General features: G+C 73.6%; 197 protein-coding genes and 5 pseudogenes (2 of these 202 only partly in view). 115 read left to right on the top strand and 87 right to left on the bottom strand.

Features of this window, described 5'->3' with window-relative positions; genetic code table 11:
• Positions 1-308, bottom strand: the 5' portion of a protein-coding gene (locus KV205_RS12885; RefSeq protein ID WP_265864353.1) for a DIP1984 family protein. 163 nt of this gene lie to the left of the window's left edge; 308 of the gene's 471 nt are visible here — the first part of the coding sequence; its start codon is at positions 306-308; the stop codon falls past the left edge of the window.
• 115 nt (positions 309-423) lie between these two features.
• Here KV205_RS12885 and KV205_RS12880 point away from each other — a divergent pair.
• From KV205_RS12880 to KV205_RS12860, 5 genes and pseudogenes are all read left to right on the top strand, one after another.
• Positions 424-496: pseudogene (locus KV205_RS12880) on the top strand.
• Positions 497-588: 92 nt separating this feature from the next.
• Positions 589-1749: a gala protein gene (locus KV205_RS12875; RefSeq protein ID WP_265864351.1), complete on the top strand. Its 1161-nt coding sequence runs from the start codon at positions 589-591 to the stop codon at positions 1747-1749.
• Entirely contained in the window at positions 1746-3614 is a 1869-nt protein-coding gene (locus KV205_RS12870; RefSeq protein WP_265864349.1) for an ankyrin repeat domain-containing protein, read from the top strand. The genes KV205_RS12875 and KV205_RS12870 overlap by 4 nt, the downstream gene beginning before the upstream one ends.
• Positions 3611-4843, top strand: a complete 1233-nt coding sequence (locus KV205_RS12865; RefSeq protein ID WP_265864348.1) for an AAA family ATPase — start codon at positions 3611-3613, stop codon at positions 4841-4843. The genes KV205_RS12870 and KV205_RS12865 overlap by 4 nt, the downstream gene beginning before the upstream one ends.
• A 14-nt stretch (positions 4844-4857) precedes the next feature.
• On the top strand, positions 4858-6090 hold the full coding sequence (locus tag KV205_RS12860) for a VWA-like domain-containing protein (RefSeq protein ID WP_374214665.1): 1233 nt from the start codon (positions 4858-4860) through the stop codon (positions 6088-6090).
• A gap of 6 nt (positions 6091-6096) precedes the next feature.
• On the opposite strand, the gene KV205_RS12855 is transcribed toward KV205_RS12860, so the two are convergent.
• Positions 6097-6531: a VOC family protein gene (locus tag KV205_RS12855; protein ID WP_265864346.1), complete on the bottom strand. Its 435-nt coding sequence runs from the start codon at positions 6529-6531 to the stop codon at positions 6097-6099.
• Between the two features lie 75 nt (positions 6532-6606).
• Between KV205_RS12855 and KV205_RS12850 the strand changes: the two genes are divergently transcribed.
• Together KV205_RS12850 and KV205_RS12845 are read left to right on the top strand one after the other, a co-directional pair.
• Positions 6607-7302 carry a 2-phosphosulfolactate phosphatase gene (locus tag KV205_RS12850; protein ID WP_265864344.1) on the top strand — a complete coding sequence of 232 codons (696 nt, stop codon included), beginning with the start codon at positions 6607-6609 and terminating at the stop codon, positions 7300-7302.
• Positions 7303-7366: 64 nt separating this feature from the next.
• Positions 7367-8155, top strand: coding sequence for an SAM-dependent methyltransferase (locus tag KV205_RS12845; RefSeq protein ID WP_265864343.1), 789 nt, complete (start codon positions 7367-7369; stop codon positions 8153-8155).
• Positions 8156-8234: 79 nt separating this feature from the next.
• On the opposite strand, the gene KV205_RS12840 is transcribed toward KV205_RS12845, so the two are convergent.
• The 5 genes from KV205_RS12840 to KV205_RS12820 all read right to left on the bottom strand — a co-directional run bounded on the left by KV205_RS12840 (position 8235) and on the right by KV205_RS12820 (position 15302).
• Positions 8235-10418: a discoidin domain-containing protein gene (locus KV205_RS12840; RefSeq protein WP_265864342.1), complete on the bottom strand. Its 2184-nt coding sequence runs from the start codon at positions 10416-10418 to the stop codon at positions 8235-8237.
• 222 nt (positions 10419-10640) lie between these two features.
• Positions 10641-12017, bottom strand: coding sequence for a GH1 family beta-glucosidase (locus KV205_RS12835; protein ID WP_265864341.1), 1377 nt, complete (start codon positions 12015-12017; stop codon positions 10641-10643).
• 101 nt (positions 12018-12118) lie between these two features.
• A complete protein-coding gene (locus KV205_RS12830; protein ID WP_265864457.1) occupies positions 12119-12958 on the bottom strand; it encodes a carbohydrate ABC transporter permease in 840 nt (279 codons plus the stop codon).
• 19 nt (positions 12959-12977) lie between these two features.
• Positions 12978-13970 (bottom strand): carbohydrate ABC transporter permease, encoded by a 993-nt coding sequence (locus tag KV205_RS12825; protein WP_265864339.1) that lies wholly within the window; start codon positions 13968-13970, stop codon positions 12978-12980.
• A gap of 12 nt (positions 13971-13982) precedes the next feature.
• On the bottom strand, positions 13983-15302 hold the full coding sequence (locus tag KV205_RS12820; protein ID WP_265864337.1) for a sugar ABC transporter substrate-binding protein: 1320 nt from the start codon (positions 15300-15302) through the stop codon (positions 13983-13985).
• 170 nt (positions 15303-15472) lie between these two features.
• Between KV205_RS12820 and KV205_RS12815 the strand changes: the two genes are divergently transcribed.
• A complete protein-coding gene (locus tag KV205_RS12815; RefSeq protein WP_265864335.1) occupies positions 15473-16780 on the top strand; it encodes an ROK family protein in 1308 nt (435 codons plus the stop codon).
• A gap of 22 nt (positions 16781-16802) precedes the next feature.
• On the opposite strand, the gene KV205_RS12810 is transcribed toward KV205_RS12815, so the two are convergent.
• Positions 16803-17981: an alginate lyase family protein gene (locus KV205_RS12810; RefSeq protein WP_265864334.1), complete on the bottom strand. Its 1179-nt coding sequence runs from the start codon at positions 17979-17981 to the stop codon at positions 16803-16805.
• Between the two features lie 307 nt (positions 17982-18288).
• Between KV205_RS12810 and KV205_RS12805 the strand changes: the two genes are divergently transcribed.
• From KV205_RS12805 to KV205_RS12795, 3 genes are all read left to right on the top strand, one after another.
• Complete coding sequence (locus KV205_RS12805; RefSeq protein WP_265864456.1) at positions 18289-20358, top strand: SpoIIE family protein phosphatase; 2070 nt, start codon at positions 18289-18291, stop codon at positions 20356-20358.
• Between the two features lie 117 nt (positions 20359-20475).
• Positions 20476-21252: an HAD family phosphatase gene (locus KV205_RS12800; protein WP_265864455.1), complete on the top strand. Its 777-nt coding sequence runs from the start codon at positions 20476-20478 to the stop codon at positions 21250-21252.
• Positions 21249-23639, top strand: coding sequence for a glycoside hydrolase family 65 protein (locus tag KV205_RS12795; RefSeq protein ID WP_265864333.1), 2391 nt, complete (start codon positions 21249-21251; stop codon positions 23637-23639). The genes KV205_RS12800 and KV205_RS12795 overlap by 4 nt, the downstream gene beginning before the upstream one ends.
• Positions 23640-23668: 29 nt before the next feature.
• Here the strand turns inward: KV205_RS12795 and KV205_RS12790 are convergent, their stop codons facing one another.
• Positions 23669-24181, bottom strand: a complete 513-nt coding sequence (locus KV205_RS12790) for a GNAT family N-acetyltransferase (protein WP_265864332.1) — start codon at positions 24179-24181, stop codon at positions 23669-23671.
• Between the two features lie 144 nt (positions 24182-24325).
• On the opposite strand from KV205_RS12790, the gene KV205_RS12785 reads away from it, so the two are divergent.
• Positions 24326-25687, top strand: coding sequence for an MFS transporter (locus KV205_RS12785; RefSeq protein ID WP_265864331.1), 1362 nt, complete (start codon positions 24326-24328; stop codon positions 25685-25687).
• Between the two features lie 57 nt (positions 25688-25744).
• On the opposite strand, the gene KV205_RS12780 is transcribed toward KV205_RS12785, so the two are convergent.
• Positions 25745-27493: a VanW family protein gene (locus KV205_RS12780; protein WP_265864330.1), complete on the bottom strand. Its 1749-nt coding sequence runs from the start codon at positions 27491-27493 to the stop codon at positions 25745-25747.
• A gap of 213 nt (positions 27494-27706) precedes the next feature.
• Between KV205_RS12780 and KV205_RS36135 the strand changes: the two genes are divergently transcribed.
• The 4 genes from KV205_RS36135 to KV205_RS12760 all read left to right on the top strand — a co-directional run bounded on the left by KV205_RS36135 (position 27707) and on the right by KV205_RS12760 (position 34285).
• Entirely contained in the window at positions 27707-28489 is a 783-nt protein-coding gene (locus KV205_RS36135) for an IclR family transcriptional regulator (protein ID WP_265864329.1), read from the top strand.
• Positions 28490-28534: 45 nt separating this feature from the next.
• Positions 28535-28855 carry a putative quinol monooxygenase gene (locus KV205_RS12770; RefSeq protein WP_265864328.1) on the top strand — a complete coding sequence of 107 codons (321 nt, stop codon included), beginning with the start codon at positions 28535-28537 and terminating at the stop codon, positions 28853-28855.
• A gap of 136 nt (positions 28856-28991) precedes the next feature.
• Complete coding sequence (locus tag KV205_RS12765; RefSeq protein WP_265864327.1) at positions 28992-33533, top strand: aminotransferase class I/II-fold pyridoxal phosphate-dependent enzyme; 4542 nt, start codon at positions 28992-28994, stop codon at positions 33531-33533.
• Positions 33530-34285, top strand: a complete 756-nt coding sequence (locus tag KV205_RS12760; RefSeq protein ID WP_265864326.1) for a class I SAM-dependent methyltransferase — start codon at positions 33530-33532, stop codon at positions 34283-34285. Before KV205_RS12765 ends, KV205_RS12760 begins: the two co-directional genes overlap by 4 nt.
• Here KV205_RS12760 and KV205_RS12755 read toward each other — a convergent pair.
• The 9 genes from KV205_RS12755 to KV205_RS12715 form a co-directional block, all read right to left on the bottom strand.
• Positions 34260-35546: a beta-galactosidase gene (locus tag KV205_RS12755; RefSeq protein ID WP_265864325.1), complete on the bottom strand. Its 1287-nt coding sequence runs from the start codon at positions 35544-35546 to the stop codon at positions 34260-34262. The two genes, KV205_RS12760 and KV205_RS12755, sit on opposite strands and share 26 nt — an antisense overlap.
• Positions 35543-36646, bottom strand: a complete 1104-nt coding sequence (locus tag KV205_RS12750) for a glycosyltransferase family 4 protein (RefSeq protein WP_265864324.1) — start codon at positions 36644-36646, stop codon at positions 35543-35545. The genes KV205_RS12755 and KV205_RS12750 overlap by 4 nt, the downstream gene beginning before the upstream one ends.
• Positions 36643-38217 (bottom strand): glycosyltransferase family 39 protein, encoded by a 1575-nt coding sequence (locus KV205_RS12745; RefSeq protein WP_265864323.1) that lies wholly within the window; start codon positions 38215-38217, stop codon positions 36643-36645. Before KV205_RS12745 ends, KV205_RS12750 begins: the two co-directional genes overlap by 4 nt.
• A complete protein-coding gene (locus tag KV205_RS12740) occupies positions 38214-39125 on the bottom strand; it encodes a PIG-L deacetylase family protein (protein WP_265864322.1) in 912 nt (303 codons plus the stop codon). The genes KV205_RS12745 and KV205_RS12740 overlap by 4 nt, the downstream gene beginning before the upstream one ends.
• The gene (locus tag KV205_RS12735) at positions 39107-40975 is read right to left on the bottom strand and encodes a glycosyltransferase (RefSeq protein ID WP_265864321.1); all 1869 of its coding nucleotides are present in this window, start codon (positions 40973-40975) and stop codon (positions 39107-39109) included. Before KV205_RS12735 ends, KV205_RS12740 begins: the two co-directional genes overlap by 19 nt.
• Positions 40972-43389: a lipopolysaccharide biosynthesis protein gene (locus tag KV205_RS12730; RefSeq protein WP_265864320.1), complete on the bottom strand. Its 2418-nt coding sequence runs from the start codon at positions 43387-43389 to the stop codon at positions 40972-40974. The genes KV205_RS12735 and KV205_RS12730 overlap by 4 nt, the downstream gene beginning before the upstream one ends.
• On the bottom strand, positions 43386-44888 hold the full coding sequence (locus KV205_RS12725; protein ID WP_265864319.1) for a glycosyltransferase family 4 protein: 1503 nt from the start codon (positions 44886-44888) through the stop codon (positions 43386-43388). The genes KV205_RS12730 and KV205_RS12725 overlap by 4 nt, the downstream gene beginning before the upstream one ends.
• Positions 44889-44893: 5 nt before the next feature.
• Positions 44894-45655 (bottom strand): glycosyltransferase, encoded by a 762-nt coding sequence (locus KV205_RS12720; protein ID WP_265864318.1) that lies wholly within the window; start codon positions 45653-45655, stop codon positions 44894-44896.
• A 667-nt stretch (positions 45656-46322) separates the two neighbouring features.
• On the bottom strand, positions 46323-47066 hold the full coding sequence (locus KV205_RS12715) for a glycosyltransferase (protein ID WP_265864317.1): 744 nt from the start codon (positions 47064-47066) through the stop codon (positions 46323-46325).
• Between the two features lie 244 nt (positions 47067-47310).
• Here KV205_RS12715 and KV205_RS12710 point away from each other — a divergent pair, with 244 nt between their 5' ends.
• The 5 genes from KV205_RS12710 (at position 47311) to KV205_RS12690 (ending at position 54641) form a co-directional block, all read left to right on the top strand.
• Complete coding sequence (locus KV205_RS12710; RefSeq protein WP_265864316.1) at positions 47311-49173, top strand: glycoside hydrolase family 15 protein; 1863 nt, start codon at positions 47311-47313, stop codon at positions 49171-49173.
• An 84-nt stretch (positions 49174-49257) separates the two neighbouring features.
• Positions 49258-50295, top strand: a complete 1038-nt coding sequence (locus KV205_RS12705) for a phosphoesterase (RefSeq protein ID WP_265864315.1) — start codon at positions 49258-49260, stop codon at positions 50293-50295.
• A 51-nt stretch (positions 50296-50346) separates the two neighbouring features.
• Positions 50347-52572 carry an NADP-dependent isocitrate dehydrogenase gene (locus KV205_RS12700; protein WP_265864314.1) on the top strand — a complete coding sequence of 742 codons (2226 nt, stop codon included), beginning with the start codon at positions 50347-50349 and terminating at the stop codon, positions 52570-52572.
• Between the two features lie 106 nt (positions 52573-52678).
• Positions 52679-52969 carry a hypothetical protein gene (locus KV205_RS12695; protein WP_265864313.1) on the top strand — a complete coding sequence of 97 codons (291 nt, stop codon included), beginning with the start codon at positions 52679-52681 and terminating at the stop codon, positions 52967-52969.
• Positions 52970-53096: 127 nt separating this feature from the next.
• A complete protein-coding gene (locus tag KV205_RS12690) occupies positions 53097-54641 on the top strand; it encodes a sigma-70 family RNA polymerase sigma factor (protein ID WP_265864312.1) in 1545 nt (514 codons plus the stop codon).
• A 13-nt stretch (positions 54642-54654) separates the two neighbouring features.
• Here KV205_RS12690 and KV205_RS12685 read toward each other — a convergent pair whose 3' ends face one another.
• The 4 genes from KV205_RS12685 to KV205_RS12670 all read right to left on the bottom strand — a co-directional run bounded on the left by KV205_RS12685 (position 54655) and on the right by KV205_RS12670 (position 58255).
• The gene (locus tag KV205_RS12685; RefSeq protein WP_265864311.1) at positions 54655-55209 is read right to left on the bottom strand and encodes a CAP domain-containing protein; all 555 of its coding nucleotides are present in this window, start codon (positions 55207-55209) and stop codon (positions 54655-54657) included.
• A gap of 73 nt (positions 55210-55282) precedes the next feature.
• The gene (locus tag KV205_RS12680) at positions 55283-56170 is read right to left on the bottom strand and encodes a universal stress protein (RefSeq protein ID WP_265864310.1); all 888 of its coding nucleotides are present in this window, start codon (positions 56168-56170) and stop codon (positions 55283-55285) included.
• A gap of 178 nt (positions 56171-56348) precedes the next feature.
• A complete protein-coding gene (locus KV205_RS12675) occupies positions 56349-57608 on the bottom strand; it encodes an acyl-CoA dehydrogenase (RefSeq protein WP_265864309.1) in 1260 nt (419 codons plus the stop codon).
• A gap of 188 nt (positions 57609-57796) precedes the next feature.
• A complete protein-coding gene (locus KV205_RS12670) occupies positions 57797-58255 on the bottom strand; it encodes an Rrf2 family transcriptional regulator (protein WP_265864308.1) in 459 nt (152 codons plus the stop codon).
• Between the two features lie 384 nt (positions 58256-58639).
• Here KV205_RS12670 and KV205_RS12665 point away from each other — a divergent pair, with 384 nt between their 5' ends.
• Entirely contained in the window at positions 58640-59566 is a 927-nt protein-coding gene (locus KV205_RS12665; RefSeq protein ID WP_265864307.1) for a glutathione S-transferase C-terminal domain-containing protein, read from the top strand.
• A gap of 19 nt (positions 59567-59585) precedes the next feature.
• Here the strand turns inward: KV205_RS12665 and KV205_RS12660 are convergent, their stop codons facing one another.
• Complete coding sequence (locus tag KV205_RS12660) at positions 59586-60623, bottom strand: NAD-dependent epimerase/dehydratase family protein (protein WP_265864306.1); 1038 nt, start codon at positions 60621-60623, stop codon at positions 59586-59588.
• A 149-nt stretch (positions 60624-60772) separates the two neighbouring features.
• Here KV205_RS12660 and KV205_RS12655 point away from each other — a divergent pair, with 149 nt between their 5' ends.
• Both KV205_RS12655 and KV205_RS12650 read left to right on the top strand, forming a co-directional pair.
• The gene (locus KV205_RS12655) at positions 60773-61024 is read left to right on the top strand and encodes a DUF5133 domain-containing protein (RefSeq protein ID WP_265864305.1); all 252 of its coding nucleotides are present in this window, start codon (positions 60773-60775) and stop codon (positions 61022-61024) included.
• A 46-nt stretch (positions 61025-61070) separates the two neighbouring features.
• Complete coding sequence (locus KV205_RS12650) at positions 61071-61415, top strand: DUF3040 domain-containing protein (RefSeq protein ID WP_265864304.1); 345 nt, start codon at positions 61071-61073, stop codon at positions 61413-61415.
• Between the two features lie 53 nt (positions 61416-61468).
• On the opposite strand, the gene KV205_RS12645 is transcribed toward KV205_RS12650, so the two are convergent.
• Positions 61469-62074: a DUF6058 family natural product biosynthesis protein gene (locus tag KV205_RS12645; protein WP_265864303.1), complete on the bottom strand. Its 606-nt coding sequence runs from the start codon at positions 62072-62074 to the stop codon at positions 61469-61471.
• Positions 62075-62221: 147 nt separating this feature from the next.
• Positions 62222-63523, bottom strand: a complete 1302-nt coding sequence (locus tag KV205_RS12640) for a D-alanyl-D-alanine carboxypeptidase family protein (protein ID WP_265864302.1) — start codon at positions 63521-63523, stop codon at positions 62222-62224.
• Positions 63524-63795: 272 nt separating this feature from the next.
• Here KV205_RS12640 and KV205_RS12635 point away from each other — a divergent pair, with 272 nt between their 5' ends.
• Together KV205_RS12635 and KV205_RS12630 are read left to right on the top strand one after the other, a co-directional pair.
• Positions 63796-65694, top strand: coding sequence for an NAD(P)-binding protein (locus KV205_RS12635; protein ID WP_265864454.1), 1899 nt, complete (start codon positions 63796-63798; stop codon positions 65692-65694).
• A gap of 208 nt (positions 65695-65902) precedes the next feature.
• Complete coding sequence (locus KV205_RS12630) at positions 65903-67150, top strand: cytochrome P450 (protein ID WP_265864301.1); 1248 nt, start codon at positions 65903-65905, stop codon at positions 67148-67150.
• Between the two features lie 14 nt (positions 67151-67164).
• On the opposite strand, the gene KV205_RS12625 is transcribed toward KV205_RS12630, so the two are convergent.
• Together KV205_RS12625 and KV205_RS12620 are read right to left on the bottom strand one after the other, a co-directional pair.
• Positions 67165-67410 (bottom strand): hypothetical protein, encoded by a 246-nt coding sequence (locus KV205_RS12625; RefSeq protein WP_265864300.1) that lies wholly within the window; start codon positions 67408-67410, stop codon positions 67165-67167.
• Positions 67411-67504: 94 nt separating this feature from the next.
• On the bottom strand, positions 67505-67981 hold the full coding sequence (locus KV205_RS12620) for an NUDIX domain-containing protein (protein WP_265864299.1): 477 nt from the start codon (positions 67979-67981) through the stop codon (positions 67505-67507).
• Between the two features lie 104 nt (positions 67982-68085).
• Between KV205_RS12620 and KV205_RS12615 the strand changes: the two genes are divergently transcribed.
• Entirely contained in the window at positions 68086-68400 is a 315-nt protein-coding gene (locus KV205_RS12615; RefSeq protein WP_265864298.1) for a helix-turn-helix transcriptional regulator, read from the top strand.
• Positions 68397-68816 (top strand): SRPBCC domain-containing protein, encoded by a 420-nt coding sequence (locus KV205_RS12610; RefSeq protein WP_265864296.1) that lies wholly within the window; start codon positions 68397-68399, stop codon positions 68814-68816. Before KV205_RS12615 ends, KV205_RS12610 begins: the two co-directional genes overlap by 4 nt.
• Here KV205_RS12610 and KV205_RS12605 read toward each other — a convergent pair whose 3' ends face one another.
• Genes KV205_RS12605 through KV205_RS12585 form a run of 5 tightly spaced genes read right to left on the bottom strand, consistent with a single transcriptional unit; the run spans position 68817 to position 74397 of the window.
• Entirely contained in the window at positions 68817-69635 is an 819-nt protein-coding gene (locus KV205_RS12605; RefSeq protein ID WP_265864294.1) for an alpha/beta fold hydrolase, read from the bottom strand.
• Between the two features lie 9 nt (positions 69636-69644).
• Entirely contained in the window at positions 69645-70310 is a 666-nt protein-coding gene (locus KV205_RS12600; RefSeq protein ID WP_265864293.1) for a class I SAM-dependent methyltransferase, read from the bottom strand.
• Positions 70311-70319: 9 nt separating this feature from the next.
• The gene (locus KV205_RS12595; RefSeq protein ID WP_265864292.1) at positions 70320-71525 is read right to left on the bottom strand and encodes an FAD-dependent oxidoreductase; all 1206 of its coding nucleotides are present in this window, start codon (positions 71523-71525) and stop codon (positions 70320-70322) included.
• Positions 71522-72943 carry an FAD-dependent oxidoreductase gene (locus tag KV205_RS12590; RefSeq protein WP_265864291.1) on the bottom strand — a complete coding sequence of 474 codons (1422 nt, stop codon included), beginning with the start codon at positions 72941-72943 and terminating at the stop codon, positions 71522-71524. Before KV205_RS12590 ends, KV205_RS12595 begins: the two co-directional genes overlap by 4 nt.
• A complete protein-coding gene (locus KV205_RS12585) occupies positions 72940-74397 on the bottom strand; it encodes an FGGY family carbohydrate kinase (RefSeq protein WP_265864290.1) in 1458 nt (485 codons plus the stop codon). The genes KV205_RS12590 and KV205_RS12585 overlap by 4 nt, the downstream gene beginning before the upstream one ends.
• Before the next feature lie 329 nt (positions 74398-74726).
• On the opposite strand from KV205_RS12585, the gene KV205_RS12580 reads away from it, so the two are divergent.
• Positions 74727-75722, top strand: a complete 996-nt coding sequence (locus KV205_RS12580; RefSeq protein WP_265864288.1) for a hypothetical protein — start codon at positions 74727-74729, stop codon at positions 75720-75722.
• 108 nt (positions 75723-75830) lie between these two features.
• Complete coding sequence (locus tag KV205_RS12575) at positions 75831-77363, top strand: amino acid permease (protein ID WP_265864287.1); 1533 nt, start codon at positions 75831-75833, stop codon at positions 77361-77363.
• Between the two features lie 143 nt (positions 77364-77506).
• Here KV205_RS12575 and KV205_RS12570 read toward each other — a convergent pair whose 3' ends face one another.
• Positions 77507-78328 carry a GntR family transcriptional regulator gene (locus KV205_RS12570; RefSeq protein ID WP_265864286.1) on the bottom strand — a complete coding sequence of 274 codons (822 nt, stop codon included), beginning with the start codon at positions 78326-78328 and terminating at the stop codon, positions 77507-77509.
• Between the two features lie 215 nt (positions 78329-78543).
• Here KV205_RS12570 and KV205_RS12565 point away from each other — a divergent pair, with 215 nt between their 5' ends.
• Positions 78544-79884: a DUF2252 domain-containing protein gene (locus KV205_RS12565; protein ID WP_265864285.1), complete on the top strand. Its 1341-nt coding sequence runs from the start codon at positions 78544-78546 to the stop codon at positions 79882-79884.
• 30 nt (positions 79885-79914) lie between these two features.
• On the opposite strand, the gene KV205_RS12560 is transcribed toward KV205_RS12565, so the two are convergent.
• The 6 genes from KV205_RS12560 to dhaK form a co-directional block, all read right to left on the bottom strand.
• A complete protein-coding gene (locus tag KV205_RS12560; RefSeq protein WP_265864284.1) occupies positions 79915-81309 on the bottom strand; it encodes an FAD-dependent monooxygenase in 1395 nt (464 codons plus the stop codon).
• Positions 81310-81564: 255 nt separating this feature from the next.
• Positions 81565-82101, bottom strand: coding sequence for a PadR family transcriptional regulator (locus KV205_RS12555; RefSeq protein ID WP_265864283.1), 537 nt, complete (start codon positions 82099-82101; stop codon positions 81565-81567).
• Positions 82102-82247: 146 nt separating this feature from the next.
• Positions 82248-84272, bottom strand: coding sequence for an NADPH-dependent 2,4-dienoyl-CoA reductase (locus KV205_RS12550; RefSeq protein WP_265864282.1), 2025 nt, complete (start codon positions 84270-84272; stop codon positions 82248-82250).
• Between the two features lie 205 nt (positions 84273-84477).
• On the bottom strand, positions 84478-84882 hold the full coding sequence (locus KV205_RS12545; protein ID WP_265864281.1) for a PTS-dependent dihydroxyacetone kinase phosphotransferase subunit DhaM: 405 nt from the start codon (positions 84880-84882) through the stop codon (positions 84478-84480).
• A complete protein-coding gene (gene dhaL, locus KV205_RS12540) occupies positions 84879-85511 on the bottom strand; it encodes a dihydroxyacetone kinase subunit DhaL (protein WP_265864280.1) in 633 nt (210 codons plus the stop codon). Before dhaL ends, KV205_RS12545 begins: the two co-directional genes overlap by 4 nt.
• 10 nt (positions 85512-85521) lie before the next feature.
• Positions 85522-86514: a dihydroxyacetone kinase subunit DhaK gene (gene dhaK / locus KV205_RS12535; RefSeq protein WP_265864278.1), complete on the bottom strand. Its 993-nt coding sequence runs from the start codon at positions 86512-86514 to the stop codon at positions 85522-85524.
• A gap of 265 nt (positions 86515-86779) precedes the next feature.
• On the opposite strand from dhaK, the pseudogene KV205_RS36525 reads away from it, so the two are divergent.
• The 7 genes and pseudogenes from KV205_RS36525 to KV205_RS12505 form a co-directional block, all read left to right on the top strand.
• A pseudogene (locus KV205_RS36525) lies at positions 86780-87109 on the top strand (DUF2867 domain-containing protein); the annotation flags it as partial.
• Positions 87019-87486: a hypothetical protein gene (locus KV205_RS36520; protein WP_374214664.1), complete on the top strand. Its 468-nt coding sequence runs from the start codon at positions 87019-87021 to the stop codon at positions 87484-87486. The pseudogene KV205_RS36525 and the gene KV205_RS36520, both read left to right, overlap by 91 nt.
• Positions 87487-87720: a hypothetical protein gene (locus tag KV205_RS12525; RefSeq protein WP_265864275.1), complete on the top strand. Its 234-nt coding sequence runs from the start codon at positions 87487-87489 to the stop codon at positions 87718-87720. It begins immediately after the preceding gene.
• A gap of 28 nt (positions 87721-87748) precedes the next feature.
• On the top strand, positions 87749-88969 hold the full coding sequence (locus KV205_RS12520) for a glycosyltransferase (RefSeq protein WP_265864274.1): 1221 nt from the start codon (positions 87749-87751) through the stop codon (positions 88967-88969).
• 329 nt (positions 88970-89298) lie between these two features.
• Positions 89299-90246 carry a phosphate ABC transporter substrate-binding protein gene (locus tag KV205_RS12515; protein ID WP_265864272.1) on the top strand — a complete coding sequence of 316 codons (948 nt, stop codon included), beginning with the start codon at positions 89299-89301 and terminating at the stop codon, positions 90244-90246.
• A gap of 3 nt (positions 90247-90249) precedes the next feature.
• Positions 90250-92061 carry a phosphate ABC transporter permease subunit PstC gene (pstC, locus tag KV205_RS12510; RefSeq protein WP_265864271.1) on the top strand — a complete coding sequence of 604 codons (1812 nt, stop codon included), beginning with the start codon at positions 90250-90252 and terminating at the stop codon, positions 92059-92061.
• Positions 92049-92738, top strand: coding sequence for an ATP-binding cassette domain-containing protein (locus tag KV205_RS12505; RefSeq protein WP_265864270.1), 690 nt, complete (start codon positions 92049-92051; stop codon positions 92736-92738). Before pstC ends, KV205_RS12505 begins: the two co-directional genes overlap by 13 nt.
• Before the next feature lie 79 nt (positions 92739-92817).
• Here KV205_RS12505 and arsB read toward each other — a convergent pair whose 3' ends face one another.
• Complete coding sequence (arsB, locus tag KV205_RS12500; protein WP_265864269.1) at positions 92818-93894, bottom strand: ACR3 family arsenite efflux transporter; 1077 nt, start codon at positions 93892-93894, stop codon at positions 92818-92820.
• A gap of 127 nt (positions 93895-94021) precedes the next feature.
• A complete protein-coding gene (locus KV205_RS12495; RefSeq protein WP_265864268.1) occupies positions 94022-94333 on the bottom strand; it encodes a helix-turn-helix transcriptional regulator in 312 nt (103 codons plus the stop codon).
• Between the two features lie 122 nt (positions 94334-94455).
• Between KV205_RS12495 and KV205_RS12490 the strand changes: the two genes are divergently transcribed.
• The gene (locus KV205_RS12490) at positions 94456-94929 is read left to right on the top strand and encodes an arsenate reductase ArsC (protein WP_265864267.1); all 474 of its coding nucleotides are present in this window, start codon (positions 94456-94458) and stop codon (positions 94927-94929) included.
• On the opposite strand, the gene KV205_RS12485 is transcribed toward KV205_RS12490, so the two are convergent.
• The 3 genes from KV205_RS12485 to KV205_RS12475 all read right to left on the bottom strand — a co-directional run bounded on the left by KV205_RS12485 (position 94898) and on the right by KV205_RS12475 (position 98070).
• Positions 94898-96577: a copper resistance protein CopC gene (locus KV205_RS12485; protein WP_265864266.1), complete on the bottom strand. Its 1680-nt coding sequence runs from the start codon at positions 96575-96577 to the stop codon at positions 94898-94900. The genes KV205_RS12490 and KV205_RS12485 overlap by 32 nt on opposite strands.
• 15 nt (positions 96578-96592) lie before the next feature.
• A complete protein-coding gene (locus KV205_RS12480) occupies positions 96593-97342 on the bottom strand; it encodes a YcnI family protein (RefSeq protein ID WP_265864265.1) in 750 nt (249 codons plus the stop codon).
• 83 nt (positions 97343-97425) lie between these two features.
• Positions 97426-98070: a hypothetical protein gene (locus KV205_RS12475; RefSeq protein WP_265864264.1), complete on the bottom strand. Its 645-nt coding sequence runs from the start codon at positions 98068-98070 to the stop codon at positions 97426-97428.
• Between the two features lie 203 nt (positions 98071-98273).
• Between KV205_RS12475 and KV205_RS12470 the strand changes: the two genes are divergently transcribed.
• Positions 98274-100790: a molybdopterin-dependent oxidoreductase gene (locus tag KV205_RS12470; RefSeq protein WP_265864263.1), complete on the top strand. Its 2517-nt coding sequence runs from the start codon at positions 98274-98276 to the stop codon at positions 100788-100790.
• Positions 100791-100984: 194 nt separating this feature from the next.
• Positions 100985-101359, top strand: coding sequence for a helix-turn-helix transcriptional regulator (locus KV205_RS12465; protein ID WP_265864262.1), 375 nt, complete (start codon positions 100985-100987; stop codon positions 101357-101359).
• Between the two features lie 3 nt (positions 101360-101362).
• On the opposite strand, the gene KV205_RS12460 is transcribed toward KV205_RS12465, so the two are convergent.
• Positions 101363-102442 (bottom strand): LuxR family transcriptional regulator, encoded by a 1080-nt coding sequence (locus tag KV205_RS12460; RefSeq protein ID WP_265864261.1) that lies wholly within the window; start codon positions 102440-102442, stop codon positions 101363-101365.
• Between the two features lie 250 nt (positions 102443-102692).
• On the opposite strand from KV205_RS12460, the gene aroA reads away from it, so the two are divergent.
• From aroA to KV205_RS12370, 18 genes are all read left to right on the top strand, one after another.
• Complete coding sequence (gene aroA / locus KV205_RS12455) at positions 102693-103994, top strand: 3-phosphoshikimate 1-carboxyvinyltransferase (protein ID WP_265864453.1); 1302 nt, start codon at positions 102693-102695, stop codon at positions 103992-103994.
• Positions 103991-105511, top strand: coding sequence for a 2,3-bisphosphoglycerate-independent phosphoglycerate mutase (gpmI, locus tag KV205_RS12450; RefSeq protein ID WP_265864260.1), 1521 nt, complete (start codon positions 103991-103993; stop codon positions 105509-105511). The genes aroA and gpmI overlap by 4 nt, the downstream gene beginning before the upstream one ends.
• Positions 105512-105581: 70 nt before the next feature.
• Positions 105582-106274, top strand: a complete 693-nt coding sequence (locus KV205_RS12445; protein ID WP_265864259.1) for a hypothetical protein — start codon at positions 105582-105584, stop codon at positions 106272-106274.
• Positions 106275-106349: 75 nt separating this feature from the next.
• Complete coding sequence (locus KV205_RS12440) at positions 106350-106529, top strand: hypothetical protein (protein ID WP_265864258.1); 180 nt, start codon at positions 106350-106352, stop codon at positions 106527-106529.
• A gap of 14 nt (positions 106530-106543) precedes the next feature.
• Positions 106544-107770, top strand: a complete 1227-nt coding sequence (locus KV205_RS12435) for a M28 family metallopeptidase (protein WP_265864257.1) — start codon at positions 106544-106546, stop codon at positions 107768-107770.
• 51 nt (positions 107771-107821) lie between these two features.
• Positions 107822-108172, top strand: a complete 351-nt coding sequence (locus tag KV205_RS12430) for a carboxymuconolactone decarboxylase family protein (RefSeq protein ID WP_265864256.1) — start codon at positions 107822-107824, stop codon at positions 108170-108172.
• A gap of 60 nt (positions 108173-108232) precedes the next feature.
• On the top strand, positions 108233-109507 hold the full coding sequence (locus KV205_RS12425; RefSeq protein ID WP_265864255.1) for an ATP-grasp domain-containing protein: 1275 nt from the start codon (positions 108233-108235) through the stop codon (positions 109505-109507).
• Positions 109508-109517: 10 nt separating this feature from the next.
• Positions 109518-110645, top strand: coding sequence for a GNAT family N-acetyltransferase (locus KV205_RS12420; RefSeq protein WP_265864254.1), 1128 nt, complete (start codon positions 109518-109520; stop codon positions 110643-110645).
• A complete protein-coding gene (locus KV205_RS12415) occupies positions 110645-111859 on the top strand; it encodes an ATP-grasp domain-containing protein (RefSeq protein WP_265864452.1) in 1215 nt (404 codons plus the stop codon). Before KV205_RS12420 ends, KV205_RS12415 begins: the two co-directional genes overlap by 1 nt.
• Entirely contained in the window at positions 111856-113103 is a 1248-nt protein-coding gene (locus tag KV205_RS12410; protein ID WP_265864252.1) for an ATP-grasp domain-containing protein, read from the top strand. Before KV205_RS12415 ends, KV205_RS12410 begins: the two co-directional genes overlap by 4 nt.
• Positions 113104-113392: 289 nt before the next feature.
• Positions 113393-115084 (top strand): ABC transporter ATP-binding protein, encoded by a 1692-nt coding sequence (locus tag KV205_RS12405; RefSeq protein WP_265864250.1) that lies wholly within the window; start codon positions 113393-113395, stop codon positions 115082-115084.
• Entirely contained in the window at positions 115081-117009 is a 1929-nt protein-coding gene (locus KV205_RS12400; protein WP_265864249.1) for an ABC transporter ATP-binding protein, read from the top strand. The genes KV205_RS12405 and KV205_RS12400 overlap by 4 nt, the downstream gene beginning before the upstream one ends.
• Complete coding sequence (locus KV205_RS12395; RefSeq protein ID WP_265864248.1) at positions 117002-117310, top strand: hypothetical protein; 309 nt, start codon at positions 117002-117004, stop codon at positions 117308-117310. Before KV205_RS12400 ends, KV205_RS12395 begins: the two co-directional genes overlap by 8 nt.
• Before the next feature lie 34 nt (positions 117311-117344).
• On the top strand, positions 117345-117830 hold the full coding sequence (locus KV205_RS12390) for a FixH family protein (protein WP_265864247.1): 486 nt from the start codon (positions 117345-117347) through the stop codon (positions 117828-117830).
• A 5-nt stretch (positions 117831-117835) separates the two neighbouring features.
• Complete coding sequence (locus tag KV205_RS12385; RefSeq protein WP_265864246.1) at positions 117836-119011, top strand: pyridoxal phosphate-dependent aminotransferase; 1176 nt, start codon at positions 117836-117838, stop codon at positions 119009-119011.
• Between the two features lie 30 nt (positions 119012-119041).
• Positions 119042-119269 (top strand): heavy-metal-associated domain-containing protein, encoded by a 228-nt coding sequence (locus KV205_RS12380; RefSeq protein WP_265864244.1) that lies wholly within the window; start codon positions 119042-119044, stop codon positions 119267-119269.
• 153 nt (positions 119270-119422) lie between these two features.
• Complete coding sequence (locus KV205_RS12375) at positions 119423-121759, top strand: cation-translocating P-type ATPase (protein WP_265864243.1); 2337 nt, start codon at positions 119423-119425, stop codon at positions 121757-121759.
• Positions 121760-121770: 11 nt separating this feature from the next.
• On the top strand, positions 121771-122691 hold the full coding sequence (locus tag KV205_RS12370) for a GNAT family N-acetyltransferase (protein WP_265864242.1): 921 nt from the start codon (positions 121771-121773) through the stop codon (positions 122689-122691).
• Between the two features lie 66 nt (positions 122692-122757).
• On the opposite strand, the gene KV205_RS12365 is transcribed toward KV205_RS12370, so the two are convergent.
• Positions 122758-123129 (bottom strand): helix-turn-helix transcriptional regulator, encoded by a 372-nt coding sequence (locus KV205_RS12365; protein WP_265864240.1) that lies wholly within the window; start codon positions 123127-123129, stop codon positions 122758-122760.
• A 72-nt stretch (positions 123130-123201) separates the two neighbouring features.
• Positions 123202-123558: a metalloregulator ArsR/SmtB family transcription factor gene (locus tag KV205_RS12360; RefSeq protein WP_265864239.1), complete on the bottom strand. Its 357-nt coding sequence runs from the start codon at positions 123556-123558 to the stop codon at positions 123202-123204.
• Between the two features lie 111 nt (positions 123559-123669).
• Here KV205_RS12360 and KV205_RS12355 point away from each other — a divergent pair, with 111 nt between their 5' ends.
• Genes KV205_RS12355 through KV205_RS12345 form a run of 3 tightly spaced genes read left to right on the top strand, consistent with a single transcriptional unit; the run spans position 123670 to position 127340 of the window.
• Positions 123670-125031 carry an NAD(P)-binding domain-containing protein gene (locus tag KV205_RS12355; RefSeq protein ID WP_265864238.1) on the top strand — a complete coding sequence of 454 codons (1362 nt, stop codon included), beginning with the start codon at positions 123670-123672 and terminating at the stop codon, positions 125029-125031.
• Between the two features lie 6 nt (positions 125032-125037).
• Positions 125038-126249, top strand: a complete 1212-nt coding sequence (locus KV205_RS12350) for an MFS transporter (protein WP_265864237.1) — start codon at positions 125038-125040, stop codon at positions 126247-126249.
• A gap of 35 nt (positions 126250-126284) precedes the next feature.
• A complete protein-coding gene (locus KV205_RS12345) occupies positions 126285-127340 on the top strand; it encodes an ArsO family NAD(P)H-dependent flavin-containing monooxygenase (RefSeq protein ID WP_265864236.1) in 1056 nt (351 codons plus the stop codon).
• Here KV205_RS12345 and KV205_RS12340 read toward each other — a convergent pair.
• Both KV205_RS12340 and KV205_RS12335 read right to left on the bottom strand, forming a co-directional pair.
• Positions 127244-127618, bottom strand: a complete 375-nt coding sequence (locus KV205_RS12340) for a hypothetical protein (protein ID WP_265864235.1) — start codon at positions 127616-127618, stop codon at positions 127244-127246. The two genes, KV205_RS12345 and KV205_RS12340, sit on opposite strands and share 97 nt — an antisense overlap.
• Before the next feature lie 207 nt (positions 127619-127825).
• Positions 127826-128254, bottom strand: a complete 429-nt coding sequence (locus KV205_RS12335; protein WP_265864234.1) for a MerR family transcriptional regulator — start codon at positions 128252-128254, stop codon at positions 127826-127828.
• Here KV205_RS12335 and KV205_RS12330 point away from each other — a divergent pair.
• The 5 genes from KV205_RS12330 to KV205_RS12310 all read left to right on the top strand — a co-directional run bounded on the left by KV205_RS12330 (position 128253) and on the right by KV205_RS12310 (position 132124).
• Positions 128253-129056: a methyltransferase domain-containing protein gene (locus KV205_RS12330; RefSeq protein WP_265864233.1), complete on the top strand. Its 804-nt coding sequence runs from the start codon at positions 128253-128255 to the stop codon at positions 129054-129056. The genes KV205_RS12335 and KV205_RS12330 overlap by 2 nt on opposite strands.
• A 99-nt stretch (positions 129057-129155) precedes the next feature.
• Positions 129156-129467: a thioredoxin family protein gene (locus KV205_RS12325; RefSeq protein ID WP_265864232.1), complete on the top strand. Its 312-nt coding sequence runs from the start codon at positions 129156-129158 to the stop codon at positions 129465-129467.
• A gap of 118 nt (positions 129468-129585) precedes the next feature.
• Positions 129586-129873 carry a hypothetical protein gene (locus KV205_RS12320; protein WP_265864231.1) on the top strand — a complete coding sequence of 96 codons (288 nt, stop codon included), beginning with the start codon at positions 129586-129588 and terminating at the stop codon, positions 129871-129873.
• Between the two features lie 2 nt (positions 129874-129875).
• Positions 129876-130613, top strand: coding sequence for a heavy-metal-associated domain-containing protein (locus tag KV205_RS12315; protein ID WP_265864230.1), 738 nt, complete (start codon positions 129876-129878; stop codon positions 130611-130613).
• On the top strand, positions 130556-132124 hold the full coding sequence (locus KV205_RS12310) for a cation-translocating P-type ATPase (protein ID WP_265864229.1): 1569 nt from the start codon (positions 130556-130558) through the stop codon (positions 132122-132124). Before KV205_RS12315 ends, KV205_RS12310 begins: the two co-directional genes overlap by 58 nt.
• 10 nt (positions 132125-132134) lie before the next feature.
• Here KV205_RS12310 and KV205_RS12305 read toward each other — a convergent pair whose 3' ends face one another.
• Positions 132135-132665: a hypothetical protein gene (locus tag KV205_RS12305; protein ID WP_265864228.1), complete on the bottom strand. Its 531-nt coding sequence runs from the start codon at positions 132663-132665 to the stop codon at positions 132135-132137.
• Complete coding sequence (locus KV205_RS12300) at positions 132665-132799, bottom strand: hypothetical protein (RefSeq protein ID WP_265864227.1); 135 nt, start codon at positions 132797-132799, stop codon at positions 132665-132667. Before KV205_RS12300 ends, KV205_RS12305 begins: the two co-directional genes overlap by 1 nt.
• Before the next feature lie 121 nt (positions 132800-132920).
• Between KV205_RS12300 and KV205_RS12295 the strand changes: the two genes are divergently transcribed.
• On the top strand, positions 132921-133514 hold the full coding sequence (locus KV205_RS12295; RefSeq protein WP_265864226.1) for a TetR/AcrR family transcriptional regulator: 594 nt from the start codon (positions 132921-132923) through the stop codon (positions 133512-133514).
• 16 nt (positions 133515-133530) lie between these two features.
• On the opposite strand, the gene KV205_RS12290 is transcribed toward KV205_RS12295, so the two are convergent.
• From KV205_RS12290 to KV205_RS12265, 6 genes are all read right to left on the bottom strand, one after another.
• Positions 133531-134322, bottom strand: coding sequence for an SGNH/GDSL hydrolase family protein (locus KV205_RS12290; RefSeq protein WP_265864225.1), 792 nt, complete (start codon positions 134320-134322; stop codon positions 133531-133533).
• 274 nt (positions 134323-134596) lie between these two features.
• On the bottom strand, positions 134597-134743 hold the full coding sequence (locus tag KV205_RS12285; protein ID WP_265864223.1) for a hypothetical protein: 147 nt from the start codon (positions 134741-134743) through the stop codon (positions 134597-134599).
• Positions 134744-134790: 47 nt separating this feature from the next.
• Positions 134791-135198 carry a type II toxin-antitoxin system PemK/MazF family toxin gene (locus KV205_RS12280; protein ID WP_265864222.1) on the bottom strand — a complete coding sequence of 136 codons (408 nt, stop codon included), beginning with the start codon at positions 135196-135198 and terminating at the stop codon, positions 134791-134793.
• A 194-nt stretch (positions 135199-135392) separates the two neighbouring features.
• On the bottom strand, positions 135393-136100 hold the full coding sequence (locus tag KV205_RS12275; protein WP_265864221.1) for a DUF6766 family protein: 708 nt from the start codon (positions 136098-136100) through the stop codon (positions 135393-135395).
• An 84-nt stretch (positions 136101-136184) separates the two neighbouring features.
• Positions 136185-136595, bottom strand: coding sequence for a hypothetical protein (locus tag KV205_RS12270; RefSeq protein ID WP_265864219.1), 411 nt, complete (start codon positions 136593-136595; stop codon positions 136185-136187).
• Positions 136596-136738: 143 nt separating this feature from the next.
• Entirely contained in the window at positions 136739-137263 is a 525-nt protein-coding gene (locus tag KV205_RS12265) for a MepB family protein (RefSeq protein ID WP_265864218.1), read from the bottom strand.
• A gap of 138 nt (positions 137264-137401) precedes the next feature.
• Between KV205_RS12265 and KV205_RS12260 the strand changes: the two genes are divergently transcribed.
• The 4 genes from KV205_RS12260 to KV205_RS12245 all read left to right on the top strand — a co-directional run bounded on the left by KV205_RS12260 (position 137402) and on the right by KV205_RS12245 (position 141757).
• Entirely contained in the window at positions 137402-138664 is a 1263-nt protein-coding gene (locus KV205_RS12260) for a pyroglutamyl peptidase (protein ID WP_265864216.1), read from the top strand.
• Between the two features lie 253 nt (positions 138665-138917).
• Complete coding sequence (locus KV205_RS12255; protein WP_265864214.1) at positions 138918-139454, top strand: 2'-5' RNA ligase family protein; 537 nt, start codon at positions 138918-138920, stop codon at positions 139452-139454.
• A 206-nt stretch (positions 139455-139660) separates the two neighbouring features.
• Positions 139661-141064, top strand: coding sequence for a protoporphyrinogen oxidase (gene hemG / locus KV205_RS12250; protein ID WP_265864213.1), 1404 nt, complete (start codon positions 139661-139663; stop codon positions 141062-141064).
• A 393-nt stretch (positions 141065-141457) separates the two neighbouring features.
• Positions 141458-141757 (top strand): DUF1876 domain-containing protein, encoded by a 300-nt coding sequence (locus tag KV205_RS12245; RefSeq protein WP_265864212.1) that lies wholly within the window; start codon positions 141458-141460, stop codon positions 141755-141757.
• A gap of 200 nt (positions 141758-141957) precedes the next feature.
• Here KV205_RS12245 and KV205_RS12240 read toward each other — a convergent pair whose 3' ends face one another.
• The 4 genes and pseudogenes from KV205_RS12240 to KV205_RS12225 all read right to left on the bottom strand — a co-directional run bounded on the left by KV205_RS12240 (position 141958) and on the right by KV205_RS12225 (position 146433).
• On the bottom strand, positions 141958-142566 hold the full coding sequence (locus KV205_RS12240; protein WP_265864211.1) for a CBS domain-containing protein: 609 nt from the start codon (positions 142564-142566) through the stop codon (positions 141958-141960).
• Between the two features lie 75 nt (positions 142567-142641).
• Positions 142642-144434 (bottom strand): annotated as a pseudogene (locus KV205_RS12235) (FAD-dependent monooxygenase).
• Positions 144435-144547: 113 nt separating this feature from the next.
• Positions 144548-145216 (bottom strand): GntR family transcriptional regulator, encoded by a 669-nt coding sequence (locus KV205_RS12230; RefSeq protein WP_265864209.1) that lies wholly within the window; start codon positions 145214-145216, stop codon positions 144548-144550.
• Entirely contained in the window at positions 145213-146433 is a 1221-nt protein-coding gene (locus tag KV205_RS12225; protein WP_265864208.1) for a CaiB/BaiF CoA-transferase family protein, read from the bottom strand. Before KV205_RS12225 ends, KV205_RS12230 begins: the two co-directional genes overlap by 4 nt.
• A 135-nt stretch (positions 146434-146568) precedes the next feature.
• Between KV205_RS12225 and KV205_RS12220 the strand changes: the two genes are divergently transcribed.
• A complete protein-coding gene (locus tag KV205_RS12220) occupies positions 146569-147753 on the top strand; it encodes an acyl-CoA dehydrogenase family protein (protein WP_265864206.1) in 1185 nt (394 codons plus the stop codon).
• A gap of 53 nt (positions 147754-147806) precedes the next feature.
• On the opposite strand, the gene KV205_RS12215 is transcribed toward KV205_RS12220, so the two are convergent.
• Both KV205_RS12215 and KV205_RS12210 read right to left on the bottom strand, forming a co-directional pair.
• Positions 147807-148310, bottom strand: a complete 504-nt coding sequence (locus KV205_RS12215) for an FBP domain-containing protein (RefSeq protein ID WP_265864205.1) — start codon at positions 148308-148310, stop codon at positions 147807-147809.
• A gap of 87 nt (positions 148311-148397) precedes the next feature.
• Positions 148398-149879: a PLP-dependent aminotransferase family protein gene (locus KV205_RS12210; RefSeq protein ID WP_265864204.1), complete on the bottom strand. Its 1482-nt coding sequence runs from the start codon at positions 149877-149879 to the stop codon at positions 148398-148400.
• 91 nt (positions 149880-149970) lie between these two features.
• Here KV205_RS12210 and KV205_RS12205 point away from each other — a divergent pair, with 91 nt between their 5' ends.
• Complete coding sequence (locus KV205_RS12205; RefSeq protein ID WP_265864203.1) at positions 149971-150192, top strand: hypothetical protein; 222 nt, start codon at positions 149971-149973, stop codon at positions 150190-150192.
• Here KV205_RS12205 and KV205_RS12200 read toward each other — a convergent pair.
• Positions 150177-151574 carry a DUF6777 domain-containing protein gene (locus tag KV205_RS12200; RefSeq protein WP_374214663.1) on the bottom strand — a complete coding sequence of 466 codons (1398 nt, stop codon included), beginning with the start codon at positions 151572-151574 and terminating at the stop codon, positions 150177-150179. The two genes, KV205_RS12205 and KV205_RS12200, sit on opposite strands and share 16 nt — an antisense overlap.
• A gap of 93 nt (positions 151575-151667) precedes the next feature.
• On the opposite strand from KV205_RS12200, the gene KV205_RS12195 reads away from it, so the two are divergent.
• On the top strand, positions 151668-153038 hold the full coding sequence (locus KV205_RS12195; protein WP_374214662.1) for a streptophobe family protein: 1371 nt from the start codon (positions 151668-151670) through the stop codon (positions 153036-153038).
• A gap of 23 nt (positions 153039-153061) precedes the next feature.
• Here the strand turns inward: KV205_RS12195 and KV205_RS12190 are convergent, their stop codons facing one another.
• From KV205_RS12190 to KV205_RS12180, 3 genes are read right to left on the bottom strand one after another with little or no spacing between them, the layout of a single operon-like run.
• On the bottom strand, positions 153062-154096 hold the full coding sequence (locus KV205_RS12190; protein WP_265864200.1) for a serine/threonine-protein kinase: 1035 nt from the start codon (positions 154094-154096) through the stop codon (positions 153062-153064).
• Positions 154096-154806 carry a hypothetical protein gene (locus KV205_RS12185; protein WP_265864451.1) on the bottom strand — a complete coding sequence of 237 codons (711 nt, stop codon included), beginning with the start codon at positions 154804-154806 and terminating at the stop codon, positions 154096-154098. Before KV205_RS12185 ends, KV205_RS12190 begins: the two co-directional genes overlap by 1 nt.
• Before the next feature lie 37 nt (positions 154807-154843).
• Positions 154844-157372, bottom strand: coding sequence for an FHA domain-containing protein (locus KV205_RS12180; RefSeq protein ID WP_265864199.1), 2529 nt, complete (start codon positions 157370-157372; stop codon positions 154844-154846).
• A 170-nt stretch (positions 157373-157542) separates the two neighbouring features.
• Here KV205_RS12180 and KV205_RS12175 point away from each other — a divergent pair, with 170 nt between their 5' ends.
• From KV205_RS12175 to KV205_RS12165, 3 genes are all read left to right on the top strand, one after another.
• A complete protein-coding gene (locus KV205_RS12175) occupies positions 157543-158175 on the top strand; it encodes a TetR/AcrR family transcriptional regulator (protein WP_308404078.1) in 633 nt (210 codons plus the stop codon).
• Positions 158176-158419: 244 nt separating this feature from the next.
• Entirely contained in the window at positions 158420-159013 is a 594-nt protein-coding gene (locus KV205_RS12170; protein WP_265864198.1) for an RNA polymerase sigma factor, read from the top strand.
• Positions 159010-159351, top strand: coding sequence for a hypothetical protein (locus tag KV205_RS12165; protein ID WP_265864197.1), 342 nt, complete (start codon positions 159010-159012; stop codon positions 159349-159351). The genes KV205_RS12170 and KV205_RS12165 overlap by 4 nt, the downstream gene beginning before the upstream one ends.
• Here KV205_RS12165 and KV205_RS12160 read toward each other — a convergent pair.
• Positions 159348-160202, bottom strand: coding sequence for a DUF3626 domain-containing protein (locus KV205_RS12160; RefSeq protein WP_265864196.1), 855 nt, complete (start codon positions 160200-160202; stop codon positions 159348-159350). The two genes, KV205_RS12165 and KV205_RS12160, sit on opposite strands and share 4 nt — an antisense overlap.
• 168 nt (positions 160203-160370) lie before the next feature.
• Between KV205_RS12160 and KV205_RS12155 the strand changes: the two genes are divergently transcribed.
• The 3 genes from KV205_RS12155 to KV205_RS12145 all read left to right on the top strand — a co-directional run bounded on the left by KV205_RS12155 (position 160371) and on the right by KV205_RS12145 (position 162845).
• The gene (locus KV205_RS12155) at positions 160371-161048 is read left to right on the top strand and encodes a ThuA domain-containing protein (protein ID WP_265864195.1); all 678 of its coding nucleotides are present in this window, start codon (positions 160371-160373) and stop codon (positions 161046-161048) included.
• A gap of 148 nt (positions 161049-161196) precedes the next feature.
• Complete coding sequence (locus KV205_RS12150) at positions 161197-162588, top strand: NADP-dependent succinic semialdehyde dehydrogenase (RefSeq protein ID WP_265864194.1); 1392 nt, start codon at positions 161197-161199, stop codon at positions 162586-162588.
• Positions 162589-162635: 47 nt separating this feature from the next.
• Positions 162636-162845, top strand: a complete 210-nt coding sequence (locus tag KV205_RS12145; protein WP_265864193.1) for a hypothetical protein — start codon at positions 162636-162638, stop codon at positions 162843-162845.
• Positions 162846-162887: 42 nt separating this feature from the next.
• On the opposite strand, the gene KV205_RS12140 is transcribed toward KV205_RS12145, so the two are convergent.
• Both KV205_RS12140 and KV205_RS12135 read right to left on the bottom strand, forming a co-directional pair.
• Positions 162888-163898 (bottom strand): PHP domain-containing protein, encoded by a 1011-nt coding sequence (locus KV205_RS12140; RefSeq protein ID WP_265864192.1) that lies wholly within the window; start codon positions 163896-163898, stop codon positions 162888-162890.
• Between the two features lie 32 nt (positions 163899-163930).
• Positions 163931-166069, bottom strand: coding sequence for a SpoIIE family protein phosphatase (locus tag KV205_RS12135; protein ID WP_265864191.1), 2139 nt, complete (start codon positions 166067-166069; stop codon positions 163931-163933).
• An 81-nt stretch (positions 166070-166150) separates the two neighbouring features.
• Between KV205_RS12135 and KV205_RS12130 the strand changes: the two genes are divergently transcribed.
• Positions 166151-169543 carry a BTAD domain-containing putative transcriptional regulator gene (locus KV205_RS12130; protein ID WP_265864190.1) on the top strand — a complete coding sequence of 1131 codons (3393 nt, stop codon included), beginning with the start codon at positions 166151-166153 and terminating at the stop codon, positions 169541-169543.
• On the opposite strand, the gene KV205_RS12125 is transcribed toward KV205_RS12130, so the two are convergent.
• Positions 169434-170348, bottom strand: a complete 915-nt coding sequence (locus tag KV205_RS12125) for a siderophore-interacting protein (RefSeq protein ID WP_265864189.1) — start codon at positions 170346-170348, stop codon at positions 169434-169436. The two genes, KV205_RS12130 and KV205_RS12125, sit on opposite strands and share 110 nt — an antisense overlap.
• Positions 170349-170597: 249 nt before the next feature.
• Here KV205_RS12125 and KV205_RS12120 point away from each other — a divergent pair, with 249 nt between their 5' ends.
• The gene (locus KV205_RS12120; RefSeq protein ID WP_265864188.1) at positions 170598-170807 is read left to right on the top strand and encodes a hypothetical protein; all 210 of its coding nucleotides are present in this window, start codon (positions 170598-170600) and stop codon (positions 170805-170807) included.
• A gap of 135 nt (positions 170808-170942) precedes the next feature.
• Entirely contained in the window at positions 170943-172133 is a 1191-nt protein-coding gene (locus KV205_RS12115; RefSeq protein ID WP_265864187.1) for an acyl-CoA dehydrogenase family protein, read from the top strand.
• A 19-nt stretch (positions 172134-172152) separates the two neighbouring features.
• Here the strand turns inward: KV205_RS12115 and KV205_RS12110 are convergent, their stop codons facing one another.
• From KV205_RS12110 to KV205_RS12100, 3 genes are all read right to left on the bottom strand, one after another.
• Positions 172153-173064 carry an ADP-ribosylglycohydrolase family protein gene (locus KV205_RS12110; protein WP_265864186.1) on the bottom strand — a complete coding sequence of 304 codons (912 nt, stop codon included), beginning with the start codon at positions 173062-173064 and terminating at the stop codon, positions 172153-172155.
• Positions 173065-173137: 73 nt separating this feature from the next.
• Complete coding sequence (locus tag KV205_RS12105) at positions 173138-174235, bottom strand: ABC transporter substrate-binding protein (RefSeq protein WP_265864185.1); 1098 nt, start codon at positions 174233-174235, stop codon at positions 173138-173140.
• Positions 174236-174257: 22 nt separating this feature from the next.
• Complete coding sequence (locus KV205_RS12100) at positions 174258-174860, bottom strand: TetR/AcrR family transcriptional regulator (protein ID WP_265864184.1); 603 nt, start codon at positions 174858-174860, stop codon at positions 174258-174260.
• Positions 174861-175062: 202 nt separating this feature from the next.
• Between KV205_RS12100 and KV205_RS12095 the strand changes: the two genes are divergently transcribed.
• From KV205_RS12095 to KV205_RS12055, 9 genes are all read left to right on the top strand, one after another.
• Positions 175063-175713, top strand: a complete 651-nt coding sequence (locus KV205_RS12095) for a peroxiredoxin-like family protein (protein WP_265864183.1) — start codon at positions 175063-175065, stop codon at positions 175711-175713.
• A 137-nt stretch (positions 175714-175850) separates the two neighbouring features.
• Entirely contained in the window at positions 175851-177125 is a 1275-nt protein-coding gene (locus tag KV205_RS12090) for a hypothetical protein (RefSeq protein WP_265864182.1), read from the top strand.
• A 32-nt stretch (positions 177126-177157) separates the two neighbouring features.
• The gene (locus KV205_RS12085; protein WP_265864181.1) at positions 177158-177613 is read left to right on the top strand and encodes a hypothetical protein; all 456 of its coding nucleotides are present in this window, start codon (positions 177158-177160) and stop codon (positions 177611-177613) included.
• Between the two features lie 38 nt (positions 177614-177651).
• The gene (locus KV205_RS12080; RefSeq protein ID WP_265864180.1) at positions 177652-178641 is read left to right on the top strand and encodes an oxygenase MpaB family protein; all 990 of its coding nucleotides are present in this window, start codon (positions 177652-177654) and stop codon (positions 178639-178641) included.
• Positions 178617-180752, top strand: coding sequence for a serine/threonine-protein kinase (locus KV205_RS12075; protein ID WP_265864179.1), 2136 nt, complete (start codon positions 178617-178619; stop codon positions 180750-180752). The genes KV205_RS12080 and KV205_RS12075 overlap by 25 nt, the downstream gene beginning before the upstream one ends.
• 40 nt (positions 180753-180792) lie before the next feature.
• On the top strand, positions 180793-182364 hold the full coding sequence (locus KV205_RS12070) for an NAD(P)/FAD-dependent oxidoreductase (protein ID WP_265864178.1): 1572 nt from the start codon (positions 180793-180795) through the stop codon (positions 182362-182364).
• A 170-nt stretch (positions 182365-182534) separates the two neighbouring features.
• On the top strand, positions 182535-183563 hold the full coding sequence (gene tdh, locus KV205_RS12065) for an L-threonine 3-dehydrogenase (RefSeq protein WP_265864449.1): 1029 nt from the start codon (positions 182535-182537) through the stop codon (positions 183561-183563).
• Between the two features lie 19 nt (positions 183564-183582).
• Positions 183583-184782 (top strand): glycine C-acetyltransferase, encoded by a 1200-nt coding sequence (locus tag KV205_RS12060; RefSeq protein ID WP_265864177.1) that lies wholly within the window; start codon positions 183583-183585, stop codon positions 184780-184782.
• 4 nt (positions 184783-184786) lie between these two features.
• Positions 184787-185686, top strand: coding sequence for a LysR family transcriptional regulator (locus tag KV205_RS12055; RefSeq protein ID WP_265864176.1), 900 nt, complete (start codon positions 184787-184789; stop codon positions 185684-185686).
• 25 nt (positions 185687-185711) lie between these two features.
• On the opposite strand, the gene KV205_RS12050 is transcribed toward KV205_RS12055, so the two are convergent.
• Positions 185712-187424, bottom strand: a complete 1713-nt coding sequence (locus KV205_RS12050; RefSeq protein WP_265864448.1) for a serine hydrolase — start codon at positions 187422-187424, stop codon at positions 185712-185714.
• A gap of 221 nt (positions 187425-187645) precedes the next feature.
• On the opposite strand from KV205_RS12050, the gene KV205_RS12045 reads away from it, so the two are divergent.
• The 5 genes and pseudogenes from KV205_RS12045 (at position 187646) to KV205_RS12025 (ending at position 193825) form a co-directional block, all read left to right on the top strand.
• Positions 187646-188755: a nitronate monooxygenase family protein gene (locus KV205_RS12045; protein WP_265864174.1), complete on the top strand. Its 1110-nt coding sequence runs from the start codon at positions 187646-187648 to the stop codon at positions 188753-188755.
• Positions 188752-190305, top strand: coding sequence for an acyl-CoA synthetase (locus tag KV205_RS12040; protein ID WP_265864173.1), 1554 nt, complete (start codon positions 188752-188754; stop codon positions 190303-190305). The genes KV205_RS12045 and KV205_RS12040 overlap by 4 nt, the downstream gene beginning before the upstream one ends.
• 69 nt (positions 190306-190374) lie before the next feature.
• Positions 190375-190982: pseudogene (locus tag KV205_RS12035) on the top strand (serine protease).
• Between the two features lie 88 nt (positions 190983-191070).
• Entirely contained in the window at positions 191071-192180 is a 1110-nt protein-coding gene (locus KV205_RS12030) for a calcium:proton antiporter (RefSeq protein WP_265864172.1), read from the top strand.
• Positions 192181-192253: 73 nt separating this feature from the next.
• Positions 192254-193825: a fatty acyl-CoA synthetase gene (locus KV205_RS12025; protein WP_265864171.1), complete on the top strand. Its 1572-nt coding sequence runs from the start codon at positions 192254-192256 to the stop codon at positions 193823-193825.
• Here the strand turns inward: KV205_RS12025 and KV205_RS12020 are convergent.
• Positions 193786-195423 carry a serine/threonine-protein kinase gene (locus tag KV205_RS12020; RefSeq protein ID WP_265864169.1) on the bottom strand — a complete coding sequence of 546 codons (1638 nt, stop codon included), beginning with the start codon at positions 195421-195423 and terminating at the stop codon, positions 193786-193788. The two genes, KV205_RS12025 and KV205_RS12020, sit on opposite strands and share 40 nt — an antisense overlap.
• A gap of 113 nt (positions 195424-195536) precedes the next feature.
• The gene (gene paaK, locus KV205_RS12015) at positions 195537-196826 is read right to left on the bottom strand and encodes a phenylacetate--CoA ligase PaaK (protein WP_265864168.1); all 1290 of its coding nucleotides are present in this window, start codon (positions 196824-196826) and stop codon (positions 195537-195539) included.
• A gap of 389 nt (positions 196827-197215) precedes the next feature.
• Between paaK and KV205_RS12010 the strand changes: the two are divergent.
• The 5 genes and pseudogenes from KV205_RS12010 to KV205_RS11990 all read left to right on the top strand — a co-directional run.
• Positions 197216-198271: pseudogene (locus KV205_RS12010) on the top strand (type III polyketide synthase); the annotation flags it as partial.
• 362 nt (positions 198272-198633) lie between these two features.
• Entirely contained in the window at positions 198634-199857 is a 1224-nt protein-coding gene (locus tag KV205_RS12005; RefSeq protein WP_265864167.1) for a cytochrome P450, read from the top strand.
• A 16-nt stretch (positions 199858-199873) separates the two neighbouring features.
• A complete protein-coding gene (locus tag KV205_RS12000) occupies positions 199874-200449 on the top strand; it encodes a cupin domain-containing protein (protein ID WP_265864166.1) in 576 nt (191 codons plus the stop codon).
• Positions 200446-201669, top strand: a complete 1224-nt coding sequence (locus KV205_RS11995) for a cytochrome P450 (protein WP_265864165.1) — start codon at positions 200446-200448, stop codon at positions 201667-201669. Before KV205_RS12000 ends, KV205_RS11995 begins: the two co-directional genes overlap by 4 nt.
• A 41-nt stretch (positions 201670-201710) precedes the next feature.
• Positions 201711-202487, top strand: a complete 777-nt coding sequence (locus KV205_RS11990; RefSeq protein WP_265864164.1) for a GNAT family N-acetyltransferase — start codon at positions 201711-201713, stop codon at positions 202485-202487.
• A gap of 13 nt (positions 202488-202500) precedes the next feature.
• Here the strand turns inward: KV205_RS11990 and KV205_RS11985 are convergent, their stop codons facing one another.
• Positions 202501-203367 (bottom strand): pentapeptide repeat-containing protein, encoded by an 867-nt coding sequence (locus KV205_RS11985; RefSeq protein WP_274710353.1) that lies wholly within the window; start codon positions 203365-203367, stop codon positions 202501-202503.
• 68 nt (positions 203368-203435) lie between these two features.
• Between KV205_RS11985 and KV205_RS11980 the strand changes: the two genes are divergently transcribed.
• The gene (locus KV205_RS11980) at positions 203436-204956 is read left to right on the top strand and encodes an alpha/beta fold hydrolase (RefSeq protein WP_265864162.1); all 1521 of its coding nucleotides are present in this window, start codon (positions 203436-203438) and stop codon (positions 204954-204956) included.
• A 24-nt stretch (positions 204957-204980) separates the two neighbouring features.
• Here KV205_RS11980 and KV205_RS11975 read toward each other — a convergent pair whose 3' ends face one another.
• Entirely contained in the window at positions 204981-206627 is a 1647-nt protein-coding gene (locus KV205_RS11975; protein ID WP_265864161.1) for an acyl-CoA synthetase, read from the bottom strand.
• A gap of 180 nt (positions 206628-206807) precedes the next feature.
• Between KV205_RS11975 and KV205_RS11970 the strand changes: the two genes are divergently transcribed.
• The 8 genes from KV205_RS11970 (at position 206808) to KV205_RS11935 (ending at position 215681) form a co-directional block, all read left to right on the top strand.
• Positions 206808-207629, top strand: a complete 822-nt coding sequence (locus KV205_RS11970; RefSeq protein ID WP_265864160.1) for a crotonase/enoyl-CoA hydratase family protein — start codon at positions 206808-206810, stop codon at positions 207627-207629.
• A 153-nt stretch (positions 207630-207782) separates the two neighbouring features.
• Positions 207783-208745: a Zn-ribbon domain-containing OB-fold protein gene (locus KV205_RS11965; protein ID WP_265864159.1), complete on the top strand. Its 963-nt coding sequence runs from the start codon at positions 207783-207785 to the stop codon at positions 208743-208745.
• Positions 208742-209821: a thiolase domain-containing protein gene (locus KV205_RS11960; RefSeq protein WP_265864158.1), complete on the top strand. Its 1080-nt coding sequence runs from the start codon at positions 208742-208744 to the stop codon at positions 209819-209821. The genes KV205_RS11965 and KV205_RS11960 overlap by 4 nt, the downstream gene beginning before the upstream one ends.
• Positions 209814-210980 carry a thiolase domain-containing protein gene (locus tag KV205_RS11955; RefSeq protein WP_265864157.1) on the top strand — a complete coding sequence of 389 codons (1167 nt, stop codon included), beginning with the start codon at positions 209814-209816 and terminating at the stop codon, positions 210978-210980. Before KV205_RS11960 ends, KV205_RS11955 begins: the two co-directional genes overlap by 8 nt.
• Before the next feature lie 114 nt (positions 210981-211094).
• A complete protein-coding gene (locus KV205_RS11950; protein ID WP_265864447.1) occupies positions 211095-211367 on the top strand; it encodes a DUF397 domain-containing protein in 273 nt (90 codons plus the stop codon).
• 253 nt (positions 211368-211620) lie between these two features.
• Positions 211621-214743: an AAA family ATPase gene (locus KV205_RS11945; protein ID WP_265864156.1), complete on the top strand. Its 3123-nt coding sequence runs from the start codon at positions 211621-211623 to the stop codon at positions 214741-214743.
• A 50-nt stretch (positions 214744-214793) separates the two neighbouring features.
• Positions 214794-215294 (top strand): hypothetical protein, encoded by a 501-nt coding sequence (locus tag KV205_RS11940; protein ID WP_265864155.1) that lies wholly within the window; start codon positions 214794-214796, stop codon positions 215292-215294.
• 18 nt (positions 215295-215312) lie between these two features.
• Positions 215313-215681, top strand: a complete 369-nt coding sequence (locus tag KV205_RS11935) for an RNA-binding S4 domain-containing protein (RefSeq protein WP_265864154.1) — start codon at positions 215313-215315, stop codon at positions 215679-215681.
• 69 nt (positions 215682-215750) lie between these two features.
• Here the strand turns inward: KV205_RS11935 and KV205_RS11930 are convergent, their stop codons facing one another.
• The 3 genes from KV205_RS11930 to KV205_RS11920 form a co-directional block, all read right to left on the bottom strand.
• Positions 215751-217970 (bottom strand): germacradienol/geosmin synthase, encoded by a 2220-nt coding sequence (locus tag KV205_RS11930; RefSeq protein ID WP_265864153.1) that lies wholly within the window; start codon positions 217968-217970, stop codon positions 215751-215753.
• 170 nt (positions 217971-218140) lie between these two features.
• Positions 218141-220084 (bottom strand): N-acetylmuramoyl-L-alanine amidase, encoded by a 1944-nt coding sequence (locus KV205_RS11925; protein WP_265864151.1) that lies wholly within the window; start codon positions 220082-220084, stop codon positions 218141-218143.
• A gap of 307 nt (positions 220085-220391) precedes the next feature.
• Positions 220392-221522: an aminoglycoside phosphotransferase family protein gene (locus tag KV205_RS11920; RefSeq protein WP_265864150.1), complete on the bottom strand. Its 1131-nt coding sequence runs from the start codon at positions 221520-221522 to the stop codon at positions 220392-220394.
• Between the two features lie 237 nt (positions 221523-221759).
• On the opposite strand from KV205_RS11920, the gene KV205_RS11915 reads away from it, so the two are divergent.
• Positions 221760-223250, top strand: a complete 1491-nt coding sequence (locus KV205_RS11915) for a hypothetical protein (RefSeq protein WP_265864149.1) — start codon at positions 221760-221762, stop codon at positions 223248-223250.
• Between the two features lie 101 nt (positions 223251-223351).
• On the opposite strand, the gene KV205_RS11910 is transcribed toward KV205_RS11915, so the two are convergent.
• The gene (locus KV205_RS11910; protein WP_265864147.1) at positions 223352-224815 is read right to left on the bottom strand and encodes a PP2C family protein-serine/threonine phosphatase; all 1464 of its coding nucleotides are present in this window, start codon (positions 224813-224815) and stop codon (positions 223352-223354) included.
• 217 nt (positions 224816-225032) lie between these two features.
• Here KV205_RS11910 and KV205_RS11905 point away from each other — a divergent pair, with 217 nt between their 5' ends.
• Both KV205_RS11905 and KV205_RS11900 read left to right on the top strand, forming a co-directional pair.
• A complete protein-coding gene (locus tag KV205_RS11905; protein ID WP_265864146.1) occupies positions 225033-226325 on the top strand; it encodes a hypothetical protein in 1293 nt (430 codons plus the stop codon).
• A 63-nt stretch (positions 226326-226388) separates the two neighbouring features.
• Positions 226389-226910 carry a GNAT family N-acetyltransferase gene (locus tag KV205_RS11900; protein ID WP_265864145.1) on the top strand — a complete coding sequence of 174 codons (522 nt, stop codon included), beginning with the start codon at positions 226389-226391 and terminating at the stop codon, positions 226908-226910.
• Between the two features lie 33 nt (positions 226911-226943).
• Here KV205_RS11900 and KV205_RS11895 read toward each other — a convergent pair whose 3' ends face one another.
• The 3 genes from KV205_RS11895 to KV205_RS11885 all read right to left on the bottom strand — a co-directional run.
• Entirely contained in the window at positions 226944-227531 is a 588-nt protein-coding gene (locus tag KV205_RS11895) for a YdeI family protein (RefSeq protein ID WP_265864144.1), read from the bottom strand.
• A gap of 68 nt (positions 227532-227599) precedes the next feature.
• Positions 227600-228877, bottom strand: coding sequence for an ATP-binding protein (locus KV205_RS11890; RefSeq protein ID WP_265864143.1), 1278 nt, complete (start codon positions 228875-228877; stop codon positions 227600-227602).
• A 189-nt stretch (positions 228878-229066) separates the two neighbouring features.
• A protein-coding gene (locus KV205_RS11885; protein ID WP_265864142.1) for a DUF805 domain-containing protein crosses the window boundary here: on the bottom strand, positions 229067-229103 show its final stretch. Its footprint extends 317 nt past the window's final position; 37 of the gene's 354 nt are visible here — the last part of the coding sequence; its start codon lies off the right edge, out of view — the gene reads right to left on this strand; it ends in the stop codon at positions 229067-229069.

Raw genomic sequence — 229103 nt, 5'->3', positions numbered from 1 at the left:
TTGCCGGCCGCCGCGTCCGCCGCCGCGGTGACCACGGAGTGGCGCAGCCGCAGGACGTCCCGGCGCGCGAGCGCGTCGGTGAGCGTGCCGTCCGGACCCATCTCGACGGCGGCGTTGGTCCGGTTGATCCGCCGGATCAAGGATTCCAGGGCGTCCAGCGCCTCACCGGCCTCGGCCAGCAGCTGGGCCGCGTCCTCGGCGGGCGTCTCGCCCTCCTGGTACCTCGCGCTGTCGACGACGCGCGCCCGCAGCTGTTCCACGCGGCGCGTCGCTTCCGCGCGTTCCGCCAGTGCCTCGGCAAGCTTCATCGTCTCCACCTCCCCGTCCACCCCGTCCATGAGCCCGCCCGAGTATACGAGGCCAGGGAGCTGTTCCCCGACGGCTATCGAACTCGCATGCGAATCCGGCTATGATCACGTCAGCAAGGCCGTAGCGCAGAGGTCGTCGCGCCCACGCATCGAGCTGGAGGACGTCGGTTCGAATCCGACCGGCCTTGCGCCTACTTGAACGGCGGCGTCACCGAAGGCGCCGCCGACGTGAAGGTCGAAGCGGAACGCCGGTCCCCGGCGCCAGACCGGTGGAGTGGTGATGGCCCAGCCGACAACGCCCGTACGCTGCCCGGCGATCGAGCACCCCGACCTGCCGCCGGCCGACCCCGCGCTGCTCGCGTCGCTGCTCGACCGCCTCGCGGACGGGCGCCCGGTCACCGGCGACGAGACCTTCCCACTCGGCACCCTGCGCGCCGACGGCCGGGTCGACCTGTGCAAGCAGGGCCTCGGCCCGGCCGGCGCCGCCCGGTTCGTGCCCGCCGCCCTCGCGTCGCCGCACGCCGCGCATCTGCTGCTCGGCACCAACTCCCTCGGCGACGAGGGCGTACGCACCCTCGCCGAGGCGCTGACCGACACGCGCCGCACCGGCACCGGCGACGGCCATGGCGTGCGCACCCTCTACCTCGGCTGCAACCGCATCGGCCCGGCCGGAGTCACCACCCTCGCCGAGGCGCTCGCCGACGACACCGCCGTGCGCGCGCTGTGGCTCAAGCGGAACCCCGTCGGTCCGGCCGGCGCCCGCACCCTGGCCGGCCTGCTGCGGCGCAACACCACGCTGCGCACCCTCGACCTGGTCAACTCCGGCATCGGAGCGGAGGGCGTACGGGACCTCCTCGACGCGCTCCTGGACCGCGGGGCCCCGCTCGAACGCCTCTTCCTCGGCGGCAACGGCCTCACCGCCGCCGACGCCCCGCTGCTCGCCGCGCTCGTCCGCGACGCCGGGGTCCGCGAGCTGTACGTCCCCGCCAACCACCTCGGCGACGCGGGCATCACGGTCCTCGCCGCCGCGACCGACGCCGCCCGCCCCGTCCGGCTCGGCCTCGGCGGCAACGGCATCGGACCGGCCGGCGCCCGGGCCCTCGCGGACGCCCTCGACGGCATCGACGCCCTCGACCTCGGCCGCACCATGTCCGAGCGCAGCCTCGGCGCCCCCGGCAACACCACCGGCGACGACGGCGCCCACGCGCTCGCCGTCGCCCTGCCGGGCAGCCCGCTGCGCCGCCTCGAACTGCGCCACACCGGCCTCACCGGCCGCGGCGCGAAGACGCTGCTCGCCGCCCTCGACGACGCCCACCGCCTCGAATACGTGGGCCTCGGCCCCGGGCTGCCCCGCCGGGTCAAGCGCTCCTTCACCGCACGGCTCCGCCCGGCCCGCCCCACCCACCCCGACCTGCGCGCGATCGGCAGCCTCTACCGATGACCCCGCCCACGCCCCTGCTGCCCGGGGTCCTCTCGCCCGCCGACGCCAACGCCTGGGCCCGGATCCGCCGCTTCGCCGTGCCCGGCCGGATGATCGAGCGCGCCACCGAGGCCCGGCTCGCGGGGGACTGGCGCGCGGCCTGCGCCGCGGCCGCCGTCGACGTACCCGACGACCTCGACCCCGACCTCGGCCTCGACCCCGAGCGCGTCGCCGAACGGTACGGCCCCGAGGTGGCCGCCCGACTGGCCGACGACCTGCGCCACTTCGCACCCGACCTGCTGCGCTGGCACTTCCCGCGCACCCTGGGCGGACACACCACGCTCGCCGTCGACCGCCGGATCGTCCTCGCCGACTACGGCGCCCCCGGCGGCTCCGGACCCGTCCTGTCGGTCACCAACCTGCCGATGCTGGAAGGGCCGCAGCGGCTGCGCCTGCACCTCGGCCCGGCCCGGCGGACCGACACGCTCCACGGCGTCACGTACGCCCAGGAGGACTGGACCGCCGCCCGCCGTTTCTGGGACGCCCGCCGCACCGCCGAACTCCGCCTCAGCGCGAGTCCCGTCGCCACCGGCCGGCTGCCCTTCCTGCACCCGGACGGCACCCCGCTCACCCCGGACGAACTGCCCGACACGGACCCCGGCAGCGGCGCCGACCCGGCCACCCGCGCCGAGTGGATCGCCGTGCTGCGGGCCCGCGGGGAGCACGTCGCGGCCTACGCCGCCGCCGGGCTCGACCTCGACCTCACGCCCCCGGAACCGCAGGACCAGGGCGGCCGTTACGGCTACCGGCGGGCCGTCGACGTCGCCGACCTCGTCACGCACGACGCCATGGACCTCACCCGGCTCGCTCCCGAACTCCTCCTGCTGTGGCACGCCGGACGGGGCACGAGATTCCGCGTGCCGGTGCACTGGCGCGGCCTGCTCCGGGCCACCCTCGACGTCACCGACACCGACACCGACACCGACACCGACGCGCCGGTCGTACGGGTCGTGGGCATCGAGCGCCGGCAGGACGACGACCTCCCGGTGCTGCCCCTGTACGCCCGGCAGCTCCTCCCGGACGTCGCGCTGCTGCGCGCGGGACGGATCCGGCCCGAGCACCTGCACCCGCTGGTCTCCGCCGCCCTGTTCCCCGAGGCCCCGCCCGCCACCGGCCCGGCCGGACCGCACGTATCGGCCCCACCGGTACGGGTCCGCTGCGGCGGCGCCTGGCACGAGACGGCCGTCCGGGACGGCGCCCTGGCCGTCCCGCACACGGAGCAGGAGCGGCAGCGCGAACGGGCCCTGCGGGCCTTCGGCGGCACCATCTCCGGCTGCTTCGCCACGGAGCTGGCCTGGACGACGGGCGAGGGGCGGCTGCCGCGGGCCCTGCAGGCGCAGCGGCGCGAGTTCTTCGAGTACGTCCAGCACGGCGACACCCCCGCGGTCACGGCGCTGCTCGACGCGGGCTGGGACCCGCACGCCCGCGACGGCCGGGGGCGCGGTCTGCTGCACCTCCTGTACCTCCTGGACCACCGGGAGCTGCTGCCGCGGCTGCTCGCCGCCGGGCTCGACCTGGAGGCGCGCGACAAGACGGGGGCCACGCCCCTTCAGCTCGCCGTCGCCCAGCAGGGCTCGGCCGCGCTGGTGCGAGACCTCCTGGACGCCGGCGCCCGCATCGACGTCGTCGACGAGATGGAGCTCTCCCTCGCCCAGGTGATCCGCCGCTACCAGCGGGCCGACCTGATGTTCCTGCGCCACCGCGTCCTGAAGGAGCATCCGGGGCTCGGCTCCGACTGGTTCGACGAGTACATGGACGAGCGGAACACGGACGACGAGCCGGACTGGGACGACGACGAGGACGAGGACGAGGACACCTCCGTATGACCACCGCCTCCACCACTTCCGCCGCCGGCACCGCGCCCCGCACCCGCTCCGTCCCCGCCCCGCTCGCCGCGGCCGACGCCCTCAACGCACGCCTCCGCGCCACCCGTACCGAGGCCTCGGCCAACCCCCAACTGGAGGCCCTCGCCCTCGCCGTGACGGCCAATCAGCCCGTCGTGCTGTGGGGCGAGCCCGGCATCGGCAAGTCCGCCGGCATGCAGCAGCTCGCCGACGCCCTCGGCGTCGAGCTCGAGACCGTCGTCGCCAGCGTCCACGAGCCCTCCGACTTCGCCGGACTGCCGATCGTCGGCGACGACCCGGCCGCCACCGGCGTGCCGATGGCTCCGCCGGACTGGGCCGTCCGGCTCGCGAAGACCGGCCACGGCCTGCTGTTCTTCGACGAGCTCTCCTCGGCCCCGCCCGCCGTGCAGGCCGCCCTGCTGCGGGTCGTGCTGGAACGCCGGGTCGGCAGCCTCACCCTTCCCGAGTCGGTACGGATCGTCGCCGCCGCCAACCCGCCCTCCAGCGCCGCCGACGGCTGGCACCTCAGCCCGCCGCTCGCCAACCGCTTCGTCCACCTCGACTGGACCCACGACCCGCGCACCGTCGCCCGTGGCATGGCCGGCACCTGGCCCGAGACCGCCCTGCCGACCGTCGACCCGGCGCGGGTCTCCGGCGCCGTCGCCCGCGCCCGCGGCGTGATCTCCGGCTTCCTCACCGCCCGCCCCGGCCTGGTCCACCACCTGCCGAAGGAGGCCGAGGGTCGCGGCCGCGCCTGGCCGTCCCCGCGCTCCTGGGAGGCGGCGCTGCGGCTGCTCGCCACCGGCTACGCGTCCGGCGCCGGGCAGCAGGCGACCGCGGCGGCCGTCATCGGAGCCGTCGGCGAGGCGGCCGGCATCGAGCTGCTCTCCTACCTGGAGAACCTCGACCTGCCCGACCCCGACAAGGTGCTCGCCGACCCGTCCGCCTTCGCGTTGCCCGAACGCGGCGACCGCCAACTCGCCTTCCTCATCGCCGTCGTGGCCGCCGTGCAGAGCGAACCCACCCGCCCGCGCTGGGAGGCCGGCTGGGAGGTCCTCGCCAAGGCCGTCGACGCGGGAGTCCCCGACGTCGCCGCCCGCGCCGCCCGCGACCTCGCCGTCATGCGCGAGCCCGACTGGCCCATCCCGTCCGGCATCGACGCCTTCCTGGAACTCCTCCAGCTCGCCGGCGCCCTGCCCGGCGCCCGCTGACCGGCGCCGACGAGGTGACCGCCACCCGTGGGGGCGAAGCCGTACCGGGCGAAGCCGTGCCGGTCCTCGACCGCGCCAAGCTGCTCGCCGCGCGCTACAAGGCCGCCGAGGCGCGCCCGTACCTCGCCTCCGCCCTCTACGCCCTGACCGTCGTCCCCAGCCGCGACGTCCGCACCATGGCCGTCGACCGGCACTGGCGCTGTTATGTCGCACCCGCCTTCGTCGAGGCCACCGCCATCGAGGAACTGGCCGGCGTGTGGGTCCACGAGGCCGCCCACCTGCTGCGCGACCACCACGGCCGGGCGGAGCGGCTGCCCGCGGCCGACCAGCGCGACCGGCTGCGGATCAACATCGCGCAGGACTGCGAGATCAACGACGACCTGCTCGCCGACGGGCTGCGGCTGCCCGAAGGCCGTATGGAGCCACGCCTTTTCGGCCTGCCCACCGGCGGACTCTTCGAGGAGTACGTGCCCGGCATCCCCGCCACCCCGCCGCACGCGCTCGACTGCGGCTCCGGCGCGCACGGCGTCCCGGCCCCCTGGGAGCTCGGCGCGGGCGGCGCCGACGCCACCGGGGGAGTAAGCCCGGTCGAGGCGGAGGCCCTGCGCCGCCAGACCGCCGAAGCGATCCGCGCCGCCCACCAGCGCTCCCGCGGCTCGGTCCCGGGCGGCTGGCGCCGCTGGGCCGAGCAGACCCTCGAACCCGTCGTCGACTGGCGCAAGGCGCTCACCGGCGCCGTCCGCGAGGCCGCCGCGTGGGCGGGCGGCGCCGTCGACTACACGTACCGGCGCCCCTCGCGCCGTACTCCCGCGCTCGGCGGCCGGGTCGTCCTGCCCAGCCTGCGCCGCCCGTTGCCCCGGGTCGCCGTGGTCGTCGACACGTCCGGTTCGATGGGCGACGACGACCTCGCCGCGGCCCTCGCGGAGGTCACCGGGGTGCTGCGCGAGGTCGGCATCGGCGGCAACCGGGTCGCCGTCCTCGCCTGCGACGCCGACGTCCAGGCCGTCGCCGGGGTCACCTCCGTCGACCAGGTCGAACTCGCCGGCGGTGGCGGCACCGACATGAGCGTCGGCATCCGCGCCGCGCTCGCCGCGGCCGAGTCCCCGCAGATCGTGGTCGTCCTGACCGACGGGTACACGCCCTGGCCCGCGGAGCCCGTCACCTGCCGGCTCATCGTCGCCCTGATCGGGCCGGACGCGCCCGAGCCGCCGGCGTGGGCGGAGACCGTACGGATCACCCCGGGCTGAACGGACTCAGTCGAGGCAGAACTCGTTGCCCTCGATGTCCTGCATGTTGATGCACGACTCGTTCACGCCGTCGGCGTACAGCACCTTCAGGCACGTCGCGCCGAGCGCGACGAGCCGGTCGCACTCCGCCTGGAGGACGGCCAGGCGCTCCTCGCCGACGAGTCCGGTGCCGGCGCGTACGTCGAGATGCACCCGGTTCTTGACGACCTTGCCCTCGGGCACGCGCTGGAACAGCACCCGCGGGCCCACGCCGTTGGGGTCGACGCACGCGAAGTACCGGGTGTCGTCCTCGGACGGTCCGGAGGCGAGGAAGGCGTCCCAGGAAGCGAAGCCCTCCGGCGGCGGGGGAATGACATACCCCAGCACCTCGCACCAGAAGGCGGCGAGGCGGTGCGGGTCCGCGCAGTCGATGGTGACCTGGAATTCCTTGATCGATGCCATCCGGGCACAGTAACAGCGGCGGTCCGGTTGCTCATTTTCTTTTCGACGGCCGAACTGATGCGTGATCATGGCCGGATGGACGCTCGCTTCCTCGGCATCGCCGAGCTGACCGCAACCCCGTCGACGGCCGTCGTGATCGACGTCATGCGCGCCTGTACGGTGGCGGCCTGGGCCTTCGCCCGGGGCGCGGAGAGGATAGTCCTCGCCGAGTCCCTGGACGACGCCCTCGCGCTCAAGGCCCGCCACCCCGACTGGCTGGCCCTCAAGGACGGCGCTCCGGCGCCCGGCTTCGACGCCGTCAACTCCCCGGCCCTGCTGCGCGACGCCGACCTCGCCGGGCGGACCGTCGTCCAGAAGACCACGGCGGGCACGGTCGGCGCGCTCGCGGTCAAGGACGCGTCCCTGGTGCTGTGCGCCGGCTTCGTGGTGGCGGAGGCGACGGCCCAGCTGCTCCGGGCACGCGAGTGCGCCGACGTCACCTTCGTCGTCACCGGTGAGGACGGCCGCGCCGAGGAGGACCTCGCCTGCGCCCAGTACATCGCCCACCGCGCCACCGGCGCCACGCCGGACGCCGCCGCCCACCTCCACCGTGCCGCCGCATCGCGCGCCGCCGCCGAGCTGACCCAGGGCCTCCGCGAGGGCGCCCACCCCGACGACGCCGCGCTCTGCCTCGAACTCGACCGCTTCCCCTTCGCCATGGCGGCGACCCAGGAGAACGGCCTCATGGTCCTGCGCCGGTACGACGAGCCCGGTGTCGGTGGCGGCCGATAGCGTCGACGGCGTACATCGGCATTCGGGCCCGGGAGTTGGCCGGGTGCTGCGCTACGTTGGAGACGTGACCGACATCGAATCGCGCATCGACACGTCCCGGCCGCACACCGCCCGGATCTGGAACTACTGGACCGGCGGGAAGGACAACTACCTGGTCGACCGGGAGGCCGGGGACCGGATTCGGGAGCTGCACCCCGGGATCGGGGAGTACGCGAAGGCGGACCGGCTGTTTCTGGGGCGCGCGGTGCGGTATCTGGCCGGGGAGCGGGGGATCCGGCAGTTCCTGGACATCGGGACGGGGCTGCCGAGCGCCGACAACACGCACGAGGTCGCCCAGCGCGTCGCGCCCGAGTCGCGGGTCGTGTACGTGGACAACGACCCGCTCGTGCTCGCGCACGCCCGCGCCCTGCTCGTCGGGACGCCCGAGGGCCGCACCGACTATCTGGACGCCGATCTGCGGGACGTCGACACGATCCTGGCCGCCGCCGCGAAGACGCTCGATCTCTCGCAGCCGGTCGCGCTGATGCTGCTCGGCGTCGTCATCTTCGTGGAGGACGACGAGGAGTCGTACGGAGTCGTCCGCCGCCTCATGGACGCGCTCGCCCCCGGCAGCCACCTCGTCCTGTCCCACACGGTCACCCACCCCGCCATGCCCGACGTCGACGCGGCGGTGGCGTTCTGGAACGAGCACGGCACCCCGAAGCTCACCCAGCGCACCCCCGAGGCCATCGCCCGCTACTTCGACGGCCTGGAGCTGCTCGACCCCGGGGTGGTGTCCTGCTCGGCCTGGCGGCCGGAGGCGGGGACGCAGACGCCGGACGTCGCGATGTACGCGGGCGTCGGCCGCAAGTGAGGATCCGTGGCCGCGGGGCCCTCCGGGCGGCGCGCTGCGGGGTCCGGCCGCCGCCCGGAGGGGAGTCACGTCACGACCGTCAGGGGTAGTCGACGACGGTCGACGGGACGGTCGCGGTGCCCTCGGTGGGGGCGCCGGTGTCGTTGATGACGTGGTTGAACTGGCCGTTGCCGCCGAGCGAGACGGTCAGCAGGCCGTGGAACCTGACGCCCGGCTTCATCGGGGCCTTGAAGCCGTGGTCCTGACGGATCGTCGGGTCGACGTTGTAGTAGCAGTAGCTGCCGAGCCCCCAGCCCTCGTGGGTGGTGACGGAGTCGTCGACCCGGTAGGCGGCGTAGCCCTTGGTGGTGCCGTTCTGGATGGCGGCCTGGTTGGGGGCGTCGTACGCCTTCTCGTTCTGGAAGAAGATCGTCCGGCCGCGGTCGCCGAACCACTCGACGTCGTACCTGTTGAAGTGCTCGACGAACAGGCCGGTGGCGAGGACGTCGTCGCCGTTGACGCGGACGCCGTAGTCGGCGCGGTTGGTCTCCCAGCCGACGCCGTCGCCGTGGTCGGCGCGCCAGACCCAGGTGTGGTCGACGATGGTGTCGTCGTTGTTGACGACGATGCTCGTGGTGGCCTTGCCGGCGCCCGCGCCGCCGACCCGGACGTACACGTCCTGGACGGTGGTGGGGTTGGCGGCGTGGTCGGCGGAGGCGTTCTGCGGGCCGACCTCGAGGAGTGTCGGGGAGTTGACCTGGCCGGCGTCGACGAGGAAGCCGGCGAGGCGGACGCCGTCGACGTCGGCGACGCGCATCGCGGTGACGCCGTTGTCCGGGATGATCGTGGCCAGGCCGAGGCCGAGGACGATGGTGCCGGCCCGGTTCACGGTGATCGTCTGGTCGACGTGGTAGACGCCGGGCGTGAACAGCAGGTGCAGGCCCTGGGCGAGCGCCTGGTTGATGGTGGCGGCCGTGGTGCCGGGCTTGACCACGTAGAACTGGCTGAGCGGGATCTTCTCGCCCTGCGGGGTGCCGTTGGCCCAGGTGGTGCCGCGGGCGTTGGTCCGCTTGGCGGGGGAGAAGACCTTGTACTGGTTGTCCTCCCAGATGAGATACGGCTTCTCGCGGGAGACCGGGGTGGTGTCGAGGGTGGTGTACTTCGGCTCGGGGAAGGCCTGCGCGGGCGCGCCCTCGGTGCCGGAGAAGACCTGGTTCCAGACGCTGTTGGACCAGCCGCCGATCGAGCTGTCACGGGTGTACCACTGCTGCTGCGAGTAGTTGCCGACCTGGCCGTCGATCTTCGAGTCGGCGATGTAGCCGCCGCTGGCCCAGCCGTAGCCGCTGGGCGCCAGGTTGAGCCCGCCCTTGACGTGCATGCGGCGGAAGGACGAGGCCTGTGACACGGCCCAGCGGTCGGTGCCGTTCACCGGGTTGAGGGCCAGGCCCTCGGCGCCGCGCCAGAAGTTCTGGGTGGCGTTGCCGTTGAACCAGCCGGCGTCGACCGTCACGTCGCCGTTGATGGTGGTGTCGTCGGGCCGGAGGCCGAGGCCGGCGATCTGGGTGTAGAAGCCGATCTGCGCGTTGAGGCCGTTGTACGTGCCCGGCTTGAACAGGAAGGCGTGCCGGCCGGTGCCGAACTGGGCGGACTCCTGCTGCTGGAAGACGCTGTCCAGCTGCGCCTGGACGTTCGGGGTGGACGGGTCGATGACGTGGACGTTCGGCCCGAGGTCACCGCCGCCGGGCAGGGTGCTGCCGCCGCCGGTGGTGCCGTAGACCTGGAACTCCCAGAGGGAGTAGCCCCAGGCCGTGCCCCGGGTGAGGCCCTTCATCCGGACGTAGCGGCCGGTGCCGGACAGGACGACGTCGTCGGTGCCGCCGTCGCCGCCGGTCACGGTGGTGACGGTGCGCCAGTCGGTGCCGTTGTCGGAGGCCTGGATCTCGTAACTCTTGCCGTAGGCGGTCTCCCAGGTCAGTACGGCGCTGCTGAGCGTGGCGCTCTGGCCGAGGTCGACCTGGAACCACTGGTTGTCGGTCCAGTCGCTGGCCCAGCGGGTGCCGGTGAGGTCGCCGTCGACGGCGGCGTTCGCGGTGAAGGGGCCTTCCACGGAGGAGGCGGTGGCCGTCTTGCCCTGGGAGAGCAGGGCGGGGGCGGCGGAGGCCGTCGTGGCGGGGACGACGGCGAGGAGGCCGCCGGCGAGCGCGGCGACGAGGGTGCCGACGGTGGTCCGTCGGACTGCGGAGGCGGGGCGCCGGAGGGCCGGCGGGGACCCGACGGAAGACATGGGGGCTCCTGGGGATACGTGGGGGAAACGTGAGCGAGCGCTCTCCGAAACCTTGCCCGGCACGGGAGTTGACGGTCAAGGCGTGCGACACGGCTTTTCTTTTGGCTTTCATTAAGTGTCGATGCCGGTACTTCCGACCGCGCCCGGAAGGTGTCGCGCCCATGCCGAAGACCCGCTGCCGGTCGTGCCGGTGGCAGCGGGTCGTCCCCACTGATCCGCAGGTCAGGCCTGCTGCGTCCGGTGGGCCCGGATGATGTCGGCGTACCGGCGGCCGCTCGTCTTCACCGTCCGGCGCTGGGTGGCGTAGTCGACGTGGACGAGCCCGAAGCGCTTGTCGTAGCCGTAGGCCCACTCGAAGTTGTCGAGCAGGGACCAGGCGTAGTACCCGGCCAGCGGGGCGCCCTTGCGCAGCGCGCGGGCGCAGGCCGCGAGGTGCTGCTCCAGGTAGCCGGCGCGGTCCGGGTCGTGCACCTCGCCGTCCGGGCCGACGGCGTCGGGGAAGGCCGAGCCGTTCTCGGTGACGTACAGCCTGCGCACCCCGTAGTCCTCGGTGAGGCGGAGCAGGAAGGCCTCCAGGCCGCCGGCGTCGATCTGCCAGTCCATCCCGGTGCGGGGCACGTCGGGCAGGCGCACGGCACGGGCGTACGGGACGGGTCCGGCCGGGTCGTCGGCGACGGTCTCCGGGAAGTAGTAGTTGAGGCCGTGCCAGTCGAGCGGGGCCGCGATCAGCTCCAGGTCGCCCGGCCGCTCGGGGAGTTCGACCCCGTACAGCTCGCGCATGTCGGCGGGGAAGCCGCGCCCGTACACCGGGTCGAGCCACCAGCGGTTGGTGTGCCCGTCGGCGCGGCGGGCGGCGGCGATGTCCTCGGGGCGGGTGGAGGCCGGGGTGATGGTGGAGTGGTTGGTGACCAGGCCGACCTGGGCGCCGGGGGCGGCGGCGCGGACGGCGGCGGTGGCGAGGCCGTGGCCGAGGAGCAGATGGTACGAGGCGCGGACGGCGGCCGGCAGGTCGGTCAGGCCCGGCGCCATCCGGCCCTCCAGGTGCCCGATCCAGGCGGAGCAGAGGGGTTCGTTGAGGGTGGCCCAGCGGGTGACCCGGTCGCCGAGCCGCTCGGCGACGACACCGGCGTAGTCGGCGAGCCGCTCGGCGGTCTCGCGGACGGTCCAGCCGCCGCGGTCCTGCAGGGCCTGCGGCAGGTCCCAGTGGTAGAGGGTGACGTTGGGGGTGATGCCGGCGTCGAGGAGTCCGTCGACCAGCCGGTCGTAGAAGTCGAGCCCGGCCCCGTTGACCGGTCCTTCGCCGTCCGGGACGACCCGCGGCCAGGCGACGGACATCCGGTAGGCGTCGGTGCCGAGCTCCTTCATCAGGGCGATGTCCTCGGGCCAGCGGTGGTAGTGGTCGCAGGCCGTGTCGCCGTGGTCGGCGTTGTCGATCGCGCCGGGGACGCGGGAGAAGGTGTCCCAGATGGAGGGGGCGCGGCCGTCCTCGGCGACGGCGCCCTCGATCTGGTAGGCGGAGGTGGCGGTGCCCCAGGTGAAGTCGGCAGGGAAGGCCCCCAGGTCGAGCGCGCGGTGTTCGGTGGAGTGGGAGTCGGACAACGGGAACCTCTTCGGTACGGGCCGGAGGCCGGCGGAGGGAGCGTCGGACGCGGCGGGTGCTGTGGGTGGGGCGACTGCGGTGGCGGCCGGGGCGGGGCGGGTCACTTGACGGCGCCCGCCGTGAGGCCGGCGACGAGATAGCGCTGCAGGAGGAGGAACCCGGCGACGACGGGCACGCTCACCACGAGGGAGGCGGCCATCACCTGGTTCCAGTAGACGTCGTTCTGGGAGGCGTAGCCCTGCAGGCCGACGGCCAGGGTGCGGGTGGTGTCGTTGGTCATCACGGAGGCGAAGAGGACCTCGCCCCAGGCGGTCATGAAGGCGTAGACGGCGACCGCGACGATGCCGGGCAAGGCGGAGGGCACGATGACCCGGAAGAGCGCGCCGACCGGGCCGCAGCCGTCGACCTTGGCGGCCTCGTCGAGCTCGCGCGGGATCGAGTCGAAGTACCCGGTCAGCATCCAGATGGAGAAGGGCAGCGAGAAGGTCAGATAGGTGAGGATCAGGCCCTCGCGCGAGCCGAACAGGGCGAGGCCGGTGGCGTTGCCGATGTTGACGTAGATGAGGAAGAGCGGCAGCAGGAACAGGATGCCGGGGAACATCTGCGTCGACAGGACGGTGACCGTGAAGACCCGCTTGCCCCGGAAGTCGTAGCGGCTGACCGCGTACGCGGCGAAGATCGCCACGGCGACCGAGAAGACGGTGGCCGCGCCCGCCACGGCCAGCGAGTTCAGGAAGTAGTCGGCGAGCGGGACGGTGTCCCAGATGTCGACGTACGGGCGGAGCGTGAGCCCGGACGGGATCCACTCGAACTTCCCCGAGACGTCCTCCAGGGGCTTCAGGGAGCTGGAGACCATCACGTACAGCGGCAGCAGCACGAAGCCGGTGAGCAGGGTGAGGAAGATCCGCCGGGTCCACAGGAAGGAGCGCGGGGCGGCCATGGGGGAGCGGGGGGCGCGCTCAGGCATCGGAGGCCTTCCTTCCCCTGGTGGTGAGCAGGAGGTAGCCGCCCGTGACGAGCAGCAGGAACAGCAGGAGCAGCACGGACATCGCCGAGCCGGTGCCGAAGTTCCACGTCAGGAAGGACGACTGGTAGATGTGCAGGGAGATCAGGTCGGCCGCTTCGGGCGCCGCCTTGCCGAAGAGCACGAACGGCGTGTTGAAGTCGTTGAAGGTCCACAGGAAGAGGACCAGGACGAGGACCTGGTTGACCTGGCGCAGCGACGGCAGGGTGATGTGGCGGATCTGCTTCCACACGCCGGCGCCGTCGAGGGCGGCCGCCTCGTACATGTCCCGGGGGATGTTCTGCAGTCCGGCCATGACGGTCAGGAAGGCGAACGGCCAGCCCTTCCACACGGAGACGGTGAGCAGGGCCCAGAAGCTGTTGCCGCCGATGAGCCAGAAGGCGGGGCTGTCGCCGATGCCGAGCTGGTCGTGCAGCACGTGGTTGATCAGGCCGTTGTCCCGCTGGAACATGAACGCCCAGGTGATGACGGCGGCGTAGACCGGCAGGGCGTACGGGACGAGGAAGAGGGTCCGCAGGAAGCCGCGGCCGCGGAAGTTCTCCTGGAGGAAGACGGCGGCGGCCGTGCCGAGCAGCCAGCACAGGGCGACGGACGCCAGGGTGAACAGGCATGTGGTGAAGAACGACTTCAGCAGGGCCTGGCCGACCGGCGCGTCGAAGTCGATCGCGACGCGGTAGTTGTCGAGTCCGGCCCAGGGCGCGGACGACCAGTCCCGGATGAAGAACTGGGTGAGCTCCTTGAAGCTCATGCCGATGCCCATGACCATCGGGACGAGGTGGACGAGGAGTTCGAGGAGGAGGGCGGGGAGCAGCAGCAGGTACGGGAGGGCGATGCGGCGGCGCCCGGAGCGGCGCTGTGCGGGCGCCGCTCCGGGTCCGGCCTTGCGCACCGCGCGCTCACTCCGCTGAGTGACGGCGGTCTGGGTCATGTCGGGTGCTGCCTACTTCTTCGGCATCTGCTGCTGGGCCTTGTCGAGCTTGGCCTTGACGGACTCGGTGGTGACGGGGCGGCCGGCGGCGGCGTCGGCGAAGAGCTCCTTCACCGCGGTGCCGACGACGGTCTCGAACTGCGACTCCTCCGGGACCTGCGGCAGGGCGGAGGCGCTCTTGGCGAGGGTGTCGCGGATGACCGCCAGCGAGGCGGAGTCGAAGGCGGGGTCGGCCTGCGCGGACTTGACCGGCGGGACGGAGCCGTAGGTCTTGTTGAGGAGGATCTGCTCCTCGTCGCCGGTCATGAACTTCACGAACTTGAGGGCGCCGTCGAGGTTCTTGGTGTTCTTGAAGACGGAGATGTTGATGCCGGCGACCATCGAGTTGGTCTGCGCGCCCTGGCCGGGAGCGCCGGAGGCGACGGGGGCCGGGACGACGCCCCACTGGTCCTCGGACATGCCCTGGGCGGCGAAGGTCTGCTGCGGGGTCTGCCACAGGACCATGCCGGTGCGGTTCTTGGCGAAGTCGGAGAGCGACTGGTTCTGCGCGTACTCGGCGTTGCCGGGCGCGACGATCTTGCCGGCGGCCATCAGGTCGACGTACTGCTTGACGGCGGCGACGGCACCGTCGGAGGTGAAGTCGGCCTTGCCGTCGGGGGTGAAGAAGTCGGCGCCGTGCTGCTTGCCGAGCACGAAGACCTGGTGGATGTTGTTGGACAGGTTGGAGCCCTCGACCCCGATGCCCCACTTGCCGTCCTTGCTGAGCTTCTTGCCGGCGGCGTCGACCTCGGCCCAGGTGGTCGGCGGCTTGGCTATGCCCGCGTCGGCGAACATCTTCTTGTTGTAGTAGAGCGCGTAGGCCATGGAGTAGAGCGGCACGGCCGCCGGGTCCTTGCCGGGCGCGCCGGTGGAGCCGAGCGCGGAGTCGACGAAGCGGTCCTTCCCGCCGATGGTGCCGAAGTTCTTCTCGTCCCAGGGCAGCAGGGCGCCGGTGGACTGGAGCGAGGCGCTCCAGGTGTTGCCGATGTTGAGGACGTCGGGGCCCTGGCCGGAGGTGGTGGCGGTGAGGATCCGGTTGAGCAGGTCGGACCAGGGGATGACCTCCAGCTTGACCTTGATGCCGGTCTGCTTCTCGAACTTGTCGAGCTCGGGCTGGAGGATCTTCTTGTCGGCCTCCAGGCTGGTGCCCTGGTTCGTGGCCCAGTAGGTGAGGGTCTTCGGCTGCGAGTTGGAGCCGCCCGATCCGCCGGCGGTGCCGCCGCCGCAGGCGGTGGCGGCGAAGACGAGGGAGAGAGTGACGGCACCGGTGACGGCGGCTCTGATTGTGCGCATGGCTCCAGGGCCCTTTCAGGGACGACGGGAGGACCGACACCGTGGGCGGGCCCGGCCGCCTTCATGACATCGGCTTAATTTAGGATGTGAGTTAAACCTCGTGAGAAGGTCGCGTCAAGGCCTGGAATGCGGGTATGTTGCACCGAAAGACTTCACAGACGGGAACCCACGTGCACGCGACAAGTGGCCGTACGGTGCGTGACCTGCGGCGCGAGAACCGCACCGCGGTACTGCGGAAGCTGTACTTCGACGGGCCGATGAGCCGTCTGATGCTCGGGCCCGCGATCGGGCTCAGCTCCGGATCCGTCAGCAACGTGGTCGCCGAACTCGCCGCCGAGGGCCTCGTCGAGGAGGCCGGCAGCGTCGACTCGGCCGGCGGACGCCCGCAGACTCTGCTCCGGATCAACCCCGGCAGCGGCCGCATGATCGGCGTCGACGTCGGCGAGACCCGGGTCAGGGTCGAGCTCTTCGACCTCACCCTCGCCGAACTTGCCCGCACGGAGCGGGCGTTGCCCAGCTCCGGACCGCGCACCTCCCGTTACGACGTGGACCTGGTCGTCGGCCATGTCCGGGACGGCGTCGCGGAGGTGCTGCGGGCGGCGGACGTCTCGCCGGACCGGCTCCTCGGCGTCGGGGTCGGCGTCCCCGGCATCGTCGCGCACACCCCGGACGACGGGGCCGTCGTCCACGGCCAGACCGTCGGCTGGGAGGCCGTCCCCTTCGAGCGCCTGCTACGCGCGGCCGTCGACCTCCCCGCCACCGTCCCCTACCGGATCGACAACGGAGCCAAGACCCTCGGCCAGGCCGAGATGTGGTTCGGGGCCGGGCGCGGCGCCCGCAGCGCCGTCACCGTCCTCTTCGGCTCCGGCGTCGGCGCCTGCGTGGTCACCGACCCGCTCGGACCCGCCCGGGCCCTCGAATGGGGCCACCTCACCGTCGACGTCCGGGGCCGCCGGTGCCGCTGCGGCGCCCGGGGCTGCCTGGAGGCGTACGCGGGCGCCGAGGCCCTGCTCGCCCGCTGGCGCGAGGCGGGCGGCACCCCGCCGGCGGACGCCGACGAGGAGACCGCCCTCACCGCGATGCTCACCGCCGCCTACCCCGCCGAGCCGGGCGCCGTGCCCGACGCCACCGCCCTGACCGTCCTGGAGGAGACCGCCGAATACCTCGGCGCGGGCTTCGCCGACCTGATCAACCTCTTCCAGCCCGAGCGGATCCTCGTCGGCGGCTGGGCCGGCCTCCAGCTCGGCACCCGCTTCCTCGACACGGTCACCCGGTACGCGACCGAGTACGCCCTGCGCTACCCGGCGAGCCGCACGGTCGTGGGCCTCGGCACCCTGGGCCCCGAGGCGGTCACGGTCGGCGCGGCCCTCCTCCCGCTGGACGATTTCTTCGCTCGGGGCGGCCGCCGCCCCGAGACCACCCCGAGCGTCCCGGCCCCCGCCTGGCAGACGGCCCTCGCGGACCGCGTCACCCCCTGACGGGCCTTGGGGCGAACCCTTCTCAGGAGGGGTTGTCCCCGTGGGTGAGGGTCTCCCAGGCGACGAAGAGGTTGTTGCTGCCGGCCGGGCGGTTCCGCCTGGTCAGCGTCTCGGTGTTGGTCATGGCGACGCCGAGGCGGTTGTGCAGGGCGTTGTAGCCGACCTCGGTGACGGGGCCCAGCCCCAGGTGCAGGGTGCCGCCGCACAGCCAGCTGGGCGCCGCCGTGCCGAGCTCGTACTTGGACTGGAAGCCGAGCGCCTGGCGCAGCCGCTCGCCGACGTCCGTGCCGTACAGGTCCTGCCCCTGGATCCGGCTGGTCTCGGCGACGTGCGAGAGGGCGGAGATGCCGTAGCCGGTGTGCGTGAAGTCGCGGCAGGTCTCCTGGGTGAGACCGGTGACGAAGGTCGACTGGCCCTGCCAGTACTTGACGATCTTGTCGCGGGTGTCGAGGTTCTGGCTCGGCACGGTCTTCGGCAGCGAGCCGTCGGAGGCGAGGTAGACGTAGGCGGCGGTGCGCGTGCGGAACTTCGCCATGGCCTTGTCGTACGACGCCCGGTCCTCCAGGAAGACGGAGATGCCGACGGCGGCCTCCATCATCGACAGCTCCCAGTTCCCGTTGGAGTTGGAGCCGTTGATGATCTCGGGCAGATAGACGTCGCGCAGCATCGTCGCGAAGCGGCCGGAGTTCGGCCAGCCGCCGGTGTACGTGTACTTGATGATCTCGGCGGCCTTCGGCCAGGACGAGCCGGCCCAGCCGGTCTGGAGCGGGGCGTTGCTGTTGGTGTGGTCCGTGATGACGGCGGACCAGGCGTCCATCAGCTGGATCGACTTCTGCGCGTAGCGCGCGTCACGCGTGACGTACCAGGCGAGGGCGTTGGTGTACGCGGCGATCGCATCCTCGCGCTCGTCGGTGCAGCCGTAGTTGGGGTTGGAGTACGAGCCGCACTCCACGACCGCGCGGGGCTTCGGGGTGCGGTTCGGGTCGGCGTACCTGCTCGCCATCATCTGGTCGTACGCGCCCTTCCAGGGCTGGGCGCCGGCCAGCACCTTGGTCCGGGCGAAGTCCAACTGGCCCTGGGAGACGGTGACTCCGGGGTGGGTGAAGACGGCGGGGGCCGCCGCGGCCCGGTGGGCGGTCGGCCAGACGAGGGCACCGGCGACGAGGGCGGCGGCGGCCGCGAGGAGTCCGGTTCTGCGCATGGTGGGGGGACCTTCCGTTCTTGTATGTGAACGTCAACTGCCGTGATGAACAAGCGCGTTGAGCGGACCATAGGTCTGGACCAGATGTGCGTCAAGGTGTGAGGGAAGGTCCGTGAGTCGCTCAAGGAAGGTCCGTGCGCCACTTGAGGAATGTCCGGGGCATGCCACCACGTGCTCGCCGCCCTCGACGGCGGCGCCGCCCCCGCCCCGGTCGCGCGGCGAACCCGGCGCCGCGCGGCCATACTGGGAGGAACAGCAGCCGTCCCCGGGCGCCCAGGGCCCCCAGGTACGGGGAATTCGGGTGGCGATGCACGAGGTGCCCTTCGAGGAAGTGACCACCAGCGCGGCCCGGGACGCGGGCGGCTGGCTGGGGGCCCTGCCCGTCGCCGTGGTGGCCACCGGCGCCGACGGGGCCATCGTCCGCTGGGACCACGCGGCGGAGGATCTGCTCGGCTACACCCCCCACGAGGTGCTCGGACTGCACATCGCCGACCTGCTCCACCCCGGCGCGGACCGCAGCCTCGGCCGGTCGCTGTGGGAGGGCGCGGCCACCGGGCGCGGGGTCATGGGCGTGGTGACCGCCTGGCACAAGGAGGGGCACCCGCTGGACCTGGAGATCTGGGCGTGCCCGGTCCCGGCCCGGCACCGGGGCGGGACGACCGTGCTCGTGTTCGCCGCCGAGGCGGAGGCGGCACGGCACATCCGCGGCTCTTCGGCCGTGTGGGACGGGCTGTTCTCCCGGTCCCCGGTCGGCATCGCGGTCCTGGACACCCAGCTGCGCTTCCTCCGCGTCAACCCGGCCCTGGAGGCCATGAACGGCCTCTCGCAGGCCGCGCACATAGGGCGCCGGCTGGTCGAGATCCTGCCGGACGTCAACGCCACCGACATGGAACGGTCCATGCGCCGGGCCCTGGACGAGGGCCGCCCCGTCCTGGACTCCCGCCGCACCGGCCGCACCCCGGCCGACCCGGACCACGACCATGTGTGGTCGGGCTCCTACGTCCGCCTCGAGGACGCCGACGGACGCCCGATCGGAGTCGCCGCCACCCTCATCGACATCACCGCGCAGCAGCAGGCCCAGATCGAGGCCGACGCGGGCCGGCGCCACCTCGCCCTGGTCAACGAGGCCACCCTCAAGATCGGCACCAGCCTGGACCTGGAGCGCACCGCGCAGGAACTCGCCGACGTCGCCGTTCCCGACCTCGCGGACGCGGTCACCGTCGACGTCCTGGAGACCGTGGTCAACGGCGGCGAGCTCGGAGCCGGCCTGGTCGGCGGCGCCATGCTGCGCCGGCTGGCCAAGGCGCCGCTGGCCGGATCACCCGTCCCGGACGTCCTCGCCCCGCTCGGGCGCACCCTCACCTTTCCCGCCAACGCGCCGTACACCCGGGTCCTCGGCGCGCGCCGCCCCTTCGTGATCCCCGTGTTCGACGACGCGGCCGTCGCCCCGGCGGCCGGCCACTCCGCCAGGCCCGCGGAGCTGCTGCGGCGGGGCGTGCACTCGTTCCTGATGACCCCGCTGCTCGCCCGCGGGGTGGTCCTCGGCCTCGCCACCTTCTACCGGACCCGGCCGGTCGGCCCCTTCACCGAGGACGAGGTCGACCTGGCCGGCGAACTGGCGGCCCGCGCCGCCGTCTGCGTCGACAACGCGCGCCTCTACAGCCGGGAACACGACACCGCCGCCGTCCTGCAGCGCAGCATGCTGCCCCAGCACATCACCCCGCCGCCGGGGATCGAGGTCGCCCACCGCTATCTGCCCGCGAGCGACGTGAACGAGGTCGGCGGCGACTGGTACGACGTCATCACCCTGGACGGCGGCCGAGCCGCCCTGGTCATCGGCGACGTGATGGGCCACGGCACCGCGGCCGCGGCGGTGATGGGACGGCTCGCCGCGAGCGTACGCGCGCTCGCCCGGCTCGACCTGTCGCCCGAGGAGCTCCTCTACCAGCTGGAGGCCGCCCTGCACGATCTCGCCGAGCCGATGATCGCGACCTTCCTGTGCCTCGTGGTCGACCCGGCCACCGGCCACTGCCGCATCACCCGCGCCGGGCACCCGCCGCCCGCGACCGTCTCGCCCGACGGCGCCGTCCGGCTGCTCGACGTTCCGCCGGGTCTGCCGCTGGGCGTCGGCGGCGTCCCCTTCACGACCACCGACGTCACCCTGCCGCCCGGCAGCCTGCTCGTCCTGTACACCGACGGACTCGTCGAGGCCCGCAACAGCGACATCGATACGCGCCTCGCCGAACTGACCGAGCTGCTCGCCGAGCCCGTCCCGTCCCTGACCGCCCTCTGCGACCGACTGCTCACCCATCTCGTGCCGGCCTCCGCGGACGACGACATCGCCCTCCTCGTCGCCCGCGTCGGCCCGCCGTCCTGAGCCGCGGACACCGGTTCCGGCGCCGACGGGACCGTCCGGGCGCGGCGCTCCCGGTTGCGGCGCCGCCGGTTCGCGAAACCCTGGAGGAGAGGGCTGTCGACCAGGATCCGGGGTGACATCGTGAGCGGACCCGCGCCCGCCTCCCCGCCGCCGCGCGCCGTCGTGTTCGACACGGACGGGGTGCTGCTCGACTCGGCCCGGGTCCACGCGGCCGCCTGGAAGGCCGCCTTCGACCCCTGTCTGTCCGCCCGCGCCCGCGACGGCGACAGGCAGCCGCCCTTCGACTCCGGCGGCGAGTACCGACGGTTCGTCGACGGACGGTCCCGGTACGACGGGGCGGCGGCCCTGCTGACCGCCCGGGGCCTCGACCTGCCCGCGGGGACACCGGACGACCCGCCCGGCTGCGACACGGTCTGGGCGATCGCCGCGCGCAAGGAGCGGGCGTTCCGGGACCTGGTCGGCGCACAGGGCGTGCCGGTCTTCCCGGACGCGGCGCCCGCCCTCGACGCGCTGCGCGCCGCCCGGGTGCCGTGCGCCGCCGTGTCGGCCTCCCGGCACGCCCGGGAACTGCTCAAGGCGTCCGGCCTCGCCGGGCTGCTCCCCGTCATCGTCGACGGCGCGGCCGCGGCCGCGCTCGGCCTGGCCGGCAAGCCGGACCCCGCCCTGTTCCTGCACGCCGCCGCCCTCCTCGGAAGCCGCCCGGCGGACGCCGCGGTGGTCGAGGACGCGCTCGCCGGAGTGCGGGCGGCGCGCCGGGGCAGGTTCGGTCTCGTCGTCGGTCTCGACCGCACACCGGACGGGAGGATGACCGGCCCGCTGCGCGAGCAGGGCGCCGACCTCACGGTCTCCGATCTGACGCTGCTGGTCCGGGGCGTCTGGGGCGAGCGGGCGTGACCGCCCCCTGGACCCTGCGCTACGACCGGTACGAACCGGAGCGCGAGCGGCTCGTCGAGGCGCTCTGCACCCTGGGCAACGGCCGCTTCGCCACCCGGGGTTCCGCACCCGAGTGCCCGGCCGGCGCCACCCACTACCCCGGCACCTATCTGGCCGGCTGCTACGACCGGCGCTCCTCGACCGTCGCGGGCGAACGGATCGAGAACGAGGACCTCGTCAACCTGCCCGACTGGACGCGGCTGCGCTACCGCTGCCTGCCGGACGGAGCACCGCCCGGCGACTGGCTGACGCCCGGCTCCGAGGAGCTGCGCCACTACGACGTACTGCTCGACCTGCGGGCGGGAGTGCTCACCCGCAGCCTGTACTTCGAGGACGGCGACGGGCGCGGACTGCGGGTCGGCCACCGGCGGATCGTGCACATGGGAGAACCCTGGCTCGCGGCCCAGCGCACGGTGTTCCGCGCCTACGGCTGGACCGGCGCCGTCGAGGCCGAGTCCGTCCTCGACGGCGCGGTCACGAACGCCGGCGTGGCGCGCTACCGGCACCTGGAGGGGCGCCACCTCCTCGATCACCGGACCGGCTTCGAGCCCGGCGGGGTCGCCTGGCTCACCTGCCGCACCACCGACCCGGGCCGCGGGATCGCGCTGGCCGTCCGCACCGTCACCCGCCCCGACCGCCCGGTCCGCGAGACGGCCACCCGGACCGGAACCGTCCAGACGGTCCTCCTTCCCGTCGGCCACCGCCGTGCGGCGAGCCTCGTGAAGACCCTGGCCCTGCGCACGTCGAGGGACCGGCCCGCCGTCGAGCCGCGCGCGGCCGCCTGCGCCGACGCGGCCCGCGCCCCGTCCTTCCCCCGGCTGGTCTCCACCCACCGGGCGGCCTGGCAAGGGCTGTGGCAGCGAGGCGAGCTGGACGTCCCCGGGGAGGCGGGCCGCATCCTCCGGCTGCACCTCTTCCACCTCCTGCAGACGCTCTCCCCGCACACCGCGGAGCTCGACGTGGGCGTCCCGGCGCGCGGGCTGCACGGCGAGGCCTACCGCGGGCACGTCTTCTGGGACGAGCTGTTCGTGCAGCCCTATCTGGACCTGCACTTCCCCGAGGTCGCCCGGTCCCTGCTGATGTACCGGCACCGCCGGCTCCCGGCCGCCCGCGAGGCGGCCCGCCAGGCCGGCGCCACCGGGGCCATGTACCCGTGGCAGAGCGCGAGTTCGGGCCGCGAGGAGACCCAGGAACTGCACCTCAACCCCCGCTCGGGCCGCTGGCTGCCCGACCACACACGGCTCCAGCGGCATGTGGGCTCGGCCGTCGCGTACAACGTGTGGCGCTACGCGCGGACCACCGGCGACCTCGGCTTCCTGCACTCGGCGGGGGCCGAGATGCTGCTTGAGGTGGCCCGGTACTGGTCGGGCGCGGCCGCCCTCGACCCGGCCCTCGGCCGCTACCGGATCCGCGGGGTGATCGGCCCGGACGAGTACCACGACGCCTACCCGGGCGCCTCGGCCCCGGGCATCGACGACAACGCGTACACCAACGCGACCGCCGCCTGGGTGCTCGCCCGGGGACTCGACCTCCTCGACGGACTGCCCGCCGCCCGGCGCTCGGAGCTGCGCGAGCGACTGGCCCTCGACGACGCCGAGCTCGACCGCTGGCAGGACGTCTCGCGCCGGCTGTATCTGCCGTTCCACCGCGGGGTGGTGAGCCAGTTCGAGGGATACGGGCAGCTGGCGGAGCTCGACTGGGACGCCTACCGCGCCCGGTACGGCGACATCCGCCGGCTCGACCGGATCCTGGAGGCGGAGGACGACACGGTCAACCGCTACCAGGCCTCGAAGCAGGCCGACACCCTGATGCTCGGCCACCTCTTCCGGCCCGAGGAGCTGAGCGGCCTCTTCGCCCGGCTCGGCTACCGCATGGACGACGAGGTGTGGCGCGCGACCGTCGCGTACTACCTCGCCCGCACCAGCCACGGATCGACGCTCAGCAGCCTGGTCCACGGCTGGGTGCTCGCCCGCCTGCAGGGCTCCGACGCCTGGCGGTACTGCGAGGAGGCGCTCCTCGGCGACGTGGCCGACGTCCAGGGCGGCACCACCGGCGAGGGCATCCACCTCGGGGCGATGGCGGGCACCATCGACCTCGTCGAGCGCGGGATCACCGGCCTCGAAGCGGGCCCGGAAGGCCTCCGGGTCGCGCCGGTGGCCCTGCGGGAGCTCCCGCGGTTCGCCTTCACCCTGTGCGCCGGCGGCCATCACGGCGTACGGGTACGGGTGCTGCCCGGGCGGCTCGCCGTACGGGTCCCGGCGGGGCCGGCGGCGCCGCTCACCGTCGTACTCCCGGGAGAACGGCGGTTCACCGTCCCGCCCGGGGAGGAGCGCTGGTTCCGCCTGTGAGGCCGCGTGCGGTCGGCGGAACAGACGGATCAGCGGATCAGCTCCTCGGCCAGGAGGTCCATCAGCAGGCCGTCGTGCCAGGTGCCGTCGGGACCGAGCTCGTACCGCCGCATGACACCGACCGGCCGGAAGCCGACCTTCTCGTAGCAGCGGATCGCCGCGGCGTTGTCGGCCGCCGGGTCGATGACCAGCCGGTGGTGGCCGTGGTCGTCGACGAGATGGCGGGCCAGTGTCCGTACGGCGTCGGTGCCCAGGCCGCCGCCGTGCACGGCGGGATCGAGGAAGACGTCGATGCCGGCGTGCCGGTACTCCGGATCCTCCTCGGCGTACCACTGGATCATGCCGACGATCCGCTGCCCGTGGCGGACGGTGAAGGCGTGGCTGTCCGGGTCCTGGAGATCGGCGGCGATCTCCGCCGCGAGATCCTCCCCGCCCCGCCACCGCGCCCGCACCTCGGGCGTGCCACGGATGGCGGCCAGGGCCGGGACGTCCTCGGTGGTGGTGGGGCGGAGGACGACGAGAGCGCCCTGAAGCTCGGTCATGCCCGGGACCCTACGCGAGGCAGGAGGCCCTGACACAGACCGTGTCGGAACTATGGTGTCCCACCACATACGCGGGTGACCTGGCCGTTTCTACGGTGTGGCGACACGAACACGTCCCCGTCACCCCGCTCGGAAGTGGTGCACATGGCCGCCGCAACACACGCTCCCACGCCCCCCGGCTCCCTCAAGCGCATCGTCGCCGCCAGCCTGATCGGCACGACCATCGAGTGGTACGACTTCTTCCTCTACGGGTCGGCCGCCGCCCTGGTCTTCAACAAGCTCTTCTTCCCCGAGTCCGATCCGCTGGTCGGGACGCTGCTCTCGTTCCTGACGTACGCGGTCGGGTTCGCCGCGCGGCCGCTCGGGGCGCTGGTGTTCGGGCACTACGGGGACCGGCTCGGGCGGAAGAAGCTGCTGGTGCTCAGCCTGCTGATGATGGGCGGGGCGACGTTCGCGATCGGTCTGCTGCCGACCCACGCGACCGTGGGGTCCGCCGCGCCCGTGCTGCTCACCGTGCTGCGGCTCGTCCAGGGGTTCGCGCTCGGCGGGGAGTGGGGCGGGGCGGTGCTGCTCGTGTCCGAGCACGGGGACGCGAAGCGGCGCGGGTTCTGGGCCTCCTGGCCGCAGACCGGGGCGCCGGCCGGGCAGCTGCTCGCGACCGGGGTGCTGTCCGCGCTCACCGCGCTGCTGTCGGACGCCGCCTTCACCTCGTGGGGCTGGCGGGTGCCGTTCCTGCTGTCCGGGGTGCTCGTGGTCGTCGGCCTGTGGATCCGGCTCTCCGTCGACGAGTCGCCCGTCTTCAAGGCCGCGCTCGCCGCCGCCGAGGAGCGCAAGGCCGCCGCCGCGCAGGCCGAGAAGACGCCGCTGGTCGCCGTCCTCAGGCACCACTGGCGCGATGTGCTGATCGCCATGGGCGCCCGGATGGCCGAGAACATCAGCTACTACGTCATCACCGCCTTCATCCTCGTCTACGCCACCACCCAGGTCGGCCTCTCCAAGCAGACCGCCCTGAACGCCGTCCTCATCGGCTCCGCGATCCACTTCGCGGTGATCCCGCTCTGGGGCGCGCTCTCCGACCGCGTCGGGCGCCGGCCGGTGTACCTCGTCGGGGCCGTCGGCGTCGGCCTGTGGATGTTCCCCTTCTTCGCCCTCATCGACCAGGACTCCTTCGGCACCCTGCTGCTCGCCGTGACCGTCGGCCTGATCCTGCACGGCGCCATGTACGCCCCGCAGGCGGCCTTCTTCGCCGAGATGTTCGCGACCCGGATGCGCTACTCCGGCGCCTCCATCGGCGCCCAGTTCTCCTCGGTCGCCGCCGGCGCCCCCGCCCCGCTCATCGCCGTCGCCCTGCTCGACGACTACGACAGCTCGACCCCGATCGCCCTCTATGTGATCGCCGCCGCGCTCCTCACCGTCGTCGCGGTCGCCTGCGCCCGCGAGACCCGGCACCGCGACCTCGCCTACGTCACCGACGAGGCGCCCGCCGCCGTACGCGTCGACGCCTGACGGGCGGCAGACGCGGAAGGGCCCCACTCCGGAGAGTGGGGCCCTTCCCTCGTCGTCCTACTCGCAGGTCACCTTGTCCCGCGGTGTGTAGTGGGTATGGAAGGTCTCGCGCTTGACCTCCGTGCCGCCGTTCTTGAAGACCCGGTCGACATTGATGTCGAAGCCCTCCAGCGGCTCCTGCACCTCGCACTTGTCCGCGAGCCTGCCCTTGCGCTCGCCGGGCGGCGTGAGGTTCTCGCGCGGGCCCGCGACCGCCTCGACCGAGTCGTACTTCTTCGTGCCGAGGAAGCTCACCGTCACCGACGAGTCCGTCGAGCTCGCCTGGATGTAGATCGGGTGGCCGGAGTCGTTGCGGAAGCGCAGGTCCAGGGTGCCCCAGGCCACCGTCGCCTCCCGGCCGGCCGGGTAGCGCTCGATGTAGAAGGAGTGCGCGCCGTGCTCGATCGGGTGCACACCGGCGAAGAACAGCGCGTTGTAGACCGTGGTGGCGACCGCCGAGACACCGCCGCCGGGGGCCTTCTGGTACTGGCCGTCCATGATCATCGTGCCGTCGACGAAGCCGTTGGCCTCGGTGCGCTCGCCGACCGTGCGGTTGAAGCTCCACACCTCGCCGGGCTGGACGACGGAGCCGTTGATCAGCTCGACCGCCCGGCCGATGTTGGTCGTGCGGTACGGCGCGGTCGGGAAGTTCACGGTGAACGTCGACATCTGCTCGGTGATCCCGAGCCGCGCCAGCGAGTCCGCCGACACCTTCGGCTCGGTCACGGTGGTGGCGACCGCGGCGGTACGGGCCGCGGCGCCCTCCTTGGCGAGCAGCGGGCGTACGGCGCGGCCGAGGGCGTCCGGGGAGATCTGGCGGCCCGGGCGGCCGTCCTGCTCCACCACGACCTTGCCGTCCCGCACACCGAGCCGCCCCTCGACCGGGCCGCCGGTGAAGTCGTGCAGCGGGCGCGCCACGTCCGGGTCCCGCAGCAGGGACTTCGCGTCCAGGGCCGCGGAGAGCCTGCCGCCCCGGGCCGTCACGTCCAGGTGATCCCCGAGGGTCGTGGCCGCGATCGACAGGCGCTTGTCGTCCGCGGTGAGGGTGACCGGGCCGGACATGGCCGGGTCCGCGAACTCCTTCACGAAGCGGGACACCTCGGCGGCGCCCACCTTCGGCTGCGTGACCGTGACCGGGAGCACCACGGGCGCCGCGGCGCCGCCGCCGGCCCCGGGGTAGGCGGCGCGCAGCGCCTCGACGGCCTTGTCGGTGTCGAGGGCGCGCCCGTCCCGGGCCTGGGTGACGACCGGCTTGCCGGCCTTGAAGGACACGGCGCCCTCGCGGACGGTGCGGTCCTGCTCCTTCGCGGTGGCGGCGAGCGCGGCCCTGGCCTTCGTACCGTCGAAGCGGACCACCGGGTCGACGTCCCGGCTGCCGGAGGAGAAGAGCCGGCCGATCACGGTGACGGGGTCACGGGCCGGGTCGGCCGCGCGGTCCGCGGTGGCGGCCACGTCGACGGTGAGGCCGGCCTCGGCCGGGTCGACGGTGGTCGTGGTGTCGCCGACGGCGACCTTCACCGGGTCCTTCCAGGCGGCGGGGGCGGCGTCGGTGAGACGGGCGGCGGCCTCGGCGCGGCTGAGGCCGCCGATGTCGATCCCGTCGACCCGCGTGCCCTCGGAGATGTCGTCCCCGGTGACGGCGAGCCCCGCCACGTACAGTCCGCCGGCGACGGCCGCGACCACGCCGGTCGCGATCGCCGCCTTGCGTATGTGGCCGCGGCGCCCGTGCGGGGCCGCGGCGGTGTGGTCGGTCGTGGAGCGGCGCACACACCCTCCCGGTGCGGTGAGAACGTCAGGGGAGTCCCCCGGCGGGCGGCCGGAAGGCCGGGAGGAACGGGTCGGCCGGCATGGGCCGTGGCCGTGCGTCCTCCGCTCGGGGGTACCCGTCGACGGTACGCCCAATCGGGGTAAAAGATCCATAGTGTCCCTTTTGTTACTGCGGTGACGCTCCTCTCATTCCTCGGGAACTAAGGTGGATCGGTGCCCACGTCTCCGATCGGTCCCCAGTCCGTCGAGCGCGCCCTCGCCCTCCTCGACGCCGTCGCGGACGCCGACCGGCCCGTCGGCGCCAAGACGCTGGCCCGGACCCTCGGCTGCGCCCTGTCGACCGTCTACCACCTCACCGGTCCGCTGATCGCCCGCGGCCATCTGGCCCGCACCCCCGAGGGGTACGTCCCCGGCCCCCGCGTCCCGGCCCTGCACCGCGCCTACCAGCGGCACCACGGACTCGGCGAGCTCGGCGGCCCGGTCGCCGAACTCCTCGGGCAGCTGCGCCGCACCGCCGGCGCCGAGGCCTACTTCACCGCCTACCGCGACGGCCGGATCACCGTCGTCGACACCACCGCGCCGGTCACCGACACCGCCCACCCCTTCGCCCCCGGCCCGGAGCCCCGCGCCCACGCCACCGCGCACGGCAAGGCGCTGCTCGCCGAGCTGCCCCGGGCCGCCCGCCGCCGCTACCTCGACGCCCACGGCATGGCCCGGTTCACCGACCGGACGATCACCAGCCCCGAGCGCTTCGAGGCCGAACTCGCCCGGGTGCGCGACCGGGGCTTCGCCGTCTCGGTCGGCGAGGCGGACCCCGCGTACACCTGCCTCGCCACCGCCCTGCCGCCGCTGCCCGGCGGCGACGGGGTGGTGCGCGCGCTCTCCGTGTCCCTGCCCACCGCCGACTTCCGCCACCGGCACGGCGAGCTGCGCGCCGCCCTCGCCCGCGCCGTACCCCTCTTCACGGCGAGCTTTCCGACCCTGCCGGAATCCTGAGCGGCACGAGTGGCCGGGCCGGCGGCCGCCCCGCACCATGAGCGCATGATCTTCATCGCCGTACGTTTCACCGTCCGCCCCGAGCACGCCGACGGCTGGCTCGACCGCGTCGCCGACTTCACCCGCGCCACCCGCGAGGAGCCCGGCAACCTCTTCTTCGACTGGTCGCGCAGCGTCGACGACCCCCACCGCTTCGTCCTCCTGGAGGCCTTCGCCGACGCCGAGGCCGGCGCCGCGCACGTCGCCTCCGAGCACTTCAGGGCCGGACTCGCCACCATGGGCGAGGCCGTCGCCGCCACCCCCGAGATCATCAACGTCGAGGTGCCGCAGCAGGGCTGGGGCGCGATGGCCGAACTCGCCCGCTGACCCGGCGGCCGGCCGACCCGACGGCCCGCTGACCCGGCGGCCCGTCCCGCGGACCGGCCCGTCCTGCGGGTGCGGCGCCCCGCCGCACCCGCAAGACTGGACTGATACGACCTCCCGCCGGATCGGGGCGTCCGCCATGCCGTTGCGACAGCTGTCCGGGCCACTGCGCCGCTGGACCACGCTGTACGTGCTGTTCGTCGCCGGCGTGACCGTCGGCTATCTGCAGTTCCCGTCCCGGCACACCGTGCTGTGGGCCCTCATCGGACTCAGCGGCGTCGCCGCCATCCTCACCGGCATCCACCTGCACAAGCCCGCCCGCCGCTGGCCCTGGCTGGTGCTCGCCGCCGCCAACTTCACCTTCGTCAGCGGCGACACCGCGTACAACGTCCTCGAAGGCTTCTTCCACCAGAACCGGCCCTTCCCCTCGATCGCCGACGCCTTCTACCTCGTCACCTACCCGCTGTTCGCGATCGGCCTCTACGGCTTCATCCGGCGCCGCGCCGCCGGCCGCGACCTCGCCGTCGCCCTCGACGCGCTGATCCTGACCTCCGGCCTCGCCCTGCTGTCCTGGGTCAACCTGATCACCCCGCTGGCCACCACCCCCGACATGACGTGGATCGAGCGCGCGATCTCCATCGCCTATCCGCTCGGCGACGTCCTGATGCTCGCGATGCTGGCCCGGCTGCTCGTCCCCGGCGGCCTGCGCTCCCGCAGCGTGCAGCTGCTCACCCTCGGCACCTGCGGCATCCTCTTCTCCGACGTCGCCTACGGCATCCAGCAGATGAACGGCACCTGGCAGGTCGGCACCCCGTGGGACCTCGGCTGGGTGGTCTTCTTCACCGCCTGGGGCCTGGCCGCCCTGCACCCGTCGATGACCGGCCTCACCGAACTCGCCCCCGAACCCGCGCCCGGGATCGCCCAGCGGCGCCTGGCGCTGCTCGCCGTCGCCTCCCTCATCGCCCCCGGACTGCTGCTCTTCCAGTCGCTGAGCAGCGACCCCGACCGGGACATCGCCGTCATCGCGATCTTCTCCGCCGTGATGTTCCTGCTCGTCCTCGTCCGGCTGTGGGGCATGATGGCCGAACACCGCAGGGCCGAGGCCCGCGAGCGCAGCCTCCGGGTCGCCGCCGCCTCCCTGGTCGCCGCGCTCAGCCCGCGCGAGGTCGCCGCCGCCGTCGAGACCGCCGCCACCACGCTCTTCGGGCCCGCCACCCCGCACTCGACCATGCTGCTCGCCCGCGACCGGCGCGGCCGGCTGATCGCCGTGCCCACCGGCCGGCGCCCCTGGAGCGTCCAGACCGCGGAGCTCGCCGGACCCGGCGGCCCGTCCTGGCCGGACCTCCTCGCCGAGGGCAGCCGGCTGCTGCCGGCCGAACGCCTCGCCCCCGCGCTCGTCACCGCCGTCGCCCCCGAGTCCCACGCCCTGCTGTGCCCGCTCGCCCTCCAGGCCCCGGCCGCCGGCGAACGGCTGCTCGGCGCGCTGCTGCTCGCCGGCACCGAGCGGAAGCTGATCGAGATCGCCGGACCCGCCCAGTCCCTCGCCTCGCAGGCCGCGCTCGCCCTGGAGCGCTTCGGACTGAGCGAGGAGGTCAGCCGGCGCACCAGCGAGGCCTACTTCCGCACCCTGGTGCACAACACCTCGGACGTCATCCTGATCGTCGACGACGACGACACCGTCCGCTACGCCAGCCCGTCCGCGGAGAACATGTTCGGCCACGCCCTGCTCCCCGGCACCCCGCTCACCGAACTCCTCGCCCCCGGCGACGCCGCCAGCGCCCTGCGGATCCTCGCCGACGTGCGCACCCGCGGCCACCAGGACGCCCGCGACGACTGGAAGCTGCTGCACGGCGGCGCCGCCGACCTGGAGGTCGAGGTCCGGTGCAGCAACCTGCGCGCCGAACAGACCGTCCACGGCCTGGTGCTGACCCTCCGCGACGTCACCGAGCAGCGCAAACTGGAACGCGAGCTCACCCACCGGGCCTTCCACGACTCGCTCACCGGACTGCCCAACCGGGTGCTGCTGCTCGAACGCATCGAGCGGGCCCTGCTGCGCGGCCGCCGCGAGTCCACCCTCACCTGCATGCTCTTCGTCGACCTCGACGACTTCAAGGTCGTCAACGACACCATGGGCCACTCCGTCGGCGACGAACTCCTCGTCGCCGTCGCCCGCCGGCTCACCGCCGTGCTGCGGCTCACCGACACCGCCGCCCGGCTCGGCGGCGACGAGTTCGCCGTGCTCATCGAGGGCGCCCGCGACCCGGGCGACGCCGACGCGCTCGCCGCCGAGATCGTGCACACCCTCAGCCAGCCCTTCCACCTCACCGACGGCGCCGTGTCCGTCTCCACCAGCGTCGGCGTCGCCACCGTCCTCGACAGCGCGCACGCCGAGGAACTCCTCGGCCACGCCGACCTCGCGCTGTACGCGGCGAAGGCCGCCGGGAAGAAGCGGTGGCGGCGCTTCCGGCCCGAGCTGCACTCGCGGCTCGTCGCCCGCCACGAACTCCAGGCGGGCATGGACACCGCCATCGCCGACCATGCCTTCGCCCTGCGCTACCAGCCCATCGTGCAGGTCGCCGACACCACCCTGGCCGGCTTCGAGGCGCTGATCCGCTGGCCGCACGCCCGCCGCGGCATGGTCCCGCCCGACCAGTTCATCACCCTCGCCGAGGAGAGCGGCCACATCATGCCGCTCGGCGCCTGGGTGCTCGACCACGCCGCCCGCGAGATCTCCCGCTGGCAGCGCGCCCACCCGCGCACCCCGCCGCTGCGCGCCAGCGTCAACGTCTCCGCCCGCCAGTTCCGCGACCCCGGCCTGCTCGACGTCGTCCGGCGCACCCTGCGCTCCTCCGGGCTCGCCCCCGGCTCCCTGGTCCTGGAGCTCACCGAGTCGGTCCTGATGCACGGCGACGTGCAGATCGGCACCACCATGCGGGCCCTGAAGGACCTCGGGGTGTCCATCGCCATCGACGACTTCGGCACCGGATTCTCCTCGCTCAGCTATCTGCGCGAGTTCCCCATCGACCTGCTCAAGGTCGACAAGACCTTCATCGACGACATCACCACCGACCGGCAGCAGGTCGCCCTCGTCGAGGGCATCGTCCGCATCGCCGAGGTCCTCGGCCTGCAGGTGGTCGCCGAGGGCATCGAGAACGAGGACCAGCGCGCCCTGCTCGCCGACATGGGCTGCCGCTACGGCCAGGGCTTCCTCTTCGCCCGCCCCCTGACCGCCCACCAGGCCGAGGCCTTCCTGCACCGCGCCGCCCCCGCCCCGCCCGCCCGCACCGCCCGCACGGTGCGGGCCGCGCGGGCCGCCCGGGACGCCCGTACCGCGAAGGGCACCGGCACCGGCACGACGACCCCGGCCGCCTCGCCCCGGGCCGCCTCCGCCCAGGACGCCTCCGCCCGGGCCGCCCGGCTCGACCTGCGCTGGCGCGACCTGGAACGCCTGAAGCGGATCAGCCCCATGTGCGACGCCGTCATCGACGCCGTCGACGGACGCCGGCTGCGGGTCGGCGACCACTGGCTGGTCGACTTCGCCTCCTGCAACTACCTCGGCTTCGACCTCGACCCAGAGATCATGGCCGCCATCGACCCCCAGGTCCGCGCCTGGGGCACCCACCCCAGCTGGTCCCGGCTGATCGGCAGCCCCCGCCTCTACCCGCGCATCGAGGAACGCCTCACCGCACTCCTCGGCGCCCCCGACACCCTCCTCCTGCCGACCATCACCCTCATCCACCAGTCGGTCATCCCGCTGCTCGCCGCCGGCGGCGAGGTCTTCGTCGAGGCCACCGCCCACCGCACCATCTACGACGGCTGCGTCGTCGCCCGCGCCCAGGGCGCCCGGCTGCACCGCTTCCGCTCCGACCGGCCCTGGGAACTCGACACCCTGCTGCGCGAGACACCCGCCGGCGGCAACCGCCTGGTCTGCATGGACGGCGTCAACAGCATGACCGGCAACTACCCCGACCTGCGCGGCGTCGCCCGGATCTGCCGCCGGCACGGCGCCCTGCTGTACGTGGACGACGCGCACGGCTTCGGCGTCATCGGCGAACGCGGACCGGGCGAGACCAGCCCCTACGGCTCGCGCGGCAACAGCCTGGTCCGGCACCTCGGCGAGAGCTACGACGGCCTCGTCCTGGTCGGCGGCTTCTCCAAGGCGTACTCCTCGCTGCTCGCCTTCCTCGCCGTGCCGCGCCGCCTCAAGGACCACCTCAAGGTGGCCGCCGCCCCCTACCTGTACTCCGGCCCGTCCCCGACCGCCTCCCTCGCCACCGCCCTGGCCGGGCTCGACGTCAACGAGCGGCGCGGCGACGCCATCCGGGCCGATCTGCACCGCAAGACCGCCCGGGTCCTCGACCATGTGCGCGGCCTCGGCATCGCCACCCCCAACACCGACGGACTGCCCATCGTCGAGATCCCGCTCGGCGACTCCGCCGACCTGGAGGCCGTCGCCCGCTATCTGTGGGACCGGGGCATCTACGTCACCCTCGCCAGCTATCCGCTCGTGCCCCGCGACCGGGTCGGCTTCCGGCTCCAGATCACCGCCGCCAACACCGACGAGGAGATCGAGCAGCTCAACGACACCCTCACCGGCGTGTCCCAGCGCTTCGCCCTCCAGCGGCAGGTCCCCGCCCGCCCCGGCGCCGTCCCGGCCGGCCGGCCCCCGGAGGCCCGGTGACCGCCCGGGACACCGCCGCCGTACGCCGCAACCGGGACGCGGACTGGGACGCCTGGCCGGTCGACGCCTACCTGGCCGAGAACTACCGCCAGGTCCACCCCTGCGACCGGGGCGTCATCCACCACCACTCCGCCTTCTACCGGCGGTTCGCGCCCGGCACCCTGGCCCGCACCCTCGAACTCGGCGCCGGACCCAACCTCTACCCGCTGATGCTCGCCGCCGCCGCCAGCCGCCGCATCGACGCCCTCGAACCCGGCGCCGCGAGCCTCGCCTACCTGCGTCGCCAGCTGACCCAGGGCCCCGAGGACAGCTGGGAGTCCTTCTACGCCCTCGCCCGCGCCCTCGACCCGGCGCTGCCCGCCACGCTCGCCGAGGCCCTGACCCGCGTCCACCCCGTCCACGGCGACGCCGCCGGCCTCCCCGACGGACGGTACGACGCCGCGTCCATGAACTTCGTCGCCGAGAGCGTCACCGAGGACCGCGCCGAGTTCACCGCCCTGTGCGACATCTTCGTCCGCGCCGTCCGCCCCGGCGGCCGCCTGGTCGCCGCCTTCATGGAACGCATGCCGAGCTACCGCATCGGCAGCGGCCCCGTCTGGCCCGCCTGCCCCATCGACGCGACCGCGCTGCGCGCCGTGTTCGCCCCGCGCACCACCGCCCTGCGGATCTCCCGGCTCGCCAAGGACCGCACCCTGCCCGAGTACGGCGAAACCGGCATCCTGCTCCTCACCGCCGCGCGGCCCGCTGCCTGACAAGGGCCGCGTACTCCGCGAGCGACGAACCCGGCGTCCCGTCGTACAGATTGTGGTCGAAGGCCCACATCAGATCACCGAGCCGGCACGAGTCGAACTGCCCGGCCGCCCGCGCCATCACATCGGGCCCGTACGCCGCCACCTGCTGCCCCGCGCTCTCCCCGTCGATCCGCTCGAAGCCCTCGGCCCGCGCCACCGCCACCACATAGCGGGTCGACGACCAGGACCGCAGCGTCGCGTCGGAGGCCGAGCCCACCCGGCCCGGATCGCCCGCCCGGCAGCCGTTGTCCACCGGCCGGCCCGTGCCGTCCACCAGGGCCGTGGTCACCACCCGCACCCGCGCGCCGTGGTCGAGCAGCCCGAGGGTACGGAAGAAGCCGACGCCCCGCCCCACCAGCCGGATCGCCCGCGTGCCGTCCAGATGCGCGGCGACCGCGGCCGCGTAGTCCGACGGATAGAAACCCGCCCCCGGGACGAGGACCTTCACCGGCCCGTGGTGTCCGAGGCCGGCGAGCAGCGCGATCTCCCAGTTCACCGCGTCGGCCAGGGAGTTCAGATACCAGTCGTACCAGCGGGCCACCTGGTCCTCGGTGAACGGCGCACCCCGGTACGTGCGCTCCCCGGGCCGCCAGCCGGGATACGGGCTCGCCGCCTGGGCGTGCCGGTCGTAGGCCCAGAACTCGCCGGTGTCCCGCCCGTCCGACAGCGCCCGCGGATAGGCGAACTCGCCGTTCTCGTCGATCCCGAGCCGGACCGCCCACACCCGGTCGAGCCCGATCCGCTCCCGCACCTGTGCCACGTACGCGGTGACCTCGCCGCGCACCGGGTCGCTGAACACCACATTGGGGACGGCCGTGCTGCGCTCGCCGAACTGGTTCACCCACACCGACTCCGGATAGGCGCTCGCCAGCCACTCCGGCGGATGGTTGAGCCCGAGCCCCGCCTCCACCTTCATGCCCGCGTCCAGGAAGGCTTGCAGCCGCTCCCGCACCTGCCGCGCGTACCCCTCGTCGTACACCCCCCGCTCCGGCTCGAACCGGCTCCAGTCCACCTGCAGATGCGCGATCCGCAGCCCCTGCGCGTACTCCTCGGCCGCCCGCTCCGGCGCCGTCTGCAGCGTCCCGAACAGATGCGGGCCGGTGGCCGGTTCGTCCCGGCGCAGCGTGCCGAAGGCCGCCGCCACCAGCGAGACCAGCGCCACCACCGAGGCCAGAGCGAGCAGCACGGGCCGCCGCACCCAGGGCCCGCGCACCCGGGTCACGACAGCAGTTCCCGGTACAGCGCCGCGTAGTGGGCGGCGAACCCCTCGGGGCCGAACTGCTCCTCCACCGCCGCCCGGCCCCGCTCCGCGAGCACGTCCCAGGACCGCGGCTGGTCGAGCAGCCACACCAGCTGCTGACCGGTGCGCCGGGCGTCGCCCGCCGGGGCCCGGAGCACCGCGTTGCCGAAGTCGGCGAACTGCGGCAGATCGCTGAGGATCACCGGCCGCCCGGTGGCGAGCGCCTGCAGCACCGTCAGCGGGATGTCCGCCTTCCCGCCGATCGACTCCGGCGGGAACAGCAGCACATGCGACGCGGCGATCAGACCCGGCATGTCGTCCACATAGCCCCGCACCTCGACGTCCCGGAGCCCCGCCGCCCCGGCCCGCTCGCGCAGCGCCTCCTCCAGGGCGTGCAGGTCCTGCCCGGGCCGCCCGCGCATCGCCAGGACCAGCCGGAACGCGGCGCCCGCCCGGGCCGCCTCCGCCGCCGCGTCGACGGCGAGCTCCGCGCCGCCCGCCGGGTCGTGGTGCCCGGCGAACAGCACGACCGGCAGCCCGGCGGGCCGGGGCCGCGACGGCCAGTGCTCCAGCGGGATCATCGGCGGGATCACCCGCACGTCCCCGAAGTCCGCGGCCCGCAGCCGCCGCGCCATCGACTCCGACAGGGCGACCGTGGTGCCGAGCGGCCGGGTACGGGCGAGCAGCCGGGGGTCCATCACGCCCGGCACCGTGTGCACCACCGGCCGGGCCCCGAGCAGCAGCGGCCGCAGCCACGAGAACGCCGGGAAGGTCCGGCCGATCGTCAGGAAGGCGTGCACCAGATCGCAGCGCCGCGCCTGTACCGCCCCGGCGAGCGCCGACTGCGCCCGCTCGGGCACGTGCGGCACACCGTCCCGGGACAGGATCCGCACCGCGTGCCCGCCGTGCGCGGCCGGCGGCGGCCGGCCGCGCCGGTGCGGCCACTGGGCGAACCAGGTGAACTCCACGTCCGGCAGCGCCCCGAGCACGTCCGAGGCGAGCCGCACGTCGGCCCCGTCCGCCCCGTCCAGCGGGCTGCTGGTCAGGAGGAGGACGCGCGGGCGGCGCGGGCTGGTGCTCATCGCCGCCCACCCGGCACCGGCCCCGGCGGCGGCAGCTCGTACAGCGCGAGCGTGCCGTAGGTGTGGCCGTCGACGGTGAACAGCAGCCGGGCGTCCCGGGTCAGCCGGTGCACCTCGGCCGGGGTGGACCGGCCGTAGCCCTGGTCGATCACCTTCCACGGGACGATCGCGTACCGGGCCTGGTGCACGGCCCGTTCACCGGGCGACATCCAGTTCCCGAGCCGGTAGGCGTCCTCGAAGGTCCAGTAGGTGACGCCCCGGGTGCGGGCGCCGTCGACCGTGACGATCCCGCTGCCGGCCGGGACGTGCGTGCGCAGATACGCGTCGAGCTTCACGAAGCCGTCGTCGGGCGTGCCGCGGTCCCGCCCGTACACCACGGCCGGCATCGCGAGCACCGCCACGAGCCCGGCGACCACGGCGCCGCGCAGCGCGGGCCGGCGGCGCGGCACCGGCACGGTCACCGCGAGCGCCACCAGGTTCGGCACGAACAGCAGGTACAGCGCCTGCTCCTCCAGCGTGCCGATGGCGAGCGCGTACGCCAGGGTGAGGATCGCCGAGGCGTGGAACAGCAGGAGCAGGCGGTACACCGGCTCGCGGCGGCGCAGCAGCAGGAACAGCGCCACCGGCGTCAGGAGCAGCAGCAGATACGTGGTCGCGTAGCCGGGGAGCTCGGCGGCGAGCCGGCCCGTGAGCGAGGGCGTGCCCGGCGCGTTGAAGCCGGTCTCCTGCACGAAGCCGAGCAGCCGCCGCAGCCCGTACGTCTTCGCGTCCCAGAACGCCGCGCCGTGCCCGAAGCCCGCCACCAGGGCCACATAGATCCCGTACGGGACGACCGAGGCGGCGAGCGCGGTCGCCGTCAGCCGGCGCGGCATGCCCCAGCCCAGGGCGAGCGCCGCGAGCAGCGGAAGCACCGTGATCAGCGCCGAGTGGTCCTTCGTCAGGACCGCGAGGCCGAGCAGCAGCCCGCCGAGCAGCGCCCGGGCGCGGGCCCGCGGCGGCGGATCGGCCCGGCACAGCGGCACCAGGACCAGGAAGCCCGCGAGCACCCACACCATCGTCTCCGTCTCCAGGAGCACCCGGTTGTTCTGCCGGATGCAGAACTGGTCCAGGGCGAACAGGAGTCCGGCGACCAGACCGGCCGGGCGCGAACGGACCCGCGCCACCAGCGCCACCAGAAGCGCCGCCGTCACACCGGCGAGCAGCGCGTTCATGACCCGCAGCGAGTGCACCTCGGCGATCACGTCCTGGTGCGTGCCGAACAGCTTCATCCAGCCCGCCTCCAGATAGAAGAAGCCGGGCGGATGGAGGAAGAACAGGCCCTCGGAGGTGCCGGGGAAACCGCCCTGGGCGGCGCCGCGCCCCAGCTCCTGATAGATCACCTCGTCCACGAACAGATCGCCGGCCCGGCCGACGTTCACCAGGCGCAGCACCACCGTCAGGACCGCCGCGCCGAGCGCGTACACCGCCGTCGGCACCGGACGGAGCCGGCGGTGCGGCGCGGGCCCGGGCGGCCCGGACGGCTCGTGCGTCCGGTCGGCCGCCGGCGCGGCGGAGGAACCGGAGAGGGTCATGACACGCCTCCCGACGGACGGTCCGGGGCGCCCAGCACCCCGGCGGGAACCAGATACACCTCGGGGACGCGCGGCACCGTCCCGTCCGGGAACAGCGCCCCCACCTGCGTCCGATAGCCCCGCACCAGCTCGGCCTTGGCGTCGAGCCCGCGCGCGAAGGAGAGCTCCGTCGCGGCGAGCGGCCCGGTGAACGCCGGGTCCGGCGCGGCCCGCAGGTTGTAGGGGAAGTCGCTGTAGTAGACGGCCGGCAGACCGCTCAGCCCGGCCGCCGTGCGCACCAGGACGTGGTCGGCGTGCCCGCCCACGCCCAGCGGCGCGAGCAGCACGCCCTGCCCGGGCGCCAGCAGCTCGCGCACCGTGTCCGTCACCCGGCGCACCGTCTCCGCGTCCCGCGGCGCCACCCGGCCGCGCGCCAGATGCAGCCGGTACGTCGGATACACGTGCCCGACCTCGGGCAGCAGCCGGGCCGCCCGCCGGCGCCACCGCGCCGGCTCCGCGTCCCGGCGGAACAGCCCGTCCACGAACCCCGCGTGGAAGCGGGCCACACCGAGCCGCCCGAGCACCGCCGCGTCCTCGGCGCGCCGCGCCGCGTACAGCTCCTCGGCGTCCACCGCGCCGGTCTGCCGCAGGAACTGGCGGGCCGACAGGGTGTACGGCGGGGGCGCGGCCTCCGTGAACACGGTCATCACCGTCACCGCCGTCCGGTCCGCGAGCCGGCGGAGCAGCGCCCCGCAGGACAGCACGGCGTCGTCGGGATGCGGCGAAAGCACGAGCACCTCACCGGACCCGGCAAGCGCGGTCAGGACGGCGAGCGCGGACGGCCCGGTCCCCGCGGCGGGCGCGGCCGGCACGGGTGCCGGAGCCGGTGCGGTCGGTGCGGTCGGCGGGGTCAGGGGGCGGTCTGCCATGGCACTCTCCGGTCCTTCCGCGGCCGCCGCGCCCCGGCGGGGCCTTCCACGAGGCGGCGGGTCAGCGCCAGATAGCGGCCCGTCATCTCGTCCCAGGTGTAGTGCTGCGCGGCGAGCCCGGCCTGCCGCCCGAGCCGGCGGCGCAGCGCCGGATCCGTCGCCAGCGCCCGCATCCGCTCGCCGAACGCCGTCGTGTCGAACGGCGCCACCGCCACGTCCCCGCCGCCCCGCATCCAGCGCAGCGCCGGCAGGTCGAAGTGCAGCACCGGCTTCCCGTACGACATCCCCTCCAGGGCCACCAGGCCGAAGGTCTCGTGCCGCGAGGGCAGCACCACGAACGCGCTGTCCCGCAGCAGCCGCCGCTTCAGCTCCTCGTCGGCGTACCCCACGAGCCGCACCCCGAGATCCCGCCCCGCGAGCAGCTGCCCGAGCCGGCGCTCCTCGGCCGCGGTGCCGCCGCCCGCGAGCACCAGCTCCATCGGCGGCCGGGCCGACTCGTACGCGTCGAGCAGCAGGTCGAGCCCCTTGGTCCAGGTGTCGATCCGCCCCAGGAAGAGGATCGAGTCGCCGCTGCCGAGCCGGGCGTCGTCGAGCTGCCGCGGCTCCACCCCGTTGGCGATCACCTGCACGTCGGCGCGCGGAGAGAGCCGCCGCACCGCCGAGGCGTCCGACTCGTTCATCGCCACGATGTGCCGGTAGCAGCGCAGCCCGACCCGCTCCACCAGGAAGAACGGCAGGTGGTAGCGGCGCCACAGGGCCTCGGCGCTGCGCCCCTGGTCGATGCCGACCACCGGCGCGCGCGACACGAGCGGCAGGAAGCTCGTCGAGAACGGCGGGGTGAAGGACTCCAGCCACACGTCGTGCGGGATCCGGCGCGCCACGAACGGCAGCAGCCCGAGGAACAGCAGCTGCCCGGCGCGCGGACCGGCCCGGCGCACCGGCAGCCGCACATAGCGGACGCCGTGACGCCGCACGCTGCCCCGGGACCGGCCGGCCGTCACCACCGTGACCTCGTAGTGCTCGGCGAGCCGCCGGGCCAGCTTCTCCACGACCAGCGCGCCGCCGCCCCGGTAGTCGGAGTTCTCCGCGTCGTCGTAGATCGACACCACGACCCGCTCGCGCCGCCGCGGACCGGACGGCCGCGGCGCCGGCCGCACCGCGCCGAGCACCCGCTCCAGGGCCTCGGCCGCGACCTCCGGCGCCGTCCGCTCGCCGTCGATCCCGACCACCCGGGGCAGCCGCGCCGCCCAGTCGCGGTGCCGCGCCCACCAGGCGGCGGGAGAGCCCGTCCGGTGCTCCCAGCCGCGCCCGGCCAGGGTGTCCGGCAGGGTGTCCGGCAGCAGCGTCAGGTCGTAGCGTCCGGCGGTCCGGGCGAACCGCCGGGCGGCGCCCCGGTCCGGCGGCAGGCCGAACTTCACCAGGCCGTCCAGCGGGCCCCGGTCGGTGAGCACGACCACCGGACGGCCCCGCGCCACCGCCGAGACGGCCCGGCGCGCCACCGCGATCCGCAGGTCGAGCTCGCCCGCGTCGAGGTACGCGTGGGCACGGCGGAACCACGATCCCCGGCGCTCGGGACGCGCGGTCCGCCGGGCCCACCCGCCCGCCCCCGTCCCGCCCGGCTCCTCCTCGTCCCTCACCCGTGGGGGAACCGGGAACCTGCGGCACAGCACACAGCCGTAGGCGTGGACGGCCGCCACCGCGAAGCCCCGCTGCCGCAGCTGTCCGGCGAGCGCCCGCACCAGCGACGACTTGCCCGTGTGGTCGGGGCCGGACACCGCGACGAGCAGCGGGGGCCGCGGTCCGGTCTCCCGGCCGGAGTCCGGGGGAGCGCCGTTCACGAACCTGGTCATGGCTCCCGCCTCCGTACGCGCTTGGCGACCACGAGCGGCACCCGCAGCGAGGCCTCCCGGGCCGCGGTCCGCACCCGCCCCCGGCCGAGCAGATGGCCCGAGTGCTCCGCGCCGACCCGCAGCGAGGTCCCCACCGGCAGCGGGAGCGGCAGCGGCACCGGCTCGCCGCGGTCGAGTCGCGCCATCGCGGCCAGCGCCGTCGCGAGCGCCCGGTCGCCGCCCGTCGCCCAGCCCTCCCGGGCCGCCTCCCGGCGGGCCTCGGCGATCACGGCGGGGCTCAGCAGCTCGCGCAGCGCGAGCAGTTCGGACAGATCGAGCGTCAGATTCTGGAAGAGGGCGTGCGCCAGCCAGATCCGCAGCCGGTCGGCGGGACACGGCACCAGCCAGCCGGCCGCCCCGTCGCCGTGCGGTCCGTCGCCGTCCGGTCCGTCGGCCGGGCGGGCCCGCGCGAACAGCCGGTCGGTCGGCACCACCGGGACCCCGAACCACGAGACGGCGGTGTGCAGATGGGCCGCGGGCCCGCTCACCGGATCGAGCAGCACCTTGGTGGACCGCTCCAGCCAGTACGTCTCGCGGCGCACGTACCAGCCCGCGAGGGCCCGCTGCGCCTGCCGCCACCGCCCGGTGGGCACCACCAGGTCGAAGTTGCCGTACACGTAGTCGCCCGACAGGTCCGCCTTGATGAGCACGGCGGGGATGCCGGCGGCCCGCAGCCGGGCGGTCGACTCGGTCAGATTGCGCCGGAAGAGCCCGGTCGCCGCCGCCACCTCGGCCCGGGTGGCGGCGAGCCGCTCCGGGTACGCGCGGGCGAGCACGCCCTCGACCTGGTTGCGCCGGGCCACGGCGAGCGCGCCCAGCAGCTCGGCGTCCGTGGCGGGCGCGGGCCGCCCGCGCCACACCGCGTCCACGAGGAGCCGCAGACAGCGCCGTTCGTCCGGCGGTGGGGTCGGCGGGCGTACGGGGGCGGGCGCGGGTTCACCGGTGGTGGCCGGGAGCGGGTCGTCGCCGGTCGGTTCGCTGCGGCGGCCGAAGAACCACCACAGCGCCGCCCCGGCGACCACGACGGCGGCGCACAGCCAGGCCACCGGCAGCGGCTTCAGCGCCACCAGGCCGCCCGCCACAGCCGCGACCCACAGGGGCCGCACCCCGAGCCGGGCACGCGGGGCGCCGAAGCCGTGGCGCCGGGCCTGGCGCACGGCGAGCAGCAGCAGGGCCGCCAGGGTGCCGCACATGCCGCCGACCGCCATGCCGAGGACGCCGGCCGCCGACCAGCCGGCCGTGAGCCCCGTCACGTACAGCACAAGGCCGGCGAGCAGCGGTCCCAGGCACGCGTAGTCGTTGACCGCCTGGCAGAACGTCACGAGCAGGGCGAGCGCGCCGAGCGCGAGGCCGGTGACGGCCGTCAGCGCGAGCAGCGTGCCGACCTGCGCGTACCCGGCGGGGAAGACCCGGTCCAGGACGGCCTGCGGCACGGTCGCCGCCACCGCGGTCAGCGGCACGGCCACCGTCAGATACATGCGCAGCGCGTCGCCCGCGAGCGGGGTGCCGGCCCGGCGCCGGGACAGCGCGGGCAGAAAGGCGATGGAGACGGCGCCCGCCAGGAAGAGCGGGACCCGGCCGAGCATCACGGCGGCCTGGTAACTCGCCGCCGCCGCACGGTCGGTGGGCAGCACCGCCACCAGGATCACGTCGACGGCCGCCATCAGCGCCACGACACCCTGCAGCGAGGCGACCCCGACGGCCCGCCGCCACAGCGCCCGGTCGGCGGTGGCGGACAGCCAGGGCCGGGCCGTCCGGCCGCCGCGGAACCGGCGCGGCCGGAAGAAGGCGTACGGCAGCACGGCGACGCCGAACGCCGCCAGCGCGCCGGCCGGTCCGAGGTCGAGCACGGCGACGAAGAACAGCCCCACGACCAGCTTCAGGACCGCCTCCGCGGTGGTCAGCAGACCGAGGGTGCGCAGCCGTTCGGTGCCCTGCAGCCAGCCCGCGCTGACCCGGGTCACATAGATGAGGAAGGTCGCGCCGGCGACGACCAGGCTGGTGGTCGCCCCGGCGAACTGCGCGGCCACCCCGCCGACCACCAGTGCGGCGACAAGACCGCCCGCGAACCCGGTGACGATCGCGAACCGCACCGCCTCGCCCCGCTCGGCCTCCGACCGCGCCCGGGCCAGCGCCTGCGCCAGCATCCACGGCACGGTGACCACGGCCACCGCCGCCGTGCACACCACGAGCCCCTGCCCGGCCGCGAACACCGCGTAGGCCGCGACGTTGAGGAGCCGGGTGAGCACCAGCGCGTACACGTAGTTGAGCACCCCGACAAGGACCGCGCCCGTGGCGATCCAGCGCGCCCCGTGCACCGCGGTGACCTCGTCCGGCAGGACGGCGGCGCGACGGGCGAGCGGCTCGGCGGTCATGACCCGTCCTCCGGCGTTCCCCGCCCGCCGCGCTCCGTGAGGCGCCGGGACGGCCCGCCCACCAGGACGTCCCGGCCGCCGGCCAGGGAGACGGTGGCGTCGTGGACGCCGAGGCGGGCGAGGGCGGCGAGGGCCTGGACCTCGTCGCAGCCGTGCAGCAGCACCTGGAAGGCGTCGCCCTCACGGGACCAGGTGTCGGTCTGGCGCAGCGCCTCGGCCGCCACCCGCTCGGTGGCCTCCGCGTCGGGGGCGGTGAACCGGCCCAGGACGGCGAGGTCGTTGGCGCCGCGCCGGGAGCGGCGGTGCCGGTGGACGCGGCGCAGCTCCTCCAGGATCACCTCGGCGAGCCGTTCCGCGCTGGCGTCCCAGGAGAAGGCGGCGGCCCACGCCCGGCAGCGGGCCGCGGCCCGCTGCCGGGCGGCAGGGTCGGCGAGTTCGGCGAGCGCGGCGGCCACGCCGTCCGCCAGGTCGGCCGATGGGTCGAGCAGCCGCCCGTTGACGCCGGGCTGGATCGCGTCGCGCAGACCGGGCACGTCGTAGGCGAGGGCGGGGGTGCCCACCGCGTTCGCCTCGATCACGGTCAGGCCCCAGCCCTCCGCGACCGAGGGCACCACGGTCAGCCACGCCCGGTGGAACAGCTCCGCCCGTCGCGCGTCGCTCACATGCCCGTGGAAGACCACCGCCTGCGCCACCCCGAGCCGCGCCGCCAGTTCGCGCAGCGCGGGCAGTTCGGGACCGTCGCCGCACAGGTCGAGCCGCAGCGCGGGGAACCGGCGCAGCAGCGCGGGCAGCGCCCGCAGCAGCAGGTCCACCCGCTTCTGCGGCACAAGCCGGCTGACCACGGTGAGCGCGGGCGTGGCGCTGCGCACCCCCGGCGGCTCCGCGGACGCTCCGGCGGGCCGTCCGTTGGGCACGATGTGCAGCGGGTTGCCGAAGCCGAGTTCGCGGCGCGCGCCCTCCCGGGTGGAGGGGGAGACCACCACGATTGGCCGGCCCCGGTAGACGCGCCGGCTGACCTGCTTCTCCAGGAGCCGCCCCAGCGCGTTCAGCGGCCAGCGGAAGCGCACGTCGAACTGCTCCTGGTGGACGTGGTGGATGACGCACAGGTCGGCGGTCCAGCGCGGGGTGAAGAGCGGCGAGAAGAACGGGATGCCGTTCTGGAAGTCGACGACGGCGTCGTACGCGTGCCGGTTGCGCAGCAGATGCGCCGCGGCCGCCGCGTACACGCCGAAGGTGCCGCCGGCCCGCACGATCCGCAGCCCGTCGCGGTACTCGCGGGCGGGCGCGCCGGGGTAGCGGGCGGACACGAAGGTGAGGTGCGCGCCGGCCGCCGAGAAGCGGCGGGCGATCTCGTGCGCGTACGCCTCCGCGCCGCCGGCCTCCGGGTGCCACGGGTCGCGCCAGTTGAGGAAGGCGATGTCGAGCAGGGCGATCCGGGCCAGCGCGCCGCCCGCGCGGGGGCGTGCGGTGGGCGCGGGGGCCGGGGCGGCGGCGGTCACGGTCCTCACCTGGCCAGCGAGATGCGCAGCAGATCGGCCATGGAGCGCAGCCCGTCACGGCGGGCCGAGAACGTGGATCCCGCCTGGTCGGTCCAGTCGACCGGCACCTCCACCACGTCCCGGCCGGCCTTGACGACATGCGCGAGGAGCTCCACGTCGAACGCGAAGCCGTCGATGTGGCAGTCGCGCACGATCTCCCGGGCCAGTGGTCCGGGGAAGAACTTGAACCCGCACTGGGTGTCCGCGATCTCCGGCAGCGTCAGATGCGCGAGGGTACGGAACACGGCGCCGCCGCCGCGCCGCAGGGCGCCCTGCTCGACGGCCAGATGGGCGCCGGGGGCGTGCCGCGAGGCGATCACGGCGCCGTGGCCCCGGCGCAGCAGCTCCATCACCCGGTCCAGGGTCTCGACGGGCGTGGCGTTGTCGGCGTCGGCGAAGCCGAGGTACGTGGCGGCGGAGGTCTCGATGCCGCGCCGCACGGCCGCGCCCTTGCCCCGGTCGCCGCAGCCGATGACGTGCAGGCCCACGGCCCGCCCCAGGGCCGAGGCGGCGAACCGGTCCAGGCAGTCCGGGGTGCCGTCCACGCTGTTGTTGTCGACCACGACCACGGCGGAGGACCACGGGCGGCGGGCGAGGAAGCGCAGCGCCGCGGCGACGGTGCCGGGCAGTCGCTCGCGCTCGTTGAAGGCCGGGATGATCAGCTCGAGTTCGACCGGCGGCCGGGTGAGCGAGCGGGGCAGCGGGGCATGGGCGGGGGCGGTCGTCATCGCACCTCGCCTCCTCGGGGCAAGGCGCGGCGAGCGGGTCGCGCGGGACTGCGGGGGAGCGGTGCCGGGGCCGTCACCGGCGCGGGCACCGGACGGGTGACCCGCACGGGCACCCGGGGTCGCCCGGACACACGGGTGCTACGGGTGTTGCGGGGCGGGGCGCCGTCGTGCGGGTCGGTACGGGTGCCGCCGTGGCCGGGCCGGTGGGCCGCTGGGCCAGCCGGGCTCGCCGACCGGCGGCCGCCCCCGGTGCGGGTGCGGACCGCGCGGGAGCGCCGGCGGCGGGGGGCTGTGCGGGGCCGGTGGAGCCCGGAACGGCGGCGGCAGGGCCGGGCCGCGTCCCGTACGCGGTCGGAGGCACGCCGGGCGGGGTGGGCCGGGTGCCCCGGACGCGCCGCGCCGGCCGTCGGGCCGTGCGGGGCGGTGCGCTCGCGGGGGGAGCGGCGGCAGGTCTCGGCGGGCCAGTCGGTCACCCGGCGCAACGGATGCGGGGCGGGTGCCACCGGCGCTCGGCTGATGGGGAGGGAGGTCATGATGCGCCTCTTCCGACAACCGACCCTGCCGAGGGTCTGCGGTGCGTTGCCGCGTGCAATGCACTGACTTCCCTGCTTAGCATCCGATATCGGGTACGTCAACCCACGTGCTGTGAAATGTCCGTTCGGTACGTTCAGCCGGCCCGGATGCGCAGGGCGGGCCGGAACCGCAGCAGCGCGTTGTGCGGGCGCTCGTCGAGCAGCGTGCCGAGGATGCGGCTGCCGTCACGGACCGTGCGGGGGTGCGACGGGCCGTGGTGGGAAGGGAGTTCGAGGCTCGGCACCTCGGCCACCCGCAGCCCGTAGTGCAGGGCGTGGGTGACGAGTTCGGCGCCGAGCTCCACCCGGTCCGCCCGCAGGTCGAGCAGGCCGAGGAACTCCCGCCGGAAGGCGCAGAATCCGAACCAGAGATCGGTGAGCCGCTGCCCGTACAACTGCCGGGCCAGCCGCAGCAGCGCGCGGTGGCCGCACCGGCGCAGCAGCGGATAGTCGGCGCTGTCGCCGCCCGCGATGAACCGCGAACCCTTCACGAAGTCGAAACCGCTGTCCAGATAGTGCAGGTAGTGCGGGATCTCCCGGGGCGACATGCTGCCGTCGGCGCCCATCAGGACCAGCCGGTCACCGGTGGCGGCCAGCAGACCGGAATGCGGGACGTCGCCCGCCGCACCGTCCCAGGGGCCGAGCCGGCGCACCGCCACCCCCGCCGGCGCCGCCCGTCCGGAGACCGCAGGACCCGCGCCGACCAGCACGACCTCCCGCACGGCGGCCGGGAGCCGGTCGAACATCCACTCCGGATCGCGGTCACCTGGCCGCACCGCGACCACCAGGCTCGCCGTGGCGTCCGGGCCTGCCGGGGCGCGGTCCGTGGCCCGGCGCATCGGATGCGGTTCCCCGCTCGTGGCACACATGGGTCGCCCTCCGGATCTCCGCGGACCCTCCCAGGATCGAGCGCGCCCGGCGCCCGGGTCAAGGAGGGCCGGAACCTCCCGGGCGACCGGCGGGCAGGCGGCCGGCAAGAGTATGCGGGCGGCGGCGAAACCATCTGCCCGGGCCGGACCGCGCCGATCTCCGCCGCCGGCCGCCGCCCCTGCGCCCCGCCCACGGCGGGAATACAATCCCGACATGGCAGGGCGAATAGAGGACTACGCCCTCATCGGCGATCTGGAGACCGCGGCCCTCGTCGGGCGGGACGGCTCGATCGACTGGTGGTGCGCCCCGCGCTTCGACTCGCCCGCCTGCCTCGCCGCCCTCCTCGGTGACCCCGGCCACGGCCGCTTCGCCCTCGCCCCGGCCGGCAACCGGGTCTGCAACCGCAGGAGTTACCGCGGCGACACCCTCGTCCTCGACTCCGTCTGGGAGTCCACCGGCGGCACCGTCCGCATCACCGACTTCATGCCGCCCCGTCAGCGGGGCCCGCGGATCGTCCGGATGGTCGAAGGGGTCGCCGGACGGGTCGACATCCGGGGCGAGTTGGCGGTCCGCTTCGACCACGGCAGCGTCCGTCCCTGGACGTACGCCCTCGACCGGCGCACCGTCGCCTGTGTCGCCGGACCCGACGCGACCCTGCTGACCTGCGGTCCCGGCGCCGGCGAACCGGTCGTCACCCCCGACCGTACGAGCTTCGCCTTCCCCGTCAGCTCAGGGCAGCGCGTCACCTTCGTGCTCGGGTGGCACCCCTCGCACGCCCCGGCGCCCCCCGCGCCCGACGTGCCCGCCGCCCTCGACGAGACCCTCGCCTTCTGGAACGACTGGGCCGCCGGGCTGCGTTACGAGGGCCCCGCCCGCGAGGCCGTCATCCGCTCCCTGGTCACCCTCAAGGCCCTCACCTACGAGCCCACTGGCGGCGTCATCGCCGCCGCCACCGCCTCCCTGCCCGAGTGCATCGGCGGACGCCGCAACTGGGACTACCGCTTCTGCTGGCTGCGCGACTCCACCTTCACCCTGTCCTGCCTGCTGCGCAGCGGCTACCGCCGCGAGGCGCTGGCCTGGACCGACTGGCTGGTGCGCGCCGCCGCCGGCGACCCCGCCGACCTCCAGCCGCTGTACGGCGTCGCCGGACAGCGCCGGCTGCCCGAGACCGACGCCGACTGGCTGCCCGGCTACGAGAACTCACGTCCCGTCAGATTCGGCAACGCGGCCGTCGACCAGTTCCAGCTCGACATCTACGGCGAGGTCCTCAACACCGTCTACTCGGCCGTCCGGGCCGGCGTGCCCTTCGACGCGCACCTGTGGAGCCTGCTGGCCGCGCTCCTCGAGTACGTCGCCAAACGCTGGCGCGAACCCGACGAGGGCATCTGGGAAGTCCGCGGCCCCCGCCGCCAGTTCGTCCACTCCAAGGTGATGGCCTGGGTCGCCGCCGACCGCGCGCTGCGGCTCGCCCGGGTCGCCGGACTGCGCGGCCAGCTCCGCCGCTGGCAGGCGCTGCGCGCCGAACTGCACGACGAGGTCTGCCGGTCGGGCTGGAGCGAGGAACGCGGCTCCTTCACCCAGTACTACGGCAGCCGCCGGGTCGACGCGACCGCCCTGCTCATCCCGCGCCTCGGCTTCCTGCCCGCCGACGACCCCCGGGTCCTCGGCACCGTCCGTGCCATGGCCGCGCTCGGCGACCGCGGCTTCCTGCGCCGCTACGACGAGGTGAGCAACGGCGAGGTGCACGAGGTCGACGGTGTCGACGGCGCCGAAGGGGCCTTCCTCGCCTGCACCTTCTGGTACGCCGACGCGCTCGCCCTCACCGGCCGCCCCGCCGAGGCCCGCACCACCTTCGAACGCGTCCTGGACGTGCGCAACGACGTCGGCCTGCTCGCCGAGGAATGGGACCCCGCCGCCGGCCGCCAGCTCGGCAACATGCCGCAGGCCCTCAGCCACGTCGCCCTCGTCAACACCGCCTTCACCCTCGACGGCACCCGCCGCCACGACCGGACCACCCCCAGGACCGCCGCACACGCCACGGCCCGCACCCCCGCACGCCGTGCCGCCACCGTGTGAGCCCCAAGACCCCCGGCGTGTCGTCGCGTGTCGTTCGGGTGAGTCCAGCGGGCGGACCCGGCGCCGCCGGGGTCGAATCGAGGCATGGCACCCTTCGACAGGCCCCGTACCGGCGGCTCCCCACCACGCATCGCCGCCGGCGACACCTGGTGGTACGCCGCCGTCGCCGGTGAGGCCGCCGGATCGTTCAGCGCCCGCATCCGCATACGCATGCGGCGCGCCTGCCTCGCCGCCGTCGTCCTGCTCACCGTCGCCTACGCCGGACTCGTGCTCACCACGACCGGCCGGCGCTGGGGCGACGCGGCCCTCGCCGGCCGGCTCACCGACCCGGCCGTCGCCCGCTTCCTGCGCGAGCACCCCTCGCTCCAGGGCATCGGCACCCTCTCGCTCGCCCTCGCCGTCCTGCTGATCGTCGCCTTCGGCGTCCTCCGCAAGCGGTACGCGTACCTCGGCGCCGCCCTCGGCACCGTCGCCGCCGCCCTGCTCGCCGCCGAGCTCCTCCAGCGCTACGCACCGGGCCCCCGCTACGTCGACGCCGCCGGCCTCACCGCCCCCGGCGGCTTCCCCAGCAGCCCCGCCGTCCTCGCCGCGGGCCTCGCCCTCGGCCTCGCGCTCGTCGTGCCGCACCGGCTGCGCGGCGCCGCCGTCGGACTCGGCACCCTGTGGGCGATCGCCCTCGGCGCGTACTCCATCGCCTCCGGACGCCACCGCCCCGGCGACGTGATCGCCGCCGACCTGCTCGTGCTCGCCGCCTTCGCCGCGCTCGTCGCCCTGCTCGCCCGCAAGGGCCGGGTCCGGCCCGCGCCCCGGCACGGCCTCCCGCCGCAGCGGCTCCTCGTCACCGTGCCCCTGGCGCTGCTCGCCCTCGGCGGGCTCGCCGCCGGCGCGTATCTGCTCGGCGACTGCCTGCCCGCCGCCACCGGCCCGCTCCCCGTCGACCTGCCCCGCACCGCCCACCGCTGCGGCCAGGCGCTCGCCGCCGGGACCGGCGCCGCCGTCGCCCTCGTCCTGCTCGGGCTGCTCCGCCACGTCGACCTGGACCCGGGCACCGCCCCGTACCGGATCACGCACCCCGTAGCCGAGGACCCCTTTCCCGAGGAGCACGATCACGAGATATCTTGATGTCGAGCAATCTTGCAGACGCAGACGCAGACGTGGAGCGGAGCACACCCGGTGACTGACTCGACCATCATCTACACGCACACTGACGAGGCGCCCGCCCTGGCGACTTACTCGTTCCTGCCCGTGATCCAGGCCTACGCCTCGACCGCCGGCGTGAACGTCGAGACGCGTGACATCTCCCTGGCCGGGCGCATCATCGCCTCCTTCCCGGAGCGTCTGGAGGAGGGCCAGCGCATCGCCGACGCCCTCGCCGAGCTCGGCCGGCTGGCCAAGACGCCCGAGGCCAACATCATCAAGCTGCCGAACGTCTCGGCCTCCATCCCGCAGCTCAAGGCCGCGATCGCCGAGCTCCAGGCCCAGGGCTACGCCCTCCCGGACTACCCGGACGACCCGCGCAGCGACGAGGACAAGGACGTCCGCGCCCGCTACGACAAGATCAAGGGCTCGGCCGTCAACCCGGTCCTGCGCGAGGGCAACTCCGACCGCCGCGCCCCCGGTGCCGTCAAGAACTACGCCAAGACCCACCCGCACCGCATGGGCGCCTGGACCCCCGAGTCCAAGACCAACGTCGCCACCATGGGCCACGACGACTTCGCCACCACCGAGAAGTCCGTCGTCATCGCCGAGGACACCACCCTCCGCTTCGAGCACGTCGCCACCGACGGCACCGTGACCGAGCTGCGCGAGCCGCTCAAGGTCATCGCCGGCGAGATCGTCGACGCCGCCGTGCTGCGCGCCGCCGCGCTCGACACCTTCCTCGCCGAGCAGGTCGCCCGCGCCAAGGCCGAGGGCGTGCTCTTCTCCGTGCACCTCAAGGCCACCATGATGAAGGTCTCCGACCCGATCATCTTCGGCCACGTCGTGCGCGCCTTCTTCCCGCAGACCTTCGCCAAGTACGGCGAGGTGCTCGCCGGCGCCGGCCTGTCCGCGAACGACGGCCTCGGCACCGTCTACAAGGGCCTGGAGTCCCTCCCGCACGGCCTCGGCGAGGAGATCAAGGCCTCCTTCGACGCCGAGATCGCCGCCGGCCCGGCGCTCGCCATGGTCGACTCCGACAAGGGCATCACCAACCTGCACGTGCCGTCCGACGTCATCGTCGACGCCTCGATGCCGGCCATGATCCGCACCTCCGGCCACATGTGGGGCCCGGACGGCCAGGAGGCCGACACCCTCGCCGTCCTCCCGGACAGCTCCTACTCCGGCGTCTACCAGGCCGTCATCGAGGACTGCCGCGCCCACGGCGCCTTCGACCCGGCCACCATGGGCTCCGTCCCGAACGTCGGCCTCATGGCGCAGAAGGCCGAGGAGTACGGCTCCCACGACAAGACCTTCGAGATCGCCGCGGCCGGCACCGTCCGCCTCGTCGACGCCGCCGGCACCACGGTCCTGGAGCAGGAGGTCGCCGAGGGCGACATCTTCCGCTCCTGCCAGGCCAAGGACCTGCCCATCCAGGACTGGGTCAAGCTCGCCGTCACCCGCGCCCGCGCCACCGGCGCCCCGGCCGTCTTCTGGCTGGACGAGAACCGCGGCCACGACGCCCAGATCATCGCCAAGGTCAAGCAGTACCTGCCGGAGCACGACACCGAGGGCCTGGACATCCAGATCCTCTCCCCGGTCGAGGCCACCAAGTTCTCCCTGGAGCGCATCCGCCGCGGCGAGGACACCATCTCGGTCACCGGCAACGTCCTGCGCGACTACCTGACCGACCTCTTCCCGATCCTGGAGCTGGGCACCAGCGCCAAGATGCTCTCCGTCGTCCCGCTGATGGCGGGCGGCGGCCTCTTCGAGACCGGCGCCGGCGGCTCCGCCCCGAAGCACGTCCAGCAGCTGGTCAAGGAGAACTACCTGCGCTGGGACTCGCTCGGCGAGTTCTTCGCCCTGGCCGCCTCCTTCGAGCACCTGTCCACCAGCACGGGCAACGCCCGCGCCCAGGTCCTCGCCGACACGCTGGACCGCGCCACCGGCACCTTCCTCAACGAGGACAAGTCGCCGACCCGCCGCCTCGGCGGCATCGACAACCGCGGCAGCCACTTCTACCTGGCCATGTACTGGGCCCAGGAGCTCGCGAAGCAGACCGACGACGCGGAGCTGGCCAAGGCCTTCGCCCCGGTCGCCGAGACGCTCACCGCGAACGAGCAGAAGATCGTCGACGAGCTGATCGCCGTCCAGGGCTCCCCGGCCGACCTCGGCGGCTACTACCAGCCCGACCCGGCCAAGGCCGCGGCCGTGATGCGCCCGTCCGCCACGTTCAACGAGGCCATCGCGTCCCTCGCCTGAACCCCGCGGTGACACCGCACTGACGGGTTCCGCCCCGGCCGGAAGCTTTCCGGCCGGGGCGGTCCTGTCGGTGGCGCATCCGCGGCCCCGGTGTGAGTCTGGACAGATGAGCTGGGCATCATGGACGACCGCCGGTGTCTACACCGGGCGTGGCGGGGTGCTGACCGACGAGGGCGGTGTCGTCACGGGCGATCTGACCGTGCACACCACCTATGCCGACGGCGAGGCACGTGTGGCCGTGCAGTACAGCGGCGCTTCCGACTGGTTCACCATGTCGGGCAGTCCGGTCCCCTGCGGAACGGAGGAGGAGAGCCGCGACCTGCACGACGCGGTCGTGGCAGCCGTACGGGAAGGGGGCGGGGCCACCGTGCCCTCCCTGCCGTACCTGTCGCCCTAGACCCGGGCGGCGCGGGCGCGCGAGAAAAGTGTTATCCGGACCGCTCCCGGCGGTCTCCTGACCGCGGACCGCATCCGGCGGCCGCCGCTGCGGGGGACGCAGCGGGCGACGAGGGAGCACAAGGACATTGCAGAGCGACGAGCACCGCACCGCCGCACTCGTCGAGGCGGCGCGGGCGGGTGACGCGCGCGCCGGCGACGAGCTCGTACGGACCTTCCTGCCGCTCGTCTACAACATCGTGGGCCGCGCCCTCGACGGGCACGCCGACGTCGACGACCTGGTCCAGGAGACCATGGTCCGCGCCCTCGACGGGCTGCCCGCGCTCCGCGACCCGGCCCGCTTCCGTTCCTGGCTGGTCGCCATCGCGATGAACCGGATACGGCACCGCTGGCGCGAACGTCAGCAGGCGCCGCTGCCCGGCCTGGACCGGGCCGCCGCCCTCGCCGACCCGGCCGGCGACTTCACCGAGCTCGCCATTCTGCGCCTCGGCCTCACCGGCCAGCGCCGCGAGGTCGCCCGGGCCACCCGCTGGCTCGACGAGGACGACCGCGAGGTGCTCTCCCTGTGGTGGCTGGAAGCCGCCGGCGAGCTGACCCGCGCCGAGCTCGCCGCCGCCCTCGGCACACCGCCCCGGCACGCCGCCGTCCGCGTCCAGCGGATGAAGGAGCGCCTGGAGAGCGGGCGCGCCATCGTCCGGGCGCTCGCCGCCGTGCCGCCCTGCCCCGGCCTCGCCGACACCACCGCCCGCTGGGACGGCGCGCCCTCTCCGCTGTGGCGCAAACGCCTGGCCCGGCACCTCGACGGCTGCCCGCACTGCGCCCCCACCCGCTCGGGCCTCGCCCCGGCCGAGGGCCTGCTGGTGGGCCTGGCCCTGGTGCCGCCGCTCCTGGTGTGGGCGGGACGGGGGAGCGCGGGGCCGGCCCTGGAGACGGTCGCGGCGCCGACGCCGGCGCCGGGGCCGGGGGCCGGGGCCGGGAGCGGGCCCGAGTCCGGAGCAGGGGCCGGACACGGTTCGGAGGCCGGAGGCGAGCCCACCTCCGGGGCCGGTTCTGCTGCCGGGGCCGGTGTCCGGCCCGGGCTGCTCGTCGGCGGTGGGGCGGTCGTCGCCCTCGGTGCCGCGCTGATCCTGCTGGTGCCGAGCGGACCCGCGGACCGGGCGGTCGCCCGCCCGCCGGCCCCGGCGCCTGCCGCGCCCGCCGCGACCCGCAGCGCCGCACCGGCGCCGGCCACCACCCCGCCCCCGACGCCGTCGCCCACGCCGACCCGCACCCGGGTACCGCGCCCGACCACGGAGGAGCAGGTCACCGCACTGGTCAACCGGCACCGGGCCGAGGCGGGCTGCGGGCCGCTCCGGATCGACCGCCGGCTCTCGGCCGTGGCCCGCACCTTCGGCGCGGACCTGGCCGAGCGCCGCTACCTCGCCCACACCGACCCCGAGGGCACCGACTCCGGCACCCGCCTCACCGGCGAGGGCTACGCCTGGAGCGCCTGGGCGGAGAACCTGGCCCGGGGCCAGAGGGGGCCGGCCGCCGTCGTCGCCGACTGGATGGCCGACCCGCCGCACCGGGCCAATCTCCTGGACTGCCGCTACCGGCACACCGGCGTCGCGGCCGTGCCCGGCCCGGACGGCACCGTCTGGGTGCAGGAGCTCGGCACCCCGCTGCGGTCCTGACCTGCCCGGCGCGTCAGCGGCCGGAGGCGAAGTCCTGCACCCACCAGGGCCCGTTGCCGGTGAGGTTGACCCCCACCCCGATGTCCTCGAAGGAGCAGTCGAGGATGTTCTCCCGGTGCGCCGCGCTGTTCATCCACTCGTCCACCGCCTGCGCGGCCGAGTGCGGCCCCCGGTGGATGTTCTCGCCCCAGGCCGACCAGGTGTAACCGGCCGCCTTGATCCGGTCGCCCGCGTTCCGGCCGTCCCGGCCCGCGTGCGCGTAGTAGTTGCGCGCGGCCATGTCGTCGGCGTGGCCCTGCGCCGCGGTCCGCAGCTTGGGATCGGACCGCAGCGGGGCACAACCGGCCTTTCTCCGCTCGGTGTTGACGAGTTGTACGACCTGCGCGACGTCCTGCGCGACCGTGGCCGCGGCCGCGGTCACCGGTGCGGCCCGGTCGGAGGCCGCCGGATAGGCCTGGCCCGCCGCGTACATCCCGGTGAGCACGGTGAGCGCGGCGGCCAGCGTGCCCGCCGCGATCACTGTCGTACGGAACGTGTGCCGGGACCTGTCGTACGTGTCGTGCTGCATGGAGCTCCGCTCTCTCGTGGCCGATGGTGCCGGCGGTCATACTGTCCGGCCGGGGAGAGCGCGACACCCCTCGTCAATCCTGCGCGTCAACCTCCTGCGGCACCACCGCGACGGGGCACGGCGCCAGGTGCAGCGCCGCGTGCGCCACGGAGCCGATCCGCGGGCCGATCGCGCCGCGCCGGGCCCGCCGGCCGACCACGAGCAGCTGGGCGGCCCCGGCCCCGGACAGCAGCACCTGACCGGCGCTGCCCAGCTCCACGTGCTCGGTCACCGGCACCTCGGGGAACCGCTCCCGCCACGGGGCGAGGGCCTCGCGCAGCGCCTTCCGCTCGTACGGTTCGAGCCCGCCGGCCTCGTCGGCGAGCGCCAGCGAACCCGGGCTGAACGCGAACAGCGGCGGCAGGCTCCAGGCCCGCACCGCCCGCACCGAGGCACCGCGCGCGGCCGCCGCCGCGAAGGCGAAGCCCAGCGCCGCCGCGCTGTCCTCCGGCGTGCCGTGCTGGCCCACCAGGACCTCCCCGGCCGGCGGCTCGACCGGTTCGCCGTCCCGGCTGCGGACCGCGACCACCGGGACGGTGGCGGAGGCGATGACCTGCTGGCCGTACGAGCCGAGCAGGAAGCCCGCGAGGGCGCCCTGGCCGCGCGAGCCGAGGGCGAGGAGTTCGGCCTGCCCGAGGGTGCCGAGCAGCGCGGCGACCGGGGTGTCGCCGATGAGCTCGGTGGCCAGCGCGACGTCCGGGAAGCGCTCCGTGACCCGCGCGCCCGCCGTGCTCAGCACCTCCCGCGCGGCCTTCAGCTGATCGGTCGGATCCTGCACCAGCGGGAGGTCGAGCGGCTCCCAGCGCCAGGCGTGCACGAGCCGCAGGGGCAGCTCCCGGTGCAGGGCCTCCCGCGCGGCCCAGTCCGCCGCGGCCAGGCTCTCCGGGGAACCGTCCACTCCCGCGACGATCTCACGACTCATCAGGCTGCCTCCGTCATCGGTTCGGCGTGCGGCCCGCCGCCGGTCGGCGACCCGCTGAGTCCAGCTTGGGCCCATCGTCCGCCCTCCGACAGGGCCGGACGGCCCGACCCGCCGTGCCATCGGTCCCGACGCGGCCCGGTGCGGTCCGCCCGATCCGGCCGGATCCGGCGGACCCGGCCTACGCCAGAAGGGTGAGCCTGGCGTGCGTGCCGTTCAGGTAGTGGTCGCCGATGTCGCGCAGGCGGTGGTCGGGTGGGACCGGGGCGGTGAGGGCGCGGGCGTTGCGCCAGAAGCGGTCGAAGCCGGGGGGCGGGCCGGCCGGGGCGACGAGCTGGAGTATCCGGGTGGTGATGTCGAGGGCCGCGGGGTGTGCGACGGTCTCGGCCGCGGCAACGAGGACGGCGATGTCGGAGCGCTCCTCGACGTCGAGGAGGCGTTCGGCGAGCAGCCCGCGCGCCAGGGCGTCGGTCGCGCGCTCGACCACCGCGGCCGCGGTGTGCGCGGAGGTGGCCAACTCCCCGTAGGCGCGCAGCAGATAGGGGTCGTCGCCGGCCGCCGGATCGGCCGCGTGCGGCGCGGCCGCCAGGCCGGCCCGGCTCACGTCGCGAGCTTCGGCGAGCGCGCCCTCGGCGATGCCGAGCGCCACATGGACCAGGAGGAGCCGCAGGGCGAGCGGGGCGAGGGTCGCGTAGGGGGCGACGGTGTGCTCGTCGCGGGGGAGGGTGCCGAGGACGTTCCCGGGGCCGACCGGCAGCCGCTCGAAGGCGACGGTGCCGGCGCCGGCGAGGCGCTGGCCCACGCGTTCGGCGCACGGCTCGGCGGTCACGGCGGGGTGGGCCGGGTCGGCCAGGACCAGGAGCAGGTCACCCGTCTCCGTACAGCGGGCCCCGACGACGAGCCGGTCGGCCACCGTGACGGCGGAGGCGAAGGCGCCCCGTCCGTCGAGCAGATACCCGCCGCCGCCCGCCGGGGTGAGGGCGAGTCCGGGCCGGCCGGGCTCCGGGCGCGGCGGCTCGACGGCGCCCGCGAGCAGCCAACGCTCCTTGGCGGTACGGGAGTCGAGCGAGCGCGGTCCGGCCGGGGCGCCGAGGAAACGGGAGGTCCAGGACAACACGCAGTGGTGGGCCAGGAGTTCGCCCACCGAGCCGTCGGCGGCGGAGATCTCCCGGACCACCGCGCAGGCGGTGCGCCAGTCGGCGCCGCGGCCGAGCGGCCCGGGCGCGGTGAGCAGCGCGGGCAGTCCGGCCTCCTGGAGCCGGGCGACCTCGTCGTACGGGGCGAGGCCGGCCCGGTCCCGGGACACGGCGTCCACGGCCAGGTCGTCGGCGACCTCGTGGGTGACGCGGGGCCAGATCGCGTCGTCGGCGCGGCGGTCGGCGGGCAGGCCCCCGGCCGGCGCGGAGGCGGTGCGCAGTGCGGACTTCTTCGGCGTTCTCACGTCACCTCACATGATCCCTAGTATCCCCACTGGATTAGTAGGGATAGTGGCAGAGGGTCCGCCCGGGCCCCAACAGGCGTCCGCATCGCGGACGCCGGAATCTCGGAGACCGGGACCGGGACCGGGACCGGGATCGAGATCGGGATCGGGATCGCGGAGAGTGGACGAGCGGTACCGAAGGTCCCTCGTCAGGGGTTGGTCCAGGCCTCCGGGTCCTCCGCGAGCGCCACCACCTCGGGCGGCAGCTGCGCGGAGGCGAGCTCGGCCAGCGAGACGCCGTCAAGCACCTGGCGCACGTTGGCCCGCAGCGCGACCCACAGGGTGAGCAGGGACTCCGCGGGTCCGGTGTACGACAGCTCCGGCGGCCGGACCCCGCGCACCGACACCAGCGGCCCCTCGACGCAGCGGATCACGTCCGCCACGGAGATGTCCTCGGCCGGCTTCGCCAGCCAGTAGCCGCCCTTGCCGCCGCGCTGGCTCTGCACCAGACCGCCCTTGCGCATGTCGCCGAGGATGCCCTCCAGGAACTTGTGGGAGATCCCCTGGACCTCGGCGATCGCCTCGGCCTTCACCGGCCCGGAGTCCCGGGCCGCGGCGAGCTGGAGGGCGGCCCGCACCGCGTAGTCGGCCCTGGCTGAAATGCGCATACGCGCATTATGCATAGGCGCGCCCCCTCGCCCTCGCCGTGCTCCGAGCGCCGCCTTCCCACCCCTTGACGCGCGGGTGCCGCCGCTCCCAGACTCGGGAGCGGGAAACCCGAGTGAACAGGTAGGGAACCATGGGAGCCGCGACCGCGCAGGACCGGACGCACACCGTCCGCCCGCCCCGCCCCCTGGACCTGACCTCGCGCCGCCACATCGACCTGCTGCGGGTCTGCAGCGCCGCGTAGCGGCCCGCCGCCCCCGCCCCGGTCCCGCACTCCTTCCCGTATCTCTGCTGCCTCCGCGCGCCCCGAACCGGCGTGGCCGTCCACCGTGCCGCCCCGCGGGTCCGCCGCGCCGTGACCCAGCACCGAGCACCCAGGGAGAACCATGTCCGCCGTAGTCCCGCCCTCTGCCGTCCCCTCTGCCGTCCCCTCCGCCATCTCCTCCGCCATCTCCTCCGCCGTGCCGTCGATCGTCCCCGCCACCGCCGACCGGGACTTCCGCGGCCGGATCGGCCGCGACGTACGCAGCGGCCACTACCCCGTCCCGCACCGCTACCGGCTGCACCTCGCACCGGCCGACCCCGACTGTCTGGGCGTCGCCGTCACCCACGCCCTCCTCGGCCTCGACGCCACCCTCCCGCTGCGGCTGCTGCCCGCCCTCCCCGACACCCCCGACGGCGGCTACACCGCGCTCCGCCCGCTCTACGAGGCCAGCGCCCACCTCTACCGCGGACCCGCCGCCGCGCCCGTGCTCAGCGACGGCTGGACCGGACGGATCGTGTCCACCCACACCCCCGACATCCGGCGCGACCTCGCCCTGCGGTTCCGCGGCGACGGCCCCGAACTCCTTCCCGAGGACCGGGCGGACGAGCTCCGCGCCGTCACCGACCTGTGCGCCCGCGGCGTCGGCGCCGCCGCCCAGCGCGCCGGCGAACTCGGCCTCGACTACACCGCCGCCCACCACGACCCGCTCACCGTGCTCTTCGCCGCCCTCGGCGCCCTGGAACGCCGCCTCGCCCGGCGCCCGTACGTCCTCGGCGACACGCTCACCGCCGCCGACATCACCGTCTGGGTCACCCTCGTCCAGCTCGACACCGTCCACCGCTGGCACCTCGACGCCGCCGCCACCGAGCGGATCGCCGGCCATCCCACCCTCTGGGCCTACGCCACCCGGCTCGCCGGACACCCCGCCTTCGGCCGGCACCTCGACATCGACGCCCTGCTCGCCCGGCACCACGCCCACTGCCAGGGCCGGGAGGCCGCCGGCGCCGCCATGCGGATCGTCGACTGGGCGGCCGCCCGCGCCGCCTGAACGGACGCCGCGGGCGAGCTCAGCCGAAGCGGCGGCCGGCCAGCGGCTCGGTCGCGTCGCCGCCCCCGGCCCGTACCCCGCGCAGGAACGCCTCCAGGGCCTCCACCGAGGTCCTGGCCGCCACCCAGCCCAGCTCCCGGCGGGCCCGGTCGGTCGCCATCAGCGGCAGCCGGAGCACCGCGTCGAGCAGCCCCGGATCGGCCGGCGCCACCCGCAGCCGCCAGGCCGCCGAGAGCGCCCCGCGCACCGCGGGGACCGGCACCCGCACCCGCCGCGCCCCGAACAGGGCGCCGAGCAGCTTCCCGTCCACCACCGGCTCGGCGGCCAGGTTGAACGCGCCCCGCACATCGCGCAGCAGCGCCCGTACGTACGCGTCCGCCGCGTCCTCCGTGTGCAGCGTCTGGAAGCGCAGCCCCGGCACCTCGGGGAGCAGCGGCAGCAGCTCCGGCCGGAACAGCTGACCCGGCACCCAGCGGCCCGCGAAGATCCGCCGCTGCTCGCTCGCCGCCTCCTCCTTGAAGAGGAAGGCCGGCCGCATCCGCACCACCCGGGTCTGCGGATGGTCCCGCTCGAAGGTGTCCAGGAGGCGTTCCACGTACGCCTTCTCGCGGGTGTACGCGGCGCCCGGCCAGCCGTGCGTCGGCCACGACTCCGACACCGGCGCCCCGTCGCCCGGCCCGGGGGAGTAGGCGCCCACCGACGAGGCGCACACCAGGACCGGCACCCGGGCCGCCGCCACCGCGTCGAGCACCCGCACCGTGCCGAGCACATTGGTGCGCCAGGTCGTCACCGGATCGTGCGTCGGCCCGAACCGCCAGGCCAGGTGCACCACCGCGTCGGCGTCCGCCACGTACTGCGCGAGCCGCGGCTCGTCACCCTCCAGGGAGAGGTCGGCCTCCGCCCACTCGGCGCGCTCCAGGTCGAGCCCGGGCCGGCGCCGGGACAGACCGAGCACCGAACCGACCCGGGACTGGCGCACCAGGGCGCGCACCACACTGGTCCCCACGTTCCCGGTGGCGCCGGTGACCACCACGCGCAACCGCTCGCTCGGGTTCATGTCTCGACCTTCCGCCAATCCCGGGGCCCGCGCACCCGGGCGAACCACCGCCCGTGACGGACGGTGACGACTTCGCTCGCGCGGGTGACCGAGTGACCCCACCATGGGGGAATCACGGGGGGGGGCCAGGCACGCACCAGGAGGACCGGATGCTGCTCCCCGACCGCAACACGATCGCCCGTCTGCTGCGCAGCTACCGCACGCAGGAACGGCTGGTCCTGGCCCGGCCGCACGACCTCGCGGCGCGCCGGCGGTTCGAGGACACCGCGTACACGCTGTGTGTCCTCATGGGGGAGCGCAACGCCGGCGCCGCCGTCCGCGCCGCCGAGCGGTACACGGCGCCGCCGGCGCCTCCCGTGCCGCTGATGAAGGCGGCGGTTCGGCGCGGAGCCGTGGGGTAGCCGCCGAGTAGCGTCATGCGCGGCTACCCTGCGGGAGGTGTCGAGGATGGGCGGCGCACAACTCTCGCCCCGCGAGCGGCGGATCCTCGCGGAGATCGAGGAGGACCTCGCCGCGGACTCCGGGTTCGCCCGGGCCCTCGGGGCCGGCCGCACCCGGCTGCGGGCCCGGCTCGGATCGGGGCGGTTCGCCGGGCCCGCGGTGGCCCTGCTCGGGCCCATGGCGATGGTGCTCCTCGTGGTCGCGGTCGCCAACGGTGCCACGGCCCTCGTCTGGGCCTTCGCCGCCGTATGGGTCCTCACCCTGCTCTGTCTGCTCCGGCTCCTCGTGCGCTGGTCGCGCCGTCATCTGCGGGGCGACGAACGGCCGCGCCCGGACGAGCGGGACGTCTGAGCAGGACGTCTGAGCAGGACCTCTGAGGGGGACGTCCGAGGGGAGCGCTCCGGTCACCTCGCGACGCGCGGGAACCGGGCGCGTACGGCGTCCACCCAGGTGTCGCGCGAGGTCGGGCCACCGAAGCGGAGCCGGTCGTAGGGCGCGAAGTCCGGTTCGAGCGCGTCCAGCTCGTCCACCAGCGCGTGCAGCGCCGCCGCCCACAGCGGCACGTCCGGCCGCGGCGCCGCGACGGCCGAGGCGATCGCCGCCGTCAGCTCGCCCTTGCGGCGGATCGTGTCCGGCGCGACCCGGTGCAGACACACGTACTGACCACTCAGATACGCCGCCCACTCGTCCTCGCCCTCGGCCGGGTCCGCCCAGTGCTCCGTGAACCAGTCCCGCAGCCGCTCCGGCCCGCCCGCCTCCGCCGCGAGCGCGAACAGATCGCGCGGCACCATCTGCGTACCGTCCGAGCGCAGATAGCCGGGCAGCGGCAGCAGCCCGTCCAGCATCAGCCGCCGTGCCTCGTTAGCCTCCCGGCCGAGCGCGGCGCACAGCCGATCGAGCGGCACGAACTGCCGGTCCACATAGGCGTCGTCCTCGGCCGTCATCGGATGGACCCCGTTCACCGCCCGGAACCGGTCCGCCACCTCCGCAGCGTACCTGCCCGTCCGCATTCCCGTCCCCGTTCCCACTCCCATGCCCGCTCCCCGCTCCGTCCGGGGGCCGCGCGGGTTCGTCCCGGCGGCCTTCGGACATGCTGGGGCCCGGACCGTACGGCGCCCGCCGAACCGTGCCGGACGGGGGCGGGCGCGGTGGGCGGGTCAGTTGCCGCGGGCCCCGAAGCGGCGCCACAGCCAGAGCGAGAGCGCACCGCCGAGCGCCGCCCCGACCAGGGCGAGCGGCAGGCCGGCCGCGGTGCCGGACGGCGCCGCGTCCTTGGCGGCAGTACGGGCGGCGGCCGCGCCGTGCACCCCGCCGCTCGCGGCGAGCGTGCGCAGCGGGTCCTTCGCCTGCGGACCGGCCTGCGCGCGCAGGACCGGCCGCTCCCCGGCCTTCGCCGGCCGGGCTGACTCACGGGCCGCGGGCTGCAGCGAGCCGACCGGCTCCACCTTCCCGGCCGCCGCGAAGCCCCAGTCGAGCAGCTCCCTGGCCTCCTCGTACACCGCGAGCCCGCCGCCGCCCTGCGGGTTCATCACCGACACCACCAGGGTCCGCGAGCCGCGCTTGGCCGCCGCGATCAGGGTGTTGCCCGCATTGCTCGTGTAGCCGTTCTTCACGCCGATGAGACCCGGATAGCGGTCCACCCCGCTCTCGCCGGTCAGCAGCCGGTTGGTGTTGGCGATGCCGTACGACCACGAGCCGGCCGGGAAGTCGGCGTACCGGGTCGAGCAGTAGCGGGTGAACTGCGGATCCTGCAGCCCGGCCCGGCCGAAGAGCGCCAGGTCGTACGCGGACGAGACCTGGCCCGGCGCGTCGTAGCCGTCGGGGGAGACCACGTGGGTGTCGCGGGCGCCCAGGGCGCGGGCCTTCGCCTGCATCTTCTTGGACATCGCCGACCAGCCGCCGTTCATGGCGGCGAGGACGTGCACCGCGTCGTTCCCGGAGCTGAGGAACACCCCGTTCCACAGGTCCGACACCTTGTAGGTGTAGCCCTCCTTCAGCCCCACCAGGCTGCTGCCCTCGCCGATGCCGGTCAGCTCGGCGTCGCTGACCAGATGCCGCTCGTCGGGGTCGTGACCGGGCAGCGCCGTGAGCGCGAACAGAGTCTTCAGGGTGCTGGCCGGCGGCAGCGGCTTGTGCGCGTTGCGGGCCGCCAGGACATCACCCGTTGAGGCGTCCGCCACCACCCAGGAGAGCGCGCTCAGGGACGGCACCGCCGGCGCGCCCCGCAGCGTCTGCACCTGGGTGCCGGGGCGCCCGAGCCGCGCCGGATCGACGAAGTGCCGGGCCGGCGGGGTGGGCTCGGCGACCCGGCCGGAGGCGTCGAGCGGCGCGGTGGCCGGTGCGGTGACCGGCGTATGGACCGGCGCGGCGAGGGCCGCCGGGGCGTACGGGACCGGCAGGGCGAGCAGCAGCGCCGCGGCACCGGCGGCGGTATGACGGACAGCTGGCGTGACGATCATTCAGCCACCGTAGGAACACCGCCCCGTGCGCGCAGGACGGAGTGCGCCGACCGGCGTAGCGCGGCGTGTCGGACGGCGGTGTGTCGGGCGACGGCGTGTCGGACGGCGGCGCCGGATCGGGGCGGTCCGGTAAGGGGGTGGTGCGCCCGGTGCGCCCGGTGCGCCCGCCCGGCCGGCTTGTCGGTGCGGCAGGGCATCCTGGTGACGTGTCCTCACTCCCGTACCAGAGCAGGCCCGTTGCCCCCGGCGGTGCCCCGGCGCCCGCCGAGCACATGATCGTCTGCGGCGACGACGTCCTCGCCCACCGGCTGTCGGCCGAACTCCACGAGATGTACGACGCGCGGGTCACCCTGCTCGTGCCCGGGCCCGGCGACGCGCCCGACCGGCCCGTCGGGCGCACCGGACGGGCGATGGCCCTGTTCGGGCGGGTCACCGCGGCCGTCACCCGCACCGCGGTCCCGCCGGCGGCGAGCGCGGCCGGTGGACCGCCGGACGTTCCGCCGATCCGGGTCGTGGAGACCGCCGAGACCGACGACACGGCCCTGCTCGACGCGGGCGTCGAGCGGGCCGCGGCGCTCGCCCTGGTCTTCGAGGACGACGAGCGCAACATCCGCGCCGCGCTCACCGCCCGCCGGCTCAACCCGCGCCTGCGCCTGGTCATCCGGCTCTACAACCGGCGCCTCGGCCAGCACCTGGCCACCCTGCTCGACCAGGCGGCGGCCGTGGCCGAGCCCGGCCTCGACCCCGAGAAGCCGGACGCCACCACCACGGTGCTCTCCGACGCGGATACCGCCGCGCCCGCGCTCGCGGCGACCGCCGTGGCCGGCAGCAAGAAGATCATCCAGGCGGGCGGGCTCCTGCTGCACGCCGTCGACCGCACCCCGTCCGCGCCCGGCGAGGTCGCCGACCCCGGCCTGTGCACCCTCGCGCTGCTCTCCTCGACGGCCAGCGACCCGGCCGGCTGCGAGGGCTCCGAGCGCAGCGGGCCGCAGGGCCCGCGGCTGCTGCCCGGGGACGCCGAGGTCGCCGCCGCCACCGGGCGCGGCATCGTCGCGCTCGAAACGGTGCGTTACGAGGGGCCCGCGCAGGCCACCGGCTGGCTCGGCGGGTCCGGGCTTCCGGTCGGCTCGCTGTTCTCGCGGCGGCTGCGCTGGTCGCTCGCCGGGGTCGTCGCCGCGGTTCTCGCCCTGACCGTGGCCTCCACCTTCACCACCGGCGACCACCCGCTGCACGCGGCCTATCTGATCCTCCTCGACGTCTTCGCCATCGGCGACCCGGCCGTCGACGAGCCCACCAGCCGCCAACTCCTCCAGATCCTCGCCGGATTCGTCGGACTGCTCCTGCTGCCCGTGGTGATCGCCGCGCTCCTGGAGGCCTTCGGCACGCTGCGCAGCGCCACCACCCTGCGCCGCCCGCCCCGCGGCCTCTCCGGACACGTGGTGCTGCTCGGCCTGGGCAAGGTCGGCACCCGGGTGCTCGCCCGGCTGCGCCGCATGAACATCCCGGTGGTCTGCGTCGAGGCCGACCCCGAGGCCCGCGGCCTCGCGCTCGCCCGCCGGCTGCGGGTGCCGATCGTGCTCGGCGACGTCACCGAGGAAGGCGTCCTGGAGGCCGCCCGGATCCATCGCGCCCGCGCCCTGCTCGCCCTCACCAGCGTCGACATCACCAATCTGGAGGCCGCGCTGCACGCCCGCTCCGTCAGCCCCGGGCTGCGGGTGGCGCTGCGCCTCTACGACGACGACTTCGCCACCGCCGTCTACCGCACCCTGCGCACCGTCCACCCCGGCGCCCTCACCCGCAGCCGCAGCGTCTCCCACCTCTCCGCGCCCGCGTTCGCCGGGGCGATGATGGGCCGCCAGGTGCTCGGCGCCATCCCCGTCGAGCGGCGGGTGCTGCTGTTCGCCGCGCTCGACGTCGCCGACCACCCGCTGCTCCAGGGCCGCACCCCGGCCGAGGCGTTCGAGCCGGGCGCCTGGCGGGTCATCGCGCGCGGCGACGCGGGTGTGCCACTGGACCGCTCGCGCTACGCCGCACTCCCGGAGCTCCCCGGCGACCGGGCCCTCGGCCCGGGCGACCGGGTCGTGGTGGCCGCCACCCGCCGCGGCCTCGCCGCCCTCCACGGCCGCCGCGCCCGGCCGCGCGGCGGCCCGGTGGAGGAGCCGGTGCCCTGACGGGCGGGCACCGCGGGCAGGGGTGGGCGCAGTGCGGCGCTGCGGGCGCGGTGCGGTCGCGGGGCCGACGCCGGGCGACGACCGGGTCGGTGCAGCTCCGTACAACTCCGTACGGAAGCGGTCGGGTTGAGCCTAGGATCTGACCGTTCGTGACCGGACCGGGCCACCACCGTCCGGTCCCGCTTCCGCAGTCAGGAGTGCCCCGCCCGTGAACACCCCGCACGCCGCCCCCGACGGCAGACCGCCGCACCGCCTGGACCCGGCCGGCGGCTGCCCGCACGCGGACAACGCCCGGCTGCTCGCCCAGGGCGCGGTGACCCCCGTGCTGCTCCCCGGCGACATCGAGGGCATGGCGGTGCTCGGCCACGACGCCCTGCGCGACTTCGTCTCCCACCCCGACGTCGCCAAGGGCGCCCGGCACTTCACCGCGCTCGCCGAGGGCCGCATACCCGAGGGGTGGCCGCTGCGCACCTTCGCCACCGTGCAGGGCATGACCACCGCCGACGACGCCGACCACCGGCGGCTGCGCTCCCTGGTCAGCAAGGCCTTCACCCCGCGCCGGATCGAGGAACTGCGCCCGCGCGTCGAGGCCGTGACCGCCACCCTGCTCGACGGACTCGACGCGGCGGCCCGCGCCGGCGACGGCGTCGCCGACCTGCGCCGCCACTACGCCCTGCCGCTGCCGCTCGGCGTCATCTGCGAACTCCTCGGCGTGGCCGAGGAGCACCAGGACCGGCTGCACCACCTCTCCAGCCAGGTGGTCGCCACCGACATCGGCCCCGAGCAGGCCGTCGCCGCCAACCGCGAACTGGTCGGACTGCTCGCCGCCCTCGCCGCCGACAAGGCCGCCGCCCCTGGCGACGACCTCATCAGCGGTCTGATCGCGGCCCGCGACGAGGGCGGCGACCGGCTCGACCAGGCCGAGCTGATCGGCACCCTGGTGCTGCTGATCATCGCGGGCCACGAGACCACCCTGAACCTCGTCACCAACGCCGTACGCGCCCTGTGCGGGCACCCCGAGCAGCTCGCGCACGTCCGGGAGGGCCGCGCGGACTGGGCCGACGTGGTCGAGGAGACCCTGCGCTGGGACAGCCCGGTGAGCTACTTCCCGTTCCGCTATCCCGTCCGCGACCTCGTCGTCGAGGGCACCCTGATCCCCCGCGGCACCCCGGTGCTCGCCGGTTATTCGGCGGCGGGCCGCGACCCCCAGGCGTACGGCCCCGACGCCGACCGCTTCGACGTCACCCGCGGCCAGGCCGTCAAGCACCTCTCGCTCGGGCACGGGCCGCACTACTGCCTGGGCGCGCCGCTCGCCCGTATGGAGGCCACCCTCGCCCTGGAGGCGCTCTTCACTCGCTTCCCGGACCTCGCCCTCGCGGTCCCCGAGGCCGAACTGACCCGGCACGCGAGCTTCGTCGGCAACAGCGTGCGCGCCCTGCCCGTCCGGCTCGGCTGACCGGCCCGGCCCCCTTACGCGCTCCTTCCCCGCTCCGCGGCGGGGGAGGCCCGCAAGGCCGCGACCAGGCGCAGCAGATGTGCCTCGTTCCCCGCGAGGCCCGCGTCCCGCAGCGCCGCGTCGGCCTCCGCCATCGGGTGCGTCAGCATCGCCGCCGCGTACGGCTCCAGCCGCGGGTCGGAGAGCACGGCCTGGGTGGACTCGAGCAGCCGGAGATAGGCCTGCGCTGCCGCGCGCTCGCGGCCGGTGACGGGCGTCATGTCGGGCTCCCTCTCGACGGTCTGAGGCTGTCTCATCCCACCCTCTCGCACGGGTCTGACAATCGAGGTGAAGCGGCCCGCGGCGCCCGCCCGATCAGGCCCCGGCGAGGTGTGCGGCGAGCCGTTCGAGGAACACGCGTTGCCCGGCCACCAGGAGCGGTTCCGCCTCGGCGAGGCCGAACCAGCCGACCCGGTCGATCTCCGGGAACTCCGTCAGCACGCCCGAACCGCGCGGCCACTCCATGGTGAAGGTGCCCGGCACCACCCGCTCCGGATCGAGATCCGCCTCCACCGCCCAGACGGTGACGAGCTTTCCGTTGCGCTGCCGGTTCTCGCCGAGCGCGAGCCACGCGCCGTCCGGCGCGGGCAGCCCCAGCTCCTCGGCGAACTCCCGGCGCGCCGCGTCCTCGGGTGCCTCGTCGGGCTCGTACTCGCCCTTGGGGATCGACCAGGCGGCCTCGGAACGCGCGGCCCAGAAGGGACCGCCCATGTGGCCGATGAGCACCTGCGGGGCGCCGCCGTCCGGGGTGCGGCGGAAGAGCAGGAGTCCGGCACTGCGCTTGTCGGGCATACCGCCCAGTGTGGCGGAGTGGGCCCGCCCGCACACCCCCGCCTCGGCGTCCGACGTGTCGGAAATCTTTGACGCGTCGGAGAATCCCGACGTATCGTGGCGGCATGCCCACCGACGTGTTCGGCGTGCTGGCCAGTCCGGTGCGCCGCAGACTGCTGGAAGCCCTCCGCGCGGGGCCCCGCTCCACCGGCGAGCTCGCCGGGCTCTTCGAGCTCGGCCGCCCCGCCGTCTCCGAACACCTGGCGGTCCTCAAGGTCGCCGGCCTGGTCCGCGAGGAGCCGCGCGGCCGGCACCGCTACTACCACCTGAGGGCGGCGGGCCTCGAAGAGGTCAGCGACTGGCTGCACCCCTTCGAGCACTACTGGAAACAGCGTCTGGACGCCCTGGCCGACCTGCTGGACGAGGAGAACCACCCATGACCGACAAGCCCGCCACCGACACCATCGAGCTCGCGCGCTTCCTGCCGCACCCGCCCGCCGCGGTCTGGGCCGCCCTCACCGACCCGGCGCTGCACGCCCGCTGGTGGGCGGCCGGCGACATCAAGCCGGTCGTCGGCCACCGCTTCACCCTCGACATGGGCAACTGGGGCCTCCAGCCCTGCGAGGTCACCGACGTCGACCCCGAACGCCTCCTCGCCTACCGCTTCGCCGAGGGCACCCTCGACACCACCATCACCTGGCGCCTCACCCCCGAGGGCCGCGGCACCCGCCTCTTCCTCACCCATGCCGGCTTCGACCTCGACTCCCCCATGGGGCGCAAGGCGATCGAGGGCATGGGCGAAGGCTGGCCGCACCTCCTGGACGGCCTGGCCGCTCTCCTGGACGAGACCGCCTAATCAGCCGGCCGTCCCGGACGGTGCCCCGCCCGGGACGTGCGCGCGGCAGAAGGCCCGCACCGCCGCCGTGAAGGCCTCCGGCGCCTCCAGATTGCTCATGTGGCCCACCTCCGGGATCACCACGAGCTCGGCGTGCGGGATCGCGTCCTGGAAGGCCTGGGCCACCTCCAGTGGGGAGCGGGCGTCCAGCTCGCCCCACAGCAGCAGGGTCGGCACCGTGATCCGGGGCAGCAGGTCGGTCTCGTCGGCCTCGGCCATCAGGGAGAGCTGCGCGCTCATGGTCTCCGGCCGCACGTCGCGGTTCATGGCGTCGAGCAGTGCCGCGAACCGCTCCGGCGGGCCCTCCGCGTAGAGGCCCGGCAGCGTCGGGTCGAACTCCTCGCGGGGCGCCGCGAGCATCCGCCGCGCCCCCTCGACCCGCGCCGCCACCTCCTCCGGCGGCAGCGAGCCCTTCCATCCGGCGTACGTGTCCACCATCAGCAGCGAGCGCACCAGGTCCGGCCGCAGCCGGTACAGCTCCAGGACCACCGTGCCGCCCCAGGACAGACCCGCGACCTGCGCGGGTCCGAGCCCGACGTCCTCGATCACGGCGGCGAGGGCGTGCGCGAAGTCCGCGAGGCCGAAACCGGGCGGCAGGTCGCCGGACCGGCCGGACCCGGGTTCGTCCCAGGCCACCACCGTGAACTCGTCCGCCAGCGCCTCGACTTGCGGCTGCCACATCCGCCCGTCGAGCCCGGCGCCGTGCACCAGCACCAGCAGCGGCCCGCGTCCCGCCCGCGCGTAGACGACGTCGACGCCGCCCGTCCGTACGACAGCCATGCCCTCAGGCTAGGCCGCGGCCCGCCGGGCGACCACCAGGGCGCCGAGTGCGCTCTCCGCCGACGTCAGCGTCATCCGCGCCTCCACCGCGAAACCGGCCGCGGCGAGCCGCCCGGCCAGCTGCTCCGGCTCGCGCAGATGGACGTGCAGGCGCAGGGGGTGGCCGCCGTAGCCCTCCGTCTTCAGCCGGGTCTCGTCGCCCGCGTGGAAGGCGAGGAGCAGCGGGCCGCCGGGGCGCAGGGCGCGGTGGAAGTGGGCGAGGGTGCGGTCGAGCTCGGCGTCCGGGACGTGGATGAGGGAGTACCAGGCGACCAGGCCGCCCATCGAGCCGTCGGGCAGGTCGAGCTCGGTCATCGAGCCCACCCGGAAGTCGGTGCCGGGGTGCTCGCGGCGGGCCACGTCGATCATCGCGGGGGACAGGTCGATGCCCAGGACGTCCAGACCGAGCCCGCCCAGATGCGCGGTGATCCGCCCGGGCCCGCACCCCAGGTCCGCGACCGGCCCGCCCCCGGAGGCCCGTACCGCGTCGGCGAAGAGCGCGAGCATCGCCCGCTCGTAGGGGGTCCGGTCGAGCAGGCCGCGCACGAGGTCGGCGTAGTCGGCGGCCACGGTGTCGTACGAGGTGCGGGTGTCGGCGAGCCAGTTCTGCTCGGCGTCCAGAGTGTTGTCGTCCACCCCGAGAGGCTACGGCGTCAGCGTCACCACCACCGGTCCGCCCGCCGCGTCCGCGTCAGGCGCCCATACCGCGGGGTGCCGGAGCGAGCGGTGCGGTTCGAGGAGGGCCGGCAGACGGCGCTCGTACAGCAGCCGCCCTTCCTGGCGCACAGTCAGAAGGGGTCGTACGAGCCGGACTTCCGGGCGTAGCAGCAGCGTGGGCGCCGGGCCGCCGGGGTGGAGGCGGCCGGGGGTCAGCCGGCGCAGCGCGCCCGCAGCCTTCAGCGTGAGGCCGGGCGCCGGCCACGGCGCGCCCGCCAGGTGGGCGAGCACCGCGTCGGCGGCCGCCCGGCCCTCCGCCGCCGCGACCGTCCCGGGCTCCACGCCGCGCAGCAGATTGCCCGCCGCGAACACCCCGGGGACGAGTGTCCGCAGCCCGCCGTCGACCGACGGACCCCGGGTCGCCGGATCGAGCGACACCCCGCCCGAGCGGGCCAGTTCGTGATCCGGCAGCCAGTCACCGGTGAAGACGACCGTGTCGCAGGGCAGCAGCCCGGTGCGCCCGTCCGCGCCCCGCACCAGGACGCCCGACAGGCGTCCCCGGCCGACGAGTTCGAGCACGGTGGCGCCGCGCAGCACGGGGCCGGGCAGCCGCGGCCCGTACGGCCGGTCGGCGACGACCGCGGCCACCGGCACCCCGGCCCGGCGCAGGGTGCGCACCGCGTGCCGGGCGATCGGATCGGAGCCGACGACCACCGCGCGGCGCCCGATCCGCTCCCGCCGCAGCCCGAACAGCTCGACGGACTGCTGGAGTTCGCCGGTGCTCAGCACCCCGGCGGGGCGCGATCCCGGTACGAGCCGGGCGCTGCGCGGCCGTTCGCGCGCGCCGGTGGCGAGGACCACGGCCCGCGCGGTGATCCGCTCGACGCCGGTCGGCGCGGTGACCACCAGGCTGAGCGGCCCGGCCCAGCCGGTCGCGCTGACGCCGGTACGGAGCACGGCCCCGGCCCGGACCGCCGCGCGCACCGCCCGGCGGGCGAACGCGGGCCCGGTCAGCCCGCCGAAGCCGCCGCGCGCGCAGTGCCGCGGCACCCCGCCGGCCGCCCGCTCCCGCTCCAGGACCTCCACCCGGCCCGCGCCGGCCGCCGCCAGCATGGCCGCCGCGGCCAGGCCGGCGGGTCCGCCGCCGACCACCAGCACATCGGCCGTACGCTCCAGCCGGTGTCCGGAGTTCATCGCACGCCCTCCTCGAACAGGGCCCGCACCGTCGCCCCGCAGGAGAAGCCCTGGCAGCGCCCGGCCCGCGCCCGGGTCCTGCGCCGCAGCCCGTCCAGGGAGGCGGGCGGCACGGTGGAGGCGAGCGCGTCGCGGATCTCGCCCAGGGTGACCCGCTCGCAGTGGCAGACGAGCGTGCCGTACGCCGGGTCGCGGGCGATCAGTCCGGCGTCGCGGTACGGGCGGGGGAAGGCCTCGCCGAGGTTCGGCATCCGCACCGGGGCGAGCGGCCGCTCCGGGCCGAGCTCCAGGCCGGCGTCGGCGAGCAGGCCGACCGTGTGCCGGCCGAGGGCGAGCGAGGCGGTGAGCCCGGTGGAGCGGATGCCGCCCACCGTGACGTACCGCAGCTCGGGATGGGCGGCGATCCGATAGTCCTCGGCGCCGGTCGCGGCCCGCAGCCCCGCGTACACGGCGGTGACCTCCTCGTCCAGGAGCGCGGGCAGGATCCGCCCGCCCTGGGCCCGCAGCGCCGCGAGCCCTTCGGCGGTCGAGCCGGTCGCGGTCTTGTCGGTCAGGTCCTCGGCGGTCGGTCCGAGCAGCACGTTGCCGTACACCGTCGGTGCGACCAGCACCCCCTTGCCGAGGGGGCCCGGCACCGGAAGGAGGATGTGCCGGACGAGCGGGCGGGCGAACTTGTCGAAGACCAGGAGCTGGCCGCGCCGCGGGGTGACCGTGAAGTCCTCGCGCCCGAGCAGCGCGTCGAAGGCGTCCGCGTACAGGCCGCAGGCGTTGACCAGGAAGCGGGTGCGCAGCACGCCGCGCCGGGTGACGAGCCGGTGCGGGGCGCCGCCCTCGCCCGGACGGACCTTCTCCACCGGGCAGTTCAGATGCAGGTCGACCCCGGAGCGCACGGCCTGGGTGACATAGGCGAGCGGGGTGGTCCACGGGCAGACGATCGACTCGCCGGGCACCTCGAGGGCGCCGAGCGCGCCGGGACCCAAGTGCGGTTCTCGGGCGTAGAGTTCGGCGGCCGTCAGGGGGCGGGTGCCGTGGTGCCCGTTCCGTACGGCCTTGTCGGCGAGCCGGGGGAGCGTCGCGAGCTGCTGCTCGTCCCAGGCGACGAGCAGCGCGCCCACGGGCTCGACCGGGATGCCGGTCTCCTCGGCGTACGCGGCGAGCAACTGCCCGCCCTCCCGCACCAGTCGGGCTTCGAGCGAACCGGGCACGGCGTCGAAACCGGTGTGCAGGATCGCGGTGTTGGCCTTGGAACTGCCCTCGCCGATGTCCCCGTTCGCCTCCACGAGCGCCACCCGCAGGGAATGGCGGGCCAGTTCGCGGGCGATGGCGCAGCCGACCACGCCCGCGCCGACCACGGTGACGTCGTACGCGTCGTCGGGCGCCGAGGTGTCCGGCAGCACTCCGGTCCGGGTGACGCTCACGCGGTCCCTCCTCCGGAACCCTCCCCGTCCGCGAGCAGCCGCGCCACCGCCGTCCGGAACCGGCCGAGCCGTTCGGCGGCCTCGTCGGCCGACACCCGTGGCTCGTACACGGCGGACGGCTTCCAGTCGGGCACGGCCTCGTGGACGGCGAGGCCGGGCTCGTGGCCGAGCCGGGCGACCGCCGCGACGCCGAGGGCGGTGGCGTCGGGGAGCGCGGAGACCTCGACGGGGCGCTGGAGCAGATCGGCCTGGGTCTGCATGAGGAGCGCCGAGCGGGTCAGCCCGCCGTCGACCCGGAGCGTGGTGAGCGGTGCGCCGAGGTCGGCCGCGGCGGCCCCGGCGAGCTCGGTGACCTGGGCGGCGATGCCCTCGCACAGGGCGCGCACCAGGTGGCCCGGCCCGGTGTCAAGGCCGAGTCCGGTGACCGCGCCGCGCACGTCGCCGCGCCACCAGGGGGCGGCGAGACCGGCGAGGGCGGGGACGAAGGTGACGCCGCCCGCGTCGGGCACGGCGCCGCCGACCGGGTCGAGCTCCTCGGGGCCGGCGATCACGCCGAGGCCGGTGAGCCAGCGCACGGCGGACGCGGCGGTGTACACCTGCCCGTCCAGGCAGTACGCGGTGCGGCCGGCGAGCCGCCAGGCGACGCAGGCGACCAGGCCGGTGTCGCTGCGGCGCGGCGCGGACCCGGTCTGGGCGAGCAGGAACGCCCCGGTGCCGTAGGTGCACTTGGCGCTGCCGGGGGTGGTGACGTCCTGCGCGAGCAGGGCGGCCTGCTGATCGACGAGCAGCCCGGTGAGGGGGAGCCGCGGGCCGAAGGCGGTGGTGGTGCCGACCGGGGTGTCGGCGTCGACGACCCGGGGCAGCCGCTCGCCGCCGAGGCCGTACGCGTCGAGCGCCGTGCCGGACCAGGCGAGGGTGTCCAGATCGAGCAGTCCGGTGCGGCCCGCGGTGGCCGCGTCGGTGACGAAGGCGCCCGTGAGACGGTGTACGAGCCATGCGTCGCTGGTGGTGACGACACCCGCGCCGGTCAGATGGCGGCGGATCCAAGCCATCTTCGGGGCGGCGAAGTAGGGGTCGACCGGCAGACCGGTGATCCGTGTCAACTCCTGTGACTGTGCGTCGAGTTCGGCGCAGATGCCGGCGGCTCTGCGGTCCTGCCAGACGAGGGCGTCGGTGAGCGGCGCGCCGGTCGCGGGGTCCCAGGCGAGCACGGTCTCGCCCTGGTTCGCGAGGCCGACGGCGACGACCGGTTCGCCGGCCTCCGCGAGGGCGGCCCGGCCGGCCGCGACCACGGAGTCGTACAGCTCAGCGGGGTCGACCTCGACCCGTCCGCCGGGCAGCGCGCGGGGGTGGACGGGGGCGAAGCCGGTGCCGAGCACCCCCCGCTCGGGATGGACGACGAGGGCCTTGGTGCCCGACGTGCCCTGGTCGACGGCGAGTACCGGGCCCGTCATGTGTGCGACTCCCTGCCGTTCATGGGTGGTTGAAGTTCCTTGATCGCGAACCTGAGCGTGGAACCGGTCAGCCTGTCGGTGTGGAAGCCCGGCGTCAAGGGCTCCCGAGGGAAGGCGTCAGGTCTGGACCTCTTGCTGACCACAAGTCAAATTCGGTCGTTGGCTTGATACTTACGATCACGGAGAAAAATGGATCGGTCACGTCCGGCTACCTCTATAGTGATCGCCGATCAACGGCCGGGTCGGCCGGGACGCCCCCGGGGGACTGACCACCCCCCTCCGCCACCGCACCGAGGAATCATGTCGCCCACCCCCCGCCCTGCCTTCTGATGGCCGCGCAAGGCTTCCGGCCCGTCTATCATCCGGCGGGCCACGACCACGCCCTGCGCGGAGCCGTCCAGGAGCTGCGCACCGGGCGCTGGGTGGCGATGGCTCGACTACTCGACGAGACCTCCGGCTGGACCGGCTGGACCCGGCGCACCCAGGTCCTCGCCGCCGTCGCCGCCGGCACCGACGTCGTCGAGGCCTGGCGGATCGAACAGCCCGACTCCGCCGCCGCCGGCGTCATGCACGCGCGCGTGTCCGTCGAACGCGCCGTCCGCGCCCACCGCACCGGCCACCCGCGCACCCGCGAACTCTGGCAGGAGGCCTGGACCGCCTGCCTGGAGGCCGCCGACCGCGCCCCCGCCGACCCCGTGCCCTGGGTGTGCCGGCTCGCCCTCTCCGTACTCGACGCCCAGCAGTGCATGGAGGAGCACCGCGCCGCGCCGCCCGCGCCGATGCTGCCCTCCGGCCCCTGGGGCCTGCTCGCCGAGGCCGAGAAGCGCGACCCGTACAACCGCGAGGCGCACCACCGGATGCTCCAGTTCGTCTACGCGCGCCGCCCCGGGCCGCTCTCCGAGGCCGTCAACTACGCCCAGTGGGCGGCGTCGATGGCACCCGTCGGCTCCGCCCTGCACGCCCTTCCGCTGTACGTCAGGGTCGAGCGCTACCGCCGCGAGCGCGGCCACGAGCGCGCCCTCGACCTGCACTGGGTCGCCGAGGACGCCGTACGCGACGCGGACCGGGCCATGGACGCCTGGTTCCTCTTCTGCGCCACCGACGAGGCCAGCCTGCTCGACCTCAGCCACCTCGCGCACGGCCTGTACGGCGCGCTCAAGTTCCCCGACGCGGCCCGGGTGTTCGAGGCCCTCGGCCCGTACTGGACCCCGCAGCCCTGGGCGTACCGCACCGACCGTCCCGACGAGCGCGGCCCCGCCGAGGAGGTCTTCCTGCGGGCTCGGGCGCGCTGCCTCGGCGGCCCCGCGGCCCGCGGCGGCCCCTGACGCCCGCCCACCCCTCCGGCGCGCACCCGAGGCGCCGCGCCCTTCAGCACGCCGTGCCCACCCCCCCCGTACGGCACGGTCCGTCCCCCCTTCCCCCCGGAGGAACGCATGTCACGCACCGCTCCCACCGACGCGATACGCAAGCCGCCACCGGCCGTACGGGACGAGGAGGCCCGGCTCAGAGAGCTGGGCTACCAGCCCGTCCTCGCGCGCCGCATGGGCGGCTTCGGCAACTTCGCCATCAGCTTCTCGGTCATCTCCATCCTGTCCGGCTGCATGACCCTGTACGGCTTCGGCCTCGGCACCGGCGGCCCCGCCGTCATGCTCTGGGGCTGGGCCGGCGTCGGCCTGTTCGTGCTCTGCGTCGGCCTCGCGCTCGCCGAGGTCACCAGCGCGTACCCGACCTCAGGGGCGCTCTACTACATGGCCGACCGGCTCGGCGGGCGCCGCTGGGGCTGGTACACCGGCTGGCTGAATCTGCTCGGTCTGCTCGGCGCCATCGCCGGTATCGACTACGGCGCCGCGATGTTCACCGGCGCCTTCCTCAACCTCCAGTGGGGCTTCGAGCCCACCGCCCAGTCGACCTTCCTGATCTTCCTGGCGATCCTGCTCGTGCACGCCCTGCTCAACCTCAACGGCGTCCGCGTGGTCAGCCTGCTCAACTCGATCAGCGTCTGGTGGCACCTCGCCGGTGTCGCCCTGATCGTCGGCGCGCTCGCGATCGTCCCCGACCACCACCAGTCCGCGAAGTTCGTCTTCACCGAGTTCGTCAACGACACCGGCTGGAGCAACCCGCTCTACGTCGCCGCGATCGGCCTGCTGCTCGCCCAGTACACCTTCTCCGGCTACGACGCCTCCGCCCACCTCTCGGAGGAGACCTCCAACGCCTCCGTGGCCGCCGCCAAGGGCATCGTCCGCTCCATCTGGGCGTCCTGGCTCGCCGGCTTCGCGCTGCTCGCCGGACTCACCTTCGCCATCCAGGACTACGCGGGCACCCAGGCCACCGCCACCGGCGTCCCGCCGGCCCAGATCCTGCTCGACGCGCTCGGCGAGGGCGGCGCCAAGGCGCTGCTGCTCGTGGTGATCGTGGCCCAGCTGTTCTGCGGCAACGCCGAGGTCGCCGCCGCCAGCCGGATGGTATTCGCGTTCAGCCGCGACAACGCCCTGCCGGGCTCCGCGCTCTGGCGCCGCGTCAACAGCCGTACCCACACGCCGGTTGCGGCGGTCTGGCTGTCGGTCGTGGTCGCCGGGGTCCTCGCGCTGCCCTCGCTCTACTCGGCGACCGCCTACGGCGCCGTGACCGCCATCAACGTCATCGGCATCACCCCCGCCTACGCCATTCCGATCCTGCTGCGGCTGCGCGCGGGCGACCGCTTCGTGCCCGGGCCCTGGAACCTGGGCCGCTGGAGCAAGCCGATCGGCTGGATCGCCGTGGTGTGGGTGGCCTTCGTGACGGTGCTCTTCTGCCTGCCGCAGAGCTCGCCGGTCACCTGGGAGAAGATGAACTACTCGGTGATCGCCCTGGCCGTGGTGCTCGTGCTCGCCAGCGTCTGGTGGTACGTGGCCCGCCGCTCGTACGGCACGCCGCAGTCCTACGGCAACGCCCGCGAGGAGGCGGAGATCGCCGAGGGCATCGTCTGACGGAGGTTTGGTTCGCGGCCGGATTCGCGGCCGGGCGCAACGGAGGGCGGCCCTGGCGGTGGGGGCACCTCCCGTGCCCGAAGGGCCACGGGGGCGCCCGCGCCGTCCGGGGCGCAGCAGCCGGGATCGGGTTCGGCCCCGGCCTAGCCGCCGAACTCGTAGGTCCAGGCGCCCGTCCGGGCCGCGAACTCGATGTCCGTGATCTCCAGGGCGTGCCCGTGCTGGTCGCACACCACCCGGTGGACGGACAGCCGGGCCGCGCCCGTCTCACGCGCCCCGTCCGGCGCCGGGTGCGGCGGTGCGGCCGGGACGCCGACCGTTTCCCGGTGGGTGGTGCGAAGGCCGGCCTGCCGCATCCAGTGGTAGAGCAGCCGCAGGTCGGGCTGGCCGCGCCGCTCGTGGCAGCCCCGGTACCGGGCGAGCTGCGGGATCTCCGTCAGGGCGGGCCGGGAGAACCAGGTCACCGACTGCTGCATCGGCTCGCCGGCCGGGGTCAGCACCAGATGGCGGTGGACCAGGGTCGGTTCCCCCGGCGCCAGGCACAGACGTCCGGCCAGGGCCGCGGGCGGCGCCTCCCAGGAGAGCGCGGCGCGCACCAGCGCGTCGGCGGCCCGCGGCCCGCCGGGGAAGGTGCGCCGGCGCGGCTCCCGGGCCGGGAAGCGCGGTTCGTACGCGGCCTGTTGTCCGGTCTCGGGTCCGCTCTCGTGCGCGGCCTCGTGCCCCGGGACGGCGGCGAAGGTGCCGCGCCGGTCGGTCACCACCAGGCGTTCGTCGCGCAGGAGTTGGAGCGCGCTGCGCACCGTCTGCCGGTTGACGTGGTAGCGGTGGGCCAGCAGGCGTTCGGACGGCAGCCGGCTGCCGGGGGAGATGCGGCGGTGGGTGAGGTCGTCCCGCAGCGCGCAGGCGACCCGGAGGTAGAGCGGAAGCGTCGCGCTCGACCGGTGCTCGGGAACGGGCTCGGCCATGTCTCGACCCTCTCTGTCATGCATTGTTCAACCATTGCTCGGTGTGATCGCCCGAGCCGTGTGGGTGATCATTCCTATCATTGGTCTAAACCATTCGGGAAGTCCAGCCGGTGAGAGTGGCCGAAACGAGCACCGGGCCGTGTAATGGATCGCACCGGTCAGGTATCGGACCGGCAGCAGCGGAGCAGCGCGGCGGGAAAGGCGGGTGAGGCCGGATGGCGACACCGTCCGAGCGGGCCGAGGCGGGCAGGACCGCCCGAAAGCGGGTGCCCCGCTCCTCCCACGGCCGCTGGATCCCCTCGTCCCAGCGCCCCGACGCGCTCACCGTCCTGGAACGCGAGTCCGTGGACCGGATCCCCGAGTTCGTCCCGATCCGCTACGGCCGCATGGCCGTCTCGCCCTTCGCCTTCCTGCGCGGCGCCGCGGCCGTCATGGCCGCCGACCTCGCCGCCCAGCGGCACACCGGACTGACCGTCCAGCTGTGCGGCGACGCCCACCTGCTGAACTTCGGCGTCTTCGCCTCACCCGAACGGACGCTTCTCTTCGACGTCAACGACTTCGACGAGACCCTGCCCGGACCCTTCGAATGGGACGTGAAGCGGCTCGCCGCCTCCGTCGCCGTCGCGGCCCTGCAGAACGGCACCAGCAAGGCCAAGGCACACCGCGCCGCCCAGGTCGCCGCCGAGTCCTACCGGCACGCCATGCGCCGCCTCGCCGGACTCGGCGAACTCGACGTCTGGTACGAGCGGATCGCCGCCGACGACCTCGTCCCCCTGGTCCGGGGCGCCGACCGGACCCGCATGGAACGCCGGATCGCCCGCGCCCGCCGCCGCACCAGCCTCCAGGCCCTCGACAAGCTCACCGCTAAGGACGACTCCGGCCGCCGGCACATCATCGAGGACCCGCCGCTCCTGGAACGCGTCACCGACCTCGACCGGGTCACCCTCGGCAAGATCTTCAGCGACTACCGCAGCTCCCTCTCCGAGGAACGCCGGCTGCTGCTCGACCGCTTCCACTTCGTCGACGCCGCCCGCAAGGTCGTCGGCGTCGGCAGCGTCGGCACCCGCTGCTTCATCCTCCTCCTGGAGGGCCGCGACGACGGCGACCCGCTCTTCCTCCAGATCAAGGAGGCCGGCGCCTCCGTCCTGGAGGAGTACCTCGCCCCCAGCGCCTTCACCCACCACGGCCGCCGGGTCGTCTGCGGCCAGCGTCTCACCCAGGCCGCCAGCGACATCTTCCTCGGCTGGATGACCGGCCCCGAACAACGCCACTTCTACTGGCGCCAGTTGCGCGACATGAAGGGCTCCGCCGAGGTCGAGACCATGTCCCCGTCCCTCCTCCGGGAGTACGCCCGCCTCTGCGGCCGTGCCCTCGCCCGCGCCCACGCCCGCTCCGGCGACCGCATAGCCATCGCCGCCTACCTCGGCACCTCCGACGTCTTCGACCGCGCCATCGCCGACTTCGCCCTCCGCTACGCCGGCCAGAACGCCGACGACTACACCACCCTCAGCGCCGCCATCGCCTCGGGCGTGGTGACGGCGGCCCCGGGAGTCTGAACACCCGGAGCCACCGCCCTCCTTCTGCCGTCAGCCCTCCGACCGCACCATCGGCGGCTCCGCCGGAGTCTCCGGCACCGGGCCGAAGAGTGCCGAGCGGAGGACCGGGGGTGCGAACAGGACCGTCAGGGGGGACGTCAGGGTCAGGGCCTTGCGGAAGGCGGCGCCGACCACCGGGTCGCCGGAGGCGCGTTGCTGGACGCGCTTCAGGTACCAGCCGGTCACGCGGTCCAGCGCGCCGCTGCGGGCGGCGTCACCGGTCGCGCCCGGCATCTTCTTGTCGGCTCCGGCCGAGATGTCCCAGGCCTGGCGGGAGGCGTCGAGGAGGGCCCGCTGGACGCGCCGCGTCGTCGGCGTGCGCCGCGGGTCCGCGAGGGCCTTGCGCAGGGCGACCGCGCTCATCGCGGCGACCGCCATGCCCTGCCCGTAGATCGGATTGAAGGAGCACAGCGCGTCCCCGGTCGCCAGGAAACCGGCCGGGCGGCGGCCCGGACGGTCGTAGCGGCGGCGGATGTTCGCCGTCTTGCGGAAGCCGTAGACCGGGGTCAGCGGCTCCGCCTTCGCGATCCAGTCGCCGATCACCGGGTGCGGCAGCCGGCGCGCGTACTCCTCGAACAGCGCCTCGTCCGTGGGCGGTTCGTCGCCGCGCAGGCCGGACAGGGTGACCACGTGCCGCCCGTCGCCCAGCGGCAGGATCACACCGCCGTACACCTGGCCCGGGTGCGGCACGATGTAGTAGCCGAGCGCGTCCACGGACGGATCCGGCTCCGGGGAGCGGAAGATCCGCGTGCCGTACGCGAGCCCCGTGTCCAGGGTCTCCTCGTGCGGCGCCTCCGCGCCGATCCCCGCCAGCCAGTCCGCCGCACGGGTCGACCGCCCCGAGGCGTCCACCACCAGATCCGCCTCCAGCGGATACGGCTCCTTCGACGCGCCCGCACCGCGCTCGCGCAGCAGCACACCGCGCACCCGCTCCGCGTCGCCGACCAGGCCCACCGCCTCGGTCCCCTCGATCCGCTCGATCCGGGGATCCGCGAACACCCGCTTGCGCACCAGCCATTCGAGCTGGTCGCGCGGCCCGGCGAAGAAGTGCACCGAGGCCTCGGTCCGCGCGTACCACTGCCCGTTCTGCCACTGCACCATGTCCGCGGGCATCCCGACCTTCGGCGCGCCAAGCCCCGCGAGCTCGCTCATGAACCCGGGAAGCAGCTCGTCGAGCGCCTGCTGACCGCCCTCGATCAGCACATGCAGGTGTCGGCCCTGCGGCACCCCGGGCCGCGCGTCCGCCTGTTCCGGGAAACGGTCGCGCTCGACGACGGTGACCCGCTCGGCGTGCTCGCTCAGCACCCGCGCGGCCAGCAGACCCGCGAGACTTCCCCCGACGACCACCGCATGACGTGTCCTGCGAGGTCCCAACTCGTCGGTCATCCTCGCCCTTTCGCGTATGGAGATGTTGACCCACCAGTATCCACCCCGGGCCGGGGCGCGTCGCGGGCGGCACGGGGGCGCACGGGGGCGTATCCGGCCGACGGGGCACTGGGCCAGGCGGGCGTCCAGGGGACCGGGCCTCGCCGTCCGGGCGTCCGGGCAGCGGGCCCCGCCGGCCCCGGCCTGCGCCGCCGGTCCTCGGGCTTGGCCTTGACGGCGCGCGTCCCGCTCACTCGGCCCGTTCCCTCGGCCCCCTCACTCCGCGGCGAGCTCGCCGATCGCGTGGGTCAGCCACTCCACCCAGAAGCGCTCCAGGTCGATCCCGCCGCGCAGCACCAGATGGCGCAGCCGGCCGGGCTCGGTCGCCCGCCGCTCCGGCGGGAAGTCACGGGTCTCGATCTCCAGGTACTCGTCCAACTGCCGCCGGTGCAGGGCGAGATGGCGTTCCAGCTCGGCCCGCAGCCCCGTGCCTCCGACCACCGCCGCGGCCCGCATCCGCAGCAGCAGCCCGGACCGCATCGGCTTGGGGTCCTCGGCGGTGTCCACCCACGCCGCCAGCTCGGCGCGGCCCGCCGGCAGCACCTCGTACTCCTTCTTCTGCCCGCGCGCGGGCACCGGGGCCGGCAGGGCACGGATGTACCCGGCCTGCTCCAGCTTGCCGAGCTCGCGATAGATCTGCTGGTGCGTGGCCGACCAGAAGTAGCCGATGGACCGGTCGAAGCGGCGGGTCAGTTCGAGGCCGGAGGACGGCTTCTCGAGCAGCGCCGTCAGGATCGCGTGCGGGAGGGACATGGACGCATCCTAGGTTCGACCGGTCGGACGGCTCGGCGGACGGCTGGGCGGAGGGCTCGGCGGGCGCCCGCAGGTCCCGCGGGATCCGCAGGGCCTGCGGGACCTGCGGGACCTGCCGGACCCGCAGGTCCCGCGGGCGCCCGCGCCTACAGCGCCGCCGCGAGCCGCGTGCCCTGGTCGATGGCCCGCTTGGCGTCCAGCTCCGCGGCCACGTCCGCGCCGCCGATCAGATGCGCCGTGCGCCCGGCGGCGACCAGCTCCTCGTACAGGTCGCGGCGCGGCTCCTGGCCCGTGCACAGCACCACGGTGTCGACCGGCAGCAGCTGCCGCTCGCCGTCGATGGTGAGGTGCAGGCCCTCGTCGTCGATCCGGTCGTAGGCGGCGCCCGCGACCATGGTGACGCCCCGGTGCTTCAGTTCGGTGCGGTGGATCCAGCCGGTGGTCTTGCCGAGGCCCGCGCCGACCTTGCTGGTCTTGCGCTGCAGCAGGTGCACCTGGCGCGGCGGCGCGGTGCGCTCGGGCGCGCGCAGGCCGCCCCGGGAGGCGTAGGAGGTGTCGACGCCCCACTGCTTGAAGTACGTCTCCGGGTCCTGGCTCGCGCCCTCGCCGCCGTCGGTGAGGAACTCGGCCACGTCGAAGCCGATGCCGCCGGCACCGAGGATCGCGACCCGCTCGCCGACGTGGGCGCGGTCGCGCAGCACGTCCAGGTAGCCGACGACGCTCGGGTGGTCCACGCCCTCGATCTCGGGCACCCGCGGGGACACGCCGGTGGCGACGACGACCTCGTCGAAGCCCTCCAGGTCGGCCGCCGAGACGAAGCTGTTCAGGCGCACCTCGACTCCGCGCTCCTCCAGCTGGACCCGGTAGTAGCGCAGGGTCTCCTCGAACTCCTCCTTGCCCGGCACCTGCTTGGCGACGTTCAGCTGCCCGCCGATCTCGGCGGCACCGTCGAACAGGGTGACGGTGTGACCGCGTCCCGCGGCCGAGACCGCGCAGGCGAGGCCGGCCGGGCCGGCGCCGACGACGGCGATCCGCTTGGCCAGGCGGGTGGGGGAGAGGACCAGCTCGGTCTCGTGGCAGGCCCGCGGGTTCACCAGACAGGAGGTGATCTTCAGGCTGAAGGTGTGGTCCAGGCAGGCCTGGTTGCAGCCGATGCAGGTGTTGATGGTCTCGGCGCGGTCCTCGGCGGCCTTGGCGACGAAGTCGGGGTCGGCGAGGAACGGCCGGGCCAGGGAGACCATGTCGGCGCGCCCGTCGGCGAGGATCTCCTCGGCGACCTCGGGCGTGTTGATGCGGTTGGAGGTCACCAGCGGCACCGACACCGCGCCCATCAGCCGCTTGGTCACCCAGGTGTAGGCGCCGCGCGGCACGGAGGTGGCGATGGTGGGGATGCGGGCCTCGTGCCAGCCGATGCCGGTGTTGATGATGGTGGCGCCGGCCGCCTCGATCTCCTTGGCGAGCGCGACGACCTCGTCGAGGGTGGAGCCGCCGGGGACCAGGTCGAGCATGGACAGGCGGTAGATCACGATGAAGTCGCTGCCCACGCGCTCGCGGATCCGGCGCACGATCTCCAGCGGGAAGCGCACCCGGTTCTCGTACGAGCCGCCCCAGCGGTCGGTGCGCCGGTTGGTGGCGGAGGCGATGAACTCGTTGATCAGATAGCCCTCGGAGCCCATCACCTCGACGCCGTCGTAGCCGGCCTCCCTGGCGAGCTCGGCACAGCGGGCGTAGTCCTCGACGGTCTGCTCGACCTCGGCCTCGGACAGCTCGTTCGGTACGAAGGGGCTGATCGGCGCCTGGACGGCGCTCGGGGCCACCAGGCCGGGGTGGTACGCGTACCGCCCGAAGTGCAGGATCTGCATCGCGATCCGGCCGCCCTCGGCGTGCACGGCCTCGGTGATCACCCGGTGCTCGGTGACCTCCTCGGCGGTGGTCAGCTTGGCGCCGCCGTCCCAGGGCCGCCCGGCCTCGTTGGGCGCGATGCCGCCGGTGACGATCAGCCCGACCCCGCCGCGGGCCCGCTCGGCGTAGAAGGCGGCCATGCGCTCGAAGCCGTGCTCGGCCTCCTCCAGACCGACGTGCATGGAGCCCATGAGCACCCGGTTGGGCAGGGTGGTGAACCCGAGGTCCAGCGGGCTCAGCAGGTGCGGGTACGGGGTGTTCGGGGCCATCGGGGCGCCTCCTCGCGCGGGGTCGTCACGCACTGTTGTAGACGACCGGCGAAGCCTTGTGCAACAAGTTGCATAAGGGTGGGGGCGGGATGTGTGGCATGCCACAGGGCGGCCCCCGCGCGAGGGGCCGGGCAGGCGGAGGGGCCGCACCCCGCGCCCTTCGGCGAGCGGTGCGGCCCCTCGTACGTACGGGACGGCCCCGGCGTCACTCCTTGCGGTACGCGTACGCCTCCGACGCCGCCGCCACCACCGCGTCCAGGTCGCCCCCGGCGCTCGCCGTCACCGCCGCCGCCACCGCGCCCTCCACGAACGGCGCGTCCACCAGACGCGCGCCCTCCGGGAGCTCGTCGCCCTCCGCGAGGAGCGCCTTCACGGTCAGGACCGCGCTCCCCAGGTCCACCAGGAGCGCCACCCCGGCGCCCGCGTCCACCGCCTTCGCGGCCGCGGCGATCAGCTCGGCGCTGGTGCCCAGGCCGCCGTCCGGGGTGCCGCCGGCGGGCAGGACCGGCGCCGGGTCGCCGCCGCCCGCGAGGCCGCGGGCGAGTTCGGCGACCGACGCCGCCACGGCCGCGCTGTGCGAGACCAGGACGATCCCCACCCGGGCCGTCATCCCGCCACCTCCGCGGACTCCGCCGTCTCCGCGAGCGCCGCGAACAGCAGCGCCGACGAGGTCGCCCCCGGATCCTGGTGCCCGATCGACCGCTCGCCCAGATAGCTCGCCCGGCCCTTGCGCGCCCGCAGCGGTACGGTCGCCAGCGCGCCGGCCTCCGCGGCCTCCCGGGCCGCCGCGAACGAGGTGCCGAGCGCCTCGGCCGCGGGTGTCAGCGCGTCCAGCATCGTCTTGTCGCCGACCTGGGCGCCGCCGAGCTGGGCCACCGCCGCCACCCCGGCCGCCAGCGCCTCGGCGAGCGCGGTCCGCGAGACCTGCTCGGCGTCACCGAGCGCCTTGCCGGTACGGCGCAGCAGCGTCCCGTACAGCGGCCCGGACGCCCCGCCCACCGTGGAGATCAGCTGCCGTCCGGCGGCGACGAGCACCGCGCCCGGCGTCGCCGGCGGCTCCTTCTCCAGGGCCGCCGTCACCGCCGCGCACCCCCGCTTCAGATTGGCCCCGTGATCGGCGTCCCCGATCGCCGAGTCCAGCTCGGTCAGCCGGTCCGCCTCCCGGTCCACGGCGGCCGCCACGGCCGTCAGCCAGTCGCGGAAGAACTCCGCGCCGTACGTCTTCTCCTGGTCGCTCATGGGCGTCCCCTCACCGTCCCCAGCGCAGCGCCGGCGTGCTCACCGGCGCGTCCCACAGCCGCAGCAGCTCCTCGTCCGCCTCGCAGAGCGTCACCGAGCAGCCCGCCATGTCGAGCGAGGTCACATAGTTGCCGACCAGCGTCCGGGCGGCCGGCACCCCGCGCTCGCCGAGCACCCGCTGCACCTCCGCGTTGAACCCGTACAGCTCAAGGAGCGGCGTCGCCCCCATCCCGTTCACCAGCGCGAGCACCGGCCCCTGCGGGCGCAGGTCGTCCAGGACCGCGTCCACCGCGAAGTCCGCGATCTCCCGCGAGGTCATCATCGGCCGCCGCTCACGGCCCGGCTCCCCGTGGATGCCGATGCCCAACTCCAGCTCGCCCTCCGGCAGATCGAAGGTCGGCGAGCCCTTCGCCGGCGTCGTACAGGCGCTCAGCGCCACCCCGAAACTGCGCGAGCGCTCGTTCACCCGGCGGGCGATCGCCTCCACCCGCTCCAGCGGTGCCCCCGCCTCCGCCGCCGCGCCCGCGATCTTCTCCACGAACAGGGTGGCGCCGGTGCCCCGCCGCCCCGCCGTGTAGAGCGAGTCGGTCACCGCCACGTCGTCGTCGACGAGCACCTTGGCGACCTGGATGCCCTCGTCCTCGGCGAGCTCCGCCGCCATCTCGAAGTTCAGCACGTCACCGGTGTAGTTCTTGACGACGAACAGCACCCCGGCCCCGCTGTCCACCGCGGCCGCCGCCCGCACCATCTGATCGGGCACCGGGCTGGTGAACACCTCGCCCGGACACGCCGCCGCGAGCATCCCCGGCCCCACGAACCCGGCATGCAACGGCTCGTGCCCCGAGCCCCCGCCGGAGACCAGCGCCACCTGCCCGGCCACCGGCGCGTCACGCCGCAGCACGACCCGGTTCTCCACGTCCACGGTCAGCTCGGGATGCGCGGCGGCGAAGCCGCGCAGGGCGTCGGCGACCACGGTCTCCGGAACATTGATCAACATCCTCAACGGTGTCTCCTCGGGAGGCTAGCAGATGGGCCCATGAGCTGGGTTTTCGCAGGTCATTGCCGGTTTGCGTGATCGATGACCTTGGCGTTCCACGGCGGTCTGTGGCGACGTCTGTCGGTGCTGATGCTGACTGAACGCCGACTTTGGTGACTGGGCGTCAGGTAGTGGCTGCAGTCCGGCGGGGAGTCGGCGGGCGATCCCTTTGGCAGTATCGACCTTGCGATAGTGAAGTTCACGCCGATCTGACAGATGCCGCCCGACGCCGGCGCCGGGTGCACCGAGCGATCCGCTGCCGACCGACCCGGACTGGGCGGGCGGCAGCCTCTAGGCGGCGGACGAACGCTCCCGCACCGTCGGGTCGAGCCCCGAGGCGCTGTGGCGGGTCATCGAGAGGGTGGGAAGGGAGAACGGCAGGCTTCCGGCGCGTGGAGGTGATCGAGGCCGGATGTCGTACCGGCAGCGGGCGCTCTTCCACCTCAAGGGTCTTGCCGGGCAGGCGTACTGGTGGGGCGTGGCCCCCTGCCACTCCGTCGTCTTCGGCGGCATGGCCAGGGACATCGCCCGGAGTGGCCGAGACGGAGAGCCGGCGGACGCGACCGGCAGCGGCAAATCACCCACCACGAGATCGCCGGCGGCACCCCCGCCTTCCCCGCCACCGGCGGGACCGCCGGACCGATCGAACCGGTCGACGACCCGACGAACCCGGCCGACGTCCAGGACCGCACCAGCTACGCCTACACGTACACCTACGACACCACGAGGCCGCACACCCCGAGCAAGGTCGGCCCGGTCACCCACGCGTACGACGCCAACGGCAACCTGATGGGCACAGAGAACACCGCCGTCAGCGGCAGACGGCGCCAGTACGTGTGGGACGAGGAGAACCGCCTCGCCTGCAACCAGGACACCGCCACGGCCACCGTCACCCAGGACCCGGGCGGCTGCGCCGAGGCGACCGTCGGCTACACCTAGGTGCGGCAGTTCGCCGCAGGGGTGCAGCAGTTCTTCGACCTGCTGCTGGTGGCGGCCGAGGACCGCGGGCACCTGTCGCCGGAGCGGCTGGCCGTGGACGACTTCGAAGGATGCCTCCTGGTTCTCGAGGCGATCGACAGCGGCTCGTGGGAGGTCACCGTCGGCGAGAACGCCGAGGCGCGCTCCGGTCTCGCGAGCAGGGTCCGCGCCCGATACGGCGCGGAACCGAGCTGAAGGAGAGGAGCTGCGGCACACTGGCTGCGTGCGCATCGTGATGATGACGGCGGGATCGCGGGGCGATGTCGCGCCGTACACGGGTCTGGGTGCCGGTCTTGTACGGGCGGGCCATGAGGTGACGCTGGCCACGCACGAGGTGTTCGAACCGCTGGCGGCGGGGTCGGGGGTCCGGTTCCGTCCACTGCCGGTGGACCCCCGTGCCGAGCTGCACTCCGCGCAGGGCCGGCGGCTGCACGACGCGAGGACCGGTGCGGGAAAGCTCCTACGGCTGGCGTCCATGGCCCGGGGAGCGGCCGACGAGATGACGGCGGCCCTGGTGGAGGTGGCACGGGAGGGCGACGTCCTGCTGGTCGGCGGGGCGCTGGGGCCACTCGGGTACGCCATCGCGGACGGTCTGTCGGTGCCCGCCCTGGGGCTGCATCTCCAGCCGCTCCACCCCACCGGGGAGTTCTCCGCGCCGGTCCTCGGAACGCGGTCCCTGGGCACGGTGGGGAACCGGCTGAGCGGACGAGCCGTCATGGCCTCGGTGGATGTGCTGTTCTTCGACGCCGTACGGTCACTGCGGCGGCACGGACTCGCGCCGGACGGCCGGTCCCGGCGACGGCCGCGGCCGGTGCTGCACGGCTACAGCGAGGTCGTCGTCCCCCGGCCCCGGGACTGGCCCGCCGGGCTCGAGGTGTCCGGCTACTGGTGGCCGCACGAGACCGGGCGGTTGTCCCCGGAACTGGAGGACTTCCTCGCGGCCGGGCCCCGGCCGGTCTTCGTCGGTCTGGGCAGCGCCACCGTTCCGGATCCCGAGCGGGTGAGCCGCGAGATCGTCACCGCACTGCGCGCGGCGAACCTGCGCGGGATCGTCCAGCGGGGCTGGGCGGGGCTCGGCGCCCGGGGCGACGACATCCTGACCGTCGACGAGGTGCCGCACTCCCTGCTGTTCCCCCGGACGGCCGCCGTCGTCCACCACGCCGGAGCGGGCACGACCGGCGCGGTCCTGCGGGCGGGGGTGCCCAACGTTCCGGTGCCGGTCCAGTTCGACGCGGCGTTCTGGGCGTCCCGGCTGACCGCGCTGGGCACCGCCCCCGGGGCGGTGCCGCTGCGCCGGCTCACCTCCGGGGCGCTGGCACGGGCGCTGCGCCGGGCGACGGAGGACGGCTCCCACCGTGCGCGTGCCCGCGCGGTGGCCGAGCGTCTGGCCGAGGAGGACGGCGTCACACCGGTGCTTGCCGCCCTCGCCCGGCTGGAGGTCTGACCGCTCACCCGGGGGATCGTGGGAGCCGGTGGGTGGTCGTGGCGCCCGAGCGCCGGCGTACGGAACGTGTACCGGCCCGACCGTGCCGCGGGCAGCGCCGACCGTCGCCCCCGGGACCGCCGTCGACCAGTCCTGCGTCCCGCCCCCGAGCGCCCGGTCCGGCTTGCCCGGGCCACGTAAAGGAACGATCAAGCAAACGGAAGATGTATCAGAAGTGGGGACAATGTGAACGGCAGTCGTACAACCGGTAGTTGGTAGAGGCTTTTCAGTCGTCCGCCTGGCTGCTTAGATTCCGTTCGAATCAGAGACCGACTGGGGGAGGACCCTGCATGTCCCGCACCATGGAATCTCCGTCGCAGCCACAGGACTTGACGATGGGGAGGGCTCGGTCCGCAGGTCTGGTCAGCCGGCGGCGGTTCGCCTATCTCGCTTCGGGAGCGGTCCTGATCGCGTCGCTCACGACTGCCTGTGCCAACGCCGATGCCAGCGGCGGCGCGGGGAAGGCGCTGCAGGCGAGCGGGTCCACCACGGTGGCGCCCGTCGCCGCTGACGCCGCCGAGGCGCTGAAGGCACAGGGGCTGAACATCACCGTCGCCACGCAGGGCGGTTCGGCCGGTGGGATCTCACAGCTCGGGGCCGGGCAGATCGACATCGCGCTGAGCTCGAAGCCGGTGTCCGACCAGGACAAGGCCGCCAGCCCCAAGACCGATTACGTCTCCACGCAGCTCGGCGCCGACGCCGTGGGCGTGATCATCACCAAGCAGGTCGCCGACGCCGGGGTCAAGAACCTGACCGTCGATCAGGTGAAGGGTCTCTTCGAGGGGAAGATCACCAACTGGAAGCAGGTCGGCGGGCCCGACCTGGCGGTCTTCGTCTACGACAAGGAGCCCGGGCGCGGCACGCGCGAGGTGCTCGACAAGTACCTCTACCACGGGGAGAAGCCCCCGCCGCCGCCGAACTCCGGCAACTTCGCGATCGTGGGCGGCAACCTGGAGACCAGGAACAAGCTCGAGTCGACGCCGGGAGCTGTCGCGCCGCTGTCGACCGGCTTCGTGGAGGGGCGCGACAAGCTTGCCGTGGTCACCCTCGACGGCATCGCCCCGTCCATGGAGAACATCGCCGCCGGCAAGTACCCGATGAGCCGCCCGCTCTTCATGGTCACGAACGGGCAGCCGAAGGGCGACGCGAAGAAGTTCATCGACTACATCCTCTCCGACAAGGGGCAGCCGCTCCTGACCAAGCACGGCTACCTGACCCTCAAGCAAATCGGGAAGTAGCCCGTGACCGTGAAGACGCTGGTGCGGCAGCCTGCCGCACCGGACACAGCACCTCGCCCGCACCCCTCTCGGTGGGTGTGGGCCTGGGTGGGCGCCGGCACGGTCTCCGTCGCCGGCGTCATGCTGGTGCTCATCGGCTACCTCGGTGTCGGCCTGCTCAGCGGCACCGTCGACTGGATCGACCTCCTGGCCGAGTCGATGTGGAGTCCGACCGACTCCGTCTTCGGCGGCCTGGCCATGATCTACGGCTCGGCCGTCGTGTGCCTCATCTCGCTGGTGCTCGCCGTGCCGGTCGGCTGGGCGGGGGCCATCGCGCTCTCGGAGTACCTGCCGCCCCGGCTCGCCCGGCCCCTGCGCATGAGCGTGGAGCTGCTCGCGGCCGTCCCGTCCATCGTGTACGGCCTCATCGGCATCATGGCGGTGCGCCCGCTCATCGCGTGGATCGGGGACGTGCCGGGCGGTGACAGTCTCCTGGCGGCCGGAATCGTCCTGGCCGTCATGATCACGCCCACGATCGTGGCCGTGAGCGTGGACGCGTTGTCGGCCGTACCGGACCGGTATCGCGAGGCCGCCTACTCCCTGGGGCTCACGCGGCGCGAAGTCGTCCGGTCCGCTGTGCTGCCGCAGGCCCGGCAGGGGATGCGGGCCGGTGTGCTGCTTGGCCTCGCCCGGGCCCTCGGCGAGGCGATCGCCGTGTTCCTGGTCGTGGGAAGGGCGGACGGCAGACTGCCCACGTCATTCGGCGAGCTGCTCGACTCGCTGGTCCATCCCGGACAGACGCTCACCACCAAGCTGGCGGGACCTGAGCCGGTTCTGGCCGGCACGTCCGGCCCTTACTTCGCCGCGGTATGCGGCCTGGGAGTCATCCTTCTCGCCCTGGTCGCCGCTTCCACCGTGTGGGGCATCCGGCGCTCGTCGAGCTCGGGTTCGCCGGCCCGGGGGAGCCGGAAGCGGCAGTCCGCGAGGATGCGCGGAGAGCTCGACAAAGCCGTGGGGTGGTTGCGCGTGGGGGCGCTCCTGCTGCCCGGCGCCCTGCTCGTGGCCATGCTCGCCATCCTCGCGACACGGGGGAGCGCGGCCTTCGCCCCGTCGTTCTGGTTCACCTCCGCGGCCGGTTCGGCAGGCGGCGGGGTGAGCGACCAGATCCTCGGCACGCTCCTTCTCGTCATCACCACGGGGCTCATCTCGCTGCCCCTCGGGTTCGGGGCCGGCATCCTGCTCGGCGTCTACGCCTCCGCCCGCGCCGGGCGCATCCTGCAGACGGTGACCGTGGTGGTGGGCGGGACGCCGACCATCCTCCTCGGCCTCGCCGGGTTCGTGATCATCTGCAGCACCATGGGCTGGGGCCGGTCGTGGCTGGCCGGCGCCATCGTGCTCGTGCCGGTGGTCGTACCCGTGGTCGCGCTCACCACGGCAGGCCGGGTCAGCGGCATGCCCGTGGAGATGACCGAGAGCGCACTGGCGCTCGGCCTTTCGCGCGCCCAGTACGTCCGGTCCGTGGTCGTTCCGTACGCCTGGCCGGCCACGCTCACCGGGCTCCTGCTCGGCCTCGCCCGTGCCGCGGGGGAGACCGCACCGCTGCTGTTCACCGCCACGGTGTTCTTCGGCGCACCGGCGCTGCCCGGCGGCATCGTGAACGCCCCCGTGCAGGCCCTGCCCACGCACATCTTCACCCTGTCCCAGGACTCGGGCGACCCGCAGGCGGTCTCGCAGGCGTGGGGCAGCGCGCTGGTCCTGGTGCTCATCACGGCTGTACTGCTCTGCGCGGCGGTCGCGCTGCGCAACCGCTTCGAGGGGGAGCGATGGACCACGTAATCGCTGTACGAGAACTCCGGGTACGGGACCGGGAGAAGACCCTCGTCGGACCCGTCTCCTTCGGCCTGGAGCAGGGGTCGACCACCGGCCTCTGCGGGCCGTCGGGCGCCGGCAAGTCGACGGTGCTGCGCGCGCTCGTCGACCTCCTTCCCGCCGGGCTCACCCGGGACGGGCACCTTGAGGTGCTCGGGCGGCCGATCGCAGCCCGGAAGGGCGACGCCGACCTCAGGACCAAGGTCGTCCTCGTGCCGCAGACGCCGGTCGTCTTCGGCGGCAGCATCCTCGACAATGCCCTCTTCGGGATCCGGCACGTCATGCGGGCCTCCCGCGAGACCCTGCGGGACCGGGCCGAAGAGGCCCTGAACGAGGCAGGCCTGTGGAAGGAGGTCTGCGACCGGCTCGACTCTCCGGCCCAGAACCTGTCCGCCGGCCAGCGCCAGCGACTGTGTCTCGCACGTGCCCTGGCCCTGGAGCCGGCCGCTCTGCTCCTCGACGAGCCGACGAGCGCCCTGGACGAGCGCAGCCGGGACACCGTCGAGGAGTCCGTGGCCGCTCTGCGCGGTCGCCGGACCGTCCTGCTGGTGTCGCACGACCCCGCGCAGGTCGCGCGACTCTGTGACAAGACGGTGCAGTTGGACCCGCCCGTGGCGGTGCCGAGCCCTGCTCCGGTGGGTTGATCGTTCGGAGGGCAGCAGCTCTCCCGGTGGGCGGTCGGCGCGCTGCGCCGGCCGCCCACCCGTCGTTTCCGCGCAGGAGCTACGTCCGCTCGAAGCGCCTCCGCAGGGCGAGGGAGACATAGACCAGGCCGACGAGCACGGGCACTTCGATCAGCGGGCCGACGACTCCGGACAGGGCCTGTCCCGAGGCGAGGCCGAACGTGCCGATTGCGACGGCGATGGCGAGCTCGAAGTTGTTGCCTGCCGCGGTGAAGGCGAGGGTCGCGGTGCGGTCGTACGGCAGCCCCACGGCCTTGCCGAGCGCGAAGGAGCCGAAGAACATCACCGCGAAGTAGACCAGGAGCGGAAGGGCGATGCGCGCCACGTCGAGCGGCTGCGACGTCACCGTCCTCCCCTGGAGGGCGAACAACACGACGATCGTGAACAGCAGGCCGTAGAGCGCCCAGGGGCCGACGCGGGGCAGGAACTTCTGCTCGTACCCCTCCCTGCCCAGTCTCCGCTCGCCGATCCGGCGGGTGAGGAAGCCGGCCAGCAGGGGCACGCCGAGGAAGACGAGGACGTTGAGCGCGATCTGCCACGGTGAGACGTCCAGGCCCTGGCCGTCACCGAGCCCCAGCCACCGCGGCAGGAGGTCGAGGTAGAACCAGCCCAGAAGGCCGAACGCCACCACCTGGAAGAAGGAGTTGAGGACGACGAGGACGGCGGCTGCCTCCCGGTCGCCGCAGGCGAGGTCGTTCCAGATGATGACCATCGCGATACAGCGGGCGAGACCCACGATGATCAACCCGGTGCGGTACTCGGGGAGATCGGGCAGGAAGACCCAGGCGAGGGCGAACATGACCGCCGGGCCGACGATCCAGTTGACGACCAGCGAGGAGACCATGAGCCGGCGGTCGCCCGTGACGGCGTCGAGGCGGTCGTAACGCACCTTCGCGAGCACCGGGTACATCATCACGAGCAGTCCGACGGCGATGGGCAGCGAGATTCCACCGACCTCGACCGAGGCGAGAGCGCCGCTCAGTCCTGGGACGAGCCGTCCCAGGAGCAGGCCGGCAGCCATCGCGAGAAGGATCCAGACCGCCAGGTAGCGGTCGAGGGTCGACAGCCGCTTGGTGAGGGCTGTTGTGGAGGTTGTGTCCGGGTCGGTGAGCGTCACGGGCGCCGCCTCGGGAAGGAGCCGGTCTTCGTGAACGCATCGGCCTCGACTGAGGTGAGCATGAGGGGATGCTCTCACATCATTGAGAACTGACACCAGCTTTCGATGATGTCAGTTCCTGTTGATGTCAGCAGCTCCGCTTGCGGCCGCTTCCGGCGGTCTCCTGCGCCACTGCCGCGAGGTGGGTCAGCTCGCCGGCGAGCGCCGACAGTGCCTCGGGCTTGAGGCGGTAGTACGTCCACCGGCCGCAGGGCTCGGTGTCGACGAGGCCCGCCTCGCGCAGCACCTTCAGATGGTTGGACAGGTTGGTCTGCCGCGCTCCCGTCTCCTCGACCAGGTGGGTCGTGCAGAGGGACTCGCGCGCCAGCAGTGTCACGATCTGAAGGCGCAAGGGGTCGGCCAGCACCTTCAATACGTCACTGTCGACTGATGTCAGCATGTACTGATACTCTCATGCTCGGGGGTGTCGCGGCGACCGCTTTCCCCATTCTCCTGCAGGGTTCCGGTTCGCATGCCACCCCTCCTCACCCCAGGCACCATCCGCACCACCCGAGGATCGACATGGCCACCGTCCCCCGCGCTACCGTCCTATTCGTCTGCGTCCACAACGCCGGCCGCTCGCAGATGGCCGCCGCCTGGCTCCAGCACCTGTCCCGGGGGCGCGTCGAGGTCCGCTCCGCCGGCACCCTGCCCGCTGACCAGATCAACCCCCAGGCTGTCGCCGCGATGGCCGAGGTGGACATCGACCTGGTCGGTCTCACCCCGCGCGTGCTGACCCCGGAGATGGTGAAGGCCAGCGACTACGTGATCACCATGGGCTGCGGCGACACCTGCCCCGTCTTCCCGGGGAAGCAGTACCGCGACTGGGCGCTGCAGGACCCGGCGGGCCAGGACCTCGACGTCGTGCGCCGGATACGCGACGAGATCAAGGAGCGCGTCGCGGACCTCGTCGCCGAGATCGACGGGAGGGCGTCCAACCCCTACGACGGCCACGACGCGGACGTCAGCGGACATCGAGCGGACGACGCAGCGTGATCTGATCGACGTCGGAGGTCCGTACGGTCAGCGCCAGCTCCCAGGCGCCCGGCGTCGGCACCTGGAAGCCGGAGACGGTCCAGTGGCCTTCGGACGCGCGTCGCACGGGGACCGGCAGGGGGCCGATGCCTTCGGACGACGTCAGGGTCGCCCGTACCTCGGGCACGTCGATGAGCCCGCCGGCCGGGTCGGTCACGGTCACATGGAACGCGTTGGCGCCGACCCGTCCGGGATCCACGACGATGTCGGCCTTCCCCTTCCCCCGGGGGCCGCCGGTGTCGAACGGGGCCTCGATGGACACCACGGCAATGGCCTCTGCCTTCGTCGCCGATTGCTCGGAACGCGCGGGTTCTGTGGTGGTCAGAACCGTGGTGACCGCCAGAACGGCCACCCCGAGGACGGCCTCCGTCGCCACCCGGCGCCGGAGAGTCCGCCGCGGGGTGGGGCCGTCCGCCAGACGGGCGGTCCAGCGGCGTGAGACGTAGCCGAGGCAGAGCAGCAGTGCAACCCCGCCCGCCTTGGCGAGCAGCAGGAGACCGAAGCCGGTCTCGGTCAGGCCGGGCAGCGTACCCACCTGGCGCCACGACTGATAGAGCCCGGTGACCACGAGAACGCCCACGCTGACGAGCGCGACGCGCGAGAACCGGGCCACCACCTCCGCGGGCAGAGCGTCGACTCGCCTCAACGCGAGGGCCAGGACGCACAACCCGCCGATCCATGTGCCGGCCGCCAGCAGATGCACCACATCGACGGGTACGGCGACAGCGGTCTGCAACCCCGCCGAGGCATGCTCGGCGCCGGCCCAGGTCCAGGCGAGCGCGGTTCCCAGGGGCAGTGCGGTGACGACCGCGACACGGCGCGAAGCCTCCGCGGGTGCCTTCCGCCACCGGATCCACACCACGGCGCAGGCTGCCAGCAACCCCACGCGCACACTGAAGAGCACACCCGCCTTGGTTCCCCAGACCTCGCCGAGTAGCGCGACATCGGCGACATCCCCGAGCTTCCCGGAGCCGGTGTACGCGCCCCGGAGTACGAGCAGGGCGAGCGTGCACGCGAGCAGCACCGACCATCCCACCACCACCGCATGGCGCGTCAGGCGACGCTCCCGTCCCTGCGGCCGGCACACCAGCAGGAAGCAGACGGCACCCGTCAAGAGAACCATCCCGGCGTACGCGCCGAAGCGCGCTGCCGCGTAGGCCCACCCGACGGGGCCGGCATCCGGATCGCGCACGGTCGGCACCGCGCCGGCGGACGTCGCCGACGGGGCGCCCACGGAGAACGTGAACGCCCCTGCCACCGGGTGGCTGTCGGCGGACACCACCTGGTACGCCACCGTGTACGTCCCGCGCTGCAACTTCTCCCGCAGGCCGACCGCGTACGAGCCACCGCCTTCCTCGACAGGCCGCGCATCGTCCACCCGCCGGCCGGTGGGATCAAGGACGCGCACGGCGTCGGCGCTGAGTGCGATCTCCTCGGTGAAGGTCAGCACCACCCGGGACGGGGCTTCGGCGACCACCGCCCCGCGCGCGGGCGTACTGCCGGTGAGCACGGCGTGGGCGTCGGCCGGAGGGGCCCCGGCGACGAGCAGGCCCAGACCGGCCAGCAGGACGACGACCCAGCGGCGCGCGCGGGAGACGGTGACCGTCATGGCAGCCTTTCCGGATCAGGCGTTGCCGCGGCGACGGCTCGTGACCAGGGCCGTGCCGAGTCCGGCCGCGCCCAGGACGATCCCGGCGATGCCGAGCCACCGCTCGGTGCCGTGCTCGCTGTCGTCGTGTGCCTGTGCCTGTGCCTTGTCGGCGTCGTGGTCGTCACTGCCGGAGGGCTTCGCGGAAGGCGCGTTCGAAGCCGGTGCCCCGCCGTGGTGGTCGTCGGCCGCCGCGGAGAGCTTCAGTACGGCGGCCGGATGCTCCGGCTCCTCCTGGCCCGCCACCGGCGGCTCGATCCAGCGTACGACCTCCTTGTTGTCGTACGTCTGCAGCGCCTTGAGGACGAGTTCGTCCGCGTCCTCGGGCAGTTGGCCGAGCGACAGCGGGAACTTCTGGAAGTAGCCCGGCTGGATGCCCTTGTCGGTGGCGGTCCAGGTGACCTTGCTGACGGCCTCGGTGATGCTCTTGCCGTGCAGCGTCAGCGGCTTGGCGAGCTTCGTCCTGGTCACCTCGATGGTCCACCCGGGCACCGCCTGCGGCATGACCGAGGCCAGTGGGTGATCGGCGGGGAACGACACCTCGACCTTGGTGGTCGAGGCGTTCGGCCGCTCGTTGGGAACCTTGACGTTCACGGTGGCATAGCCGCCCTTGGCGGCGGCGCCCTCCGGCTGGACGGACACATGGGCGAGGGCAGGGGAGGAGGCGAGTGCGAGGCCGGCGACCGTGGTCACGGCGAGGATGCCGAGGCGTGCGGAAGTGCGCATGGGTGTGACTCCGTTGGTGCAGGGCCCCGATCGGTGCCTCGCAGGGCACACGTGTACCGGGGCGGGAAGGATGGATGACGACGTCAGCCGAGGACGGCCATCCACCGCGGAGGTCCGCGTCGAGTCACCTCATGTGAGAGGAGGAGCTGAGGGCCGAGGGGCGCTGCCGCCCGACAGGACAGAGCACGCGGAAGACCGGATACGGGTGCAGTCGGGTGGCAACACCACTGTCGCACCAGACTGTTGAGGATGCGCCGTACGTACGCGACGACATCGGAGCCGTAAAGGCAGGCGAGTTCGCGGACCTGGGACGCTGCCGCGTCGCCGCTGCGGAGCAGCCATGCGACGCCGGCCGCCGCCACGAGGTGACCGCAGAGCATCGGGAACGTGGGGAGAACGGTCGTCCAGGGCAGGGGAGTCAAACCGTGGTTCATCGTCCCCATGGAATGCGGCGTCGGGCTCACCGGCATCGTGGCCGAGAAGAAGGCGTGCAGTCCGATCTGCGATACGGCGAGAACGCCCGAGCCCATCGGCATGGTCAGGCGACGGCGGGCAAAGGGCGCCACCACGAGGGTGACGGCCGCAGCGCCCTCCGAGATCGCGCTCCAGGCGGGCGACGCTCCCGTGGCCACACTGTGGCCGCAGGCGGACATCACCACGCTCAGCCAGGTGAGGAGCAGGGCGCGGACGAGGCCGGCTCCCGGCAGCGAGCGCACACCCGGATTCATCCCCACCCCCCTGCGGGCTACACGTCGACATGCCTGGTTTGAAAGGATGCTGACGGAACGTCAAAACAGCGCGAAGACAGGCCAGTCCGGGCAGCGGGACGGCGCGCGCCTCACTGTAACCCGTTGATTCGATGAATCTCTAGACAGGAGGTGGTGATCACCCTAGGCTCTCGACGCCTGCCACACCACAGGGGGAGTCGGACGTGTCCCACAGCAACAAGCCTGTCTCCAGAAGGAACGTCGTCCAGGGCGCCGTGCTCACCAGCGCGGCCCTGATGGTCAACGTCCCGACCGCATCCGCGGCCGGAGGCAACCCCGTGAATGTCGCACCATCTACCACCGTCGGCGAGGGCGGCCTGTTGAACTTCACCGAGGGCTCGGCGGCCCTCCACCCCGACCGGACGGTCAAGAGCGCCTGCCAGTTCTGCAACTCGAACTGCGCGATCTCCGTCGGTGTCCGCGCCGACCGCGTCATCAGCGTCCAGGGCGCGTCCGGCGACCCGGTGCAGCAGGGCAACATCTGCGTCAAGGCCCCGATGATGGCCGAGATCACCCACAACCCCCTGCGCCTGACCAAGCCCCTGATCCGTACCGGCGGCCGGAAGGGCTCCAAGGACTCCGCCTTCCGCGAGGCCACGTGGGACGAGGCGCTCGACCTGATCGCCCGCCGCCTCCTCGCGCTGCGCGACAGCGGTCAGGTCGCCTCGATCGCCAACCGGACCACCGGCCGTCTCCCCCGGGGCACCGGTTCCCTGGTGGCCCGCCTGTTCACGCTCCTCGGCAGCCCCAACAACACCGACGTCGGTCCGGTCTGCAACGACGCCGGCGGCAACGCCCTCAAGGCCACCTTCGGCCTCGGCAACTTCACCAACGGGTACGGCACGGACGGCGCCACCGGCGAGGACGACCTGGGCTCCGCCGACTACTTCCTCTTCCTCGGCACCAACCAGGCCGAGACCCATCCCGTCACCTTCGACTACCTGCTCCGTGGGAAGGCCCGCACGGGCGCGAAGCTCGTCGTCGTCGACCCCCGGGAGACTCCCACGGGCGCGCTCGCCGACGAGTGGATCTCCCCCAAGCCGCACACCGACCTGGCCCTGGCCCTGGGCATGCTGCAGCACATCCTCGACAAGCGCCTGTACGACCGGGAGTTCGTCGACCGCTGGGTCCTCGGCTTCAAGGAGCTCCAGGCCCATATGGCGGCATCGGGATACACCCCGGAGTGGGCCGCCGACGTGACGGGTGTCCCGGCCGACACCATCCGCCGCATCGCACGCGAGTACGCCCGCGCCGACAAGGCGGCCATCTTCTGCAACGCCGGCATCTCGCACCAGCTCGGCGCCTTCGACACATATCGGGTGCTCACGTTCCTCGCCGCCGTCACGGGCAACATCGGCCGGCTCGGCACCGGGTGCAACTTCATGCACAACACCTGGCCCGGCGACCTGCACCTGCCCGCGCTCACCGTCCGCACGCCCGACGTGGGGACCGCGCTGCCCGTGGGGCCCGACTACTTCGCCGAGGCCATCCTCACCGGCAAGCCGTACCCCCTCAAGGCGATCATCACCCAGGGCAACCCGCTGATCTCCTCCGCCAACACGGAGAAGGTCAAGGAGGCGTTCCGCAAGCTCGACTTCTACGTCTACACCGGCCTCTTCATGGAAGAGGCGGCGTACTACGCCGACGTCGTCCTCCCGGTGAGCTCGCCGCTGGAGTACGAAGGCGTGTACATGCGGCGCGACGACCGGGCGATCCGCTGGCAGGAGGCCGCGGTTCCGCGCTGCGGCGAGTCGAAGACCGACTACGAGATCTGGATCGACCTCGCCCACGCCTTCGCACGCCAGGACCGCCGGAAGGGTCACGCGTACTGGGCCGACTCCTTCCCCCTGGCCTGGAAGGACTACTCGACCCTCTGGGCGGAGTTCGTCAAGCACACCCCGGGTGTGGGCGGCATGACGCAGGAGCGGATGCAGAAGCGCACGGAGCCGCTGCGCTGGCCCTGCCCGACGCCCGACCATCCCGGCGTCGGCGCGCTCTACCAGGACCATCCCTCCTGGTACGAGGCCGCCGAGTCGCTCGGCGCCAGGAAGGGGCAGCGCTTCCTCACTCCCAGCGGCAAGATCGAGATCTACACCGAGGAGCTGGACCGGCAGCTCGCCACGGCCGGTCACGCGGCACTGCCCGGCTTCTACACCCACCCCGAGGTGACCGGCGCCCATCCCACGCTCGCCTACGAGAGGCGCTTCATCACCAGCCCGATCAATCCGCAGGCCGTCACGCATCCGGTGCGGCTCGGTGTGCGGGGCGACGGCTCCGTCCACCGCGACTACCCGCTCATGGGCATGACGGGCCGGCCGAGCGTGGTCCACTTCGCCTCCGTCACCCACTGGACGCCCACCGGCGCCCGGCTCAACGGGATCAGGCTTCTTCAGATCCACCCCGACACGGCGCGCAGGCTCGGCATCGAGGACCGCGACGACGTGGTCGTGGAGAGCCCACGGGGCAAGGTCACGGCCACAGCCCTGTACTGGGAGGGCATCCGGGAGGACACCGTCTTCCTGCCCAACACGTTCGGCCCCGCACAGAAGCTCGCCGAGGAGCTGGGAGCCGATCACTACGAGGCGGCGAACGCACTCGTCGACGACCGCTACTACGACAACCTGTCGGGCCAGCAGGCCTACAAGTGCTTCGCCTGCCGCGTCACCAAGGCGCCGGCCTGAACCGATTCCCCGCGGTCTGCCCGGCGGACCTCCTCCGCATGACACCCCCTGTCGGGCACTCCGGCCCTGCCTCCCTCGCGCGTCCCCACCGCGCGGAGGCAGGGCCATTTCCCCTGCCCGAGAGGCACATGGGGTGCCTCTCGTCACGTCTCAGGTCAGTTGCGCAAAGATTCGACAACTGTAAAACTAGACAGATGGCACAGCTTGAGGTGATCGACCCCGTAACATGCTGCACCCCCGTCATAGCCGCGCCCCTCGACGAGGAGCGGGCCGCGGGCACGGCCAAGATGTTCAAGGCCCTGGGCGACCCGATCCGGCTCCGCCTGCTCTCGATGATCGCGTCCGCAACGGGTGACGGCGAACTGTGCGTCTGTGATCTGACCGGCCCCTTCGACCTGTCGGCGCCGACGATCTCGTATCACCTCAAGATCCTCCGCGAAGCGAATCTGGTCACCTCCGAGCGCCGTGGCACCTGGGTCTACTACCGCCTCCGGCGGGACAATCTGAGCCTGCTCTCCGGTCTGCTCGCCGTTCCGAGCATGGGGGAGCTGGCGGTCGCCGAGGCCTGACGTTCACACCAGCACGCCGAGGTCCAGCCCTTCGGAGATCGTGGCGGAGAGGGCTGCACTCTTCGGATCCTTTGCCCGCACGGGCTGATCGCCGCCGCACGCGCAGGGCCGCAGCCAGCCACGCTCGACCGCCTTGGCCCCGGCCTCGAACCTGCTGCGGGCGCCCAGCCGCTCCATCATGTCGGCGATGGTGCGGCGCGCGGTGCGCAGGCCCAGGCCGAGCTTCTTGCACACCGCCTCGTCGGTGAGTCCCTGACCCATCAGACGGAGCATCTCCTTTTCGAGCGGAGTCGGCTGGTCGCCCTCGCAGGTTCCTGGGGCGTCCAGCGGCGTCATGCTCTCGCAGAGGCGCTCGAACAACGCGATCAGCCCGGTGATGTACCCGGCACCCGACACCTGCACCGCCCCGGCGCACGGGTCGGCCGGGTCGGCGGGCAGCAGGGCCGTGGTCCGGTCGTAGACGACGAGCCAGAGGGGGAGGGTCGGCGCGGTGCCGACCTTGCCGCCGTTGCGGGCGATCCAGCGCGCGTAGGCGAGGCCGGCCCGGTCGTTGTAGACGCTCTCCAGGTAGACGTTCCACACCAGGACCCCGCGGTCCAGCATGTGCTGGTCGACCGGGCGACGGGCGTGCATCGCCTCGGCGCTGTTGGCGTCGGCGGGGAGCAGGGAGACGCACTCGGTGGTGGTCCGGCCGGCCAGGCGCTCCATGCGCGCGTGGATCGCGGCCTGGGACTCGAGGCGCTCCCAGCCCGCGTGGGTGCCTCGCGCCTGGGCGTCGTCGTACTCCTCGGAGAGCCGGTCCACGGCCGCCTTGATGTGGACGAACTCCTGCTGGCGACGGAGGAGTTCGGACTGCTGCCGCTCCAGCATCGTGCGCAGCGCGAGTGGTGGCCGGGTCGGTACGAGGGTGCCGGACATCTGGCGCAGCAACGAGAGCTCGACGAGACGGTTCACGCTCTGGCGTACGGCGGCCTCCGGTGCGTCGACGCCGAGCGGAAGGTCGTCCAGGTGGCACCCCGGCCGGTCGAGTGCGAAGCGGTAGATCGTGTGCGCCAGTTCGTCCAATCCCAGTGACTGCAACATCCGCCCCCCAGGCCTGCTGCTGAATTGAATTTCTTCAAGATAGCACGGTGCTTGATCATCTGATCGGTGCCGAGTGAGCGGATCCGATCATGGGAGGCAGCATGTTGCCCGGCAACTTGCTGCCCCCGGAAGGAACTTCTCAGCCACACCGGAGCACCCGCAGTCTCGATCACGTCACCGGCGGCGTCGTGACGTCACGGCGCCACGACCATCGGGAGAGGCTTTGAGCTCGTTCGAGACAGATCTGCGGATGAAGGCCGAGAGCGTCACGATCCGACCCCTGCAGACCTTCGACAAGCGGGTGAAGGTCCTCGGCTCCAAGAGCTACTCCAACCGCTACCTGGCGCTCGCCGCCCTGTCCGGTGAGTCCACCACGATCGAGGGCGCCCTGGTCTGCGACGACACGCAGTTCCTCGCGGGTGCGCTGCGCGCCTTCGGCCATGTCGACGTGGACATCGACGCCGCGGCCGAGCGGATCACGGTCACGCCCACCGGCCGGCCGATGACGGCCCCGGCCGAGGAGGTGTACGTCGGAGCGGCGGGCACCCCGATCCGGTTCCTGATCTCCATGGCCGGCCACGCCGAGGGGACGACCGTGCTCACCGGCACCAAGCGTATGCAGGAGCGCCCCATGGGCTCCCTCCTCGAAGCCCTCCCCGGCCTCGGCGTGACGGCCGAGGCCGTCCGCGGCAACGGCAGCCCGCCGATCAAGGTCACCGGCCCGAGCTTCCGCGGCGGCTCCACGCGGATCAGCGGCGCGGTCAGCTCCCAGTTCACCTCCAGCCTCCTGGTCAACGCCACGCGCGCCGAGCAGGACACCGAGGTCCACGTCATCGACGACCTGATCTCCAAGCCCTACGTCGAGATGACGATCGCGGCCCTCGCCGAGATGGGCGTCGTCGTCGAGCGCGACGGCTACACCCGCTTCAAGGTCGCCGCCGGCCAGAAGCTGCGCGGCGGCACGGTCAGCGTCGAGCCCGACGCCTCCGGCATGTCGTACTTCCTCGCCGCCGCCGCGGTGCTCGGCGGCACGGTCACCATCCCGGGCATCGGCAAGTCGTCCAAGCAGGGCGACGTCGGACTCGTCGAGGCCCTGGTCCGCATGGGCTGCACCGCCGAGGTAACCGACGACTCCATCACGCTGACCGGCGGGGAACTCCACGGCATCGACATCGACATGGAGACCATGCCCGATGTGGTCCCGACCCTCGCGGTCGTCGCCGCCTTCGCCCAGGGCACCACGCACATCAGCAACATCGCCAGCCTCCGGATCAAGGAGTGCGACCGCATCGCGGCCGTCACCACCGAGCTGCGCAAGATGGGCATCACCGTCGAGGAGTTCCCCGACGCCATGACCATCACCGGAGGAACCCCGCAGGGCACGGTCATCGACACCTACGACGACCACCGCATCGCCATGTGCTTCGCCATCGCCGGCCTGCGCACCGAGGGCGTCGTCATCAAGGACCCCGGCTGCGTCGCGAAGTCCTTCCCGACCTTCTGGAAGACGCTCGACAGCCTCCACGACGACGACATCGCGAGCACCCTGTGAGCGCCGGAACCCCGGGCATCCTGCTGGTCCTCGACGGTTGGGGACACGCGGCGGCCGGTGAGGCCAACGCCCTGACCGCGGCCGCCACGCCGTACCTCGACGGACTGCTCGCCACCTGCCCGACCGTCCTCGCCGACGCCTCCGGCACCGCCGTCGGACTGCTCCCCGGGACGGTGGGCAACTCGGAGATCGGCCACATGGTCATCGGCGCCGGCCGCCCCATCCCGTACGACAGCGTGCTCGTCCAGGAGGAGATCTCCAGCGGACGCATGCGCTCGAACGAGGCCCTGACCGAGGTGCTGAAGGGCCTCGCCGCGAGCGGCGGCGCCCTGCACCTCATCGGGCTCTGCTCCGACGGCATGATCCATGCCAACGTGCAGCACCTGCAGGAACTGCTCCGTATCGCCGCGCAGTTCGCCGTGCCGCGGGTCCGCGTCCATGCCATCACGGATGGGCGGGACGTCGCCGACCACACGGCCGCCGCCTACTTGGGCCTCGTCGACACGTTCTTCGCCGAGGCGGGCATCGGAGAGGTGGCGACGGTCGTCGGACGCGGGTACGCACTCGACAAGAGCGGCAACCTCGAACTGACCGAAAAGGTCTCCCTCGCCATCGTCGACGGCAAGGGCGAAGCGATCAGTGAGCCGCAGGAGGCCCTGGAGCTGACCCAGCGCGGAGACGAATGGGTGCCGCCCTGCGTCGTGACGAGCGCCGACGGCCGGCCGCTCGGGGCCGTCCAGGACGGCGACGCCATCCTGTTCACCAACTTCCGCAGCGACCGCATCCAGCAGCTCGCGGACGACCTCCACACCTGGCTCGCCGGCCGGCGGGTCACCTTCCTGAGCCTCGCCCAGTACGACACCAAGGCGTCCATCCCGGCCCTGGTGCACCGGTCGGACGCGGGCGGCGGCCTCGCCACCGTACTCGGTGCGCAGGGCGTGCGCTCCGTACGCATCGCCGAAGCCGAGAAGTTCGAGCACGTCACGTACTACCTCAATGGCCGCGACTCGAACGTCGTCCCCGTCGAGGAGCATGTCAGGATCACCGGTGACAGGGCTCCCGACTACACGGTGAGACCCGCGATGAACATCGACCGGGTCACCGAAGCCGTCATCTCCGCCGCCCGCCGCGACGACGTTCCCCTGGTGGTCGCCAACCTGGCCAACATCGACGTCGTCGGCCACACCGGCCACTTCGACGCGACCCGGCAGGCAGCCGAGCACACCGACCGTGCCGTGGAGGCCATCTGCGGCGCGGCGCAGGCGACCGGCCGCTGGGTGTTGCTCGTCGGGGACCACGGCAACGCCGAGAAGATGCTCACCGACGCCACGGACGGCGACGGCTGGCCCTACGGCGGGCACACCACCAACCCGGTTCCCGCCGTGCTCGTTCCGGCTGCCGGGCAGAAGGCGGCAACGCCTGCCGGCCCGGCCACCCTCGCCGACATCGCGCCCAGCGTCCTCGCGCTGCTCGGGCTCGCCCCCGAGCCCCGCATGACCGGGCGGCCCTTGTGGTGAGCGCCGGAACGCACCGGCACCAGACCGACCACGCGTCCCCTTTCACCTCCGCAGGACTGGAGACATCCCGATGACCTCGCGTCCCCGTCTCGCCCTTGTCGGCGACCGCAGTGACCGTGTTCCCGCCCACGCCCGGTTCGACGAGATCGTGCCCGCCTTCGGTGTCGACGTCGACTGGCTCCCCAGCAGCACCGTGACCGAGTCCATCGCCGACTACGACGGGATCTGGGTGGTCCCCGGGTCGCCGTACGCGAGCCAGGCGAACGTGCTCCTCGCCATCCGTACCGCCCGCACCCTCGGCATCCCCTACCTCGGCACCTGCGGCGGCTTCCAGCACGCGCTCATCGAGTACGCGCGCAACGTCCTGGGGCTGCAGGACGCGGAGGATGTGCAGTACGACGCGGAGGCTTCCACCCCGCTCATCGTCCCGCTCTGCTGCTCGCTCGTCGGCGAGACGGCGCCGCTCTACTTCGCGCCGGGCAGCCGGCTCGCCTCCGCCTACCCGGGTCTGGAGGAGACGGTGGAGACGTATCACTGCAAGTACGGCCTCAACCCGGACTACGAGGACAAGATCCTCGCCGGAGCGCTGCGGATCAGCGGCTGGGACGCGGAGAAGGCGCCGCGTGCGGTGGAACTCCCCGACCATCCCTTCTTCGTCGGCAGCCTGTTCCAGCCCGAGCTGTCGTCGACGGCGGCCCGACTCCACCCGCTCATCAGGGCGTTCCTGGACGCGGTCGGCGAGCGTGCGCGTCGCGACCATTGACACGGCGATCTCTCTGATTCGATACTTGTTTAAGTAAAGGGAATTCGAATCAGATGAACGGGAAGGAAGTGGGTCATGGCCACGAACTCGACCGAGGCGGCCGAGCAGGAGCCCGTCGGCGGCTTCGTCACGGACCCGACCGCCACGGCGGGCGCCTCGCAGGGCGGCTGCTGCGGCGAGCCGGCCGACGCCACCGGCTCGGTCGCCGGTGGTCAGGGCGGCGGCTGCTGTGGTGAGCCCGGCGGCGGCTGCTGAGGAAGACGCCTCAGATGAAGGACACAGCCCAGGGCCAGGAGCGCGTCGCGGTGCGCTCTGCGGCGGACGCGTTCGACGCGGACCGTGCCCTGACGACGCTCCGGGCCCTGTGCACCCCCGACATGCAGGGGCGTGCACCCGGCACGCCAGGGCACGACCTGGCCAGGCGGCTTCTTGTCGCGGAGCTGACGTCGTACGGCCTCACGCCCGTGCTCGACAGCTTCGCCATCCGCGAAGTCATGCGACTGGCGGGCCGGCCCACCCTCCGGGCGGAGGGCGGACGGCTCGGCCGCGAGCTCGTCCACCGTGCCGAGTTCGCCGAACACCCGCGCTCGGGGCCGATGCCCGGGCCCGTCACCGGAACGGTCTCCGAGGACGCGGGGCCGGGGGAGTGGGCAGCGCTGCCCACCGTCCCTCAGGGGAACGCCTTCGCGGAGCTCGCCGACACCCTGACGGCGCGCGGCGCGGTGGGCATCCTCACGGCGCAGAACGCGGACGCCTCCGGATTCCTCACCAAGCGGGTCCAGGGCCCCGCGCCGGTCGGGCTCCCGGTCGTGGCCGTACGGCCGGATCTGCTCGCCGACGCGGTCGGCAGCGTGGTCACCGCCCATGTCCCGCTGGTCCGCGTGCCCGCCACCGGCACGAACATCGTCGCCACCCTGCCGGGCAGCGACCCGGAGGCGAAGCCCATCCTCCTCACCGCGCACTACGACGGTGTCGGATCGGACCCCGAGCGGCACTTCCCGTGCGCGGGCGACAACGCCAGTGGAACCGCGGTGATGTGCGAGGTCGCCCGTGTGCTGACCTCGTCCGCGCCACTGCCCCGGCCGGTCGTCCTCGCCCTGGTCGACGCCGAGGAGATCGGCACGCTCGGCTCCGGGCACCACGCACGCACCTTGCGCGAGGCAGGCGTCGAACCCGACGCGCTCAACCTCGACATGGCCGGCAAGTTCAACGGGAAGATCGCGATCGAGCTCGGACCGGCCGACCCGGCCCCCCGGCACGTCATCGCCGCACTCGACAGCGCCGGCCGACGCCTCGGCATCCAGCTGTACGCGGGAATGGTGTCGTCCGACAACCGGCGTTACGCGTCCGCCGGCTTCCCCGCCGCGGGCATCGGCGTCGGGGCGGCGCACTACCACTCGCCGCTCGACAGCCCCGAGCGAATCGACCCCGACGCGCTCGGCAAGGCGGGGAGGCTCGTCCTGGAGACGATCCACCACCTCGCCACCCAGAACTAGATCTCTTTCACCATCCGTTTCACCGTCATCTTCCGATTCAGGAGTATCGCCATGGCCGCGGCCCAGCAGTCCGTCTCCACCCAGCTCATCCAGCTCGCCCCCACGGTCGGCGAGCACCACGCCGCCTTTTCCAAGAGCTACCAGGAGTTCTTCGGCGCCGTCTTCGACCACGACGCCCTGGAGCCCAAGACCCGCGCCGCCGTCGCCCTCTGCGCCGCGCTCCTGCAGGACCGCGAGGAGACCGTGCGGTCCTTCCTCGCCGCCGCCAAGAAGCTCGGGCTGAAGAACGAGGAGATAGGCCAGATCGCCGGCATCGTCGAGGCGATGAAGCTCGACGCCCTGCAGCGCCCGGCCGTCCAGGCCGTCGCCGCCGCGGCCAAGAAGGCCAACACCTGCTGCTGAACCGGTCATTGCTCGTTGCCGGGTTCTCATCCGATACCTCACTTCGAAGGACCGCAGCACGTGACTGATCCAACCAACAGCGGCGCCGGCTCCGTCGTCGTGCTCGGAGGCCGCAGCGAACGCGAATTCGCCGTCGTGCGGGATCTCGGGTACCGCGTGGTGCTCGTGGACGAGCAGGTGCCCTGGCACTGCATGCCCTGGGTCGACACCCACCTGGACGTCGCCCTCGACGACTGGGACGCGGTGGCCGACGCGATACGCGCCGAGCTCGGCGACGAGGCCCCCGTGGCGGTGCTCACCCACACGGAACCGCGACTGCCCCTGATGGCCCGCCTGGGCAGGCTCCTCGTCGAGGCCCCTCGGGGCCTCGACGAGACCGCGGCGACGAACTGCCGTGACAAGTGGCGCACCCGGACCGTGCTGAGCGAGGCGGGTCTGCCCGTGCCCCGCTTCGCGCTCGCCGGCACCGTGGAGGAGGCGATCGCGGCGGCCGAGGACATCGGCTATCCCGCGGTCGTCAAACCCCGTGACGGTGCGGGCGCGTTCGGGGTGCGGTGCTGCCAGGACGAGCGCGAGCTGCGTGCGGCCGTCGGTGCCCTGTTCGCCGCTCCGACCGGCTCCCTGACCGGAGCTCTGATCGAGGAGTACGTCGACGGGCCCGAGTACGCCGTCCAGACGCTCACCCAGGACTCGAAGACCGGCGTCCTGAGCGTCTTCCGGCAGCGGATGACTCCGCCGCCGGTCTTCGTCGAGCTGGGCTACGAACACCCGAGCGGTCTGTCGGCGGACGAGCGCGACGAGCTGGACGGACTGATGCGAGACGTCCTCGCCGCCCTGGGCGTGCACGACTGGATCAGCCACACCCAGATCCGGCGCGGCCCGGACGGATTCCGTGTCATCGAGGTCAACGCGCGGCGCCCCGGCGGCCGGCTCGTCGAGATGACCACCGCCGTCAGCGGCGTCGACATGACGGAGGCCGTCACGCGGCAGGCCCTTGGCCTCCCGCAGCCCGAAGCGAAGGCCACCGTGCCGTACGCGCGCTACGCGAGCATCGTCTTCGACGCGGCGGGCACGCTCCTGTACGACGAAGTCGACGCGGAGACAGGTCCGTTCAGGCCCATCGTCGAGGTCGAGGTCGAGCCGGGCGAGACCGTCCGGCCCAAGGAGCATCCGAACGGCGGTGTCTACGGCCGCATCGTGGTCTACGGCGAGACGCCCGAGGAGCTCGACCGGGCGGAGCAGGAGGTCCGCAAGGCCCTCAGCTTGCAGGTGGTGTTCGGAGACGGCCTCGGTCCGGCGGAGACCGACAGCCGCGAGTTCAAGTCGTGCTGCTGAGGTGGCGCGGATGACCCTCACCGAACCCGCCCCGAAGACCATGGGGTCGCACCGGATCGAGGTGCGGACCTCCATACAGGCGGTCGACGCCGAGCAGTGGAACCGTGTCGTCGCCCGGGCCGGCGGGACCGTCTTCCACACTTGGGAGTGGCTCGCCGCCTTCGAGGACGCCCCGCCGGGCCGCTTCGAGCCCCGCCATCTCCTTGCGTACCGCGGAAGCGCCCTCGTGGGCGTGTGCCCGGCGTACGTCGTGTACGAGTGCCCCCGGCTCTCGTACCTGACGGACCTCGCCCAGCTCGACCTCGGCGGTCCCGTCCTTCTGGCCCACAGCCTCGCGGCACTCGACGGCGGTCCGCTCGCCGTGCCCGGCCACGAGGACGCGCTCGTCTCTCTGCTCGGCGCGCTGGAAGCGACCGCGGGGGACGAGGGCGTACGGACCTGGGGCGTGGCGAACGCCCCCGCCGGCGACCTCGGCGGGCTGCTGCTGCGGCACGGCTACGCCACCGCCCACATCACCACCTCGTACCGCTGCTCCACCGACGTGCCCTCCGTCGCGGACTACTGGGGCTTCGCCTCCGGGCGGCTGCGCCGCAAGCGGGAGAAGGAACGCCGGGTATCGGGCCGCGAGTTCACCGTGGCGGAGGCGCCGGCGGACGCCGACACCCTCGTACGCCTCCTGCACTCCATCCTGGAGAACCGCGGCACGCCCACGGACGTGCTGCCCGGGACCTTCCTCCATGCCATCAAGGCCCGCCTCGCGCCGTACGAGCGCATGGTGACCGCCGTCGACGCCGAAGGGCGGACCGTCGCGGTCTTCGCCGGCTGGCAGTTCGCCGGGAAGTGGTCGATGTGGCTGGCCGGACTCGATGCCGAGCGGCTCTCCCACTTCGTGCCGTACCGGGCCATGGCCGCCCTGCTCATCGAGGGTGCCATCGCCACCGAGGTCGGCTCCATCGACCTCGGCCGGTCCAACGGTGTGGAGAAGCGCAAGCTCGGTGCCCATCCCGTCCCGCTCTACCTCGCCCTCAACACCTCCGACCGCGCCGAACGGGCCGCCCTGCACGCGGCCTGCCGACGCCTCGAAGAACGGTGCCAGGGCGCCGACGAGCAACTCGACATCGTCAGGCGGTGCTGCTGATGAACACCGACCTCACCGCCGACACGCGACCGAGCGTGGCGTGCGTCTCGGGACGCCGCGTCGTCGACGTCCTCAACCAGCTCGACGTGCGCTCCGTCCTCCTCGACAACCCCACACCGCTCGACCTCGCCTGCCAGGTCGACGTCCCCCTGGACGTGGACCTGGACGACTGGGACGCCGCCGAGGCGGCGCTCCGCTGGCTCCACGCCGGCCGCCCGCTCGACGCGGTCTTCAGCGTCTATGACGCCCACCTGCCGCTGGCCAGCTATCTGGCCGCACGACTCGGCACCCGCGGCCTCGACCTCCAGGCCGCGCTCGCCTGCCACGACAAGATCCGCATGCGGATGGTGCTCACCAGCGGGGGAGTGCGGGTCCCCGACCACCTGCCGGCCGCCGACCCGGCCGATGCCGCGGCCGCCGCCCAGCGCCTCGGCATGCCCGCCGTGCCCGTGGTCGTGAAGAAGGCGACCGGGTCCGGTGGGCGGGGCAGCATGCTGTGCCGCAACCCCGAGGACGTGGCCCGCGCCGTCGAATTGTTCGGACCCGGCGCGCTCCTCGTGGAGCGCGCGGTCGAAGGACCTGAATACGCCGTGCAGAGCATTACCAGCGACGGCAGGACCGAGGTCGTCGGCATCCTCGCCCAGCACGTCGGCCCCGGTCCACGGCAGGCCGAGACCGGGTACGACTTCCCGAGCGGTCTCGGCCCGGAGCGGGAGTCCGAGGTGGCGTCCTTCGTCACCCGGGCGCTGGCCGTCCTGGGCTTCGACCACGCCGTCTCCCATACACAGGTACGCCTCACGGCGGACGGCCCCGTGCTCATCAACGTGGCCGCCCGGCCCCCGGGCGGGCAGCTGTGTGCCGCGACCGAACGCGTCAGCGGCATCGACCTCACGCGTGCCGCCGCCGAGATCGCGCTCGGGATGCCGGTCACCCGGGGGACGCCCACCGCAACCCGGGTCCTGTACAGGTGCGTCACCTCCGAAAGCCCCGGCACGGCCTGGTACGACCTCGACGGCATCGACGCACCCGCCGTCACGCTCGACGTCGAGCCCGGCGACAGCGTCCGCAGTGTCGACGACCCGGACGGCGGCAGCTACGGCCGCATCGTGGTCTACGGCGACGACCCCGCGGAGCTCGAGAGCCGGTACCGCGCCATCTTCGAATCGCTCCGACTCCACGTCGAGCCCGACCACCAGCAGGTGATGCTCCCTTGACCCCTCGCGTCCTCGTCCTCGGCGGCCAGCGCACCGTCCAGCAGCTGAAGGAACACACCGACTACGACGTCGTGTTCGCCGAGGAGAACATGACGATCGAGCAGCTGATGCTCGCCGACTACCCCCTCGAAGTCGACTTCGACGACTGGGACGACGTGATCGCCCTGGTCGCCGCGGCCCACGCCGACCAGCCCATCGACGCCGTCGTCACCGGAGTCGAGCGCCTCGTCCCGCTCGCCGGGCGGCTGCGCGCCGAGCTGGAGCTCGGCCACGGCATCACGGAACAGTCCGCCCGCGACTGCATCGACAAGGCGGCGACCCACCGGCTCCTCGCGGAGGCGGGCGTCCCCGTGCCCCGTAACCGAGTGGTCGCCGGCACGTCAGAAGGAGCCGAGGCCGCCGAGGAGTTGGGCCTCCCCGTGGTCGTCAAACCGCGTGACGCCTCCAGCGCCGCCGGCCTCAAGTACTGCGCGAGCCGCGAGGAGGTGGAACAGGCGGTGGGAGACATCCTGAAGGGGGGCCGGGACACGGCGCTCATCGAGGAGTACGTGACCGGGCCGGAGATCGGCGTCTTCGCCTCCCGGGTCGGCGGCCGGACCCAGGTCGTGTGGGTCGTCGAGGGCGAGGTCGGACCTCCTCCGACCTTCGTCAAGGTCGGAGGGTTCTTCCCGAGCCGCCTCGACGAGGGACAGCTCGCCGAACTGGAGGACCTCGCGGACCGGGTCCTGGCGGCCGTCGGTCTCGACGACTGGGTCGCGGCCCTCCAGTTCACCCTCACCTCGGACGGCTGGCGCGCCGGCGAGGTCAACCCCCGCGTGCCCGGCGGCCAGGCGGTCGAGATGATCCGGTCGACCACCGGCTACGAACCGAGCCTGATCGCCACTGAGGCCGCCCTGGGGCGGCACGCCCGACCCGGGGCCCCCAAGGCGCCGTTCGGGCTCTACCGCAGCATCGTCTTCGACGGGAGCGGGCGCATCGACTACGACGCGCAGGCCGCCGGATCGCTGAGCGGCCTCGAATCCCCGGTTCCCCCGTTCGTCGAGTTCGACGTCAAGCCCGGCGACGCCGTGCTGCCCGTCGAGCACCCCAAGGGCGGCGCGTTCGGCCGCATCGTGCTCGCCGGCGAGAGCCTGGAGCAGCTGGAGCGGGACTACGCCAAGGTCCGGGAGCAGCTCGCCGTCCGGCTGGTCGACGACGCGGCCTCGGAGGCCGCGGTGGACCGCGCGCACACCAGCTGCTGCTGACAACTTCTGCTTGATGAAGATCTGTTGACGGTCAACCAGACCACGTGATTCGATACTTTTGAAATCATCGAATCAAGGACTTGGGAGGAGGAAGCATGGCTGACGACATGATCGGCTCGGGCTGCTGCGAGACCAGCGGCGCCGAGGACGTGGCCGAGGACGGCCAGGAGTGCGGCTGCGCCTGCGCCTGCTGCGACTGATCCCGTCCCGGGACGCTACGGCGGACCGCACCCGGCGGGTGCGGTCCGCTGAACACCACCAACCACCACACATCAGAGGGGGCTCGACGTTGAACGACTCGCTTCGCGCGCTGCGCTTCATCTATGGCTACCCGCTGCGCTACCGCCGCGAGATCATCACCGCCACGGTGATCATGTTCATCGGCCTCCTGGGCAACATCGCCGTGCCGCTCCTCACCCGCTACGCCATCGACATCGGCGTTCTCGGCGGGAAGTCGGGCAGCCTGCTGGTGACCTCGGTCGGTGTCCTCGCCGCCGGCATAGCCACCACGGCCCTGCTGCACTACGGCAAGCGCATGCGGTTCAACGTGGCCAGCAAGGCCGTCAACGACCTGCGTGAGGACATGGTGCGCAAGATGATGCACCTGGGTCCCGCGGACGTGGCCGAGGCGTCCGGCGGCCGTGCGCTCACCAGGCTCATCTCCGACGCGGTCTCGGTCCGCGGCCTCACCAACGGCGGCCTGCTCGAACTGGCCAACCAGCTGCTCGTCATGCTCGCCATGCTGGTCACGGCGCTGATCATCGACCCGCGCACGACCCTGCTGGCCTGCATCCCGATGGTCTTCGTCGTCATCGGCAACTTCACCGTGCAGCTCCGCCTGCAGCGGGCCTTCATCGAGCTCAAGAGCCAGTTCACCAAGCTCCTCGCCGGCGTCGGCGAGTCGCTCGCCAACATCAACGTCGTCAAGTCGTACGGCCGCGAGGCGGACGCCTCCGACCGCCTGAACAAGGTCAACGAGGCCCACACGACCCGCGACGGCCAGATGAAGCGCACGTACAGCCGCTGGGAAGCCGTCCTGAACGTCATCGGCGGCCTGCCCACCCCGATCGCCCTGTGGGCCGGCGGCAACGCCGTCCTGGACGGCACCAGCACCGTCGGAGACCTCGTCGCCGTCGTCGCCCTGGTCATGATGTTCCAGATGAGCGTCCACATGCTCGCCATGCACGTGAACGGAGCCTTCCGCAGCGTCGTCACCGCACAGCGCCTGCTCCGCGTCATGGACGCCCGCTCCGTCCTCGCCACCGGAGAGGGCAGCACCGACGTCCCCGCCGTGGGCGGGATCCACGCCTCCGGCATCGTCGTCGACGTCGCCGGCCGGCGGATCCTCGACAGGGCCGAGTTCCGGGTCGAACCCGGCGAGGCCGTCCTGCTCACCGGCCCCACCGGCAGCGGCAAGTCCACCCTGCTGCACGTGCTGGCCCGACTGCGCGACCCCGAGGCCGGCAGCGTCACCTACGACGGCGTCGACGCCCGTACGTACGCCTCCGAGGCGCTGCGCCGCCGGATCGTCTGCCTGCCCCAGCGCCAGTGGATCTTCGAGGGCACCCTTGAGGAGAACGTCCGCTTCGCCCGCCCCGAGGCCACCCGCCAGGAGACGGCCGACGCCGTCGAGGCCGCCGGACTCTCCCACATCCCGCTGGACCGGCGCTTCGGCGCCAGCACCCTGGACCTGTCCGCAGGCGAGCGCCAGCGCATCGGCCTGGCCCGCGTCCTGCTCGTGGACCCCGACATCCTGCTGCTCGACAACCCCACGGCGAACCTGGACGCCCAGACCGAGGCCGCGCTCCTGGAGACGGTCCTCCGGGTCCGCCGGGGCCGCACCCTGGTCATCGCCTCCCAGCAGCCCGCCGTCGCCGGCTACGTCGACCGCACCGTCAGCCTCGCCTCCTCAGAGCCCTCCGCGGGCGCCACGGCCACCCTCGCGGGCGCGACCAGCGCGGACGGAGGAAAGGAATCATGACCACCACGTCGACCCAGGCGACCGCAGAACTCCCGGACGAGCGCGCGGCACGAAGGACGCTCCTCCTCGCCGTACGTCGCTTCCTTCCCTACCTGCGTCCCCACTGGGGCTGGCTGACGATCGCCACGTCCATGGCCGTCGTCAACACCATCGTCACGATCGCCGTGATGTACACGGTGATGGCCGGCATCGGCCACATCGTCCTCGGCGACATGGAGGCCGTCCGGTCCACGGCGCTCAACCTCGTCCTGCTGACCGTCCTCGACAACGTCATCCGCATCACCTACAACGCGGCGATGATCCGCGTGAACGAGCGCCTGACGATCACCATCCGCAACGACCTCGTGGCCCGCCTGCACAACGTCCAGCTCTCGCGGCACGTCGCCCAGGAGAGCGGCGCGTGGGTCACCCGTATCCTCTTCGAGGCCAATCGTTTCCGCGGCTTCCTGACCAAGACGCTGATGGAGTTCACCAACAGCGCCATCTGGTTCATCGCGTTCGCCGTCTTCCTGCTCGCCCTCAGCCCCCTGGTCGCCCTGCCCACACTCTTCACGATCCCGCTGATGGTGTGGATCGCGGTGAAGTGGACGGCACGCCTGCGACCCGACACCCGTGCGCAGCGCGAGGGCTGGGACCAGATGGTCGGCTACCTCAACCAGCGCATCGACGGCCTCGCGGACATCCGCGCCTTCGGCCAGGAGGAGGCGGTCCTCGCCCAGCTCCGCGAGCGCTCGGAGGAGTACAGCGAGGTCCACAACCGGCTCTCCCGCAAGCGGCTCTGGCTCACCTCGCACCTCGGCTTCAGCGTCTTCCTGGCCCTCGCCCTGCTGATCTTCTTCGGCGGCCTCCAGATCATCAACGGGCACCAGCTGGGCTCCGGGTTCTTCTTCGACATGGCCTCCGGCATGATGCCGATGACCTGGATGCTCATGGGCACCGACACCATGATGGCGTCCATGGGCATGGCCTCCGGCACCGCGCTGGCGGCCGGCACCCTCGCCGCCTTCGCGCTCTTCGTCAAGCGCATGCTCAACCCCGTCCGCGACCTCGCCAACCAGATGGGCCAGGCCTCCGACATCGCCGCCTCCGCGCAGCGCATGCTCGACGTGCTCGACCTGGAGGAGGAGCAGAGCGGCTCCGGCACCCTGCCGCCGGTCGAGGGCGCGGTGGACATCGACGACGTCACCTTCGCGTACGGCGACGGGCCCGACGTCCTCCACGGCATCAACCTGCACGCCGAGCCCGGCCAGCACATCGGCATCGTCGGCACCAGCGGTGCCGGCAAGAGCACCCTGATGCAGCTGCTCGTCCGGCTGTACACGCCGACCCACGGCACCGTACGCATCGACGGCCACGACCTCGCCGACATCAGCAGCGCGTCCGTGCGCTCCCAGGTGCTCCTGGTCACCCAGGAGGCCCAGCTCTTCGACGGCACCGTCACCGAGAACATCCTCTTCGGCCGGCCCGATGCCACCGAGGAGCAGGTCGTCGAGGCGGCCAGGGCCGTCGGCGCCCACGAGGTGATCTCCGGCCTGAAGGACGGCTACAAGACCCGGGTCGGCGAACGGGGTTCGCGCCTCTCCGTCGGCGAGCGCCAGATCATCGCCCTCGCCCGGGCCATGCTCGTCGACCCTCGCGTCATCGTCCTCGACGAGGCCATCTCCAGCGTCGACCCGGATCGCCAGCGACTGGTCTTCGCCGCCATCCGCCGCCTCCTCGAAGGCCGGACGGCGATCGTCGTCGCCCACTGGCTGACCCTCATCGAGGACCTCGACCAGGTCTTCGTCCTGGAGGACGGTCGGATCGTCGAGTCCGGCCGACCCGTCGAACTGCTCACCGCGGGCGGACGGCTCACCGAGCTCTGTCAGGCCCACGAGGGCCGCACCCGCAAGAACACCACCGGAAAGGACAACGCCCATGTCTGACACCAACCTCGGAAACATGTTCTGGGACGCCGCCCAGGGGAACGCGGCCACCACCGTCGAGGCGCCGAAGGCGTCGTCGTGCTGCGGCCCCAAGCCGGCCGCCGACGCCGCCAAGCCCGCCGAGGCGGAGAAGGCCGAGCAGGTCGCCGCCCCGAAGAAGTCGTCGTGCTGCGGCCCCAAGCCGGCCGCGGACGCCGCCGAGGCCCCGAAGGCGTCGTCGTGCTGCGGTCCCAAGCCCGCGGCCGAGAGCGCCGCGCCCGCCGAGGCCGAGGCGCCCAAGAAGTCGTCCTGCTGCGGCTGACCCGCACCCGCCCACCGTTCCCGAAGGAGCACAGATGACCCGGCGCACGGCCACCACCCGGCCCGCCGTACGCGGCACGAAGGCAGTGCGCCTGGCCGCCGTGACGAGCGCGGCCCTGGCCGCGGTCCTCACCGGATGCAGCACCCCCGCGTCCTCGGCCGGCGGCGGCGCGGGCGGCACCGCCCTCGACGCGAGCTGTCGCGGTACGAAGACCGAGGCGGGCCTGGAGATCACGCTCGCGGTCAGCCCCTGCCCCGCCAAGGGCGGTGGCGCCGCCGCCACGGCGGCCATCACCGTCAAGGACGCGGCGGGCAAGGCCGTGGAGGGCGCGAAGGTCGAGATCAACCCGGAGATGCCCAACATGAAGATGAAGGGCGGCAACCAGTCCGCCGAGGCCAAGGGCGACGGGTACGAGGCCAAGCTCGTCCTGGGCATGCCCGGCGACTGGCTGGTCTCCGTGGTCGTCACGCCGGCGTCCGGCAAGGCCACCACCGCCGCGTTCGACGTGAAGGCGGAGTAGGCGCCGTGCTCAGTACCCGAGCGCGGACCCTGCCCGCCTCCAGCACCGCCGCCCTGGACGCGCACATCAAAGCCCTGCTCGCGGACGGCGCCGACATCATCAACCTCACCGGCGGCGAGCTCGACTTCCCCACCCCGGAGCAGGCGGCCGACGGGGCGCGACGGGCGATCGCCGAAGGTCACACCCGGTACACCCCGGTCGCCGGGATCGGACCCCTGCGCGAGGCGATCGCCCGGCGTCTCGCCGATCACTGGGGCTGCTCGTACGAGACGAACCAGATCGTCACCACGAACGGCGCCAAGCAGGCCCTCGCCCAGATCTTCACCGTGCTCTGCGAGCCCGGCGACGAGGTGATCCTGCCCGCGCCGTACTGGGTGAGCTTTCCGCACATGATCGCCCTCGCCGGGGCCGTCCCGGTCGTCGTGGACACGGCCGGCACCGGCTTCAAGCTCACCCCCGAGGCGCTGCGGGAGCGGATCACCCCGAAGACCAGGGTCATCCTGCTCAACAGCCCCTCGAACCCGACCGGCGTCGTCTACGACCGCTCGGAACTCCAGGCGCTGACGGCCGTCGCCGTCGAGCACGACCTCGTCATCGTCAGCGACGAGATCTACGGAGACCTCGTCCACGAGGGAGCCGCCTTCACGAGCGTGGCCTCCCTCGGCCAGGACGTCGCCGAACGGACGGTCACCATCGGAGGGTTCTCCAAGACCTACGCGATGACGGGCTGGCGCATCGGCTTCGCCGCCGCTCCCGCACCCGTCGCCGCAGCCCTCTCGGCCGTACAGGGACACACCAGCTCCGCCCCGTCCTCCATATCCCAGTACGCCGCGCTCGCCGCCCTGACCGGCGACACCGACGCCGAGCTCGCCCGGCGCGCGGCGGAGCTCAACGTCCGGCGGGCGCTGATGAGTGAAGGCCTCGCCGGCCTGCCACCCCTGCGGCTCACCGCCGAACCCCAGGGCGGATTCTTCGCCTTCGTCGACGTCCGGGGTCTCTACACCCGGCCCGACGACGACGCGGCCACCGTCGCCCGCGACCTCCTGGAACACGCCGGTGTCGCGGTCATGCCCGGGCGCGACTTCGCCGCCCCCGACCACGTGCGTCTGTCGTACGCGGTCAGCACCGACGACATCTCCCAGGCGCTGCACCGCATCGGCACCTATCTCAAGAACCACTGACCTGAAGACCATCAGCGAACGGAGCACCTCATGAGCGACACCGCGACCACCGTCTTCGACGTCCGCGGCATGACCTGCGGCGGCTGCGCCAAGCGCATCCGCACCGCCATCGAGACGGACCTCGGCGACGGCACCGAGGTGGTCGTCGACCACAAGGCAGGCCGGGTCACCGTCACCGCGCCCGGGGGCGTCAACGCCGAGTCGGTCCAGGCCGCCGTCGAGCGCACGGGATACGAGTTCGCCGGAACGGCCGCCTGACCGTGAACCCGCCCACCAAGCTCACCCTCTTCGCCGTCGGCCTCGTCGCCTGCTTCGGCATCTCGTACCTGCTCGGCAGCGCGCTGCCGCCTCTGTAACCCCCTATGTCCAGTCCACCGTTCACCCGTCCACCGTCCTAAGGAGAACGCAGTCATGGCAGGCACTGCCACGACGGCACCGGCCGTGGTCACGCTCGACATCGGCGGCATGACCTGCGGTGCCTGCTCGGCCCGAATAGAGAAGAAGCTCAACCGCCTCGAAGGCGTGACCGCCGAGGTCAACTTCGCCCTCGAACGGGCCCACGTCAGCTTCGACGAGCGGCATTCGGTCGACGACCTCATCGACACGGTCGTGAAGCTGGGCTACACCGCCGAGCTGCCGCCGCCTCCCGAGGCGGCGGCCTCGGCGGCGTCGGCCCCCGGCGAGTCGGCCGAGGAGGCCGCGGACCGCGAACTCGCGGCCATGCGTCGGCGCATCCTCATCTGCCTCGCGCTCACCGTGCCGGTCATCGCCATGGCCATGGTCACCCCGCTCCAGTTCGACAACTGGCAGTGGCTCTCGCTCACCCTCGCCGCACCGGTGGCCATCTGGGGTGCCTGGCCGTTCCACACGGTCGCCTGGAAGAACCTCAAGCAGGCCGCCGGCACGATGGACACGCTGGTGTCCGTCGGCGTCCTCGCCTCCTTCGGCTGGTCGCTGTACGCCCTGTTCTTCGGTTACGCGGGCATCACCGGCATGCAGATGCCGTTCCTGATGACCCCCACCCCGGGACAGGGCCTGCACCACATCTATCTGGAGGTCGCCACCTCCCTCACTCTCTTCGTCCTCGTCGGCCGCTACGCGGAACACCGCGCCAAGCGCCGGGCGGGCAGCGCGGTACGCGCCCTGCTCGAACTCGGAGCCAAGGACGTCACCGCCCTGCGCGCGGGCCAGGAGGTCACGATCCCGATCGGCGAACTCCGCGTCGGTGACCAGTTCGTGGTCCGGCCCGGCGAGAAGATAGCCACCGACGGCGTCGTCGTGGACGGCACCTCCGCCGTCGATGCGTCGATGCTGACGGGGGAGAGCGTCCCCCAGGAGGTGACCGTCGGCGACAGCGTCGTCGGCGCCACCGTGAACACCAGCGGCCGACTGACGGTACGGGCCGAGCGCGTCGGCGCGGACACCCAGCTCGCCCACATCAGCCGGCTCGTCTCCGACGCCCAGGCGGGCAAGGCGCCCGTGCAGCGGCTCGCCGACCGGATCGCGGCCATCTTCGTACCCGTGGTCGTCGCCATCGCCTTCTGCGTCGGCGGCTTCTGGATCGGCAACGGAGGGGACTCGGCCGTCGCGCTCACCGCGGCCGTCGCCGTCCTCGTCGTCGCCTGCCCGTGCTCGCTCGGGCTCGCCACCCCCACCGCCCTCCTCGTCGGCACCGGGCGTGGCGCCCAGCTCGGCATCGTGATCCGCGGACCCCAGATCCTGGAATCCACCCGCCGCATCGACACCGTCCTGCTCGACAAGACCGGCACGGTCACCACCGGCAAGATGCGGCTCGTCGAGACCGTCTGCGCCGAGGGCACCACCCGGGACGAACTCCTCACCCTCGCGGGGGCGTTGGAGCACTCCTCCGAGCATCCCATCGCCACGGCCGTCACGGTTGCCGCCAGGGCAGTGACCCCGGACCTGCCCGCGGTCGCCGACTTCCAGGCCAGCGCCGGCTTCGGTGTGGTCGGCACGGTCGACGGACGCGAGATCATCGTCGGCCGCCCGGGCTGGGTCGGTGAGCGGATGAGCACGCCGGACGGCCTCCGGAGCCGCCTCACCGAGATCGAGGGCAGCGGCCACACCCCCGTGGCCGTCGGCTGGGACGGGCGCCTGCGCGGACTCCTCCTCGTCGCCGACGAGGCCAAGCCCACCAGCCGCCGTGCCATCGACGAGATGCGCAGCCTGGGGCTCAACCCCATCCTGCTGACCGGTGACAGCAAGGGCGCGGCCCGCCGTATCGCCGACGAGATGGGTATCACCGAAGTCGAGGCGGAGGTCCTGCCCCAGGACAAGGCGGCCGTGGTGCGCCGACTGCAGGACGAGGGCCGGAACGTGGCCATGGTCGGCGACGGCATCAACGACGCCGCCGCGCTCGCCCAGGCCGACCTCGGCATCGCCATCGGCGGCGGCACCGACGCCGCCATCGAGGCCAGCGACATCACCCTCGTACGGGGAGATCTCCGCGACGCCGCCGACGCGGTCCGCCTCTCGCGGCGCACGCTCGGCACGATCAAGGGCAACCTGTTCTGGGCGTTCGTCTACAACCTCGCCGGCATTCCGCTCGCGGCCTCGGGCGTCCTCAACCCGATGATCGCGGGTGCGGCCATGGCGCTCTCCAGCATCTTCGTGGTGACCAACAGCCTCAGGCTGCGCCGCTTCAAGTCGTCCTCCCGGCACGACGAAGCGAAGGCCGAGGCCGAGCTCCTGGCCCCCGCGAGCCCCAGCCCGGCGGCGGTCTCGTGATCGTCAGCTCCATGGGCCTGCCGATGGCCCTCGTCGACGTCGACCAGGCGCTGAGCGGCGACTGGCGGGAGTACGAGGGCAAGGTGGACCTCATCAGGGTCCAGGACCCGCCCGTGGAGTCCTGGACCCGGCTGAGAGAGGCCGGATTCCTGCCCAAGCCGCAGGTGGTGGCATGGCGGGCCGAGGTCCTGGACTCCGAGGAGCGGTACCTCGGCACGCTTCCCCGCAAGGACCGCTACGACATCCGGACCGCCTATCGGAGGGCCGGCGAGGGCGGACTTCGGGTGGGGACGGAGCCGCTGACGGCCGGCCTGCTCGACGAGTTCCTGGAGTTGTACGAGCGTCAGGTGGCGGCCATGCGGCACGGCTGGGCCGTCGCCGTCGAGCAGCGGCGGAACATCCTCGCCGAGGCCGGGAGCTACTGCGCGGTCACGGTTCGTTCGCAGGGCACGCTCGTGGCCGGCTGTCTGAACCAGGACGTCCCGGCGAAGGACGAGATCCGTGCCCGGTTCTCGGCCGTGAGCTCGGACCATCGTCACGACAGCCTGGCGCGACTGCTCTACTGGGAGATGCTGCGTGAGGCGCGGGGCAGGAAGCGGCGCTGGGCCTCGCTCGGCCGGGACATCAACCTCTACGGCCATGTGGTCAAGCCCGGGCTGTTCAGCTTCAAGTCCAGGCTCGGATTCGCCGCCGTGCCGGGGCAGTTGCTGGAACCGGGCAGCGGATCGCACCAGGCCGACCGGGTCGTGCGTTTCAAGGAACTGACCGACCCGACGCTGCTGTTGTCCTACGCGCCGGTGGCCGGGGAAGCGGCGGCCCTTGCCGCCCCGCTCCAACTGAACCTGTGCACCCCGTCGGAGGAACTGGACACCGGCCCCTACCGTGGCGTCGGCCTCGCCGGCACCACCGTGCACACCGTACGTCCCACCTGAGACCGCGGGCGGGCATCGTGATCATCCCCCGTACACGATGCCCGCCCGCTTCACGTCTGTCCGCCGTCAGGCGCGAGCCGGCATGGCCAGGAGGGACGCCAGTGCGGTGAAGACGTCCGGGTCCACCCGGTAGTAGACCCAGGTGCGGCGCCGCTGGGAGGTGAGCAGCCCGGCCTCGCGCAGCTTCTTCAAGTGGTGGGAGACCGTCGGCTGCGAGACACCCACGTCCGCGATGTCGCACACGCACGCCTCGCCGGCGGGGTGAGAGGCCACACGCGACAGCAGCCTCAGCCGGACCGGGTCGGACAGCGCCTTGAAGACGGTGGCCAGCCGTTCGGCGTCCAGCGCGGAGAGCTCCGCCGAGATGAGCGGATTGCAACAGGGCACTGCCCCCTGCGACGGAGGGGCGGCCTCGGGAACCATACTCAGGTTCGACATTCTTCTATTTTTGCATGCGTCGAATTATGGACGCAATGGGTTCGGCGGCTCCGCGTGCGTGCCGGTTGGGCGTCAACTGCCCAGTGAGAGAAGGGCGGACATGGTCGCCACCGGCTGAGGGGCGACCCGGTAGTAGATCCAGGTGCCGCGCCGCTCCGAGGTGAGCAGCCCGGCCTCGCGCAGCTTCTTCAGGTGGTGGGAGACCGTCGGCTGCGAGACACCCACGTTTGAGATGTCGCACACGCAGGCCTCCCCGGCGGGGTGGGAGGCGACGCGAGAGAACAGGCGCAGGCGGACCGGATCGGCGAGCGCTTTGAGCAGCGTTGCCGCGTACTCGGCGTCGGCCTCGGAGAGGGCGCCGGAGTCCAGCGGCTCGCAGCAGACTGCCGATGCCGCCTCGACGGTGACCGTGGGACGTTTATTCGACATTCTTCTATGTTGACACTTGTCGAAGTGTGCGACAAGCTGGCCTCAGATTAGATAGCCGTCTAATCAGTGCAGCGGGGGGACACTCCCGCCGACAGCGAAGGACAGAGCCCGATGACCTCCATCGATGCCGCTGAACTCCCCGTCGTCGTCATCGGCGCCGGCCCGATCGGCCTCGCCGCCGCAGCTCACCTCGTGGAACGGGGCCTGAACCCGCTGGTGTTCGAGGCCGGGGCCGCCGCCGGGGCCGCCGTGCGCGACTGGTCCCACGTCAGGCTGTTCTCCACCTGGGACGAGGTCATCGACCCGGCCGCCGAGAAGCTCCTCGCGGCGAACGGCTGGCAGCGGCCCGACGGCGCCACGTACCCCACCGGCGGCGACTGGGTCGAGTCGTATCTGAAGCCCCTCGCCGACGCACTCGGCGACCGCGTCCGTCTGGGCACGACCGTCACCGGCGTCTCCCGCGCCGGCCGTGACCGCGTCGTCGACGCCGACCGCGACGAGCAGCCGTTCACCGTCCACGCCGTCGCCGCCGACGGGACCGAGCTCCGGCTTCTCGCCCGCGCCGTCGTCGATGCCTCCGGCACCTGGGCCAAGCCCGGCCCCGCCGGTGGCAACGGCCTGCACGCCGTGGGCGAGCGCGCCCACGCGCAGCGCATCGCCTACCGCGTGCCCGACCTCCGCGACCCCGAGACCCGCGCCCGCTACGCCGGCAAGCGCACCGCTGTCGTGGGCAGCGGCGCCTCCGCCTTCACCGCTCTCGTGGCCCTCGCCGAACTGGCCGCGTCCGAACCGGGCACGCGTGCGCTGTGGGTCCTGCGCCGTGGCGTCACCTCCGCCACGTACGGAGGCGGCTCGTCCGACCAGCTCCCTGCCCGCGGCGCTCTCGGCCTCGCGGCCAAGGCCGCGGTCGACGCCGGCCACGCCGACGCCGTCACCGGTTTCCGGATCGCCGAGATCGAGGCGAACGCCGACGGCACGCTCACGCTCGTCGCGGAGGACGGCACGCGCACCGAGCCCGTCGACGAGGTCATCACCCTCACCGGTTTCCGCCCGGACCTCTCCTTCCTCGACGAGCTCCGCCTCGACCTGGACGCACGGCTCCAGGCGCCCGTCGAGCTCGCGCCCCTGATCGACCCCAACGTCCACTCGTGCGGCACCGTCTACCCGCACGGCGCCAAGGAGCTGTCGCACGGCGAGAAGAACGTCTACCTCGTCGGCATGAAGTCCTACGGCCGCGCGCCCACCTTCCTCGCCATGACCGGCTACGAGCAGGTCCGCTCGATCGCGGCGGCCCTCGCCGGTGACCACGAGGCCGCCGAGCGTGTCGAGCTGACGCTGCCTGAGACCGGCGTGTGCGGCGGCTCCGGCCTCTTCGACGCCCCCGCCGAGGAGAAGGGCGGCAGCTGCTGCGGCGCCCCCGAGACCCTGCAGATCGAGACCATCGGGCTGGCCGGCCGTCCCGTCGGCAGCTGACCCCCGATGAGACCGGTCGCAGCCGCCCGGCCGCTCGCCCCACCCCAAGGGCGACCGCGCCGGGCGCTGTGGGCGCTCTGCCTCACCCAGATCACGAGCTGGGGCATCCTCTACTACGCCTTCCCCGTGCTGAACGCGGAGATCACCGCCACGACCGGCTGGTCCGCACGGGCGACCACCGGTGCCTTCTCACTGGCTCTCGTCGTCTCGGCCGTCTCGGGCATCTTCGTGGGCCGCGTCATCGACCGCCGAGGCCCCCGGATGGTCATGACGGCCGGATCCGTTCTGGGCGGGATCAGCCTCGTCGTCATCGCCACCGCACCCGACCTCAGCGCCTTCTTCGTCGGCTGGGCCCTGGCGGGCGCGGCCATGGCCGCGACCTTCTACCAGCCGGCCTTCGCAGCCCTGACCCGTTGGTGGGCGCCCGACCACGTCCGCGCACTCACCGTGGTCACCCTCGCCGGCGGACTCGCCTCCACCGTCTTCGCCCCGCTCACCGCGGCCCTCGCCGACCGGTTCGGCTGGCGGGACACGTACCTGGTCCTCGCCCTGGTGCTCGCCGCCGTCACGATCCCCGCACACGCGACCGCCCTCAACGCCCCGTGGCCCGCTGCCGTGCCGGCGGCTCACGAGCACGCCCACGCCTCCGGCATCGCGCGGAGCCGGGCGTTCGGCATGCTCGTCGTCGCGATGACGCTTTCGGCCTTCGCGACGTACGCGGTCGTCATCGCCCTCGTACCCCTCATGGCCGAGCGGGGGTTCTCCCTGTCGGCCGCCGCCCTGGCCCTCGGCCTGGGCGGGGCGGGCCAGACCGTGGGGCGCCTCTTCTACGCGCTGCTGGCCCGCCGCACCGGGCCCCGCCTGCGCCTCGCCGTGCTCATCACGTGCGGCGGCCTCACGACAGCGGCCCTTGCCGCGATCCCCGGCCCCTACCCGTTGGTCGTCGCGCTCTCCATCACCGCCGGCATGATCCGGGGGAACCTCACCCTCGCCCAGGCCACCGCCGTCACGGACCGGTGGGGAGCGGCCCATTACGGCAGGCTGTCCGGGCTCCTCGGAGCGCTTCCGACCGCCGCCGGCGCCTTCGCCCCTTTCGCGAGTGCGGCACTCGCGGTCTCCTTGGGCGGATACCCTCACCTGTTCGCGCTCCTGGCAGCCGTCGCGGCCGTCGCCGCCCTGGCAGCCCTCCGTACGTCACCGCACGCGCAACCACGATAATCATCGTCATCACTGGAAGAAGGGAAGTCCCCGACATGAGCAGGACGTTCGACGTTGTGGTGATCGGTGGAGGCCAGGCCGGACTCGCCGCCGGCTATCACCTGCGCCGAGCCGGCCTCGACTTCGTGGTCCTGGACGCGGGCACGGCCCCGGGCGGCGCCTGGCGGCACGCGTGGGACTCCCTCCACCTGTTCTCCCCGGCGGCCTACTCCTCTCTTCCGGGCCGCATCATGCCGCCCCAGCCGGGGGAGGAGTTCCCGGAAGCGGGTCACGTCGTCGAGTACCTCACCGACTACGAGCAGCGGTACGAGCTCCCTGTCGTCCGCCCTGTCCGGGTCCGAGGCGTCCACGACGAGGGCGAACTCCTCCGTATAGAGACCGACTCCGACACCTGGCACGCCCGCGCGGTCATCAGTGCAACGGGCACCTGGTCGCGCCCCTTCGTGCCGTCGATTCCTGGCCGGCCGGACTTCCGGGGCCGCCAGCTCCACACCGTCGAGTACGACAACGCCGCGGCCTTCGCAGGCCAGCGGGTCATCGTCGTCGGCGGCGGCAACTCCGGCGCCCAGATCGCCGCCGACCTCGCGCACGACACCCACCTCACCTGGGCCACCCTGCGCGAACCCCGCTACCTCCCCGACGACATCGACGGCCGCGCCCTCTTCGACGCCGCCACCGCCCGCCGCCGCGCTCTTGACGAGGGCCGCCCCGACACCGGGGGCGTCTCCGCCCTCGGCGACATCGTGGCCGTCCCTCCCGTCCGCGAAGCCCGCGACGCCGGCCTCCTCAAGGCCACCCCGATGTTCGACCGCCTCACCCCGACCGGCGTGGCGTGGGCCGACGGCATGACCGCCGAGGCAGACGCCATCATCTGGTGCACCGGCTTCCGCCCCGCCCTCACCCACCTCACCCCCCTCGCCCTCCGCACCCCCGACGGCCACATCCCCACCCACGGCACCCAATGCACCACCGACCCCCGCATCCACCTCCTCGGCTACGGCGACTGGACCGGCCCGGCGTCGGCCACCCTGGTGGGCGTGGGCCGCACGGCGAGGGAGGCGGCCCGGGCCATCGCCCAGCTGGCTCGGTGAGGCCGTTCAACCGATTCCTTGACGGCGGTCCAGCCGCCGTGGTCATTCCAGATGGGGATGGCCACGGCACCGATGTACTCGGGTGAGATGACCCCGTCGAAGGGGTCCTCGGCAATGCCGCCACGACGGCGCGCACCGAGAAGGATCCTCTTGAGTGTGTCGTACGCGTTCTGCTGCGAGGTCAGGCCGACGGAGCGCTCCTCCATCGACATGATGAAGTCCTCGACCACGGTCGACGTGAAGGTGTTGGTCCGGCGGGATTCGAGGACGGGCAGCACCTGGCTGTTCAGTCTGTTGCGTCGCGTACCCCAACTCCTCCCGCTGTCGACCTGTGGCATCGCGATAGCGAGAATTATCGCCGCCCGATCGCCGGGGCACACGGGTGTGGTGGGGCGGTCGGGGTTGCCGCTGGACCTGTCAGCGACCAAGAGCTCCTTGCCCTGACCGGCAGCGTGATCGTCGAAGTCACGGAGCGTCTGACGGGCTCAGGCCGGTGCCGTGCCGGCCGTACGAAGAGCGATCACGCGCTGGAACTCAGGGCAGGTGGCGATGTTGTCGTGGTCGCACTCCATGGCGCACTCTACGAGTGCGAGCTGGGCCTGGGCCTTCGTGATGATGTCGCGGAGGGACGCTCGCCGGTCGAACAGGATCTGTCGGCGGCCGTCGGAGTCCCGGGTGGCCATCATGGCGCGGATCTCCTCAAGGCCCAGGCCCGCCTCCTTGGCCCGGAGGATCATCGCCGTGCGCACCACATCGTCGTGACCGTATCTGCGGCGCCCGTTCCCGTCGCGGTCGGGTGAGAGGAGTCCCATCGACTCCCAGTGGCGCAGCACGTGTGTGGCGATCCCGAAGCGCTCGGCGAGGGCTCCGATGGGCAGCGGCCGGGCGGTTCGATCGCTCTGGCTTGACTTCATGCCGACATTAAGCGGCAGCCTTCGGGCCATGTCCAACACATGGGTACAAGAGGAATCGGGTGGTTCGGCGGCGCAGCTCATCGCTCTGCTGGACGCGGTGGACGACCTGCCCGACGCGCGGCAACTCCGCGAGGACTCGTACGAGTTGCTTCGTCTTCGTCCCGGCTCGACCGTCGTCGACGTCGGCTGCGGAGCGGGGCGCGCCGTCGCGGAGATGACTGACCGCGGCATGCGGGCGATCGGGCTGGACCTCAGCGAGGAGACGATCGCCGAGGCCGGTCGGCGACGGCCGGACGGCGACTTCAGGTGCGCCGAGGCGTACCGGTTGCCCTTCGGGGACGAGGAGGTGGACGCCTATCGGGCCGAGAAGCTCTATCACGAGCTCCCTGACCCGGCACGGGCGCTCAGCGAGGCGCGACGTGTCCTGGTGCCGGGCGGCCGCGTGGTGCTGATCGGCCAGGACTGGGACACCTTCGTCATCGACTCCGACGATGCCGCCCTGACCCGGACGATCGTTCACGCCCGGGCTGATCTGGTGCCTGGGGCCCGGACGGCGCGGCGTTATCGAAGCCTGCTGCTCGACGCCGGCTTCCGCGATGTCGCCCTGGAGGTACGCACCGGTGTGTTCACCGGTGATGCCATGCTGCCCGTGATCAGCGGCCTGGCCGAGGGCGCGAGCGCTGCCGGGGCCATCGCGCCGGCGGACGCGCGGCGGTGGATCGCGGAACAGCGGGCGCGAGCGGAGGCGGACCGGCTGTTTCTGGCGGTCCCGCTCTTCCTCGCCTCCGCCACCAGGGTGTAGACGGTCGAAAGGGGCGAGTCGCGAGCTCCGCGGTGATGGTCGCAACGGGGGCGTCAAGAGACGCGGAGCCACATCGCGCGACGGAGGCATCATGAAGAGGTGGAGATCGAGCTGCTCTACTGTGCCGGCTGCCCTAACTGGGCCGTCGCCCAGATGCGCCTCAATGAAGCCCTCGAAACAGTGGGCAGGCTGCCCGACTCGCTGGTGAGACTCCGTGCCGTCGAGACCGACGAGGATGCCCGGGCGCTGCACTTCAGCGGATCGCCCACGATCCTCATCGACGGACGCGATCCCTTCCCCGCTCCGGCCGGTTCGTACGGACTGACCTGCCGGGTCTATCCCACACCGGATGGTCTCGCCGGCGCACCCACCGTCCACCAACTCGTGCGGGCTCTCACGGACTTCGCGTAGGACCGGCGTGGCGTCCCTCGCGTGGGGCGGGGGTCTGTTCATGCCGGGCATGTTCCGCATCCGGGCGAACGAATAGTCCAGAATCTCGCGCAGCCCTCGGCCTCGTCCCGTTGCCTTCTTGTGGCACGCCATGCTGCTCGCGCTCGCCGCGATCACGGGCTGGTTCTGGGCACTCGCCGCGACAGCGGTCTTCTCTGCGGGCAGTCTGGACTACGGGCTGAGGGCCGCGCCGGGCCCGGCAACCGGACTCCTGGTCCTGGGCAGCGCCCTCCTGCTGGTCGGTTCGCTCGTCCAGGCGGCCCGGATCCTGGCCGCGCTCACCGCCCCGTCCCGCCCCCGTCCCGCCCCGGTCGATCCCCGGGCGAGGGACCCGACGGCTGCGTTCGGGAGACCGAAGGAGGAGTGAGCGTGCAGCACCCAGCGGAGCACCACGACCACGGCACACCCCACGGCGCCGAGCCGGGCAAAGAGCGCAGTACGGCGGTCCTGGACGTTCGCGGCCTTGCCTGGGCGTCGCAGCAGAGCACCGTAACCGCTGTGCTCGGCCGACGGCCCGGCGTGCTGGAGGTGGAGGTCAACCCGGTCGCGCAGGCGGCGACGGTGGTCTTCGACCCGCGCCGTACCTCGCTGGCCGAACTGCGCCGCTGGGTGACGGAGTGCGGCTACCACTGCGCCGGCCAGTCCGTGCCGTCCCACATCTGTGACCCGATGGCCGAACCGGACCCGGCCGAGGAGGCCGCCGAGGGCCGGAACGTGGCGCACGAGGACCACGCCGCAGGGGGTACGGCGACGGCCCCGCCTCCCGGCCACGTCGGGCATGCGGCGCACGAGGCCGCCACCGGCGCCGAGGCGGAGGCGATGCCGTCGCCGCACGAGCTGATGGGGCACGGCGGACACGAGGCCATGTCGATGGCGGACATGGTCGCGGACATGCGCAACCGCTTCCTGGTGGCGCTGGTGTTCTCCATCCCCATCGTCATCTGGTCGCCGATCGGCGAGGACGTGTTCGGCTGGCACGCACCCGTACCGTTCGGGCTGCGCCAGGACGTGTGGGCACTGCTGCTGAGCCTGCCGGTGATCTTCTACTCGTGCTCGATCTTCTTCGACGGGCAGTGCGAGCCCTGCGGGCCCGCACGCTCGACATGATGGTGCTCGTCGCGGTCGCCGTGGGCTCCGGCTGGCTGTACTCCCTGATCATCACCCTCACCGGGGGCGGCGACGTCTTCTACGAGGCGGCCACCGTCCTCGCCACCTTCGTCCTGCTCGGCCACTGGTTCGAGATGCGCGCCCGCGGCGGCGCCAACGACGCCATCCGCACCCTGCTCGACCTGGCACCGCCCAAGGCCCTCGTGATGCGCGACGGCACACCGGTCGAGATCCCGACCGCCGAGGTCGTGGCCGGCGACCTGCTGCTGGTCCGGCCGGGCGCCGAGATCGCCGTCGACGGGATCGTGGAGGAGGCCCCGGGCTCCCCGGTCGTCGGCGCGACCGTCAACGTCAACGGCACCCTGCGCGTACGGGCCACCAAGGTCGGCGCGGACACGGCGCTGGCCCAGATCGTGAAGCTGGTCCAGGAGGCCCAGAACTCCAAGGCCCCAGGTCAGCGGCTCGCCGACCGCGCCGCGTTCTGGCTGGTCTTCGTCGCGCTCATCGGCGGAGCCGCGACCCTGGCCGTCTGGCTGCTCGCCACCGACCGCACGTTCGGCGCGGCCATGCTCTTCGCCATCACCGTCGTCGTCATCACCTGCCCCGACGCCCTCGGCCTGGCCACCCCCACCGCGATCATGGTGGGTACGAGTCTGGGGGCCCGACGCGGTGTCCTGTTCAAGAACGCGATCGCCCTGGAGACCTCGGCCCGCGTCCAGACCGTGGTCATGGACAAGACCGGCACCCTGACCAAGGGCGAACCGGAGGTGACGGACGTGGTCACCGCCCCGGGCACGGACGAGGACGGCCTGCTGAGGCTGGTCGCGACGGTCGAGCGCGAGTCCGAGCACCCCCTCGCGGGAGCCGTCGTGCGGTACGCCGAGGCACGGCCCGTGGACGCGGCGAGCGCCCGGCACTTCGAGAACGTCCCGGGTCACGGCGCGACCGCCGTTGTCGACGGCCACCGGGTCGCCGTCGGCAACCGCCGCCTGGCCGAACGCGAGGGCGCCGACCTCGGCGACCTGGCCGCCCGGCGCGAGGAGCTGGCCGCCACCGGCCGTACCGTCGTCATCGCCACCGTCGACGGACGGGCCGCCGGCCTGATCGGCATCGCCGACGCGCCGAGGGAGACCTCGGCCGCCGCCGTGGCCGAGCTCCACGCCCTCGGCGTCGAAGTCGTCATGCTCACCGGGGACAACCAGGCCACCGCCGAGCGGATCGCGAGCCGCCTCGGCATCGACACCGTGATCGCCGAGGTCCTGCCGGGCGACAAGGCCGCCAAGGTCGCCGACCTGCAGCAGGGCGGCCGCACGGTCGCCATGGTGGGCGACGGCGTCAACGACGCCCCGGCCCTCGCCCAGGCCGACCTCGGCATCGCGATCGGCGCCGGCACCGACGTGGCCATCGAGACCGCCGACCTCGTCCTGATGCGCTCCGACTCTGCGAGCCGCGTGGTGGACCGGCAACGCCGCCGGACTGAATGGGGGGCGCAGGCGAGGGGCGCGCGGTAGTGGACGCGCATTATGAGGGGTGGGTGCTCGGGGACGTCCTGAGCTGCCTGCGCTGTCCGTAGCGGGTCCGCCCTTGGGGCTTGTACGTCGACAGAGCGGTCGCGAGGAGAAGCACCACCAGAGCCGCGGCGGACTGGACGACGAGCTGGGTCCGCGGGCCGGTGAGGGCATCGGCCGTCCAGTCCGGTGCTGCCGCCGCGCTCGCGATGTGGCTGATGGGCGGCATGTGCAGGAGCAGCGCGCCGGTCGCGAGGACCGTGATCGCGAGTTTCACCGTGACCCAGTAGTAGCGCAGCAGACCCCAGGTGGTGCCGAGCGAGGACACGACGCCGGTCGCCAGCGAGGCGAAGCAGAGCGGCACGATCACGTACCAGCCGGTCACGCCCATCGTGACGTACACCGACCGCACGGTCAGCGCGTCCTGCGCGGTCAGCCCGGTCACGGCGAGGGCGAGGAAGACCGCGACCGCGCCGAACCAGCCGACGGAGACGGTCACATGGGCGGTCAGGGCCAGCTTGCGCACGCGCGGCGACATCGCCATCAGCCGTGGCCCCGCATGCCGCCGCCCGCCAGGTGCAGAGCGAGAAAGGCCACGACGAGGACCGCGGCGCCGATCAGCAGGGCGGTCACCCAGCGGGGCCGGGGAGCGTGTGGGGGAGGGACCTGCTCGGACATGGGGCGACTCCGATGCGTACGGGAAGGAACGGCGGGACGCCGACCGCGCCCACCTTTTTCGATACAGAGTGTCTCTGTCAAGTCATGGTGTCACGCTCTCGTCGTCCCGTAGATTGTGGGGATGCCGAAGCTGTGGAACGAGACGATCGAGGCGCACCGCAACGCCGTGCGGGACGCGACGCTGGACGCGGCCGCCGCGCTGGTCGCCGAGCACGGCCTGATGGCGGTGACCATGTCGCGGATCGCGCAGGAGACCGGCATCGGGCGGGCGACGCTCTACAAGTACTTCCCGGACGTCGAGTCGATCCTCGTCGCCTGGCACGAGCGCCAGGTCGCCCACCACCTCGAACAGCTCGAAGCCGTGCGGGACCGCGTCGCGGACCCGGAGCGGCGGCTTCACGCCGTACTGGAGACGTACGCCCTCATCTCGTACGAGCGTCACGGCCACCACGGAACCGACATGGCCGCCCTGCTCCACCAAGGGCCGGCCATCACCCGGGCCCACCAGCGGCTCCTGGCGCTCGTCGAGGGCCTCGTCGCCGAGGGCGTGGCGAGCGGTGCGCTGCGCGCCGACGTCGCTCCCGGCGAGCTCGCCGCGTACTGCCTCCACGCACTGGGCGCCGCGGCGGGACTGACGTCGAAGGCGGCGGTACGGCGACTCGTCGCGGTCACCCTCGCCGGGCTCCGGCCCTCGGGTCCCCATGGCGAGGCGTGAGGGGTGAGGCGAGGAGCTACAGCGGCAGCAGTTCCGGCCGCTTCGGCTCCGGGACCTCGTCGGAGGCCCTGCCGAGCAGGTGCTCGCCGAGCCAGGGCAGGAAATGCTCCTTGGCCCAACGAAGGTCCTCCAGCCTCTGGGGCTGCCGTCCGGAGCCTTGGAGGGCGTCGGGCGCGGGCCCGCTGTTCATCGGGCCCAGCCCCAGAATCTCGGCGGCTCGTAGGGCGACCCGTCGGTGTCCTTCGGACGACAGGTGGAGTCGGTCGTCGCTCCACGCGAGGGGATGCTGGAGGGCTTTCATCGACCAGAGGTCGACGATCAGGCAGCCGTGCCGGTCCGCGATGGCGTGGACGTGCGCGGTGTAGGTGGCGATCTTTCCGCGCAGCCGACGCAGTACGGGCGTGCCTCGGGGATCGAACCCGGTGAACACGAGCACCTTCTTGGCGCCGGCACCGAGCTCGACGACGGCCTCCTCGAACCGCTCTGCGATGCGGTCCACGGAACTGCCCCACCGTAAAATGTCGTTGCCGCCGGCGCAGAAGCTCACCAGGTCCGGTGTCAGTTCGGCCACCTGCGGCACCTGCTCCTCGACGATCTCGTCGATGACCCGGCCCCGAACGGCGAGATTGGCGTAGCGGAAGGGCGCCGACGAGCGGTCGGCCAGCATCAAGGCGAGGCGATCGGCCCATCCCAGGAGGGCGCCGTCGGGTGTCTCGTCGCCGAGCCCCTCGGTGAAGCTGTCCCCCAGGGCCACGAACGAGCTGACGGGAATGTCGCCTCTCTCAACTGCGCTTCGTCTCGCCGGCATTCTGCTTCGCCCTCCCCTGGACACCGGATTCCGTCGTGACTCCTCAAGCCGAAGGACCGGGCGAGCACCGTGAGGTACGCCGGGCGGGCGGGGGATGTGCCGCGGGCGTACGTGCAGACACGAGACATCACCCGGTCCTGGCCGTTGGGGCTCGAAACCGGGGCGCCGGATCCCGAGCCGCGAGAAGCATCCTGACGCGGGCACGCAGCGCTCGACAAGCGCATGCGATTGCGGCAACGCGCCCTGGCGTGATCACGCCAGGGCGCGGGATTCGTCAGCCGTGATCGCCCCTTGCCACGGACAGGCGCTCGGTGAAGCTCTTCCCGGCGTCCCGGGACTCGTAGCTGCCGTCCTGGGTGGCCGCGAGGAGGTGCTGCTCGTCGACGGCGGTCAGGCCGAGGGGCTGCACAGCTGCTCCCACCAGCGGTCACCCGTCGACGGGATCGAGCTGGGCAGCACAGGCGTCCGCTATTCGAGTCCTTCGAGACGGCGGCGGGCATCTTTGATCTCGCTGATCCTGGCAGCCGTCATCGGGGTCCACTCCCTCCGCTCTCCAGCGGCACGGAGGGCTTCTCCAACCTCGCTGAGCTTCACGGAGGACAACACGCCCGCCCGCTCGATCAGGTCGTCCCGGGCCACGGTGGTCAGCCATGTGCACGGCGTAAAGCCTGGACGCGGGAACGCGCACCGCAGCACGCCTTCGAAGGGCAGTCCTTCCGGGGCTCCTACGGCCACTTCAACGCCCAGGCCGCTGATGTCGACGCCCGCCGGCGCAACGACCTGCATCGCCTGAAACCCGGATGACTCCTCGTCCGAGAGCAGCACGACCGGGCGTCGCTCATCGAAGTCGACCCACCAGACTTCACCGCGTTGCATGGGTCCTCCTGGCACGAGACGGCGGGCGAACGCTGCGTGCCCCGTGCGGGACACGGAACAGCGTAGACCCTGCCCGCTGGCAGGAGGCGTTCGAGGTCCTGATGTCCCGGATGGCGGGCCGGGGTGCCCACCGAGCGGTGCGGCTGCCGGACGTCGTCGCCCGCATGCCCGGGCGACTGCCCTTCCCGTCGGCTTCAGCCCTCCACACCGGTCGCGGAGTGCGGGGAACCGACCGGCTTGGACTCCGGGGAGCCGCGCTGGCGGAGGTAGACGGAGAGGATGGCCATCGCGGCGACGGCGAGCAGCTCCGACTGCCAGTTCTGCAGCGAGCGGTTCCAGAAGTCGGAGGACGCGAGGTAGGCGCCCCAGTCGATCGGCGCCTGGAGCCGCCGCAGCCGTTCCCCGTTGTACGCGGCGACGCCGGCGACGGACTGGGCGAACCACGACAGGAAGAAGAAGACCGCCATCGCCAGGCCCAGTGAGCGGGAGTAGAGCGCCTGACGCCAGTCCTTGGTGCCGGCCCAGCGGGGCGAGTCGGAGCCGGCGTGGTCGCCCATCCGTTGTTCGCGGTCGCTCTCCGCGCCTGCCCGGTCGAGGGACTTCGACTCCGGCGAGCCGCGCTGCAGGAGGTGGACGGTGCCGAACACGTACAGGAAGAACTGCAGGAACTCGGACTGCCAGTTCTCGGTGACGTCGACGGCGAAGTCCGAGGACATCAGATAGGCGCCGAACCCGATCTGCTGGAGCCCCTCGACGGCCAGCTGCTCGTTGAACTCCGCCCGCCCGGCGACGGCCTGGGCGGCGAGCACCACGAGGAAGGCCCCGCCGAAGACGAGGGTCAGGCTGTTGGAGCGCCAGAAGCCGGGGTGTTCGGCGCGGTCCGCACCGCGTCCGCTCGTCACCGGTGCATCGCTCCGATCGCCGTGAAGTAGGCGAGGCCGCCCAGGACGGTCAGGACGAGGCCGATGAACAGGGACTTCACTGCGTCACCCGCCCTTCAGCGAGCATCGGTACGGCTCGTCCGCCGCCTGCGGGACGCAGCCCGCCGCGGTGACCCGCCACCCGGCGTCGAACTGCGACAGGAACAGCGTGTCGCCCGTCATCCGCAGCAACGCCTCGCGCCCGTACAGATCGACGCCGCGCGCCGGGCCGGCGGGCGGCAGACCGAGGTCACGCAGGGCCGGGCCGCAGGGACCCTTCGCGTCCTCCTCGACCTCGTCGCGGGTCTCGGGGGCGAGCAGCTCGCAGCCGGCGCGGAAGTCCCCGGCGGCCAGCGCCGCGGCGAACCGCCGGCCGGCGGCGGAGGCGCCGTCCTCACGAGCGGCGGACGCGCCGCACCCGCACAGGAAGGCCGCGACCAGCAGCGCGCCGGCCGCCGCACGCAGAGGTAGCGACATGCCCTCACTCTGCCCGTGCCGGCCACCTGGTGCCGCGACGCGGGGCCGCCCGCACCGCCGCCTCACCCGATCGCGCGCTCCCGCTCGGCGGCGGCGCCGCGCCGGACTCCGCCGTCTCCGACCGTGCAGGAGGTGAGGGGCGCCTACGGATGGTAGAGGGCGTAGGCGCGGGTCAGGTCGGCCGGCCCGTGCTGACCGAGGTCGAGGAAGTGGTTCACCTGCCAGGCCTGGGTGCTGCGGGCCTGCCGGTTGGTCGTGGTCACCCACGGCGGGTAGACGCGGAATCCGCGCTTCCCGCCGGAGCCGTCGCGGGAGACGATGTCGTGCTCGCACAACACCTCGCGCGGGAACACGAACTGTCCGAAGCCGTCGTTGTCGCGGCTGCTGACGACGAAGAGGTCCACTCCGTCATCGGCGTCGAAAGGCCGGATCGGCCCCGCTTCGGAGCGCTGCCACACGGTGACGAACTGGCCCACCTTCGTGGGGGTGGTCCTGGCCGCGCGGAACCGGACCGAGCGGCCGTCGAGCGTGAACGCGCACGCCGCGTACTCGGCGCTCTCCGGTTCGGGCACCGGGAGGGAGCAGGCGAAGCCGCTCGGGTCGTACACCCGTGCCTTCGCCGCCGACAGGTCGTCGTGGAGGCCCGTCCACAGCTCGTTCGTCACCATGCGGTCATCCTGTCACCGCACCCGTGCGCGCCGGTTCGGCCCCCGGACGCCCCGTCGACGTTTCGAGGCGGGTGCGGGAGACTGCCCACCGTTCCCAGCAGTCTCCGACCCCCGTCGCATCCGCGTGAAAGGACTCCTGTGGCTTCCTTACGTGCCGCGCTCGCCCTTCCCCTCGCCGCCGCCTCCCTGGCCCTGGTGACGACCCCGGTCGCCTCGGCGGCGGCAGACACGGGCGGCGCCGTCACCGTCACCGCCGAGGAGGCTCGGCTCGACCGGGCCGCGCCCCAGGAGATCCTGCGGCGCAGCGGATTCGCCTCCGTGGCACGGGAGTTCGCCGATGACCTCGACCGGGCCGGGTCTTTCACCGCGGCCGAGCGGACGGTGGCCCGGTACGGGGCGGGGCTCTGGCGGCGGGCCGTGGACCGGGCGCAGGGGCGGGGGGACGCGGGCGGCGATCTGTCTCGGGACGACGACCGGCCGCTGTACTGGGCGCGACTCGCGCTCACCCGCGAACTCCGCGCCTGGCAGCCCGAGTTCAGGGTCACCGAGGAGGGCCGGGCCAGGCTGCTCGACCGGCTCGAACGGTCCTCGCGCGGCCAGGACTCGATCCGCTACCCCGCCGGGAAGGCCGGCAAGGGCGTGAAGCGGATCCTGCTGACCGGCTTCGACCCGTTCACGCTCGACCGGGACACCCGCATCAGCAACCCCTCCGGGGCCACCGCGCTCGCCCTGGACGGCACCTGGCTGCGCACCTCCGACGGCTCCCTCGCCCGGGTCGAGACGGCCGTCTTCCCGGTCCGCTGGGAGGACTTCGCCGACGGCACCGTCGAGCGGACCCTGCGTCCGCACCTGCCGAAGGTGGACCTCTTCACCACGGTGAGTCAGGGCCGGCCCGGCAGGTTCGACATCGAGCGGACCAACGGCGCCTGGCGCGGGGGCTTCCCCGACAACGAGAACCTGTCCCGTACGGAGACGGTGCCCGTCGACGATCCGGCCACGCAGCCCCAGTGGACCTCGACGACCCTGCCGTACGTGGCGATCACGGCGGCGTCCACCGGCCGCTTCCCGGTGTACGACAACACCTCGGTCACCGAGCTCCCGGCCGGCGCGGACCGGCCCGTGGTCCGCCCCGACGGGCCGACGCCCGGCTCCGTCGCCCGGGCGGGCGGCGGCGGGGACTACCTCTCCAACGAGATCGCCTACCGGGCCACCCTGCTGCGCGACCGACTCGGCCTGACACGGCTGCCCGGCGGCCATGTGCACACGCCGGTCCTTCAGTTCGGCCCGGGGAACACCGACCCGGCGACGGGCACGGTCACCGACCCCGAGTTCGTACGGAACCGGCTCGACATCATCGCGCAGGTGCGGGCGATCGTCGCCGTGGCCGCCGGAGCCGAGTAGGGCTGTCGCGGCCGTGTCAGCGACGGGCGGCGACACCCGGGCGGTTCGTGTGGCTGCTCGCGGGACCCGAGGACGCGCGCCGGCGGCCGGGGGTCCCGCTCCCCGGCCCGCTCGTGTGCCGCGCCGCTGGTCAGACCCGCCCCGGGCCTGACCAGCGGCGCGCATCGGGGGCAGGGCTCGACGAGGCCGACGCGGTCGTTCCGCGCGAAAACCGGCCGCGGTGCCTGCGGCGGAGCTGACACCATGCGGTGTCATGGCAGATGACAGCACCAGTGGATTCCAGGCGGGCCAGACGGCCCTCATCGTCCGGATACCGGAGGCGCAGCCGGCCGTCCGCAGGTGGCGGGAACGGTTCGACCCCTCGGCCCGGGCCGGCGTCCCCGCCCACGTCACTGTGCTCTTCCCGTTCCTCGACGAGAGTCGGCTTGACGCGCTCGTCCACTCCGCGCTCGCGGAGGTGCTGGGCGGCCACCCGGCCTTCGACCTGCGGTTCGAGCGATGCGGACGGCTGCCGGGAGTGCTCCTGCTCGTCCCCGAACCCGACACGCCGTTGCGGCAGCTCACCGAGGCGATCGCCGATCGCTGGCCGGAGGCTCCGCCGTACGGCGGCCGATTCGCCGAGATCGTTCCGCACTTGACCGTCGCTCAGGGGCAGCAGGAGGCCGTCACCGAGGAGATCGAGGCCGACCTCGCGGGCAGGCTCCCGCTCACCTCCCGCGTCTCCTCGGTCGAACTCATCGTCCATGACGGGGTGAAGTGGCAGGAACGGGCTTCGTTCCCACTCGCCTGAGACGCGATCGATCGAGACCCGATCGATCGAGACCCGATCGGTCCCGTGGTGTGCGTCACGGGTCCGTCGGGGGGACCGACGGGGCCGTTCGGCCCTTCTGCCGGGGTGGACGGTGCGCGTTCACTGCTCGTGGATCTCCGGCCGGCCGACGCTCCGGGACGCGGGCCGGGGATCTGCCGAGCAGTTCTCCCGCGAAAGGCATGCACATGGCTGGTCAGATCACACCGGCACCGGCACCGGGACACGTCGTCGTGGTCGGAGGCGGCGTCTCCGGTCTCGCGGCCGCCCACCGGCTGGTCGAGACGGGCGCGCGCGTGACGCTCCTGGAGGCGTCCGGGCGGCTGGGCGGCACGTTGCGGGCCGGGGAGATCGCGGGCGTGCCCGTGGACCTGGGCGCGGAGGCCCTGTTCGCGCTCCGGCCCGAGGCGGTCGACCTGGCCCGTGCCGTCGGGCTCGGCGAGTGCCTGGAGCCGGTCGTGACGACCTCCACGACGATATGGAGCCGCGGCGCCCACCGCCGCGTGCCCCGCGGTCACCTCATGGGCGTGCCGGGCGACTGGGCGGGCCTTGAGGGCCTGCTCTCCCCGGAGGGCATCGCGCGGATGAAGCAGGACCGCACCCTGCCGCGTACCGCCGTCGGCGAGGACGTCGCGATCGGCGCGTACGTGGCCGAACGGTACGGCCGGGAGGTCGTCGACCGGCTCCTCGAACCGCTGCTCGACGGCGTGTACGCGGGGGACGCGTACCGCATCTCGCTGCGCGCGACCCTTCCCGCGCTCTACGAGGAGGCCCGGAAGCACGGCACACTGCTCGACGCCGTCGCCGCCCTGCACCGCAAGCCTTCCCCGGCTGCGTCCTCCGGTCCCGTGTTCTTGGGCATCTCGGGCGGCATCGGCCGACTGCCGGGCGCCGTCGCCGGCGCCGTGCGCGACCGGGGCGGCGAGGTCCTGACCGACAGCCGCGTCCTCGGGCTCACCCGCGCCGAGGACGGCTGGCGGATCCGTACGACCGAGCGCGTCCTCACCGCGGACGGCGTGGTCCTCGCCGCCCCCGCCGGCGCCGCGGCGCACCTGCTGGACGCCGAGAGCCCGGCCGCCGCGGCCGACCTGTCCGGCATCGAGTACGCCTCACCCGCGCTCGTGACGCTGGCCTTCCGCCGTGCCGATCTGACCGTCCTGCCCGGCGGCAGCGGATTCCTCGTACCGCCGGTGGAAGGGCGCACGATCAAGGCCGCCACCCTGCTCTCCCACAAGTGGCGCTGGCTGCGCGAGACGGCCCCCGGACTCTTCGTGCTGCGCGCGTCCGTCGGCCGCCACGGGGACGAACGCGCGCTGCAGCTGGACGACGCCGAGCTCGTCGCGGCCGTCCGCCGCGACCTGGGCGAGGTCCTGGGACTGACCGCCGCCCCGGTGGCCTCGCGGGTCAGCCGCTGGCAGAACGGACTGCCCCAGTACGCGGTCGGGCACACCGCGCGGATCACGCGGATCCGCGAGGCGGTCGCGAAGCTGCCGCGGCTACGGGTCTGCGGAGCGGCGTACGACGGCGTCGGCATCGCCCACTGCGTGGCGAGCGGCCGCCGGGCGGCCGACGAGGTGCTGGGCGCCGCGTGACCCGAGCGCCCACTGAGCCGCGGGGCGGGCGGCGTGGGCGGCGCGGACGGGCGCGCCGGTCCGGCCCGCGGCCGGACTGCGTTCACCCGCCGTTCGGCCACGCACCGCGCACCCTCCGCGGCCGGGACCGTGGCCCGCACCGGCCGTGCGCCCCGCGCCACGGCGCTCGGCCTGCCGACAGCCGGAGGCGAGGGCGAGAGCCGGATCCGGCTCGGGGCCGGCGGCCCGCTCGCCCGTGCCGTCGCCCGGCGAGCGGCTCCCGAGGTTCCGCCCCGGCCCGGTCGGCGGCCACCCGCGAGAACGCCCGTGGCGCGCGGGCCGTGCGGGCGGGATGCTGGTAGGAGGAGGGCCGCGCGGTGTCTCCGCGTGGCCGCCCGTACGAGGAGGCAGGCCATGACACGGCACCTGGAGTGGAAGGTCGGCCTGGATCTGGTCGAGGAGAGCGGCAGGACCAAGGCGGAGGCCCGCCTGGAAACCGGCACGTCCACCCTCACCGGTCACGGCAGCGCCCGCTGCAACCCGGCGGACGTGGACGTACCGGTGATCGGTGACGACCTCGCCGCGAGCCGGGCCATGAAGGATCTGGCCGGAAAGCTGATGAGGGAGGCCAACCGGGAGATGGAGGCCGTGGGCGCCGACACCGTGCCCCGGCGCACCGGACCCGGATACGGCTGGCCCGAGGCGGTCGAGTGACCGGCCGCCGTCGGTTGACCGCATCCCCGGCCCGCCGGTGCCATCCGCACCGGCGGGCCGGCGGCGTGCGGGGGAGCGGCGGTACGGGCACGGCCGAACCGCGGCGGGCGACCGCTCTCCGACGGACGCTCGCTCTCCGACGGACGCCCGGTCTCCGTGCGCCGTGCGCGTGGTCGGTACGGCCCGGGCCCGGCGCGCGGTCAGTCCTCGGCGGGCGCCGCCTCGTCCTCGTAGGTCAGGCGGTCCACGACCTCCACGACCCCGTCCACGTCCTCGCAGAGGCGTACGAAGATCGGCGCGAGGCTCCGGCGCGGCAGGGTGCCGGTGAGGGTGACCCGGCCCTCGGCCACGTCGATGTGCAGGGAGGCGGGGGAGAGCCGCAGGATGCGGGTGACCACGTCCTCCACGATCTCCTCCTGGATCGCGCGGTCACGGCGCAGGAAGAGCTGCAGCAGGTCGGTGCGGCTGAGCACGCCGATGAGGCGTCCGTCCGCGTCCACCACCGGCAGCCGCTTCACCCGGTGCCGTTCCATGTGCCGGGCCGCCTCGACCGCCGTCCATGAGGGGCGGGCGCTGACCACGGGGCTGGTCATCATCGCCTCGGCGGTGCTCGGGCCGTCCTTGGCGGTGTGCCGCCGCAGCAGATCCGCCTCCGAGACCACGCCCACCGGCCGGTTCTCGGCGTCGACGACCGGCACGGCGGTGATGCCGTACTCGTCGAGCAGCCGGGCGATCTCCTTGAACGGCGTTCCCGGCTGCACGGCGACCGCGGTCGGCGTCATGAGGTCGGCGACACTGCGGTGCCTCATTGTTCGTCCCGTCCCTTCTCGACTCCTTTGTCCATGATCCCTCACGAAGCCCGGACGGCGGGAGCCGACCCCGGTTCAGGACGGGGACGGGGACGAGGTCGGCGACGGCTGCGGCGGTCGGGCGGCGGGGCCGGCGCCCGCTCGCTCGCCGAACACCCCTGCCAGATAGGCGTCGAGCGCACCCGCCCCGTCCGGTGCGAGCCGCGCCCCGAGATACCCGTCGGGCCGTACGAGGAAGGCCGTCGGAGCCGTTACGGAGTACTGCCGGGCGAACTCGCCCCGCGCGTCCCGGTACACGGCGACCCCCGCCGCCGGGGCGCCGCCGTCCGCCGCCGTAGCCGGCAGCACCGCGCACACCTCGACCGCGCCGCCCGACAACTCGGCCGCCCGCGCCGCCAGTTCGGGCCCGGGCCGCCCGTCCCCGTACAGGAGCAGGACATGACCCCGGCCGCGCAGCACGTCGTACAGGCGCAGGGGGAAGGCGGTGAGCGGGCCGGTGAGCCCGCCGCAGTCCGGCGCCCGGTCCCCGGCGAGCGGCCCTTCGCGCCCGCTCGTGCCGCTCGTACCGCTCGCGCCGTTCCCGGCGACGACCGGGCTGCCGCGATAGCCGACGAGCAGCTGCGCCTCGCGCAGCAGCAGCGTGTCCGGGTCCTCGCGGTCGGCCTGCACGCCCTCGGCGGAGTGCCGCAGGGTGCGCCCCACGACCTCCTCGCCCACCGGGTGTCGCTCGGCGTGATAGCTCGCGAGCAGCCCGGGTCCCGCCGTGCCGCGCACCGCGAGCGACAGTTTCCAGGCCAGGTTGTAGGCGTCCTGGATGCCGGTGTTCATGCCCTGCGCGCCGGTCGGCGGATGGATGTGCGCCGCGTCGCCGGCCACGAACACCCGTCCGACGCCGTATCGGTCGACCAGGCGGTGACTGATCCGGAAGACGGACGACCAGCGCAGCGCCGAGGCCGTCACCGGGCGCGGTGAGAGGCGGTCGAGCACCTCCTGGATGTCCGCCAGGCCGGGGGCACGCGGGTCGGTCTCCAGTCCGTGCGCCACCGCATCGCCGGAGCCGCCGGTCCCGGCCGCGGCGTTCCGGGCGACGGACAGTGCGGGCGGCACCTTCATGGACATCCGGTAGCGGCGCCGGCCCGGCAGCGGGATGCACACCAGGACGTCGTCCACGGCGCCGTCCGGCCCGTGGTGCATCGACCGGATCCCGTACTCCGGCGGCAGGTCCCAGTCCACCTCGACGTCGCCGAGCATGAACTCCTCGGGGAACGCCCCGCCCTCGAAACCCAGCCCCAGCGCCTTGCGCACCGTGCTGTGCGCGCCGTCGCAGCCCACCAGATACCGGCAGCGGACCTCCTCCTCGACCGGTGCCCCGCCGGCCGCACCCGCTGTCCCTGCCACGCTGGTCCGCCGCAGCAGCGCCGTCACGCCGTCCGCGTCCTGGTCGAGGCCCACCAGTTCCGTCTCGCGCTCGATGCGCGTGCCGTACCGGCCCAGGAGCTCTTCGAGGATCCGCTCCGTCTCGTACTGCGGCAGCGCCGCGAAGCGGTACGGGACCTCGTCCGGCAGGCTCAGCTCGAACCGCATCTGCTCCTTGCCGTCCGCGTACACGATCTGCCGCGCATCGGCACGGCCGCCTCCATGGCCTCCCGCACACAGCCCATCCGGTCCCAGATCTCCAGGGTGCGCGGCTGGACGCCGACCGCCTTCGCGTACGGCAGGCGCTCCGGCAGCCGGTCCACGATCCGCACCGCCGTGCCCTGCCGGCGCAGTTCGGCGGCGGCGGTGAGCCCCACGGGTCCGGCGCCGACGACGAGGACGTCCAGGACGGACGGCGTGCCGCCACGGAGCGTGGCGCGGTCGTTGCGCATGGTCGGTGCCTTCCTGGAGGACGCCCCTCCTCCATCCTCGGCCGCCCCTCCCGGCGCCGCACCCCGCGCCCGCCGCCAGAGACCGCGCCCGCTCCCAGCACCCGCGCCGGGCCTCAGGCCCGGTCGAGCACCCGGCGCAGCGCCGCCACCGCGTGGTCGCGGTGCTCGTCCAGCCGGCGCAGCGCCGCGGCCTCGTCGCTCTCGGCGACCGCCGAGACGACCGCCCGGTGCTCGTGGACGGCCCGCTCGCGGTGCGGGTCCTCGGCGTAGTAGAGCGCCCGGTACGCGTCGGTCGCGTCCCACAGGGTGGCGATCAGGCGCACCAGGCGGGGCATCCCGGAGGCTTCGATCAGGGTGAAGTGGAAGCGCCGGTTGGCCTCGGCCATCACCGTCACGTCACCGGCCTCGGCGGCTCGCTCCACCTCCTCCTGGATCCGTTCGAGGGCGTCGGCGAGTCCGTCGGGGGAGCGGACGAGCGCGGTGCGCACCGCCTCCGTCTCCAGGAGCCGGCGGATCCGGTAGATCTCCTCCAGGTCCGCCACGGACAACTCGGCGACGTAGTAACCCCGGTGGACGTGGTGCACGACCAGGCCCTCGGCCTCCAGGGTCTTCAGGGCCTCGCGCAGCGGCACCCGGCTCACGTCGAGCCGGGCCGCCAGGGCGTCCTGCCGGATCGGGTCGCCCGGCCGCAACTCCCCGGTGGTGATGGCCCGTCGCAGCTCGGTGAGCACGAACTGCTGGGCGGTCGGGGGCCGTCGCCGCTCCACGGTGTCGCCACTCATCGCCCGGCCGTCCTCTCCTCGGAACATTCCGCACCTTCCCCGGACGGCCCCGCCGGTTCCGCGAGTTCCGCAAGCACCTCCGCCGTGTGCTCGCCGAGGCGCGGCGGAGCGGAGCGGTACGCGGCGGGCGTGGCGCCGAAGGCGACCGGGTGGGCCACCTGCCCCGGTCCCGCCGCCTCCGCCGGGACCCGCGGCGCGAGTCCCAGGCGCTCGGCGAGCGCGAAGGCGCCGCCCAGGTCGTTGATCGGCCCGCACGGCACCCCGGCCGCCGTGAGCTCCTCGAACCAGGCGTCGGCGGTGCGCTCCGCGAGCCGCCGGGACAGCTCGGCACCCAGCTCCTCCCGGTGCGCGACCCGGGCCGTGTTGGTGGCGAACCGGGGGTCGTCGGCGAGGGCGGGTGCGCCGATCCGCCCGCACAGGGCGCGGAACTGGCGGTCGTTGCCGACGGCCAGGACCAGCGGCCGGTCGCTCGCCTCGAACACCTCGTACGGGGTGATGCTCGGGTGGCGGTTGCCCAGGGCGCGCGGGACGACCCCGGCGGCGAGGTGCGCGGCGGACTGGTTGGTGAGCGCGGAGAGCAGCGAGGTCAGCAGCGAGACCTCGATCCGCTGGCCCTCGCCGGTGCGTTCGCGGTGCCGCAGCGCGGCGAGCACGCCCATGCCCGCGTGCAGGCCGGTGATGACGTCGACAAGCGCGACGCCCGCCTTGGTGCCGGGTCCGCCGGGCTCGCCGGTGACGCTCATCAGCCCGCCCATCGCCTGCACCAGCAGGTCGTAGCCGGGCAGCGCGGCACCCTCCGCCGAACCGAACCCGGTCACCGAGCAGTAGACCAGGCCGGGGTTGGTCTTCCGCACCCGTTCGTAGCCGAGGCCGAGGCGTTCCATGGTGCCGGGGCGGAAGTTCTCCACCAGGACGTCGGCCCGGTCCACCAGCGCCCGGGCGGCATCGAGGCCGGCCGGGTCGCCCAGGTCGAGGGCCACGGAACGCTTGTTGCGGTTCACCCCGAGGAAGTAGGTGGCCTGCCCGTCGGCGAACGGCGGGCCCCACGCGCGCGTGTCGTCGCCCGCGCCGGGCCGCTCGATCTTCACGACCTCGGCGCCCAGGTCGGCGAGGAGCATCGTCATGTACGGCCCGGCGAGCACCCGGCCGAAGTCCGCCACGACGATCCCGGACAGGGCACCGGCCGGGCCGGCCGGTTCCGGCTGCTGCGTGTGCATTCCGCCTCCCTCGTCGGTGATCGGATCCAAGCGGACCGTAGCCAATGGAGATCGCATATTCAATACTGGATCCAATATCCGATCTCCCGCTACGCTGCCGCTCGCCGAGTTGTCACAGTCGCCAGGAGGCCGTCCGTGAAGTCGCCGAATCCGTCGCCCGTCCACCCGCTCGATCTACTCGCGATCGACGGACTCCTCACCGACGAGGAGCGGGAGATCCGCGGGACCGTCCGCACCCTCGCCGACCGCGAGCTGCGCCCGCACATCGCCGAGTGGTTCGAGTCCGGCGAGATCCCGGCCCGCGAACTCGCCCGCACCCTCGGCGGTCTGGGCGTCCTCGGCATGCACCTGGAGGGCTACGGCTGCGCGGGCACCAACTCCGTGGCGTACGGCCTGGCCTGCATGGAGCTGGAGGCCGTCGACTCCGGACTGCGCTCGCTGGTCTCCGTGCAGGGCTCGCTCGCCATGTACGCCATCTGGAAGTACGGCTCCGAGGAGCAGAAGCAGCGCTGGCTGCCCGGCATGGCGGCCGGCGAGTACATCGGCTGCTTCGGCCTGACCGAGCCCGACGCCGGCTCCGACCCGGGCGCCATGCGCACCCACGCCAAGCGCGACGGCTCGGACTGGATCCTCAACGGCACCAAGATGTGGATCACCAACGGCTCGGTGGCCGATGTCGCCGTCGTCTGGGCCCGCACCGAGGACGGCGTCCGCGGCTTCGCCGTGCCCACCGACACCCCCGGCTTCAGCGCGCCCGAGATCAAGCGGAAGCTGTCCCTGCGCGCCAGCGTCACCAGCGAACTCGTCATGGAGGACGTGCGGCTGCCCGCCGACGCCATGCTCCCGGGGGCCCGCGGGCTGTCCGGCCCGCTCGGCTGCCTCAACGAGGCGCGCTTCGGCATCGTCTTCGGCGCTCTCGGCGCCGCCCGCGACTGCCTGGAGGCGGCGATCTCGTACGCGGGCGACCGCACCGTCTTCGCCCGTCCGCTCTCCTCGTACCAGCTCACCCAGCAGAAGCTGGCCGACATGGCCGTGGAGCTCGGCAAGGGCATGCTGCTCGCCGTCCACCTCGGGCGCCTCAAGGACGCCGGCACCCTGACCCCCGAGCAGATCAGCGTCGGCAAGCTCAACAACGTGCGCGAGGCGATCGCCATCGCCCGCGAGTGCCGGACCATCCTCGGCGCCAACGGCATCACCCTCGAATACCCGGTGCTGCGCCACGCCAACAACCTGGAGTCGGTGCTCACCTACGAGGGCACCAGCGAGGTGCACGCGCTCGTCATCGGCAAGGCGCTCACCGGCGAGCAGGCCTTCCGCTGAGCCTGAGCCCCGGCACGGGGGAACGCCGGCCCCGGCGTCCCCCGGTTCGCAGGTCAGCCGGCCGTGACCCGGCCGACGAAGCCGTTCAGGTTGCCCATCATCCGCGCGACCTGCTCGTCGGGCGTCAGGGACTCCTCGTGCCGCTGCCCGCGCAGCTTCGGCTGCCGCTTGCCCCGCACGTACAGCGGGCAGGCCAGGTCGGCACAGATGTACGTGCCGACCGTGTTGCCCTCCCGGCCCCGGGCGCCGGCCAGCGGCGCGGCCAGCAGCGTCACGCCCGAGGAGGCGTGCGAGGTCAGACAGATCTGGCACATGCTGGACTTCATCGCACTGGTGCGGCCGACCGCCGGCACCCGCAGCGTGACGCCGACCGGCCCCTCGGGGCCCGGCACCACGACATGGGCGCGCAGCGGCGCGCCCGGGTCGACCCAGCCCAGGAAGTCCAGGTCGGGCCAGGGCAGCTCGGCGAAGTCGAGCGGCAGCTTCATCCGGGCCGCGTCACCCTTCGTGCAGTTCACGAAGGACGCGCGGATCTCTTTCTCGGTCAGTGGTTCCACTCGCTCGACCGTACACACGGTCCTTGCCCCGGGCATCCGATTATCGGTGCGGAAGTACGGGAAACCGGGATGAGCCAGGCATACGGCTCAGGCCACCCAGTCCGGCAGCGCCGGGTCCGCGAACGGGGCCGGCGCCCCGGCGAGCGCCGCCGCGAGCCGCTCCGCCGCCGTCCCGTACACCTCGGCCGGCAGCGCGTACGGGATCCGCAGCCGGTGCTCATGGGTGCCCGGGTCGACCCCGAACCGGGCGCCGCCCTCCACCCGTACGCCGTGCCGCAGGGCCTGTGCCGCGAGCTGCGAGGCCATCGGCCGGCCCAGATCGATCCAGAGGCACAGTCCGCCCGGCGGCAGCGTCCACCGCCACTCCGGGAGGTGTGTGGCGAGCGCCGCCACCAGCGCCTCCCGGCGCCGCCGCAGCTCCGCCGCCCGCCCCGGCAGCAGCGGATCGATCCGGTCCATCAGCGCCATGGCCACCAGCTGGTCCAGGACCGAACCCGCCAGGTCGTGGGTGATCCGCACCCGCGCCAGCTCCGTCACCACCCGCGCCGAGGCCCGCGCCCAGCCGACCCGAAGCCCGCCCCAGCAGCTCTTGCTCAGCGAGCCCACGGCGATGATCTGCTCCCCGGCCCCCGGCCCCGCCGAGGCCGCGAAGGGCCGGGGCGCCGGCACGTCGAGCGCGATGTCGGACAGCGTCTCGTCCACCACCAGCCAGGTCCCGGTGGCCCGCGCCGCCCGTGCCACCTCCCGCCGCTGCTCCTCCGGCATCAGCCGCCCGGTCGGATTGTGGAAGTCCGGGATCAGATACGCGAGCCGGGGCGCCGTCTGCCGCAGCGCCGCGTCGACAAGCCCGCTGTCCCAGCCCGACTCGGTGACCGGCACCGGGGTGATCCGCATCCGCTGCCCGCGCATCGCGTCCAGGGCGTTGGTGTACGAGGGGTTCTCGGCGAGCACCCGGTCCCCGGGCCCGCCGAGCAGCGCGAAGGCGAGGGCCAGCGCCTGCTGCGCGCCGGTGGTGACCAGGATCTGCTCGGGCCGGGTGGGCAGCCCGCGCGCGGTGTACCGGTCCGCGATCGCCGCCCGCAGCTCCGGCAGCCCGTACGGGTGGTAGCCCTGGCTCGCCGCGTAGCGCGGCACCTCGGCGGCGGCCCGCGCCAAGGCCTCGGACAGCACGTCGGCGGGCGCCTCGGGCGCGGCGAGCGCGAGGTCGATCACCGTGCCCGAGTCGCCCTGCAGCGCGGCCGGGCCGACCGGCGGCTGCCCCTCGGGCAGCGCGGTCCAGGTGCCCGCGCCCTGCCGGCTGTGCGCGTACCCGCTCTCCCGCAGCAGGTCGTACGCGCCGGTGACGGTCGTACGGGACACCCCGAGGGCCACCGCCAACTCCCGCTCGGCGGGCAGCCGGAGCCGCAGCGCGACCCGCCCGTCGAGCAGCGCCTGCCGCACCGCCCGGGCCAGCTCGCGATAGCCGAACCGGCCGTCGGCCGGCGGGGTGAGCAGGGCCGCCAGCTGGCGCCCGCTCAGGGTGCGGTCCGACACGGTGCCCACGGAGCGGACCACTCGACCGTCTGCCATGCCAATCACTCCTCATTGGCCGTGCTCTCCAGGCCAATAAGGCTACAGACTCCCCTCAGTGGCCTGATGGCCTGGGGAAGGAGCGTGGAACATGTCCGGACACTTCACCGAGCACTTCACCGATCGCGACGAACGGAGCTGGCAGCGGCGGACCGAGGAGCGGATCGCCGAACCGTGGGCCCTCGGAGCCCGGCTCCGGTCGCTGCGCACCCGCCGCCGCGCCCGCGCGGGAGCCCGGACCTTGCGGCGGTACGCCCGTACCGCCGCATCGGGTCCGGAGAGCTGCGCGGTGCCTGCTCAGATCAGCGGCTGACGGCCGGGCGCGCCCGGCGCCGGCGGCGCGGAGGAGGACACGCTCGGCGACAGGCTCGCCGAGGCGCTCGCCGAGCCGTCGGTCGTGCTGCCGTCGGTCGTGGCGCCGCCCGAGGTCAGGTCGGTGGCCGGGGTCGACTCCGAGGCCGTCGACTCCGTGGGCGACGAAGGCGTCGCCGGAGACGAGGGGGGCGAGGTCGAGGGGGTCGGCGTCGACGTGGACGGGGTCGGCGAGGTCGGGGTGAGCGTCGACGGGCACGGCGAGGGCGTGACGCCACCGCTCGGCGTCGGCGTCTGCGTACCCGTCACCGTCACGCACGGCACCGGCGACGACGGCGAGGTCGAGGGAGACTTCGACGGGGTCGGCGTGGGCTGCGGCGGGGGAGTGGTGTGGTGGTCGTGCTTGCCCGAGTCGCCCGGCTTGCGCGCGATCCAGCGGTCGGTCTGCGGGTCGTAGATCACGAAGACGTTGATCACGGTCACCGAGGGCTGCACGTACACGACATTGCTCGCGCGATAGCCCGACCAGGCCTGCCCGACCGGCTTCGGCGACTTCTGCGCCACCGGCGGCGTCAGCGGGTTGCCGCACGCGCAGCGCACCCGCGGCACCCCGTGGGTGTCCACCAGGACCGCGGTGCCCGCCTGGAGCACCGACTGGAACGGGGCCGCCTTGCCGCCGCTGAAGCCGTGGTTGGTGACCCGGGTGTCCACACGGAGCTGAACCGACGTCAGGGAGCGCAGGAACCCCGGGACTTCGTTGGCGGAGACGCCGACGACCGAGGCGAAGGCCGCGTTCTTGGCGGGCTCCTCGCCGAGGAAGCGGATCTGCTGCTCCACGTCGCAGGCCGCGGTGCGGTGCGTGCCGCCGTACAGGCCCGGGGTCGAACCGGTCACGCTGCGGGTCGCGTTGGGGTCCCCGCCGGTCTCACTCGGCAGCGCGGGCGGGGAGATCGTGGCGCCGCCCGTGCGGGCGGTGGAGCGGGTGAAGGGATCGGGGCCGCTGGCCGACGTGTTCTGCAGGAACACCTCGCCGCCGCCCGCACCGCCGCCCTGGTTCGACTTGTCGCCGCCGCTCTGGGTGAGGACGACGACCAGGGCCACGGCCGCCACCACGACGGCCGTCAGCGAGGCGACCTTGGGGATGGAGCGGTACCACGGACCGCCGCCGCCCCCGCCGCTCGGCGCGCCCCCGCCCGTACCGCCGGAATCACCGCCGCCGGAACCGCCCCCGCCACCGCCGCCACCCCCGCCGTGCGGAGGCGTGGGCGGGGGAGGTGTCGGGGGAGCGGTCTGGCCGGGGCGCGTCGAGGGGCCCGAGAGGGGCCCCGAGGGCGGGCCGGTGGGAGGTACCGAAGGCTGGCCGGACGGCGGGTGGGAAGTCACGTTTTTCCCTTTCTTCCGTTCCGCGCCTATTGTGTGCGCCGATGAGGTGCCGCCCGCAAGCGGACGGCCCCCGACGGCATTAGCGTGGGCACCGTGAGTAATCGGCTCCCCACCCCACCCCGCCAGGCCGCGCCCTCCGACGCCACCGGTCAGCCGGCCCGCGGCGCCCTGTGGGCTCTCGCGGCCGTCGTCGCGGGCGTCCTCGCGATGGGCGTCACCGCCGGCCTCGGCCTGTGGGCCGCCGGCGCGGCCGATCTGCCCGGCGGCACCGGCGCGTTCGTCGCCGTCCTCGCCGCCGTCGTGGTCATGGCGGCGGGCGGGCAGATCGCGCTCTCCGGCGACGCCGGCGACCTCGCCGGCACCCAGGCCGAACTCACCGCCATGCCGCTCTCCGTCACCCTGGTGGGCGCACTCGTGACCGGCGCCGTGTTCCTGCGTCCGCTGCGCCACCACGCCGTCGCCCCCGCCCGCGCGCTCCTCGCCCTCGCCGTCCCCACCGTCCTGCTCTGGCTGGCCGCGCTCGGCGGTCTCTCCGCCCTCGCCCGGCACGACTTCCCGATCAGCCTCGGCGGCGGCACCACGGAGGACACCGGGGACCTCGGCGACCTCGGAGACCTCTTCAAGGACCTCCTGGACGCCGCCAACCCCAAGGTGGGCTTCACCACCGACGTCGGCCCCACCTTCTTCTACGGCCTCCTCTGGATCCTCGGTGTCCTCGTCGTCGCCCTCCTGGTCTCCCGCAGCTCCCCGCTGCCCGCCCGCTACGTCCGCCGCCACCAGGCCATCCGCCCCGCCGCCTCCGCCGTGCTGCTCCTGCTCCTCGCGTACGTGGGCATCGCCCTCGTCATCGGCCTGGTCGTCGCCGCCACCAAGGGGCACACCGCCGAGACCTTCGCCGTGCTCCTCCTCGGCCTGCCCAACATCGCCTGGCTCGCCCTCGGCGTCGGCATCGGCGGCGCCTGGGACGGCCGCGCCGAAGGCCCCTTCGGCCTGCCCATGCCGCAGATCCTCGACTCCGTCCTGCGCGGCGGCGACGGCGGCAAGGACCTGTCCACCGTCGACCTCGGCTCCCTCGCCTCCTACGACGCCCGCGCCTGGTGGCTGCTCCCCGTCGCCGCCGTCCTGATCCTCGGCGCCGCCTTCGTCATGGCCGTCCGCTCCCCGGCCGGCGTCAAGCCCTGGCAGCACGGCCTCCACCTCGGCGTCGCCTTCGGCCTCGCCGTCCTGGTGGTCATGCCGCTCACCCTCGTCGAGGCCCGTTTCGGCCTGTCGATCCTCGGCATCGGCGACCTCGGGGCCCTCGGCGCCGAGGTGATCCTGCGCCCCCACATCTGGGCGATGTTCGGCCTCGCCGTGCTGTGGGGCATGGTCGCGGGCATCGTCGCCGGCTTCCTCGCCACCCGGGTGCGGCGGCGCGGCGAAGTGCCGGTGACCAAGGCCACCGAGGAATCCACCGAGGACTGAGGCCTCGCCTCGCCCCGGGGGGGCTACGCCCCCAGGGACTTGAACACCGGCCGCGCCCACTCCGGCGGCTCCGGCGGCGGGCTCACCGGGCGTTCCTCGCTGCCGCCCCGGTACGGGCGCCGGGTGTGCTCGCCGCGCTCCAGGGCCGCCCGCAGTTCCGCGACGAACTCCAGACAGGTGCCGTACCGCTCCTCGGGGGCCTTCGCAAGGGCGCGGGCGAAGACCTCGTCCGCCGCCTCCGGCAGGCCCTTCCGCTCCTCCGAGAGCGGCGGCGGCGGGTCGTACTGGTGGGCCCACAGCAGGGCCATGTCGTCGTCCCGGCGGAACGGCGGCACGCCGGTCAGGGTCTCGAAGACCACACAGCCCAGGCTGTAGACGTCGCAGCGGCCGTCCACGGGCTTGCCCGAGATCTGTTCCGGGGCCACGTAGTCGAGCGTGCCCACGAACTGCCCGACGGTGGTGAACCCCGTCAGGGACAGGGACTTCTTCGTCAGGCCGAAGTCGGTCAGATAGACGTGCTCCGGATGGTCCCGGTCGGTGCCCTCGGCCACCAGGATGTTGCCCGGCTTCACGTCCCGGTGCACCAGGTCGTGCGCGTGCGCCGCGTCGAGCGCCGACGCCACCTGGGCGGCGATCCGGCCCGCCGCCACCGGCTCCAGGGGGCCCTCCCGGTCGAGCAGGGCCCGCAGGTCCTGGCCGGGCACGTAGCGCATCGCGATGTACAGCACGCCCTCCGTCTCGCCCGCCTCGAAGACCGGCACGATGTGCGGATGGTCGATCGCCGCGGCGACCCGCGACTCGTGCGCGAAGCGCTTGCGGAAGGTGTCGTTGCGGGCCAACTCCGGGGCGAGCAGCTTCAGCGCCACCGTGCGCTCCAGGCGTACGTCGAAGGCCCGGTACACCACGGCCATGCCGCCGCGCCCGATCTCCTCCTCCACCAGATAGCCCGCGATCCGCTTGCCGAGCAGCCCCGAGTCCCGGCCGGCGGCCGGAAGACCGGGGTGCGTGGCGGGATGCGCCTCCGTGCCGGGCGCCGTGTCGCGGTGCTCCTGCGCCATCAGCCTTCACCCGGCCCCGGCCCGTCCGCCGCCGGTGGTGGCGGCGGTGCGACGACCCGCGTGGGCTCCGCGGCCGGTGCCGGGGCCGCCGCCTCCGACGGACCCGCCTCCGGCCCGTCCTGGCGGAGCTGCGGCACCACCTGCGTCGGCTCGTGCCCGAGACCGGGCGCCGCCGCGGCCGCCGCCGACGGGGCGGACGAGGCGGCGTAGGTGCTCAGACCGGTGCCGTCGCAGTACACCCAGCGCTCGTGCTCCGCGTCGTACAGCCACAGCGACTCGCCGTCCACGACCATCCCCACCCGCAGCCCCCGGGTCCGGGTCCGGAAGGTCTCCCCGTCCGCCCCGCCCGCCGCGAGCTCCTCCGCCGCCCGCCGGTAGCGCCCGAGGGCGTCCTCGGCCCGGGCCATCAGCGGCCGGGGATCGGCGGTACGGGCCGGCGGACGGCCCGCGGCCGGCGGATCGACCGGTACGGAGACGAGCAGCCGCGCGTCCACCCACGCCGACCAGCCGTTGGAGCACAGCACCTGGCCCCAGTCGCCGACCCGCGCGGTCAGCCGCACCGGCAGATACGCGTCGAGGGACTGCGTCGGCACCGCCGGATCCGGCGCCTCCCAGGCGGGCAGCCCGTCGCCGGGCACCACATGCGTGGGCCGGAAGTCCGGCACGCCCTCCTCGGCGCCCGGGGCGCCCGCCGCCCCGTACTCCGGCATCCCGTCCACAGCCACCACGGATCCCTGCCTCTGCTCCCTACCGGCGCATCACGACCGGCTCGTGCCGGCGCAGCAGCCGCGACACCACGACACCGAGGACGACACACAGCACCACCAGCATGCCCATGTCGAAGAGCCACGCGCCCACCGTGTGGGCCATCAGCGGATCCGCCGTCTTCTCGCCCGGCACCGTCTTCCCGATGTCGATCGTCGCGCCCATCGCCGCGAACGCCCACCGCGACGGCACCAGCCAGGCCAGCTGCTCCAGGACCGGCGTACCGCGCACGTTCAGGAGCGCGCCGCAGAACACCACCTGGACGATGGCGAGGAGGACGAGCAGCGGCATCGTCACCTCCTCCTTGCGCACGAGCGCCGAGACGAACAGACCGAGCATCATCGCCGTGAACGCCAGCAGCGCAACGGCCAGGGTGATCTCGACGAGCGGCGGCATCAGCACGCCCTTGCCGCCCGGCACGTTCAGCGGCACCCCGATCAGCGCCACCAGGGTCAGCACCACCGCCTGCACGACGGTGATCGAGCCGAGGACGACGACCTTGGACATCAGATACGCGGAGCGCGACAGGCCGACGGCTCTCTCGCGGCGGTAGATCGTCCGCTCCTTGACCAGCTCGCGCACCGCGTTCGCCGCGCCCGTCAGGACGCCGCCGACGCACAGGATGAGCAGCACGTTCAGCGTCGACTCGGGGTTGAGGCTGCCCTCCGAGAGGGCCCGCGCCATCGCGCCCATGACGAACGGCAGCGCCACCATGATGGCCAGGAAGGTCCGGTCGGCGGAGAGCGCCGCCGCGTACCGCCGGACGAGGGTACGGAGCTGGGCGCCCCAGCTCTGCGCCTTCGGCGGCGGCTCCGGCGTCCGGGGCTCCATGCCTCCGGCGCCCGGGCCCGGTGCGGGCGGCCGGACCGAGGGGTCCTCGATGTACTGCCGGTGGAAGCGGGAGGCCCGGAAGCGGCCCGCCCAGTCGCGCTCGCGGTCGTTCTCGAAAGCCTCGAAGGCCTCCGGCCACTGCGCGAACCCGAAGAAGTCCAGGGTGTCGTCGGGCGGGCCGTAGTAGGCGACCCGGCCGCCCGGCGCGAGCACGAGCAGCCGGTCGCAGACATCCAGGCTGAGCACGCTGTGGGTGACGACCACGACCGTCCGCCCGTCGTCCGCGAGCCCGCGCAGCATGTGCATCACCGAGCGGTCCATGCCCGGGTCGAGGCCGGAGGTCGGTTCGTCGAGGAAGAGCAGGGAGGGCTTGGTGAGCAGTTCGAGCGCCACGCTGACCCGCTTGCGCTGGCCGCCGGACAGGCTGTGGATCGGCTGCTTGGCCCGCTCCTCAAGACCCAGCTCCCGGATCACCTCGTCGACCCGGGCGCGCCGCTCGGCGGGCGCGGTGTCCTCGGGGAAGCGCAGCTCGGCGGCGTACGCGAGGGCGCGCCGGACGGTGAGCTGGAGGTGCAGGATGTCGTCCTGCGGGACCAGGCCGATGCGCTGGCGCAGCTCGGCGTAGTCCCGGTAGAGGTCGCGGCCGTCGTAGAGCACGGTGCCCCGGTCGGCCGGCCGCTGCCCGGTCAGCGCGCCGAGCAGGGTCGACTTGCCCGCCCCGGACGGGCCGACGACGGCGAGCAGGCACTTCTGCCCCACCGGGAACGACACGCCGTCGAGCAGGGTCTTCCGGCCGTGGTCGACGGTCACCGCCAGCTCCTGCACGTCGAGCGAGACCTCGCCGGTGTCGGTGAACTCGACCAGGTTCCCGCCGATCAGACAGAACGCGCAGTGCCCGATCCCGACGATGTCCTCCGCCGTCACCCGGGCCTCCGCCACGCGGCGCCCGTTGAGGAAGGTGCCGTTGTGACTGCCGAGGTCCTGGATCCAGTACGTGCCGTCCGGCGCCGCCCTCAGCTCGGCATGTCGGCGGGAGACCGTCAGATCGTCCACCACCAGGTCGTTGTCGGGCGCCCGGCCGATCCGGATGCTGCGGGTGGGCAGCGGACGTACGGACGTCGGCTGCCGGAAGGTCCCGGTCAGGGCCGGGTACGAGACGGAGGACGGGCGCGGGGGAGCCGCGGCCGGCACGTCGGGCCGGCGCTCTTCGGGCCGGTGCGCTTCGGACAGCCGCTCTTCGGCCGGTACGGGCGGGGGCGCGGGCTCGGATACGGGTACGGGCGCGGGCTCCGGCACGGGTGCGGGTGCGGGTGCGGGCGGCGGGGGCGCGGCCGGGGGCGGCGGCTCGGGCGCCGGGTGAGCGGCGGGGAGCAGCCGCGCGCGGGGGCCGTCGGCCGGGTGCCCGAAGCGGATGACCGTGCCCGGGCCGACGGCGCTCAGCGCCACCCGGCGGTCGTCGGCGAAGGTGCCGTTGGTGCTGCCCTCGTCCTCCAGGGTCCAGTGGTCGCCCACCGCCCGCAGCACCGCGTGGTGCCAGGACGTCCGGGCGTCGGCGAGGACGAAGTCACTGCTGGGGTCGCGCCCGATGCGATAGACGCGGCCCGGGTTCATCACGGTCGCGTCCCCGTCGATCTCGAGGACCAGCTCGGGTGCGGCGGGTGCGACGGGCCGCTGTCCCATGCGTGAATCTTAACGTCGCGGGCCGCCGCGTGCCCGGGCGAGCGCCGGGGGCGCGAGCCCCGAGCAGCCGTGCGGAGCCGCGCCGGTATCGTGGGCGGCCGACCCGGCCCCGGGGGGCGCACACGCTCCTGAGAAGGCCCTGAGAAGGCCCCGAGAAGGAGGAAGCACCCGTGCCGAAAGGTGTCACCAAGCGCCGGCCGCGCACCCGCGCGGCCCTGTTGCGGGCGGCCCTGGAGACCTTCGCCGAGCACGGGTTCCACGCGACGTCCATCGAGCAGATCTGCGAGCGCGCCGGCTTCACGCGCGGCGCCTACTACTCGAACTTCGCCAGCAAGGAAGAGCTCTTCCTCGCCCTCTTCGACGAGCACGGCGAACGGATCGTGCACCGCCTCGCCGAACAGATCGACGCGCTCGCGCCCGAGGACTACACCCTGGAACGGCTCGCCGAACTCGCCTCGCGGGTCGAGCCGGACGAACGCGACTGGTACCTGGTGAGCACGGAGTTCACCCTGCACGCCATCCGCGACCCGCAGGCCGCCCGGGCGCTCGCCCGGCACGACGCCCGGCTGCGCGCCGAACTCGCCCGCGGCATCGAGCTCGTCGTACGCCGCTCGGGACGCGAACTCACCGTGGACACCGACCGGTTCGCCCGGCTCGTGGTCGCCCTGCGCGAAGGCGGCCTCGCCCAGAGCTATGTCGAACCCGACGCCCTGCCGCCCGGCACCCTCGAACGGGACTTCCTGGCCCCGCTCCTCGCAGCCGTCACCCGGCCGGGAGGCGCAGAGGCGCGGGACGGCGCCTGACGGGCGAACTGCCCCCGCCGCCGGTGAATCCTTTTCGGGTCCGCCCGCCTCTTGTCCACACAGCCGGCCGCTCGGGCCGGCCCGGAGGACGGAGACCAGCGGATGATGATCGCGGGCATCGTGGTGATCGGCGTTCTGCTCATGGGCGCCTGCGCCTGGCACCTGACGCAGCGCAGGAAGCGTGCCAACCGATGAGGACGATCCGGCGCACGGCGATCCGGAGCACAAGGGGGATGGGAAAGACATGAGCAGAGCGGCCTACAGCTGGCCCGACGAGCGCCTGATCCGGGCCGCCCAGGACGGCGACGTCGGTTCGCTCGCCACGGTCGTCAGGGAATCGCAGCCGCACGTACGGAAGTTCGCCCGCACACTCTGCGCCTCGCCGCAGGAAGCGGAGGACGCGGCGCAGGAGGCGCTGATCGTCCTCTACCGGAAGATCGGCACTCTGCGGGCCACGGGGGCGCTCGCCTCCTGGATGTTCCGGATCGTGCGGCACGAATGCCTCCGGCAGGTGCGGCAGCTCGCCCGGCGCGGCGAGCTGCCGCCGTCCGAACCGGAGGAGTGCGCCGAGCCGTCGGCCGAGGAGGCGGCGCTCCAGGCCCTCGAGGTGGAGCGGATCGCGGCCGCGATCGGCGCCCTGCCCGAGGACCTGCGGCGGGTCCTGATCCTGCGCGACCTGCAGGGGCTGCCGGGCAAGACCGTCGCCCGCACCCTCGGCCTGACCACCCCGGCCATGAAGTCCCGGCTGCACCGGGCCCGTACGACCCTGCGCGGCTCCCTCGCCCCGCCCCGTGAAGCCCACCGTGAAGCGCTCCGTGAAGGAGGACGACGACCGTGACCATCCCGACCCGCACCCCCACCCCGGCGAAGCCGGCGGAGCGCAGCTACGCGAGCAGTTCCGTTCCGCGCCACCTGGCCCGCGGCGCCCTCGGCCTCGGCCTGATCGCCGTACCGATCGCCCTGGTGCCCACGCTCGGCCCGTTCGTGCTGCTCGCGGCCCCGCTGAGCCTGATCGCCTTCCGCGGCTGCCCGACCTGCTGGGCGGTCGGCCTGGTGCAGACGCTCTCCCGCGACCGCCTGCGGCGCGAATGCGTGGACGGCGTCTGCACCCTGGTCCGGGCCGATGAGGCCCACCGGCAGGAGCACACGGGTGACCAGGGGCGCATCGCCGCCTAGCGGGTCGCGTCCTCGGTCTGCGGCGCGGTCTGCGGCGCGGTCTCCGGCGCCCCGAACCGGGCGAGCAGGTGCCAGACCCGCTTCACCGCCTGCCGGTCGTGCCGGCCCGACTCGGCGGCCGACTGGACGATGCGGGGGTCGAGCCGGCCGTCCTCGGCGATCGCGGCGCCCAGTTCGACGAACTCGGGGCCGCGGTAGCCGGGGTGCCGGCGCAGTTCGTCGACCGTCAGCCGGAAGCCGCCGTGCCACTCCACCGGGCACGGCAGCGCGCGGGCGGCGGCCTCCACCTCCGTACCGCGGAAGGACGGGTCGAGGACAAGGGCCTCCACGTCCCGGCCGAGCTCGACCGGGCCGTGGACCTGGGCCTCGACGTAGTCGTCGAGCGCGTCCTGGTCGTCGGCGAGGGCCAGCGCGATCAGGGCGGCCGTGCGCTCGGCGACGCCGAAGTCCGTGGGTTCGAGGACGCTGTCCGGGTAGCAGAAGGTGGTGCGGGCCAGCGTGTCGGCGGTCAGCCGCAGATGCGCCGAGCCGAAGCGCGGCGCGGCCCCGTAGGGGCGGCGCCGGTGGTCGAGCGCGCCGTACACCGGGCGCTCGTGCGCCGGGGCGTCGTCGTACGCGCCGCCGAAGATCCGGCTCTCCCACCGCCACCGGTCCCCGCCGGGGTGCGCGGTCAGCCCGCCGTTGCTGGTGCCGGTGACGAACTGCGAGCGGTACACGCCTTCCTCGGCCAGCCGGCCGAGGAAGGTGGGGTGGAAGTTGAGCGTCACGCGCGGCGCGGGCGCGGCCACGGCGCCGGTGGCCAGGGCGGAGACATGGGCGAGGGCGCGGCGCGGCCGGGGCAGGAGGTCCATCGCCGCAGTCTGCCGTGGCGGCCGGCCTTGCGTCGCGCGCTTTTCGCTGGCTACGGTCCCGCCGTGCGGCAAGCGCTTTCCGGTCCCGGGCCGGAGCGTGGCGGGTCGGGCTCTACCGGCCCCCGCCGCACACCACGCGACCACCACGCCACCAGGGGGAGGGCCCACGTGCCCCGCAGCACCGCCACGGACGTCCTCGTCTACACCCGCACCGCCGGCTACCGCCACGACTCCATCCCCGCCGGCGCCGCCGCGCTCGCCGAACTCGCCACCGCCGCCGGCCTCGCCCCCGAGACCACCGAGGACCCCGCCGCCTTCGCCCCCGGCCGGCTCGCCCGCTGCGCCGCCGTCGTGCTGCTCTCCACCACCGGGACCGTCCTCACCGACGCGGGCCGGGCCTCCTTCGAGGCGTACGTACGGGGCGGGGGCGGGCTCCTCGTCGTGCACGCCGCCGCCAACGCCGAACCCGACTGGCCGTTCTACGGCGAACTCCTCGGCACCCGCTTCACCGGCCACCCGCCGCTCCAGCCCGGCACCGTCCTCGTCGAGGACCCCGCCCACCCGGCGACCGCCCCGCTGCCGGAGCGCTGGGACCGCACCGACGAGTGGTACGAGTACAGCAGCCACCCGCGGGACGCCGGCGTCCACGTCCTCGCCGGCGCCGACGAGACCAGCTACGAGGGCGGGACCCTCGGCGCCGACCACCCACTGGTGTGGTGCCGCGAGGCGACGCCCGAGCACGGCCGGATCCTCTTCACCGCGCTCGGCCACGCCACCGAGGCGTACGCGGACCCCGTCTTCCGCGCCCACCTCGACGGCGCCCTGCGCTGGGTCGCACGCCGCTGACCTGCGGCACGGGCCGCCCCGCGCGGCCCCCGGATCCGGTCCGGCGGTCACCCCGCCGCCCCGCCCCGATTTGCGGCCCGCGCCCGGCCGCGCAAGCGTGACGGGTGGGGAGATTCGCGCGCGGGACTCCAGCTCAGGAGGAGACGACATGGGCATCGCCACCGTGAACCCGGCGACCGGCGAGACGCTGCGGACGTACGAGGCCCACGGGCCCGCCGAGGTCGAGCGCCGGATCGACGCCGCCCACGAGGCGTACCGCCAGTACCGCACCACCCCCTTCGCCGAGCGCGCCCGGCTGATGCGGGCCGCCGCGTCGCTCCTCGACGAGGACGCCGAGGACATCGCCCGCACCATGACCACCGAGATGGGCAAACCGATCGTCGCCGCCCGTGCCGAGGCCGCCAAGTGCGCCAGGACCATGCGCTGGTACGCCGACCACGCCGAGGCGCTGCTCGCCGACGAGCACCCCGCCGACCACGACGTCCAGGACTCCGGCGCCGACCGCGCCCGGGTGCACTACCGGCCGCTCGGCACCGTCCTCGCCGTCATGCCGTGGAACTTCCCGCTCTGGCAGGCCATCCGGTTCGCCGCGCCCGCACTCATGGCCGGGAACACCGGTCTGCTCAAGCATGCCTCCAACGTGCCGCAGACCGCCCTCTACCTCGGCAACCTCTTCCACCGCGCAGGCTTCCCCGACGGCTGCTTCCAGACCCTCCTGATCGGCGCCGGCGCCGTCGAGGGCGTCCTGCGCGACCCGCGGATCGCCGCCGCGACCCTCACCGGCAGCGAACCCGCCGGCCGCTCCGTCGCCGCCATCGCCGGCGACGAGGTCAAGAAGACCGTCCTGGAGCTCGGCGGCAGCGACCCGTACATCGTCATGCCCTCCGCCGATCTGCCCCGCGCCGTGAAGACCGCGGTCACCGCGCGCGTACAGAACAACGGGCAGTCCTGCATCGCCGCCAAGCGCTTCATCGTCCACCGGGACGTCTACGACGACTTCGCCGAGCGCTTCACCGCCGCCATGAACTCCCTCACCGTCGGCGACCCCCTTGACGACGACACCGACGTCGGCCCGCTCGCCACCGAACAGGGCCGCACCGACCTCGAAGCCCTCGTCGACGACGCCGTGAACAAGGGCGCCACCGTCCTGTGCGGCGGCGGCCGTCCGCCCGAGCTGCCCCGCGGCTGGTTCTACCGCCCCACCGTGCTCACCGCCATCACCCCCGAGATGCGCGTCCACCGCGAGGAGACCTTCGGACCGGTCGCCACCCTCTACCCGGTCGCCGACATCGAGGAGGCCGTCACCGTCGCCAACGATTCGCCCTTCGGCCTGAGTTCGAACGTCTGGACCCGCCGGGACGAGGACATCGACTTCTTCGTACGGGACCTGGAGGCGGGCGGCGTCTTCGTCAACGGCATGACCGCCTCCCACCCCGCCCTCCCCTTCGGCGGCGTCAAGCGTTCGGGGTACGGGCGGGAGCTCTCCGGCCACGGCATCCGCGAGTTCTGCAACGTCACGACGGTGTGGCAGCGCGCCTGAGGCGGGGAGGCCGGGGAGGGGCAGGCCGCCCCGCGTAGGCTGCGGGCATGGCGGAGGGGAACGACCGGAAAGACGGGAACGACCGGATACGGAAGATCGTGGCCGAGCTGCCGGGCCTGCGGAACGTCGGCGAACTGACGGACGAGGCCGAACGGCGGGCCGTCACGGGCGATCCGGCCTTCGCCGCCGACCTCGGCATCGCGCTCGCCCGCGCGTACGAGTACGAGGGCGCCGCGGACGCCGGCGACGGCCTCTAGCGGTACCGCAGCGTCCGCGACCACCTGCTGCGGCTCCCCGCCTCACCCCCGCGTCCACGCCAACAGCTCCGCCACCTCCCAGGTGTTGATGACCCGCTCCGCCGGCACCCCGCACTCCTCCGCCCGCGCGCAGCCGAAGATCTGCCACTCCAGCTGGCCCGGGGCGTGGGCGTCCGTGTCGATCGCGAAGTAAACACCGGCGGCGACCGCCTGACGCAGCAACCGCCGTGGCGGGTCGAGGCGTTCGGGGCGGCTGTTGATCTCGACGGCCGTGCCGGACTCCGCGCAGGCGGCGAAGATCCGCTCCGCGTCGAACTCCGACTCGGGGCGCAGCCGGCCGCCGCTCACCAGACGGCCCGTGCAGTGGCCGAGAACGTCCAGCAGGGGGTTGCGGACGGCGCGTTCCATGCGCCGCGTCATGGCGCGGGAGTCCATGCGGAGCTTGGAGTGGACCGAGCCGACGACCAGGTCGAGCCGGTCGAGGAGTTCGGGCTCCTGGTCGAGGGAGCCGTCCTCCAGGATGTCGCACTCGATGCCGGTGAGGAGGCGGAAGGGCGCCCACTCCTCGTTGAGGCGGGCCACCACGTCGAGTTGCTCCCGCAGGCGGTCCGGGGAGAGCCCGCGGGCGACCTTCAGACTGGGGGAGTGGTCAGTGAGGACCGTCCACGCGTGGCCGATGCGGGCCGCGGTGCGGCCCATGTCCTCGATGGTGGAGCCGCCGTCCGACCAGTCCGAGTGGACGTGGCAGTCGCCGCGCAGCGCCGCCCGCAGCGTCTCGCCGCCCTGCGCCTCGGGCACCGGGATCTCCCGCTCCAGGCGCTCCAGGTACTCGGGCACCCGCCCGGCGAGCGCCTCGCTCACCACGGCAGCCGTCTTCGGGCCGATGCCCTTGACGGACTCCAGGGTGCCGGCCGCCGCGCGGGCCGCGGTCGCCTCGGCCCCGAGGGCGGTGACGGCGGCGGACGCCGTGCGGAAGGCCCGTACCCGATAGGTCGGGGCCTGTGAGCGTTCCAGGAGGAACGCGATCCGTTCCAGCGCCGCCACCGGGTCCATCGCCCGCACCGCCCTCCGCTCGCCCGGGCCCGCTACCGGCCGCCCGCGGCACCGTTCGCCGTACGGCTCCCGTTCCCGTTCCCGTTCCCGTGCCGGTTTCCGCTCCCGTTGCCGTTCGCCGCGCCCGGCCCGATCTCGCACCAGACCGCCTTGCCCTCACCGCGCGGCTCCACGCCCCACCGCGAGGCGATCGCGTCCATCAGGAGCAGCCCGCGCCCCGAGGTCGCCGCCTCGCCGGGCGTGCGGCGGCGCGGCCAGGCGCTCGACCGGTCCTGCACCGACAGGCGTACCCGGCGCACCGGTTCGGGCAGCACCTCCAGGGTGAGCACCGCGCCGCCCTCCGTGTGCAGCAGTACGTTGACCAGCAGCTCGCCCGTCAACAGCTCGGCGTCGTCGGCGAGTTCGGGCATGCCCCAGTCCACAAGGGCCTGCCCCACCGCCGCCCGCGCGTCCGACAGGCCCTGCGGGTCGGCCTGGTGGATGTACTGGTGGATGCGCGGCGCCTTCGGCGTGCCCGGGTCCGGGCTGCGCCGCAGCACCAGCAGGGCCACGTCGTCGCCCGAGCCCCACCGCTCCCACAGCCGCTCCGACAGATGGTCGGCCAGCGCCTCCGCCTGCGGCGGCCCGCTGCCCACCGCCTCCGCGAGCGCCGCGAGCCCCGTCTCGATGTCCGTGCCGGGCTGTTCGACCAGACCGTCCGTGCACAGCACCAGCGTCTCGCCCGGCACCAGGTCGAGCCGGGTCTCCGGGAACTCCTCGTCGCCGAAGACCGTCGCCAGGCCCAGCGGCAGCCCACCGCGCAGCTTCGGCCGCCCCACCCGCCCGTCGGTGTGCCGGATCAGCGGCCCCAGATGCCCGGCCCGCACCCCACGCACCGTGCCGCCGGCCAGGTCCACCTGTGCGTAGGTGCAGGTCGCGAAGCGGTTGGTGTCCAGCTCCGCGAGGAAGCGGGAGGCCCGGGCCAGGACCGTGGACGGGGCGTGGCCCTCGCCCGCGTACGCCCGCAGCGCGATCCGCAGCTGCCCCATGATCGCGGCGGCGTGCGTGTCGTGGCCCTGCACGTCGCCCACGACGACGCCGACCCGGCCGCGCGGCAGCGGGATCACGTCGTACCAGTCGCCGCCGACCTGCCGACCGCTCCACGCCGCGTGATAGCGCACCGCGATCTCGCCGCCGGTGATCTCCGGGATGCGCCGCGGCAGCATCGTGGCCTGCAGTCCCGTCGCCAGCTCCCGTTCCTCGTCGAAGAGGATCGCCCGCTGCAGCGACTGGGCCACGATCGCCGCGAGACCGAGCAGCAGGTTGCGCTCGTCGGCGTTGAAGGTGCTGCGGCGCCGGTAGAACAGCGCCATCCCGCCCAGCGACCGGGCCTGCGCCACCAGCGGCAGGTAGCAGGCCGACCGGAACGGCATGCGGTTCACGTACGGCGCCAGCTCCGGGAAGTCCTGCGCGAGGCTGAGGAACGAGGGCACGAACCGCGGCCGGCCGCTCAGCACCGTCTCCGCGAGCGGCAGCCCCCGGTCGAGCCGGCGGCTGCGGAAGTCCTCGAACGCCTCCAGGGATTCCCCGGTCAACGCGATGAGATTGAGCGAACCGTGCTCGACCAGACCGAGCGCAAGCCCCTCCGCGCCGAGCCGCGCGAGCCCGCCGGGCCCGGTCAGCGCGGCCGTCACGTCGTCCACGGTCACCGCCCGCGACAGCGCGTGCGTCGTACGCTCCACGATCGTCGTCTGCGCCTCGCGCCGCTTCTCCAGATCGAGCACGAACGCCGAGTGCGTCACCTCGGCCGTCGCGTCCCGCACGATCCCCACGATCCGGTGCGCCATCCCGGAATCCCGGCGCAGGATCCGCGCCTGCACATGCGTCCATTGGGGTGTACCGTCGGCCCGCTCCAGCCGCACATGGGCCGTGTACGAGGACCGGCCGCCGGTGATCGCGTCCCGGATCACCCGCTCCAGGCGCGTCCGTTCCGTCGGCTCCAGATCCTGTACGAGCGTCGCCGGCCGCCCGTCGAACGCGTCCGGAGCCACGCCGAAGACCAGCAGCCCCGCGTCGTCGACATCGATGGTTCCGGTGTCGAGATCCCAGTCGAAACTGCCGGTGCGGTTCATGGCCAGGCGCTCGGTCGGCCCGATCTCGCCGCTGCGCCTGTTCCGCTCCTCATCGGTCATCCCACCCATTGTCGAACCGGCACCCCGCGCACGCCATGGCGCGGACGACGCCACGCGGACGGATTCGGCAGAATGGGCCCGATGCAGCCGCCCCCGGACCCCGCCCCGCCTCACCACGTCCGCTATCGCGTCCTCGGCCCCGCCCGGGCCGTGCGCGCCGACGGCGACGACGCCCCGCTCAGCGGCGCCCGGCTCCGGGCCCTGTTCACCGCGCTGGCCGCGGCCGGCGGCCGGGCCGTCGCCCCCGACACCCTCATCGCCCAGGTGTGGGCCGACGACACCGACGAGGACCGGATCTCCGCCCTGCACGCCCTGGTCGGCCGGCTGCGCCGGGCCCTCGGCCGGGACGCCGTCGCCTCCGCGCCCGGCGGCTACCGGCTTGCCGCCGCCCCTGACGACATCGACCTCTTCCGCTTCGAACGGCTCGCCGACGAGGCGGTACGGGAGCTGGTCGCCGCCCGCCCCGAGCGCGCCGCGCACCTGCTCGACCTCGCCCTCGGGCTCTGGCACGGCCCTGCCCTCGCCGACCTGCCCGGACACCCGGCCGACCCGCTCGCCGTACGGGCCGAGGCGCGCCGCGACCGCGCCCGGCGCGACCGGCTCGCCGCGGACGTCGCCCTCGGCCACGCGCAGGACACCCTCGCCCCGCTCGCCGCCCTCACCGCCGAGCACCCCCTTGACGAACCCCTGCAGGCGCTGCGGATCCGTGCCCTGCGCGCCGCGGGCCGCCCGGCGGAGGCCCTCGCGGCGTACGAGACCGTGCGCCGCGCCCTCGCCGACCGCCTCGGCACCGAACCGGGAGTGGAACTCGCCGCACTGTACGGGGAGTTGCTGACCGGCGCGCCCTCACCCTCGGAGGTGCGGCGGCTGCTCCCTGCCCCGCCGACCTCCTTCCTGGGCCGGGACGAGGAACTCCGCGAACTGACACAGGAGTTGATCCGTTCCCGGCTCGTCACCCTGACCGGCCCCGGCGGTGTCGGCAAGACCCGCCTCGCCCTGGCGGCCGCCGGCGCCGCCGCGGAGGTTCGGGTCCATCTCGCCGAACTCGCCGCCGTACGCGAGGAGTCCGACGTCCCGGCGGCCGTCCTCACCGCCCTCGAAGCCCGCGAGACCCAGATCTGGAGCGGCTCCACCCTCCCCGACACCCCTGACAACGACCCCCTCGCCGCCCTCGTCGACCACTGCGCCCGCCGCCGTCTCCTTCTGGTCCTCGACAACTGCGAGCACGTCGTCGATGGCGCCGCGAAACTGACGGCCGAGCTGCTGACCCGCTGCCCGGGTGTGACGGTCCTTGCGACCAGCCGTGAGCCGCTGGGGGTGCCGGGCGAGGTGCTGCGGCCGCTGGGCCCGCTGCCGGAGGAGACGGCGCTGCGGCTCTTCGGCGAGCGTGGTGCGGCGGCCCGTCCGGGTTTCTCGGTCGGCGACGACCGGGCCGCCGCGGCGGAGATCGTCCGCCGCCTCGACGGCCTCCCCCTGGCCATCGAACTGGCCGCCGCCCGCCTCCGTATGCTCACCCCCCGCCAGATCGCCGACCGCCTCGACGACCGCTTCCGCCTCCTCACCTCCGGCGCCCGCACCGTCCTCCCCCGCCAGCAGACCCTCCGCGCGGTCGTCGACTGGTCCTGGGACCTCCTCACCGACCCCGAACGCGCCGTCCTGCGCCGTCTGTCGGTCTTCACGGGCGGCTGCGACCTGGAAGCGGCGGAGGCGGTCTGCGCGGAGGCGCCGGAGGCCCCGGCCGGGGGTGCCCCCACCCCCGCCGACGTCCTCGACCTCCTCGGTTCCCTCGTCGACAAGTCCCTCGTCGTCGCCGCGCCCACCGACGCCGGGATGCGCTACCGCCTCCTGGAGACCGTCGCCGAGTACGCCGGCGAGCGGCTCGACGAGGCGGGTGACCGGGGCGCGGCCGAGCGGCGGCATCTCGTGCACTATCGGGAGCTCGCGCGGCTCACCGACCCGGAACTCCGGGGCCCTGGGCAGGCGTTGGCGCTTGCGCGGTTGGAGGTCGAGCATGACAACGTGCGGGGGGCGTTGCGTACGGCCGTGCGGGTGGGGGCGGAGCAGGAGGCGTTGTGTCTTGTGCAGGCGATGAGCTGGTTCTGGCAGTTGCGGAACCATCATCACGACGCGCGGAGCTGGACGCGGGCGGCTGCCGCGCTCGGGCCCGACCCGTTCGCGGCGCCGGTGCGGGCCGCGGAGGCGTTCGAGGGGCGCTGCTGGGATGTGCCGCCGCCGTGGACGGGGGAGCGGTTGTGGGAGGCGCGGCGCGGTGGGCGGTTGCTCGCGCTCGCCACGGAGGGCGGTTCCGGGGCCACTGCGCTGGAGCGGCCGGAGACCCGGGCGCGCCTCGACGCGGTGATCGCCGCCTACCGACCCGGGCTGCCGCAGGTGTCCCGGCATCCCGGGACGATGTGGTTCTTCGCGCAGCTGATGACGGGGCGGTTCGCCGGCCTCGACGAGACGCTGGCCGCGCTGGTGGCCGCCGCCCGCGCCCACGGCGACGGTGACGCCGCCGGTTGGGATCTCGGGTACGCGCTTCTCCTGCGCGCCAAGCTGCTGGGCGGCCAGGAGAGCGACGCCGAGGAGGCGCTGGCCCGGTTCGAGAAGGCCGGCGACTCCTGGGGGATCGCCGAGGCGCTGGCCGCGCGCGGCGAGACCTACGAGCGGGCCGGGCGCACCGCCGAGGCCGCCGCGGACTTCGCGCGGGCCGTCGACGCGGTCGCCCGCCTCGGTGCCCGCTCGCAGATCCCCGTGTTCAGAGCGCTCCTCGCCGCCGTACGGCTGCGCACCCCCGAGGTGGCGGAGGACCCGGCGGCGCGGGAGGCCGCCGAGCGGGTGCTGGTCGAAGCGGCCGCGGAGTCCGGCGAGTCGGGCGTCGAGGCGGTCAGCACCGCCCGACTGCTGCTCGCCCAGCACTACGGCAACACCGGACGCACCGGGCCGGCCCGCGACCAACTCCACCACATGCAGCGGGAGTTCAACGACATCACCCCCGGCCTCTTCCAGGGCATGCTGGACGGCCTCGGCGGCTGGCTCGACTGCGTCGACGGACGGTACGAGGACGCGCAGGCCCGACTAGCGGGCGCCGTACGGGAGATGGAGACACTGGCGTACCTCGTGGCGCCCTACCTGATCGTCACCCAGTTCGCCACCGCCGCCTGGGCCCTCGCCGGCCGCGGGGCTGCCGAGGAGGGCGCGCGGCTGCTCGGCGCGTACGACACCCACCGCGGCACCCCCGGCGGCGCGGGCCTCCGCCCGCTGACCGCCACCACCGAGGCCTCGGTGCGGGCCCACGCGGAGCGGGCCCTGCGCGCCGCGCTCGCGCCGGAGATCTTCGCCGCCCGGTACGAGGAGGGTACGGCGCTCACCGTGCGGGAGGCGGCCCAGCGGGTCCGGGAACCCGCTCGGCGTGCAGCGCGAGCCGTTCCCGGGCCTCCGCCAGGTCCTCCGGGGTCGGCGCGTCGTCCTGGGTGAGGCGGCGGCGCCAGTACCCGGCGAAATCGATCGTGCGCCGGTCCGCCCCGCGCTCCTCGACCAGGTGCCGCCGCAGCGCCCGTACGGCCCCGGCCTCCCCGGCCAGCCACGCGTACGGCGCGCCCTCCGGAAGCCCGACCGCCGCCCGTACCGCCGACACCACGAGCCCGGGCCCCTCCCCGTACAGCCAGTGCACGGTCAGGTCCCCGGCCGTCGGCAGCGGCTGCCGCTCCTCCGGCCCGGCGACCTGGACGAAGGCGACGGCCCGGTGCCCGGGCGGCAGGGCCCGGACGACCGTGGCCAGGGCGGGCAGGGCGCAGGCGTCGGCGACGAGCAGCGCCCAGTCGCCGGATCCGGGGTCCACCGGCGTGGCGAAGAGGTCCGACGGCCCGAACATCCCCAGCACGTCCCCGACCCGCGCACCCCGCGCCCACCGCGTCGCCGGCCCGTCCGTGCCATCACCACCCCCGTGGAGGAAGAAGTCGATGTCGACGGTCCCGGCCTCCGCGTCGTGCGCCCGGACCGTGTAGCTCCGCATCCACGGCCGCCGCTCCTCCGGGATCGCCGCGAAGGCCCCGTACCAGCGCATCACGTCCCCGCCCGGGTCCGGCGCCGGCAGCTCCGGCTCCGTCTGCCCCGGGCGCGGGAAGTACAGCTTCACCTGCGCGTCGGGCCGGTCGAGCGGCGCGTCGGCCAGGGACGGGTCACCCAGGGTGACCCGCACCATCCGCGGGGTGACCGTACGGACGCCCGTCACCCGCACCCGGCGCAGGGGGAAGGCGGTGTCGCGGCGTTGTGTCGTCATGGGGGCTCCCTTTCCGGGCTTGCGGACTCCACGGACTCCACGGACTCCACGGACTCCACGAACTCCGCGGGCTCGCTTCCTCGTGCCCCCACACTCCCGGCCGCGACCGACACGCCGCCGACACGCGACCGACACGACCTGGTCCCGGGCCCGGACGCGGGCCCGGACGCGGGCCCGGATGCGGGGCCGCGACCGGGACACGAGAATGGCGAGTGCCTGCAGAACATTGCAGAAGAGGAGGCTCGCGGCATGAACGGTGACACCGACAAGACGTCCCGGGGGGTCGGGGGGGACCGCCCGACACCCGACCGGCTGCTCCACGCGGGGTCCGAGGGCGAGTACACGGCCGAGGACGTCGTCCTCGCGTCCGGCCGTGACGTGAATCCGAAGAACATCGCCTGGGCCGAGCGGCGCATGGCGGAGAAGGGGCAGGCGTGCATGGACGAGCTGCTCCCCTGAGAAGCGCTCGGCCCCCGCTCCCGGGGGCGGCGGAACGGCCCGTCCGGGATCGGCCCCGCACGGGCCTTCCGCATTTATGGAACACGTTCTACCGTGGCGCACCACCGCGCGGAGCCACCTGCCACGGGAGACGCCATGCACCTCGAGTACACGCCCGCCCAGCACCGCCTCCGCGCCGAACTGCGCGCGTACTTCACCGAGCTGGTCCCCGAGGACGTGCACGCCCGGTATGCCGACCCCGCCTCCCAGAAGCGCTTCTACCGCGAGACCGTGCGCCGGCTGGGCACCGACGGCTGGCTGGGGGTCGGCTGGCCCACCGAGTACGGGGGACGCGGCCTGACCCCGATGGAACAGTTCATCTTCTTCGACGAGGCCGCCCAGGCCGGCGTGCCGCTGCCGCTGATGGCCCTGAACACCGTCGGGCCGACGATCATGCAGTTCGGCACGGACGAGCAGAAGGCCTACTTCCTGCCGAGGATCCTCTCCGGCGAGATCGACTTCGCGATCGGCTACAGCGAGCCCGACGCCGGCACCGACCTCGCCGCGCTCAAGACCCGGGCCGTCCGCGAGGGCGACGAGACCACCGGGCACTACACGGTCGACGGGCAGAAGATCTGGACCACCAACGGCGACACCGCCGACTGGGTCTGGCTCGCCGTCCGCACCGACCCGGCCGCCCCGCCGCACAAGGGCATCACCATGCTGCTGGTGCCGACCGGCGACCCCGGCTACTCCTGCACCCTCATCAACACCCTCGCTTCCCACGACACCACCGCGAGCTACTACGAGAACGTCCGCGTCCCCTGCTCGCGCCGGGTCGGCGAGGAGAACAAGGGCTGGCGGCTGATCACCAACCAGCTCAACCACGAGCGCGTCACGCTCGCCGCCCACGGCACCATGGCCATCCGCGCCCTGCACGACGTGCAGCGCTGGGCCGCCGACACCAAGCTCGCCGACGGCCGCCGCGTCCTCGACCTCGGCTGGGTCCGCCGCACCCTGGCCCGCACCCACGTCCGCCTCGACGCGATGAAACTCCTCAACTGGCAGATGGTGAACGCCGTCCAGCACGGCACCCTCACCCCCCAGGACGCCTCCGCCGTCAAGGTCTACGGCTCCGAGGCCCGCCGCGACGCCTACGCCGCCCTCATGGAGGTCACCGGCGCGGCCGGCGCCCTCAAGGAGGGCTCCGCCGGCGCGGTCCTCCACGGCGAACTCGAACGCGGCTACCGCTCCGCCGTCATCTTCACCTTCGGCGGCGGCAACAACGAGATCCAGCGCGAGATCATCTCCTGGATCGGCCTGGGCATGCCCCGCGTCCGCCGCTGACGGACGACCGACCCCGGTACTACCCGGCGACGACCGGAGGCAGCGGCTCGCGGGCCGCGTGCCAGGCGGGCGGGAGCGCGGCGACGCCGGTGCGGGCCGCGATGATCCCGCCCGCGACGGCGCACGTGGTGTCGATGTCGCCGCGGCCCGCGACCGTGGTCCAGAGGCCCTCGTGGAGGTCGTCGAGGTGGGCCGCCGCGCACCAGAGGGCGTACGGGACGGTGTCGGGGCCCGACATGCGGTAACCGGAGCCGAGGACTTCGGCGGCGTGCCGGACGGAGGTGTGCGCGGGCATCCGGGCCGCGATCCGTACGCCGGACCGGACGTCGCCCACGGGGAGCCGTGCGGCGACGGCGTGGAGGAAGTCCGGGCGCGCGGGGGCGGCGGCCCCGCGGCTGCGGGTGGCCAGTGCGGCGGCGACGGCGACCGCCACCGCCCCGGCGACCGCCTCCGGGTGGTGGTGCGAGACGGCGCTCTGCCGGGCGGCCTGCTCGGCGACGGCGTCGAGGTCGTCGGCGAGCCAGGCGCCGAGCGGTGCCACCCGCATGGCCGCGCCGTTGCCCCACGACCCCATGCCCTCGAACTGCCCGGCGACCACCTCGCGCCAGGGCTCGCCCGCGCCGATCCGGCGCAGTACGTCGTGCATGGAGGCCCCGTAGCCGCGGTGGGTGTCGGCGGTGTAGGCCTCGGCGAGCCGGCGGGCGAGGCGGTCCTGGTCGACGGTGCCGGCGCCCTCGGCGAGTTCCCGGACGAGGACGAGCGCTTGGGCGGTGTCGTCGCTCCAGCGCCACAGCGGCTCCGGCGGCGGGGTCCGGGACTCCAGGGCCGCCGGTCCCTCGCGGCGCAGGATGCCGAACCAGCGGTCACCGAAGGCATCGCCGAAGGCGAGCCCGGACAGCGAGTCGAGTGCGGCGGCGGGCAGGGTGGTCATCGGGGGAGTATCACAGGGCGACGGCGGCCCCGGCACGGGGATTTCGGAGCGGTCGGCCGCAGAAGGCCGCGCTTCAGACGGTGTGGCGGACCCGGAAGCGGGCCGGGTCCGCCGGGTCGCGGTCGACGACCTGGACCGGCGCGCCGTCCCACTGCCGGACGCCGATGCCCGGCACGCGGGAGAAGCGGATCGGGCCCCGGGTGCCCTCGACGGCGACCTTTCTCCAGGCCGGGGCGAGGCGGGTCCGGTCCGGGCCGTGGGCGCGCAGCAGTTCGGCGAGGACGACACCCGTGTCGTACCCCTCGAAGGCCACGAACGAGGGCTCCTCGGCGAGCCGTTCGCGCAGGGCCGCCGCGACGCGCGCGCCGAGCGGCGTGAGGCCTTCGGGCAGGTCGGGCAGATAGCGCAGGAAGGGGATTCCGGCGCCGTCCGCGCCCAGGAGCGAGGCCCAGGAAGGGAGTTCGGGCTGACCGGCCGGGGCGCCGAGCAGGATGCCGGCGAGGCGCTCGTCGCGGCGGACGGCCCGGACGAGGGGGACCGCGGGCTCCGGATGGCCGACGAGGAGCAGCAGGGCCGAAGCGTGGTGGGCGACGAGCGCGTCGCACACGCCCTCGGGCCCGAGGGCGCGCGCGTCGAGGACGACGACCTCGCCGTCGTACGGGGCGAGGTGCTCGCGCAGGACGCGGATGCCGGCCTCCCAGTAGACGCCGGGGTCGGCCGCCACGGCGATCCGGCACCGGTCCGCGCCGAGCCGGCCGAGGAGGAAGTCCGCGTAACCCCGCCAGCCGCGCGACTGGGGCGGGGCGATGCGCGCCACCCACTCCGTGGGGTGGTCGGTGAGCGCGTCGAGCACCGCCGACGAGCAGAGGAACGGCAGGCCGAGGGCGTCGGCCCGGGCGGCGGCCGCGCGCGCCACCACGCTGTGGTACTCGCCGGCCAGCGCGGCCACGCCCAGGCCGGCCAGTTCGTCCACGGCCGCCGCGGCCCGCGCCGGATCGGCCGCGGTGTCGCGGACCACCAGCTCCAGCGGGCGCCCGTCGATGCCGCCGGCCGCGTTGGTGTCGCGTACGGCCAGGTCGAGGCCGGCGAGGAGATGCCGGCCCGCCTCGGCCCAGCCGGGCGGGGTCAGCGGGGCGAGGGCGCCGATCCGGACGGCGGGTGAGGTGTGCATGCGGGGCGTCTCCCGAGGGTCGTCAAGAACATGCGGTCGGGGCGGCGAGCGGGGCCAGGGCGGCGCGTACGGAGTCGGTGAGGTCGGTGGCGTCGGCGCCCGCGCGTGAGCGCAGGTTGACGCCGTACGCGAGGAGGGCGAGCACGCCGGCGGCGGACGCGGGATCGACGCCCGGCGCGAGCTGTCCCCGCTCCGCCGCGCCGAGCAGGGCCGTGTGCAGCGCCTCGCGCAGCCACTCGTGGTGCGCGTCGAGCAGGGCGCGTACCTCGGGGTCGCCGTTCTCCGCACCGGCGTGGGCGTTGACGACCAGACATCCCCAGCGGGCGTACGGCCCCGAACAGCGCACCTCGATCAGCGAGTCGAAGAACGCGACGACCGCCGGCAGACCGCGTCCGTCCTCCGCGAGGTGCCGGAAGGCGGGCCGGGAGTGCAGGTCTGTGTAGCGGTTCAGGGCAGCCCGGTAGAGGGCCTGCTTGTCGCCGAAGGTGGCGTAGAGGCTGGAGCGGTTGACGCCGGTCGCGGTCACGATGTCCTGGACACCGGTCGAGGCCGCACCCCGCTGCCAGAAGAGCCGCAGGACGGTCTCCAGAGTCGCGTCCGGATCGAAGTGCTTGACGTCCGCCATGTGCGCCCCCGCCCACCCCTCCAGCCGAAGTCTTGAAACAGCGGTTCCAAGATAGACGGCCCGTTGACCCCCGGGCACCCCCCGAATCCTGTCGGGACCTGGCGCGGGCCTTCCCTCGTCGCTATCTTGAAACGGTCGTTCCAAGTTCTGATTCGGAGCCGGCGATCCGTCATGTGTCGATCGACCTTGAGGAGTTGTGTTCATGTCCTGTCTCAACGCCGAACTGCGTGCCGTCCACGAGGCGCGCGGACAGCGCATCCCCGCCGAGATCCTGGCCGTCATGGACCGGGCCGGCGCCGAACTCGCCGCCTCCGGGCAGGCCGGGCGCGCCCTGGCCGTCGGCGACACGGCCCCGGGCTTCACGCTCGCCTCCGCGACCGGCGGAGCCGTGTCCCTCGACGAACTGCTCGCCGACGGCCCCGTCGTGCTCACCTTCTACCGCGGCGCCTGGTGCCCGTACTGCAACCTCGCCCTGCGCGCCCTCCAGCAGCACCACGAGCAGATCACCGCGCGCGGCGCGCGCCTGGTGGCCGTCTCCCCGCAGGTGCCCGACGAGTCGCTCTCCCTCACCGAGAAGCACGCCCTCGCCTTCGACGTCCTCAGCGACCTCGGCTCGGACACGGCCCGGCGGTACGGCCTCGCCTTCGACCTCTCCGACGAACTGGCCGCCGTCTACGAACGCCTCGGCTTCGACCTCCAGCGCGTCAACGGCGGCCACCCGCGCACCCTGCCGCTGCCCGCGACCTATGTCGTCGACCGCGCCGGCACCGTCCGCTGGGCCTTCGTCAACACCGACTACGCGCTGCGCGCCGAACCCTCCGACATCCTCGCCGCACTCGACACCCTCGCCTGATCCGCACGAGCGGAGATGCGGCACACTGGCGCGGTTCGACCACGAGCTTGCGGCACAAGCCGGTGAGGAGCCGGTGAGGAGCCGGTGACAAGCCCGTGACGAGCCCTTTCTTCCGATTCCGCAGAGGAGCCGCGCCCTTGAGCATCACCGTCCCAGGACAGATAGACATCGCGGGCCCGGTGGGCAAACTGCTCCACCGGCGCCCGCTCCACAACTCCACGGTCATGCAGTCCTTCGGCATCGACCCCGTCTCCGGCGACGTCTTCGTCCTGCAGATCATGGACGGCGGGCTCCAACTGCCCGACGAGTCCGCGCCGGTCGACTACGCCACCCGCAAGACGCACGGCGACCTGTGCCTCACCCGCCTCCGCCCGACCGGCGCGATCGCCGGCCACATGTATCTGCGCGGATTCGGCCACGGCGTCAACCTCGGCGTGGAGAACCGCGCCGGGGCGATCTGGCTGTGGACCGAGGCCGCCTCCACGCCCAACAGCAAGAACGAGGGGTACGGCACCGCCGTCGTCTCCTTCGCGTACGCCGACGGCGACGTCGTCGACTCCGGCACCGCCCGCCACACCCCGGCCTACACCCCGGACCCCGCCGCCCGGTTCCTCACGCCCACGATCGACCACGGCGCCGGCGAACTCGTGCTCCGCTACAGCCTCGACGGCGCCATGACCTTCGCGCGCTACGAGCTCGCCAGGGCGGCGGCGGGGGACTGGCAGGAGCTCCAGCGGATCGTTCCCGTCGTGCCCGCCGACGGCACCGACTTCCAGGGGTACACGTCCCACGCCGGCGTCCTCTACACGCTCAAGGGCCAGAGCCTCGACACCGTGCCGCTGCCCGGCAACACCTACCTCACCGCCTTCGAGTGGGCCACCGGCGCCCAGCTCGACCACCGGCACATCACCGCGGGCCCCGGCCTCGCCTGGCGCGAGGCGGAGGGCATGGCCGTCTCCGTCCGCGACGGCGTCCCGCACCTGCACTTCGGCTTCGCCTGCGAGAACCCCGGCCCGCGGACCTGCACCATCCTGTCGCTCTCCGCCGCGCCCGAGACCGACGGCGTCAAGGTCCTCACCGACTGGCAGCCGCTCGCGCTCGCCGCCGGCGTGAGCGCCGACCAGCACACCCCGAGGGCCCGCCTGATCAGCCTGGCCGGCACCACCACGCTGCAGTTCTCCGGCGGGGTCCGGGGCCCCTTCACCACCGACACCGTGCTCGGCACGCTGCCCGACGCGCTCGTCCCCAGCGTCACCGCCCGCGCCACCGTGCCCACCGGCGACACCCCCGGCGGCCCCGCCGTCGCCCGCGTCGAGGTCGGCTCCGACCGCGCGGTCCGTCTCTACGGCGCCCGCACCACCGCCCCGATCGCCTGGGCCCAGCTCGACGCCTTCAGCGCCGTCTGGCGCTAGCCCTTCCCTCCCCCACGCACACAAGGAGTCCCATGTCCCACAACCGCCGCAGCGTCCTCGGCGCCGCCCTCGCCCTGCCCGCCGCCCTCACCGTCGGCGGCCTCGCCGCCGCGACCCCGGCCGCCGCCGAGGCCGGCACCGTCGACGCCGGAGCCTGGAGCCCGCTCGTCCTGGAGCCCGGGATCACCCCCAACGCCGCCGCCGTGCCCGAGGTACGGCTCGTCACCATCGCCGGCACCACCTTCCTCCAGGCCCGCGGGCTGATCACCTGCAACCTCACCGCCGACACCAAGGTCGGCCGGCTGCCCGACGGCTTCGCCCTTCCCACCGCGTACGTGCGCGCCACCGCGCCCCGCAACAACAGCCAGGGCGTCAACGCCTGCCGCTTCGAGATCAACACGGCCGGCTCGGTGACCCTCTTCGGCGCCAACACCGGCAACCCGATCACCTGGGTGCAGTTCGACTCGGTCCAGACGGTCTGGCACTGACCGTTCCCGTCCGCGACCGCCGGTCCTAGCCTGAAGGCATGCGGACCCCAGGCGGCAGCGCGGCGGACCCCGGACCCGGACCCGAGGACGGCCGGGCGGGCGACCCCGGGCTCTTCGGCCCCGGATCCGTCACCTGGCAGATCCACAGCGACCCCGTCATGTGGATCGGCGGGGTGCGCGCCCTGTACCTGCAGGCGCTGCACCCCGCCGCCGTCCGCGGCGTCATGATCAACAGCGACTTCCGCAAGGACGCCTGGGGCCGCCTCATGCGCACCGCGAGCTTCGTCGGCACGCTGAGCTACGGCACCACCGAGGCCGCCGAGGCGGCCGGCGCCCGGGTCCGCAAGATCCACCGGCTGCTCGGCGTGGACGACCCCGAGCTGCTGCTCTGGGTGCACTGCGCCGAGATCGACTCGTACCTCCACGTCGTCCGCCGCTCCGGCATCCCGCTCACCGCCGCCCTGGCCGACCGTTACGTCGACGAACAGCGCACCGCCGCCCGACTCGTCGGCCTCGACCCCGCGCGGGTGCCGGACGGCACCGCCGCCCTCGACGCGTACTTCGTCGAGATCCGGCCACGGCTCGCCGCCGGGGAGGACGCCCGCACCGTGGACGACTTCCTGCGCCGGCCCCCGGTCCCGACCGCGCTCGTGCCCGCGCGCGAGGTGTTCTGGCGGCGCGTGTCCGCCCTCGCGTACGACTCCCTGCCCCTGTACGCCCACGAGCTGTACGGCAGGCCCGCGCCGCCCGCCGAGACCGTCACCCGGCGGCTCACGGCCACGGCCAATCTGCTCCGCTGCGTCCCCGGCCGGCTCCGCTGGCGGCTGCCGCCCCGGCACATCCTGCGCGCGATGGACCGGCTGGGACCGGAGACCCGACCCGCGCCGTACAGACTGTCGGAGGGGGCAGCCATACTGGACGCGCCGGGAAAGGGGCGGCACCACATCGGGGCGGACCGGCATCACAACGGGGCAGACGGGGACGACGGGGGCGACAGCACGCGATGGCGGACACGGACACCAGGCTGATCCAGGGCCGGTACCGGCTGCACGAGGTGATCGGCCGCGGCGGCATGGGCGAGGTCTGGCGGGCCACCGACGAATCGCTCGGCCGGCGCGTCGCCGTGAAGTGCCTGCGCCCCCTCGGCCAGCAGCGCGACCCGGCCAACCTCACCGTGCTGCGCGAGCGCTTCCGCCGCGAGGCCCGGGTGGCCGCCGCGCTCCAGCACCGCGGCATCACCGTCGTGCACGACTTCGGCGAGCACGAGGGCGTGCTCTTCCTCGTCATGGAGCTCCTGGAAGGGCGCAATCTCAGCCAGCTGCTCAGCGACAACCGCAAGCAGCCGCTGCCCGTGCCCGAGGTCGTCGACATCGCCGAGCAGGTCGCCGACGCCCTCGCCTACACCCACCGCCAGGGCGTGGTGCACCGCGACCTCAAGCCCGCCAACATCGTGCGGCTCGGCGACGGCGGCACCGTCAAGATCTGCGACTTCGGGATAGCGCGCCTCGGCGCCGACATCGGCTTCACCTCCCGCCTCACCGGCACCGGCATCGCCATGGGCACCCCGCACTACATGAGCCCCGAGCAGATCGGCGGCGGCGAGGTCGACCACCGCAGCGACCTGTACTCGCTGGGCTGCGTGCTGTACGAGATCGCCACCGGCGTCCCGCCCTTCGACCTGGACGACACCTGGGCCATCCTCATCGGCCACCGCGACACCGTGCCCGCGCCGCTGCGCAGCCACCGCGCCGAACTCCCCGGCTATCTCGACACGCTCGTCCTCGACCTGCTCGCCAAGACCCCCGAAGGGCGCCCCTCCGACGCCGCCGAGCTGCGCGACCGGCTCGCCTCCGGCCGCAGCAGCGGCGCCTGGACCCTGCCGCCCCCGGCGGCGCCCGCCCTGCCGCCGTGGGCCCGCGCCCTCGGCACCGGCCGCCCCGCCACGTCCGCGCTCCCCGCCCGGCCCGCCGTGCCCGGTCAGGAGGCCGCCGCCGCGCTCACCGTCGCCTGGACCCGCACCCCCGGCTCCGACGGGCCGGACCGCACCGCCGCCGGCGCCAGCCCCGAGCTGGTCGCCGTCCTCGCCGGCCGGCACCGGGCGGGCCTCGGCCTGGGCCGGCTCGGCCGCTGGCAGGAGGCCGCCGACCTGCTGCGCACCGTCGAGCACGAGCGCGCCCACGTCCTGGGCGCCGACCACCCCGACACCCTCGCGAGCGGCTACGAGCTGGGCTTCGCACTCGCCCGGCTCGGCCGCCCCGCCGAGGCGCTGCGCCGCTTCGAGACCGTCGCCGAGGGCCGCGCCCGTACGCTCGGCCCCGACCACGCCGACACCCTCGCCGCCCGCCAGGAGACCGGCTATGTGCTCGGCGGCCTCGGACGGCACACCGAGGCGTACGCGGTGTACGAGTCGGTGCTCGCCGTCCGCGAGCGCACAGCCGGCCCCGACCACCCGGACACCCTGCGCTGCCGGCACAACCTGGCGTACACCCTCGGCCGGATCGGACGCGTGCCCGAGGCGTACGCGGCGGCCCGCGAGGTCGCCGACGCCCGCGCCCGGCTGCTCGGCGCCGACCACCCCGACACCCTGGCCACCCGGTACGAGGTGGGGCACGCCCTCGGCGGGCTCGGCCGCTGGGCCGACGCGCTCGCCGAGTACCGCAAGGTCGCCGAGGCCCGCGCCGGGGCGCTCGGCCCCCGGCACCCCGACACCCTCAACGCCCGCTACGAGGCGGGGATCTGCCTCGGCCGGCTCGGGCGCGCCGCCGAGGCCGAGGAGCTCTACCGCGGGCTCGTCACCGCCCGCGCGAGCACCGAGGGCCCCGAGCACCCGGAGACCCTGCGCGCCCGGCACGGCCTGGGCGTGAACCTGGGGCGCCTCGGGCGCTGGAACGAGGCCCTGGCCGAGGCCCGGGAGGTCGCCGGGATCCGCGCCCGGGTGCTCGGCGCCGACCACGCCGACACCCTCGCCAGCCACCGCGAGACCGCCATCGCGCTCGGCTGGCTGGGCCGCTGGGAGGAGGCGCTCGCCGTGCACCGCCAGGTGACGGAGGCCCGCACCCGCACGCTCGGCCCGGACCACCCGGCCACCCTCACGGCCCGCGCGGACGAGGCGCACTGCGAGCAGAACATCCCGCTGTAGGCCCTCTGGTGGGACCGGCGGGGAGGTGTTAGCAAGAGGCATGACAGCTTCCGCTTCCTCGCCTGCACCCCAGACGTCCTCCTACGACGCCGTCATCGTCGGCGGCGGCCACAACGGCCTGGTCGCCGCCGCCTACCTCGCCCGGGCCGGGCGCAGCGTGCTCGTCCTGGAGCGGCTCGACCACACCGGCGGCGCCGCCGTCTCCACCCGGCCCTTCGCCGGGGTCGACGTACGCCTGTCCCGCTACTCGTACCTCGTCTCGCTGCTGCCCGAGAAGATCGTGCGCGAGCTCGGGCTGCGGTTCGCCGTGCGGAAGCGTTCCGTCTCCTCGTACACCCCCTACGGCACATCCGGCCTCCTCGTCGGCGGCGACCGGGAGCGCACCCGTGCCTCCTTCGCCGCGCTCACCGGCTCCGACCGCGAGTTCGAGGCCTGGGAGGCCTTCTACGGGCGCACCGCGCGCGCCGCCCGCCGGATCTTCCCCACCCTCACCGAGCCGCTGCCGACCCGCGAGGGGCTGCGGACGCTGGTCGACGACCCGGAGACCTGGGAGATGCTCTTCGAGCAGCCGCTCGGCGTCGCCGTCGAGAAGCACTTCGCCGACGACCTGGTGCGCGGGGTCGTCCTCACCGACGGACTCATCGGCACCTTCGCCGACGCCCACGACACCTCGCTGCTGCAGAACCGCTGCTTCCTCTACCACGTGATCGGCGGCGGCACCGGCGACTGGGACGTGCCCGTCGGCGGCATGGGCGCGCTCACCGACGCGCTCGCGGACGCGGCCCGCGCCGCCGGCGCGACCCTCCTCACCGACCACGAGGCCACCCGGATCGAGACCGACGGCACCCGCGCCGAGGTCACCTTCCGCACCCCCGACGGGGAGGGCGTCGTCGGGGCCCGCCACGTCCTGGTGAACGCCTCCCCACAGGCGCTCGCCGCCCTCCTCGGCGACCCCGCGCCCACCCCCGCCGAGGGCGCCCAGCTCAAGGTCAACATGGTGCTCACCCGGCTGCCCCGACTCCGCGACCGTTCCGTCGACCCGCGCGAGGCCTTCTCCGGCACCTTCCACATCGCCGAGGGGTACGGGGAGCTGGCCGCCGCCCACGCCGAGGCGGCCGCCGGACGGCTGCCCACCGCGCCGCCCTCGGAGATCTACTGCCACAGCCTCACCGACCCGAGCATCCTCGGTCCCGAGGCCGCCGCCCGCGGCTACCAGACCCTCACCCTGTTCGGCCTGCACGCGCCCGCCCGGCTGTTCGCCGCAGACCCGGACGGCGCCCGCGAAGCCCTCCTCAAGGCCACCCTCGCCCAGCTCGACGCCCGCCTCGACGAGCCGATCGCCGACTGCCTGGCGCGCGACGCCGACGGCCGGCCCTGCGTCGAGGCCAAGACCCCGCTCGACCTGGAACGCGAACTCCGGCTGCCCGGCGGCCACATCTTCCACCGCGACCTGTCCTTCCCGTACGGGGCGGAGGGCGGCGACCGCTGGGGCGTCGAGACCGACCGGGCCAACGTCCTGCTGTGCGGCGCGGGCGCGGTGCGCGGCGGCGGGGTCAGCGGAGTGCCCGGCCACAACGCCGCCATGGCGGTGCTCGAAGCGGCGGCCGGTTGACGCCGGCGACCGCCCCGCCAGCGGCGTGAAGCTGATCTGCGAGTGCGCTTAAGAAATCCTCGATGGACCATGGCTCCCGACGGACGGAAGATTTTCTTCCAGGGATCTTGGGCGCTTCGCCGCGCCCGGACCCGGCACATCACAGGACACGTACGTCGGGAGCCGTGACATTGAAGGCACTGGTCAAGCAGAAGGCGGAGCCGGGACTCTGGCTCACGGACGTGCCCGAGCCGGAGTACGGCCCCGGTGACGTCCTCATCAAGGTCAAGCGGACCGGAATCTGCGGCACCGACCTGCACATCCGCTCCTGGGACGGCTGGGCACAGAAGACCATCGCGACCCCGCTGACCCTCGGCCACGAGTTCGTCGGCGAGGTCGTCGACACCGGCCGCGACGTCGCCGACATCAACGTCGGCGACCTGGTCAGCGGCGAGGGCCACCTGGTCTGCGGCAAGTGCCGCAACTGTCTGGCCGGCCGCCGCCACCTCTGCCGCGCCACCGTCGGCCTCGGCGTCGGCCGCGACGGCGCCTTCGCCGAGTACGTCGTCCTGCCCGCGTCCAACGTCTGGGTGCACCGGGTCCCCGTCGACCTCGACGTCGCCGCGATCTTCGACCCCTTCGGCAACGCCGTGCACACCGCCCTCTCCTTCCCGCTGGTCGGCGAGGACGTCCTCGTCACCGGCGCCGGCCCGATCGGCATCATGGCCGCCGCCGTCGCCAAGCACGCCGGCGCCCGCCACGTCGTCATCACCGACGTCAGCGAGGAGCGCCTGGACCTCGCCCGCAAGACCGGCGTCTCGCTCGCGCTCAACGTCGCCGAGCAGACCATCGCCGACGGCCAACGCACCCTCGGCCTCAAGGAGGGCTTCGACGTCGGCCTGGAGATGTCCGGCAACCCGCGCGCGATGCGCGACATGGTCGCCAACATGACCCACGGCGGCAAGATCGCCATGCTCGGCCTGCCCAGCGAGGACTTCGCCGTCGACTGGGCGCGGATCGTCACCTCGATGATCACCATCAAGGGCATCTACGGCCGCGAGATGTTCGAGACCTGGTACGCCATGTCGGTGCTCCTGGAGGGCGGGCTCGACCTGTCCCCGGTGATCACCGGCCGCTACGACTACCGCGACTTCGAGGCCGCCTTCGACGACGCCGCCTCCGGCAAGGGCGGCAAGATCATCCTCGACTGGACCGTCTGAGACCCGGGAGCTCCCTGACATGTTCGACTCCGTACGCGACGACATCCGCGCCACCCTCGACGAGATCCGGCAGGCCGGCCTCCACAAGCCCGAGCGCGTCATCGGCACCCCCCAGTCCGCGACCGTCGAGGTCACGGCCGGCGGCCGCCCCGGCGAGGTGCTCAACTTCTGCGCCAACAACTACCTGGGCCTCGCCGACCACCCCGACGTGATCGCCGCCGCCCACGCCGCCCTGGACCGCTGGGGCTACGGCATGGCCTCGGTCCGCTTCATCTGCGGCACCCAGGAGGTCCACAAGGAGCTCGAGGCGCGTCTGTCGCGGTTCCTCGGCCAGGAGGACACGATCCTCTACTCCTCCTGCTTCGACGCCAACGGCGGCGTCTTCGAGACCCTGCTCGGGCCTGAGGACGCGGTCATCTCCGACGCCCTCAACCACGCCTCCATCATCGACGGCATCCGCCTCTCCAAGGCCCGCCGCTTCCGCTACGCCAACCGCGACATGGCCGACCTGGAGCAGCAGCTCAAGGAGGCCGACGAGGCCGGCGCCCGGCGCAAGCTGATCGTCACCGACGGCGTCTTCTCCATGGACGGCTACGTCGCGCCGCTCGGCGAGATCTGCGACCTGGCCGAGCGCTACGACGCCATGGTCATGGTCGACGACTCGCACGCCGTCGGCTTCGTCGGCCCCGGCGGCCGCGGCACCCCCGAGCTGCACGGCGTCATGGACCGCGTCGACATCATCACCGGCACCCTCGGCAAGGCCCTCGGCGGCGCGTCCGGCGGCTATGTCGCGGCCCGCGCCGAGATCGTCGCGCTGCTGCGCCAGCGCTCGCGCCCGTACCTCTTCTCCAACACCCTCGCCCCGGTGATCGCCGCCGCCTCCCTCAAGGTCATCGACCTCCTGGAGTCCGCCGGCGACCTGCGCGAGCAGCTCAACGCCAACACCGAGCTGTTCCGCCGCCGGATGACCGAGGAGGGCTTCGACATCCTCCCCGGCGACCACGCCATCGCGCCCGTCATGATCGGCGACGCCGCCGAGGCCGGCCGCATGGCCGAGCTGCTCCTGGAGCGTGGGGTGTACGTGATCGGCTTCTCGTACCCGGTCGTGCCGCAGGGCGCGGCGCGCATCCGCGTGCAGCTCTCCGCCGCGCACTCCACGGAGGACGTGAACCGGGCGGTCGACGCGTTCGTCGACGCGCGCGCCGCCCTGCGAGACTAGGGGCATGATCGAAGCGCGGCGGCTGCACATCCTCCGGGCGGTGGCCGACCACCGTACCGTCACGGCGGCTGCCGCCGCGCTCTATCTCACCCCCTCCGCGGTCTCCCAGCAGCTCGCCGCCCTGGAGCAGGAGACCGGCCACCGGCTGGTGGAGCGGAGCGCCAAGGGCGCCCGGCTCACCCCCGCCGGGGAGATCCTGCTGAACCACGCCAACGCCGTCCTGGCCCAGCTGGAACGGGCCGAGGCCGAGCTCGCGGCGTACGGCTCGGGCGAGGCCGGCACCGTCACGGTGGCCGCCTTCGCCACCGGCATCGGCCTGGTCGTCGCCCCCGCCATCGGCTCCCTCGCCCGCACCGCGCCCGGCATCCGGGTGCGCGTCCAGGACGCCGAGGGCGACGAGAGCCTGCTGATGGTCCTGGACCGGCAGGTCGACGTGGCGGTCGCCGTCGAGTACCGGGGCGCCCCCGGCGAGGACGACGCCCGCCTCACCCGCGTCCCGCTCTACGCCGAGCCCTTCGACGCCGTCCTGCCGCCGGACCACGCCCTCGCCGACCGCGAACGGATCGCCCTCGCCGACCTCGCCAAGGACCCCTGGATCGGCCAGTCCGCCGGCAACCCCTGCCACGACGTCACCGTCCTCGCCTGCGAATACGCGGGCTTCGCGCCCCGCCTGGAACACGTCTCCGACGACTTCCGCGCCGTCGTCGCCCTGACCGCCGCCGGCGCCGGCGTGACCCTCGTCCCGCGCTCCGCCCTGCTCGGCACCGACCTCACCGGCGTCGTCGTCCGCCCGGTCGACGGCGTCGCCCCCACCCGCCGCGTCTTCGCCGCGGTCCGCCGGGGTGCGGAGGAGCACCCGCTGATCCGCCCGGTCCTGGAAGCGCTGCGGGAAGCGGCGTTCTAGCGGAGCGGCCCGCTGTTCCCGTGGCTCAGTCCGCCGACGCCGTCCATCCCTTCGCCTCGATCCGGGAGCGGTCCGCCGGGCGGGACTCGTCGAACAGCGGGCGGCCCGAGGTGTCCAGGAGGCGGATCGCGTCCACGTACACGCCGCGGCCGACGTAGCGGCGGTCGGTGGTGGAGCGCCAGCGGAGGCGGGGCGGGGTGGGGGACGAGGGGCTGAGGTCGGCGGTGAGGCGGTGCCAGCGGCGGCCGGACCAGCCGGTGAGCGAGCCGGCGGGGTGGTCCTCGGCGGGGTCGGCGGTGGTGAAGGGGACGGGCGTCCAGGTCGTGCCGCCGTCCGTCGAGGCCTCCAGGACGGCGGCGTCCGCGGTGGGTTCGGTGTCCCACCAGACGGCGCACTCGAAGCGGGTGGCGCCCGGCACCTCGGGGAGCGTGAGGGTCGCGGTGGTGGCGCTCGTCATGCCGGAGAACCAGGCGGTACGGCCCCGGGCCGGGCGGACCGGGACCGCGCGGGCCAGCGCGTCGGCGGTGGCGACCCGGGGCGCGGAGCCGGAGCGCCAGGTGCGCACCGGGTGGACCGAGTTGCCGAGGACGACCAGGAAGGAGTCGGTCGTCGGGTCCAGGACCAGGCTGGTGCCGGTGAAACCGGTGTGGCCGGCCGTGCGCGGGGTGGCCATCGCGCCCATGTACCAGTGCTGGTAGAGCTCGAAGCCGAGCCCGTGCTCGTCGCCGGGGAACGCGGTGTTGAAGTCGGTGAACATCAGCTCGACGGAGGCGGGGGACAGGATCCGGGCGTCCCCGTACGCGCCGCCGTTGAGCAGGGTGCGGGCGAGGATCGCGAGGTCCCACGCGGTGGAGAACACGCCGGCGTGCCCGGCCACCCCGCCCATCCCGTACGCGTTCTCGTCGTGCACCTCGCCCCACACCATGCCCCGGTCGAGCCCGGACCACGGCAGCCGCGCGTCCTCCGTGGCGGCGATCCGCGGCCGCCACGAGAGCGGGGGATTGAAACGCGTGCGGTGCATCCCGAGCGGAGCGGTGATCTCGGTTCGGAGCAGCCGATCCAGAGTGCGACCGGTGATCTCCTCAAGCACCAGTTGCAGCGTGATCAGATTCAGGTCGGAGTACAGATAGACCGTGCCCGGGGGATTCGCCGGCTTCTCGTTCCACAGCAGCCGCAGCTGCCCCTCCCGGCTCGGCTCCTTGTAGAGCGGGATCCAGGCCCGGAACCCCGAGGTGTGGGTGAGCAGCTGACGGACCGTGACATCCTGCTTGCCGCCTGCCCCGAACTCCGGCAGATACGCGGTGACCCGCTCCTCCAGGACCAGCGCCCCGCGCTCGATCTGCTGCACCGCGAGCAGCGAGGTGAAGAGCTTGGAGACCGAGGCCAGATCGAAGACGGTGTCCTCGCGCATCGGGATCTGCTCGTCGGCCGGCAGCTCCACCCCGGTGTCGGTCTTCTCGTCGTACGCCGCGTAGCGGACCGCCGAGCCGATCGGGCGGTGCAGCGCCACCGTCCCGCCGCGCCCGGCGAGCAGCACCGCGCCCGCGTACCAGGGGTGGGTGGGGGAGGGGCGCAGGAAGGATTCGGCCTCCGTGACGAGCCGGTCCAGGTGTGCGGGCAGCAGCCCCGCCCGCTCGGCGGACCCGCGCGCCAGAGTCGTCCGCCGCGCCTCACCGGCCGGGCCGCCGCCGGCGCCCGGATCGGGAGCGGCCGCGGCCCCCGGCACCGTACCGATCATCAGCGCACCTCCCAGCGCGAGCAGTTCACCGCCGAACGCCCGGCGGCTCGGTCCCGTACCCCTGTACCCGTACCCGTACCCGTACCCGTATCCGTGCCCCGGTGTTCTCGTCGTCTCCGTCATGCCCACCCTCTCCCACAGCCCTCCCCGCCGCGAAACAATCTGACACTGCATCAGAAAATCTCTTCCCTCGGTGCGGGAGCTGCGGCATCCTGCCGCCCATGAAGACGGAGCTGAGTCGCACCCTGGGGATCGAGCACGCCATCTTCGGCTTCACGCCCTTCCCCGCGGTGGCCGCCGCCATCACCAGAGCAGGCGGGTTCGGCGTCCTCGGCGCCGTGCGCTACACCGCCCCCGACGACCTCGCCCGCGACCTCGACTGGATGCAGGAGCACACCGACGGCCTGCCGTACGGCCTCGACGTCGTCATGCCCGCGAAGAAGGTGGAGGGCGTGACCGAGGCGGACGTCGAGGCGATGATCCCCGAGGAACACCGCGCGTTCGTCCGCGAGACCCTCGCCAAGCACGGCGTCCCCGAACTCGCCGCGGGCGAGGCCTCCGGCTGGCGCATCACCGGCTGGATGGAACAGGTCGCCCGCAGCCAGCTCGACGTCGCCTTCGACTACCCCATCAAGCTCCTCGCCAACGCCCTCGGCTCCCCGCCCGCCGACGTCGTCGCCCGCGCCCACGAGCACGGCGTCCTCGTCGCCGCCCTCGCCGGCAGCGCCCGGCACGCCCGCCACCACGCCGAGGCCGGCATCGACATCGTCGTCGCCCAGGGGTACGAGGCCGGCGGCCACACCGGCGAGATCGCCTCCATGGTGCTCACCCCCGACGTCGTCGACGCCGTCGCCCCGCTGCCCGTGCTCGCCGCCGGCGGCATCGGCAGCGGCGAGCAGATCGCCGCCGGCCTCGCCCTCGGCGCCCAGGGCGTCTGGCTCGGCTCGCTCTGGCTCACCACCACCGAGGCCGAACTCCACTCCCGCGCCCTGACCGAGAAGCTGCTCGCCGCCGGCTCCGGCGACACCGTCCGCTCCCGCGCCCTCACCGGCAAGCCCGCCCGCCAGCTGCGCACCGAGTGGACCGACGCCTGGGACGACCCGGCCGGACCCGGCCCGCTGCCCATGCCGCTGCAGGGCCTGCTCGTCGCCGAGGCGGTCTCCCGGATCCAGAAGTACGAGGTCGCCCCGCTCCTCGGCACCCCGGTCGGCCAGATCGTCGGCCGGATGAACTCCGAGCGCAGCGTGCAGCAGGTCTTCGACGACCTCACCCGCGGCTTCGAGAAGGCCGTCGACCGGATCAACCGCATCGCCGGAAGGAGCGCGCAGTGACGGAGGGGTCTCCCAACGGCTTCTGGGCCCAGGCCGCCGCCGCACCCGACCGGACCGTGATCACCGCTCCGGACGGAGAGCAGTGGTCCGCCGGCCGCCTCCACACCGCCGCCAACCAGCTCGTCCACGGCCTGCGCGCCGCCGGTCTGGAGCGCGGCGACGCCTTCGCCGTCGTCCTGCCCAACGGCATCGAGTTCTTCACCGCCTATCTGGCGGCCAGTCAGGCCGGCTTCTATCTGGTGCCGGTCAACCACCACCTCGTGGGCCCCGAGATCGCCTGGATCGTCGCCGACTCCGGCGCCAAGGTCCTCATCGCCCACGAGCGCTTCGCCGAGGCCGCCGGCGCCGCCGCCGAGGAGGCCGGCCTCCCGGCCGACCACCGCTACGCCGTCGGCGCGGTGCCCGGCTTCCGCCCTTACGCCGCACTCCTCGACGGGCAGCCCGGCACCCCGCCCGACGGCCGCACCCTCGGCTGGGTCATGAACTACACCTCCGGCACCACCGGCCGGCCCCGCGGGATCCGCCGCCCCCTGCCCGGCAAGACCCCCGAGGAGACCTATCTCGGCGGCTTCCTCGGCATCTTCGGCATCAAGCCCTTCGGCGGGCATGTGCATCTGGTCTGCTCGCCGCTCTACCACACGGCCGTGCTCCAGTTCGCCGGCGCCGCCCTGCACATCGGGCACCCGCTCGTCCTCATGGACAAGTGGAGCCCCGAGGAGATGCTGCGGCTCATCGACACCCACCGCTGCACCCACACCCACATGGTGCCCACCCAGTTCCACCGCCTCCTCGCCCTCCCCGAGGAGGTACGGAACCGGTACGACGTCTCCGCCATGCGCCACGCCATCCACGGCGCCGCACCCTGCCCCGACCATGTGAAACGCGCCATGATCGACTGGTGGGGGAGCTGCGTCGAGGAGTACTACGCGGCCAGCGAGGGCGGCGGCGCCTTCGCGACCGCCGAGGACTGGCTGAAGAGGCCCGGCACCGTCGGCCGCGCCTGGCCCATCAGCGAACTCGCCGTCTTCGACGACGACGGCCGGCGGCTCGGCCCCGGTGAACTCGGCACCGTCTACATGAAGATGAGCACCGGCGGCTTCCGCTACCACAAGGACGAGGCCAAGACGGCCTCGAACCGCATCGGCGACTTCTTCACCGTCGGCGACCTCGGCGTCCTCGACGAGGACGGCTTCCTCTTCCTGCGCGACCGCAAGATCGACATGATCATCTCCGGTGGTGTGAACATCTACCCCGCCGAGATCGAAGCCGCGCTCCTCGCCCACCCCGCCGTCGCCGACGCCGCCGCCTTCGGCATCCCGCACACGGACTGGGGCGAGGAGGTCAAGGCAGTCGTCGAACCCGCCGAGGGCCACGAGCCGGGCCCCGAACTCGCCGCCTCGATCCTCGCCCACTGCGAGGCGCGGCTCGCCGGTTACAAGCGCCCCAAGTCCGTGGACTTCACCGCCCACATGCCGCGCGACCCGAACGGCAAGCTCTACAAGCGCCGGCTGCGCGACCCCTACTGGGAGGGGCGCGAGCGTCCGCTGTGACGGGCGGTCGCTTCCGGCCAACAGGGCACGCCCTCTTGTCAGTCGGGGCAGGGGCTTTCGAGAATGCGCATGACAATCGAAGGATCTTCGGCCCAGACCCGGGCTCGCAGTCAGACCACCCAGGCTCAGCCCACGCTCGCCGCCGTCGACTTCGCCGGCACGGTCGCGCTCAGCAACTGTTCCGGCTCCGTCGTCCGCACGCCCAGCTCCCTGCCGAGCGACCCCGCGCTCGTCCTGTCCAACGGCCACTGCCTGGAGACCGGCTTCCCGGCGCCCGGCCGGGTCGTCATGAACAAGCGCTCCAGCCGCTCGTTCACGCTGCTCAACTCGGCCGGCACCGGCGTCGGCACGCTGCGCGCCAGCAAGATCGCGTACGGCACGATGACCGACACCGACGCTCGGTCCGCTACACCTCGACCTGCAACACCATCGGCGGCACCTCCGGCTCACCGGTCATCGACCGCACCACCGGCAAGGTCGTCGCCGTCAACAACACGGGCAACGAGGACGGGCAGAGCTGCACCGAGAACAACCCGTGCGAGGTGGACGAGAACGGCGCCGTGACGGTCCGCCAGGGCATCAACTACGCCCAGGAGACGTACAACATGGTCCCCCGCATCGGCGCGGGCAGCGTGTTCGACCTGAGCCGCCCCGGCTGCGCCCTGCCGAAGCCGTGACGCCGGCCGTGACACCGCGGGCCTCTTCTCACTGAACTCCACCCCGGGCATACAGGGCATTTCGCGCCCTTATGGCAGGATTCGGGCCATGGACGCGAGCATCGCAGGACTGACTCGGCAGTGGACCACCTGGGGGCCGGTCGTGGCCGCCGTCGGCCTCGCCCTCGGCTGGGGGCGCCACGACCTGCCCGGCTACGCGGTGGTGCTCATCGTCCTCTGCCTCTTCGCCGCTGTCCTCTCGGCCGTGCACCACGCCGAGGTCATCGCACACCGCGTCGGCGAACCCTACGGCTCCCTCGTGCTCGCCGTCGCCGTCACCGTCATCGAGGTCGGACTGATCGTCATGCTGATGATCGGCGGCGGCGACAAGGCCACCAGCTACGCCCGGGACACCGTCTTCGCCGCCGTCATGATCACCTGCAACGGCATCGTCGGCCTGTCCCTGCTCCTCGCCGCGCTGCGCAACCGCACCGCCGTCTTCAACGCCGAGGGCTCCGGCGGCGAGCTCGCCATCGTCTGCACCCTGGCGACCATGACCCTGGTCCTGCCGACCTTCACCACCAGCCACCCCGGCCCCCAGTTCTCGGCCGCCCAGCTGGCCTTCGCCGCCGTCTCCTCGCTGATCCTTTACGGGGTGTTCGTCGCCGTCCAGACCGTCCGGCACCGCGACTACTTCCTCCCCGTGCTCAGGCCCGGCCAGAGCGGCCACCAGCCGGAGTCGGAGCACGCCGAGCCGCCGACCGCCGCCGCCACCTGGTTCAGCCTCGGCCTGCTGCTCGTCGCCCTCGTCGCCGTCGTCGGCAACGCCAAGCTCATCTCGCCCACCATCGAGGAAGGAGTGGCCTCGGCCGGCCTCCCCAAACCCGTCGTCGGCGTCGTCATCGCCCTCATGGTGCTGCTGCCCGAGACCCTCGCCGCCGTCCGCGCCGCCCGCCGCGACCGGATGCAGACCAGCATGAACCTCGCCTACGGCTCCGCCATCGCCAGCATCGGCCTCACCATCCCGTCGATCGCGCTCGCCTCCGTCTGGCTCGACGGCCCGCTCATCCTCGGCCTCGGCCCGCTCCACATGGTGCTGCTCGTGCTGACCGCCGTGGTGAGCGCGCTGACCGTGGTGCCAGGGCGCGCCACCCTCCTCCAGGGCAGCGTCCACCTCTCGATCTTCGCCGCCTTCGTGTTCCTGTCGTTCAGCCCCTGACGGGGGCGCGCCGCTGCGCGACCGGGTACCGGGTACTTGACCGGCCGCCACCGCCCCCGCAGGATCTGCAGCCATGGAACGAGAGCTGCTCACCCGCACCGTCGACGGCGTGCTGCGCGCGAGCGCCCGCCGCGTCCCCGACCGGACCGCCGTCCGCTACGGCGCCCGCGCCTGGACGTACGCCGAGCTCGACGCCGCCGTCTCGACCGCCGCGGCCCGGCTGCGCGAGGGCGCGCTCGGCGCCCGCCTCGCCGAGGGCGACCGGGTCGCGACGTACGCCCACAACTCCGACGCGTACCTCATCGCCTTCCTCGCCTGCGCCCGGGCCGGCCTGGTGCACGTGCCGGTCAACCACCACCTCACCGGCGACGACCTCGACTACCTGCTGCGCCAGTCCGGCAGTTCGCTCGTCCTCGCCGACCCGGCCCTCGCCGCGCGCGTGCCCGGCGACATCCCCGTACGGGCGCTGCGGGACACCGACGACTCGCTCCTCGCGGCGCTCGCCGACCCGGTGCCGTACGAGACGGAGCGCGACCCCGGCACCCTCGTCCAGCTGCTGTACACCTCCGGCACCACCGCGCTCCCCAAGGGCGCGATGATGACCCACCGGGCCCTGGTGCACGAGTACGCGAGCGCCGTCGCCGCGCTCGATCTGCACGAGGACGACCGGCCCGTGCACTCGCTGCCGCTCTACCACTCGGCGCAGATGCACGTCTTCCTCCTGCCCTACCTCGCCGTCGGCGCCGAGAGCACCATCGTCGACGCCCCCGACCCGGTCACCCTCTTCGACCTGGCCGAATCCGGCCGCTGCGACAGCCTGTTCGCGCCGCCGACCGTCTGGATCGGTCTCGCCAACCACCCCGAGTTCGCCACCCGCGACCTGTCCGCCCTCCGCAAGGCCTACTACGGCGCCTCGATCATGCCCGTCCCCGTCCTGGAGGGCCTGCGCGCCCGGCTGCCCGGTCTGCGCTTCTACAACTGCTTCGGCCAGTCCGAGATCGGCCCGCTCGCCACCGTCCTCGGCCCCGACGAGCACGAGGGCCGGATGGACTCCTGCGGCCGCCCGGTCCGCCACGTCGAGGCGCGGATCACCGACGAGGACGGCAAGGACGTCCCCGACGGCACCTCCGGCGAAGTGGTCTACCGCTCCCCGCAGTTGTGCACCGGCTACTGGGACAAGCCCGAGGAGACCGCGGCGGCCTTCCGCGACGGCTGGTTCCGCTCCGGCGACCTCGCGGTGCGCGACGCCGAGGGCTACTTCACGGTCGTCGACCGGGTCAAGGACGTCATCAACTCCGGCGGCGTCCTGGTCGCCTCGCGCCAGGTCGAGGACGCCCTCTACACCCACCCGGCCGTCGCCGAGACCGCCGTCGTCGGCCTCCCCGACCCGCGCTGGATCGAGGCCGTCACCGCCTTCGTCGTCCCCCGCCCCGAGACCGGGGTCACCGAGGCCGAACTCCTCGCCCACGCCCGCGAGAAGCTGGCCCACTTCAAGGCGCCGAAGCGGATCGTCCTGGTGGACGCGCTGCCGCGGAACGCGAGCGGGAAGATCCTGAAGCGGGAGCTGCGGGACCGGTTCGGGGCGGGAGAGGACGGCGGGGAGGGTCAGGACGGCGGGGAGGGCCAGGACGGGTCGAAGCAGTAGTCGGCGCGACGGGTCGCCAGGTGCGGCCAGGGCTCCGACATCGTGCCGCAGTCGTCCTCGAACGTGCTGCCGTCCTCGCCCCCGGACGACTCGACCGCGTAGACGACCTTGAGCTGCCGCTTGCCCGGTTCGCAGGACTCCTCCTGCCAGAGGGCGTCCTCGGGGAGGGAGCCGGAGTCCCCAGCCGAGATGCTGAGGCAGTCTCGCGCCAGGACGTGCGGTGCCACACAGACGCCCAGCGTGGCCGACCCTTCGCTCGGCTCGCCGTAGTCGGGGCACTTTCCGTCCGCCCACGGTCCGGTGACCACGGCCAGCGACTCGGACGAGTAACAGGCGACGGCGACCGGCGTCTCGGGCTGGTACGTCCCGGGCGAGGTACGGAGGTTGGACAGGCACGTCCCGGTGGCGACCGGCTGGTCGCCACCACCACCCGTGTCGTACCACCCCTGCTGGTACGTCACATAGCCGGCCGTCAGCGCGACCACGAGGGCCACCGTGCCCGCCACCGCACCGCGACGACGCCACCAGGCCCGGCCCGGCAGCACGGCCGGCTCCACGGCCGGTTCCACGGGCTGCGACTCCGGCTCCGGGACCGGCTCCGGGGCCGGCCGCCGTGGCGGCGCCGTACGCGTCGGAGCCGCCTCCAGCGGCGGCGGCGAGGGCGCGTCCAGCACCGTCCCGGTATCCACCGGCCGCGGCGGTACGAAGTCCTGGTGGGCCCGGATCGCCGTCGTCCACGCCTCCGGCAGCATCTCGCCGCCGCCCGGCGGGTCCTCCGCGAAGGCGGCGAGCAGAGCGTCCGGGGTGGGCCGGGCGGCCGGGTCGCGGGCGAGCAACGGCCGGATCAGCGCGGAGAGTTCCGGGGCAAGGCCGGTCAGGTCCGCCTCCGCCTGCTGGACGCGCGCCAGGAGCTGGAAGGCGTCGCTCACGTCCCCGTACGGGGAGCGCCCGGTGGCCAGATGGAGCAGGGTGGCCCCGGTCGCGTACAGATCGGAGGCCGCCGTCGACGACTCGCCGCGGGCCTGCTCGGGCGAGGTGAAGGCGATCGTGCCGAGGGTGAGGGTGGTGCGGGTCAGATCGAGGGCGTGGGAGATGCCGAAGTCGATCAGCCGGGGCCCGGACAGCGGAAGCAGCACGTTCCCGGGCTTCACGTCCCGGTGCACCACGCCCGTGCGGTGCAGGTCGGCGAGCGCCTCGGCCAGTCCGGCGGCGATCCAGCGCACCGCCGGGGCGGGCAACGGGCCCGCGTCGCGGACGAGTTCGGCCAGCGAGGGGGCGGGCACGTACTCGGTGGCCATCCACGGCTTCGGGGCCTGCGCGTCGGCGTCCATCACCGAGACCGTGAACACCCCGGTCACCCGGCGGGCAAGAGCCACCTCGCGCGCGAAGCGCCGCCGGTCCGCGTCCTCCGGCACCCCGTCCGCGAGCAGCGTCTTGACCGCCACGAGGCGCCCGCTGACGGTCCGTCCGAGATAGACCCGGCCCATGCCGCCCGAGCCGAGCCGGCCAAGGAGCCGGTACGCGCCCAGTTCGCGCGGATCGTCCCCCCGCAACGGCTCCAGCCGTGGCCCGCCCATGCCGCGCCCCCCGCTCTCCATGACGCGCTCCCGCTCCTCATGACGTGCGGAGCCCGCAGATGCCCCGCCACCCGCAGACCGTACGCGATCATGCGCACCGGCACGGCCGGTTTCCGGGGGAACGGGAGGCCGGTTCAGTGCTCCCGGCGCAGGTCCACGATCCGCTTGATCTTGCCCACCGAGCGTTCAAGGGTCTCCGGGTCGACCACCTCGACGGCCACCGAGACGCCGATGCCGTCCTTCACGGCCGCCGCGATCGTCCGGGCGGCGTCCGCGCGCTGCTCGGGCGAGGCGTCCGGGCGCGCCTCGGCCCGTACCGTCAGGGCGTCGAGACGGCCCTCCTTGGTGAGCCGGAGCTGGAAGTGCGGTGCCACGGCGGGGGTGCGGAGGACGATCTCCTCGATCTGGGTGGGGAAGAGGTTCACGCCGCGCAGGATGACCATGTCGTCGCTGCGGCCGGTGACCTTCTCCATGCGGCGGAAGACCCGGGCGGTGCCGGGCAGCAGCCGGGTCAGGTCACGGGTGCGGTAGCGCACCACCGGCATGGCCTCCTTGGTGAGCGAGGTGAAGACCAGCTCGCCCTCCGCGCCGTCCGGCAGCACCTCGCCGGTGATCGGGTCGACGATCTCCGGGTAGAAGTGGTCCTCCCAGATGTGCAGTCCGTCCTTGGTCTCCACGCACTCCTGGGCCACGCCCGGGCCCATGACCTCGGACAGGCCGTAGATGTCCACGGCGTCGATGGCGAAGCGCTCCTCGATCTCCCGGCGCATCTCCTCGGTCCACGGCTCGGCGCCGAACACGCCGACCTTCAGGGAGGTGCCCCGCGGATCGACGCCCTGGCGCTCGAACTCGTCGAGCAGGGTCAGCATGTACGAGGGCGTGATCATGATGATCTCGGGCCGCAGGTCCTGGATCAGCTGGACCTGGCGCGCGGTCATGCCGCCGGAGGCCGGGATCACGGTGCAGCCCAGCCGCTCGGCCCCGTAGTGCGCGCCGAGGCCGCCGGTGAACAGCCCGTATCCGTACGCCACGTGCACCGTGTGGCCGGGGCGGGCGCCGGCCGCGCGGAGGGACCGGGCCACCACGTCCGCCCAGGTGTCGAGGTCGCGCTCGGTGTAGCCGACCACGGTGGGCCGTCCGGTGGTGCCGCTGGAGGCGTGGAGACGGCGGATCTCGGACTGGTCGACGGCGAACATGCCGAAGGGGTACTGCTCGCGCAGATCGGCCTTGACGGTGAACGGGAACCGGGCCAGGTCGGCGAGCGAGCCGCAGTCCTCGGGCCGTACCCCCGCCTTGTCGAAGGACTGCCGGTAGAAGGGCACGTGCTCGTAGACATGGCGCAGGGTCGCGCGCAGCCGCTCCAGCTGGAGGGCCGCCAGCTCGTCGCGTCCGAGCCGCTCGCCGGCGTCCAGCAGATCACTCATGCGCCACTCCCTCGCCTCGGGCCGGGGCCTCGGGCCTCGGGCCACGCGGGCCGTGCACCGCGCGCCGCCGCGCCACCTGTCGTAAAACGGACTACCGATCATTCGGTTGTTGCGTCCGAGATCAGTTAAACCGGCCGCACCCCGGGCTTGGCAAGGGGGCGGGCCCGGATTTCTCCACTCGTCCGTCCGGCGGGCCGCCCCACCGGGCACGGGAGTCGCTTTCCGCAGGTCACGCCCGCCCGGGGAAGATCACACATTCGGGTGCGATTGCCCCCGGGAGCGCAGGAACGGTGCTGCGCGGGGGAAAACGGACCCGAAGATGATGCCCGTCCGGTCAGGGCGACACGCCCTACCCACCCACCCCCGGACGAAATGGACCAACGACCACCATGCCTGTCCTGTGCCGTCCCGCCGTCGCCGTGCCCGAGCACGTGATCACGCAGGAGGAGACCCTCGACCTGGCCCGCACGCTCCACGCGGGCCACCCGTCGCTGCCCCTCGTCCTCCGGCTGATCCGCAACACGGGCGTGGCCCGCCGGCATCTGGTGCAGCCCATCGAGCAGACCCTCGCGCACCCCGGCTTCGAGGCCCGCAACGCGCGCTACGAGGCGGAGGCCAAGGCCCGGGTCCCCGGCGTCGTCGCCGAGGCGCTCGGCCACGCCGGGCTCGGACCGCGCGACATCGACCTCATCGTCTACGTCTCCTGCACGGGCTTCATGATGCCCTCGCTCACCGCGTGGATGATCAACAACCTGGGCTTCCGCGACGACACCCGCCAACTGCCCATCGCCCAGCTCGGCTGCGCCGCGGGCGGGGCGGCGATCAACCGCGCCCACGACTTCTGCCGCGCCTACCCCGGCGCCAACGCCCTCGTCGTCGCCTGCGAGTTCTGCTCGCTCTGCTACCAGCCCACCGACCTCACCGTCGGCAACCTGCTCTCCAACGGGCTCTTCGGCGACGCCGTCGCCGCGGCCGTCCTGCGCGGCTCCGGGGGCACCGGAGGCTCCGGAGTCACCGGCATCCGCCTGGAACGCAACGGCTCCCACCTCGTCCCCGGCACCGAGGACTGGATCGCGTACCGGGTCCGCGAGACCGGCTTCCACTTCCTGCTCGACAAGCGGGTCCCCGGCACCATGCAGCAGCTCGCCCCCGCCCTCGTCGAACTCGCCGCCCGGCACGGCCGCGACGCCGGCCGCCAGGACTTCTACCTCGTCCACGCCGGCGGCCCCCGCATCCTCGACGACCTCGGCAAACACCTCGACGTGCCCGCCGACGCCTTCCGCTTCAGCCGGGCCACGCTGACCGAGTACGGCAACATCGCCAGCGCCGTCGTCCTCGACGCCCTGCGCCGCCTCTTCGACGAGGGCGGCCCGACCCCCGGCGCCACCGGAATCCTCGCCGGCTTCGGCCCCGGCATCACCGCCGAGATCTCCCTCGGCAGCTGGACCGGCCCGCGCGCAGGGAACGTGGTGCGGTACGCGGCCGGGGCGGATGCCGCGGCAGGCGCCCCTCACGGGGCGGGTGCCGATCGGGCCCCGGCACGCCTTGCCGCCGGCGGGCACGGCGAGCCGATGCCGCACGCGGCACTCGCGCACGCGGCCTCGGTGCCGCCGGCCGACGCCCCCGGCGACCCGGTGCCGCCCGCCGCCGCAGGGCGCCGCGCCCCGGCCGCGCGTCCCGCCGCCGAGGCGGCCCGCCCCGCCCGTGCCGGCGCCCCCGAACCCGTACCCCCGGCCCTCCCCGTACTGCCCGCTCCCTCCCCTCACCACCACGACAACCCCGTCCCCACGACCCCGGCGGTGGCCCGATGACGACGACCACGACCCCCGACACCAGCGACGAGCCCCATGTCCACTTCTGGGCCGTCCCCGACCTCACCGGACTCGACTTCGATCCGCTCCTCGCCAAGCTCCTCCATGAGGACCCCGTCACCCGGGTCCGGCTTCCGCACGGGGACGGCCATGCCTGGCTGGTCACCCGGTACGAAGACGTCAAGTTCGTCTCCGTCGACCCGCGGTTCAGCCGGCAGGCCGTGTACGGGCGTTCCATCACCCGGCTCGCCCCGCACTTCATCCCGATGGAGGGCGCTGTCGGGTTCGCCGACCCGCCGGACCACACGCGGATGCGCCGGGTCGTGGCCCGGGCCTTCAGCGCGCGGGCGCTGCGCTCGCTGCGCGACCACGCGCAGGAGGTGATGGACCGGCTGCTCGACCGGCTGGAGCGGCACGGTCCGCCGGCCGACCTGATGGAGCTGGTGAACCGGCCCTTCCCGCTCGCCATGGTGAGCGAACTGATGGGCGTCCCCGAGGGCGACCAGCCGCTGATGGCGCACTGGTCCGACACCATCATCTCGGCCGGCGCGGGACGGGAGGCCAGCGAACAGGCCAAGGCGGAGATGGCCCGCTACTTCACCGAGCTGATCGGCCGCAGCCACGGCACCGGCAAGGAGTTCCTGGCCGCCGTCCTCGCCGACGCGATCGACGAGGACACGCTGGACGAGCAGGAGGCCGTCGGCCTCGCCGTGCTCATCCAGATCGGCGGCGCCCACGCCGTCCGCAACAACAGCGCCAACATGGTCTACGCGCTGCTCACCCACCCCGAGCACCTGGCCCGGCTGCGCGCCGAACCCGCCCTGCTGCCGCAGGCCGTCGACGAGCTCCTGCGCTACATCCCGCACCGCAACGCCGTCGGCCTGTCCCGGATCGCCCTGGAGGACGTGGAGGTCGGCGGGACGGTCATCCCGGCCGGCGACCCCGTCTACATCTCGTACCTCACCGCCAACCGCGACCCCGAGGTCTTCGCGGACCCGGAGAAGCTCGACTTCGACCGCGGCTACAACCCGCACGTCGCCTTCGGCCACGGCCCGCACTACTGCCCCGGCTCCGCGCTCGCCCGCATCGAGTCCGAGATCCTGCTCGACACCCTGTGGACCCGCTTCCCCGACCTCAGGCTCGCCGTCCCCGAGGACCAGATCCGCTGGCAGCGCGGCGCGCTCATCCGCGGCCCCGAGACCCTGCCCGTCACCTGGTGAGAGGAACGGACCCGAGATGACCCTCAGCGGCCTCGTCGTGCCCCCGGGCGAGGGCAGGACCCTCGCCACCCCGGCCCAGCACGTCACCTTCAAGGTCACCGGCGAGCACACCCGCACCGCGTCCACCTTCGAAGTGGTCGTCCCGCCGGGCTTCGACGTCGGCGCCCACACCCACGGACGCGCCGAGGAGCTGTTCTACCTCCTCGACGGCGAACTCGAAGTCCTCGCCTTCGAACCCGAGGTGCGCACCGCCGACAGCTGGCGCGGCTGGCGGTCCGCCGACGGCAAGCGGGCGGTCCGGGCCACCCCGGGCACGCTGATGCTCGTGCCGCCCGGCTGCCCGCACGCCTTCGCCAACGTGGGCAGCCGCCCCGCCCGGATGCTGTTCCAGGTCGCGCCGCCCACCTACCACGAGACCTACTTCGAGGAACTCATGGGTATCCTGGGCGCGGCCGGCGGCGGCGAGGTCGACCACGCCGCCATCGAACAGCTCCGCATCCGTTACGACATCGAGCAGATCACCCCGCTCCGGCACGACGCGCACAACGCGCACGACGCCGGAGCCCGGCCGGAGGCCGCGCCCACCCCATGACCCCAGGCCCTCACCAGCGCCCGCACCACGGCCCGGTCGTCCACGACTGGGCCGTGGTCCCGTTGCCCGGCACCGAGTTCGACCCCGTGCCGCACCGCCTCCTCCACGAGGAACCCGTCGCCCGCGTCCGCCTCCCGCACGGCGAGGGCCACGCCTGGCTCGTCACCCGCTACGAGGACGTCAAGCTGATCAGCGCCGACCCCCGGATGAGCCGCGCGCTCACCGTCGGCCGGCCGCTGCCGAGCACCACCCCGCACACCCTCGCCCCGGCCGGCGGCGTCGGCCGCGCCGACCCGCCCGAGCACACCCGGCTGCGCAGGCTCATCGCGCCCACCTTCGGCCGCCGCCGCATCGCCGCCCTGCGCGAGCACACCGAACGGCGCGCCCAGGCCTTCCTCCTGGACCTCGTGGAGACCGGCCCGCCCACCGACATCGCCGAGAGCTTCATCGGCCCGCTGTCGGCCGCGGTCGTCGCCGAACTCCTCGGCGTCCCGGCCGCCGACCTCGACCGCGTCCAGGCCTGGCGCGCGGGGCTGCTCTCCCACGACACCACCGCCGACGCCGGCGAAGCGGTCAAGCGGGAGATCGCCGGCTACTTCGCCGACCTCGCCCGGCACCGGGCCGCCCGTCCCGCCGACGACCTGATCAGCGAACTCGCCGCCGCCCGCGCGGCCGGCGAGCTCAGCGGCCCCGAGCTGGTCTCGATGGCGGTGATGCTCACCCTCAACGGCCTCGACGCCGTCCGCAACATCGTCGCCACCATGGTGTACGTGCTCCTCACCCACCCCGACCAGACCGCCAAGCTGCGCGCCGAACCCGGCCGGCTGCCCCGCGCCGTCGACGAGCTCCTGCGCTACATCCCGCAGCGCAACGGCGTCGGCATGCCCAGGATCGCCACCGCCGACATCGAGGTCGGCGGCGTCACCGTCCGCGCCGGCGAGACCGTCCACGTCTTCTACCCGGCCGCCAACCGCGACCCCGCCGTCTTCACCGATCCCGACCGGCTCGACCTCGCCCGCGACGGCGCCCCGCACCTCGCCTTCGGCCACGGCGCCCACTACTGCGCGGGCGCCCAACTCGCCCGCATGGAGGCCGAGATCATGCTCGGCACCCTGCTCACCCGGCTTCCCGGCCTCGCACTCGCCATTCCGCCCGAACGGATCGCCTGGCGCGCCGGCACCGTCAACCGGGGCCCCGACACCCTGCCCGTCACCTGGTAAATCAGTGGCACCACCGGCGCCGCCGATGCTGGGGTGGGGCCATGGATCTCGCCGCACTGCGCACCCTCTTCGACCGTCAGCTCCGCCTCGACGCCCGCCCCGACGGGCCCGGCGCCCGGGTGGAACGGGACGGCCTCGTCGTCCGCCAGACCGGACCCGCCCACGGCTGGAACGGCATCCTCTGGTCCGGCCTCGGTGCGGACGACGCCGACGCGGCCGTCGCGGCGCAGATCCGGTACTACGAGGCCGCCGGGCGCTCCTTCGAATGGAAGCTGTACGGACACGACGGCCCCGCCGACCTCGCGGCGCGGCTGCTCGCCGCCGGGTTCGTCCCCGAGGACCGGGAGACCGTGATGGTCGCCGAGGCTGCCGCCGTGTCCGCTCCCGTCGACCTCCCCGACGGCGTCGAACTGTGCCCCGTCACCGACGAGGCAGGCGTACGCATGGTGGTGGAGGTGCACGACCGGGCCTTCGGCACCGACAGCTCCGACCTCGGCCGCCGCCTGCTCGACCAGCTCGCCGACGCCCCCGGCACCGCCGTCGCGGTCGTCGCCCTCGCCGACGGCGCACCGGTCAGCACCGCACGCCTCGAACTCCCGCCGGACGCGGACTTCGCCGGGCTGTACGGCGGCGGCACCGTCGAGCCCTGGCGCGGCCGCGGCCTCTACCGCGCCCTGGTCGCCCACCGCGCCCGCATCGCCGCCGCCCACGGCTACCGCTACCTCCAGGTCGACGCCCAGGACACCAGCCGCCCGATCCTCGCCCGCCTCGGCTTCGCCGAGCTGACCACGACGACGCCGTACGTGTACGAGGTCTAGTCCCGTACGGGGCTCAGCGCGTCCAGTGCGCGGGGCGCTCGAAGCCGTCGGGCAGGCGGGTGGCCGCGTCGCCGCGCGCCGCGTTCAGCTGGGGCTGGGTGAGGAACAGCGCCCCGGTCAGGTCCGCCCCCGACAGGTCGGCGTCCCGCAGGTCCGCGCCGATCAGATCGGCGAGCGACAGATCCGCCCCGGTCAGATCGGCCGCGATGAGCAGCGCACCGCGCAGGTCCGCGCCCCGCAGCTTCGCCCCGCGCAGCCGCTTCCCGATCAGGTCCGCGCCCCGCCGGTCCTTCGGCCTGCCACCGGCCGCCGCCCGCACCAGCGCGCTGCTCCGCAGCAGCAGCGGATTCACCTCGGCGCGTACGGGGGCCACGTCCAGCTTCTCCAGGGTGGCGGCGTCCGCACCGGTAAGGCCGGTCACCCGGGCGAGCGCCCGGTCGAGGTCGGCGTGCAGCGGGCGGGTGGCGGCCAGGGCGCGGGCCTCGGTGAGGTAGCGCAGCAGCTCGTACAGCTGGCGCACCACCGGGAACACCTCGTACATCTGCCGGGCGGTCTCCGGTGCCTCGCGCCAGGAGACGCCCACGTACACGACCTGGGAGACGTGCTGGCCGGCGCCGAAGCAGTCGTAGACCGTGCAGCCGGGGAAGCCGGAGTCCCGCAGCCGGGTGTGGATGCCGCAGCGGAAGTCGTCCCGGAGGTTGCGGCAGGGCTCGCCCGAGGCCTTGTTCACGGCGAAGTCGTTCGACTTCGCGAAGGGCAGGGCCACACAGCACAGGCCGAAACAGTTCGCGCAGTCCCCGCGCAGCTCGTCGGGGTGCGGCGCGGCCGGGCGGGTCTGGGACACGGGGGAGGAGCTTCCTTCGCAGGTGGGGGCGGACATCCCACCGTATCGCGCCGACAGCGAAACCCGGTTGCCGCACCCGGCGGGCACCGCCCATGATCACGACCATGCCTCAGTTCACCGCGTACGACGGAACCACCCTCGCCTACCGCACCCTCGGCACCGGGGAACCCCTCGTCGTGCTGCCCGGCGGGCCCATGCGCGACGCGGCCTACCTCGGCGACCTCGGCGGCCTTGCCGCCCACCGCACCCTGATCATCCCCGACCAGCGAGGCGTCGGCGCGAGCGCGACCCCCGACGACCCGGCGAGCTACCGCTGCGACCGGCAGGTCGCGGACGTGGAGGCGCTCCGCGCCCACCTCGGTCTGGAGCGGATCGACCTGCTCGGGCACTCGGCGGGTGCCGCCCTCGCCACCCTGTACGCCGCCGCGCACCCCGGCCGGATCCGCTCCCTCGTCCTGGTCACCGGCGGCACGCGGGCGGTCGGCATCGAGATCTCCGACGAGGAGTGGGACACCGCCGCCGAGGTCTTCGCGGACCAGGACTGGTACCCGGCCGCCCGGGCCGCCCTGGAGGGCATAGGACCGGACACCCCGCTGCAGGAGGAGGCGGAGATCGTCATGCCGTTCGGGTACGGGCGCTGGGACGAGGCCGCCCGCGCCCACGCGGCGGGCGCCGCGACCGAGATGAACTGGGCGGCGGCGAGCGCCTTCTACGCGCCCGGCGCCTTCGACCCCGAGGCCACCCGCGCCGCGCTGCGCGAGCTGACCGCACCCGTCCTCGTCCTCGCGGGCGGGTACGACGCCGGCCCCAGCCCGGCGCGGGCCGCCGAGTTCGCCGCCTGCTTCCCGCACGCCGAGCTCGTCGTACAGCCCGGCGCCGGCCACTACCCGTGGATCGACGACGCCGGCGCCTTCGTCCGCCCGGTCGCCGCCTTCCTCGACCCCGAGGTGCGCACCGTCACCGTCGACGGCGTCCGGCTCGCCTACCGGGTCAGCGGCCCCGAGGGCGCGCCGCCGGTCGTCCTGGTGCACGGCCGCGGCGAGAACAGCACGAACTGGGCCGAGATCGCGGCCGGACTCGCCGCCGACCGGCGGGTGTACGCGCTCGACCTGCGCGGCCACGGACTCAGCGACTGGCCCGGGCACTACGGCTTCGACGTCTTCCGCGACGAGCTCGCCGGCTTCGTGAAGGCCCTCGGCCTGGTCCGTCCCGCCGTCGTCGGCCACTCGATGGGCGGGGCGGCCGTGTACCTCCTCGCCCAGCGCGAGACGGAGCTGCTCGACCGGCTCGTCCTGGAGGACACGCCGGTCTTCTTCCCGCTCGACCCGCCGCGCGGCTTCGTGGAACGCCCGGACGGGCCGCTCGGCTTCGACTGGGCGGTGGTCGCCGCGACCGACGCCCAGCTGAACGAGCCCGACCCGGCCTGGCGCACGGAACTCCCCGAGATCTCCCGCCCCACCCTGATCGTGGCCGGCGGAAAGAGCAGTCATCTGCCGCAGGAGCAGCTGGCCTGGATGGCGGAGGAGATCCAGGACGCCTGGCTCGTCACCATCAAGGCCGGGCATCTGATCCACGAGAAGCGGCCGCGGCAGTTCCTGGAGGCGCTGCGGGAGTTCGGGGTCTGACCGCCGCCCGGCGGAGCCGGACGGTCAGGCGCTGTCCGCCTCAGCCGCCACCGAACGGGCCCAGCGGTAGTCGGCCTTGCCGCTGGGGGAGCGCTGGATGGTGTCGGTGAGCACCAGCTGGCGCGGCACCTTGTATCCGGCGAGCCGGGTGCGGCAGTGGTCCTGGACGGCCGTCAGGTCGAGCGGCGCGGCCCCGTCGCGGAGCTGGACGACGGCGGCCACATGGTTGCCCCACTTCGCGTCGGGCACTCCGGCGACCAGCGCGTCGTACACGTCCGGATGGGACTTGAGTGCCTGCTCGACCTCCTCCGGATAGACCTTCTCGCCGCCGGTGTTGATGCACTGCGAGCCGCGGCCGAGGACGGTGACGATGCCCTCCTCGTCGACGGTGGCCATGTCGCCGAGCAGCACCCAGCGTTCGGCGCCCTTCCGGAAGAAGGTCTCGGCGGTCTTCACCGGGTCGTTGTAGTAGCCGAGCGGCACGTGCCCGCGCTGCGCGAGCCGGCCGACCTCGCCGACCGGCACCGGCTCGTGGGTGGCCGGGTCGACCACCTGGGTGCGCTCGTTGACGACCAGCCGGAAGCCCTTGTCGGGGCCGGAGTCGTCGGTGGCCCGCCCGTTCGAACCGGACTCGGAAGAACCGAAGTTGTTGAGCAGGAGCACGTTCGGCGCGAGCGCCCGGAACTCGTCGCGCACCGTGTCCGACATGATCGCGCCGGAGGACGACAGGCTGAACAGCGAGGACAGATCGGTGCCCTTCAGCGGCCCGTGCAGCGCGTCGACCAGCGGCCGGAGCATCGCGTCGCCGACCAGGGAGACGCTGGACACCTTCTCCTTCTCGATGGTGCGCAGCACCTCCTCGGGCACGTACTTGCGGTGGATGACCACCCGCTGCCCGTAGTCGAAGGCGATGAACGAGGTGAGCGTGGACGTGCCGTGCATCAGCGGGGGAGTGGGGAAGAAGGTGATCCCCGCCCCGCCGGCCGCGACCCGCTCGGCCAGCTCCTCGGGCCGCTTCACCGGCTCGCCGCTCGGGTCCCCGCCGAACAGGCCCGCGAAGAACAGGTCCTCCTGACGCCACATCACCCCCTTCGGCATGCCGGTGGTGCCGCCGGTGTAGATGATGAAGAGGTCGTCGGGCGAGCGCGGCGCGAAGCCCCGCTCCGCTGATCCGGCCGCCTCGGCCGCCGTGAACTCCACGCAGCCGAGGGAGGGCGCGTCCTCGGGCGCGTCCTCGGGCGCGTCCTCGGGCAGGGTCCCCACCCGCACGAGGTGCCGCAGCTTCTCCGTCTGCGGCAGGGCGCCCGCGACGCGCGCCGTGAACTCGGCGTCGAAGACGAGCGCGGCCAGATCGGCGTCGCGGTAGAGGTAGACCAACTCCTCTTCCACGTACCGGTAGTTGACATTGACCGGCACCAGCCGTGCCTTGAGGCAGGCGAGCACGGTCTGCAGGTATTCGACGCCGTTGTACAGATGGAGGCCGAGGTGCTCGCCGGGCTTCAGGCCTGCGTCGATCAGATGGTGGGCCAGCCGGTTGGCGGCGGCGTCCAGCTCGGCATAGGTCAGCCGGCGCTCCGCTCCGGTGCCGGGGTGGTCGACGTACACCAGCGCCTCGCGGTCCGGGACCACGTCGACGACCGATTCGAACAGGTCGGCAAGGTTGTACTCCACCGTTCCTCCTGATCCTGGCCCGCCGGGGACCGTCATTAGAGCGCCGATGGGCGGAGGTGGGAAGAGCCCGCGCAGAAGAATCTGACTAGGTGTCAGAAAACTATTGAAGTGGCCTCGCGACTCCTGCAACCTGTTCCAGAAATGCCGACGGGCGATGACGGGCGACGACGGGAGACATCCATGAGCGGCGGCACCGAACACCGCGGAACCGAGCACCTCACCGTGCGGCGCGAGGGCGCCACACTCGTCCTCACCCTCAACCGGCCCGAGGCGAAGAACGCGCTCTCGCTGCCGATGCTGGTCGGCCTCCACGACGGCTGGCTCGCCGCCGACGCCGATGACACCGTCCGCTCCGTCGTCCTCACCGGCGCCGGCGGCTCGTTCTGCGCCGGCATGGACCTCAAGGCGCTCGCCGGGGACGGCATGGCGGGCGGCGACCGCTACCGGGACCGCATGAAGGCCGACCCCGACCTGCACTGGAAGGCCATGCTGCGCCACCACCGCCCGCGCAAACCGGTCATCGCCGCCGTCGAGGGCCACTGCGTGGCCGGCGGCACCGAGATCCTCCAGGGCACCGACATCCGAGTGGCCGGCGCCTCCGCCACCTTCGGCCTCTTCGAGGTCCGCCGCGGCCTCTTCCCGATCGGCGGCTCCACCGTCCGCCTGCCCCGCCAGATCCCCCGCACCCACGCCCTCGAAATGCTCCTCACCGGCCGCCCGTACACCGCGGAGGAAGCGGCCGGGATCGGGCTGATCGGGCACGTCGTGCCGGACGGCACGGCGCTGGACGCGGCCCTTGAGATCGCCGAGCGGATCAATGCGTGCGGGCCGCTGGCGGTGGAGGCGGTGAAGGCGTCGGTCTACGAGACGGCCGAGATGACGGAGGAGGACGGCCTCGCGGCGGAGTTGGAGCGGGGCTGGCCGATCTTCGCGACGGCGGACGCGAAGGAGGGCGCCACGGCCTTCGCGGAGAAGCGTGCGCCGGTGTACCGCCGGGAGTGACCAGCCCCGCCCCTTGCCGCAGAAGTCCAGCCCCGCCGGCGTTCGAGGCGCGGGGGCAGAGCCCCCGGTTTCGGGAAGGGGCGGGGTGGGGGACAGCCCGCCGCAGGCGCCCCACCCGCACCCCGCACTCCCACCCACCCAAGGAGACCGCCCATGACCGTCACCCCACCGCCGGAGGCGCTCCGCGCCCCCCTCGTCGTCGAGTTCCCCTTCACCCGCTCCCTCGGCCCCGTCCAGTCCGCCTTCCTCACCGGACTGCGCGAACGCACCCTCCTCGGTGTGCGCACCGAGGCCGGACGGATCCTCGTGCCGCCCGTCGAGTACGACCCCGAGACCGCCGCCGAACTGCGCGAACTCGTCGCCCTCGGCGACACCGGCACCGTCACCACCTGGGCCTGGAACCCCGAGCCGCGCCCCGGCCAGCCGCTCGCCACCCCCTTCGCCTGGGTCCTCGTCCGCCCCGACGGCGCCGACACCGCGCTGCTGCACGTCCTCGCCGTGCCCGGCCCCGAGGCCGTCCGCACCGGGATGCGGGTGCGGATCCGGTGGGCCGCCGAGCGCGAGGGCGCCATCACGGACATCGCCTGCTTCGAGCCGTACGAGGGCGCCCCGCCGGAGCCCCGACCCCGCCCGCACGACGGCGTGTTCGGCGACCCCGTCACCGGCATCGTCACCCCCGCCCGGCTGGACTACGACTACACCCCCGGCCGCGCCCAGACCGCCTGGCTGCGGTCGCTCGCCGAGCGCCGTACCGTCGGCGAACGCTGCCCCTCCTGCGCCAAGGTGTACGTGCCGCCCCGCGGCGCCTGCCCCACCTGCGGGGTCGCCACCACCGAGCGCGTCGAGGTCGGGCCGCGCGGCACGGTCACCACCTTCTGCATCGTCAACATCAAGGCGCGCCACCTCGACATCGAGGTGCCGTACGTCTACGCCCACATCGCCCTGGACGGCGCCGGCCTCGCCCTGCACGGGCGGATCGGCGGCATCCCGTACGACCAGGTCCGGATGGGCATGCGGGTCGAACCCGTGTGGACCGAGGGCGGCCGCTACCCCGACCACTACCGGCCCAGCGGCGAGCCGGACGCCGACTACGACACGTACAAGGAGCTGCTGTGAGCGCTGCGCGCCCGAGCCGGGAGGTGGCGATCGTCGCCTTCGCCCAGACCGACCACACCCGGCGCACCGACGACCTCTCCGAGGTCGAGATGCTCATGCCGGTCCTCCACGACGTGCTGCGGCAGACCGGCCTCAAGACCTCCGACATCGGCTTCACCTGCTCCGGCTCCTCCGACTACCTCGCCGGCCGCGCCTTCTCCTTCACCATGGCGCTCGACGGCGTCGGCGCCTGGCCGCCGATCTCCGAGTCCCACGTCGAGGCGGACGGCGCCTGGGCGCTGTACGAGGCCTGGGTCAAGCTGCTCACCGGCGAGGCCGACACCGCCCTCGTCTACGCCTACGGCAAGTCCTCGCCGGGCTCCGTGCGCGACGTGCTCAGCCGTCAGCTCGACCCGTACTACGTCGCCCCGCTCTGGCCCGACTCCGTGGCCCTCGCCGCGCTCCAGGCCCAGGCCCTCGTCGACGCCGGCGACACCGACGAGACGGCGCTCGCCGCGATCGCCGCCCGCAGCCGCGAGGACGCCGCCGCCAACCCGCACGCCCAGCTCCGCGGCGCCCGCCCGCAGGGTCCGTACCAGGTCGCGCCGCTGCGCACCGGCGACTGCCCGCCGGTCGGCGACGGCGCCGCCGCTGTCATCCTGGCCGCCGGGGACCGGGCCCGCGAACTGTGCGCCCGGCCCGCCTGGATCACCGGCATGGACCACCGCATCGAGGCGCACGCGCTCGGTGTCCGCGACCTCACCGACTCGCCCTCCACCCGGCTCGCCGCCGAACGGGCCGGCGCCTTCGACCCGGCCGCCGGCCGGCCCGTCGACACCGCCGAGCTCCACGCGCCCTTCAGCTCCCAGGAGGTCGTGCTGCGCAAGGCCCTCCGCCTCGGCGACGAGGTCCGCGTCAACCCCTCCGGCGGCGCCCTCGCCGCCAACCCCGTGATGGCCGCGGGCCTGATCCGGCTCGGCGAGGCCGCCGCCCGGATCCACCGCGGCGAGTCCGACCGCGCCCTCGCCCACGCCACCTCGGGACCCTGCCTGCAGCAGAACCTCGTCGCCGTCCTGGAAGGGGAGAACCGTGTCTGAGGAACCCGTCGCCGTCGTCGGCATCGGCCAGACCAAGCACGTCGCCGCCCGCCACGACGTCTCCCTCGCCGGGCTGGTCCGCGAGGCCGCCCAGCGGGCCCTCGCGGACGCCGGACTGAGCTGGGCGGACATCGACGCCGTCGTCATCGGCAAGGCCCCCGACTTCTTCGAGGGCGTCATGATGCCGGAGCTGTACCTCGCCGACGCGCTCGGCGCGGTCGGCAAGCCCATGCTCCGGGTCCACACCGCCGGTTCGGTCGGCGGATCCACCGCCCTGGTCGCCGCCAACCTGGTCGCCGCCCGGGTGCACCGCACCGTCCTCACCCTCGCCTTCGAGAAGCAGTCCGAGTCCAACGCCATGTGGGGCCTGTCGCTGCCCGTGCCCTTCCAGCAGCCGCTGCTCGCCGGCGCGGGCGGCTTCTTCGCCCCGCACGTGCGTGCCTACATGCGCCGCACCGGCGCCCCCGACACGATCGGCTCCCTCGTCGCGTACAAGGACCGCCGCAACGCGCTGAAGAACCCGTACGCCCATCTCCACGAGCACGACCTCACCCTGGAGAAGGTGCAGGCGTCCCCGATGCTGTGGGACCCGATCCGCTACTCCGAGACCTGCCCGTCCTCCGACGGCGCCTGCGCCATGATCCTCACCGACCGGACCGGCGCGGCCCGTTCGCCCCATCCGCCGGCCTGGCTGCTCGGCGGCGCCATGCGCAGCGAGCCGACGCTCTTCGCCGGCAAGGACTTCGTCTCCCCGCGGGCCGGCCGGGACTGCGCCGCCGACGTCTACCGGCAGGCCGGGATCACCGACCCCCGCCGCCAGATCGACGCCGTCGAGATGTACGTGCCGTTCTCCTGGTACGAGCCGATGTGGCTGGAGAACCTGGGCTTCGCGGAGGAGGGCGAGGGCTGGAAGCTCACCGAGGCCGGGGTCACCGAACTCGACGGCGACCTGCCCGTGAACCCCTCCGGCGGCGTGCTCTCCACCAACCCCATCGGCGCCTCCGGCATGATCCGCTTCGCCGAGGCCGCCCTGCAGGTACGCGGCCGGGCGGGCGAACACCAGGTCGAGGGGGCGCGCACGGCGCTCGGCCACGCGTACGGCGGGGGCGCGCAGTTCTTCGCCATGTGGCTGGTCGGCGACCGGCCGCCCGCCGTCTGAGGGGTGTCGGCGGTCCGGGCCGGTCGCTACGCTGAGGCCCGGCCCAGCCGCAGAGCGTGACGCGGGCGTCGCGAGAGGAGCACGGACGTGGCGGACAGCACCATCACCGGCCCCATCAGCCAGCAAGGCCTCACCCAGCACGGCCTCACCCGGAACGGCCCGACCCAGCACGGCCTCACCGGGCGGGACGCGCCGGACCTCGACCTGGCGGGGGCGGACTGGCGCTCCGGCAGCCGCGGCGTGGGCGACGTCCAGATCGCGTTCGTGGAGGGCTTCATCGCGATGCGCAACGGACGGACACCCGGGGGCCCGTCGGTCGTGTTCAGCCCGGCCGAGTGGCGCGCCTTCGTGGTGAACGCGCGTGACGGAGAGTTCGACCTGACCTGAGACGGCCGGGCGTGCGCGGTCGCGCCGGCGCGGTGGCCCGGGGGCGCGCGAGAGCCGTGCGCGCCGCGCCCGTGAGCTGCGCGAACCCGGCGGAGGGCGGAGGCCGTTGGTCCCGTACGGTCCGGAATCGCGCATCCGCCACAATCCGGCCCCCTCGGGGCGCATCCCCGCGTACGCTGGGCCTTTGATGGGGCCACCGCCCCGGACGCATCCCCTGTGCGCCGGGCGTGCGCCCCCGGCGTGGGGGTGGACGATGGCAGCACACACCGGCGGCCGAGCCGGTCGGGGCTTCGGCCTCTTCGAGCGCGAGGCCGAACTCGCGGCGGCGGAAGAGGCGTTGAACCTGCTCGTCGGGTACGGCACCGACGGCGTGGCCCCGGGACCGGCGGGACCCGGCGGCTTCCTCGGCGGGCCCGAGGCCGGCGGCGCGGCCCGCCCCGGCGAGCGCCCCGACCGCGTCCCCAGGCCCCGGCACGCCCTCACCCCGCCGACCCTCCGCCTGGTCAAGGGCTCGACCGGCCCCGACACCGGCACGTCCGACGCCGTCGCGACCCCCGACCAGGGTCCCGGCTTCGGCCCCGGTCCCGCGGGCCGCACCGTCCGCCGCGGCGGCGTCCTCGCCTACGCCGCGCCCGCCGGCCTCGGCAAGACCACCCTGCTCGCCGAGATCCGCCGCCGTGCCGCGGCCAAGGGCTGCACCGTGCTGTCCGCCCGCGGCGGCGACCAGGAACAGCGGGTCGCCTTCCACGTCGCCCGCCAGCTCCTCCAGCCCCAGCTGGCCGCCGCCTCCCGCACCGAACTGAGGGAACGCCTCGGCAGCTGGTACGACATCGTCGGCCCCGCCCTGGGTCTGTGCACCGCCGCCGAGGGTTCCCCGCCCGACCCGCAGGGCCTGCGCGACGGACTCGACTGGGTGCTCACCCACCTGGCCGTGCGCCGCGCCCCGCTCGTCGTCTTCCTCGACGACGCCCACTGGGCCGACCCCGAATCCCTCGGCTGGCTCTCCGCCTTCTCGCCGCGCGCCGAGGAGCTCCCCATGCTCCTCGTCGTCGCCTACCGGCCCGACGAACTCCCGGACACCGGCGAGGAGTTCACCGGCCGCCGGTCCGGGCAGCGCCCGCTCGGCCTGGAACCCCTCACCTCCGGCGCCATCGCCCGGCTTGTCCGCGACCGGGTCGGCACCCACGCCGACGACGCCGTCTGCCAGGAATGCTGGGAGGTCACCTCCGGCAACCCCTTCGAGGCCGTCGAACTCGCCGCCCGCATCCGCGACCGCGGCCTGGAGCCCGTCGCCGACCGGGCCCACGCCCTGCGCGACCTCGCCGCCGCCGTCAAGGGCAGCGGACTGATCGCCCAGATCGAACGCCTCGGCACCGCCACCGTCCGCCTCGCCTGGGCCTGCGGCGTCCTCGGCACCGAGATCTCCCCGCAGCTGGCCGGGGCCGTCGCCGGGCTCGGCGGCGAGGACGTCGCCCGCAGCGCCACCCTGCTGCGCCAGGCCCGCGTGCTCGCCGAACCCGTCGACCCGGAGTCCGACACCCTCGAATTCGTCCACCCGCTCATCGCCTCCGCCGTCTACGACGCCATCCCGGCGGCCACCCGCGTCGCCCTCCACGGCCAGGCCGCGTGGTGCGTCGTCGACGCCGGACTCGGCCCCACCGCCGCGGCCCGCCACCTCGTCGAGACCCACCCCGAGGGCGACCCGTGGGTGGTCCAGCACCTGCGCGCCGCAGCCCAGGAGACCCTGCGGGCCGGCGCGCCCGACACCGCCCGCCGCTATCTCGTCCGCGCCCTGCGCGAACCCCCGGACTACGACGAGCGCGCGGCCGTGCTCTTCGAGCTCGGCTGCGCCTCGCTGCTCACCGAACCCGCCACCACCGTCAACCATCTGCGCGCCGCCCTGGAGGAGCCGGTCGCCGACCCCGCCCTGCGGCACGGCATCGTCTACCGCCTCGCCCAGGTCCTCGCCCACAGCGACCGCCTCGTCGAGGCCTCCGAACTGCTCGAACGCGAGACCCGCCAGCCGACCACCGACGCCCGCAGCAAGCTGCGCATGCAGGCCGAGAAGTTCCTGTGGGACGCCCTGCGCGCCGACGAACCCGAGTCGCCCGCCCGCTCCCGGCGCCTCGCCACCCTCGCCGACCGGCTCAGCGGCCGCGACCTCACCGAGCGGTACATCATCGGCCTGCGCGCCTGGGACGCCACCCTGCGCGCCGAACCCGCCACCGTCGCCCTCCGCCACGCCGAACGCGCCCTCGAAGGCGGCCTCACCTGGGCCGACGAGAGCCGCAACTTCGAGGTCCCGGTCCTCGTCGCCCTGCTCCACCTCTACGCCGACCGGCCCGGCCGCGCCGAGGAGCTCTTCGCCGCCGGCACCGCCGAGTTCGAGAAGCAGGGCTGGCGCGGCGCCCACCTCGCCTTCGCGTACACCCTCATCGGCTACATCCGCTTCCGGCGCGGCCGGCTCATGGAGGCGGAGGACTTCGCCCGCGCAGGACTCCGCCTCGCCGAGCGCGTCGGCCCCCGCACCCCCGCCCTCTGGTACGCCACCGGCGTCATGATCGAGATCCTGCTGGCCCGCGGCCGTACGGACGAGGCCGAGCGGGTCGCCCGCGAACACGACTTCGGCGACCCCTTCCCCAACGCCGTCACCATCCCCGACTGCGAGACCGTCCACGCCGAGCTGCTGCTCGCCATTGGCCGGACCGAGGAGGCCCTCGGCGCGCTCTCCGCCGTCGGCCAGCGGCTCGACCCGCGCGGCAAGCGCAACCCCTCGTGCTGCCCCTGGCAGCTCCACCTCGCCCTCGCCCAGGCCCCGACCTCCCCGGCCAGGGCCCTCGCGACGGCCCAGGAGGCCGTCGCCCGGGCCCGCCAGTACGGCGCGCCCTCCGCGATCGGCCAGGCGCTCCGGGTGACCGCCGAGGTCTCCGAGGGCGAGGAGCGGATCAAGCTCCTGGAGGAGTCCGTCGACTGGCTCGACCAGTCCCCGGCCGCGTACGAGCTGGCCCGCTCCCTGGTCGCCCTCGGGGCCGCACTGCGCCGCACCGAGCGCCACGCCGAAGCCGCCGAGCACCTCTACCGGGGCCTGGAGACCGCCCAGACCTGCGGCGCCGACGGACTCGTCGAGGAGGCCCGCACCGAGCTAGCGGCCGCCGGGCTGCGGCCCCGGGCGCTGCGCACCACCGCCACCGACGCGCTCACCGCCCGTGAGCGGGCCGCGGCCGAGGCCACCCTCGCCGGGAAGGACCCGGCCGCCGCCGTCGGCGTCGACCGCACCACCGCCACCCGTCTGCTGTCCGCCGTCTACCGCAAGCTCGGCACCGACCGGGCCGGTCTGGACAGCGCGCTGCGCGCCAAGCAGGTCACCGGTCCGTGACCCCGGCCCCGGCGCGCCGCGACGCGCGCCGGGGCACGTACCATGGCGGTATGTCCTTCCTCCGCCGCCGCAGCGCCGCCACACCCGCGGGCCCGGACTTCGACGTCCTGGCCATGGACCCCGGGGACTGGCCCGGCAATCTCGGCGCCGGTCTGCTCCCGGCCCCCGACGGCAGCTGCCAGGGCGTGTTCCTGCGCTACGACCTGTTCGGCGGCCGCGGCCCCGCGATGATCATCGGCAATCTGCCGGAAGGCTCCCCGGCCCGCGAGCTCGCCGACGGCCAGGTCCCCTTCGAGGTGGCCCAGCTGCTCGCCGCCCTGGAGAACGACGAGCCGGTCGAGGTGCTCGACCGCGAGGACGTGCCGGTGATGCAGGGCGACAACCTGCTGATCGTGCGCCGCCTCAAGCTCTCCGAGAGCCGCATCTCCTGTGTGCAGTTCGACCGCAGCGACAACGTCCTGGTCACCATCGCCAGTTGGGACCGGCCCATCACCGACGACCTGTACGCGCTGCTCAAGCCGCTGCCCGCCGAACTTTTCCAGCAGGGCTGACCGGGAAGGCGGGGGCCGATGAGCGCGGTGCGCGTCGACAGCTGGATCTGGGCCGTGCGGCTCACCAAGACCCGTTCCCAGGCCGCCGCGGCCTGCCGCGCCGGCCACGTCAAGGTCAACGGCGAGCGCGCCAAGCCCGCCCAGGCCGTCAAGCCCGGCGACGAGGTCCGGGTCTTCCACGGCGGCCGGCAGCGGATCGTCGAGGTGAAGCAGCTGCTCACCAAGCGGGTCGGCCCGCCGGCCGCCGCCGAGGCCTTCGTGGACAACAGCCCGCCCCCGCCGCCCCGTGAACAGGTCGCCGTGGCGGCCGTCCGCGACCGGGGCGCCGGCCGCCCCACCAAGCGCGACCGCCGCGACCTGGACCGGCTGCGCGGACTCCAGCCCTGACCCCTGCCGACCCTTGCGGGCCGAACGTGCGGGCCGCCCCCGGAGCTTCCGGAGGCGGTCCGCCGCGTTTCAGCAGGCCGGCGCCCCGACCGATGACCCGAACAAGGTCGCGATCCGCGCCGACGCGGTGCCGAGCCCCTGCGGGCCGCGCCGCGCCGGCGTCGTACCGGCGCCGGAGCGCACGTCATCGGCCCCGTACCGCCGTACGCTGCGATGCCAGTGGAGGATGGCCGCGAGCCAGTCCTCCAGCTCCCGCAGATACGCCTCGAAGGCCGCCCGGCCGGTCGCGTCGAGCCCGAAGTCGGCGTACAGGAGCGGCACTTCGTGCTTCTTCAAGTGCTCGTACTGGCTCAGCCGGCCGCGCATCAGATCGTCCACCATGCGCATCGCGGTCGGGTAGTCGCAGCCGAAGAAGGTCTGCGCGACGAGCACCAGGTTGTGCAGCTCGCCCTCGACCTCGATCTCCTTCTGGTACGAGAACAGATCGTTGATCAGCGCCCCGTAGTCCATGACGGAACCCTCCAGGGCCCGCACCGTGCCGCTGTCGAAGAGCTCCGGCGGCAGCGTCTCGGCCCGCCGCAGCCGGGCGAGCAGCATGGTCAGTTCGGAGCCGAAGGTGTGGCGGCGCATCTCGATGTAGTCGACCGGGTCCGGCACCCGGTGCTGGGCCACGTTGAGCAGCTCCCACATCCAGCTGTCCAGCATCGTCTCCACGGACCTGCGCAGCCGCGCCCGGGCCGCCTCGTCCATCGGCGCGGTCGTGCGCGCCCAGAGGTCGGCGAGCGAACGCTCCAGCGGATGGTCCGCAGAGAACGCCGTCACCGGACGGGCGTGCGAGAGAACGGACTTGAGGCGGTCGGTCTGCTGCTTCGCGCCCGGCAGATTGCGCGGCCGGCCGAACACGATCGGGTAGTAGTCGTCCGCGTAGGTGCCCCAGAGCAGCCACCCGGTCGCGAGGTCCAGCTCCTCCTCGGTGGCGTCCGGGTCGATCCCTGCCGCGCACAGGGCCAGATCGAAGCCGTCAAGCATCCGCCGGTCCCAGATGTCGTCGAGCAGCCCCATCCGATCCGCCCACTCCTCCGAGCGGCGCTTGGCCCCGGCGTGGTGCGGGTTGAGGGTCAGCGGGTACGGCAGGTCGAACTCGGGGAGCAGGGAGGGCCCCACCTTCTGGTGCGGCACATGAGCCAGCGTGCGCGCCCGGTTCCGGGCCGGCCGGCCGAGCAGATTCCTGATGTCGAGCGCGGAGGTGCCGAGTCCGGCGGTGCCGAGTCCGGCCGGCTGTGAACTCCCGCTCACCAGCCCCTCGTTCATATAGCGGCTGGATCGCATGTGCCACTCGTGCCCGCCGGACTGCCAGTCCTGCAGTCCCTTGGTGTACGCGGCGATCGCCGCCGCCTCGGCCGGCCCGAGACCCTGCTCGACGCACAGCGCGGGCATCTCGACGAGCGCCGTGTTCTCGAACTGCTGCAGCCGCGAGGTCAGCAGGTCGTTGACGGCGTCGGCCGCCTCCTGCGTCGTACAGCCGAGGAACTTCTCCAGGACCAGGACGCCGTTGCTGTTCTCGCCCTCGTCCTCGACCTCACGCTGGTACGAGAAGAGGTCGTTGCGCAGATGCACCGCGTCCGAGAAGGAGTCCCGCAGCACCCGCAACGGCCGTGCGCCCGCCACCTGTTCGGGCACCTCGGCGCCCGCCGCGTACTCGACGAGCCCCGCCGACCAGGGCGCGCCGCCCACCTTGCGGCGCATCTCGACGTACTCGACCGGATTGGCGATCCGGCCCTCGGTGATGTTGTCGAGCTCCCACAGCGACTCGTACAGGAGCGCCTCGGTGGCCTCGGCGAACCGCACCCGCCAGGCCTCCGACATCGACGGCACCGTGCGCCGCCACAGGTCGGCGAGCCCCGCCTCCACCGGATTGGCCGGCTCGGGCATGCCGGCCGCCGGATCGGCCGGCATGAACAGCGGCAGCCGGTCCAGGTAGGCCTTGCCGGCCGGCCGGTTCGGGGTGCGCTTGAACACCTCGAGGAAGTGGTCGTCGAAGAAGAACACCCACGTGTACCAGTCGGTCACCAGGGACAGCGCCTCCGCGTCGCAGTCCGGGTGCGTGTACGAGCAGAGCAGCGCGTAGTCGTGCGCCTGGAGGTCCGCCTCCTCCCAGATGCCGGAACCCTCCAGCATCCCCATCTCCCGCGCCCACGCGCAGGTGTGCGCACGGGCCGTCTCCAGATGGGGATTGAGCCGCGCCGGATACGGAACATAGAAGTCCGGCAGAACGAAGGGCTGAGCCATGCCAGGGAGGCCTTTCGGTGAGCGTCGGGCAGTCGTCCGGCCGAGCCCTACCCCTCGGTCACCGGCCCCACGCGAACACCGGAACAGTCATATGAACGCCATGAGGTGCCGGCCGGACCACGCCCCACTACGCGGTCCGCCGGCACCCGTCTCTTTTCGGCCCGGTTCCCTCAGCCCTGCGAAACCCGCACGTCAGCGGCCTTCACAAAGGCGACCCGATGGCCGAATTGGATCTCGTAGTACTCCTCCCGGCCGCGCACCACCGCATGACCCGTCGTGTCGAACGTCGGAGCGAACAGGTACTCGCCCGGGGTACGGCCCCCGACCACGTACCGCTGCCCCGCGAGCAGCGCGTACGGCAGCGGCGACACCGCCTGCACCGGAACCCCCGCCGGATAGGCCGAGGCCTCCGGATACGCCCGCCCGTACACCGGCACCGACGCCACCCCCTCCTTCGGCGTCAGGACGAGCCCCCGCGTGTTCACCGCCGTCGGCTCCTCCTTCGGATTGTGGAACCACGCCTTCTGCCCGAGGTACCAGACCGCCGTCCAGTCGCCCCGTCGCTCCGCCACCGCGAAGCTCTGGCCGGTCGACGCCCGCGCCCCGGTGTCGTTCACCCCGGTCGTCGAGGCCTGCCCGCCCGGCCGCAGCCCGATGTCCTTCACCAGCGGCGCGTCGGCGCTCGGCGCGGTGTGCAGGCGCACCGCCCCGCTCCCGTGCGGCGCGCACGCCTCCCCGGCCGTCACACACCCCGTGTACACCGGCCGGTTCGCGGTGTAGTCCGGACGGATGGTCACCACCCCGGAGTCCGGCCCCGCGCTCGGCGTGACCGGCCGGCCGAGCAGCTGGAAGTAGTGCGCCCAGTCCCAGTACGGGCCCGGATCCGTGTGCATCCCCTTGATGCTCGACGTCACCGTCCCCGGCACGTTGTCGTGGCCCAGGATGTGCTGCCGGTCCAGCGGAATGCCGAACCGCTTCGCCAGATAGCGCACCAGCCGCGCCGAGGACCGGTACATCGCCTCCGTGTACCAGGAGTCCGGCGACGTCAGGAAACCCTCGTGCTCCAGACCCACCGACTTGGCGTTCACGAACCAGTTGCCCGCGTGCCAGCCCACGTCCTTCAGCGCCAGATGCTGCGCCACGTGCCCGTCCGAGGACCGCAGCGAGTACTGCCACGACACATACGTCGGGTCCTGCACCAGCTTCAGGGTGGTGTCCCAGTCCGCCTCGGTGTCGTGGATGACGATGTAGTCGACCGACTGCGACACCGGCCGGTCCGCCTTGTCGTGGTTGCCGTAGTCCCCGTCGCCGAACTCCTCGTACGGCGCCGGCACCCATTCGCAGGCCACCGTCTCCGGACACTCCACCGGACCCCTCGCGGCGTCCCGGAGCCCCAGCGCGGCCAGCTGCCCGGTGGCCGGGACCACCGCCGGATCGGCCGCCAGGGTCACCCGCTGCCCCGCGTCCGTGGTGCGCGACTCGCCGCCGCGGATCACGTCGAAGACGTCGTTCGCGTACGCCGCCGCCGTCGCCGAGTCCTCCGCGCCCGAGAAGCGCGCCACCGCCCCGTACCAGTCCGCCGGATCCGCGCTCGCCGGCAGCCCCGCCGCCCGCTGCGCCTCCGCGAGCAGGGCCGCGCCGCCGTCGATGTTCGCCGCGGTGTCCGTCCGCAGCCGCTCCGCCGGACGCCCGGACAGCTCCGCCGCCCGGTCGAGCGTCCGCAGCCGGGCCGGCGGCTCACCGGACCAGGCGGGGGAGCCGGACTCGACTCCGGCTCCGGTCCGGGGCGCCCGCGCGTCGTCACCGCGCGCGTCCTCCGTACCGTCGGCGTGGTGCGGCGCCGACGTCAGGGCCGTCGCCGCGTCCGTCAGATGCATCGGACCGTAGCCGCCGGTCACGCTCGGCGCGCCGCCGTGCGCGTCCCAGCGCGACTGCAGATACGACACGGCGAGCAGCACGCTCTGCGGTACGTGATGCCGCTCGGCCGCCACCGCGAACTGCCGCTGCAGCGAGCCGGGTTCGGGCTCGTCGGCGGTGGCCGACGGCACCTGGGCGAGCAGCGGCAGCAGCAGGACGGCGGGCGCGGCACGTCTGAGGGACGCGGAACGGAGCAAGGCAGCCTCCAGCGACAGGGGGGAAGGGGGGCGTGCGGAACCGAACCCGTACAGGGGTAGCGGCTTCCGGACGTCCCGTCAATCACCTGTTCACATCGGCGATTTCCCACGTCAGAGCGGCTGCGCGAGCCGGAGGGCGGAGTTTCGCGCGGGCGGCCCGCCCGCCTGCGACGCGTCACTGGTGTGGACCATTGGGGGCGCCGTGGCCGCCCTCCGGCGCTTCGCCGGAAAAGTCGAAGCGCCGCGCCCCGGTGTGTCGGCACCGGGCGCGCGGCGCGCCACCCCCGTACTGTGTCGGACCGCTTCGCTACCGCGTCCCGACCGCCGCGCGCACGGCCCGCCGTGCCATGGCGCAGTCGTCGTGCAGCCGCCGCAGCAGCAGCCGCTGTTCCTCACCGGGCGAGACCGTCCCGGCCGGCACCGGCACCGAACCCGCGGGCGGCGCCTCCTTGATCGTGCGCTGCACCGCCGTCTCGTACGTCCGGATCTCCCGGGTCAGCACGATCATCAGGTTCACCAGGAACGCGTCCCGAGCCGCCGGACCAGCCTGCTGGGCGAGCTGGCTGATCTGCCGCCGCGCCAGGGGAGCGTCCCCGAGCACCGCCCACAGCGTCGCCAGGTCGTACCCCGGCAGGTACCAGCCCGCGTGCTCCCAGTCCACGAGCACCGGACCCGTCGGGGACAGCAGGATGTTCGAGAGCAGCGCGTCACCGTGACAGAACTGACCCATGCCCTGCCGCCCGCCCGCGTGTGCGAGCCCGTGCAGCAGCTTCTGCAGGTCGTCCCGGTCCCGGTCGGTGAACAGACCGAGCTCGTGGTACCGCGCCACCCGCGCCCCGTAGTCGAGGGGCGCGTCGAACGTCCCGGCCGGCGGCCGCCAGGCGTTGAGCCGGGCGACCGCGCCGAGCACGGCCCGCACGTCCGCCCGCGGCGGCGCCTCCACGGGGTGGCGGGTCAGCGCCGCCGCCCGTCCGGGCATCCGCTCGATCACCAGGGTGCAGTTCTCCGGGTCCGCTGCGATCAGCCGGGGCGCCCGCACAGGCGGACGATGCCGGACGAACGAACGGTAAGAAGCTATTTCGTGCCGGAACCGCTCGACCCACGCGGGGGAGTGGTCCAGTAAACACTTCGCGACCGCGGTCGTCCGCCCGGTCGTTCCGATGATCAGGACCGAACGGCTGCTGCGCCGCAGCACCTGCACCGGGTTGAACTCCGGGCAGATCCGGTGGACGGACGCGATGGCCATGCGCAGTTGGGCGCCCTGGGGACCGGACAGGTCGATCCTCCCGCTGGGCGGCTGGACGGTGCTGCCCGCCCAGCGCCTCGGCCGCACCGCGCCCTGGACGGGCGCGGGGGCGAGATACGGTCCGGTGCCGGCCTGGAGGGTGCGGTGGAGCGGCCGGGGCGGGGCGGACACGGAGGACGATGCTGTGTACATGGAGGAGACAGATCCCTTCGTGTGCCGACGAGTTGCGTGCGTCGCCCCGCCCGCCCGAACGGTCCGCACCCTGGGGAAAATGTGGGCCGGTCGACGGGGCGGGGTGGCGCGTTCCTACCTGACACCCCCCTGCGGGTGGCGGAACATCGAGCGCACCCTGGCGAACCATGGCGAATTGTCGCCAGGCCTATGCCAGGGGGCTACTGTCAACTCAGCCGAGAACCTGGGGGCTTAGACGTGACAGGGAAGACCAACACCCGCCTGGCAGACCTCTTCGGCCTGGCCGGCTGGTCCAAGGGCGAACTCGCGAGACTCGTCAACAAGCAGGCGGCGGCCATGGGCCACCCCCAGCTGTCGACCGACACCTCGCGGGTCCGGCGCTGGATCGACATGGGGGAGACCCCGCGTGATCCCGTGCCCCGGGTGCTGGCCGCACTGTTCACCGAGCGACTCGGCCGTGTCGTGACCATCGAGGACCTCGGGTTCGTACGACACGGGCGCGCCGGCAGGCGGCGAGACGTCAGGAACACCGACAACCCTGACGGGCTGCCCTGGGCGCCCGAGCGTACGGCAGCGGTCCTCACCGAATTCACGGGAATGGACCTCATGCTCAACCGACGCGGCCTGGTGGGCGCGGGCGCCGCGCTTGTCGCCGGCTCCGCACTCACCAACGCCATGCACGACTGGCTCCACACCGACCCCGCACGAGCCGGCGCCGCCCCCCGCGCCGTCGATCCCCTCCACGCCGACCCCGCTGGGTACGACCGTTACGAGGCCGCCCCCATCGGGTCGGAGGAGATCGAGGCCCTGGAGCGCTCCGTGGAGGTGTTCCGCGCCTGGGACGCCTCCCGCGGCGGCGGCCTCCAGCGCAAGGCGGTCGTGGGCCAGCTGAACGAGGTGGGCGGCATGCTCGCCTACCACCACCCCGACCACCTGCATCGCAGGCTGTGGGGCGTCGCCGCCAACCTGGCGGTGCTCGCCGGCTGGATGTCGCACGACGTCGGCCTCGAACCCACCGCACAGAAGTACTTCGTCATCGCCGCGCACGCGGCCCGCGAGGGCGGCGACCGGCCGCGCGCCGGCGAGGCGCTCTCCCGCGCCGCCCGGCAGATGGTGCACCTCGGCAGACCCGACGAGGCGCTGGACCTGATGAAGCTCGCCAAGTCCGGTTCCGGCGAACGTCTGTTGCCGCGCACCAAGGCCATGTTCCACACCATCGAGGCCTGGGCACAGGCGTCGATGGGCCGGGGCCAGGCCATGCGCCGCACGCTCGGCGAGGCCGAGGACCTGTTCGTGTCCGACAAGGGCGAGGACAAGCCCAGTTGGATGCAGAACTTCGACGAGGCCGACCTCCACGGCATGCAGGCGCTCGCCTACCGCACCTTCGCCGAGCACGACCCGGCGGCCGCGGCGACGGCCCAGCGGCACGCCAAACTCGCCCTGGATCTGCGCCGGAACGGGCACGACCGCTCGAAGCTGTTCGACCACATCTCGCTGGCCTCGGCCTGCTTCATCGCCGACGACCCCGAGCAGGCGGACCGTTACGCGCGCCTGGCGCTCGTCTCCATGGGCGACACCTCCTCACACCGCACCTGGGACCGGCTCCGCGAGATGTACCGGCTCACCGGCCAGTACGCGGGCTACACCAAGATCGACCACTTGCGGGAGGAGATCGAGACGGCCCTGCCGAAGGCGCCGGTCAACCGCCCGAGAAGCGGAGAGGCGTGAGGATCGGGAAGGGCGGGCGGGTGGCCCGCGGGGCACATGCGGAAGGAGCGGGCCGGGCCCGCTCCTGATTCCGGAAGGTCAGTGCTGTCGGCGGACCCGGGTCACCGCCCGACCCGCACCACCATCACGCAGGCGTCGTCCTCGCGCGGCCCCTCGCCGAACTCCTCGAGGACGGCCCGGACGCCGTCCTGCGCGTCCCGTGCCGCGGCCAGCCGCTCGGCGAGCCCGAGCAGCCGCTCCGTACCGGCGAAGTCGTCCGGCCTGCCCGCCGTACGGGTCAGCCCGTCGGTGTGCAGGAGCAGCAGGTCGCCGGGGCACAGCCGGGTCTCGGCCTCCTCGTACACCGCGCTCGTCGTGGCTCCGAGGAGCACCCCCTCGGGCCGGCCCAGGGCCCGCCCCGTCCCGTCGCGGAACAGCAGCGGGGCGGGGTGGCCGGCCTGGGACCAGGTGAGGAGCTGGGCGGCGGGGTCGTAGCGGCAGCACATCGCGCTGCCCAGGGCGGGCTGGACGGAGGTCTCCAGGAGCTGGTTGAGGTGCCCCATGAGGGCACCCGGCCGGATTCCGGCCACCGCCATGCCACGCAGCGCGCCCAGCAGCATCGCCATGGAGGAGGTCGCGGCGACCCCGTGACCGGTCAGGTCGCCGACCGTGAGCAGCGCGTCCCCGTCGGGGAGCGCGAGGGCGTCGTACCAGTCGCCGCCGATGAGGCCCGGTGTGGCGGCCGGCAGGTAGTGCCCGGCGACGTCGAGCGGCGCGGGCCCGTCGTGGGCGAAGCGGAGCGAGCCGCGCCAGGGCGGCAGCACGGCCTCCTGGAGCTCGACCGCCACCCGGCGCTCGGTGTGCTCGATGTGCTGGTGCCGCTGGAAGCTGTCACGGGTCTCGCGGACCGCGCGCTCGCTGCGGCGCAGCTCGCTGACGTCCCGTAAGACCGCCCACATGGAGGCGGTGCAGCCGTCGGCGTCGAGGACCGGCTCGCCGGTCATGTGGACGGTGCGGACCCGGCCGTCGGTGCGGACGATGCGGAACTCGCCGTCGATCGGCTTCCCGTCGATCAGACAGTCCGTCACCATCGCCTGGAGCACCGGCTGGTCCTCGGCGAACACCATCGAGGGCAGTTCGTCCAGGGACATCGGCCCGTTCTCCTGCGGGCGCCCGAAGATCTGGAACAGCTCGTCGGACCAGTGCACGTCATCGGTGAGCAGATCCCACTCGGCGCTGCCGACCCGGGAGAGCAGCGAGCCGGTGACGCGCTGACCGGGCACGGTCTCGAGGGCGGCCTCGGCGTAGGCGGCGGCCGTGTCGGAGGGTGCGGGTCCGGGACCGGGGCCGGGCAGACCGGCCTTCAACTGGCCCAAGTGGGCGCCGAGATCGTCGAGTTGATGCACCGCCAGCTCGCACAGGGCGCGCTGCCAGCGATGGTGCGGGTCGTCCTCGTCCGCCGCCACGGAGTCCCGGCGCACCGCGTCCACCTCGCCGCGCAGCCGGCGCGTCTGCGAGATCAGCGCGTCCACCGCGCCCGGCTCGGGCGGTTGGGCGGGACGGTCCGCGAAGAGGGGGGACGGCATGTCGTACTCCGATGCAGGCGACGTGGCGCGGCCAAGTCTGGGAAGTGAAGCCCGGGTACGACTTTGGCACAGCCCGGGACACCTCGTAAGTGATTTGGCAACACTCGATACGGTGGTGCTTATGGCATATGCCTAAGGCCCACAGGAGGACCAGTCGACATTCGGCCAAGGCAGCACGGGTTACGGTGCTGCTGTGGTGAACGACGAGGTGAACGCAATGGGTACGGCCGTGCTGCTGGCCGCGGCACCGGCCGGCCGGGGACGGGCCATCGACGCGGCGTCCGTGCTGCCCGCGCTCGCGGCGGTGCCCGCGGCGGTGCTGGCCGGGGCGCACATGGCGACGGTCGTCGAACTGGCGGACCCCCTCGACCCGCAGACCGTCCTCACCCGCCTCCGCTCCGCCGCCGCCACGCCCGGGCCGCTCGCCCTCTACCTCGCCGGCCAGGTCCAACTCGACCGCCGCCAGCGCCTCCCGCACCTGGCGCTCGCCCGCAGCACCCCGACGACCCTGCGCTACACCGGCCTCCCCTGGCACTGGCTGGCCACCGAACTCGCCCCGCGCCGCCCCGGCACGACCCATGTCGTCGCCGACCTGTCGATCGACCCCGAGCTCTGGCACCGCCTCACGACGGACCCCACCGCCCTCGGCCTCGGCCCCGCGACCCCCCTCTACGCCCGCCTCACCCCGTTCCCCCGCCGCGGCCCCCTCACCACCCCCGACTACCTCCGCCACTTCGCCAGCCGCTGGCGTGCGGGCGCGGTGCTGCCGCTGCCCGCACTGCACGCGGAGGCCGCTGCCGCCGCGGCCACGACCGCGCCGCAGCTGGAGTCGATCCTGCTGGCGCCACCGGCGCCGGTCTCGTCGGCCCCGGCCCCGGCCCCGGTGCCGGTGCCGGTGCCGGGGCCGGGGCCGGTCCCAGCGCCCGTCCCGGTGCCCGTCCGGGCGCCGGCCCTCGTGGAGTCGCCCCCGACACGGCGGCTGGTGCGTCCGGGCGGGGACCCACCCTCGTCCGCTGCCGAGGTCCCGCAGACGAGGGACGCGTCGACCGCCGAGCCGGTCGCCCCGGTCCCGGATCAGCCCGCTTCCCCCTCCGGCGCGCCGGAGGACCCGCATCCGGCCATCCTGGCCGCCGCCATGGCCGGCCGGCACGGCGAGGCGGCCGCCGTGGCCGCGGCCTGGGAGAGCGACGCCCTGCGGCGCTACGGGCCCCGCTCCGGCGAGGCCCTCCACTGGGTGGAGGTGCGGGCGGACCTGGCACGCCTTGCGGGCGAGCCGGCCCGCAGCTGCGAGCTGTGGATCGCGGCGGCCCAGGCCCGGCTCGGGCTCCGGCAGGGCCCCGACGAACCCGACGTCGAGGGCGCCGTGGACCGCGCCCACCACCAATGGGAGCAGATCGCGGACCCGGCCAGGGCCCGCGCCCTCGGCCCCGCCCTGGTGGAACTCCGCCGCACCGTCCCCGGCCGCCGGGCCGGCGCCCTCGCCGCGCTCCAGCGGCGCCTGGGCGGCTGACCGCCCCGCACCGCCCCGCACCGCCCCGGGGTCGTACGCCCGGAGGCCTGTCATCATCGGGACATGGCCCCCGACCCCAGCGACCCCACCGACCGCGCGTCCACGCCCGCACCCCTCGTCACCGAGCGGCTCGTGCTGCGTCCCGTACGCACCCGCGACCTGTCCGCCGTGACCCGGCTGTGGACCGATCCGGAGGTACGGCGGCACCTGGGCGGACCGGTGGTCGAGTCCGTGATCCGCATCCGGCGGCAGCGGATCGTCGGCGCCCCCGGCTTCCACGCCGTCGAGCGGGCCGCCGACGGCATCGTCCTGGGCCTGGTCACGGTGGAGCGGGCGGGGCGGAACGGGGAGACGGAGGTCTCGTACCAGTTCCTGCCCGAGCACTGGGGCCAGGGGTACGCCCGCGAGGCCGTCGCCGCCGCGGTCGAACGCGCGCTCGGCGAGGCGCCCAGCGTCGTCGCCGTCACCCAGGAGGCCAACGGGCGCTCCCGCCGCCTCCTGGAGGCCGTCGGCATGACCCACGCCGAGTCCTTCGTGGAATGGGACGCCCACCAGGTCCTCTACCGGCGCCGACGGCTCCCTTGATCCCTGGGGGCCTGGGCCTGGGGCCTGGGCCGGTCAGCCGGCCGTGAGCCGTGCCACCGCCCGCTCGATCCGGGTCGCCCGGGTCTTCGCCGTCCGGGCCTGCCACAGGCTGAGGATGATCAGATAACGATCGGTCTTCCCCAGCGCCTCGAACGCCGCCGCGGCGCGCGGCTCCGCCGCCAGCGCACCCGCCAGGTCGTCCGGCACGGTCGCGTCCTTCTGGGAGGGGTACGCGGCTTCCCAGCGTCCGTCCGCCCGCGCCGCCCGCACCTCCGCGAGCCCCGGCTCCCGCATCCGCCCGGCGGCGAGCAGCACCTCGACCTGCCGTACGTTGACCTGCGACCACAGGCTGCGCGGGCGGCGCGGCGTGATCTTCTGCAGATAGGCCTCCGCGTCGCGCGCCTTCCGCTTGCCGGTGATCCAGCCGTATGCGAGCGTGGCGTCCAGGATCTCGTCGGAGGTGGGGGAGGCGAGGCCGGAACCGCTCCGTCCGAGCAGCAGCCACACGCCGCCCGGCGTGTCGCCGTGGTGTGCCGCGAGCCAGCTCTCCAGCTCCGCGCCGTCGGCGAAGCGGACGACCGGAAGCCCCTCCGCCGACTCCGCTTCCTCGTTCGTTCCCATGGAACGTTTCTCCCCCGTAGTCGTGCTGGTGGTCGCACCCACGATAGGCGCGGCCGGCCGGCCTCGGTTCAGAAACGGGCGTGCGTCGTGATGTCGGACTCGAACTGCTCGACCAGCTCCGGCGTCACGGTCGGCCGGCACTGCCCGATCGCGTCCAGGTAGTCCGCTGTCGTCGCACCTGGAGCGGCCGGAGCGGCCGGTGCGACGAGGTCCCGCTCGAAGGAGCTCTGCGCGGCGATCCGCGCCGCGTGCTCGATGTCGGCGGGCGTGAACAGCTCGCTCGCCGCGACCAGCGCGTCCACGTCGACCTCCGGCCGCGCGTCCGTGTAGCGGGACCAGATCGCCGCGCGGGCCGCCTTGTCCGGCGTACCGATCGGGATGAGGTAGTCGAAACGGCCCGGGCGCAGGAAGGCCGGGTCGAGGGAGCGGATGGAGTTGGTGGCGCAGACGAGCAGCCGTTCGTCGCGCTCCCGGAACCCGGGGATGAGCTTGAGGAGTTCGTTCGTCACCCCGTGCATGCCGCCGGGCTGCACGGGTTCGGTGCGTACGGGCGCGATCTCCTCGACCTCGTCGATGAACACCAGCACCCGCTCCAACTCGCCGATCCGGGCGAAAGCGGCGCGCAGCGCGGCGGCCAGGTTGCCCTCGTCGGCGAGCCGGGACGGCAGGATCTCCACGAACGGCCAGCCGAGACGGGAGGCGATGGCCCGGGCGAACGTGGTCTTGCCGGTGCCGGGCGGCCCGAACAGACCGATCGCGCGCGGCGGGCGCACCCCGTGCCGGGCGGCCCGCTCGGGCTCGGCCAGCGGCAGCACGACACGCCGTTCGATCAGGTCCTTCTCCCGCTCCATGCCGGCCACCTTCGCCCACAGGTCGGCGGGCAGCAGCCGGCCGCCGAGGTCGTCCAGGAGATTCGCCGCCGGTCCGTGCAGCGGCTCGACCTTCTCGAAGTACGCGACGGCCGGCTGCCGCGTGTACCCGGCGTTCAGCAGCCCCTCGCCCAGGAGTTCCTCCTCGGGCAGCACGTACGCGATCCGCCCGACCCGCGCGGCCACCAGGCGCCGTTCCAGCTCCACCAGGAGCGCGCTGGCCAGGCCGCGGCCGCGCCAGGCCGAGGAGATCGCCACCCGCATCACCCAGGCGCGTTCGCCGGCCACGCAGGCGAGCGCCGCGCCGATCGGCGCGCCCTGGTGGACGGCGACGACGGCCGGCTGCCGGGAGGTCAGCGCGCCGATGCACTCGGCGAGCGAGAAGACCGACTCCTGGCCGAGTTCGGCCGTGGTGTCGATGAGATGGACGACGGCGGCGAGATCGCTCTCGCGGTAGTCGTGGATCAGCCAGTTCACGGTGGTACCGCCCCTCGTTGGTGCCTGCGTGCCGAGGCTAGGAGGGGTGGCGGCGGCCGGTCCTGCGCCATCCTGCACAAGCGGAGCGGGACGGATGCGCCGGTCTGGCTCTGTACGGCTCCGGCCATGCGAAAAGCCCCTGGAAGGCGTTCCTTCCAGGGGCTTCGACGTGCCGGGACGTTCCTACTCTCAGTAGGCGGGCGCCAGCTTCGGGTTCGGGCCGTGC

This window comes from Streptomyces sp. SKN60 (assembly GCF_026236535.1).
Classification (GTDB): domain Bacteria; phylum Actinomycetota; class Actinomycetes; order Streptomycetales; family Streptomycetaceae; genus Streptomyces.
The sequence above is the reverse complement of the archived record's forward strand: the minus strand, read 5'-3'. Positions and strand labels throughout refer to the sequence as shown.

What these genes read in the sequence shown, in the direction of transcription:
- KV205_RS12875 (WP_265864351.1), top strand. Translation starts at nt 589, where the DNA reads ATGGCCCAGCCGACAACGCCCGTACGCTGCCCGGCGATCGAGCACCCC.
- KV205_RS12870 (WP_265864349.1), top strand. Translation starts at nt 1,746, where the DNA reads ATGACCCCGCCCACGCCCCTGCTGCCCGGGGTCCTCTCGCCCGCCGAC.
- KV205_RS12865 (WP_265864348.1), top strand. Translation starts at nt 3,611, where the DNA reads ATGACCACCGCCTCCACCACTTCCGCCGCCGGCACCGCGCCCCGCACC.
- KV205_RS12855 (WP_265864346.1), bottom strand. Translation starts at nt 6,531, where the DNA reads ATGGCATCGATCAAGGAATTCCAGGTCACCATCGACTGCGCGGACCCG.
- KV205_RS12850 (WP_265864344.1), top strand. Translation starts at nt 6,607, where the DNA reads ATGGACGCTCGCTTCCTCGGCATCGCCGAGCTGACCGCAACCCCGTCG.
- KV205_RS12840 (WP_265864342.1), bottom strand. Translation starts at nt 10,418, where the DNA reads ATGTCTTCCGTCGGGTCCCCGCCGGCCCTCCGGCGCCCCGCCTCCGCA.
- KV205_RS12830 (WP_265864457.1), bottom strand. Translation starts at nt 12,958, where the DNA reads ATGGCCGCCCCGCGCTCCTTCCTGTGGACCCGGCGGATCTTCCTCACC.
- KV205_RS12825 (WP_265864339.1), bottom strand. Translation starts at nt 13,970, where the DNA reads ATGACCCAGACCGCCGTCACTCAGCGGAGTGAGCGCGCGGTGCGCAAG.
- KV205_RS12820 (WP_265864337.1), bottom strand. Translation starts at nt 15,302, where the DNA reads ATGCGCACAATCAGAGCCGCCGTCACCGGTGCCGTCACTCTCTCCCTC.
- KV205_RS12810 (WP_265864334.1), bottom strand. Translation starts at nt 17,981, where the DNA reads ATGCGCAGAACCGGACTCCTCGCGGCCGCCGCCGCCCTCGTCGCCGGT.
- KV205_RS12805 (WP_265864456.1), top strand. Translation starts at nt 18,289, where the DNA reads ATGCACGAGGTGCCCTTCGAGGAAGTGACCACCAGCGCGGCCCGGGAC.
- KV205_RS12790 (WP_265864332.1), bottom strand. Translation starts at nt 24,181, where the DNA reads ATGACCGAGCTTCAGGGCGCTCTCGTCGTCCTCCGCCCCACCACCACC.
- KV205_RS12785 (WP_265864331.1), top strand. Translation starts at nt 24,326, where the DNA reads ATGGCCGCCGCAACACACGCTCCCACGCCCCCCGGCTCCCTCAAGCGC.
- KV205_RS12770 (WP_265864328.1), top strand. Translation starts at nt 28,535, where the DNA reads ATGATCTTCATCGCCGTACGTTTCACCGTCCGCCCCGAGCACGCCGAC.
- KV205_RS12765 (WP_265864327.1), top strand. Translation starts at nt 28,992, where the DNA reads ATGCCGTTGCGACAGCTGTCCGGGCCACTGCGCCGCTGGACCACGCTG.
- KV205_RS12750 (WP_265864324.1), bottom strand. Translation starts at nt 36,646, where the DNA reads ATGAGCACCAGCCCGCGCCGCCCGCGCGTCCTCCTCCTGACCAGCAGC.
- KV205_RS12745 (WP_265864323.1), bottom strand. Translation starts at nt 38,217, where the DNA reads ATGACCCTCTCCGGTTCCTCCGCCGCGCCGGCGGCCGACCGGACGCAC.
- KV205_RS12740 (WP_265864322.1), bottom strand. Translation starts at nt 39,125, where the DNA reads ATGGCAGACCGCCCCCTGACCCCGCCGACCGCACCGACCGCACCGGCT.
- KV205_RS12735 (WP_265864321.1), bottom strand. Translation starts at nt 40,975, where the DNA reads ATGACCAGGTTCGTGAACGGCGCTCCCCCGGACTCCGGCCGGGAGACC.
- KV205_RS12730 (WP_265864320.1), bottom strand. Translation starts at nt 43,389, where the DNA reads ATGACCGCCGAGCCGCTCGCCCGTCGCGCCGCCGTCCTGCCGGACGAG.
- KV205_RS12720 (WP_265864318.1), bottom strand. Translation starts at nt 45,655, where the DNA reads ATGACGACCGCCCCCGCCCATGCCCCGCTGCCCCGCTCGCTCACCCGG.
- KV205_RS12715 (WP_265864317.1), bottom strand. Translation starts at nt 47,066, where the DNA reads ATGCGCCGGGCCACGGACCGCGCCCCGGCAGGCCCGGACGCCACGGCG.
- KV205_RS12710 (WP_265864316.1), top strand. Translation starts at nt 47,311, where the DNA reads ATGGCAGGGCGAATAGAGGACTACGCCCTCATCGGCGATCTGGAGACC.
- KV205_RS12705 (WP_265864315.1), top strand. Translation starts at nt 49,258, where the DNA reads ATGGCACCCTTCGACAGGCCCCGTACCGGCGGCTCCCCACCACGCATC.
- KV205_RS12695 (WP_265864313.1), top strand. Translation starts at nt 52,679, where the DNA reads ATGAGCTGGGCATCATGGACGACCGCCGGTGTCTACACCGGGCGTGGC.
- KV205_RS12685 (WP_265864311.1), bottom strand. Translation starts at nt 55,209, where the DNA reads ATGCAGCACGACACGTACGACAGGTCCCGGCACACGTTCCGTACGACA.
- KV205_RS12680 (WP_265864310.1), bottom strand. Translation starts at nt 56,170, where the DNA reads ATGAGTCGTGAGATCGTCGCGGGAGTGGACGGTTCCCCGGAGAGCCTG.
- KV205_RS12670 (WP_265864308.1), bottom strand. Translation starts at nt 58,255, where the DNA reads ATGCGCATTTCAGCCAGGGCCGACTACGCGGTGCGGGCCGCCCTCCAG.
- KV205_RS12665 (WP_265864307.1), top strand. Translation starts at nt 58,640, where the DNA reads ATGTCCGCCGTAGTCCCGCCCTCTGCCGTCCCCTCTGCCGTCCCCTCC.
- KV205_RS12660 (WP_265864306.1), bottom strand. Translation starts at nt 60,623, where the DNA reads ATGAACCCGAGCGAGCGGTTGCGCGTGGTGGTCACCGGCGCCACCGGG.
- KV205_RS12655 (WP_265864305.1), top strand. Translation starts at nt 60,773, where the DNA reads ATGCTGCTCCCCGACCGCAACACGATCGCCCGTCTGCTGCGCAGCTAC.
- KV205_RS12650 (WP_265864304.1), top strand. Translation starts at nt 61,071, where the DNA reads ATGGGCGGCGCACAACTCTCGCCCCGCGAGCGGCGGATCCTCGCGGAG.
- KV205_RS12645 (WP_265864303.1), bottom strand. Translation starts at nt 62,074, where the DNA reads ATGCGGACGGGCAGGTACGCTGCGGAGGTGGCGGACCGGTTCCGGGCG.
- KV205_RS12640 (WP_265864302.1), bottom strand. Translation starts at nt 63,523, where the DNA reads ATGATCGTCACGCCAGCTGTCCGTCATACCGCCGCCGGTGCCGCGGCG.
- KV205_RS12635 (WP_265864454.1), top strand. Translation starts at nt 63,796, where the DNA reads ATGATCGTCTGCGGCGACGACGTCCTCGCCCACCGGCTGTCGGCCGAA.
- KV205_RS12625 (WP_265864300.1), bottom strand. Translation starts at nt 67,410, where the DNA reads ATGACGCCCGTCACCGGCCGCGAGCGCGCGGCAGCGCAGGCCTATCTC.
- KV205_RS12620 (WP_265864299.1), bottom strand. Translation starts at nt 67,981, where the DNA reads ATGCCCGACAAGCGCAGTGCCGGACTCCTGCTCTTCCGCCGCACCCCG.
- KV205_RS12615 (WP_265864298.1), top strand. Translation starts at nt 68,086, where the DNA reads ATGCCCACCGACGTGTTCGGCGTGCTGGCCAGTCCGGTGCGCCGCAGA.
- KV205_RS12610 (WP_265864296.1), top strand. Translation starts at nt 68,397, where the DNA reads ATGACCGACAAGCCCGCCACCGACACCATCGAGCTCGCGCGCTTCCTG.
- KV205_RS12605 (WP_265864294.1), bottom strand. Translation starts at nt 69,635, where the DNA reads ATGGCTGTCGTACGGACGGGCGGCGTCGACGTCGTCTACGCGCGGGCG.
- KV205_RS12595 (WP_265864292.1), bottom strand. Translation starts at nt 71,525, where the DNA reads ATGAACTCCGGACACCGGCTGGAGCGTACGGCCGATGTGCTGGTGGTC.
- KV205_RS12585 (WP_265864290.1), bottom strand. Translation starts at nt 74,397, where the DNA reads ATGACGGGCCCGGTACTCGCCGTCGACCAGGGCACGTCGGGCACCAAG.
- KV205_RS12580 (WP_265864288.1), top strand. Translation starts at nt 74,727, where the DNA reads ATGGCCGCGCAAGGCTTCCGGCCCGTCTATCATCCGGCGGGCCACGAC.
- KV205_RS12575 (WP_265864287.1), top strand. Translation starts at nt 75,831, where the DNA reads ATGTCACGCACCGCTCCCACCGACGCGATACGCAAGCCGCCACCGGCC.
- KV205_RS12570 (WP_265864286.1), bottom strand. Translation starts at nt 78,328, where the DNA reads ATGGCCGAGCCCGTTCCCGAGCACCGGTCGAGCGCGACGCTTCCGCTC.
- KV205_RS12565 (WP_265864285.1), top strand. Translation starts at nt 78,544, where the DNA reads ATGGCGACACCGTCCGAGCGGGCCGAGGCGGGCAGGACCGCCCGAAAG.
- KV205_RS12560 (WP_265864284.1), bottom strand. Translation starts at nt 81,309, where the DNA reads ATGACCGACGAGTTGGGACCTCGCAGGACACGTCATGCGGTGGTCGTC.
- KV205_RS12555 (WP_265864283.1), bottom strand. Translation starts at nt 82,101, where the DNA reads ATGTCCCTCCCGCACGCGATCCTGACGGCGCTGCTCGAGAAGCCGTCC.
- KV205_RS12550 (WP_265864282.1), bottom strand. Translation starts at nt 84,272, where the DNA reads ATGGCCCCGAACACCCCGTACCCGCACCTGCTGAGCCCGCTGGACCTC.
- KV205_RS12545 (WP_265864281.1), bottom strand. Translation starts at nt 84,882, where the DNA reads ATGACGGCCCGGGTGGGGATCGTCCTGGTCTCGCACAGCGCGGCCGTG.
- dhaL (WP_265864280.1), bottom strand. Translation starts at nt 85,511, where the DNA reads ATGAGCGACCAGGAGAAGACGTACGGCGCGGAGTTCTTCCGCGACTGG.
- KV205_RS12515 (WP_265864272.1), top strand. Translation starts at nt 89,299, where the DNA reads ATGTCCCGCACCATGGAATCTCCGTCGCAGCCACAGGACTTGACGATG.
- KV205_RS12505 (WP_265864270.1), top strand. Translation starts at nt 92,049, where the DNA reads ATGGACCACGTAATCGCTGTACGAGAACTCCGGGTACGGGACCGGGAG.
- KV205_RS12495 (WP_265864268.1), bottom strand. Translation starts at nt 94,333, where the DNA reads ATGCTGACATCAGTCGACAGTGACGTATTGAAGGTGCTGGCCGACCCC.
- KV205_RS12490 (WP_265864267.1), top strand. Translation starts at nt 94,456, where the DNA reads ATGGCCACCGTCCCCCGCGCTACCGTCCTATTCGTCTGCGTCCACAAC.
- KV205_RS12485 (WP_265864266.1), bottom strand. Translation starts at nt 96,577, where the DNA reads ATGACGGTCACCGTCTCCCGCGCGCGCCGCTGGGTCGTCGTCCTGCTG.
- KV205_RS12480 (WP_265864265.1), bottom strand. Translation starts at nt 97,342, where the DNA reads ATGCGCACTTCCGCACGCCTCGGCATCCTCGCCGTGACCACGGTCGCC.
- KV205_RS12475 (WP_265864264.1), bottom strand. Translation starts at nt 98,070, where the DNA reads ATGAATCCGGGTGTGCGCTCGCTGCCGGGAGCCGGCCTCGTCCGCGCC.
- KV205_RS12465 (WP_265864262.1), top strand. Translation starts at nt 100,985, where the DNA reads ATGGCACAGCTTGAGGTGATCGACCCCGTAACATGCTGCACCCCCGTC.
- KV205_RS12460 (WP_265864261.1), bottom strand. Translation starts at nt 102,442, where the DNA reads ATGTTGCAGTCACTGGGATTGGACGAACTGGCGCACACGATCTACCGC.
- aroA (WP_265864453.1), top strand. Translation starts at nt 102,693, where the DNA reads ATGAAGGCCGAGAGCGTCACGATCCGACCCCTGCAGACCTTCGACAAG.
- KV205_RS12445 (WP_265864259.1), top strand. Translation starts at nt 105,582, where the DNA reads ATGACCTCGCGTCCCCGTCTCGCCCTTGTCGGCGACCGCAGTGACCGT.
- KV205_RS12440 (WP_265864258.1), top strand. Translation starts at nt 106,350, where the DNA reads ATGGCCACGAACTCGACCGAGGCGGCCGAGCAGGAGCCCGTCGGCGGC.
- KV205_RS12435 (WP_265864257.1), top strand. Translation starts at nt 106,544, where the DNA reads ATGAAGGACACAGCCCAGGGCCAGGAGCGCGTCGCGGTGCGCTCTGCG.
- KV205_RS12430 (WP_265864256.1), top strand. Translation starts at nt 107,822, where the DNA reads ATGGCCGCGGCCCAGCAGTCCGTCTCCACCCAGCTCATCCAGCTCGCC.
- KV205_RS12420 (WP_265864254.1), top strand. Translation starts at nt 109,518, where the DNA reads ATGACCCTCACCGAACCCGCCCCGAAGACCATGGGGTCGCACCGGATC.
- KV205_RS12415 (WP_265864452.1), top strand. Translation starts at nt 110,645, where the DNA reads ATGAACACCGACCTCACCGCCGACACGCGACCGAGCGTGGCGTGCGTC.
- KV205_RS12400 (WP_265864249.1), top strand. Translation starts at nt 115,081, where the DNA reads ATGACCACCACGTCGACCCAGGCGACCGCAGAACTCCCGGACGAGCGC.
- KV205_RS12395 (WP_265864248.1), top strand. Translation starts at nt 117,002, where the DNA reads ATGTCTGACACCAACCTCGGAAACATGTTCTGGGACGCCGCCCAGGGG.
- KV205_RS12390 (WP_265864247.1), top strand. Translation starts at nt 117,345, where the DNA reads ATGACCCGGCGCACGGCCACCACCCGGCCCGCCGTACGCGGCACGAAG.
- KV205_RS12380 (WP_265864244.1), top strand. Translation starts at nt 119,042, where the DNA reads ATGAGCGACACCGCGACCACCGTCTTCGACGTCCGCGGCATGACCTGC.
- KV205_RS12375 (WP_265864243.1), top strand. Translation starts at nt 119,423, where the DNA reads ATGGCAGGCACTGCCACGACGGCACCGGCCGTGGTCACGCTCGACATC.
- KV205_RS12370 (WP_265864242.1), top strand. Translation starts at nt 121,771, where the DNA reads ATGGGCCTGCCGATGGCCCTCGTCGACGTCGACCAGGCGCTGAGCGGC.
- KV205_RS12365 (WP_265864240.1), bottom strand. Translation starts at nt 123,129, where the DNA reads ATGTCGAACCTGAGTATGGTTCCCGAGGCCGCCCCTCCGTCGCAGGGG.
- KV205_RS12360 (WP_265864239.1), bottom strand. Translation starts at nt 123,558, where the DNA reads ATGTCGAATAAACGTCCCACGGTCACCGTCGAGGCGGCATCGGCAGTC.
- KV205_RS12355 (WP_265864238.1), top strand. Translation starts at nt 123,670, where the DNA reads ATGACCTCCATCGATGCCGCTGAACTCCCCGTCGTCGTCATCGGCGCC.
- KV205_RS12350 (WP_265864237.1), top strand. Translation starts at nt 125,038, where the DNA reads ATGAGACCGGTCGCAGCCGCCCGGCCGCTCGCCCCACCCCAAGGGCGA.
- KV205_RS12345 (WP_265864236.1), top strand. Translation starts at nt 126,285, where the DNA reads ATGAGCAGGACGTTCGACGTTGTGGTGATCGGTGGAGGCCAGGCCGGA.
- KV205_RS12330 (WP_265864233.1), top strand. Translation starts at nt 128,253, where the DNA reads ATGCCGACATTAAGCGGCAGCCTTCGGGCCATGTCCAACACATGGGTA.
- KV205_RS12335 (WP_265864234.1), bottom strand. Translation starts at nt 128,254, where the DNA reads ATGAAGTCAAGCCAGAGCGATCGAACCGCCCGGCCGCTGCCCATCGGA.
- KV205_RS12305 (WP_265864228.1), bottom strand. Translation starts at nt 132,665, where the DNA reads ATGGCGATGTCGCCGCGCGTGCGCAAGCTGGCCCTGACCGCCCATGTG.
- KV205_RS12300 (WP_265864227.1), bottom strand. Translation starts at nt 132,799, where the DNA reads ATGTCCGAGCAGGTCCCTCCCCCACACGCTCCCCGGCCCCGCTGGGTG.
- KV205_RS12295 (WP_265864226.1), top strand. Translation starts at nt 132,921, where the DNA reads ATGCCGAAGCTGTGGAACGAGACGATCGAGGCGCACCGCAACGCCGTG.
- KV205_RS12290 (WP_265864225.1), bottom strand. Translation starts at nt 134,322, where the DNA reads ATGCCGGCGAGACGAAGCGCAGTTGAGAGAGGCGACATTCCCGTCAGC.
- KV205_RS12280 (WP_265864222.1), bottom strand. Translation starts at nt 135,198, where the DNA reads ATGCAACGCGGTGAAGTCTGGTGGGTCGACTTCGATGAGCGACGCCCG.
- KV205_RS12270 (WP_265864219.1), bottom strand. Translation starts at nt 136,595, where the DNA reads ATGTCGCTACCTCTGCGTGCGGCGGCCGGCGCGCTGCTGGTCGCGGCC.
- KV205_RS12265 (WP_265864218.1), bottom strand. Translation starts at nt 137,263, where the DNA reads ATGGTGACGAACGAGCTGTGGACGGGCCTCCACGACGACCTGTCGGCG.
- KV205_RS12255 (WP_265864214.1), top strand. Translation starts at nt 138,918, where the DNA reads ATGGCAGATGACAGCACCAGTGGATTCCAGGCGGGCCAGACGGCCCTC.
- hemG (WP_265864213.1), top strand. Translation starts at nt 139,661, where the DNA reads ATGGCTGGTCAGATCACACCGGCACCGGCACCGGGACACGTCGTCGTG.
- KV205_RS12245 (WP_265864212.1), top strand. Translation starts at nt 141,458, where the DNA reads ATGACACGGCACCTGGAGTGGAAGGTCGGCCTGGATCTGGTCGAGGAG.
- KV205_RS12240 (WP_265864211.1), bottom strand. Translation starts at nt 142,566, where the DNA reads ATGAGGCACCGCAGTGTCGCCGACCTCATGACGCCGACCGCGGTCGCC.
- KV205_RS12230 (WP_265864209.1), bottom strand. Translation starts at nt 145,216, where the DNA reads ATGAGTGGCGACACCGTGGAGCGGCGACGGCCCCCGACCGCCCAGCAG.
- KV205_RS12225 (WP_265864208.1), bottom strand. Translation starts at nt 146,433, where the DNA reads ATGCACACGCAGCAGCCGGAACCGGCCGGCCCGGCCGGTGCCCTGTCC.
- KV205_RS12210 (WP_265864204.1), bottom strand. Translation starts at nt 149,879, where the DNA reads ATGGCAGACGGTCGAGTGGTCCGCTCCGTGGGCACCGTGTCGGACCGC.
- KV205_RS12205 (WP_265864203.1), top strand. Translation starts at nt 149,971, where the DNA reads ATGTCCGGACACTTCACCGAGCACTTCACCGATCGCGACGAACGGAGC.
- KV205_RS12190 (WP_265864200.1), bottom strand. Translation starts at nt 154,096, where the DNA reads ATGGCGCAGGAGCACCGCGACACGGCGCCCGGCACGGAGGCGCATCCC.
- KV205_RS12185 (WP_265864451.1), bottom strand. Translation starts at nt 154,806, where the DNA reads ATGCCGGAGTACGGGGCGGCGGGCGCCCCGGGCGCCGAGGAGGGCGTG.
- KV205_RS12180 (WP_265864199.1), bottom strand. Translation starts at nt 157,372, where the DNA reads ATGGGACAGCGGCCCGTCGCACCCGCCGCACCCGAGCTGGTCCTCGAG.
- KV205_RS12170 (WP_265864198.1), top strand. Translation starts at nt 158,420, where the DNA reads ATGAGCAGAGCGGCCTACAGCTGGCCCGACGAGCGCCTGATCCGGGCC.
- KV205_RS12160 (WP_265864196.1), bottom strand. Translation starts at nt 160,202, where the DNA reads ATGGACCTCCTGCCCCGGCCGCGCCGCGCCCTCGCCCATGTCTCCGCC.
- KV205_RS12150 (WP_265864194.1), top strand. Translation starts at nt 161,197, where the DNA reads ATGGGCATCGCCACCGTGAACCCGGCGACCGGCGAGACGCTGCGGACG.
- KV205_RS12145 (WP_265864193.1), top strand. Translation starts at nt 162,636, where the DNA reads ATGGCGGAGGGGAACGACCGGAAAGACGGGAACGACCGGATACGGAAG.
- KV205_RS12140 (WP_265864192.1), bottom strand. Translation starts at nt 163,898, where the DNA reads ATGGACCCGGTGGCGGCGCTGGAACGGATCGCGTTCCTCCTGGAACGC.
- KV205_RS12135 (WP_265864191.1), bottom strand. Translation starts at nt 166,069, where the DNA reads ATGACCGATGAGGAGCGGAACAGGCGCAGCGGCGAGATCGGGCCGACC.
- KV205_RS12130 (WP_265864190.1), top strand. Translation starts at nt 166,151, where the DNA reads ATGCAGCCGCCCCCGGACCCCGCCCCGCCTCACCACGTCCGCTATCGC.
- KV205_RS12125 (WP_265864189.1), bottom strand. Translation starts at nt 170,348, where the DNA reads ATGACGACACAACGCCGCGACACCGCCTTCCCCCTGCGCCGGGTGCGG.
- KV205_RS12120 (WP_265864188.1), top strand. Translation starts at nt 170,598, where the DNA reads ATGAACGGTGACACCGACAAGACGTCCCGGGGGGTCGGGGGGGACCGC.
- KV205_RS12115 (WP_265864187.1), top strand. Translation starts at nt 170,943, where the DNA reads ATGCACCTCGAGTACACGCCCGCCCAGCACCGCCTCCGCGCCGAACTG.
- KV205_RS12110 (WP_265864186.1), bottom strand. Translation starts at nt 173,064, where the DNA reads ATGACCACCCTGCCCGCCGCCGCACTCGACTCGCTGTCCGGGCTCGCC.
- KV205_RS12105 (WP_265864185.1), bottom strand. Translation starts at nt 174,235, where the DNA reads ATGCACACCTCACCCGCCGTCCGGATCGGCGCCCTCGCCCCGCTGACC.
- KV205_RS12100 (WP_265864184.1), bottom strand. Translation starts at nt 174,860, where the DNA reads ATGGCGGACGTCAAGCACTTCGATCCGGACGCGACTCTGGAGACCGTC.
- KV205_RS12095 (WP_265864183.1), top strand. Translation starts at nt 175,063, where the DNA reads ATGTCCTGTCTCAACGCCGAACTGCGTGCCGTCCACGAGGCGCGCGGA.
- KV205_RS12085 (WP_265864181.1), top strand. Translation starts at nt 177,158, where the DNA reads ATGTCCCACAACCGCCGCAGCGTCCTCGGCGCCGCCCTCGCCCTGCCC.
- KV205_RS12080 (WP_265864180.1), top strand. Translation starts at nt 177,652, where the DNA reads ATGCGGACCCCAGGCGGCAGCGCGGCGGACCCCGGACCCGGACCCGAG.
- KV205_RS12075 (WP_265864179.1), top strand. Translation starts at nt 178,617, where the DNA reads ATGGCGGACACGGACACCAGGCTGATCCAGGGCCGGTACCGGCTGCAC.
- KV205_RS12070 (WP_265864178.1), top strand. Translation starts at nt 180,793, where the DNA reads ATGACAGCTTCCGCTTCCTCGCCTGCACCCCAGACGTCCTCCTACGAC.
- KV205_RS12060 (WP_265864177.1), top strand. Translation starts at nt 183,583, where the DNA reads ATGTTCGACTCCGTACGCGACGACATCCGCGCCACCCTCGACGAGATC.
- KV205_RS12055 (WP_265864176.1), top strand. Translation starts at nt 184,787, where the DNA reads ATGATCGAAGCGCGGCGGCTGCACATCCTCCGGGCGGTGGCCGACCAC.
- KV205_RS12050 (WP_265864448.1), bottom strand. Translation starts at nt 187,424, where the DNA reads ATGATCGGTACGGTGCCGGGGGCCGCGGCCGCTCCCGATCCGGGCGCC.
- KV205_RS12045 (WP_265864174.1), top strand. Translation starts at nt 187,646, where the DNA reads ATGAAGACGGAGCTGAGTCGCACCCTGGGGATCGAGCACGCCATCTTC.
- KV205_RS12030 (WP_265864172.1), top strand. Translation starts at nt 191,071, where the DNA reads ATGGACGCGAGCATCGCAGGACTGACTCGGCAGTGGACCACCTGGGGG.
- KV205_RS12025 (WP_265864171.1), top strand. Translation starts at nt 192,254, where the DNA reads ATGGAACGAGAGCTGCTCACCCGCACCGTCGACGGCGTGCTGCGCGCG.
- KV205_RS12020 (WP_265864169.1), bottom strand. Translation starts at nt 195,423, where the DNA reads ATGGAGAGCGGGGGGCGCGGCATGGGCGGGCCACGGCTGGAGCCGTTG.
- paaK (WP_265864168.1), bottom strand. Translation starts at nt 196,826, where the DNA reads ATGAGTGATCTGCTGGACGCCGGCGAGCGGCTCGGACGCGACGAGCTG.
- KV205_RS12005 (WP_265864167.1), top strand. Translation starts at nt 198,634, where the DNA reads ATGACGACGACCACGACCCCCGACACCAGCGACGAGCCCCATGTCCAC.
- KV205_RS12000 (WP_265864166.1), top strand. Translation starts at nt 199,874, where the DNA reads ATGACCCTCAGCGGCCTCGTCGTGCCCCCGGGCGAGGGCAGGACCCTC.
- KV205_RS11995 (WP_265864165.1), top strand. Translation starts at nt 200,446, where the DNA reads ATGACCCCAGGCCCTCACCAGCGCCCGCACCACGGCCCGGTCGTCCAC.
- KV205_RS11990 (WP_265864164.1), top strand. Translation starts at nt 201,711, where the DNA reads ATGGATCTCGCCGCACTGCGCACCCTCTTCGACCGTCAGCTCCGCCTC.
- KV205_RS11985 (WP_274710353.1), bottom strand. Translation starts at nt 203,367, where the DNA reads ATGTCCGCCCCCACCTGCGAAGGAAGCTCCTCCCCCGTGTCCCAGACC.
- KV205_RS11980 (WP_265864162.1), top strand. Translation starts at nt 203,436, where the DNA reads ATGCCTCAGTTCACCGCGTACGACGGAACCACCCTCGCCTACCGCACC.
- KV205_RS11970 (WP_265864160.1), top strand. Translation starts at nt 206,808, where the DNA reads ATGAGCGGCGGCACCGAACACCGCGGAACCGAGCACCTCACCGTGCGG.
- KV205_RS11965 (WP_265864159.1), top strand. Translation starts at nt 207,783, where the DNA reads ATGACCGTCACCCCACCGCCGGAGGCGCTCCGCGCCCCCCTCGTCGTC.
- KV205_RS11945 (WP_265864156.1), top strand. Translation starts at nt 211,621, where the DNA reads ATGGCAGCACACACCGGCGGCCGAGCCGGTCGGGGCTTCGGCCTCTTC.
- KV205_RS11940 (WP_265864155.1), top strand. Translation starts at nt 214,794, where the DNA reads ATGTCCTTCCTCCGCCGCCGCAGCGCCGCCACACCCGCGGGCCCGGAC.
- KV205_RS11935 (WP_265864154.1), top strand. Translation starts at nt 215,313, where the DNA reads ATGAGCGCGGTGCGCGTCGACAGCTGGATCTGGGCCGTGCGGCTCACC.
- KV205_RS11930 (WP_265864153.1), bottom strand. Translation starts at nt 217,970, where the DNA reads ATGGCTCAGCCCTTCGTTCTGCCGGACTTCTATGTTCCGTATCCGGCG.
- KV205_RS11920 (WP_265864150.1), bottom strand. Translation starts at nt 221,522, where the DNA reads ATGTACACAGCATCGTCCTCCGTGTCCGCCCCGCCCCGGCCGCTCCAC.
- KV205_RS11910 (WP_265864147.1), bottom strand. Translation starts at nt 224,815, where the DNA reads ATGCCGTCCCCCCTCTTCGCGGACCGTCCCGCCCAACCGCCCGAGCCG.
- KV205_RS11905 (WP_265864146.1), top strand. Translation starts at nt 225,033, where the DNA reads ATGGGTACGGCCGTGCTGCTGGCCGCGGCACCGGCCGGCCGGGGACGG.
- KV205_RS11900 (WP_265864145.1), top strand. Translation starts at nt 226,389, where the DNA reads ATGGCCCCCGACCCCAGCGACCCCACCGACCGCGCGTCCACGCCCGCA.
- KV205_RS11895 (WP_265864144.1), bottom strand. Translation starts at nt 227,531, where the DNA reads ATGGGAACGAACGAGGAAGCGGAGTCGGCGGAGGGGCTTCCGGTCGTC.